At 64.0% G+C, this 227398-nt stretch carries 207 protein-coding genes, 1 other RNA gene and 1 pseudogene (2 of these 209 running past the window's edge); 131 read left to right on the top strand and 78 right to left on the bottom strand.

From position 1 onward, the window contains the following. The 11 genes from ACWGS8_RS09670 to ACWGS8_RS09620 form a co-directional block, all read left to right on the top strand. Nucleotides 1-390, top strand: partial view of an ABC transporter substrate-binding protein gene (locus ACWGS8_RS09670; RefSeq protein WP_454580703.1) — the 3' portion only. The gene continues 672 nt to the left of window position 1, outside the view; 390 of the gene's 1062 nt are visible here — the last part of the coding sequence; its start codon lies off the left edge, out of view; the stop codon is at nt 388-390. 63 nt (nt 391-453) lie between these two features. Further along, nucleotides 454-1323 carry an ABC transporter permease gene (locus ACWGS8_RS09665; RefSeq protein ID WP_454580702.1) on the top strand — a complete coding sequence of 290 codons (870 nt, stop codon included), beginning with the start codon at nt 454-456 and terminating at the stop codon, nt 1321-1323. Continuing rightward, nucleotides 1323-2111, top strand: a complete 789-nt coding sequence (locus ACWGS8_RS09660; protein WP_454581256.1) for an ABC transporter permease — start codon at nt 1323-1325, stop codon at nt 2109-2111. The genes ACWGS8_RS09665 and ACWGS8_RS09660 overlap by 1 nt, the downstream gene beginning before the upstream one ends. Next, complete coding sequence (locus ACWGS8_RS09655) at nt 2111-3175, top strand: ABC transporter ATP-binding protein (protein ID WP_454580701.1); 1065 nt, start codon at nt 2111-2113, stop codon at nt 3173-3175. Before ACWGS8_RS09660 ends, ACWGS8_RS09655 begins: the two co-directional genes overlap by 1 nt. 89 nt (nt 3176-3264) lie before the next feature. After that, complete coding sequence (locus ACWGS8_RS09650) at nt 3265-4515, top strand: aconitase X (RefSeq protein WP_454580700.1); 1251 nt, start codon at nt 3265-3267, stop codon at nt 4513-4515. Continuing rightward, nucleotides 4512-4955: an aconitase X swivel domain-containing protein gene (locus ACWGS8_RS09645; protein ID WP_454580699.1), complete on the top strand. Its 444-nt coding sequence runs from the start codon at nt 4512-4514 to the stop codon at nt 4953-4955. Before ACWGS8_RS09650 ends, ACWGS8_RS09645 begins: the two co-directional genes overlap by 4 nt. A gap of 98 nt (nt 4956-5053) precedes the next feature. Continuing rightward, nucleotides 5054-6142 (top strand): Gfo/Idh/MocA family protein, encoded by a 1089-nt coding sequence (locus ACWGS8_RS09640; protein ID WP_454580698.1) that lies wholly within the window; start codon nt 5054-5056, stop codon nt 6140-6142. Nucleotides 6143-6201: 59 nt separating this feature from the next. Then, nucleotides 6202-7116, top strand: a complete 915-nt coding sequence (locus ACWGS8_RS09635; protein ID WP_454580697.1) for a sugar phosphate isomerase/epimerase family protein — start codon at nt 6202-6204, stop codon at nt 7114-7116. Between the two features lie 82 nt (nt 7117-7198). Next, nucleotides 7199-8290, top strand: coding sequence for a fatty acid desaturase family protein (locus ACWGS8_RS09630; protein WP_454581255.1), 1092 nt, complete (start codon nt 7199-7201; stop codon nt 8288-8290). Nucleotides 8291-8317: 27 nt separating this feature from the next. Beyond that, nucleotides 8318-8629: a MocE family 2Fe-2S type ferredoxin gene (locus ACWGS8_RS09625; protein WP_454580696.1), complete on the top strand. Its 312-nt coding sequence runs from the start codon at nt 8318-8320 to the stop codon at nt 8627-8629. Nucleotides 8630-8669: 40 nt separating this feature from the next. Further along, nucleotides 8670-9473, top strand: coding sequence for a 3-methyl-2-oxobutanoate hydroxymethyltransferase (locus ACWGS8_RS09620; RefSeq protein WP_454580695.1), 804 nt, complete (start codon nt 8670-8672; stop codon nt 9471-9473). Here ACWGS8_RS09620 and ACWGS8_RS09615 read toward each other — a convergent pair whose 3' ends face one another. Both ACWGS8_RS09615 and ACWGS8_RS09610 read right to left on the bottom strand, forming a co-directional pair. Beyond that, the gene (locus tag ACWGS8_RS09615; protein WP_454580694.1) at nt 9474-10982 is read right to left on the bottom strand and encodes an HAL/PAL/TAL family ammonia-lyase; all 1509 of its coding nucleotides are present in this window, start codon (nt 10980-10982) and stop codon (nt 9474-9476) included. Beyond that, entirely contained in the window at nt 10979-11980 is a 1002-nt protein-coding gene (locus ACWGS8_RS09610) for an ornithine cyclodeaminase family protein (protein WP_454580693.1), read from the bottom strand. Before ACWGS8_RS09610 ends, ACWGS8_RS09615 begins: the two co-directional genes overlap by 4 nt. Before the next feature lie 121 nt (nt 11981-12101). On the opposite strand from ACWGS8_RS09610, the gene ACWGS8_RS09605 reads away from it, so the two are divergent. The 12 genes from ACWGS8_RS09605 (at nt 12102) to ACWGS8_RS09550 (ending at nt 26462) form a co-directional block, all read left to right on the top strand. Then, complete coding sequence (locus ACWGS8_RS09605) at nt 12102-13535, top strand: DHA2 family efflux MFS transporter permease subunit (protein ID WP_454580692.1); 1434 nt, start codon at nt 12102-12104, stop codon at nt 13533-13535. Between the two features lie 270 nt (nt 13536-13805). Next, entirely contained in the window at nt 13806-14792 is a 987-nt protein-coding gene (locus ACWGS8_RS09600; RefSeq protein ID WP_454580691.1) for an ABC transporter permease, read from the top strand. Nucleotides 14793-14877: 85 nt separating this feature from the next. Next, entirely contained in the window at nt 14878-15903 is a 1026-nt protein-coding gene (locus ACWGS8_RS09595) for a sugar ABC transporter substrate-binding protein (RefSeq protein ID WP_454580690.1), read from the top strand. A 75-nt stretch (nt 15904-15978) separates the two neighbouring features. After that, nucleotides 15979-18102 (top strand): ABC transporter permease, encoded by a 2124-nt coding sequence (locus ACWGS8_RS09590; protein WP_454580689.1) that lies wholly within the window; start codon nt 15979-15981, stop codon nt 18100-18102. After that, the gene (locus ACWGS8_RS09585) at nt 18099-19142 is read left to right on the top strand and encodes a hypothetical protein (protein WP_454580688.1); all 1044 of its coding nucleotides are present in this window, start codon (nt 18099-18101) and stop codon (nt 19140-19142) included. Before ACWGS8_RS09590 ends, ACWGS8_RS09585 begins: the two co-directional genes overlap by 4 nt. Beyond that, nucleotides 19142-20638, top strand: coding sequence for a sugar ABC transporter ATP-binding protein (locus tag ACWGS8_RS09580; RefSeq protein WP_454580687.1), 1497 nt, complete (start codon nt 19142-19144; stop codon nt 20636-20638). The genes ACWGS8_RS09585 and ACWGS8_RS09580 overlap by 1 nt, the downstream gene beginning before the upstream one ends. 151 nt (nt 20639-20789) lie before the next feature. Further along, nucleotides 20790-21197, top strand: coding sequence for a carboxymuconolactone decarboxylase family protein (locus ACWGS8_RS09575; RefSeq protein WP_454580686.1), 408 nt, complete (start codon nt 20790-20792; stop codon nt 21195-21197). Nucleotides 21198-21444: 247 nt separating this feature from the next. Continuing rightward, nucleotides 21445-22281, top strand: coding sequence for a metallophosphoesterase family protein (locus tag ACWGS8_RS09570; RefSeq protein WP_454580685.1), 837 nt, complete (start codon nt 21445-21447; stop codon nt 22279-22281). Further along, complete coding sequence (locus tag ACWGS8_RS09565) at nt 22278-23429, top strand: ABC transporter ATP-binding protein (protein ID WP_454580684.1); 1152 nt, start codon at nt 22278-22280, stop codon at nt 23427-23429. The genes ACWGS8_RS09570 and ACWGS8_RS09565 overlap by 4 nt, the downstream gene beginning before the upstream one ends. After that, nucleotides 23422-24345: a carbohydrate ABC transporter permease gene (locus tag ACWGS8_RS09560; RefSeq protein ID WP_095773840.1), complete on the top strand. Its 924-nt coding sequence runs from the start codon at nt 23422-23424 to the stop codon at nt 24343-24345. The genes ACWGS8_RS09565 and ACWGS8_RS09560 overlap by 8 nt, the downstream gene beginning before the upstream one ends. Then, on the top strand, nt 24342-25172 hold the full coding sequence (locus tag ACWGS8_RS09555; protein ID WP_454580683.1) for a carbohydrate ABC transporter permease: 831 nt from the start codon (nt 24342-24344) through the stop codon (nt 25170-25172). Before ACWGS8_RS09560 ends, ACWGS8_RS09555 begins: the two co-directional genes overlap by 4 nt. A 24-nt stretch (nt 25173-25196) precedes the next feature. After that, nucleotides 25197-26462 (top strand): ABC transporter substrate-binding protein, encoded by a 1266-nt coding sequence (locus tag ACWGS8_RS09550; protein WP_454580682.1) that lies wholly within the window; start codon nt 25197-25199, stop codon nt 26460-26462. Between the two features lie 52 nt (nt 26463-26514). Here the strand turns inward: ACWGS8_RS09550 and ACWGS8_RS09545 are convergent, their stop codons facing one another. The 11 genes from ACWGS8_RS09545 to ACWGS8_RS09495 form a co-directional block, all read right to left on the bottom strand. Beyond that, nucleotides 26515-27402 carry an amidohydrolase family protein gene (locus ACWGS8_RS09545; RefSeq protein WP_454580681.1) on the bottom strand — a complete coding sequence of 296 codons (888 nt, stop codon included), beginning with the start codon at nt 27400-27402 and terminating at the stop codon, nt 26515-26517. Further along, nucleotides 27402-28538, bottom strand: a complete 1137-nt coding sequence (locus ACWGS8_RS09540; protein ID WP_454580680.1) for a vWA domain-containing protein — start codon at nt 28536-28538, stop codon at nt 27402-27404. The genes ACWGS8_RS09545 and ACWGS8_RS09540 overlap by 1 nt, the downstream gene beginning before the upstream one ends. 50 nt (nt 28539-28588) lie before the next feature. Then, entirely contained in the window at nt 28589-29470 is an 882-nt protein-coding gene (locus ACWGS8_RS09535; protein ID WP_454580679.1) for an AAA family ATPase, read from the bottom strand. A 1-nt stretch (nt 29471) separates the two neighbouring features. Continuing rightward, on the bottom strand, nt 29472-30476 hold the full coding sequence (locus tag ACWGS8_RS09530) for a xanthine dehydrogenase family protein molybdopterin-binding subunit (RefSeq protein ID WP_454580678.1): 1005 nt from the start codon (nt 30474-30476) through the stop codon (nt 29472-29474). A 1-nt stretch (nt 30477) separates the two neighbouring features. Continuing rightward, nucleotides 30478-31845: a xanthine dehydrogenase family protein molybdopterin-binding subunit gene (locus tag ACWGS8_RS09525; protein ID WP_454580677.1), complete on the bottom strand. Its 1368-nt coding sequence runs from the start codon at nt 31843-31845 to the stop codon at nt 30478-30480. Between the two features lie 10 nt (nt 31846-31855). Then, on the bottom strand, nt 31856-32338 hold the full coding sequence (locus tag ACWGS8_RS09520) for a (2Fe-2S)-binding protein (RefSeq protein ID WP_454580676.1): 483 nt from the start codon (nt 32336-32338) through the stop codon (nt 31856-31858). Nucleotides 32339-32398: 60 nt separating this feature from the next. After that, the gene (locus tag ACWGS8_RS09515; RefSeq protein ID WP_454580675.1) at nt 32399-33193 is read right to left on the bottom strand and encodes an FAD binding domain-containing protein; all 795 of its coding nucleotides are present in this window, start codon (nt 33191-33193) and stop codon (nt 32399-32401) included. Between the two features lie 15 nt (nt 33194-33208). After that, entirely contained in the window at nt 33209-33652 is a 444-nt protein-coding gene (locus ACWGS8_RS09510; protein WP_454580674.1) for an SRPBCC family protein, read from the bottom strand. Nucleotides 33653-33772: 120 nt separating this feature from the next. Further along, a complete protein-coding gene (locus ACWGS8_RS09505) occupies nt 33773-34600 on the bottom strand; it encodes a helix-turn-helix domain-containing protein (RefSeq protein ID WP_454580673.1) in 828 nt (275 codons plus the stop codon). Between the two features lie 207 nt (nt 34601-34807). Beyond that, nucleotides 34808-35806 carry an ABC transporter permease gene (locus tag ACWGS8_RS09500; protein ID WP_032930886.1) on the bottom strand — a complete coding sequence of 333 codons (999 nt, stop codon included), beginning with the start codon at nt 35804-35806 and terminating at the stop codon, nt 34808-34810. Nucleotides 35807-35861: 55 nt separating this feature from the next. Continuing rightward, nucleotides 35862-36605, bottom strand: a complete 744-nt coding sequence (locus ACWGS8_RS09495; protein ID WP_027051001.1) for an ATP-binding cassette domain-containing protein — start codon at nt 36603-36605, stop codon at nt 35862-35864. Nucleotides 36606-37057: 452 nt separating this feature from the next. Here ACWGS8_RS09495 and ACWGS8_RS09490 point away from each other — a divergent pair, with 452 nt between their 5' ends. Together ACWGS8_RS09490 and ACWGS8_RS09485 are read left to right on the top strand one after the other, a co-directional pair. After that, nucleotides 37058-38047, top strand: a complete 990-nt coding sequence (locus ACWGS8_RS09490) for a sugar-binding protein (protein ID WP_454580672.1) — start codon at nt 37058-37060, stop codon at nt 38045-38047. A gap of 184 nt (nt 38048-38231) precedes the next feature. Beyond that, nucleotides 38232-39014, top strand: a complete 783-nt coding sequence (locus ACWGS8_RS09485) for a FadR/GntR family transcriptional regulator (protein WP_454580671.1) — start codon at nt 38232-38234, stop codon at nt 39012-39014. A gap of 19 nt (nt 39015-39033) precedes the next feature. On the opposite strand, the gene ACWGS8_RS09480 is transcribed toward ACWGS8_RS09485, so the two are convergent. Continuing rightward, a complete protein-coding gene (locus ACWGS8_RS09480) occupies nt 39034-40023 on the bottom strand; it encodes an NAD(P)-dependent oxidoreductase (protein WP_454580670.1) in 990 nt (329 codons plus the stop codon). A 68-nt stretch (nt 40024-40091) separates the two neighbouring features. Between ACWGS8_RS09480 and ACWGS8_RS09475 the strand changes: the two genes are divergently transcribed. Next, entirely contained in the window at nt 40092-40982 is an 891-nt protein-coding gene (locus ACWGS8_RS09475; RefSeq protein WP_454580669.1) for an NAD-dependent epimerase/dehydratase family protein, read from the top strand. A 107-nt stretch (nt 40983-41089) separates the two neighbouring features. Continuing rightward, on the top strand, nt 41090-41866 hold the full coding sequence (locus ACWGS8_RS09470) for a FadR/GntR family transcriptional regulator (RefSeq protein ID WP_454581254.1): 777 nt from the start codon (nt 41090-41092) through the stop codon (nt 41864-41866). A 59-nt stretch (nt 41867-41925) separates the two neighbouring features. Here the strand turns inward: ACWGS8_RS09470 and ACWGS8_RS09465 are convergent, their stop codons facing one another. Continuing rightward, the gene (locus ACWGS8_RS09465; protein ID WP_454580668.1) at nt 41926-42216 is read right to left on the bottom strand and encodes a DUF3175 domain-containing protein; all 291 of its coding nucleotides are present in this window, start codon (nt 42214-42216) and stop codon (nt 41926-41928) included. 170 nt (nt 42217-42386) lie between these two features. On the opposite strand from ACWGS8_RS09465, the gene ACWGS8_RS09460 reads away from it, so the two are divergent. The 7 genes from ACWGS8_RS09460 to ACWGS8_RS09430 all read left to right on the top strand — a co-directional run bounded on the left by ACWGS8_RS09460 (nt 42387) and on the right by ACWGS8_RS09430 (nt 50473). Beyond that, nucleotides 42387-43616: an MFS transporter gene (locus tag ACWGS8_RS09460; RefSeq protein ID WP_454580667.1), complete on the top strand. Its 1230-nt coding sequence runs from the start codon at nt 42387-42389 to the stop codon at nt 43614-43616. 140 nt (nt 43617-43756) lie between these two features. Further along, nucleotides 43757-44785: an HTH-type transcriptional regulator GntR gene (gene gntR, locus ACWGS8_RS09455; RefSeq protein WP_454580666.1), complete on the top strand. Its 1029-nt coding sequence runs from the start codon at nt 43757-43759 to the stop codon at nt 44783-44785. 306 nt (nt 44786-45091) lie between these two features. Next, nucleotides 45092-46219, top strand: a complete 1128-nt coding sequence (locus ACWGS8_RS09450; RefSeq protein ID WP_032930882.1) for a sugar ABC transporter substrate-binding protein — start codon at nt 45092-45094, stop codon at nt 46217-46219. 81 nt (nt 46220-46300) lie between these two features. Beyond that, a complete protein-coding gene (locus tag ACWGS8_RS09445; RefSeq protein ID WP_454580665.1) occupies nt 46301-47848 on the top strand; it encodes a sugar ABC transporter ATP-binding protein in 1548 nt (515 codons plus the stop codon). Next, the gene (locus ACWGS8_RS09440; protein WP_454580664.1) at nt 47845-48825 is read left to right on the top strand and encodes an ABC transporter permease; all 981 of its coding nucleotides are present in this window, start codon (nt 47845-47847) and stop codon (nt 48823-48825) included. The genes ACWGS8_RS09445 and ACWGS8_RS09440 overlap by 4 nt, the downstream gene beginning before the upstream one ends. Further along, on the top strand, nt 48822-49808 hold the full coding sequence (locus tag ACWGS8_RS09435; protein WP_454580663.1) for an ABC transporter permease: 987 nt from the start codon (nt 48822-48824) through the stop codon (nt 49806-49808). Before ACWGS8_RS09440 ends, ACWGS8_RS09435 begins: the two co-directional genes overlap by 4 nt. A gap of 116 nt (nt 49809-49924) precedes the next feature. Then, nucleotides 49925-50473 (top strand): gluconokinase, encoded by a 549-nt coding sequence (locus tag ACWGS8_RS09430; protein ID WP_454580662.1) that lies wholly within the window; start codon nt 49925-49927, stop codon nt 50471-50473. Here the strand turns inward: ACWGS8_RS09430 and ACWGS8_RS09425 are convergent. From ACWGS8_RS09425 to ACWGS8_RS09415, 3 genes are all read right to left on the bottom strand, one after another. Next, nucleotides 50468-51598: a hypothetical protein gene (locus ACWGS8_RS09425; protein ID WP_454580661.1), complete on the bottom strand. Its 1131-nt coding sequence runs from the start codon at nt 51596-51598 to the stop codon at nt 50468-50470. The two genes, ACWGS8_RS09430 and ACWGS8_RS09425, sit on opposite strands and share 6 nt — an antisense overlap. Before the next feature lie 81 nt (nt 51599-51679). Further along, the gene (locus tag ACWGS8_RS09420; protein WP_010910348.1) at nt 51680-52129 is read right to left on the bottom strand and encodes an RrF2 family transcriptional regulator; all 450 of its coding nucleotides are present in this window, start codon (nt 52127-52129) and stop codon (nt 51680-51682) included. A gap of 248 nt (nt 52130-52377) precedes the next feature. Further along, nucleotides 52378-53364, bottom strand: a complete 987-nt coding sequence (locus tag ACWGS8_RS09415; protein ID WP_454580660.1) for a sulfate ABC transporter substrate-binding protein — start codon at nt 53362-53364, stop codon at nt 52378-52380. A 221-nt stretch (nt 53365-53585) separates the two neighbouring features. Between ACWGS8_RS09415 and ACWGS8_RS09410 the strand changes: the two genes are divergently transcribed. Together ACWGS8_RS09410 and ACWGS8_RS09405 are read left to right on the top strand one after the other, a co-directional pair. After that, complete coding sequence (locus tag ACWGS8_RS09410) at nt 53586-53861, top strand: antitoxin (protein ID WP_454580659.1); 276 nt, start codon at nt 53586-53588, stop codon at nt 53859-53861. Next, nucleotides 53861-54259 (top strand): PIN domain-containing protein, encoded by a 399-nt coding sequence (locus ACWGS8_RS09405; protein ID WP_454580658.1) that lies wholly within the window; start codon nt 53861-53863, stop codon nt 54257-54259. Before ACWGS8_RS09410 ends, ACWGS8_RS09405 begins: the two co-directional genes overlap by 1 nt. A 14-nt stretch (nt 54260-54273) precedes the next feature. Here ACWGS8_RS09405 and ACWGS8_RS09400 read toward each other — a convergent pair whose 3' ends face one another. The 7 genes from ACWGS8_RS09400 to ACWGS8_RS09370 form a co-directional block, all read right to left on the bottom strand. Beyond that, complete coding sequence (locus ACWGS8_RS09400; protein WP_454580657.1) at nt 54274-55314, bottom strand: sulfate/molybdate ABC transporter ATP-binding protein; 1041 nt, start codon at nt 55312-55314, stop codon at nt 54274-54276. A 12-nt stretch (nt 55315-55326) separates the two neighbouring features. Continuing rightward, nucleotides 55327-56211, bottom strand: coding sequence for a sulfate ABC transporter permease subunit CysW (gene cysW, locus ACWGS8_RS09395; protein WP_143973624.1), 885 nt, complete (start codon nt 56209-56211; stop codon nt 55327-55329). Continuing rightward, nucleotides 56204-57055, bottom strand: coding sequence for a sulfate ABC transporter permease subunit CysT (cysT, locus tag ACWGS8_RS09390; RefSeq protein ID WP_454580656.1), 852 nt, complete (start codon nt 57053-57055; stop codon nt 56204-56206). The genes cysW and cysT overlap by 8 nt, the downstream gene beginning before the upstream one ends. An 80-nt stretch (nt 57056-57135) precedes the next feature. Next, the gene (locus tag ACWGS8_RS09385) at nt 57136-58164 is read right to left on the bottom strand and encodes a sulfate ABC transporter substrate-binding protein (protein WP_454580655.1); all 1029 of its coding nucleotides are present in this window, start codon (nt 58162-58164) and stop codon (nt 57136-57138) included. 204 nt (nt 58165-58368) lie between these two features. Continuing rightward, nucleotides 58369-59100 (bottom strand): M15 family metallopeptidase, encoded by a 732-nt coding sequence (locus tag ACWGS8_RS09380; RefSeq protein WP_454580654.1) that lies wholly within the window; start codon nt 59098-59100, stop codon nt 58369-58371. Continuing rightward, nucleotides 59093-61183 (bottom strand): penicillin-binding protein 1C, encoded by a 2091-nt coding sequence (gene pbpC / locus ACWGS8_RS09375; protein WP_454580653.1) that lies wholly within the window; start codon nt 61181-61183, stop codon nt 59093-59095. The genes ACWGS8_RS09380 and pbpC overlap by 8 nt, the downstream gene beginning before the upstream one ends. A 108-nt stretch (nt 61184-61291) precedes the next feature. After that, entirely contained in the window at nt 61292-66790 is a 5499-nt protein-coding gene (locus ACWGS8_RS09370) for an alpha-2-macroglobulin family protein (RefSeq protein ID WP_454580652.1), read from the bottom strand. Nucleotides 66791-67061: 271 nt separating this feature from the next. Between ACWGS8_RS09370 and ACWGS8_RS09365 the strand changes: the two genes are divergently transcribed. The 6 genes from ACWGS8_RS09365 (at nt 67062) to ACWGS8_RS09340 (ending at nt 81773) form a co-directional block, all read left to right on the top strand. Further along, a complete protein-coding gene (locus tag ACWGS8_RS09365) occupies nt 67062-68990 on the top strand; it encodes an autotransporter assembly complex protein TamA (protein WP_454580651.1) in 1929 nt (642 codons plus the stop codon). A 1-nt stretch (nt 68991) separates the two neighbouring features. Beyond that, nucleotides 68992-75045, top strand: a complete 6054-nt coding sequence (locus ACWGS8_RS09360; RefSeq protein WP_454580650.1) for a translocation/assembly module TamB domain-containing protein — start codon at nt 68992-68994, stop codon at nt 75043-75045. A gap of 252 nt (nt 75046-75297) precedes the next feature. Further along, nucleotides 75298-76953 (top strand): ABC transporter substrate-binding protein, encoded by a 1656-nt coding sequence (locus ACWGS8_RS09355; protein WP_454580649.1) that lies wholly within the window; start codon nt 75298-75300, stop codon nt 76951-76953. Between the two features lie 221 nt (nt 76954-77174). Continuing rightward, nucleotides 77175-78209, top strand: a complete 1035-nt coding sequence (locus ACWGS8_RS09350; RefSeq protein ID WP_454580648.1) for an ABC transporter permease — start codon at nt 77175-77177, stop codon at nt 78207-78209. 12 nt (nt 78210-78221) lie between these two features. Continuing rightward, the gene (locus ACWGS8_RS09345; protein ID WP_454580647.1) at nt 78222-79379 is read left to right on the top strand and encodes an ABC transporter permease; all 1158 of its coding nucleotides are present in this window, start codon (nt 78222-78224) and stop codon (nt 79377-79379) included. 48 nt (nt 79380-79427) lie between these two features. Further along, nucleotides 79428-81773 (top strand): dipeptide ABC transporter ATP-binding protein, encoded by a 2346-nt coding sequence (locus tag ACWGS8_RS09340; protein ID WP_454580646.1) that lies wholly within the window; start codon nt 79428-79430, stop codon nt 81771-81773. Nucleotides 81774-81786: 13 nt separating this feature from the next. On the opposite strand, the gene ACWGS8_RS09335 is transcribed toward ACWGS8_RS09340, so the two are convergent. Then, a complete protein-coding gene (locus ACWGS8_RS09335; protein ID WP_454580645.1) occupies nt 81787-82374 on the bottom strand; it encodes a transglycosylase SLT domain-containing protein in 588 nt (195 codons plus the stop codon). Between the two features lie 217 nt (nt 82375-82591). On the opposite strand from ACWGS8_RS09335, the gene ACWGS8_RS09330 reads away from it, so the two are divergent. Further along, a complete protein-coding gene (locus ACWGS8_RS09330; RefSeq protein WP_454580644.1) occupies nt 82592-84130 on the top strand; it encodes a trimethylamine methyltransferase family protein in 1539 nt (512 codons plus the stop codon). Between the two features lie 57 nt (nt 84131-84187). Further along, nucleotides 84188-86614 (top strand): GcvT family protein, encoded by a 2427-nt coding sequence (locus ACWGS8_RS09325; RefSeq protein WP_454580643.1) that lies wholly within the window; start codon nt 84188-84190, stop codon nt 86612-86614. A 21-nt stretch (nt 86615-86635) separates the two neighbouring features. On the opposite strand, the gene ACWGS8_RS09320 is transcribed toward ACWGS8_RS09325, so the two are convergent. Continuing rightward, nucleotides 86636-87028, bottom strand: coding sequence for a DoxX family protein (locus ACWGS8_RS09320; protein WP_322414985.1), 393 nt, complete (start codon nt 87026-87028; stop codon nt 86636-86638). A 188-nt stretch (nt 87029-87216) separates the two neighbouring features. Between ACWGS8_RS09320 and ACWGS8_RS09315 the strand changes: the two genes are divergently transcribed. Beyond that, complete coding sequence (locus ACWGS8_RS09315; protein WP_454580642.1) at nt 87217-87720, top strand: hypothetical protein; 504 nt, start codon at nt 87217-87219, stop codon at nt 87718-87720. 75 nt (nt 87721-87795) lie between these two features. Here ACWGS8_RS09315 and ACWGS8_RS09310 read toward each other — a convergent pair whose 3' ends face one another. After that, entirely contained in the window at nt 87796-88572 is a 777-nt protein-coding gene (locus ACWGS8_RS09310; protein WP_454580641.1) for a VOC family protein, read from the bottom strand. Nucleotides 88573-88737: 165 nt separating this feature from the next. Here ACWGS8_RS09310 and ACWGS8_RS09305 point away from each other — a divergent pair, with 165 nt between their 5' ends. The 7 genes from ACWGS8_RS09305 to ACWGS8_RS09275 all read left to right on the top strand — a co-directional run bounded on the left by ACWGS8_RS09305 (nt 88738) and on the right by ACWGS8_RS09275 (nt 94659). Continuing rightward, on the top strand, nt 88738-89463 hold the full coding sequence (locus tag ACWGS8_RS09305; RefSeq protein ID WP_454580640.1) for a gamma-glutamylcyclotransferase: 726 nt from the start codon (nt 88738-88740) through the stop codon (nt 89461-89463). Between the two features lie 121 nt (nt 89464-89584). Next, the gene (locus ACWGS8_RS09300) at nt 89585-90940 is read left to right on the top strand and encodes an NAD(P)-dependent oxidoreductase (protein WP_454580639.1); all 1356 of its coding nucleotides are present in this window, start codon (nt 89585-89587) and stop codon (nt 90938-90940) included. A 5-nt stretch (nt 90941-90945) separates the two neighbouring features. Continuing rightward, a complete protein-coding gene (locus ACWGS8_RS09295; protein WP_454580638.1) occupies nt 90946-91788 on the top strand; it encodes a class I SAM-dependent methyltransferase in 843 nt (280 codons plus the stop codon). 12 nt (nt 91789-91800) lie between these two features. Continuing rightward, nucleotides 91801-93114 (top strand): NAD-dependent dihydropyrimidine dehydrogenase subunit PreA, encoded by a 1314-nt coding sequence (gene preA / locus ACWGS8_RS09290; protein WP_454580637.1) that lies wholly within the window; start codon nt 91801-91803, stop codon nt 93112-93114. A gap of 105 nt (nt 93115-93219) precedes the next feature. Beyond that, nucleotides 93220-93744 (top strand): RrF2 family transcriptional regulator, encoded by a 525-nt coding sequence (locus ACWGS8_RS09285; protein ID WP_454581253.1) that lies wholly within the window; start codon nt 93220-93222, stop codon nt 93742-93744. Nucleotides 93745-93755: 11 nt separating this feature from the next. Then, complete coding sequence (locus ACWGS8_RS09280) at nt 93756-94214, top strand: carboxymuconolactone decarboxylase family protein (protein WP_454580636.1); 459 nt, start codon at nt 93756-93758, stop codon at nt 94212-94214. Between the two features lie 67 nt (nt 94215-94281). Beyond that, nucleotides 94282-94659, top strand: a complete 378-nt coding sequence (locus tag ACWGS8_RS09275; RefSeq protein WP_454580635.1) for a DoxX family protein — start codon at nt 94282-94284, stop codon at nt 94657-94659. A gap of 10 nt (nt 94660-94669) precedes the next feature. On the opposite strand, the gene ACWGS8_RS09270 is transcribed toward ACWGS8_RS09275, so the two are convergent. Continuing rightward, nucleotides 94670-95392, bottom strand: a complete 723-nt coding sequence (locus ACWGS8_RS09270; protein ID WP_454580634.1) for an SDR family oxidoreductase — start codon at nt 95390-95392, stop codon at nt 94670-94672. Beyond that, on the bottom strand, nt 95389-96228 hold the full coding sequence (locus ACWGS8_RS09265) for an SDR family NAD(P)-dependent oxidoreductase (protein ID WP_454580633.1): 840 nt from the start codon (nt 96226-96228) through the stop codon (nt 95389-95391). Before ACWGS8_RS09265 ends, ACWGS8_RS09270 begins: the two co-directional genes overlap by 4 nt. A gap of 104 nt (nt 96229-96332) precedes the next feature. Between ACWGS8_RS09265 and ACWGS8_RS09260 the strand changes: the two genes are divergently transcribed. Then, nucleotides 96333-97205: a helix-turn-helix transcriptional regulator gene (locus ACWGS8_RS09260; RefSeq protein ID WP_454580632.1), complete on the top strand. Its 873-nt coding sequence runs from the start codon at nt 96333-96335 to the stop codon at nt 97203-97205. Between the two features lie 14 nt (nt 97206-97219). On the opposite strand, the gene ACWGS8_RS09255 is transcribed toward ACWGS8_RS09260, so the two are convergent. After that, on the bottom strand, nt 97220-97855 hold the full coding sequence (locus tag ACWGS8_RS09255; protein ID WP_454580631.1) for a TetR family transcriptional regulator C-terminal domain-containing protein: 636 nt from the start codon (nt 97853-97855) through the stop codon (nt 97220-97222). A gap of 227 nt (nt 97856-98082) precedes the next feature. Here ACWGS8_RS09255 and ACWGS8_RS09250 point away from each other — a divergent pair, with 227 nt between their 5' ends. From ACWGS8_RS09250 to ACWGS8_RS09230, 5 genes are all read left to right on the top strand, one after another. Next, nucleotides 98083-99411 (top strand): aminotransferase class III-fold pyridoxal phosphate-dependent enzyme, encoded by a 1329-nt coding sequence (locus tag ACWGS8_RS09250; protein WP_454580630.1) that lies wholly within the window; start codon nt 98083-98085, stop codon nt 99409-99411. A gap of 66 nt (nt 99412-99477) precedes the next feature. Beyond that, the gene (locus ACWGS8_RS09245) at nt 99478-100728 is read left to right on the top strand and encodes a Zn-dependent hydrolase (RefSeq protein ID WP_454580629.1); all 1251 of its coding nucleotides are present in this window, start codon (nt 99478-99480) and stop codon (nt 100726-100728) included. Beyond that, the gene (locus tag ACWGS8_RS09240) at nt 100725-101141 is read left to right on the top strand and encodes a contact-dependent growth inhibition system immunity protein (protein WP_454580628.1); all 417 of its coding nucleotides are present in this window, start codon (nt 100725-100727) and stop codon (nt 101139-101141) included. Before ACWGS8_RS09245 ends, ACWGS8_RS09240 begins: the two co-directional genes overlap by 4 nt. A 47-nt stretch (nt 101142-101188) precedes the next feature. After that, nucleotides 101189-102640, top strand: a complete 1452-nt coding sequence (gene hydA, locus ACWGS8_RS09235; protein WP_454580627.1) for a dihydropyrimidinase — start codon at nt 101189-101191, stop codon at nt 102638-102640. Nucleotide 102641: 1 nt separating this feature from the next. Then, complete coding sequence (locus ACWGS8_RS09230; RefSeq protein WP_454580626.1) at nt 102642-103019, top strand: hypothetical protein; 378 nt, start codon at nt 102642-102644, stop codon at nt 103017-103019. Between the two features lie 23 nt (nt 103020-103042). Here ACWGS8_RS09230 and ACWGS8_RS09225 read toward each other — a convergent pair whose 3' ends face one another. After that, a complete protein-coding gene (locus ACWGS8_RS09225) occupies nt 103043-103447 on the bottom strand; it encodes a cupin domain-containing protein (protein WP_015317160.1) in 405 nt (134 codons plus the stop codon). A gap of 145 nt (nt 103448-103592) precedes the next feature. Between ACWGS8_RS09225 and ACWGS8_RS09220 the strand changes: the two genes are divergently transcribed. From ACWGS8_RS09220 to ACWGS8_RS09200, 5 genes are read left to right on the top strand one after another with little or no spacing between them, the layout of a single operon-like run. Next, nucleotides 103593-104384 carry an ABC transporter ATP-binding protein gene (locus tag ACWGS8_RS09220; RefSeq protein ID WP_454580625.1) on the top strand — a complete coding sequence of 264 codons (792 nt, stop codon included), beginning with the start codon at nt 103593-103595 and terminating at the stop codon, nt 104382-104384. Continuing rightward, nucleotides 104350-104895 (top strand): endonuclease domain-containing protein, encoded by a 546-nt coding sequence (locus ACWGS8_RS09215; RefSeq protein WP_454580624.1) that lies wholly within the window; start codon nt 104350-104352, stop codon nt 104893-104895. Before ACWGS8_RS09220 ends, ACWGS8_RS09215 begins: the two co-directional genes overlap by 35 nt. Further along, nucleotides 104888-105766 carry an ABC transporter permease gene (locus ACWGS8_RS09210; protein WP_454580623.1) on the top strand — a complete coding sequence of 293 codons (879 nt, stop codon included), beginning with the start codon at nt 104888-104890 and terminating at the stop codon, nt 105764-105766. Before ACWGS8_RS09215 ends, ACWGS8_RS09210 begins: the two co-directional genes overlap by 8 nt. Beyond that, a complete protein-coding gene (locus tag ACWGS8_RS09205) occupies nt 105763-106917 on the top strand; it encodes an ABC transporter permease (protein ID WP_454580622.1) in 1155 nt (384 codons plus the stop codon). The genes ACWGS8_RS09210 and ACWGS8_RS09205 overlap by 4 nt, the downstream gene beginning before the upstream one ends. Nucleotides 106918-106958: 41 nt before the next feature. Further along, entirely contained in the window at nt 106959-107930 is a 972-nt protein-coding gene (locus ACWGS8_RS09200; RefSeq protein WP_454580621.1) for an ABC transporter substrate-binding protein, read from the top strand. Between the two features lie 72 nt (nt 107931-108002). Here the strand turns inward: ACWGS8_RS09200 and ACWGS8_RS09195 are convergent, their stop codons facing one another. Further along, on the bottom strand, nt 108003-108461 hold the full coding sequence (locus tag ACWGS8_RS09195) for an Lrp/AsnC family transcriptional regulator (protein ID WP_056571969.1): 459 nt from the start codon (nt 108459-108461) through the stop codon (nt 108003-108005). Between the two features lie 123 nt (nt 108462-108584). Here ACWGS8_RS09195 and ACWGS8_RS09190 point away from each other — a divergent pair, with 123 nt between their 5' ends. Beyond that, nucleotides 108585-109868, top strand: coding sequence for a cystathionine gamma-synthase family protein (locus ACWGS8_RS09190; protein WP_454580620.1), 1284 nt, complete (start codon nt 108585-108587; stop codon nt 109866-109868). Nucleotides 109869-110028: 160 nt separating this feature from the next. Further along, on the top strand, nt 110029-110472 hold the full coding sequence (locus tag ACWGS8_RS09185; protein ID WP_454580619.1) for a CHRD domain-containing protein: 444 nt from the start codon (nt 110029-110031) through the stop codon (nt 110470-110472). A 49-nt stretch (nt 110473-110521) separates the two neighbouring features. Here ACWGS8_RS09185 and ACWGS8_RS09180 read toward each other — a convergent pair whose 3' ends face one another. The 3 genes from ACWGS8_RS09180 to ACWGS8_RS09170 form a co-directional block, all read right to left on the bottom strand. Further along, on the bottom strand, nt 110522-112171 hold the full coding sequence (locus ACWGS8_RS09180) for a thiamine pyrophosphate-binding protein (protein ID WP_454580618.1): 1650 nt from the start codon (nt 112169-112171) through the stop codon (nt 110522-110524). Further along, a complete protein-coding gene (locus ACWGS8_RS09175; RefSeq protein ID WP_454580617.1) occupies nt 112168-113343 on the bottom strand; it encodes a CaiB/BaiF CoA transferase family protein in 1176 nt (391 codons plus the stop codon). The genes ACWGS8_RS09180 and ACWGS8_RS09175 overlap by 4 nt, the downstream gene beginning before the upstream one ends. 100 nt (nt 113344-113443) lie before the next feature. After that, nucleotides 113444-114376 (bottom strand): alpha/beta fold hydrolase, encoded by a 933-nt coding sequence (locus ACWGS8_RS09170; RefSeq protein ID WP_454580616.1) that lies wholly within the window; start codon nt 114374-114376, stop codon nt 113444-113446. Between the two features lie 184 nt (nt 114377-114560). Here ACWGS8_RS09170 and ACWGS8_RS09165 point away from each other — a divergent pair, with 184 nt between their 5' ends. Further along, nucleotides 114561-115568, top strand: coding sequence for a ribonuclease T2 family protein (locus ACWGS8_RS09165; protein WP_454580615.1), 1008 nt, complete (start codon nt 114561-114563; stop codon nt 115566-115568). A 67-nt stretch (nt 115569-115635) separates the two neighbouring features. Continuing rightward, nucleotides 115636-116247: a hypothetical protein gene (locus ACWGS8_RS09160; RefSeq protein WP_454580614.1), complete on the top strand. Its 612-nt coding sequence runs from the start codon at nt 115636-115638 to the stop codon at nt 116245-116247. A 102-nt stretch (nt 116248-116349) separates the two neighbouring features. Here ACWGS8_RS09160 and ACWGS8_RS09155 read toward each other — a convergent pair whose 3' ends face one another. Next, entirely contained in the window at nt 116350-117636 is a 1287-nt protein-coding gene (locus ACWGS8_RS09155; protein WP_454580613.1) for a diguanylate cyclase, read from the bottom strand. A 257-nt stretch (nt 117637-117893) separates the two neighbouring features. Here ACWGS8_RS09155 and ettA point away from each other — a divergent pair, with 257 nt between their 5' ends. From ettA to ACWGS8_RS09130, 5 genes are all read left to right on the top strand, one after another. Beyond that, nucleotides 117894-119543 carry an energy-dependent translational throttle protein EttA gene (gene ettA, locus ACWGS8_RS09150; protein ID WP_019859140.1) on the top strand — a complete coding sequence of 550 codons (1650 nt, stop codon included), beginning with the start codon at nt 117894-117896 and terminating at the stop codon, nt 119541-119543. Nucleotides 119544-119589: 46 nt separating this feature from the next. Beyond that, the gene (tam, locus tag ACWGS8_RS09145) at nt 119590-120360 is read left to right on the top strand and encodes a trans-aconitate 2-methyltransferase (protein WP_454580612.1); all 771 of its coding nucleotides are present in this window, start codon (nt 119590-119592) and stop codon (nt 120358-120360) included. A gap of 281 nt (nt 120361-120641) precedes the next feature. Then, the gene (locus ACWGS8_RS09140; protein ID WP_454580611.1) at nt 120642-120977 is read left to right on the top strand and encodes a hypothetical protein; all 336 of its coding nucleotides are present in this window, start codon (nt 120642-120644) and stop codon (nt 120975-120977) included. Nucleotides 120978-121109: 132 nt separating this feature from the next. Further along, nucleotides 121110-122231 (top strand): beta-ketoacyl-ACP synthase III, encoded by a 1122-nt coding sequence (locus ACWGS8_RS09135; RefSeq protein WP_454580610.1) that lies wholly within the window; start codon nt 121110-121112, stop codon nt 122229-122231. A 166-nt stretch (nt 122232-122397) separates the two neighbouring features. Beyond that, entirely contained in the window at nt 122398-122814 is a 417-nt protein-coding gene (locus ACWGS8_RS09130) for a GFA family protein (protein ID WP_454580609.1), read from the top strand. Between the two features lie 25 nt (nt 122815-122839). Here ACWGS8_RS09130 and ACWGS8_RS09125 read toward each other — a convergent pair whose 3' ends face one another. The 3 genes from ACWGS8_RS09125 to ACWGS8_RS09115 form a co-directional block, all read right to left on the bottom strand. Continuing rightward, nucleotides 122840-123406 carry a methyltransferase family protein gene (locus tag ACWGS8_RS09125; RefSeq protein ID WP_454580608.1) on the bottom strand — a complete coding sequence of 189 codons (567 nt, stop codon included), beginning with the start codon at nt 123404-123406 and terminating at the stop codon, nt 122840-122842. Between the two features lie 98 nt (nt 123407-123504). Continuing rightward, nucleotides 123505-123903, bottom strand: a complete 399-nt coding sequence (locus ACWGS8_RS09120) for a VOC family protein (RefSeq protein ID WP_454580607.1) — start codon at nt 123901-123903, stop codon at nt 123505-123507. A 19-nt stretch (nt 123904-123922) separates the two neighbouring features. Further along, complete coding sequence (locus tag ACWGS8_RS09115; protein WP_454580606.1) at nt 123923-124345, bottom strand: hypothetical protein; 423 nt, start codon at nt 124343-124345, stop codon at nt 123923-123925. A 196-nt stretch (nt 124346-124541) separates the two neighbouring features. Between ACWGS8_RS09115 and ACWGS8_RS09110 the strand changes: the two genes are divergently transcribed. Together ACWGS8_RS09110 and ACWGS8_RS09105 are read left to right on the top strand one after the other, a co-directional pair. Beyond that, nucleotides 124542-125099, top strand: coding sequence for a TetR/AcrR family transcriptional regulator (locus tag ACWGS8_RS09110; protein WP_454580605.1), 558 nt, complete (start codon nt 124542-124544; stop codon nt 125097-125099). 17 nt (nt 125100-125116) lie between these two features. Next, on the top strand, nt 125117-125734 hold the full coding sequence (locus tag ACWGS8_RS09105) for an MOSC domain-containing protein (RefSeq protein WP_454580604.1): 618 nt from the start codon (nt 125117-125119) through the stop codon (nt 125732-125734). 63 nt (nt 125735-125797) lie between these two features. On the opposite strand, the gene ACWGS8_RS09100 is transcribed toward ACWGS8_RS09105, so the two are convergent. The 4 genes from ACWGS8_RS09100 to tsaA all read right to left on the bottom strand — a co-directional run bounded on the left by ACWGS8_RS09100 (nt 125798) and on the right by tsaA (nt 128797). Continuing rightward, the gene (locus ACWGS8_RS09100) at nt 125798-126637 is read right to left on the bottom strand and encodes an SDR family oxidoreductase (protein ID WP_454580603.1); all 840 of its coding nucleotides are present in this window, start codon (nt 126635-126637) and stop codon (nt 125798-125800) included. 132 nt (nt 126638-126769) lie between these two features. Then, on the bottom strand, nt 126770-127732 hold the full coding sequence (locus tag ACWGS8_RS09095; RefSeq protein ID WP_454580602.1) for a D-amino acid aminotransferase: 963 nt from the start codon (nt 127730-127732) through the stop codon (nt 126770-126772). A gap of 229 nt (nt 127733-127961) precedes the next feature. Next, nucleotides 127962-128276 carry a DUF2293 domain-containing protein gene (locus ACWGS8_RS09090; RefSeq protein ID WP_010910283.1) on the bottom strand — a complete coding sequence of 105 codons (315 nt, stop codon included), beginning with the start codon at nt 128274-128276 and terminating at the stop codon, nt 127962-127964. Next, on the bottom strand, nt 128273-128797 hold the full coding sequence (tsaA, locus tag ACWGS8_RS09085; RefSeq protein ID WP_454580601.1) for a tRNA (N6-threonylcarbamoyladenosine(37)-N6)-methyltransferase TrmO: 525 nt from the start codon (nt 128795-128797) through the stop codon (nt 128273-128275). Before tsaA ends, ACWGS8_RS09090 begins: the two co-directional genes overlap by 4 nt. A gap of 194 nt (nt 128798-128991) precedes the next feature. On the opposite strand from tsaA, the gene ACWGS8_RS09080 reads away from it, so the two are divergent. Next, nucleotides 128992-130014 (top strand): ArsR/SmtB family transcription factor, encoded by a 1023-nt coding sequence (locus tag ACWGS8_RS09080; protein ID WP_010910281.1) that lies wholly within the window; start codon nt 128992-128994, stop codon nt 130012-130014. Beyond that, nucleotides 130014-130931 (top strand): methylenetetrahydrofolate reductase [NAD(P)H], encoded by a 918-nt coding sequence (gene metF, locus ACWGS8_RS09075; RefSeq protein WP_454580600.1) that lies wholly within the window; start codon nt 130014-130016, stop codon nt 130929-130931. Before ACWGS8_RS09080 ends, metF begins: the two co-directional genes overlap by 1 nt. 520 nt (nt 130932-131451) lie before the next feature. On the opposite strand, the gene ACWGS8_RS09070 is transcribed toward metF, so the two are convergent. Beyond that, a complete protein-coding gene (locus ACWGS8_RS09070) occupies nt 131452-132369 on the bottom strand; it encodes a DMT family transporter (RefSeq protein WP_454580599.1) in 918 nt (305 codons plus the stop codon). Nucleotides 132370-132571: 202 nt separating this feature from the next. Here ACWGS8_RS09070 and ACWGS8_RS09065 point away from each other — a divergent pair, with 202 nt between their 5' ends. Then, on the top strand, nt 132572-133792 hold the full coding sequence (locus ACWGS8_RS09065) for an alanine racemase (protein ID WP_454580598.1): 1221 nt from the start codon (nt 132572-132574) through the stop codon (nt 133790-133792). A 102-nt stretch (nt 133793-133894) separates the two neighbouring features. On the opposite strand, the gene ACWGS8_RS09060 is transcribed toward ACWGS8_RS09065, so the two are convergent. Beyond that, nucleotides 133895-134626 carry an SDR family oxidoreductase gene (locus ACWGS8_RS09060; RefSeq protein WP_454580597.1) on the bottom strand — a complete coding sequence of 244 codons (732 nt, stop codon included), beginning with the start codon at nt 134624-134626 and terminating at the stop codon, nt 133895-133897. A 130-nt stretch (nt 134627-134756) separates the two neighbouring features. Between ACWGS8_RS09060 and ACWGS8_RS09055 the strand changes: the two genes are divergently transcribed. Next, nucleotides 134757-135665 (top strand): LysR family transcriptional regulator, encoded by a 909-nt coding sequence (locus ACWGS8_RS09055; protein WP_454580596.1) that lies wholly within the window; start codon nt 134757-134759, stop codon nt 135663-135665. 44 nt (nt 135666-135709) lie between these two features. On the opposite strand, the gene ACWGS8_RS09050 is transcribed toward ACWGS8_RS09055, so the two are convergent. Beyond that, nucleotides 135710-136888 (bottom strand): lytic murein transglycosylase, encoded by a 1179-nt coding sequence (locus ACWGS8_RS09050; RefSeq protein ID WP_454580595.1) that lies wholly within the window; start codon nt 136886-136888, stop codon nt 135710-135712. 122 nt (nt 136889-137010) lie between these two features. Next, a complete protein-coding gene (locus ACWGS8_RS09045; RefSeq protein WP_454580594.1) occupies nt 137011-137811 on the bottom strand; it encodes a glycoside hydrolase family 25 protein in 801 nt (266 codons plus the stop codon). 288 nt (nt 137812-138099) lie between these two features. Between ACWGS8_RS09045 and ACWGS8_RS09040 the strand changes: the two genes are divergently transcribed. Continuing rightward, nucleotides 138100-139479, top strand: coding sequence for a serine hydrolase domain-containing protein (locus ACWGS8_RS09040; protein WP_454580593.1), 1380 nt, complete (start codon nt 138100-138102; stop codon nt 139477-139479). 55 nt (nt 139480-139534) lie between these two features. Here ACWGS8_RS09040 and ACWGS8_RS09035 read toward each other — a convergent pair whose 3' ends face one another. From ACWGS8_RS09035 to ACWGS8_RS09025, 3 genes are read right to left on the bottom strand one after another with little or no spacing between them, the layout of a single operon-like run. Next, on the bottom strand, nt 139535-140275 hold the full coding sequence (locus ACWGS8_RS09035) for a class I SAM-dependent methyltransferase (protein ID WP_454580592.1): 741 nt from the start codon (nt 140273-140275) through the stop codon (nt 139535-139537). Beyond that, nucleotides 140272-141570, bottom strand: a complete 1299-nt coding sequence (locus tag ACWGS8_RS09030; RefSeq protein WP_454580591.1) for a DUF3419 family protein — start codon at nt 141568-141570, stop codon at nt 140272-140274. Before ACWGS8_RS09030 ends, ACWGS8_RS09035 begins: the two co-directional genes overlap by 4 nt. Before the next feature lie 32 nt (nt 141571-141602). Next, a complete protein-coding gene (locus ACWGS8_RS09025; RefSeq protein WP_454580590.1) occupies nt 141603-145235 on the bottom strand; it encodes a hydantoinase B/oxoprolinase family protein in 3633 nt (1210 codons plus the stop codon). 178 nt (nt 145236-145413) lie between these two features. On the opposite strand from ACWGS8_RS09025, the gene ACWGS8_RS09020 reads away from it, so the two are divergent. The 7 genes from ACWGS8_RS09020 (at nt 145414) to ACWGS8_RS08990 (ending at nt 149368) form a co-directional block, all read left to right on the top strand. Further along, nucleotides 145414-145626, top strand: coding sequence for a hypothetical protein (locus ACWGS8_RS09020; RefSeq protein WP_454580589.1), 213 nt, complete (start codon nt 145414-145416; stop codon nt 145624-145626). Nucleotides 145627-145760: 134 nt separating this feature from the next. Beyond that, the gene (locus tag ACWGS8_RS09015; protein WP_454580588.1) at nt 145761-146480 is read left to right on the top strand and encodes a TerB family tellurite resistance protein; all 720 of its coding nucleotides are present in this window, start codon (nt 145761-145763) and stop codon (nt 146478-146480) included. Continuing rightward, nucleotides 146477-147232, top strand: a complete 756-nt coding sequence (locus tag ACWGS8_RS09010; RefSeq protein WP_454580587.1) for a peptidoglycan recognition protein family protein — start codon at nt 146477-146479, stop codon at nt 147230-147232. Before ACWGS8_RS09015 ends, ACWGS8_RS09010 begins: the two co-directional genes overlap by 4 nt. 210 nt (nt 147233-147442) lie before the next feature. After that, entirely contained in the window at nt 147443-148150 is a 708-nt protein-coding gene (locus tag ACWGS8_RS09005; protein WP_454580586.1) for a lytic transglycosylase domain-containing protein, read from the top strand. 77 nt (nt 148151-148227) lie between these two features. After that, an RNA gene (gene rnpB / locus ACWGS8_RS09000) (RNase P RNA component class A) lies at nt 148228-148626 on the top strand. A 168-nt stretch (nt 148627-148794) separates the two neighbouring features. Further along, on the top strand, nt 148795-149070 hold the full coding sequence (locus tag ACWGS8_RS08995) for a type II toxin-antitoxin system ParD family antitoxin (RefSeq protein WP_454580585.1): 276 nt from the start codon (nt 148795-148797) through the stop codon (nt 149068-149070). After that, nucleotides 149018-149368, top strand: a complete 351-nt coding sequence (locus tag ACWGS8_RS08990) for a type II toxin-antitoxin system RelE/ParE family toxin (protein ID WP_454580584.1) — start codon at nt 149018-149020, stop codon at nt 149366-149368. Before ACWGS8_RS08995 ends, ACWGS8_RS08990 begins: the two co-directional genes overlap by 53 nt. 8 nt (nt 149369-149376) lie before the next feature. On the opposite strand, the gene ACWGS8_RS08985 is transcribed toward ACWGS8_RS08990, so the two are convergent. Then, nucleotides 149377-150492 carry a cystathionine gamma-lyase gene (locus ACWGS8_RS08985; RefSeq protein WP_454580583.1) on the bottom strand — a complete coding sequence of 372 codons (1116 nt, stop codon included), beginning with the start codon at nt 150490-150492 and terminating at the stop codon, nt 149377-149379. A gap of 408 nt (nt 150493-150900) precedes the next feature. On the opposite strand from ACWGS8_RS08985, the gene mraZ reads away from it, so the two are divergent. The 23 genes from mraZ to ACWGS8_RS08870 all read left to right on the top strand — a co-directional run bounded on the left by mraZ (nt 150901) and on the right by ACWGS8_RS08870 (nt 178266). Then, complete coding sequence (mraZ, locus tag ACWGS8_RS08980; protein WP_454580582.1) at nt 150901-151359, top strand: division/cell wall cluster transcriptional repressor MraZ; 459 nt, start codon at nt 150901-150903, stop codon at nt 151357-151359. Continuing rightward, on the top strand, nt 151356-152372 hold the full coding sequence (rsmH, locus tag ACWGS8_RS08975; protein ID WP_454580581.1) for a 16S rRNA (cytosine(1402)-N(4))-methyltransferase RsmH: 1017 nt from the start codon (nt 151356-151358) through the stop codon (nt 152370-152372). Before mraZ ends, rsmH begins: the two co-directional genes overlap by 4 nt. A gap of 4 nt (nt 152373-152376) precedes the next feature. Further along, entirely contained in the window at nt 152377-152772 is a 396-nt protein-coding gene (gene ftsL, locus ACWGS8_RS08970) for a cell division protein FtsL (protein ID WP_095787739.1), read from the top strand. After that, entirely contained in the window at nt 152769-154478 is a 1710-nt protein-coding gene (locus tag ACWGS8_RS08965; RefSeq protein ID WP_454580580.1) for a peptidoglycan D,D-transpeptidase FtsI family protein, read from the top strand. The genes ftsL and ACWGS8_RS08965 overlap by 4 nt, the downstream gene beginning before the upstream one ends. A gap of 54 nt (nt 154479-154532) precedes the next feature. After that, the gene (locus tag ACWGS8_RS08960; RefSeq protein WP_454580579.1) at nt 154533-155987 is read left to right on the top strand and encodes a UDP-N-acetylmuramoyl-L-alanyl-D-glutamate--2,6-diaminopimelate ligase; all 1455 of its coding nucleotides are present in this window, start codon (nt 154533-154535) and stop codon (nt 155985-155987) included. Further along, a complete protein-coding gene (locus ACWGS8_RS08955; protein WP_454580578.1) occupies nt 155984-157417 on the top strand; it encodes a UDP-N-acetylmuramoylalanyl-D-glutamyl-2,6-diaminopimelate--D-alanyl-D-alanine ligase in 1434 nt (477 codons plus the stop codon). The genes ACWGS8_RS08960 and ACWGS8_RS08955 overlap by 4 nt, the downstream gene beginning before the upstream one ends. Nucleotides 157418-157434: 17 nt before the next feature. Then, complete coding sequence (mraY, locus tag ACWGS8_RS08950; protein WP_454580577.1) at nt 157435-158517, top strand: phospho-N-acetylmuramoyl-pentapeptide-transferase; 1083 nt, start codon at nt 157435-157437, stop codon at nt 158515-158517. Nucleotides 158518-158528: 11 nt separating this feature from the next. Then, nucleotides 158529-159929, top strand: coding sequence for a UDP-N-acetylmuramoyl-L-alanine--D-glutamate ligase (gene murD, locus ACWGS8_RS08945; protein ID WP_454580576.1), 1401 nt, complete (start codon nt 158529-158531; stop codon nt 159927-159929). Beyond that, nucleotides 159929-161080: a putative lipid II flippase FtsW gene (gene ftsW, locus ACWGS8_RS08940; RefSeq protein ID WP_096447443.1), complete on the top strand. Its 1152-nt coding sequence runs from the start codon at nt 159929-159931 to the stop codon at nt 161078-161080. The genes murD and ftsW overlap by 1 nt, the downstream gene beginning before the upstream one ends. Nucleotide 161081: 1 nt before the next feature. Next, the gene (murG, locus tag ACWGS8_RS08935) at nt 161082-162209 is read left to right on the top strand and encodes an undecaprenyldiphospho-muramoylpentapeptide beta-N-acetylglucosaminyltransferase (RefSeq protein WP_454580575.1); all 1128 of its coding nucleotides are present in this window, start codon (nt 161082-161084) and stop codon (nt 162207-162209) included. Then, complete coding sequence (murC, locus tag ACWGS8_RS08930) at nt 162206-163606, top strand: UDP-N-acetylmuramate--L-alanine ligase (RefSeq protein ID WP_454580574.1); 1401 nt, start codon at nt 162206-162208, stop codon at nt 163604-163606. Before murG ends, murC begins: the two co-directional genes overlap by 4 nt. Beyond that, complete coding sequence (murB, locus tag ACWGS8_RS08925) at nt 163603-164568, top strand: UDP-N-acetylmuramate dehydrogenase (RefSeq protein WP_454580573.1); 966 nt, start codon at nt 163603-163605, stop codon at nt 164566-164568. The genes murC and murB overlap by 4 nt, the downstream gene beginning before the upstream one ends. 300 nt (nt 164569-164868) lie before the next feature. Beyond that, the gene (locus ACWGS8_RS08920) at nt 164869-165795 is read left to right on the top strand and encodes a D-alanine--D-alanine ligase (RefSeq protein WP_454580572.1); all 927 of its coding nucleotides are present in this window, start codon (nt 164869-164871) and stop codon (nt 165793-165795) included. After that, entirely contained in the window at nt 165783-166724 is a 942-nt protein-coding gene (locus ACWGS8_RS08915) for a cell division protein FtsQ/DivIB (RefSeq protein WP_454580571.1), read from the top strand. The genes ACWGS8_RS08920 and ACWGS8_RS08915 overlap by 13 nt, the downstream gene beginning before the upstream one ends. Next, on the top strand, nt 166721-168028 hold the full coding sequence (gene ftsA / locus ACWGS8_RS08910; RefSeq protein ID WP_454580570.1) for a cell division protein FtsA: 1308 nt from the start codon (nt 166721-166723) through the stop codon (nt 168026-168028). The genes ACWGS8_RS08915 and ftsA overlap by 4 nt, the downstream gene beginning before the upstream one ends. Before the next feature lie 66 nt (nt 168029-168094). Beyond that, entirely contained in the window at nt 168095-169774 is a 1680-nt protein-coding gene (gene ftsZ / locus ACWGS8_RS08905) for a cell division protein FtsZ (RefSeq protein ID WP_454580569.1), read from the top strand. Between the two features lie 279 nt (nt 169775-170053). After that, nucleotides 170054-171004 carry a UDP-3-O-acyl-N-acetylglucosamine deacetylase gene (gene lpxC / locus ACWGS8_RS08900; RefSeq protein ID WP_454580568.1) on the top strand — a complete coding sequence of 317 codons (951 nt, stop codon included), beginning with the start codon at nt 170054-170056 and terminating at the stop codon, nt 171002-171004. 262 nt (nt 171005-171266) lie between these two features. Continuing rightward, nucleotides 171267-172136, top strand: coding sequence for an outer membrane protein assembly factor BamD (locus ACWGS8_RS08895; RefSeq protein WP_010910246.1), 870 nt, complete (start codon nt 171267-171269; stop codon nt 172134-172136). A gap of 278 nt (nt 172137-172414) precedes the next feature. Next, nucleotides 172415-174088, top strand: coding sequence for a DNA repair protein RecN (gene recN, locus ACWGS8_RS08890; RefSeq protein ID WP_454580567.1), 1674 nt, complete (start codon nt 172415-172417; stop codon nt 174086-174088). A 151-nt stretch (nt 174089-174239) separates the two neighbouring features. Then, nucleotides 174240-176444 carry an NAD-dependent DNA ligase LigA gene (gene ligA, locus ACWGS8_RS08885; RefSeq protein WP_454580566.1) on the top strand — a complete coding sequence of 735 codons (2205 nt, stop codon included), beginning with the start codon at nt 174240-174242 and terminating at the stop codon, nt 176442-176444. After that, on the top strand, nt 176441-177130 hold the full coding sequence (locus ACWGS8_RS08880; RefSeq protein WP_454580565.1) for a DUF2461 domain-containing protein: 690 nt from the start codon (nt 176441-176443) through the stop codon (nt 177128-177130). The genes ligA and ACWGS8_RS08880 overlap by 4 nt, the downstream gene beginning before the upstream one ends. A gap of 114 nt (nt 177131-177244) precedes the next feature. Then, nucleotides 177245-177973: an AzlC family ABC transporter permease gene (locus ACWGS8_RS08875; protein ID WP_454580564.1), complete on the top strand. Its 729-nt coding sequence runs from the start codon at nt 177245-177247 to the stop codon at nt 177971-177973. After that, on the top strand, nt 177970-178266 hold the full coding sequence (locus ACWGS8_RS08870; RefSeq protein ID WP_454580563.1) for an AzlD family protein: 297 nt from the start codon (nt 177970-177972) through the stop codon (nt 178264-178266). The genes ACWGS8_RS08875 and ACWGS8_RS08870 overlap by 4 nt, the downstream gene beginning before the upstream one ends. Before the next feature lie 93 nt (nt 178267-178359). Here ACWGS8_RS08870 and ACWGS8_RS08865 read toward each other — a convergent pair whose 3' ends face one another. The 3 genes from ACWGS8_RS08865 to ACWGS8_RS08855 all read right to left on the bottom strand — a co-directional run bounded on the left by ACWGS8_RS08865 (nt 178360) and on the right by ACWGS8_RS08855 (nt 181881). Further along, complete coding sequence (locus ACWGS8_RS08865) at nt 178360-180204, bottom strand: aminopeptidase P family protein (protein WP_454580562.1); 1845 nt, start codon at nt 180202-180204, stop codon at nt 178360-178362. A gap of 214 nt (nt 180205-180418) precedes the next feature. Beyond that, complete coding sequence (locus ACWGS8_RS08860; RefSeq protein WP_454580561.1) at nt 180419-181291, bottom strand: 50S ribosomal protein L11 methyltransferase; 873 nt, start codon at nt 181289-181291, stop codon at nt 180419-180421. Nucleotides 181292-181302: 11 nt separating this feature from the next. Beyond that, the gene (locus tag ACWGS8_RS08855; RefSeq protein WP_454580560.1) at nt 181303-181881 is read right to left on the bottom strand and encodes an SCO family protein; all 579 of its coding nucleotides are present in this window, start codon (nt 181879-181881) and stop codon (nt 181303-181305) included. Nucleotides 181882-182069: 188 nt separating this feature from the next. On the opposite strand from ACWGS8_RS08855, the gene ACWGS8_RS08850 reads away from it, so the two are divergent. The 3 genes from ACWGS8_RS08850 (at nt 182070) to ACWGS8_RS08840 (ending at nt 184051) form a co-directional block, all read left to right on the top strand. Beyond that, a complete protein-coding gene (locus ACWGS8_RS08850; RefSeq protein WP_454580559.1) occupies nt 182070-182588 on the top strand; it encodes a CreA family protein in 519 nt (172 codons plus the stop codon). A gap of 83 nt (nt 182589-182671) precedes the next feature. Then, nucleotides 182672-183313, top strand: coding sequence for a transferase hexapeptide repeat family protein (locus ACWGS8_RS08845; RefSeq protein WP_454580558.1), 642 nt, complete (start codon nt 182672-182674; stop codon nt 183311-183313). A 312-nt stretch (nt 183314-183625) separates the two neighbouring features. Next, on the top strand, nt 183626-184051 hold the full coding sequence (locus tag ACWGS8_RS08840) for a low affinity iron permease family protein (RefSeq protein WP_454581252.1): 426 nt from the start codon (nt 183626-183628) through the stop codon (nt 184049-184051). A 113-nt stretch (nt 184052-184164) separates the two neighbouring features. On the opposite strand, the gene ACWGS8_RS08835 is transcribed toward ACWGS8_RS08840, so the two are convergent. Next, complete coding sequence (locus ACWGS8_RS08835; RefSeq protein WP_454580557.1) at nt 184165-185031, bottom strand: SDR family NAD(P)-dependent oxidoreductase; 867 nt, start codon at nt 185029-185031, stop codon at nt 184165-184167. Between the two features lie 135 nt (nt 185032-185166). Here ACWGS8_RS08835 and ACWGS8_RS08830 point away from each other — a divergent pair, with 135 nt between their 5' ends. Beyond that, nucleotides 185167-185448 (top strand): hypothetical protein, encoded by a 282-nt coding sequence (locus ACWGS8_RS08830; protein ID WP_023668298.1) that lies wholly within the window; start codon nt 185167-185169, stop codon nt 185446-185448. An 18-nt stretch (nt 185449-185466) separates the two neighbouring features. Here the strand turns inward: ACWGS8_RS08830 and ACWGS8_RS08825 are convergent, their stop codons facing one another. Continuing rightward, on the bottom strand, nt 185467-186042 hold the full coding sequence (locus tag ACWGS8_RS08825) for a TMEM175 family protein (protein WP_454580556.1): 576 nt from the start codon (nt 186040-186042) through the stop codon (nt 185467-185469). 210 nt (nt 186043-186252) lie between these two features. Between ACWGS8_RS08825 and ACWGS8_RS08820 the strand changes: the two genes are divergently transcribed. Continuing rightward, the gene (locus ACWGS8_RS08820; RefSeq protein WP_454580555.1) at nt 186253-187461 is read left to right on the top strand and encodes an MFS transporter; all 1209 of its coding nucleotides are present in this window, start codon (nt 186253-186255) and stop codon (nt 187459-187461) included. A 32-nt stretch (nt 187462-187493) separates the two neighbouring features. Here ACWGS8_RS08820 and ACWGS8_RS08815 read toward each other — a convergent pair whose 3' ends face one another. Beyond that, complete coding sequence (locus ACWGS8_RS08815) at nt 187494-188966, bottom strand: MATE family efflux transporter (protein WP_454580554.1); 1473 nt, start codon at nt 188964-188966, stop codon at nt 187494-187496. A 209-nt stretch (nt 188967-189175) separates the two neighbouring features. Between ACWGS8_RS08815 and ACWGS8_RS08810 the strand changes: the two genes are divergently transcribed. Further along, a complete protein-coding gene (locus tag ACWGS8_RS08810) occupies nt 189176-189967 on the top strand; it encodes a L,D-transpeptidase (protein WP_454580553.1) in 792 nt (263 codons plus the stop codon). 71 nt (nt 189968-190038) lie between these two features. Here the strand turns inward: ACWGS8_RS08810 and ACWGS8_RS08805 are convergent, their stop codons facing one another. Further along, nucleotides 190039-191502 carry an esterase-like activity of phytase family protein gene (locus ACWGS8_RS08805; protein WP_454580552.1) on the bottom strand — a complete coding sequence of 488 codons (1464 nt, stop codon included), beginning with the start codon at nt 191500-191502 and terminating at the stop codon, nt 190039-190041. A gap of 297 nt (nt 191503-191799) precedes the next feature. On the opposite strand from ACWGS8_RS08805, the gene ACWGS8_RS08800 reads away from it, so the two are divergent. From ACWGS8_RS08800 to ACWGS8_RS08790, 3 genes are all read left to right on the top strand, one after another. Then, on the top strand, nt 191800-194211 hold the full coding sequence (locus tag ACWGS8_RS08800) for a GcvT family protein (RefSeq protein ID WP_454580551.1): 2412 nt from the start codon (nt 191800-191802) through the stop codon (nt 194209-194211). A 13-nt stretch (nt 194212-194224) separates the two neighbouring features. After that, nucleotides 194225-195778 carry a trimethylamine methyltransferase family protein gene (locus ACWGS8_RS08795; RefSeq protein WP_454580550.1) on the top strand — a complete coding sequence of 518 codons (1554 nt, stop codon included), beginning with the start codon at nt 194225-194227 and terminating at the stop codon, nt 195776-195778. A 138-nt stretch (nt 195779-195916) separates the two neighbouring features. After that, a complete protein-coding gene (locus ACWGS8_RS08790; protein WP_454580549.1) occupies nt 195917-196231 on the top strand; it encodes a ferritin family protein in 315 nt (104 codons plus the stop codon). An 18-nt stretch (nt 196232-196249) separates the two neighbouring features. Here the strand turns inward: ACWGS8_RS08790 and ACWGS8_RS08785 are convergent, their stop codons facing one another. Then, entirely contained in the window at nt 196250-197275 is a 1026-nt protein-coding gene (locus ACWGS8_RS08785; RefSeq protein ID WP_454580548.1) for a LacI family DNA-binding transcriptional regulator, read from the bottom strand. Nucleotides 197276-197467: 192 nt separating this feature from the next. Here ACWGS8_RS08785 and ACWGS8_RS08780 point away from each other — a divergent pair, with 192 nt between their 5' ends. The 5 genes from ACWGS8_RS08780 (at nt 197468) to ACWGS8_RS08760 (ending at nt 202447) form a co-directional block, all read left to right on the top strand. Then, nucleotides 197468-198499 (top strand): Gfo/Idh/MocA family protein, encoded by a 1032-nt coding sequence (locus ACWGS8_RS08780; RefSeq protein WP_454580547.1) that lies wholly within the window; start codon nt 197468-197470, stop codon nt 198497-198499. Next, the gene (locus tag ACWGS8_RS08775; protein ID WP_454580546.1) at nt 198496-199404 is read left to right on the top strand and encodes a sugar phosphate isomerase/epimerase family protein; all 909 of its coding nucleotides are present in this window, start codon (nt 198496-198498) and stop codon (nt 199402-199404) included. The genes ACWGS8_RS08780 and ACWGS8_RS08775 overlap by 4 nt, the downstream gene beginning before the upstream one ends. A 109-nt stretch (nt 199405-199513) precedes the next feature. Next, nucleotides 199514-200521, top strand: coding sequence for a substrate-binding domain-containing protein (locus ACWGS8_RS08770; protein ID WP_454580545.1), 1008 nt, complete (start codon nt 199514-199516; stop codon nt 200519-200521). An 85-nt stretch (nt 200522-200606) separates the two neighbouring features. After that, nucleotides 200607-201404: an ATP-binding cassette domain-containing protein gene (locus ACWGS8_RS08765; RefSeq protein ID WP_454580544.1), complete on the top strand. Its 798-nt coding sequence runs from the start codon at nt 200607-200609 to the stop codon at nt 201402-201404. Next, nucleotides 201401-202447 carry an ABC transporter permease gene (locus tag ACWGS8_RS08760; RefSeq protein ID WP_454580543.1) on the top strand — a complete coding sequence of 349 codons (1047 nt, stop codon included), beginning with the start codon at nt 201401-201403 and terminating at the stop codon, nt 202445-202447. Before ACWGS8_RS08765 ends, ACWGS8_RS08760 begins: the two co-directional genes overlap by 4 nt. 1 nt (nt 202448) lies before the next feature. Here the strand turns inward: ACWGS8_RS08760 and ACWGS8_RS08755 are convergent, their stop codons facing one another. The 3 genes from ACWGS8_RS08755 to ACWGS8_RS08745 form a co-directional block, all read right to left on the bottom strand. Further along, complete coding sequence (locus ACWGS8_RS08755) at nt 202449-202973, bottom strand: hypothetical protein (RefSeq protein WP_454580542.1); 525 nt, start codon at nt 202971-202973, stop codon at nt 202449-202451. 27 nt (nt 202974-203000) lie between these two features. Then, complete coding sequence (locus ACWGS8_RS08750) at nt 203001-205661, bottom strand: ATP-dependent helicase (RefSeq protein WP_454580541.1); 2661 nt, start codon at nt 205659-205661, stop codon at nt 203001-203003. A gap of 85 nt (nt 205662-205746) precedes the next feature. After that, nucleotides 205747-206790 (bottom strand): DUF2059 domain-containing protein, encoded by a 1044-nt coding sequence (locus tag ACWGS8_RS08745; protein ID WP_454580540.1) that lies wholly within the window; start codon nt 206788-206790, stop codon nt 205747-205749. On the opposite strand from ACWGS8_RS08745, the gene ACWGS8_RS08740 reads away from it, so the two are divergent. After that, nucleotides 206738-209095: a glucose/quinate/shikimate family membrane-bound PQQ-dependent dehydrogenase gene (locus tag ACWGS8_RS08740; RefSeq protein WP_454580539.1), complete on the top strand. Its 2358-nt coding sequence runs from the start codon at nt 206738-206740 to the stop codon at nt 209093-209095. The genes ACWGS8_RS08745 and ACWGS8_RS08740 overlap by 53 nt on opposite strands. Nucleotides 209096-209147: 52 nt before the next feature. Here ACWGS8_RS08740 and ACWGS8_RS08735 read toward each other — a convergent pair whose 3' ends face one another. Both ACWGS8_RS08735 and ACWGS8_RS08730 read right to left on the bottom strand, forming a co-directional pair. Next, on the bottom strand, nt 209148-209585 hold the full coding sequence (locus ACWGS8_RS08735) for a hypothetical protein (RefSeq protein WP_454580538.1): 438 nt from the start codon (nt 209583-209585) through the stop codon (nt 209148-209150). A 9-nt stretch (nt 209586-209594) separates the two neighbouring features. Further along, nucleotides 209595-209750 carry a hypothetical protein gene (locus ACWGS8_RS08730; protein WP_454580537.1) on the bottom strand — a complete coding sequence of 52 codons (156 nt, stop codon included), beginning with the start codon at nt 209748-209750 and terminating at the stop codon, nt 209595-209597. A gap of 280 nt (nt 209751-210030) precedes the next feature. Here ACWGS8_RS08730 and ACWGS8_RS08725 point away from each other — a divergent pair, with 280 nt between their 5' ends. After that, nucleotides 210031-210879: a dienelactone hydrolase family protein gene (locus tag ACWGS8_RS08725; protein WP_454581251.1), complete on the top strand. Its 849-nt coding sequence runs from the start codon at nt 210031-210033 to the stop codon at nt 210877-210879. 9 nt (nt 210880-210888) lie between these two features. Here ACWGS8_RS08725 and ACWGS8_RS08720 read toward each other — a convergent pair whose 3' ends face one another. Further along, nucleotides 210889-211803 carry an EamA family transporter gene (locus ACWGS8_RS08720; protein ID WP_454580536.1) on the bottom strand — a complete coding sequence of 305 codons (915 nt, stop codon included), beginning with the start codon at nt 211801-211803 and terminating at the stop codon, nt 210889-210891. An 89-nt stretch (nt 211804-211892) separates the two neighbouring features. On the opposite strand from ACWGS8_RS08720, the gene ACWGS8_RS08715 reads away from it, so the two are divergent. Further along, nucleotides 211893-212372, top strand: coding sequence for an Lrp/AsnC family transcriptional regulator (locus ACWGS8_RS08715; protein ID WP_454580535.1), 480 nt, complete (start codon nt 211893-211895; stop codon nt 212370-212372). An 82-nt stretch (nt 212373-212454) separates the two neighbouring features. Here the strand turns inward: ACWGS8_RS08715 and ACWGS8_RS08710 are convergent, their stop codons facing one another. Both ACWGS8_RS08710 and ACWGS8_RS08705 read right to left on the bottom strand, forming a co-directional pair. Continuing rightward, nucleotides 212455-212652: a hypothetical protein gene (locus tag ACWGS8_RS08710; protein WP_013894716.1), complete on the bottom strand. Its 198-nt coding sequence runs from the start codon at nt 212650-212652 to the stop codon at nt 212455-212457. A gap of 246 nt (nt 212653-212898) precedes the next feature. After that, nucleotides 212899-213378: a thioesterase family protein gene (locus tag ACWGS8_RS08705; RefSeq protein WP_454580534.1), complete on the bottom strand. Its 480-nt coding sequence runs from the start codon at nt 213376-213378 to the stop codon at nt 212899-212901. 161 nt (nt 213379-213539) lie between these two features. Here ACWGS8_RS08705 and ACWGS8_RS08700 point away from each other — a divergent pair, with 161 nt between their 5' ends. Continuing rightward, nucleotides 213540-214970, top strand: a complete 1431-nt coding sequence (locus ACWGS8_RS08700) for an FAD-binding oxidoreductase (RefSeq protein ID WP_454580533.1) — start codon at nt 213540-213542, stop codon at nt 214968-214970. A 19-nt stretch (nt 214971-214989) separates the two neighbouring features. Here ACWGS8_RS08700 and ACWGS8_RS08695 read toward each other — a convergent pair whose 3' ends face one another. Further along, complete coding sequence (locus ACWGS8_RS08695; protein ID WP_454580532.1) at nt 214990-215487, bottom strand: Imm26 family immunity protein; 498 nt, start codon at nt 215485-215487, stop codon at nt 214990-214992. A gap of 164 nt (nt 215488-215651) precedes the next feature. Between ACWGS8_RS08695 and ACWGS8_RS08690 the strand changes: the two genes are divergently transcribed. Beyond that, nucleotides 215652-216173, top strand: coding sequence for a hypothetical protein (locus tag ACWGS8_RS08690; RefSeq protein WP_454580531.1), 522 nt, complete (start codon nt 215652-215654; stop codon nt 216171-216173). Between the two features lie 30 nt (nt 216174-216203). Here ACWGS8_RS08690 and ACWGS8_RS08685 read toward each other — a convergent pair whose 3' ends face one another. Beyond that, the gene (locus tag ACWGS8_RS08685; RefSeq protein ID WP_454580530.1) at nt 216204-217190 is read right to left on the bottom strand and encodes a Dyp-type peroxidase; all 987 of its coding nucleotides are present in this window, start codon (nt 217188-217190) and stop codon (nt 216204-216206) included. 134 nt (nt 217191-217324) lie between these two features. Here ACWGS8_RS08685 and ACWGS8_RS08680 point away from each other — a divergent pair, with 134 nt between their 5' ends. Beyond that, nucleotides 217325-221362, top strand: coding sequence for an AsmA family protein (locus ACWGS8_RS08680; protein ID WP_454580529.1), 4038 nt, complete (start codon nt 217325-217327; stop codon nt 221360-221362). Nucleotides 221363-221440: 78 nt separating this feature from the next. On the opposite strand, the gene ACWGS8_RS08675 is transcribed toward ACWGS8_RS08680, so the two are convergent. The 3 genes from ACWGS8_RS08675 to ACWGS8_RS08665 all read right to left on the bottom strand — a co-directional run bounded on the left by ACWGS8_RS08675 (nt 221441) and on the right by ACWGS8_RS08665 (nt 223235). Next, a complete protein-coding gene (locus tag ACWGS8_RS08675; RefSeq protein WP_454580528.1) occupies nt 221441-222328 on the bottom strand; it encodes a sigma-70 family RNA polymerase sigma factor in 888 nt (295 codons plus the stop codon). Between the two features lie 31 nt (nt 222329-222359). After that, nucleotides 222360-222665 carry a hypothetical protein gene (locus ACWGS8_RS08670; protein ID WP_454580527.1) on the bottom strand — a complete coding sequence of 102 codons (306 nt, stop codon included), beginning with the start codon at nt 222663-222665 and terminating at the stop codon, nt 222360-222362. A 123-nt stretch (nt 222666-222788) separates the two neighbouring features. Further along, nucleotides 222789-223235, bottom strand: a complete 447-nt coding sequence (locus ACWGS8_RS08665) for a MarR family winged helix-turn-helix transcriptional regulator (RefSeq protein ID WP_454580526.1) — start codon at nt 223233-223235, stop codon at nt 222789-222791. Nucleotides 223236-223335: 100 nt separating this feature from the next. On the opposite strand from ACWGS8_RS08665, the pseudogene ACWGS8_RS08660 reads away from it, so the two are divergent. Beyond that, nucleotides 223336-223779 (top strand): annotated as a pseudogene (locus ACWGS8_RS08660) (CBS domain-containing protein); the annotation flags it as partial. Here the strand turns inward: ACWGS8_RS08660 and ACWGS8_RS08655 are convergent. The 4 genes from ACWGS8_RS08655 to ACWGS8_RS08640 form a co-directional block, all read right to left on the bottom strand. After that, nucleotides 223776-224003 (bottom strand): ribbon-helix-helix domain-containing protein, encoded by a 228-nt coding sequence (locus ACWGS8_RS08655; protein WP_454580525.1) that lies wholly within the window; start codon nt 224001-224003, stop codon nt 223776-223778. The pseudogene ACWGS8_RS08660 and the gene ACWGS8_RS08655 sit on opposite strands and share 4 nt — an antisense overlap. Before the next feature lie 10 nt (nt 224004-224013). Beyond that, nucleotides 224014-224208, bottom strand: a complete 195-nt coding sequence (locus ACWGS8_RS08650; RefSeq protein WP_454580524.1) for a DUF4169 family protein — start codon at nt 224206-224208, stop codon at nt 224014-224016. Between the two features lie 16 nt (nt 224209-224224). Further along, complete coding sequence (locus ACWGS8_RS08645; RefSeq protein ID WP_454580523.1) at nt 224225-224761, bottom strand: SspB family protein; 537 nt, start codon at nt 224759-224761, stop codon at nt 224225-224227. A gap of 146 nt (nt 224762-224907) precedes the next feature. Beyond that, nucleotides 224908-225597 (bottom strand): TetR/AcrR family transcriptional regulator, encoded by a 690-nt coding sequence (locus ACWGS8_RS08640; protein ID WP_454580522.1) that lies wholly within the window; start codon nt 225595-225597, stop codon nt 224908-224910. Nucleotides 225598-225785: 188 nt separating this feature from the next. On the opposite strand from ACWGS8_RS08640, the gene ACWGS8_RS08635 reads away from it, so the two are divergent. Continuing rightward, the gene (locus ACWGS8_RS08635; protein ID WP_454580521.1) at nt 225786-226991 is read left to right on the top strand and encodes a multidrug effflux MFS transporter; all 1206 of its coding nucleotides are present in this window, start codon (nt 225786-225788) and stop codon (nt 226989-226991) included. A 45-nt stretch (nt 226992-227036) separates the two neighbouring features. On the opposite strand, the gene ACWGS8_RS08630 is transcribed toward ACWGS8_RS08635, so the two are convergent. Continuing rightward, nucleotides 227037-227398, bottom strand: the 3' portion of a protein-coding gene (locus tag ACWGS8_RS08630; protein WP_454580520.1) for an AAA family ATPase. Its footprint extends 190 nt past the window's final position; 362 of the gene's 552 nt are visible here — the last part of the coding sequence; its start codon lies beyond the right edge, outside the window; its stop codon occupies nt 227037-227039.

Genomic DNA, 227398 nt, shown 5'->3' with positions numbered 1-227398 from the left:
ATCGATATCGGCACCTATTGGAGCGGCTCGGCCGATCGTGCCAAGACGCATTTCAAGCTGCCGGTTTCGCTGGTCATTCCAAGGGAAGGCGCTGTAGCCTGGCTGGATGCCTTCTCCATTCCGGTCGGCTCCAAGAACGTCGAGGGTGCGCAGGCCTTCATCAACTGGATGATCGACCCGAAATTCTACGTTGAATGGGTCACCAAGGTCGGCGCGCCTGTCTCGGCCAACACCAAGGCGGTGGAGGCGCTGCCGCAGGATGCCTTCAACCGCAAGGTGATGGGCGATCCAGAGGTCGCCAAGCGCATCCAGTTCCAGGCGCCGATCACCGATGCCCAGCGCGAGGCCTATCTGGCACTCTGGCAGCAGCTCAAGGTCGACGTGAAGTAAAGTCCACGTCCGGACCAGCCGGCGGTTCGCGCCGGCTGGTTTCAATCGTGGGAGGAGGGCGGCATGGCAGCACAGGGAGCGGTCGCATCGCGCAGCGGGCTGAGATCGGCTCTGCCGTTGCTGGCGCCGGCCTATCTCTGGCTGACGGTGGCGATCTTCCTGCCGCTGTCGGCCATGGTCTTTTTCTCCTTCATGACCGACCTGCCGCTGACCGGAAAGCCATGGGCTTTCACGCTTGGCAACTACGCCACCTTTTTCTCGCAAAGCCTTTATCTCACGCTGCTGCTCGCCTCGCTGCGCCTCGGCCTCGAAGTGACGCTGTGGTGCGTCGTCATCGGCTATCCGGCAGCCTATGTGCTCGCCAAGGTGCTGAAGGGCCGCAGCCGTGAGGCCATCTTCCTGCTCGTCATCCTGCCGTTCTGGTCGAACGGGCTGGTGCGCATCTTCTCCTGGGCAATGGTTTTGCGCGAAGGCGGCATCCTCGATACGGCGCTCAATGCCGTGCTGCCGTTCAAGATCAACATCGATCTGATGTATTCCTACCCGGCCGTCATCATCGGGCTGGTGCACTCCTACGTGCCCTATATGGTGCTGACCTGTTACCTCACCTTGCAGGCGATCGACGGCTCGCTGATCGAAGCCGGGCGCTCGCTCGGCGCCTCGCGGCTGCAGGTGCTGAAGCGGGTGATCATCCCGCTGTCGATGCCGGGACTGGTGGCGGGAGCGGCGCTGATCTTCGTGCCGGTCGTCGGCTCGTTCATGGAGCCACGCATCCTTGGCGGCCGCACCGGCACCTTCTACGGCACGGTGATCGAGGACCAGTTCGTCGCCGTGTTCAACTGGCCGCTCGGGGCCGCACTGTCCTTCATCCTGCTCGCCGTCGTGCTGGTCATCCTGGCGATTGCCTCGCCGGTGCTGCGGAGGGCCGCGTGATGATGACGACCCGCATCCTCGAAGGACTTGCCCGCCTCTACATCATCCTGCTGCTCGCCTTCCTGTATCTGCCCATCATCATCATGGCGCTGATGTCGTTCAACGTCTCGCCCTTCTACCAATTGCCGTTCGAATGGACGACGGAATGGTACGCCTCGCTGTGGCAGAACGACCAGCTGATCGCGGCCACCTGGAACAGCCTCGAGATCGCTGTCATCACCACGCTGATCAGCGTGGTGCTCGGCTCGGCGGCGTCGCTGGCGCTCTACCGCTACGAATTTCGCGGCAAGAGGGTGCTGCAGGCGCTGCTCTTCCCGCCGATCGCCATTCCGTGGCTGATCACCGGCACGGCGATGCTGATCTTCTTCTTCGGCGTCGGCATCGGGCGCGGCCTGTTCGCCATCCTGCTCGGCCATGTGGCATTGGCGCTGCCCTATGTCATCGTCGTCGTCTCGGCGCGGCTGCAGACCTTCGCGCCGGAACTGGAAGAGGCGGCGCGCTCGCTCGGCGCCAACCAGTGGCAGGTGACAATGCGCGTCACGCTGCCCTGGATCACGCCGGGTGTCATCGCCGGTGGGCTGTTTGCCTTTGCCGTGTCGTTTGACCAGTTCGTCGTCTCCTACTTCCTGTCGACCCCCGGCCAGACGACGCTGCCGGTCGAGATCTACGCCGCGATCCGCAAGGGTTTCACGCCCGAGATCAATGCGGTCTCGACCATCATCATTGTCGTGTCGATGGCGCTGATGCTGCTCACGGCACGCTTCTTCAAATTCGGCGGAGAGAAATAATGGCCGGCGTGCAGGTAGCGAACGTCTCGCGCAGTTTTGGCGCGCACAAGGCGCTGGATGACGTTTCCATCGACTTCGCCGATGGCGGGTTTTACGCGCTGCTCGGTCCATCGGGCAGCGGCAAGACCACGTTGCTGCGCCAGATCGCCGGCTTCGATTTTCCAGATACCGGCCGCATTTCCATCGGCGGCGAGAGCGTCGAGCGGGTGCCGGTCGAAAAGCGGCGCATCGGCATGGTGTTCCAGAACTACGCGCTGTTTCCCAATATGAGCGTCGCCGACAATGTCGCCTTCGGCCTTTCGGTGCGCGGCGAGGCCAAGGCGGTGATCGCAGCGGAAGTGCAGCGCGCGCTCGACCTTGTGCAATTGGGCAAGCTCGGCGGTCGCCGGCCGCACCAGCTCTCCGGCGGCCAGCGCCAGCGCGTGGCGCTGGCACGTGCCATCGTCACCAAGCCGCGCGTGCTGTTGCTCGACGAACCGCTCGGCGCGCTCGACAAGGCGCTGCGCGTCGACATGCAGATCGAGTTGAAGCGCATCCAGCGCGAGATCGGCGTCACCACCATCTTCGTCACCCATGACCAGGAAGAAGCGCTGACGATGAGTGACCGCATCGGCATCCTGCGGGACGGCAGGTTGGTGCAGGAGGGGCCGCCGGAGGAAATCTATGACCGGCCGAAAAGCGAATTCGCCGCCACCTTCCTCGGCGACGCCAACATCTTTCGCGGCGATACGACCGGCAACGGCATCCGGCTGCCGGACGGCACGGCGATTGCGGCCGGGGCCGGCGACAGGCTTGCGGCAGGCGCCAAGGCGAGCTGTGCCGTGCGGCCCGAGCGCATTCGGATCGGCACCGATGCCGGGGCTCTGGATGGCGATGCGAATATGCTGAAGGGCCAGGTTTCCAAGCGCATCTTCGCCGGCAACAACAGCACCTATTTCGTCGAGCGTGCCGGACAGACGCTGAAGGTCATCGTGCAGAACACCGGCGCCGACAGGCTGGCGGAAGGGCAGGACGTGGTGCTGCGCTGGTCGCCGGAGAGCACGGTGTTGATTGCTGCGAATTAAATAGGACTGTAGGCCATAAGGACCGTTGGCGTTCCTTCACGCCCCCCTCTGTCCTGCTGTTCTTTTCGGATAGCGAGCCTGGAGTACTGATGACCCTCGAACTGAGCACACGCGACCAATCCATGCTTGACGGCGAGCAAGGCCCGTCGGCAGCCGCCGCCATGAAAATCCTGGCCGCCTTCTCCAACGCCATCGGCGCATGCGGCCTGCTCGACATCTCAGGCGCCCATATCGATGGCTGCCTCTATCACGGCAAGGCGGGGCTCGATATCGTCGAACGGCTGGTCGAGGGCGGCGGGCGCGTGCAGGTGCCGACGACGCTCAATGTCGGCTCGTTCGATCTCATCCATCCGGGCATGGTGAAGATGCCGGCGGTGGAAGAGGTGCCGGCGCGGCGGCTGATGAAGGCGCACCTGGAACTTGGCTGCCAGGCGACCTTCACCTGCGCGCCCTACCAGACACGGTTCCGGCCTGAATTCGGCCAGCAGATCGCCTGGGGCGAATCCAACGCCATCGTCTTCGCCAATTCGGTGATCGGTGCGCGCACCAACCGCTATGGCGACTTCATCGATTTGTGCTGCGCCATGACCGGGCGCGCGCCGGCCTGGGGCCTGCATCTCAGCGAAAACCGGCGCGGCCGCATCCTGTTCGAACTGGATACCGCCGAGGCCGAACCGAGCGACAGCCTGTTCGTCGGCGTCGGGCTGATCATCGGGCAAGCCAGTGGTGACCGTATTCCGGTCATATCAGGCCTGCCGCAGCCGCGCGACGAGGATCAACTGAAGGCGCTGGGCGCGGCGGCCGCGACGACCGGCGCGGTGGCGTTGTTCCATGGGCTCGACATCACGCCGGAGGCCAACACGCTCGACGAAGCGTTTCACGGCCACGCGCCGGATGAGACGATCCGCATCACCCAGGCAGACATCGATCATGCGCTGTCCAGATTGTCCGGAGTGGCCGACGGGGCGCCGGTTGCCGCCGTCTCGCTGGGCACGCCGCATTTTTCGCATGAGGAATGGACGCGCCTGTTGCCCATGCTGCGCGAGGCAGCGCCGGGCAGGGGCATCCCGATCTATGTCAACACCGGGCGCGCCACGCTGACGCGGCTGCAGGAGGAAGGGGCACTGGCCGGCATGGAGGCATTCGGCCTGATCCCGGTCGCCGACACCTGCACCTATGTCACCTCCATCCTCGAGCGCCTCGACGGCGTGGTGATGACCAATTCCGGCAAGTGGGCGCATTACGCGCCGGGCAATATCGGCGTGACGGTCGCCTTCGCCGAGATGGCGGATTGCATCCGCTCCGCCGCGGCCGGACATGTCGTGCGGGGTGCCTCGTGACGCAGCTGGTTGCAACGGACGCGGCCGATCGGCTGGGCACTTTCCAACTTGCCGGCGAGGCCGATGGCCCGGCTTTGGTGTTCTCGCAGCCGCTCAGTTTCTGGGGCGGCATCGACGCCGAGACGGGGGAAATCATCGACCATTCGCATCCCGGTCTCGGGCAGAATGTCGCCGGCAAGATCCTGGTCATGCCGAGCGGGCGAGGCTCGTCCTCCTCGTCCTCTGTCCTGGCCGAAGCGATCCGCCGGGGCACCGCGCCGGCGGCGATCCTTCTGGAGCGGCCCGACCCGATCCTGGCGGTGGGGGCCATCGTCGCCGAGTTTCTCTACGACATCCATATGCCGCTGGTGGTCTGCGACATTGCGGGAATTGCTTCCGGCGACAGGCTCGCGGTCCGTGTTGGTGAGAAGGGCGAGGCGGTCATCCATAAAGCCCAGTGACAGCCGTCCCTGATGACGGCAGTGATGGGAAATGATGGGGCCGGCCTTGGCCGACCGGCAAGCCATGGCGCTATATGCTGTCCTCCAGGGAGGAATGGATGGCAGGCGCGGATTTCGAACCGGATGTGAAGGTTCGCAGCAGGGAATACCGGATCGGTTGCGTTGGTGCGGGTATGATCATGGCCGAATGCCATCTGGCCGCCTATACGCAAGCCGGCTTCCCGGTGGTGGCGATCGCCTCGCGGACTAAGGCCAGCGCCGAGAAGGTGGCCAGGCGCTGGGATATTCCGATCGTTCACGATACGCCCGAGCAATTGATCGAGGATTCCAGGGTCGAGATCGTCGACCTTGCCTTTCCGCCCGACCAGCAGCCGGCTCTCATCCGTCACGCGCTGAGGCAGCCACACATCAAGGCGATACTGGCGCAAAAGCCGCTGGCGCTGTCGGTTGAGGAAGCCGTCAAACTGCGCGACGAGGCGGCAAGGTCCGGCAAGATCCTCTCGGTCAACCAGAACATGCGCTACGACCAGTCGATGCGCGTCCTGAAACAGATCGTCGACAGCGGTGCGCTGGGCGACATCGTCTTCGCGCAGATCGACATGCATGCGATCCCGCACTGGCAGGCTTTCCTTGCCGATTATAACAGGCTGACGCTTGCCAATATGAGCGTGCATCATCTCGACGTGCTGCGCTTCCTGTTCGGTGATCCCCAGGAGATCACGACGCTGACGCGCAAGGATCCGCGGACGGCTTTCGACCATTCCGACGGCATTACCGTGTCGACGCTGCGCTTCCCCTCCGGGGTGCTCGCCGTTTCGCTGGAAGATGTCTGGTCCGGCCCGCGCGAGCAGGGCTATCGCGACGACCAGCACATCAACTGGCGTGTCGACGGCACCAAGGGTGTCGCCAAGGGCACGATCGGCTGGCCGACGGGCGTCGCTTCGACGCTGACCTACGCCTCGACGCAGACGACGGGCGGTGAGTGGGTGACGCCCAACTGGGACACGATGTGGTTTCCGCACGCCTTCATCGGCGTGATGGAGCAGCTGCAATATGCGGTGAAGACTGGCATGCCACCGGCCCTCTCCGTTGCCGACAACGTCAAGACCATGGCGGTGGTCGAGGCCGGCTACCGCTCGATGGCGGAAGGCCGCACCGTCAGGCTTTCTGAAATCTCGACCAACTGAAGTACGCCACCGCGCAAGAAGCGTGGCGGCTGAATCGCTTACCGGGAGGAGCTCACATCATGATGCAGGCAGGGATCTTCACCGGCTACTTCCCCTACGAACTCGACGAGGCTGCCAGGCGCATCCGCGCGCTCGGCTTCAACACCGTCCAGCTCGACCTGCATTTCCGGGATATCGATCTCACCGCCGGGCAGATCACCAGGGACAAGGCAAGAACAGTGCGTGATGCGTTCCGCGATCATAATCTGCCGGTCTGCTGCATCTCCGGCTACACCAACATCATCCATCCCGACAAAGCCGAGCGCGAGAAACGCGTCGGCTATCTCAAGGAAATCATCCGCAACGCGCGCGAATTCGGTTCGCCCTACGTGATCTCGGAGACCGGAACCTACAACACCGAATCCGACTGGGTGCATCACCCAAGGAACAAGACCGAGGAAGGTTTCGAGGAGTGCCGCAAGGTGATTTCGGATCTTGCCCAGACCGCCTATGACCATGGCGCGGTCTTCCTGCTCGAAACCTATGTCAACAATGTCGTCGGCTCGGTCGAGGAGACGGTGAAGATGTTCGCGCAGGTCGACCATCCCGGCCTCGGCCTGCTGATGGACCCGACCAACTACTTCGAAGCGCACAACATCGACCGCATGGACCAGGTGCTGAACCAGGTTTTCGACACGTTGACCGACAAGATCCGCATCGCGCACGCCAAGGATGTGAAGCGCTCGGGCAGCGACAAGTCGGAAAAGCATGCCGACATCGGTGACCAGGACGCGCATGAGGGACTGACGTTCCGCGGCGTCGGCGAGATCGAGTTGCCGGCGCCTGGCCTCGGCTCGCTCAACTATGATCTTTACCTGAAGCGGCTCAGCGAAAAGCACCCGAACATCCCGGTCATCATCGAGCATCTGACCGAGGACGACGTGCCGCGCGCGAAAACCTTCCTCGACGGAAAATTCCGCGCCAACGGCATCTAAATCGAAGAGATAGAGCATGATGTCGTCCAAAAACCGCTTCACACTTTTTGGCATCATGCTCTCGGGGCCGTGGGAGGCGACGATGACGACGGCCAAGACAAAGCGCGATTACAGCCTGGTCGGCGAAAGCACGCGGGCCGCGATCGAGACCGGCCTGGCCTCGGCCGAATGGTACCACACCGACGTGCCGCGCAAGGCGATGAAGGAATTGATGCAGCGCTCGGACGGTCCGGCGATCCGCGACACAGCGATCTGGCTCGCCGTCATCGTGGTCTCGGCCGCCGGCGTCGCCTGGTTCTGGGGCTCGTGGTGGGTGGTGCCGTTCCTGTTCGTGTATGGCGTGCTCTACGGCTCGTCGAGCGACTCGCGCTGGCACGAATGCGGCCACGGCACGGCCTTCCGCACGCGCTGGATGAACGACGTCGTCTACCACATCGCCTCCTTCATGCTGATGCGCAATCCCGTGCAATGGCGCTGGAGCCATGCCCGCCATCACACCGACACCATCATCGTCGGCCGCGACGCCGAGATCTCTGTCATGCGCCCGCCGGACCTGTTGAAGGCGGCGCTCGCCTTCACCGGCATTCTCGATTTCCGCTATTCGCTGCCGACGCTGGTGCGCCAGGCCTTCGGCACGCTATCGGAGGAGGAGAAGAGCTACATCCCCGAGATGGAACAACACAAGGCTGTGGTCGCCGCCCGCTGGCACATGGCCGTGTACGTTGCGACGATCGCGCTTGCGATCGCGCTGGGATCATGGCTGCCGCTGGTGCTGGTCGGCCTGCCGCGCCTCTACGGCACCTGGCACATGGTGATGACCGGCCTGCTGCAGCATATCGGCTTGGCCGACAACGTCGTCGACCACCGGCTCAACACCCGCACCGTCTACATGAACCCGATCAGCCGGTTCATCTACTGGAACATGAACTACCATGTCGAACATCACATGTTCCCGATGGTGCCGTATCACGCGCTGCCCAGGCTGCATGAATTGATCAAGCACGACCTGCCCGAGCCGAACCCGTCGATGTGGAACGCCTATCGCGAGGTCTGGCCGGTCCTGCTCAGGCAGCTGAAATACGAAGACTATTACCTCAAGCGCGAATTGCCGCCGACGGCCAGACCCTATCGCGGCGAGTTCCACGAGATCGATATGTCGGCGGCGGCCGAATAGCGATCGCGAATTTTGCAGGAGACCGAGATGGCTGATTGGGTTGAAGCGTGCGCGGTGGATGATATCGAGGAAGAGGACGTCATCCGCTTCGACCATGGTGGCCGCAGCTTCGCGGTCTACCGGTCGCCCGATGACGAGTTCTTCGCCACCGACGGCTATTGCACGCATGAGAAGGCGCATCTGGCCGACGGGCTGGTGATGGACGACATCATCGAATGCCCCAAGCACAATGGCCGCTTCAACTACAAGACAGGTGCCGCCAAGGGCGCGCCGGTCTGCGTCAATCTCGCGACCTATCCGGTGAAGATCGAGGCCGGTAAGGTGATGATCCAGATTTGACGCGCGGCAACCAATCCAGCATCACAGAGGGGACGTTGAAATGAGCCGAAAGAGACCGACCGTCGCCGATCTGCGCGCGATGAAGGGCAAGCGCCAGCTGACCATGCTGCGCGTGCTCAACCTGGATGAGGCGGAGGCGGCCGAGCGGGCAGGGGTCGATGTCGTCTCGGTGCCGCCCGAACTGGTGCTGAACCCTGAATATCGCGATGCCGCGCCCAGCCTGTTCACCATGCCGGGCGAGAATTTCTTCGAGATCGGCACGGCGGATGATTTCGTGCGCTGGGCCTTCCGGCTCTACAAGGCAAGCGCCGACGCGGTCTATTGCAGCGCCGGCTACGCCACCATCAAGCGGATGGCTGACGATGCCATTCCCGTTGTCGGCCATGTCGGCCTCATTCCGTCGCGCGCCACCTGGACCGGCGGCTTCAAGGCGGTCGGCAAGACCGCCGACACCGCCCTCCAGGTTTTCGAGGCGGTGAAGCAGCTGGAGGCCGCCGGCGCTGTCGGCGCCGAGATCGAAGTGGTGCCGGTCGAGGTTGCCAAGGCGATTTCCGAGCGCACCTCGCTGATCATGCTGTCGATGGGGGCAGGCACCGGCTGCGACGCGCAATATCTGTTCGCCGACGACATTCTCGGCCAGAACCGGGGCCACATGCCGCGCCACTCCAAGGTCTACCGCAACTTCGCCGCCGAGTATGACCGGCTGCAAGCGGAGCGGGTGGCGGCGTTCTCCGAATATGTTGCCGACGTCACCAGCGGCGCCTATCCCGAGGACAGGCACGTCGTGCACATGGACCCGGCGGAGCTCAGCCTGTTCATGAAAAGAGTTGACGCAAAGAGCTGATTATTCGGCTTCTTTGCTGGCCGCCGCGGCGCCTTGCCACGCTCCATCGGCGAGCATCGCTTGGAGCACCTCGGCGTCGGTCCCCAGCGGCCGGTCGTCTTTCAGCATCGATACATGCGCGCGCACCGCCGCATAGATCGCGCCGGTGCGCGGCGCCAGCGTAAATCCTTCACGCAGGTCGACGGCCTGCGCGGCCGCCATCAATTCGAAGGCGATCAGCCGCCGCCATAGCGCGATCATCCCGGCGCATTTCGAAACGGCGAGGGGCGACTGGGTCGCGTGGTCCTCGACGCCTTCCGAAACGGGCAGGAAGTCGAGCATCACCGGATTGGCCTTGTGGCGGATGGCAGCCAGGATCGATGTCGCGGTCTTCTGCAGCGGCACGAAACCGGCCGAGGCGCCGCCGATGGGTGACAGATATTTGGTCAGGCCGTTGCGGCTCGAGCCGGTGAGCTGGATGAAGCGGGCGACGCTCGCGGCGGCGCATTGCGCGATGGCCAGGCCGAGCGTCTCGAAGGCAAGCGAGAGTGCGGCCGTGTGGAAATTGCCGGTCGACATCACCAGTTCGTCGTCGCCGATGACCAGCGGGTTGTCGGCGGCAGCGTTGAGTTCGATCTCGACGGCGCGTTTCGCCTGTCCGATCGCCTCGATCAGCGCGCCGTGGATCGACGGCATGCAGCGGATCGACAGGGGATCCTGAATGGTGGTGGGCGCCGGCATCTCGTCGCGGGCGAGAAGGTCGTGCAAGGCCTTCGCCGCCTCCTGCTGTCCGGCGGCCGGCCGCGCCATCTGCAGGCGCGGATCGAGGATGGTGCGGTTGGCGCCAAAACCTTCCATGGTCAGCGCCCCGGCCTGCTGCTGCTGGGCCAGCGCCGACAGCGTATCCGTCACGACCAGCGCACCGCTGCCGGCGGAGACCGCCGAGGCGTTGATCAGCGACAGCCCATCTTTCGGCGCCAGGCTGATGGGAGCGAGGCGGGCCATCATGAGCGCCTTGGCCGCCGGCATGCGGCGGCCCTGGTAGTCGGCTTCGCCTTCGCCGGTCAGCAGGCGGGCAAGAGCGGTCATCAGCACGAGGTCGCCGGCGCCGATCGAGCCGAGCGACCGCATCACCGGATGGACGCCGGCATTAAGCGCATCGACCAGAGCGACGAACACGGTGGGCGACAGGCCGGAGCCGCCGGCCGACAGCATCGAGGCGCGGGCGACCATGGTGGCTCGCACGGTCTCGATCGGGAGCGCTTCGCCGACCGCGCCGCTGCGGCCTTCCAGCAACTGGCGCTGGAAGGCGCTGGCGTCGCCGTCGACTGTTGTGCCGAGATTGGCGCCGAGCCCGGTGTTCAGGCCGTAGATCTGCTGGCCGGAAGCGGCGGCCTGGTCGAGCACTTTTCGCGCCTTGTCCAGCCTGCCGATGATTTCGGGACCGATCTCCACCTTGCGCGCCTGGCGGGCGACGGTGGCGACATCACCGACACTGACGCCGGCTCCGGTGAGGATCAGCGCGCTCATGCGAAACGCAGCCTCTGGCCGATGCCTTTTTCCCCTGCCTTGGCCAGCATCGCCTTGCCCAGCGCAATGTCGGAGAGCGACAGGCCGCGGTGCCAGAACAGGATGGTCTCGTCGTCGCTCTGCCTGCCCGGCTTGAGGCCGGCGGCGATCTGGCCGAGTTCGGCATGCAGCGTCGTCTCGCTCAACCGTCCGGTCTCGACATGGGCGCGCAGCGAGCCGAATTTGCCGCCCTTGCACTGGCCCCAGTCGTCGACGACCATCTTCTGCATGATGTCGGTCAGCGACAGCTCCACCGCGCTCATCGTGCCATAGGGCACGACCAGCGCACCGGGCTTGATCCATTCGGTCTTGAGCAGCGGCTGCGGCTCCGGCAGCCGCGAGGCCTCGACGACGATGTCGGCGCCCTCCACGCAGCTTTTCCAGTCGGCGACCGCCGTGACTGTCTTGCCGAGATCGGCGGCGAGTTTGGCGGCAAAGCCGTCGCGGCTTTCCGAGCGGCGCGAATGGACGCGGATCTCGTCGAAGTCGAAGAGATGGTCGAGCAGCCGCACATTCCAGTAGGCGGTGCCGCGCGCGCCGATATGGGCGAGCACCTTGGAATTCTTGCGCGCCAGATGTTTGGCGCCGATGGCGGTGACGGCGCCGGTGCGCATGTCGGTGATGACGGTGGCGTCGAGGATGGCGCGCGGCGTGCCGGTGCGCGGATCGAAGAGATTGAGGATGCCGAATTCGGAGGGCAAGCCGTGCAGATAATTGTCGACATAGTCACCGACGATCTTCACGCCCGCCGTGTCGAGCGGGGCGACGTAGCCGCGCAAGACATTGAAATGGCCGTGGAAGGATGGATCCGGTTCGAGATGGACGCGCGGCTCGATCACCGTCTGGCCCTTGCCCTGGGCGACGAGGCCCGCCTCGACGGCGGCGATGATTTCGCCATCGGTCATGGCAAGCGCTTCGATGTCGAGGGCATTGAGATAGTCGATATGGATCGGCTTCATTCTGCGCGCGCACTTTCCTCGGTCGCCCCGCTCTTCCCATAGCAGGCCGGGGCGCGACACGAAAGTTTGTTGCGCTGGCTATGGACGCAGTCGGCCAGATGCTGTTCAAACCCGTACCGACATGACTGCCATTCCCGAGACTGAAGCCTTACCCGAAACAGCCACCAATGCGCGGCGCGTGGCGCTGATCGTCGCCATCGCCTTCTTCATGCAACTGCTGGATTCGACGATCATCTCGACCTCGCTGCCGCAGATGGGCCAGTCCTTCGGCGTGCCGGCGGTGGCGATGAGCATCGGCATCACCGTTTACATGCTGACCATGGCGGTGTTCGTGCCGCTGTCGGGCTGGCTCGCTGACCGTTTCGGCGCGCGCAACATCTTTCTCGTGGCGATCGCGCTGTTCACGCTGGCCTCGCTTGCCTGCGGCTTCTCGGAAAATCTGACCGAATTCGTTGCCGCCCGCGCCGTGCAGGGGCTGGGCAGTGCGCTGATGACGCCGGTGGGGCGCATTCTCGTCCTGCGCAACGCGTCCAAATCCGAGCTGCTCAACGCCACCGCGCTGATCACCTGGCCGGCGCTGTTCGCGCCGGTGGTCGGTCCGGTGCTTGGCGGCTTCATCACCACCACTCTGTCCTGGCACTGGAATTTCTTCATCAATATCCCGCTTGGGCTGATCGGTCTGGCACTGGTCGCCCGCTTCATCCCGGGCGATCGCGAGGCCGATCCCAAGCCGCTCGACTGGCCCGGGTTTTTCCTGACCTCGCTTGGGCTCACCTGCCTGCTCTACGGCCTCGGGCGCATCGCGCACCCGGAAGATGGCATGCTGCCGACAGTGGCGCTGATCGCGGCGGGGATCGTCATCGGCTGGCTGGCGGTGCGGCATCTGCGGCGCGCTCCGCATCCGCTGCTCGACCTCTCCTCGTTCAAGGTGCTGACCTTCGCCATCTCGACGCTTGCCGCCGGCACCATCTTCCGGGTGGCGATCAACGCCACGCCGTTCCTGTTGCCGCTATTGTTCCAGCTTGGTTTCGGCCTGTCGCCCGTCGATGCCGGCCTGATGATCCTGGCTTATTTCCTCGGCAATCTCGGCATGAAGGCGGTGACGACTCCGACGCTGCGGCGCTTCGGTTTCCGTTCGGTGATGGTGGTCAACGGCATCATCGCCTCCGCCTCGATCATGGCTTGCGGGGCGATCTCGCCGCAGACGCCGCAGGCGCTGGTGGTGGCGTTGATGCTGATCGCCGGCCTGTCGCGCTCGATGCAGTTCACGGGGCTCAACACGCTGGCTTTCGCCGATATCGACGCCGCGCGGCGCAGCTCGGCGGCAACGCTGTCCTCGATGCTGCAGCAGGTGGCGATGCTGTTCGGCGTTGCCGTGGCCGCGGCGATCCTCAATCTGTCGCAGATCGCCAGGGCCCAGCCGGCACTCGACCTCGTCGATTTTCGAATCGCCTTTTTCGTGATCGGCGCCATCGGGCTGGTGGCAGCGTTGCGTTTTCTCGTGCTGCCGCCAACTGCGGGCGCCGAGGTTTCCGGCCACGCGCCGGGGAATTGAAAATCGGATTTTCCCGCCTGATGCGGAGATAAATTCCGCCTCATCCTTTCGCCTTGATGCCGCACTTTCGCGAATGCCTGCGATGGCGCAATCGATTGCCAAAAATGCAGGAGTTTCCGGGCATTGCGCCAGTTTTGGCAATCGATGCGTCCACTCGGCGAATATCGGCATAAGGCCCCGTTCCGAACGCGGATTCATTTGACGAACCGGCGCTGAGCCGATTAGCTCTGCCTTCGGGATGGCAGCGCTGCCATCGGGGCAAATGCAGACATGAACACGATCGGCTGGCTAAATCTCAGGCGCCTGAATCAGGAAGGCATTGTCTTTGCCATCGCGGTGGTGCTGTTCGTTGCAGCGGCCATCGGCCTGCCGGGCTTCATCGACCCCAACAACCTCGTCGCCATCGTCAGGTCCGTGTCGGTGCTGGGCATATTGGCGCTCGGCATGGCGGTCGTCATCATCGGCCGCGGCATCGACCTGTCGGCCGTGGCGATCATGGCGATGTCGGTCGCCTGGTATCTGCAACTGCTCAACACCGGAACCTCGGACGGGCTGGCTTTTGCCTATGTGCTGGCCGGTGTGCTCGCCATCGGCCTGCTCAACGGCTTTCTCGTCGCCTATGCCGACGTTCCGGCGATCTTCGTGACGCTGGCAACCGGGTCCTTCGTCTTCGGTTATGTGCGCTCGCAACTGATCACGCAGGACGCGGTACCGGTGCCGCAGGGCCATTGGGTCGAACTGCTTGGCGGCCTGCGCTTTCTCGATATCCCGATCGAGGTGTTCGTCTTCGCCGGGCTGGCTTTCCTGTTCTTCCTGTTCCTGCGCTACACCAAATGGGGCCGCTACATCTATTTCGCCGGCGACAATCCGGTCGCCGCCCGCAACATCGGCATTCCGGTGCGGCCGATGCTGGTGCTGCGCTACGTGCTCTCCGCTTTCGTGGCGCTGATCGCCGGCCTGCTGACTGCGGCCAGCCTGCATTCGATCAACACGCGCGTCGTCAATTCCACGCTGCTCTACGACATCGTGCTGGTGGCGGTGATCGGTGGTATCGGCCTGTCCGGCGGGCGAGGCGGGGTGCGCAATGTGCTGGTTGGGGCGGCGCTGATCGGCATCCTGCTCAACGCCATGACCATCATCGACATTCCGCTGCTCTACCAGAACCTGATCAAGGCGGCGATCCTGCTCGGCGCCATCATCGTCGACGGCATCATCAATCCGCGCGACGAACAGACCGCGCAACAAGGCGACATTTAGAGCAGATGGGCTAGCCCATCTGCTCGGGGTACCCGGCGCGATCGCGACGATCGGCCGGCAATGAAACCGAACCAGAGGACGTGACATGAGATTGATCAAGACACTTATGGCCGCCGCAACGGCGCTCGCCATTACCGCCTTCGCGGCGCCGACCTTCGCCGCCGACGATCCTGGCCCGGCGGCCTATGCACAGGCGCTCAAGGGCAAGCGCGTCATGCTGGTGCCGCTGGCGATGGGCTTCGACCTGGCGCAGGGCTGGGCGCACTATCTGAAGAAGGAGGTCGAGGCCTGGGGCGGCACGTTCGAAACGCGCGATCCGAACTGGGTGGTCGATGCCGGCGCGCAGGCGATTACCGACGCCATCTCGTCCGACACCAGGCCCGATGTGCTGATCATCCACGCGCCAGACCTCAACTCCTACTCCAAGCTGATGAAGAAGGCGCAGGCGGCCGGCACCTATGTTCTTCTGGTCGACAATCCCGCCAATTTCCCGGCCGATGCCTTTGTCGGTAGCGACTGGGACCGGCTGGGCCAGCTCGAGGCCGAAGCGGCAATCAAGGGCTGCGGCGAGAACTCGTCGAAGAAGATCGGCTTGGTGCAGGGCGACCAGGCGAACTCTTCCAGCCTCTACCAGTATGCCGGCATCATGAAGGTGCTGGACAAGCATCCCGACTTCAAGGTGGTGGCCAAGCCCGACTCCAACTGGGATGCGACGACCTCCCGCAATGTGACGACGACGATGCTGCAGCAGAACCCGGACATCTGCTCGATCATCGATTTCTGGGACGGTGACGCCACCGGCGCATCCGCCGCGATCCGCGACGCCAAGCTCGACGGCAAGGTGTTCCTGGTCACCACCGGCGGCGGTGAAAAAGCCGCCGATTGCGACAAGCTTCAGGACGGCACCTACGGCGCCGTGGTGATGACCGAGCTTGCCCGCCAGTCGGGCGACATGAACGCCATCATCAAGTTCCTGCTGCAGAGCGGCCAGCCGGCCGGCACCTCGCACACCTACATTTACACGCTGGAGAAGGCGACGACCAAGGCCGACCTCAAGCCCGACAGCTGCTGGGATTTGAAGGCGCTGCAGGCGGAAGCGGCGGCGAAATAAGCCGCGCGGTCGAACAGACTCCACGAGGTGGCCGGATCAGTTCGGCCACCTCCTTCTCTTGATCAACGGCAGCCAATGTCCTTTCGCGAACGCCTCCAGTCCTGGCGCTACAATCTCGTGCCCGACCATCTGGTCGGCGAGATCCTGACCAAACGCTGGACCGACAACGCCATTCCGTTCCTGGCGCTGGTGGTGACATTGGCGACTTTCGGCTCGATCATTCCCGGCTTCTTCAAGCTGAACGCGCTGCAGGAATCGACCCGCCAGCTCGGCGAATTCTCCATGGTCGTCACCGGCATGACGGTGGTGATGCTGGGCGGCGGCATCGATCTGTCGGTCGGCTCGATCTTCGCGCTGTCCTGCTTCTCCGCCGTCTATGTCTTCTTCATACTCGAACAGTCGATCTGGCTGGCGCTGGCAGCCTCGCTTGCCACGGGGCTGATCTTCGGCGCCATCAACGGCTATCTCGTCGGCTACCTCAGGCTGCGCGCCTTTCTCACCACGCTGGTCACCTTCATCTTCGGCCGGGCGCTGTTCGACATCCTGGTCACCACCTATGCCGCCGACGTGCAGCTCTCGACCGCCACATCCGACGTGCTCGACTTCATCGGCGACAGCACCTTTTGGGGGCTCTCCGTCTCTGTGTGGTTGGCCATCATCCTGGCTATCGTCACCCATATCGCGCTGACGCGCTCGCGGCCGGGATGGCATGTGCTGGCGGTCGGCGGCTCCAGGCGCTCGGCGCACAATGCCGGCATCCGCGTGCGCCGCACCGTGTTCATGACCTATGTCTTTTCCGGTTTCTGCGCCTCGATCGGCGGTTTTCTCATCGCCTGCCGGCTGAGCGGGGCCGGGCCGGGCACCGGCCTCAACCTCGAGATCATGGCGCTCACGGCGGCGGTGGTCGGCGGTGTCAGCCTGGGCGGCGGGCGCGGCTCGGTGATCAAGGGGCTGATGGGCGCCATCATCGTCTTGACCATGACCAATGGGCTGATCCGGCTGGGCTACGGCACCGGTATCAACCAGATGGTGCTCGGCATCATGCTGGCGGTGGCGGTGACCATCGACATACGCTGGCTGAAGAACCGCCATAAGGTGCTGAACGAAGTCTATGTCGCGCCGGTCTACCTCAAGATGGGCGAGACGCAATCGGCGGTGCCGGGCTCCGGCACGCCTTACGAACTCGACAACCGGCTGTCGGCAGCCGACCATATCGGGCTTGGCGAACTGGAAGGGCCGGAGGACGTCATCCTCGACCGCGACGATCATCTCTATTGCGGCACCCGCCATGGCGAGATCGTCCGCTTCTTCGCGCCGGACTATGTCAAATCGGAAGTCTTTGCCCACATTGGCGGCTTTCCGCTTGGGCTCGCCTTTGATAAGACAGGCAATCTGATCAGCTGCGTCGGCGCCATGGGGCTCTACTCGGTTTCGCCGGAGCGCGAGGTGAAGCGTCTGTCGGCCGAGACGGCGCGCTCCTGGACGTCGATCGTCGACGACGCCCGGCTGCGCGATCCCAATGACTGCGACATCGCGCCGGACGGCCGCATCTATTTCACCGACTCGACCAAGCGCTATGACGCCCACGACTGGGCGCTGGATTCGATCGAGAACCGCGCCACCGGCCGGCTGCTGGTCTATGATCCGAAGGACGGGTCGACGAAGACGCTGCTCGACGGCTACCGCTACACCAACGGCGTCTGCATGGCGCATGACGGCAAATCGCTGTTCTTCGCCGAAAGCTGGGCCTGCCGCGTGCACCGCTATTGGCTGGAAGGGCCGAAGGCCGGCACCGCCGAATGCGTCATCCGCGACATGCCGGGCTATCCCGACAACATCAACCGGGCGTCCGACGGCAATTACTGGATGGCGTGGCTCGGCATGCGCACGCCGAGCTTCGACCTGTCGCTGCGCCATCCCGCCATGCGCAAGCGCATGACGCGCCGGCTGCCGCAGGACGAGTGGCTGTTCCCCAATATCAACACCGGCGGCGTGGTGAAATTCAACGAGAAGGGCGGCATCGTCGAGGCGCTGGGCGATCTCTCCGGCGACGCGCATCCAATGGTCACCTCGATGCGCGAACACAAGGGCTATCTGTTCGTCGGCGGCATCCTCAACAACCGCATCGGCCGCTATAAAATTACAGGCGCCGACCCGAACTGGACCAGCCCCGCTTCCTATTGGGGAGCAAAGCCATGATCCTCGATCCGATCCTGGACATGTTTCGCGGCAAGGCGGTGACCATCCCGCCGCTCGACGGCGCCTTCCGGCCCAACACGCGGCTCGACGATGCGCCGGCCTTCGCCGAGCTGACCGAGCCGGACAATCTGCTGGTCTCCGGCGATCGGCTGCTCGCCTCCAGCGGCAACGCCGTCTATGCGCTTACCGCAGGAGCCGAGCCCAAGATTGCCGAGGCCTTTCCGTCGCCCATCACGGCGCTGGCGCTGTCGCCATCGGGCGAACTGACAGTGGCGTTCGAAAGCGGCAAGCTGCTGATATCAGGCAAGGAGATTCGGTTGCCGGCCGACATCCGCTGCATCACCGCGCTCGCCTACGCCGTGGACGGCACGTTGTGGCTGGCCAACGGGTCGGCCGAGCATGCGCCGTCGCAATGGGCCGCCGATCTGATGAAGAAGGGGGCGTCCGGTTCGCTTTGGAAACGCGACGCGACAGGGGGCGCGTTCCGCAAGGTCTCAGGCGATCTCGCTTTTCCCTATGGGCTCCATCCAATCGGCCGGGATGTGCTGGTCAGCGAAAGCTGGCGTCATCGGCTCATCCGCTTCGGTGGCGCCGCCGGCAGCCGCTCGACGGTGCTGACGCATCTGCCCGGCTATCCCGCGCGGCTGGCGCCGGCCGGCGATGGCGGCGCCTGGCTGGCGCTGTTTGCGCCGCGCAACCGGCTGATCGAATTCGTGCTGCAGGAAACGCACTATCGTCAGGACATGATCGACCAAGTGCCGCCGGCCTACTGGATCGCGCCGGCGCTCGCCTCCAACCGCAGTTTCCTCGAGCCGCTGCAATGCGGCGGCATCCGCACCATGGGCATCCACAAGCCGTGGTCGCCGAGCCGCTCCTACGGGCTGGTGGTCAGGCTCGACGCAAAGATGCAGCCGCAATTCAGCCTGCACAGCCGCGCCAACGGCACACGCCACGGCATCTGCAGCGTAGCGGAAAAGGACGGCCGGCTGTTCATTGCCTGCAAGGGCGGCGACTGTGTGCTCGACGCGGGAGGTTTTTGATGGAACCGATCGTCCGCCTGGAAAACGTCACGAAAAACTATCGCGGCGTGCCCGCGGTCAAGAATGTCAGCTTCGACCTGCGCAAGGGCGAAATCCACGCGCTGCTCGGCGAGAACGGCGCCGGCAAATCGACGCTGACCAAGATCATCGCCGGTGTCGTCGACGCCACCTCGGGCAAGATGTTCCACAAGGGCCGAGAGATCGCCTACGCCTCGCCGCACGCGGCTCTCGAGGCCGGCATCGCCATGGTGTTCCAGGAAACCAGCCTGGTGCCGTCGATGACGGTGGCGCAGAACCTTTATCTCGGTACCGAAAAATTCCTCAACCGGCTGCGCGGCACGTATATTTCAGCACAGCAGTTCCTGCAGTCGCTGAACTTCCCGGTCGACCCCAACGCCATGGTGGCCACGCTGGGTGCCGCCAAGCGGCAGATGGTGGAGATCGCGCGCGCTGTGCACCACAATGCCGAGATCATCATTTTCGACGAGCCGACGGCGACGCTGACGCCGGAGGAGAAACGCCACTTCTTCGCGCTGATCCGGCGGCTCAAGGCGAGCGGCGTCTCCATCGTCTTCATCAGCCATGCGCTGGAAGAGGCGCTTGCCATCGCCGATCGCATCACCATTTTGCGCGATGGCGAACTGGTCATCACCGACGACACGTCGGCCTTCGACCGCGACAAGATCGTCGCCGCAATGGTCGGGCGCACATTGTCGGGCCAAATCTACCGCCAGCGCGACGAGGCCAGGTTGCGCAAGGCCGGCAAGAAAGTGCTGTCGGTGCAGGACATTTCGATGAGCAATGTCGTGCGCAACAATTCCTTCTCGATCTTCGAGGGCCAGATCACCGGCGTATTCGGGCTGATCGGCTCGGGCCGCACCGAGACCTTCAAGATCGTCTCGGGCATCTACAAGCGCGACTTTCTGCGCGGCGGCGCGATCGAGCTCGACGACAGGCCCGTGCGCTACCTCGTGCCCAGCGAGGCGGTGGCCGACGGCATCGTCTACGTCACCGAGGACCGCAAGAGCGAAGGCATTTTCGAGACGATGGGCATCGCCGAGAACCTGTTCGGCGGGCTGCTTGCCGCGGGCCGCGAAAAGGCCTGGGTGATCAACCAGCAGGAGATGCGCGCGCTGTCGGCCGATTGGACCAAGACGCTGAACATCAAGGCGATCAACGACAATGCCCGCGTCGTCGAACTCTCCGGCGGCAATCAGCAGAAAGTGGTGATCGGCAAGGGGCTGGTGCAGCAGCCGCGCATCGTCATCTTCGACGAACCGACGCGCGGCGTCGACGTCGGCGCCATCGCCGAGATCCACCAGATCATCAACCGGCTGGCCGACGAGGGGCTCGCCGTCGTGGTCATCTCGTCCTACTTGCCGGAGATCATGAACCTGTCGGACCGGATTCTGGTGTGCCGGCAAGGGCGTATCGTCGAGGAGTTTTCGCCGGCGGAGGCCACGGAGGAGAAGATCATGTACGCGGCCGTGCATTAGGGGTGCTGGCTGGTGGGCACTTTGACAATTCGCCGAATCGTTCGTCCCTGCTTTCCAGCGCTAAAAACTGAATCGGAAGTGCCGATTAGCCACCTTTGCTCAAGACCTGATTCAACGACCTGATCCGCCGACTCAACGAGGGAAAAACGCCATGGCCTCCACAAGACTCCTCAGCGACGCCGAGGTCGAAAGGATCCCGGCGGTGAAGGCGGTGTTCGATGACATCAGGGCGACGCGCAAATCGGATTTCGTCAACAATTTCTGGCGCGGGCTGGCCAATGATCCGGTGTCGCTGAAGCGGGTGTGGGAGCAGCTCAAGGCGGTGATGGTGGCCGACAGCGCCATCGATCCGCTGACCAAGGAGATGATCTACATCGCCGTCTCGACCGCCAATGGCTGCTCCTACTGCGTCCATTCGCACACGGCGGCGGCGCGGGCCAAGGGCATGACCGATGCGCAACATGGCGAGCTGGTGTCGATCATCGGGCTGGCGGGCCAGACCAACCATCTGGTGACGGCGATGCAGATCCCGGTCGATCCGCAATTCGAGGTGAAGTGAGCATGATCTCCGGCTGCGCCGTCACAAGATTGTGAGTGCGGCCAATGTGTCGCGTAACGACGGTAAGCGGCTGAAATCTTTTCGGTTTCCGCGTTGCCGCGCGTGCCTCCAGCGGTCTTCGAGGACCGTTTCCCGCAATTGTGCGGTTTATCCCGGCCGCTGTTAAGGAAGTGACATGGAACGGCACTAAGGAAGCCCCCATGCGATGCCACTTGCCTGGGGGCGCGGCTCGCATGGTGGAGCCGGCATGAAAATCGTTCAGATCACAGACACCCATTTCAGTCCGACCAAGGCGCACTTCAACGGCAATTGGGCGCCGCTGGCCGCCTGGATCGAGCAGAGCGGCGCCGACCTTGTCATCCACACCGGCGACCTCAGCGTCGACGGTGCCGACAAGGACCAAGACATCGCCTTCTGCATGGATCTGATGCGGGAGATCTCCACGCCGATGCTGCTGGTGCCCGGCAATCACGATGTCGGCCATCTGCCGGGTTCGCCGCAGCCGGTCAATGCCGGGCGCCTCGAGCGCTGGCGTCGGCTGGTTGGGCCCGATTACTGGATGGAGGACGCCGGGAGCTGGCGCCTCATCGGGCTCGACAGCCTGCTGATGGGCTTTGACGATGCCGAGGACGAGGGGCAGTTCGACTGGCTGGGCAGCGCGCTGGAAAGCCGCGGCGGCCGGCGCGTCGCGCTGTTCGCCCACAAGCCGCTGTTCGTCGATCAGCCCGCCGAGGGCGATACCGGCTACTGGAGTGTCAGGCCGGCGCAGCGCCAGCGCCTCTACGATCTGATCGCCGCGCACGATGTCGCGCTGTTTGCAAGCGGCCACCTGCACCGGGCATGGCAAGGCCGGTATGAAAACACGTCGTTGATATGGGGTCCGTCGGCCGCCTTCGTGGTTGGCGACATGGAGCGCGAGATGCCGGGCGAGCGGCTGCTTGGCGCCGTCATCCACCAATTCAGCGATACTGTCGCCAGCGAGATCGTCGCCATCCCCGGCATGACGGCTTACGTTCTCGATGAAGTGGTGGCCGAGGTCTATCCGCACGAGGCGCACAAGGTTCGAAAGCGGGTCGCGTCATGAGCGCGCTGTCGCTTCGCGGCCTGAGGAAGTCCTTTGGCGGCAATGCCATTCTGAATGGCGTGAGCTTCGATGTCGAAGCCGGCGAATTCATTGCGCTGGTCGGCCCGTCCGGATGCGGCAAAAGCACCTTGCTGCGCATTCTGGCGGGGCTCGACCATGCCGACAGCGGCGAGATTTTCGTCGGCGGCAAGGACATGTCGCCGGTTGCCGCCGCCGACCGCAACATCGCCATGGTGTTCCAGTCCTACGCGCTCTACCCGCATCTGACGGCAGGCCAGAACATTGCCGTGCCGCTCGCCATGAAGCGGCTGAGCCGGTCGCAGCGCCTGCCGCTGGTCGGCTCGCTGCTGCCCGGCCAGAAGGAGATCCGCACCGGCATCGCGCGCGATGTCCGCGACATGGCGGGTCTGCTCAAGATCGACCATCTGCTCGACCGCAAGCCGGGCCAGATGTCGGGCGGCCAGCGGCAGCGGGTGGCGCTGGCGCGCGCCATGGTGCGCCATCCCAGCATCTTCCTGATGGACGAGCCACTCTCCAACCTCGATGCCAATCTGCGCGTGCATGCGCGCGGCGAGATCGTCGAGCTGCACCGCCGCGCCGGCGTGCCGACGCTTTATGTGACGCACGACCAGGCCGAAGCGCTTTCGATGGCCGACCGGGTGGCGGTGATGATCGGCGGCAATCTGCTGCAGCTCGCCGCGCCCGATGTGATCTACAACGATCCCGCCCATATCGAGGTCGCGCGCTTCGTCGGCCAGCCGAGGATCAACATCATCCCGGCGCAGGCCGAAAGCGGCCGTGTCGGCTTCGAAGGCATCCGGCTGGCTTTGCTGGAGAAGGTGGCGAACGGCCCGGTCAGCCTCGGCATCCGGCCGGAATTCGTCAAACTGTCTCCCAGCGGGCGGAGCGGCCTTGCCGGGCGGATCGAACGGCTCGAATTCCTCGGTTCGGAAGTCATTGCCCATTGCCGCCTCGACGCCTCCGGCGACAGCGTCGTCGCCAAGCTGGCACCGCAGGAGGCGAGGGACCTGATCGCCGGGATGAAGGTGGGTGTGCTTCTGGCCCCTGAGCAGGCGATGGTCTTCGGGCCGGAAGGAAAGCGGCTGCGCATCGCGGCGGGTGCGCGGCAGGAGCCGGCCCATGTCTAGCGTCGCGCTGGCGGGCAATGTCGCGAGCGCGGCGGCGCTGCGTGCGCGCAGCGAGGACAGGACCGCCTGGCTGCTGGCGGCGCCGGCCATCGTGCTGTTGCTGCTGTTCGTGCTGTTGCCGGTGGCTGCCGTCATCTTCCTCGGCTTCACCGATTTCGAGCTCGGCTACGGCAAGTTTCGCTTCGTCGGCTTCGAGAATTATGCGCATCTGCTGAACGACCGCACCTTTCGCCGGTCGCTGTGGAATACCTCGGTCTATACCGCGATCGTCGCGCCGGTCTCGATCGTGCTTGGCCTGGGCGTTGCCCTGCTGATCGAAGGCGAGGGACGTGCGCGCGGCTTTTTCCGCACCGTCTACTTCCTTCCGGTCGCCTCGCTGATCGTCGCCATGGCAACCGTTTGGCAATACATTTTCCACCCGACGATCGGGCCGCTCAACGCGCTGCTTTCGCTGGCCGGCATTCCGGGCCCGAACTGGCTCGGCGCGTCGAACACCGTGCTCTACAGCCTGTCGATTATCGGCATCTGGCAGTCGGTCGGCTTCAACATGGTGCTGTTCCTGGCGGGCCTGACGGCGATCCCGCGCGAGCTCTACGCCGCCGCCCATGTCGACGGCGCGAAATCGGCGCTCGACCGGTTCTTCCTCGTCACCTGGCCGATGCTCGGACCGACGACGCTGTTCGTCGTGACCATCAGCATCACCAATGCGGTGAAGGTCTTCGAGACGGTGAAGATGCTGACCGACGGCGGCCCCAACAAGGCGTCCGAAGTTCTGCTTTTCACCATCTACCAGGAGGGTTTCGTCTATCTGCGCGTCGGCTACGCCTCGGCGATGACGGTCGTCTTCCTGGCGATCCTGGTCGTGCTGATGCTTGTGCAATACCGCGTGCTCGACCGGCGGGTGCACTACACATGATCAGCATTCCGGCCGGCCGCATCATCCGCTTCGCGCTGCTTTCGCTCGGCGCGCTGATGATCCTTGCGCCCTACATCTTCATGATCTCGACGGCGGGCAAGACGCAGAGCGACATCTTCACCTCGTCGCTGTCGCTCATCCCGCAGCATTTCTACTTCGCGCAGAATTTCGCCAAGGCGTTTGCCAAGGTGCCGATGGCGACGCTGCTGTGGAACGGCGTGATCGTGTGCGGCCTGATCTTCTTCTTCCAGGTCGTGGTCGCGATCCCTTGCGCCTATGCGATGGCCAAGCTGAAGTTCCGCGCCGCGCGGCTGATGATGGTGCTGGTCATGCTCGGCCTGCTGGTGCCGATCCATGCGACGGCGCTGCCGCTCTATGTCGCCTTCGACAGGATGTCGCTGCTCAACAGCTACACCTCGCTGGTCGCGCCCTTCACCATATCGGTGTTCGCGATCTTCATGTTCCTGCAGTTCTTCCGCGCCATGCCCGACGACCTGCTGCACGCGGCGCGTCTCGACGGCATGTCCGAACTCGGCATCGTCGCGCGCGTCATCGTGCCCAATGCCTGGCCGGCGGTCACCGCCTTCGCGATCTTTTCCGTCGTTGCGCATTGGAACGATCTCTACTGGCCGCTGATCGTCGTCAGCAAGCAGGCCTACGCCACGCCGCCGCTCGGCCTGATGTATTTCCGCGCCGCCGAGGCCGGCGACGACTACGGCGCGCTGATGGCCGCCACGCTGATCATCACCCTTCCTCTCGTCGCCGCCTTCCTGCTCGCGCAGAAGCGCTTCGTCGAGGGCATCACCATGACCGGTCTCAAAGGCTGACCGGACCAACAAGGAGCACGACCAATGAAGCATTTCTCCAGGATTTTTGCCGCGGCGGCGGTGTCGCTGGCGGCGGCCCTTCCGGCCTATGCCGAGACGACGCTGACGGTTCACTACCCGATGCCCGGCTTCTTCAAGAACGTCATGGACACGATCTCGAAGAAGTTCATGGAGGAAAACCCCGACATCAAGATCCAGTTCGCCAGCCCGTCGGCGACCTATGAAGAAGGCATCCAGACCATTCTTCGCCAGGCCGGCACCGACGAGATGCCCGACATCACCTTCATCGGCCTCAACCGCCTGCGCATGCTCAACGAGCGCGACGTCGCCGTCGATCTCGGCCCGCTGGTCAAGAAGGAAGGCAACATGGCGGAGCTCGGCTTCTCCGACACGATCCTGAAGCTGGCGCAGGTCAATGGCAAGCAGGTTGGCCTCGCCTTCGCCACCTCCAATCCGATCATGTATTACAACGCCGACCTGGTGAAGGCGGCCGGCGGTGATCCGGACAGTCCGCCCAAGACCTGGGACGAGGTGATCGCGCTCGGCGGCAAGATCAAGGCGCTCGGCAACGGCGTCGACGGCATCGACTTCCGCTGGCAGGGCGACGACTGGATGTTCTCGGCGCTGCTGTTCGGCGCCGGCGGCAAGATGCTGAACGAGGACGAAAGCAAGGTCGCCTTCAACGGGCCGGAAGGCGAGAAGGCCGTGGAGATCCTGCAGCGGATGGTGAAGGAGGGCGGCATGCCGGTCTTCACCAAGCCGGCGGGCGAACAGGCTTTCGCGGCCGGCAAAGTCGGCTTCGAATTCCAGACTACGGGGGCGCTGGTCAACACGATCAAGAATGTCGGCGACAAGTTCACGCTGCGCACCGCCAAGATTCCGCTGATCGATCCAGTCAACGGCCATCTGCCGACCGGCGGCAACGCCGTGGTCATCCTGACCAAGGATACGGCCAAGCAGGAGGCGGCCTGGAAGTTCGCGAAATTCGCCGCAGGTCCCTACGGCGCCTCCGTCGTCGTGCCCGGCACGGGTTATGTCCCCAACAACGAGCTGGCGGCGAAATCATCAGACTATCTCGGCGATTTCTACAAGAAGAACCCTCTGTTCCAGGCTGGCCTCAGCCAGATGCCGCGGATGATTCCGTGGTATGCCTTCCCGGGCACCAATGGGGTCAAGGTCACGCAGACGATCGTCGACAATCTGTCGCGCATCGTCGACCAGTCGGCCTCGCCCAAGGACGCGCTCAATGACGCGGCCAGCGATGTCGAAGGCATGCTGCCGACGCAGTAAGGGCTTGTTGTGGCTTCTTCCTTCCCCCACAAGGGGGAAGGAAGAAGCTGTGCTACACCGGCCGATACACGCGCTCCGCCGTGTTCCAGAAGATATCGGCCTCTGCGGCCGCGCCGTGCCTCGCCACCGCATCGCGGTGCGCCTTGATCAGCTCGGCATGGCTGGTCCAGAGCTTCTCGATCGGAAAGTTCGAGCCGAACATCAGATGGTCCGCGCCAAGAATATCGATGGCGTTGTCGACGATGTAGCTGATGACAGCCGGGTCGTTGCGGTGCACGAAGGTGCCGAGACCGGACAGCTTGGCATAGAGATTGGGCGCGGCCGATAGCGTGCGCAGGCCAGCCTTCCAGGCCTCGGTGGTTTCCGGCTCGGTGCCGGTCAGCATACCGGCATGGGTGAGGATGAAGTTGGTCTCGGGGTTCTCGCCGACCAGCGTCAGCCCGTCCTTCATCTGGGCGGGGAAGAGCTGAAGGTCGAAGGACAGGCCGTAGTCCTTTAACCTCGCGACATTGGCCCGCACCTTGGGGTCGATGACCTGATCGGCCGAGGCGGCGAAGCGAAAGGCCGGCGTCTCGTGCCAGTGCAATTGCATGCGCACGCCGCGCAGCAAGGGGTACTTCATCAGACGGTCGATCTGGGGCCTGATATCGTCGACGGTCATGTCGGTATAGCCGACGATGGCATGCGGCCAGCCGGTCTCGCCGGCAGTCTCGTGCAGGAAAGCGACCTCCTTCTCGAATTCCTCCTTGGCCCAGTTGGTCTGGACATAGACGGCTTTCTCGACGCCGGCGCCCGCCTGGTCGGCCAAAAATTCCTCGATCGAATAGTCGCGGCGGATCGGCTCGTAGGGGCCGAAGATGCGCGGCACCATCGGCCCGACCAGCCAGGGCTGGTCCTTCTGGCGCCAGATGTGGAAATGCGCGTCGATGGCTTTCTGCATCACGATACCCTTTTCCAGATTGTCGATGCCGCGGGGGCGGGGCAGGCGAGCGACAGGATGAAATCGGTGAGGCTGGTCAGCGACGAGCCGTCGATGAGATCGTCGAGGTCAGGCAGGATGGCGCGCAGCGCTGCCGTGGCCGGGTGGAAGCGCGGGTCGCCGGCCAAAGGCGTGGCCAGCGAGAGCCGGAAGGCGCGGGCGCTCAGCCTTCGTATTGCGATCGCCAGTTCGGCATGGTCGCCGCGCTCCAGCGCGTCGGACAGGATGACCACCGCCGCACCGCGCGCGAAGGACGAAAATCGCGGCACCGAGAGGAAAGCGAGCAGCGTCGGTCCCATGCGGGTACCACCGTCCCAGTCGTCGACCTGGGCCGCCGCACGCGCCAGCGCCTGGTCGCGGTCGCGGATTCGCAGTGCGGTGGTGATGCGGGTCAGCCGCGTGCCGAAAGTGAAGATCTCGGCGCGGTCGGCGCCTTGCACGGCGGCATGCGCCAGCTTGAGATAGTCCGCCGTGTGCAGCTTCATCGAGCCGGAGACGTCGATCAGGAGCAGCAGCTTGCGCGGCACGGTCTGGCGGCGACGCAGCAACGGCGAGGGCACGTCGCCATCGGCACTGACGATTTCCTTGAGCGAGCGGCGCAGGTCGAGCTTGCCGCGTGAAGGGGTGCGCACGGTGCGGAAGGAGCGGCGGGCGGGCAATGCGGTCGAGAGCTTGCGGCGGAAGGCGGCCAGCCTGTCGTCGTCGCGACGGAAGTCGCGTGTGCTCAACTGTTCCAGAGCGGAGGACAGTTCGCCGGCTTCCCGGCTGCGCTCAGCCTCGATCCGTGAGTCGTAGGGGCCGCCATCGTCCTTGATCTGGGTTTCCTCGTCCGCTTCGCCTTCAGCCACGGCTGAAATGTTGCCGTAGAAATGGCTCTGGAAGTGGACCTCGAATTCGTCGCGGCGATCGGGTGGCGGCGCCAGCGTGGCAAGGGCGGCTTCACGGATGTCAGACATTGAGCCTGGGCCGAGCAATGTCACCGCTTGCATGAAACCGGAGATCTGCTCGGGGGCGACGGCGAAGCCGTAGCGGCGCAGCAAGCGGCCGAAGCCGAGGAATGGCGCGGCGGCGGGAGGCAAGCTTTCCCCACGCATCATTCCTTCGCGCCCCCCTCTGTCCCGCCGGCGTTGCGAAATAACCTCCCGCATCATCCCAGCGCCTCCTCGACAATCCGGCCAAGCTCGGGCGCGATATAGGACAGATCCTCCTCATCCTTGATCAGCACGCCGATGGCGCGGCGGAAGGCTTCCGGCCAGGGGCTGCCGCCTTTTTCGAGGATGGTCGCGGCATTGGCCCATTCGACGGCTTCCGCGATGCCGGGGGGTTTGGCCAGCGGGCGGGCGCGGATGGTCTGGACGGCTGATGCCACGGCGCGCGCGGTTGCCTCCGCGACATCGCCGGCGCGCAGCATGATGATGGCGGCCTCGCGCCCGGCGTCGGGATAGCCGATCCAATGGTAGACGCAGCGCCGGCGCAGCGCCTCGGCGAGCTCGCGGGTGCGGTTCGAGGTCAGGATGACGATCGGCTGGGCGGCGGCGCGGATGGTGCCGCGCTCGGGGATGCTGATCTGGAAATCGGAGAGGAATTCCAACAGCAGCGCCTCGAATTCATGGTCGGAGCGGTCGATCTCATCGACCAGCAGCACACGCTGCTCAGGCGCCTTCAGCACCTGCAGCAGCGGGCGGGCGATGAGGAAACGGTCGTCATAGATATCGATCTCATGCTCCCCGGCATGGCGGATGGCGAGCAGCTGGCGCTGGTAGTTCCATTCGTAGAGCGCGTGCGCGGCATCGATGCCCTCATAGCATTGCAGCCGCACGAGCTCGCGGCCGAGCAGCTCGGCGATCGCCTTGGCCGCTTCGGTCTTGCCGACCCCTGGCGCGCCTTCGAGCAACAGCGGTTTGCCCAGGCGTATGGCTAGGAAGATGGCGGTGGCCAGGCTGTCGTCGGCCAGATAGCGCGAATCGGCAAGTTGCTGCGCCACCGCCTCCGGCGAGGTCGCTACAGTCCCGGCGATAACCTCGGACATGTCAGTTCGCCGCTTGCGCCTTGAGCGCGCGCAGGATGCGCTCCGGCGTGATCGGCAGCGTGTCGATGCGCACCCCGACCGCGTCGAAGACGGCATTGGCGACCGCCGGGATTTGCGGGTTGGCGCACATTTCCCCCGGTCCCTTGGCGCCATAGGGGCCATCCGCCGACGGCCGCTCCAGCACGATGATCTCGGTTTGCGCGAGGTCGCCAGGCCCCGGCATCAGATATTGGTTGAAGTCGGTGCCGCCATGGTCGCGGTTGGGATAGTAGGGCTCTGTGGTTTCATAGAGCGCGTGGCTGATGCCCATCCAGGAACCGCCGACCAGCTGCTGCTCGACCATTTTCGGGTTGAGCGCGCGGCCGATCTCGAAAACGTTCTTCACTGTCAGCACGGTAATCTCGCCGGTTTCGTCGTCGACCTCCACTTCGGCCACGGTGCAGGCGTGGGCATAGCAGGTCGACGGCTTCATCGCGCCGGTCTCCATCTCGGGATAGGAGCGCGGGATCAGGAACATTCCGCGTCCCGATATGGACCGGCCGCGCTTGAAATGCGCCGACAGCGCGACATCGAAGATCGAGATCGATTTCTGCGGCGCGCCCTTGACCAGAATGTTGCCCTGGCCGTCGGTCTCGAGGTCGGCGGCGTTGACCTCCAGTTCCTCGGCCGCCACTTCCAGCATCACCTGGCGGGCTTCCCTGGCGGCCTGGATGACGGCGTTGCCGGCGCGGTGCGTGCCGCGCGAGGCGAAGGTGCCCATGCAGTGCGGGCCGGTGTCGGTGTCGGCGGTGTCGACAACGACGCGGTCGGTCGGCACACCAATCGTCTCGGCGCAGATCTGCGCCATGATCTGCTTCATGCCCTGGCCGAGATCGACCGAGGACAGCGTCACCATGAAATTGCCGGTCGGCGTCGAATGCACCAGCGCCTGGGTCGGGTCGCCGCCGAGATTCATGCCGGTGGGGTAGTTGATCGCGGCGACGCCGCGTCCGCGCCGGATCGCCATATCACGTTCCCTTCCTGTAGGAGGACATCGCCATGAATTTTTCCGCCACCGGCCAGTTGGCGGCGCGCGAGGCTTCCTGCATGCACTCAATGAGCGCTGCCCCTTCGGTCGGCTGGCGATGCGCCTTCATGTCGCCGTCGCGATAGGCGTTGATGAAGCGGAATTCGAGCGGGTCCATGCCGATCAGCCGCGCAAGCTTGTCCATCTGCACCTCCAGCGCGAAATCGCCGATGGTGACGCCGAAGCCGCGCATGGCCGAGGACGGCGTGCGGTTGGTGTAGACGCAGTAGGTGTCGATCCAGACATTGGGGATGGTGTAGGGGCCGGGATAGTGCCCGGCGCCCTTCTGCGCCCCATAGGGCGAGTGGCGCGAATAGGCGCCGGCATCGGTATAGCCGGTGACTTTTCGGGCGACGATGCGGCCGTCCTTCATCACGCCGTCCTTGATGACCACCTTTTCGGCGGCGCGAGGCGAGGAGATCTGCATCTCCTCCTCGCGGCTGTAGATAAAACAGACCGGTCGTCCTGTTAACTTGGCGCCGAGAATGGCGATGGGCTCGACGATGACGTCGACCTTGCCGCCAAAACCGCCGCCGACCGTGCCGCCGACGAAATGCAGCTTCGAGCCCGGCATCTGCAGGATGATCGAGGTGTTGTCGAGGGTGAAGAACATCGCCTGCGTGTTGGTGTAGCAGGTGAAGCGGTCATTGCCTTCGGGCACCACCACGCAGCCGGTGGTCTCGGTCGGCGCATGCTCGATCGGCGAGGATTGGTAGCTCTGCTCCAGGATGTGGTCGGCGCCGGCGAAGCCCGCCTCGACATCGCCGAAGCGCACCTTGCGGCACTCGCCGCTATCATAGAGGTAATAGTTCTGGCCGTGATACTCGTTGACCAGCGGCGCTCCGGGTTTCAGCGCCTCTTCCATGTCGAAGACGGCCGGCAGCACTTCGTAGTCGACCTTGACCTTGGCGGCGGCCTCTTGTGCGGCGCGCTCGGTCTCGGCCAGCACCGCCACCACGGCCTCGCCCTTCCAGCGCACCTTGCCGTCGGCCAGCACGGTCTCGTCCTCAGGGCCGATCTGGATCAGGATCAGGATGGTGTAGACATTGTGCGGCACGTCCCTGGCGGTCAGCACCTTGACGACACCCGGATGTTTCTCCGCCTCGGATGTGTCGATCGAGCGGATGCGGGCGTGGTGGTGCGGGCTGCGCACCATTTTCAGGTGCAGCATGCCGGGGAAGCTGCGATCGGCGAAAAAGGCGGTCTTGCCGGTGACGTGGCCGGGTGAATCCGAACGGGGCCGAGGCTGGCCGATTTCGTGCAGATCGTCCCTGCGGACATCGGCAAAGTAGTTCTTGCGCAGTTCCATTTTTGGTCCCTCAGGCCGCGTTCTGCGAATTGGCGCGGGCCGCCGTGAGCACCGCCTGGATGATCGGCTCGTAGCCCGTGCAGCGGCAGATGTTACCCGACAGCGCCTCCACCACATCGTCGCGGCTGGGGTTGGGCGTCTGGTCGAGCAGCACCTTGGCGGCCATGATCATGCCCGGCGTGCAGAAGCCGCATTGCGTGGCGAATGTGTCGAGGAAGGCGCGCTGCAGCGGGTGCAGGACGCCGCCTTCGGCGAGGCCCGATGTGGTGGTGACGGCCGCGCCATTGCAGGTTTCGGCCAACGTCAGGCAGGAGAGCCTGAGTTCTCCGTCGATGATGACCGAACAGGCGCCGCATGTGCCTTGATGGCAGCCGCCTTTCGGCGAAGTATCGCCGATCTTGTCGCGCAGGGCGTTGAGCAGCGTCGTGCCGCTGTCGATGAATTCGGCTTTCTCGGAGCCGTTGAGCGTGAATTGGACCGGGACCTTCGCCATGTTTCCTCCTTGCGCGCCTGCCCGACGGATCGGACAGACGCGCGCCCCCCGACGGTGATTTCAGGTCAGCAGCAGCCGGCCGAGATGGACCGGCAGGACTTCAGCGCGGTACCAGGCGCTGGCGATCGGGTCGGTGATCGGCGCGATGCCCTCGGTGGCGGCGGCCAGCGCTGCAGCGATGCCGTTCTGGTCGAGTTTCTTTCCCTCGAGCGCCTTTTCCGCCGCCTTGGCCCGCACCGGCCGGTCGGCCATGCAGCCAAGCGCGATCCACGCCGAGGACACGGTGCCGTCGGCAGCCTGTTCCAGAACGGCTGCGATGCTCAGCACCGAGACGCCTTTGGGCTTGACCCGCGACACTTTCAGAAACCGGAAGCCGTCGGCCTTTGGCAGTGCGAAACTGACCGACGTGACAATGGAGCGGCTGCCGTCCCGCTTGGCGAGAAAAGTCTCGATCGGCAATTCGCCATCCTCGGTGCCGACCATGGCGTCGAGCGCCAGCAAGGCCACGGCGAAATCGCCATAGGGCGCCGGCGCGAACAGATTGCCGCCAACGGTCGCCATGTTGCGGACCGCCGGACCGCCGACGGCGCGCGCGGCCTTGGCGAGCGCGCTGAGGTCGGGATGGCGGGCGATCGCCGCCAAGGTCACCGAAGCGCCGATGCGGGCCTTGCCGTCGGCGACCGCGATGGCCGATAGGACCGGATCGGTCGACCTGACAAGGCCGGAGACCGAAACATCGCCTTCGTTGGCGGCGCGGACGACCAGCGTGCCGCCGCCGAGATAGCGGCTGCCGGCCGCCTTCAGCGCTGCGTTGGCGTCCTTCACGGTCGGGAAAGTCTGGAGGGCAAGCGCCATGGAACGCTCCTGTTCTCAGTCCTGGCCGGCAAAATGGCTCTTCAGGGCGTTGAAACCGCCCAGGAAGACATTGGCGCCCATGCCGGCGGCGATCTTGTCGGCTTCTTCAGGGGCGGCGTCGAAGCTGGCGGTCCATTCGGCATAGGTGCGGTCGCCATCGGTGACGCGGCGCAATTGCAGCGTCGCCTTGTGGTTGGTCAGCGGCTGCGGCGTCTCCAGGATGGAATAGCTGACGAGGAAGTTCTCATCGGAGAAGTCGAGCAGTTTTTCGCGCAGCCGCGCGCCGGTGATCAGCTCGAAATTGCGCACGCAGCCGATCGTCGAGGCGTCCTTGCCGTCCTCGATATGGCTTTCGACCATGCGCGGATGCCAGCCCGGCAGGCCGTTGAAGTCGCGTATACGCGCCCAGACCTTTTCGACCGGCGCGTCGATGACGCTCGAGATGGTGACTTTGGCCATGGGACGTTCCCTTGCGAATGCGACAGCCGGGCAAGGGTAGGGCTGTGGCCCGAATGACGCTTATCAATGCGTCTTGTGCGCGTATCAAGCAGTCTGAAAATACAGGCCCGGCAGGGCGGCTCAGGCATTCGCCCGCGCCGCCTCGCGGTAAAGCGTCGGCGGCACGCCGACATGGTCGCGGAAGAAGCGCGAGAAATTGCCTTGCGTGGTGAAGCCGAGATTGCAGGCGACCGAGATCAGCGGTTCCTGCGACCACTGCAGCTGCCGCACCGCTTCCTCCATGCGCAGGGTGTTCCAGTAGACATTGGGCGTCAGATTGGTCTGTTCCTTGAACAGGGCGAAGAAATGCGGTCGCGACAGGCCGACGCTGCGCGCCACATCATCGAAGGAAATGCGCTCGCAGACATTGGCCCTCATCAGCTGGATGGCCTTGCGGACGCGGAAATCCTGCATGGTGTTGATACGGGTGCGCGCCTCCTGCGGCGCAGAGGCGTCGGCGGCGTCGAGCACCGAATCGATGAAGCGCTCAATCTCGTAGTTGGCGACGTCGTCGACGCTTTCATTGTCGGTCAGATGATCGAGCAGGCTGGCGGCGGCCTGGTGCAGCCAGGGCTCGAGCGTGATCGCCGCCTGGGCAAAAAGCGGCGCGCAGGAGGGCAGGTCGCGGCGGCGGCGCGCCCAGTCGGGATCGATGTAGAAGGCGAGAAACAGACCGGGCGTCCCGTTCTGCGACAGGACGTGGCTGTGCGGCTGGAAGGAATTGATGCCGGCGGCGGTGCGGGGGCCGAGCCGCACCGTCTCGCGGCCGATGGTCATCTCGCCGGCGGTGCCTTCGAGCCAGATGATGAGATGCGCCTCTACATGGGCATGGGTGACGAAGTCGCTTGCGACATTCAGGACAGAAACATGTCCGAACCGGCCCCAGTAGAGCCTGATCGCTTCCGTCATGGGTGTATCCTCCCGCAGACAACTGGCCTCCCTTCGCCTGCATCGAGGATTGTGCGGCCGGTTTCCGGTTTCCGTCAAGACATCGGCTGTTGGCCGGTACAGATGGCGGGCCGCTTCAGTCGATTTTCAGACTGAGCGATAGGAGGTGAGACGAACAATGCCTGGCACTTTCCTTCTCCCACCAGGGGAGAAGGAAAGGCGCTTGAATCAGTCGCTGCGCCGGAAATTGCGGATGCGGTCGAACAGCACCGCAAGCAGGATGGCGCCGCCGATGAAGGTGCCTTGCCAGAAGGCATTGATGCCGAGCAGGCCAAGGCTGTTGCGGATGACCTCTATGAGGGCCGCGCCGACAATGGCGCCGAAGGCGGTGCCGACGCCGCCGGCCAGGTTGGCGCCGCCGATGACGGTGGCGGCGATCACCTGCAGCTCCATGCCGGTGCCGAGATTGGTGGTGACGGCGCCGAGCCATCCGGTCTGGATGATGCCGGCAATGCCCGCCGACAGTGCCGAAATCATGTAGACGGCGACCTTGATCTGCTTCACCGGGACGCCGGTCAGTGTTGCCGCGTGCTCATTGCCGCCAATGGCGAAGATGTGCCGGCCGAACTTGGTCCAGCGCAGGATGAAGCCGGTGATCAGCGCCAAAAGGATCATGTAGAGCACCGGATTGGCGATGCCGAACACCCAGGCGCCGCCGCCGAGCGCCAGCAGCTTGTCGTGGTCGGGCCCGAACTGGAAGACGACGGTGTTGTTGGAGGCGACCATGGCCAGGCTGCGGGCAATCGACAGCATGCCGAGCGTCACCACGAAAGGTGGAAAGCCGAGATAGGCGGTCAGGATGCCGTTGAAGGCGCCGATGGCGAGCGCGGTGGCGATCGAGGCCAGGATGCCGATTTCGATCGAGTAGCCGGCATGCATGGTGACGGCCAGCACCATCGACGACAGGCACAGCACCGAGCCGACCGACAGGTCGATGCCGCCGGTGATGATGACGAAGGTCATGCCGAGCGCGACGATGGCGACAAAGGTGATGTTGCGGGTGATGTTGTAGAGATTCTTCGACGTTGCGAAGGCGTCGGTGGCGAACGACAGGAAAATGCAAGCAAGGATGACGGCGATCACCACCCAGAAGGTCTGGGTGGAGAACAGCCGCGAGAAGAAACTGTGCTGCTTCTGTGCGATCGTCTGGTCAAGGGTGACTGCCATTATCGACCTTTCCTGCCGGCTGCGAAACGCGCCAGCCTGGTGAAATTAGCCGCGCTTACGAAACCTGCTCGATGGCGCCGGTGATGAGCCCGGTGACTTCCTCGGGCGAACTCGATGCGATTGTCTTGTCGGCGACCTTGCGTCCGCGCCGCATGACGATGACGCGGTCGGCGACGTCGAACACGTCGGGCATGCGGTGGCTGATCAGCACCACCGCGATGCCCTGGTCGCGCAGATGGCGGATCAGGTTGAGCACTTCGGCGACCTGCCTGACCGAGATCGCCGCGGTCGGTTCGTCCATCAGCACGATCTTGGCCTGCGACAGCATGGTGCGGGCGATCGCCACCGCCTGGCGCTGGCCGCCCGACATCTGCTTGACGAGATCGCGCGGGCGGGTCTCTGACTTCAGCTCGGCGAAGAGTTGGCCGGCGCGCTTGTACATGGCGGCATAGTCGAGGATGCGGAACGGGCCGACGCCGCGCCGCAACTCGCGGCCGAGATAGACATTGGCTGCGGCCGTCAGATTGTTGCAGAGCGCAAGATCCTGGTGGACAATCTCGATGCCGTGCTGGCGGGCTTCCGCCGGCTTGTTCAGGATCAATTCCTTGCCGTCCATGCGCATGGTGCCATGGCTCGCGTGGAAATTGCCGGCGATCATCTTGACCAGCGTCGACTTGCCCGCGCCATTGTCGCCCATCAGGCCGACGACCTGGCCGGGTTCGATCGACAGCGACACGTCGTTGACCGCCTGGATGGCGCCGAAATGCTTCGAGATATTGGTGAGTTCGAGAACCGCCACCAGCCTATAGCCTCCCAATGCCTTGCTGCCAGCCTGTTCCAGGTCGCAGCGTTTACATCGTGCTCCCCATTCCTCCCGGAAGCAACGTTGACCGGCATTTACCCGAATGCCCGAGCAGGCGTCAATTGTCGGATCGACAAGAAACAGGTATTTGTCAGACGAATAGTGACCGGTGGTTCCGAAAAATCCGTTTTGTAGGACAAATAGCAATTGACGTTGGCGCCGCGCCGTTATTAGTTGATGGTCGGAGAAAGATTTCCGGTCCCAGGCCATTGTCGCGGCGGGATCGGTGGGAGGTTATCGGCCGTTCCGGCGCGTTGCCGGTCCGGTCGCATCTGAAAATGCTTATCGGCCTTGCCTGGCGGCACGAGGGGTTGGCTCTGCCGTCTCGCATCGAGGCTGGTTTGTGTGGCGGACACGCCGTGTCCGTTTGTTTCAAAGGGAGGACTGAAATGAGGAAAACAGTATTGCTCGCCGCCGTCGCCGCCGTGGCGCTGGGCGCCGGGCCGGCTTTGGCCAAGAAGCAGCTCGTCATCGTGGTGAAGGGTCTCGACAATCCGTTCTTCGAAGCCATCCACCAGGGCTGCGAGAAATGGAACAAGGAGAATGCCAGCTCGGAATATGAATGCTTCTACACCGGTCCGGCGTCGACTTCCGACGAAGCCGGCGAGGCGCAGATCGTCCAGGATATGCTGAGCAAGCCCGACACGGTGGCGATGGCGATTTCGCCGTCCAACGCACCGCTGATCGCGCAGACGATCAAGACCGCCAATCCGTCGATCCCGATCATGACCGTCGACGCCGACCTTGCCAAGGCGGACGCCGCGCTGCGCAAGACCTATCTCGGCACCGACAACTACCTGATGGGCAAGAAGATCGGCGAGTACATCAAGAAGGCCAAGCCGAAGGGCGGCACGATCTGCACGATCGAAGGCAATCCTGCGGCCGACAACATCCTGCGCCGCGCGCAAGGCTTGCGCGACGCTCTGACGGGCAAGGAAGGCCTCGCGACACTTGCCGGTGAAGGCGGGTGGACCGAAGTCGCCGGCTGCCCGGTGTTCACCAATGACGACGGCGCCAAGGGCGTTCAGGCGATGACCGACATTCTCGCCGCCAACCCCAAGCTCGACGCCTTCGGCATTATGGGCGGCTGGCCGCTGTTCGGCGCGCCGCAGCCTTATCGCGACCTGGTCGGACCGCTGAAGGACCGGCTGGCCAAGAACGACTTCGTCATCGGCGCCGCCGACACGATCGGCGACGAGGTGGCGATCGCCAAGGATGGCCTGGTCACCGCGCTGGTTGGCCAGCGGCCCTTTGAAATGGGCTACAAGGCGCCGTCGGTGATGATCGACCTGATCACGGGCAAGAAGGTCGACGATCCGGTCTTCACCGGCCTCGACGAGTGCACCAAGGATACGGTCGACACCTGCATCCAGAAATAGGTCTTTCGATCCGGGGCGCCCGTCTGACGGGCGCCCCGTCAATTCCCGAGCGAGACGCCATGGCAAGGGGCAACAGGCTCCGGCCTTGACGCGTCCGTGGTTTGGATTTTTCGGTGACGGGATCGGCGCGACACTGGGTTCGGAGCATCTCCGGGCGACAGGCGGCCGACCTATTGGAACGTGGATGCCCCAGGACAAGGCAAAGAAACAAGCCAGCCGGGCCAAGGCGCAAGCCAGCCGCGATCCGGCGGTCGTGCGCAGGGCGGATGCGGCGCACTTTCCCGGGTCCAGCGTTCATGCCTCGCTCGCCAGTGAGATTGGTCTGCGGATCGTGCGCGGCGACTATCCGCCCGGCAGCATCCTGCCCAACGAGGCCAAATGGGCCGAGACGTTCAATGTCAGCCGTTCGGCGGTGCGCGAGGCGACCAAGATGCTGATGGCCAAGAGCCTTTTGGCATCACGTCCCAAGATCGGCAGCTGGGTCGAACCGAAGGAGCGCTGGAACCTGCTCGACCGCGACGTGCTTGCCTGGTACGCGACCGCACCCGACCGTGAAGCCTTCCTGCGCACCGTGCAGGAGTTCCGCCACATCATCGAACCGGAGGCATCAGCCTTCGCCGCCATGCGGCGCAGCGACGAGCAGATGGCCGAGATCAGCCTGGCCTGCCGCGAGATGGGGGAGGCTGCGAACCTGCCGGAACGCATCCGTGCCGACACGCGTTTCCACCTCGCCATCCTGCGAGCCTCCGGCAACGATCTTCTGGTGCCGCTCGGCGTGCTGATCGAGTCCGCGCTCGACCACCTCTTCGTCTTCACGACACGCCAGGTCAGCGACCAGGACCGGGCGCAGAAACTGCACGAGGCGATCGAGAAGAACATCCGCCTGCAACGGCCGGCGGCGGCCCGCAACGCCGTGCACAAGCTGCTCGCCGACACCGATGAGGGGATCGGAAGCCGGCGGCGGTAGCCGTCCGGCTGCTAGAGCCTTAGATCGTCTGCTTCTTGCCATCCTTGGTCGGCATCAGGTCGACGCCGTTGACCTTGGCGATATGCGTCGCCAGCATCGGCACGAACTGCTCGGCCGGGCCGGTGGCATGGGCGCCGGCGAAGGAATTCTTGGTGGCGTTGCCGAGCGGGTTGGCGATGCCGGCGGCGCCTGCCATCGATTCCAGATAGGTCAGATCCTTGAAGGCGTTGGCGATGGTGAATTTGTGGGCGTCGCGGTCGCCCTCCAGCGTCCAGCGCATGAAGGTCTGGTAGAAGCCGCAATCCATGCGGCCGTTGCGGATGACGCTGTCGAAACGCGGCGGCGAGATGCCGACCTTCTCGGCCAGGGCCAGCGCCTCGGAATAGATGGCGGCGTAGCCCAGCGAGATGAAATTGTTGAGCAGCTTCATGCGGTGGCCATCGCCGGTGTCGCCGATATGGACGATGCGGCCGGCCCAGGTCTCGATCACCGGCTTGACCCTGGCAAAGACGGCGTCGGAGGCGCCGACCATGGCGTCGAGCGTGCCTTCCCAGGCTTCTTTCGGTGTACGGCTCAGCGGCGCGTCGACATAGTCGATGCCCAGCGCCTTGAGTTCGGCCGCGAGCGCCACGGTCGAGACCGGATCCGAGGTCGAACAATCGACGACGACCGAGCCTTTCTTCAAGCCTTCCTTGAGGCCGCCGGGGCCGCGGATGATGGCTTCCACTTCGCGCGACCCGGTGACGCAGATGAAGACGATATCGGACGTTGCCGCGACATCGCGCGAGGTGGCCGCTTCCTTGGCACCTCGGCCCAGCAAATCTTCCGCCGGCTTGCGGTTCTTGCGGCCAAGGAATGTCAGGGGATAGCCCTTGTCGACGATGTTCTTGGCGATGCCGTGTCCCATCAGGCCAAGGCCGATGAAGCCGATCTTTTCGCGCGTGGTGGTGGTGTTCATGTCGTCTGTCCTATCCCGGATTATCGATAATTGCGGCGCTGTTTTAGCCATATGCGGTTGCAGAAAGCAATATTGTCTGACAATAGACGGTAATTCCAGAGCCTGTCATGGAGACCAGAATGACGAAGCGGATCATGTTCACCGGCGGCAGCGGCAAGGCTGGGCGTCATGTCGTGCAATATCTTGTCGAACAGGGCTGCCAGGTGCTCAACATCGACACCAAGCCGCTCGACAATCCCAAGGTGCGCACGCTGATCACCGACATCACCGATAGCGGGCAGGTGTTCAACGCGCTGTCGAGCTACATGGGCCTGCACGAATTCGACCCCTCGCTGCGCCCGCAGCCGGCGGATGCGGTGGTGCATTTCGCCGCCATCCCGCGCATCATGATCACGCCGGACAATGAAGTGTTCCGCATCAATGCGCTGGGCACCTACAATGTCATCGAGGCCGCGGTGAAGCTCGGCATCCGCAAGGTGATCGTCGCCTCGTCGGAGACGACTTACGGCCTGGTGTTCGCCAACGAGCCGCGCGATCCCAAATATTTCCCGCTCGACGAGGAGTATGACGTCGACCCGATGGACAGCTATGCGCTGTCCAAGGTCGTCAACGAGAAGACGGCGCGTGCCTTCGCGCAGCGCAACGGCACCGACATCTATGCGCTTCGCATCGGCAATGTCATCGAGCCGCATGAGTATTCGCTGTTCCCGAAATGGTTCGCCGATCCCGGTTTCCGCAAGCGCATCGCCTGGAGCTATGTCGACGCGCGCGATCTCGGCCAGATCACGCTGCGCGCCATCGAAAAGGACGGGCTCGGCTACCAAGTGTTCAACGCCGCCAATGACGACACCTCGTCCGACCTGCCGACGGCTGAACTCCTGAAGCGATTCTATCCCAACGTGCCGGTCAAGGCCGAACTCGGCGAGTACGAGACGCTGCTGTCGAACCGCAAGGCGCGCGATATGCTGGGCTTCCGTCCGGAGCACAGCTGGCGCAAATACGTCAAATAGGCCGAACGGGGATAAAATCGCGGCTGGGTTGTGCATAGAAGCGGGCTTTGCGGCCCAACGCCCGCGCCGCGCTTGACAGCTTCCGCAAACCGGCCTTTCTGAAGTCCATGCGGGACGCCAAGCCGAACAAGGATAAAACGCCGAAAAAGCCGGCATCCGCCGAGCGCCCCTCCGGTGTTCGCCGGGCCGACGCGGCGCGCATTCCCGGCGCCAGTGTGCACACGTCGCTGGCCAGCGAAATTGGCCTGCGGATCGTACGCGGCGATTATCCGCCCGGCACCATCCTGCCCAATGAGGCGAAATGGTCGGAAACCTTCAGCGTCAGCCGCTCGGCGGTGCGCGAGGCGATCAAGATGCTGATGGCCAAGAGCCTCCTGGCGTCACGCCCCAAGATCGGCAGCTGGGTCGAGCCCAGGGAACGCTGGAACCTGCTCGACCGTGACGTGCTCGCCTGGTACGCGACGTCGCCCGACCGCGAGGTGTTCCTCAAGACGGTGCAGGAATTCCGCCATATCATCGAGCCGGAAGCGACCGCCTTCGCCGCGATGCGGCGGACCGACGAGCAGATGGCCGAGATCAGCCAGGCCTGCCGCGAGATGGGGGAGGCGGCCAGCCTGCAGGAGCGCACGCGCGCCGACACACGCTTCCACCTCGCCATCCTGCGGGCTTCCGGCAACGACCTTCTGGTGCCGCTCGGCGTGCTGATCGAATCCGCGTTCGACCATCTCTTCACCTTCACGACGCGGGCGGTCGACGACCTCAATCATGTGCAGAAGCTGCATGAGGCGATCGAGAAGAACATCCGCCTGCAGCGTCCGGACGCGGCGCGCGCCGCGGTTCGCAAGCTGCTCGCCAACACCGACCACGTGATCAAGTCGCGCTAGGGTGTGTTGATATTCAGGTGATGCCGGCCTGACCTGAATCTCACCATCCGAGGCCGGAGCTAATCTTCCTTCTCGCGCCCGAAGGCCACGCGCAGTTCGTCCTTGGCCTGCTCGAGCACTCGCCGACGTGCGGCGGGCAGGTTCTTGCCGGCGCGGTTGATGTAGAAATTCAGCATCGACATGGCGGATTGGAAGGGTTCGGCCTTGCGGCGATGGCTGTGTTCGGCCGACCGCTTGAGCGAGGCGGCGATCTTCCTGGCATCCTCGGCTTCGAAGATGTGATCCTCGAGATCCATGGCATTGCTATGCTCGGTCACCTCGGCCGACCATTTTTGCCTGGCAGCGGTCATGGCTGGGACTCCTTTGCGGTTTGATGATCGGAAAACTCCAGACATCGGTGTCGGTTCCCGGCTTCCTGTCCGCTCTGGAGCCACCGATTTGCCCGCCCTGGCGCTGCTGCGTCGCTCGAATGCGTCGATAGTGGCGCAACGGTTTGCGAAACCGTCGACAGGAAACGCCCTTGACCCGAACCGACTTGAACCGGCCCAGTCCCGGCATCGACAGCTCCTACGCCTGGATGCGCCTGGCCATCTCGATGGTGCTGGCGACGATCGGTGCGGTCGGCATGTGGGCGGTCGTCGTGGTGCTGCCCGCCGTGCAGGCCGAGTTCGGCGTCGATCGTGCCGCGGCATCCATGCCCTACACCGCGACCATGGTGGGCTTCGCCGCCGGCAATGTGCTGGTCGGCCGCGCCATCGATCGCATGGGTTACTGGATCCCGGCGCTGATTTCTTCCGTGGCGCTCTCGGCCGGCATGCTGCTTGCCGCACTTTCGACCTCGATCCTGCAATTCACCCTTGCGCAAGGGTTGCTGATCGGGGTCGGCACGTCGGTGATCTTCGGGCCGCTGATCGCCGACATCTCGCACTGGTTCAACCGCCGGCGCGGCGTTGCCGTCACGGCGGCGGCTGCCGGCAATTACCTCGCTGGGGCGCTCTGGCCGACCATCATGCCGACGCTGATCAAGGCGGAAGGCTGGCGCTTCACCTATGCGGCGATCGGCATCTTCTGCCTGGTCACCATGGTGCCGCTGGTGCTGACGCTGCGGCGCGGCGCTCCGGAGGCTGCGGCCGCCGGCTCGCCGGGAAGCCGGCCGGTGCAGCCGATTCCCATGTCACCGGCGGCGCTACAGGCGCTGCTGGTCGTCGCCGGCCTCGGCTGCTGCGTGGCGATGTCGATGCCGCAGGTGCACATCGTCGCCTATTGCATGGATCTCGGCTACGGCATGGCGCATGGCGCCGACATGCTGTCGATCATGATGGCGGCGGGCGTGGTCAGCCGGCTTGCGTCGGGTTTTGTCGCCGATCGCATCGGCGGCGTGAAGACGCTGCTCATCGGTTCGGTGCTGCAATGCCTGTCGCTGTTGTTCTACATCCCGTTCGACGGGCTCGCCTCGCTCTATGTCGTGTCGCTGGTGTTCGGCCTGTCACAAGGCGGCATCGTGCCGTGCTATGCGATCATCGTGCGCGAATATCTGCCGGCCAAGGAGGCCGGCCAGCGTATCGGCATCGTCATGATGGCGACGATCTTCGGCATGGCGATCGGCGGATGGATGTCGGGCTGGATCTACGACTTGACCGGCTCCTACGCCGCCGCCTTCCTCAACGGCATTGCCTGGAATTTGCTGAACATAGTGGCGATCGGGCTGTTCATGTGGAAGGCAAGGCACAGGGCCGTCATGGCAGCCTGAGGCACGCCTCGGCTTGACAATGGGCAGAGGCTGCGCGACCCCAGGGACCAAGGGTTATGGCAACAGGCCGGTGAGATGGCGACAGCCGAGATGATCGTATTGCGGGCGCGCTTCGGCGGCCAAATGCGCGGACCTTGGGCTTGATCAAGCCGCGCTCGCGCCGGGGCAGCGGCCGCCCGACCATAGCGGATGTCGCGCGCAAGGCTGGCGTCGGTGCCATCACCGTGTCGCGCGCGCTGCGCGAGCCTGAGCGTGTCAGCCAGGATTTGCGCCGCCAGATCCAGGCCGCCGTCGACGAGCTCGGCTATGTGCCGGACCCCAATGCACGGGCGCTGGCTTCGGCGCGCGCCGAGGTGTTCGGCGTGCTGGTGCCGTCGCTCACCAACAACGTCTTCGCCGAAGTGGTGCGCGGCATCTATGACAGCCTGTCGGACAGCCCGTTCCGCATCCAGCTTGGCAACACCCACTATTCCGGGCTCGAGGAGGAGCGGCTCCTGCAGTTGTTCGGCTCGCAGCGGCCGGCAGCGCTGATCGTGGCCGGCATCGACCAGACGCCAACCTCGCGAAAGCTGCTCGAAAATGCCGGCTGCCCAGTGGTGCAGGTGATGGAGACCGGGCCCGATCCCGTCGACATGATGGTCGGTTTCTCGCATTTCGACGGCGGCAGGACGGCGACCGAGCATCTGATCGAGATGGGTTACCGCCGCATCGGCTTCATCGGCGCGCGCATGGATCCGCGCTCGCAGCGGCGCCTCGCCGGCTACCGCGCCGCGATGGAGAAGGCCGGGCTGCTCGACCCTCGCCTGATCACCACCACGCCGCTGCTGTCCAGCGTGCCGCTCGGGCGAGAGCTGTTTCGCGATGCCCTGGCCAAGATGCCGACGCTCGACGGCGTGTTCTGCAACAATGACGACATCGCGCTCGGCGTGCTGTTCGAGTGCCACCGCGCGGCGATCGATGTGCCGAAGACCATCGGCATCGTCGGTTTCAACGACCTCGACATGATGCAGGTGGCATTTCCCTCGATCACCAGCATCCGCACCTACCGCTACGAAATCGGCAGGCGGGCGGTGGCCATGGCCTTGGCGGCCATCGCCGGTGACCGGCCAGAGCAGCGGGTCGTCGATCTCGGCTTCGAGCTCAAGCGCCGCGAGAGCACAGCCCGCTGAACCGCTTTTTAGAGCGCGCTCAAATGGCGCTTTACACCGCGCAATGGTAGCGCTACCATTTTTCTGAACGAGCCTCGTCTCTGAAGTGATGGGTTTGTTTATTATACATAAGCAACAGCTCAAGCTTGTTTATTATGTATAATATGATAGTTTTTCTTCGGTCGACGGGGACGGCAAAGGGAGGTGGCGCGAAGGTCGTTGGCACCTGGGCAGGCGTGACTGGGCAAGGCGGGAGGGCCTGCCGGAAACGCGGGAATTGCATGAAACTGAAGCAACAAATCAGAACTGCAATCGGGAGGATTATCGATGATCAAGTCACTCGTCGGTGGCATCGTTGCCGCCACTGCATTCGTTATGTTGAGCTCGTCGGCGATTGCCGCGGGTCCCGAAATCGTCAAAGGGCCGGCCGCCGAGCCTGACTGTTTCGCACCCTGGGCCGCTGACACGCAATTCTTCAAGTTCCCCAAGAAAGCCGGGCCATACCGCATCGCGCTCGCCAACGGCTATATCGCCAACACGTGGCGCATCCAGATGGTACAGACCGCGAAAGCCTATGCGGCGCAGAAGGATGTCGCCGCGAAGCTGAAGGAATTCAAGGTCGTCTCGACCGGCGAAGATGTGCCGGCGCAGATTTCGGCGATCAACAACTTCATCGATTCCGGTTATGACGCGATCGTCGTCAACGCGCAGAACCCGACCGCATTCGGGCCGGTGATCAAGCGCGCCAAGGAAGCCGGCGTCGTGCTGGTTGCCTTCGACAACATTCTCGACACCAAGGACGCCATCAACGTCAATGTCGACCAGAAGGGTCTTGGCGAATTGTGGGGCAAATGGCTGGTCTCGCATGTGCCTAACGGCGGCAAGGTGCTCGAGGTGCGCGGCGTTGCCGGCACGTCGGTCGACACGGACCGCCACAACGGCATCCACGAGGTTCTCGATGCCTCCGGCAAGAAATGGGCCGTCACCGAGGTCGTCGGCAAGTGGGATGATGGCGTTGCGCAAAAGGCTTCGGCCGATGCGATCGCCACCAACGGCCCCTTCGACGGCGTCACCGGGCAGGGCGGCGACACCGGCATCGTGCAGGCGATGATCGATGCCAAGCATCCCTTCGTGCCGTTCGGCGGCGAGACCGAGAACGGCTTCCGCAAATTCTGCGCGGCCCATGCGGCCGACGGGTTGAAGTGCTCGTCAGCCGGTACCGGCCCCGCACAGGTGGCGGTTGCCATCAAGACGGCGATCGCGGCGCTTGAAGGCAATGTCGTCCCGCAGTCGGTCAAGCTGCCGCTTGCCATCGTCGAGGATCCGAACTTCAAGGCAGGTCAGGATTTCTTCCCCGACCAATCCGACAATTTCTTCGTCGGCAATTCCTTCCCGACCTGCGGCATCAATTTCACCGCGCAGGAAATCATGGGCCAGACCAAGGCGGACCAGTAGGCTGCACTCCCGGCGCCGTGGGATCTCTCACGGCGCCGGTCATTTGATACGCTGGTGATCAAAGCGCCCCGGGGAGGGCCGATGGACAGTGCGGTTCCGCTCTTCCAGATGGAAGGCATATCCAAGCGCTATGGTGGCGTGCGAGCTCTGGAAAAGGCGGAGCTTGTCGTCACATCCGGCAGCATCCACGCCATCCTTGGCGAAAACGGTGCCGGCAAGTCGACGCTGATCAAGGTCATGGCCGGTGTCGTGGCGCCCGATGAGGGGCGCATGACGCTGGATGGCCGGGAGGTGACCTTCCCGTCGCCTGCCGCCGCCAACCAGGCAGGCATCGTCTGCATCTTCCAGGAGCTGTCGCTGGTTCCAGATCTCAGCGTCGCCGACAACATCGTCATTTCCGATCCGCCCAAACGCTTCGGCATGATTGACCGCAAGGCGCAACGTCGCGTCGCGGAGGAAGCGCTTGCCCGCGCGGGCGCGGCCGACATCCATCCGCTGGCGCTGGTCAAGGATCTTCCCCTTTCAAGAAGGCAGATGGTCGAGATCGCCAAGGCGCTGGCCAGAAAGCCACGCATTCTCATCCTCGACGAGGCGACCTCCGCGCTGACGGCGGCGGATGTCTCGAAGATTTTTGGTGTCCTGAAACGGCTTCGCTCGGAAGGGCTGGCGCTGCTCTACATCTCGCACCGCATGAACGAGATCGCCGAACTTGCCGACCAGTGCACGGTGTTCCGCAATGGTCGCAATGTCGCCAGCTACAAGGCCGGCTCGAAGAGCGACAATGAGGTGGTCGAATTGATGATCGGCCGCGAATACAGCCATATCTTTCCGCCCAAGCCGGCGGCAGCACCGACCACCGCCGCTCCCAGGCTCGAGGCGCGCAAGCTTTCCTGGGCCGACCGGCTGCACGACATCTCGCTGACCGTCAGGGCAGGCGAGGTGGTCGGCCTTGGCGGTCTTGACGGCCAGGGCCAGCGCGAATTGCTGCTTGCCTTCTTCGGCGTGCTGCGCGGCCTTGCCGGTGAGGTGCTGATCGACGGCAAACCGGTCGCGATCGGCAGCCCCGCCAAGGCACGGCAGGACGGCATCGGCATGGCGCTGATCCCCGAAGACCGCAAGACTGAAGGCCTGATGCTTCCGATGACGGTGCGCGAGAACCTGTCCTTCGCCGCGCTCGACCGGTTGTCCAAAGGCGGCATCATCGACCGCGCCGCCGAGCAGCGGCTGATCGACGACATGGTCGGCCTGCTGGCGATCAAGACGGCGGGTCTCGATATTCCGGTCGGTGCGCTGTCGGGCGGCAATCAGCAGAAGGTCGTCATCGCCAAATGGTTGATGCGCCAGCCGCGCATCATCCTGCTCAACGATCCGACCCGGGGCATCGATGTCGGCACCAAGCAGGAGCTCTATCAGCTGATGCGCAAGCTGGCGGACGCCGGGGCCGCGATCCTTTTCTATTCGACCGACTATGACGAGCTGATCGGCTGCTGCGACCGTGTGCTGGTGCTCTACGACGGCGCGGTCAAGCGCGAACTGGTCGGCGCCGAGATCACCGAGCGGGCGCTGATTGCAAGCGCGCTCAATATCCATGGCGAGGAGAGCCCGGTGGGCCTGGGAGCAAGTGCGTGAAAGATTGGCGCTACTGGCTGGCGGAGCAGCGCGGAACGCTCTTGGCGCTCGGCATCTTCATCGTCATGTTCATCATCTACACCTCAAACCATCCGGCCGGCTTCACCGCCAATGTGGTGCAGACGGCGGCGAACAAGGGCGTGCTGCTCGCTTTCGTCGCCATGGCGCAGACGCTGGTGGTGATCACCGCCGGCATCGACCTGTCCGTCGGTATGATTTTTCTCCTCACCAACTGCCTGGCCTCCTGGCTGGTGGTGGGCACGCCGTTGCAGACGACGCTCGGCGTCATCGTCGTGCTGGCGGTCGGTCTTCTGTGCGGCGCCATCAACGGCGCCATCGTCATCTACGGCCGGCTGCAGCCGATCGTTGCCACCATCGCCACCGGGGCCGTCTATTACGGCATCGGCCTTTTGCTGCGGCCCTTCCCGGGGGGGTCGGTCAATGAGGATCTGGCCGATGCAATGACCGGACGCGTCTTCGATGTGGTGCCCGCGAGCCTCGTCGCGCTGTTCGCCATCGTGTTGTTGATCTGGGTGCCGTTCAGCCGCTCCGTGCTTGGCCGCGCGGCCTACGCGGCGGGATCGTCGGAGACGGCGGCCTATATGTCGGGCGTGCCGATCAGGCGCGGCAAATTCGCCGCCTACACGCTGGCCGGGCTGCTGGCCGCGATCGGCGGGCTGTTCCTGACCTTCTTCACCTATACGGGCGACGCGGCCTACGCCAGCGGCAACGCCTACACGCTGTTTTCGATCGCCGCCGTGGTGCTGGGCGGCGTCTCGCTGTTCGGCGGCAAGGGCAGCGCCATCGGCGCCATCTTCGGCGCGCTGGCCTTCCGCACCATTGGCGATCTGTTGTTCGTGTTCGATTTCGATCCGCTCTGGCAGCCGCTGTTCCAGGGGGTTATCCTGCTGATCGCGGTCAGCCTCGGCGCCTTCGCCCTGTTTCGGGTCCGCAACCGGCTGGAGTGGTTCCTGTGAGCGAAACGACGTTGGGCGGCATTGCCGGCCGCATGCCGAAATTCATCCGCCGAGCCGACCCGGCGGTGCTGACCGCATTCGCCTGCATTGTGCTGCTGCTGTTCCTCGGCAGCCTCTATTCCAGAAGCTTCCTTTCGCCTGAATATCTGCTGCAGCAGTTGAAGGTGGCCTCGTTCCTCGGCGTCATCGCAACCGGCATGATGCTGGTCATCCTGCTCGGCCAGATCGACCTGTCGGTGCCATGGTCGGTGGCGGCTGGCGCGATGATGGCCTGCGCGGCGGCCGCCTACGGTCCGCTCGGCGTGGCGCTTGCCATCCCGTTCGGCATCTTTTGCGGCGTGCTGATCGGCATCGTCAACGGCATCGGCGTCGCCTATCTGCGCATCCCCTCGATGATCATCACGCTCGCCACCAACGCCGTCGCGCAAGGGCTGATGGTGGTCTACACCGGCGGCTTCTCGCCCCAGGATTCGGCCACGGGCGCGATGCGCTACCTCGCCACCGGTTTTGCCATTCCGGGCGTGCCCAACGCGGTCATCATCTGGGCGCTGATCGGGGCGGCGATGGTTTTCGTGCTGACCCGCACCGGCTTTGGCCGCACCGTCTACGGCATCGGCAACCGCGAGCGCGCCGCCTATCTCTCCGGCATCGACACAAGGCGCGTGGTAATCATCGCCTTTGCCGTCTCCGGCGGGCTCTCGGCCTTTGGCGGCGTGCTGCTGGCCGGCTATGCCTCGAAGGCGGCGCAGTCGATGGGCGATGCGTATTTGCTGCCGTCGATCGCCGCGGTGGTGCTCGGCGGCACTTCGATCCTCGGCGGGCGCGGTTCCTATCTCGGCACTGTCGCCGGCGTCATCCTGATCACGCTGCTGCAGTCCATCCTGTCGGTCATGCAGATGCCGGAGGCGGGGCGGCAGATCATCTATGGCGTCGTCATTGTCGCCATGCTGCTGCTCTACGGCCGCGCGCCGGCAAGCCGCTAGAGCCGGATGATTTCAGGTCGAATCGACCTGAAATCTGAATCCGCTTCTAAATCAAGGAGATAGAGCATGATGTCGTCCGAAAACCGCTTCACACTTTTCGGCACCATGCTCTAGCCGTGGACGAAGAAGCAGCGCAGGCGCCGACGGGCGCTCCCGGCTCGGTGCCTCCGGCGATCGTTGTGATGGGCGTCGCCGGTTGCGGCAAGTCGGCTGCCGGCATCGCCCTGGCGGCCGCGCTGGGTGCCGTCTTCATCGAAGGCGACAGGCTGCATCCGCCGGAGAATGTGGCGCGCATGGCAAGCGGCGAGCCGCTCACCGACCAGTTGCGTGAAGGCTGGCTCGACGCCATCGGCGAGCGTATCGCGGCGTCGATCGGCGAAGGGCAGGGCGTGGTCGCGGCCTGCTCGGCGCTGAAGCGCAGCTATCGCGAACGCCTGCGCGGCTTTTGCCCCGACATCGTCTTCCTCTATCTGGAGATCGACCCGGCGACGGCAAGGCAGCGGGTCGCCGGCCGCAAGGGCCATTTCATGCCGGCAAGCCTGGTCGACAGCCAGTTCGCCATTCTCGAGACGCCGGGGAGCGATGAGCGGGCGCTGACAATCGACGCGACGCGTTCCGTCGCCGATGTCGTTGCCGACGCGATGCATCTGCTGGCCAGTTCATGAGCCGGTATCGTCGCCTGTCATGGCGTGGTTCGAGGCTTCCGTGAGCCTTCGGCTGCTGGACCAGATCAGCATCTGTTCGGGAAAAAGTTTCAGCGCTTCGAGCAGCCGGTCGCGCTTGAGCAGGATATAGCGTGCCTGCAGCACCATGTCCTTGGCGCCATCCCGTCCGATCTTCGGCTCGGCCGGTAACAGTTCCGGGCTGATGACGGCCCGGTATTCGCGGAAGGGAACGGTCTCGAAGGTCGACATGGCAAACAGCGCCGCCTTGCCTCTGGCGGCGAAATTCGCTGGTGCCGAGGCAAGATGCGTCCAGCCGCTTTGGCCGATCGCGACCTCGGCGAAGGTCGAGCCCGCGTGGATGGTGTTGGTCATCAGCACCACGCCATTGCGCTTCAGGATCTTCTGGATGCGGATGGTGACCTGATAGGCATCGTCGCGCTCGAAGACGATGCGGCTTTTGAGATAGCGGTTCTCGACCTTGATCAGCGGCGGGTTCAGGAAACGCAGGCCGAACATCGATTCCGAGACACCGTGGGAATTGACACTCACCTGATGCGCCTCGATGCCTGCCTCATACAGGGCGCGCTTGCCGAGGACGGTCTGGGAGGTGAACTGGTCGCACCAGACGATGGCGCCGTGGCCGCGCAGCAGCGCTGCCCGCAGTCCTTCCTGTCCCTCCAGCCGGATAATCGGGGACCATCGGAAGCCGGCAAGGTGCGCGGCAAGCTGCAGCCGGCGGCGGTGGCGCGCCGCAAGCAGCGCCTCGAACAGCGTGCGCGCATCGATGCTGGCGCCAAGCACGGCGCGTGTCGCCGCGGCATAGGCTGGAAATTGCTTGCGCATATGGCGTTTCAGGCGGAGCCTGGACATCCGGTCGCAGATCGGCGCCCACCAGCGCAGCGGCGCCGAAGCCGCGACCGCGAGATAGAATGCGGCAAGCAGGCTTTCGCGTAGATCCTGGTTCGAGAACCGGCGCGTCCTGCCGGGGTGGACCAGTTTGCGGCTGAAAAAGCGCACATCCTCCGCCCGCTCGGGAACGCGAATGTCGGCGATGATCTCACTGCGGAAGGCGGCCGCGGATGGCGGCTTGTGGTTGCGGGATTTTGCGAACCACGACGGCCTCATCGGTCCAGCCTTTTGTCCAAGACCGCTTTACTGCGTTGGCATGGACCGTGCAACCTTGCGACGCCGGCCGCCTCGCAAGGCTCAGATTTGCGAGGAAAGCTCGACCGGGAAATCGTCGTTATCGGCATCGCGCATGGCGGCGAGGCTTCTGTTATCGAGCACCTCGGCGATCGCCTGGCGTACCTCCAGCATCATGTGCCGGACCTGGCAGGTCGCCTCGTCGCAATCCTCGCAGCGCTGGTACTGCGTGCGGCTGGCGCAGGGGATCGGCGCCAGCGGGCCGTCCAGCACGCGCACGACATGGCCGATCTTGATCTCGGAGGCAGGCCGGGCAAGCCGATAGCCGCCTTCCTTGCCCTTGCGGCTCTGGACGAAGCCGGCATTGCGCAACTCGCCCAGGATGGCGTCGAGGAATTTTTTCGGGATGTTGTTGGCGACCGCGATATCGTTGACGAAGGCCAATTGGCCAACCGGCAGGCTGGAAAGATGCACGAGGGCCTTGAGGCCGTATTTGCCTTTTTTTGTCAGCATGCCCGAGTCAACCCGTTGAAGCCCCAACCACCCCGCATCTGGCGGCTGTTTGTGTGCAAATGATGACGGTTCCGCCGCGCGATGGTATTTCGCGAAAACAAGACGCCAAATGGCACGTTAGGCACAAGCGCGTTGATTCTTTGTAACGTTTGTCGGGATGGCGCCGTATTCGTCCCGGCTGATGGCAGAAACGAAGAAAGCCGGCTCAATGCCGGCTTTCCTCATCTATTCAATTCAAGCCGCAACCGTCAGCGGCTGCCATAGGCCTGGTCGAGCAGGCCACCGGCGGCAAAGTGCTCTTTCTGGATCTTGTCCCAGCCGCCGAAGACGTCTTCTACCGTCAGCAGGCGCACTTCCGGAAAATCGGGCTTGTATTTGGCGGCGACGGCTGCGTCACGCACCCGGTTGCCGTTCTGGGCGAGGATGTCCTGGCCTTCGGGCGTGTAGAGGAAGTCGAGATAGGTCTTGGCCAGATCGCGCGTGCCGTGCTGATCGGCGACCTTGTCGACGATCGCCACCGGGAATTCGGCGAGCAGGCTGACCGAGGGGGTGACCTGCTCGAACTTGTCGTCGCCATACTCCTTGCGGATGCCGCGCGTCTCGGATTCGAAAGTGATCAGCACGTCGCCGATCTCGCGCTGCACGAAGGTGGTGGTCGCGGCACGGCCACCCGTGTCGAAGATCGGCACGTTGTTGAACAGCTTGGTGATGAACTCCTTCACCTTGGCATCGTCGCCCTTGAAGGCTTCCTTGGCGTAGGCGGTGGCCGCCAGATAGGTGTAGCGCGCATTGCCCGAGGTTTTCGGGTTGGGGAAGATCACCTGGACGTCGTCGCGCACCAGATCGTTCCAGTCCTTGATGTGCTTGGGATTGCCGGCACGGACAAGGAACGAAGGCAGCGAATAGAAGGGCGAGGCGTTGTCGGGAAAGTCCTTCTGCCAGCCGGCGGAGACGAGCCCTTTCTTGACCAGGAAATCGACATCGGTGACCTGGTTGAAGGTGACGACATCGGCACCAAGCCCCTCGGCGATGGCGCGCGCTTGCGCCGAGGTGCCTGCATGCGACTGGTCGATGGTCACGCCAGGATGCTTGGCGACGAAGGCCTTGTTGACCTGGACGAACAGTTCGCGGCCGACGTCATAGGAGGCGTTGAGCAGCTTGTCGGCAGACCAGGCTTGGGAGGATGCGAGGAACAGGCCGGCAACAGTGACGACGCCGAGAAAAAATCGCTTCATGAAAAGGCTCCGGAGGCAATGCGTTATGGCTCGACCTTAGCCGTGGCGCAGGGGGCGGGGCGAGGCATGGGTGATGGCTCCGCGACCTTGCCGCGAGAAAAGATATGGCCAACACAGCGGTTCCTTAGAATTCTGTTCCAGACTTCGGCCTGCGTTTTTCTGTTGCTTGCCTAGGGTTGCCATTTGGCATATACATACGGCATATACAAGCGGAGGCAAGCATGCCCCAGCATCGCTACACGACCACGCCGCCACCGAAGGAGGCGAAACTGTTCCGCAACAACCGCAGCCAGGCGGTGCGCATTCCTGTTGAGTTCGAGCTCCCCGGCGACAAGGTTCTGATCAGCCGCGAAGGCGACCGCCTTGTCATCGAGCCGCTCCGCAAACCCGGGCTTGCCGCGCTGCTCGCCCAATGGGCGAAAGAGGCGCCGCTAAGTCCCGAGGACGACTTTCCGGAGATCAACGATGCGCCTGTCAAAGCCGAGGACATTTTTTGATGCGGTTCATGCTGGATACCAACATCATCAGCGACATGATCCGGAACCCGGCCGGCAAGGCCGCCAATGCAATGGTGCGCGAGGGAGACGCCGCCGTGTGCACCAGCATCGTCGTTGCCTCTGAATTGCGATATGGCTGCGCCAGGAAGGGATCGACCAAGCTGCTCAAGAAGGTCGAGGACCTGCTGGCTGAGATCCCCGTGCTGCCGCTCGACGTGCCGGTGGATGTCGAGTACGGCGCACTTCGTGCCGAGCTGGAGGCTGTTGGCCAACCCATTGGACACAATGACCTTTTTATTGCTGCTCACGCCTGCGTATTGGGCACCACGCTGGTGACGGCCAACATCGGGGAGTTCACCGGGATACGGAAGCTGAAGGTCGAGAACTGGCTGGAGTAGCACCGGCCTGGAGATCAAGCCGCTGGAAACAGCTTCCAGCGCCCCGGACGGAACGCCACCCGGCTCTTCTGCGCCGCGGGATGTCCGACCGGCAGCTCGATCTCGACCCGCTGGCGCTCGCCGCCGATCTCGAGTTCGACGCGCCGTGTTCCGGCGACGCGGCGACTGGCTGCCACCGTGCCGGCGATGCAGCCGCTGCAGCCATCGAGCAGTTCGACGTCGTGCGGGCGGAAATAGAGCGTCGCCTCGCCCTCGGGCGCATGCGGCGCCGACAGCCCGATCGGGCGATCAGCAAGCCAGATCTCGCCATTCTCGACCTTGACGGGAAGCGAGCTCGATTCACCGATAAAGCCGTAGACGAAGGGCGAGTTCGGCGTGTCGTAGATATCGTCGGCGGTGCCGACCTGCTCGATGCGGCCCTGGCTCATCACCACGACGCGGTCGGCGAGCTCCAGCGCCTCCTCCTGGTCGTGGGTGACGAAAACGGTGGTGTGACCGGTGCGGTCATGGATCTCGCGCAGCCAGCGGCGCAGTTCCCGGCGCACCTGAGCGTCGAGCGCGCCGAACGGCTCGTCGAGCAGCAGCACCTTGGGTTCGATCGCCATGGCGCGCGCCAGCGCGACACGCTGGCGCTGGCCGCCGGAGAGCTGCGCCGGATAGCGCTTCTCCAGCCCCGAAAGCTGGACGAGGTCGAGGAGTTCGGAAGCGCGACGGCGGATTTCTGTTGCCGGCGGCCGCGAGGACCCGTGCCGGACTTTCAAGCCGAAGCCGATATTGTCGGCCACCGTCATGTGCCGGAACAGCGCATAGTGCTGGAAGACGAAGCCGACGTTGCGCTCCTGGATCGACTTCTGCGAAGCATCCTCGTCGCCGAAGAAGATCTTGCCGCGCGTCGGCCGTTCCAGCCCGGCGATCAGCCTGAGCAGCGTCGTCTTGCCGGAGCCTGACGGCCCCAGCAAAGCGATCAGTTCACCCGACTTGATGTCGAGCGACACGTCATGGAGCGCCGGAAACCGCTCGAACTCCTTGCGCACGTTGGCAACGCGAACTTCCATTTACAAAACCTTCTAATGCCCGCGCGTCGCGGCGAGTTCGGCGCCGTAGCGCATCTCGAGCAATGTTTTCAAGACCAGCGTGACGAGCGCCAGCCCGGCAAGCAATGAGGCGACGGCGAAAGCGCCGACGGCATTGTACTCGTTGTAGAGGATTTCGACATGCAGCGGCATGGTGTTGGTCAGGCCGCGTATGTGGCCTGAAACCACCGACACCGCGCCGAATTCGCCCATGGCGCGGGCGTTGCACAGCAACACGCCGTAGAGCAGGCCCCATTTGACGTTGGGCAGCGTCACATACCAGAAGGTCTGCCAGCCATTGGCGCCGAGCGAAAGGGCGGCCTCCTCATCGCCATTGCCCTGTTCCTGCATCAGCGGGATCAGCTCGCGGGCGACGAAGGGGAAGGTGACGAAGACGGTGGCGAGCACAATGCCGGGCACGGCGAACAGGATCTGGATGCCGTGTGCCTTCAGCCACTCGCCGAGCAGCCCTTGCGCGCCGAACAGCAGCACATAGACCAGGCCCGAGATGACCGGCGAGACCGAGAAGGGCAAGTCGATCAGCGTGGTGAGAAACGCCTTGCCCTTGAACTCGAACTTGGCAATCGCCCAGGCGGCGGAGATGCCGAAGACGACATTGAGCGGCACCGAGATCGCCGCGACAAGCAGTGTCAGGCGGATGGCCGAGCGTGCGTCCGGCTCGCCCAGTGCCTGCGTGTAGGCGCCGACGCCTTTAGCCAACGCCTCATGGAAGACGATGATCAGCGGCAAAAGCAGGAAGACGCCGAGGAAGACAAAAGCGATCGCCATCAGCACGGCCTGGGCCGGCCGGCTCTCGGTCACGGCCGCCGAACGGCTCTCATGGTAGGGTTCGTAGGATTTGATTTCGGGATCAGCCATACCGCTTGCGGCTCCATGTCTGCACGAGATTGACGACCAGAAGCATGACGAACGACAGCGCCAGCATGATCGCCGCGATCGCGGTCGCCGCCGGGTAGTTGTATTCCTCCAGCCGGATGACGATCAAAAGCGGCGCGATCTCGGATTTATAGGGCAGGTTGCCGGCGATGAAGATGACCGAGCCGTATTCGCCGACGCCGCGCGCGAAGGCCAGCGAAAAGCCGGTGATGATGGCCGGCGCCAGACCCGGAAACAGCACGCGGGTAATGATCTGGAAGCGGCTGGCGCCAAGCGTGGCGGCGGCTTCCTCCACCTCCTTGTCGATCTCCTCCATGATCGGCTGCACCGTGCGCACGACGAAAGGCAGGCCGATGAAGACCAGTGCCACGACGATGCCGAGTGGCGTGTAGGCGACCTTGATGCCGAGCGGCATCAGCAATTTGCCGATCCAGCCATTCGGCGCATAGAGCGTGGTGAGCGCGATGCCGGCGACCGCCGTCGGTAGGGCGAAGGGCAGGTCGACCATGGCGTCGACGATGCGGCGGCCGGGAAAGCGGTAGCGCACCAGCACCCAGGCGACCAGCGTGCCGAAGACGACGTTGACGGCCGCCGCGAGGAAGGCGGTGCCGAAGCTGATTTCCAGCGCATTGAGGGTGCGGCGGTCGCTGGCGATCGCCCAGAAGTCAACCCAGCCGAGCGAGGCCGAGCGCCAGATCAGCCCGGACAGCGGAATGAGGATGATGAGGGTGAGGTAGGCAAGCGAGAAGCCGAGCGTCAATCCGAAACCCGGAATGACACTCGGCTGCCTGAAACGCCACCCCGCATGCGCGGGTGCTGTGGTCATGGAGTTCTGGATCGTCCCTTCTTACTCAACCAGATTTGCCGAAGAAGCCCATTCGCGGGCTTCTTCGCAACTGCCGAACCTCACTGGGCCGGCTTGTAGATCTGGTCGAATATACCACCGTCGCCGAAATGATAAGGCTGCGCCTTCTTCCAGCCGCCGAAAAGCGGATCGTCGATGGAGATCAGCTTGATATCGGGGGTCTTGGGCAGATCGGCCGCCGCGACCAGTTCGGGCTTGGCCGGGCGATAGTGGTTCTTGGCGATGATCGTCTGGCCTTCCTTGGAATAGAGCCAGCTGAGATAGGCTTCGGCCACCTTGCGCGTGCCCTTGGCATCGACATTGGCGTCGACGACCGCCACCGGCGGCTCGGCCAGGATCGATGTCGGCGGGTAGACGATCTCGAAATTGTCGGCGCCGAATTCGTCGAGCGCCAGATAGGCGTCGTTTTCCCAGCCGATCAGCACGTCGCCGATGCCCTTTTGCGCGAAGGTGACGGTCGAGCCGCGCGCGCCGGTGTCGAGAACCGGGGCGTTGGCGTAGAGCTTGCCGACGAATTCCTTGGTCTTGGCCTCGTCGCCGCCGTCATGGGCGTTGGCGTAGGCCCAGGCGGCCAGATAGTTCCAGCGGGCGCCACCTGAAGTCTTCGGATTGGGGGTGATCACCTGGGTGCCGTCCTTGACGAGGTCGCTCCAGTCGTGGATGCCCTTGGGGTTGCCCTTGCGGACCAGGAAGATGATGGTCGAGGTATAAGGCGCTGAATTGTTTTCGAATTTCTTGCGCCAGTCGGGATTGATCTTCTTCGACTTGGAGACGATGGCGTTGATGTCGCCCTCGAGCGCCAGCGTCACCACGTCGGCGTCGAGGCCGTCGATCACGGCGCGTGCCTGGGCGCCTGAGCCGCCATGCGACTGCTGGATGGTGACCGTTTCGCCGGTCTCGGCCTTCCAGTGGGCGGCGAAGGCCTCGTCATAAGCCTTGTAGAGCTCGCGCGTCGGATCGTAGGAGACGTTGAGGATGGTGGTGTCGGCGAACGCGAAACCGAGCGTGCCGAACTGGACAGATGTGGCGACCAGTGCGCCGAGCAGTTTCCTGAAATGAGGTTTGGTCATATCTGCCTCCGTTGAACCCGCGCCAAATCTAGCGAACTGATAGAAATTAGATGCATCGAATGTTGCCTTTTTTGCCCTCCTGAAGAAAATCTTCGACGATCCTCCGGCGCAATGGGAAATATTTTCCTCGCCGGCGCTCGGCGCGGATTCGAGGTCCTATCTAGGGACGCGCGGTGCCGAGGCAAGGCCGCCTGGTCCGGCAAATCACTCGGCGCTCACCGTGAAATCGAAGCGCTCGGTGGGAAAGGGCTCATGCCCGAGCGTGAAGTGCCACCATTCGCGTGCGTAGTTCTTGAAGCCGCCGGCACGCATGACCTGGACGAGCAGCTTGCGGTTCGCCGCCGCTTCATTGCCGAGCGGGCGGTGCGCTGTCTCGCTCATCGGGTCGAAACAGTCGAAACCGGTGCCGAAGTCGAGCGTATCGGCATCGCTGGCGCCGCAGGGCGGTTTGGAGACGGAGGGACCGTCGGCGCGCGCAATCGCGACATCGACGGTCGAGCCGCGCGAATGGGTCGACAGTTCACCGACATAGCCCTTGGCGATGAGGTCGCCACGCCGGACCCTGGGATACCATTGCGGATCGGGCGGCCCGCCCTCTCGCGTCCAGTCGCCCATATCGGCGACGGCGCGGGCGGGGCGGTAGCAGTCGAAGACGACCAGCGTCAGGCCTTTCGCGGCGATGGCCTGCTGGACGCCGGCAAGGGCTTGCGCTGCCTGCAAGGTGAGAATGCAGGCCGGTGCGTCGTAGCCGTTGACCTTGCGGTGCAGGAAATTGCCTGCGCCGGCGTAGCGGATGTCCTGGCGGATCGACGGGGCGACATCGGCGAGGCGGACGAAGCCGGCGGGGAGGGGGTCGGCATGTGCCGGCAGAACGGAAGCGACAAGCGTCAGCGCGTAAAAGCCAACGCGCGGAATCGCCTGGCGCGCTCTATTCAACGAACACTTTCACGCTGGCCGCTCGCCCGGCCGCGTCGATCACGGTCAGCGTCGAATAACCGGCGCCGTCCGGTTGCCAGGTCGCGGTGCGGCGGCGGTCGATGCCAACCAGCGGTTTGCCGTTGGCAAGCCAGCGGAACGGCGCACGGCCGCCTTGCAGTTTGAGCACCAGCGGCGTGGCGTCGGCGGAATTCGTGGCGAGGTCGACGCGGGCGCCGTCCGGCGGGAAGATGATTGTCGGCGCCGGCTCGGTCGGCGTCGCCTGCACCAGGCCATCGGCGCCGGCGCCGAAGCGGGCGAGCGTCACCGGCAGGTCCTGGCGCTTGGGGGTGAAGGCGCCGGGCGGCTTGCCCGGCAGCGGCACGGTGGCAAGGCCCGAGCGGACAAAGCCCTCGAACAGGATGGGGGCGGCCGAGACATAGCCGGAAAGGCCCGGCACGGCGCTGGCATCGGGACGCCCGACCCAGACACCCAGCACGTAGCGGCCGTCGAAGCCGACCGACCAGGCGTCGCGATAGCCGTAGGAGGTACCGGTCTTGTAGGCGATGCCGCGCTGCAGGGTGCCCTCCGGCGGCTTGACCCCCGACAAGATGTCGATGATCTGCCAGTTCGCCTGGTCGTTGAGGATGGTGGCGGTGGTGCGCTCGGCATTGGGAGGCTCGGTGCCGTCATGCAGCGTGTGCGTCTTGCCGCCATTGGCGAGCCCCGTATAGAGCTGGACGAGATCGCGCAGCGTGACGCCGACACCGCCAAGGCCGATGGCCAGGCCCGGCGCTTCGTTGATCGGCAGGATCGGGTTGACGCCGGCCTGGCGGAAGCGCGCCGTCAGCCGCGCCGGGCCGACCGCGTCGAGCACGCGGATCGCCGGCACGTTGAGCGACAATTGCAGCGCCTGGCGGACGCTGACATCGCCCTGGTAGCCCATGTCGAAATTCTTGGGCCGGTAGCCGCCGAAATCGACGGGACTGTCCTCGATCAGCGTTTCCTGCGCCACCAGTCCCTGTTCGAAGGCGAGGCCATAGATGAACGGTTTCAGCGTCGAGCCAGGCGAACGCACGATCTTGGTCATGTCGATCCAGCCGGAGCGGCTGGCATCGAAGAAATTGGCCGAGCCGACTTCGCCCAAAATGTCACCGGTGCGGGAATCGGCCAGCACCATGGCGACGGAGAGGCGCGGCCCAAGCTTGGTGGCGGCATCGCGCGCCACCTGCTCCAGCCCTTCCTGGACGCTTTTTCGGATGGTCAGTTTGAGCGGCTGGCCGGGGATGGCCCTGGGCAGCATCGCATAGGCGGCGTGCGGGGCAAGCGCCGGCAAGGTGCGGCGCAGGCCCGACACATCGTCAAGGGCGGCGCGTGCGGCCTCGCGTTCGCCGATCAGGCCCGACGAGACCATGCGGGTCAGCACACGGTCACGGGCGGCGTGGGCGATTGCCAGGTTGCGGTCGGGCCGGCGCTTTTCCGGCAATTGGGGCAAGGCGACGAGCAGGGCGGCTTCCGAGACGGTGAGCCGCTTCGGCTCCTTGCCGAAATAGGCAAGCGCAGCGGCGCGCACGCCTTCGAGGTTGCCGCCATAGGGCGCCAGCGTCAGATAGCGTTCGAGGATCTCTCGCTTGGATAGCCGCCGCTCGATCTGGATGGCGCGCAGCATCTGCTTGATCTTGGAGCCGAGGCTGCGGCTTTCGCGCGGTTCGATCAGGCGGGCGAGCTGCATCGAAAGCGTCGAGCCGCCGGAGACGATGTGGCCGCTGGTGATGAGCTGGCCGGCGGCGCGGCCAAGCGCCAGCACGTCGACGCCCTGATGATCCCAGAAGCGTTTGTCCTCATAGGTGACCAGCATGTCGACGAACTGCTTGTCGACCTGGTCGAGCCGGGTTTCGAGCCGCCAGTACCCGTCCGGTGTGGCGAAGGCGCGCAACAGCTGGCCATCGCGGTCCTGGACTTCGGTCGAGACCGTGAGTTCCGCCGGCAGCGGCGGCGGGAAAGCGCGGTCGAGCTCCCAAAGGGTGGCGACGGAGACCGCGAGGGTACCTGCGCAGCAAGCTGCGGTGAAGGCGGCACGGCGAAGGAATTTTTGCGAGAGCATGGCGCTGCCCCTCATCCGCCTGCCGGCACCTTCTCCCCGCATAGTGACGGGGAGAAGGGAACTGTCGTCTGCGCCATCGCCATTTGCATGATCGTCACCAACGGCGCCTTACGGCGCCTTGATCTCCATCATGCCGGTGGCGGTGCGGGCCGAGTATTGCGGCCGGTACATGTCCTCCACCGTCGCCGCCGGATGGGCGTAGGTGCCCGGCGTCACGGCGCGCACGACATAGGCGAGCGTCAGATTGTGGTCGTGATCGCCGTCGGCCGGGTTGAACGCCGCGACGAAACGGTCGTCGCGGAATTCGAGATGAGCCGCGTCGGTCTGCGCCAGCCAGGAGAAGTTCGTCAATTGCGCGCTGGAGACCAGGCCGGGATTGTCGATCGCGAAGCCGGCCGGCAAAAGGTCGGTGACCAGCAGGCGTGAGGGCCAGCTGTTCTGTTCGGTGACCTTGAGCACGACGACATAGCGCTCGTTCTGGGTTGCCTCCGTCACATTGGCTTCGGTGCCGTCGAGCTTGTAGTAGGTACGGCTGATGGTGAAGCCGTCGCCGCCGGCCGGCAACGGCTGGATCGGCGACGCCACGGTGGTGACGACGGCCTGCAGCGGGGTCTTGCCGGTGTTGGCGATTTCGAGCGGACTGTCGAACAGTTCGGAGCCGTTGACCTGGTTGGAGTAGCCGCCCGAATGCGGCGCGCCATTGACGGAGAGCGTGATCGAGTCATTGCCCTCCTTCAGCGCGCGGGCCGCCAGCAGCATCCAGGAATCGTCCTGCGTGCTGGTCCAGCGCACTTCGGCGCGTTGCCTGGTCACCAGCTTGATCAGCTCCGGCACGACCGACGACACCGGCTTCGATTCCGCCGCCAGCGACAGCATCGCCGCGCCGTCACGCAGCGCCGAGCCGTAGTCGGAGCGGTACCAGTCGTATTCGGTGCTCGATTTGGCGAGCTCCAGCGCGGTCTTGAACGTCGCCTCCGAACGCTGGGTGTCGCCGTAGAGCGCAAGGCTTGCTGCCAGCTGGGCAACGGCCATCGGGCTCGAGAAGGCTTCGAGCTGGGTGTCAGCATAATAGCGCAGATCGCCGATCGAGGCCTTCTTGTTGCGGGCCAGGACGTAGAGGGCGTAGGCGATCTCGCTGCCGCGGTCCTGTACGCTCTGGTCGTAGCCGAGCGAGTTCTGCAGATTGCTCAGCGCCTGGTTCATGGCCTGCGCCGGCACGTCGTATTTCTGCTCGCGCGCCCTGGTCAGGAACTCGCTGACATAGGCGTCGAGCCACAGATCGCCGGAGCCTGGACCCCACAGGCCGAAGCTGCCGCTCGAGGACTGGTAGCTCAGCACCTTGTAGATGGCATCCTGGATACGGCCATGCAGGTTGGGATCGCTTTCCATGCCGATGCCGGACGCCATCTCGTTGACATAGAGAAGCGGCATGGCGCGACTGGTGGTCTGCTCGGCGCAACCATAGGGGTAGCGATCGAGCGTCATCAGGAGCGAGGGCACGTCGAAGGCAGCCGTCTGCGAAACGCCGACGCTGACGGAAGCGCCTTCGAGCAGGCTTGCCGCAAGCAGTTCCTTGTCGACGCGCAGCGCACCGCCATTGCCCTTGAGGTCGACCACAAGGCGCGTGGTGACCGGCAATTGCGCCGGGCGCACCGGCACATAGAGCGTCTGCTCGACCTTGGTGCCGTCGGCGTGCGCCAGCTTGATGGTGAGCGAGGCATTGCCCGGCGTCTTGGCGATCAGCGGCACGGTCAGCGTCTGGCGCTTGCCCTGGGCGAGCGTCAGTTTCTGGGGCAGGGGCTTTTCGCCGGTCGACAGGTCGCCCGTCGTGTCGATCGAGAAGGCATAGTCACCGGCCGGGCCGTCGGTGTCGGCCACGTCAAGCCGCATCACGGCGTTGTCGCCGGGCGCCAGGAAGCGCGGCAGGCCGGCGGTGATGACCACGGGATCGCGCACGATCACGTCCGACTGGGCATGGCCGACCGCTTCCTTGGTCCAGGCGACAGCCATGACGCGCACGGTGCCGTTGAACTGCGGGATGTCGAAGTCGATCCGAGCCTTGCCGTCGGCGTCGAGCTGGACCGGGCCGGAGAAGAAGGCGACCAGCTTTTCGGTGGGCGGGCTGCCTTGAGCCTGCATGTTGGCGCCGTCACCGCCGGTCCTGAGCTTGCCGGTGGTGCCGAGCGAGCCGTCGATCAAGCGGCCATAGATGTCGCGGATCTCCATGCCCAGCATGCGCTGGCCGAAGAACCAGTTCTCCGGGTCCGGCGCCTTGTAGTTGGTCAGGTTGAGGATGCCGACATCGACGGCGGCGACCATGACATAGGCGTTGGTGCCCGGCTGCACGCCGGCCACGGAAACCGGGATCGACAACTGCTGGCGCGGCACGGTCTTGTCCGGCGGTGTCAGCGTGACCGCGAGTTTCCTGGCGCCCGGATCGACCTTCAGCCATTTCAAGCCGATGGCGCGGGCCGGCATGCGCGTTTCCTGCGCATCGCCGGGCCGGAACAGGGTGGCCGTGACATAGGCGCCGGCGCCCCAGTCGTCACCGACCGGAATGTCCACGGTGCTGCCGCCTGCCGGCACGGCCGCCGTGATGGTCTTCAACAGCTTGTCGGAACCGATGTTGATCAGAAGTTCGCCGGCGAAATGCGGCGAGACCTTCAGCTTGGCCACTTCGCCCGCGGTATAATTGTCCTTGTCGAGGGCGATCTCCAGCCCATCGGGCGTCTCGGTGGTTGTCGAGGCGACATACCAGCCGGCGTCGAACTCATAGCTTGTGGCCGGACCCTCGGGATCGGAAGTCTCGACCTCGAGCCGGTACTGGCCCCAGTCGACTGGCACGGAGACGGTGGCGTCGCCATCGGCGCCGAGGTCGATCTGGCCATTGGCGATCGACTTGGTGAAGGTGACCGGCTCGTAGCTCCACGAATTGTTGGATCGGTACCACTGGTAATTGCGTTCGACCTTGACCAGCGTCCACTGCGCGCCTTTCAGCGCCTCGCGCTTGCCGTCGGGAGCGACCGCGATCAGGCTGAACTTGGCGGTGCCGCCCTGCGGCACCTCGTCGTCGGCGAAGTCCGGACGGATGCCGATCATATGGCCTTGCGGGCGGATGCCGATGTCGAGCGAGCGCTCGATGGCGCGGCCGCCGGTTTCGCGCATGCGCACCGTCACCTTGCCGTTGACCAGCTTGGTGGTCGAGGGCAACTGGTCGACTGTAACGGGGAAGCTCGCCTTGCCGTCATCGCCGACCACCGGCAGGTTGGTCAGCGGCGTGACGGTGGGTTCCGCCGACTGCTCGTCGGCGAGGCCGAAGGAAAAGTTGGGGAAGCGGTCCCAGTCGCGTGCCGTCGACAGCGTCAGTTCGCCTTCCAGCGCCAGACCCGCCGCCGGCGCGCCATAGAGGAAGCGGCCGTCAATGTTGATGTTGGCGGTTTCGCCGCGTTCGATTTCCTGCTTGTCGGCCTTCATGTCGAATTCGATGCGATCCGGCACGAAATCCTCGACCAGGAACATCTGTGTGGCGACCGCCGGCTGCTTCGGATCGGTGTGGATCGACACCGACCAGGTGCCGCGCATGGCGTTGGGTTCGAGCGGCAGGTCGACGGCATGGCCGCCGGCCGAAGCGCCTTCGCTGACGATGCGGCGGTCCTCGACGCCGTCGGGGCGCGAGAATATGAAGGTCAGCGGCAGGTTCTCGACCGCCTTGGCGGCGCCATCGCGGGCAAGGGCCGCGACATGGACATCCTCGCCGGCGCGGTAGATGCCGCGCTCGGTCCAGGCATAGACGTCGAGCGCGCCGGGCGCCGCGCGCCCGGTGACACCGCGGTCCGACAGGTCGAAGCCGGCCTTGGACATGTCGAGGAAGACGAAATCATTGTCGCCCTGCTTGGCCATCAGCACGGCCGGCACCATGCCGCCGTCGCCGCGCGTCAGGCCGGGATTGAAGACGGCGTGGCCGTCGGCATCCGACGTCGCGGTGCCGAGAACCTCGTTGTTCCTGGCAACCAGCGTCAGTTCGGCGCCGGCGATCGGCTTGGCCGAGCCCAGCGAACGGGCAAAGACGTTGAGCCCGTCCTGGCCGGTATAGGTCGACAGGCCGATGTCGGAGACGACGAACCACTGGGTGGCCATCGAATTGTAGTCGTCGGCCTTGCCGTCGACGGCCTGTGCGGTCAGCACATAGACGCCGGGCTTGCGCTGCGGCAGCGCTTCGTCGACCGGGAAGGAAGTGGTGACCTCCTTGTTGAGGTCGTTGACGATGTCGAGCTTGCCCTGCCAGACCGGCGCGCCCATCTGCTCGGAAATGTTGGAAATGTCATAGCCGTCGAGCTGGTGCAGGAACTGGTAGCCCGACAGGAGCTGCGCCAGCGAGCGGTCGCCGATGCGATAGAGCTTCATCTCGGCGGCGTTCATGTTGACGGTGACGACCGGAATGCCACGGCGCGCGCCGGCCGGCAGCACGAAGCTGTCGCCGGTGAAGCGGGCGGACGGGGCGCGGTCCTGTACATAGATCGACAGCACCACGGGCGCGGCGGTCACTTCGCCGATGGCCGCCGGCAGGCCGGCGCGGAAGGTGACGTCGTAGTGCTGACCGTGTTCGAGCCCTTCGACGCAGATTTGCTTGTCCTTGGCCTCAACGCCCTTCGGCGGCGCATTGTCGACGGTGACGAACTGCGCGTAGTCGACGCCGGTCTTGACCAGTTCCTCGGAGAATTGCGCGCAGATGCGGGGCGCGCTGGTGTCGGCGTCGACGCTGTGGTCGACGACTCGGAAGCCCTTGCGGGCCTTGAGATCAGCATAGTCGGCCTGGACGGCCGGCGACGTGACGAGCGCAAGGCTCGCCTCATAGGCCTGCAGGGCCGGACGGTAGAGATCGCGCTTGTCGAGGCCGGCGCCAAGCAGCGCCAGCGCGTCCGCGCGGGTCTTGGTCGTGCGCAGCAGCTTATAGGCGTTGAAGGCGGCGGAAGTGCCGTTCATCGGCAAGGTCGACGCTTCGGAGGTGTTGGTGGCGGGCTGCACGGCCAGCGTTTCACGCGCCAGATTGAGCCAGAGATGGCCATCATCGGGCATCACCGAGACCGCGGCCTCGTATTTGCGCATGGCGGAGCGATGGTCGCCGGTCAGCACGGCCTGTTCGGCCGAGTTGATCAGGGCGGCCATGCCTTCGGTCGGCTTGTCGAAGGCCGGGCCAAGCAGCCTGTTGCGGTACTGCTGAGCCTGGTCGGCCATCCAGTTGGGGAAGAAGGTCAGTTCCGGCGGCGCGCCGATATCGGGATCGCCGTCAATGTTGACGACCTTGCCGGCGACCGCGCCGTTGAACGGTTTCAGCTGGTTGTAGTCGGATTTGAGAAAGCACCATTTGGCCTTGGTGTTGTAGGTGAAGGCGCGGCAGGCCGGATCGCCCAGGCATGTCGTCTTGCACTGGTCGAGGGTGACATTCTGGTCGGATCTGAGATCAAAGCCGAAATAGTCGGAATTGTCCGTCGTTGCGATTCGCCGGGCCTCGGCCGCCTGCGCGACACCATTCCAGGCCAAGACATTGGCCCAGGCGAAGAAGAGAAGGATCAGGATCGACAGACCACGAGCCGCGCGCATTGCCATAACACCCTCCAGACAATTGCAGACGTCCAGGCATGTTCAAGCTTCAGTCAAGCTTGTCAACGCAGGACGCGGCAGGGTTCCGCCTGCCAACGGTTTCCTTTCCGGCCGATGACCGGTAGTACCTCCATAGGACAGGGGATCACGCATTCTTGCGGCGACGCAAAAGGTGTGAATTCCAAGCCCGTCCTATTTCAGACAATTGGATTGTGGCCCCTTTACGAGCGCTTCAGAACTTCATTCCAATTTTAGTTTTGTAACCTAGGTTGTCTTAATGCCGGCGCATGAAGAGCAGATGTCAGGGGGGACCGCGCCAGGGCGCGTGCTTCCGCGCGCCCTGCTTTTGGCCATGATATGCGCGACCGCGCTGGTTGCCGAATCAAGGCCTGCGGCCGCTTTCGAGCTTTTCGGTATCAAGCTGTGGGGATCGTCCAGCGACGAGGACGCCGATATCGTCGATCCGCTGCGCTATGCCGTGACCATCACCGCGCCCGATGCCGACAAGGATCTGGTCAAGAAACTCGAAAACGCCTCGGCGCTGAAGGGCGACGAGGACCGGCCGGTCTCGGGTTCGCTCGGACTGATGGCCAAGGCGCGCAGCGACCGTGAACAATTGGTCGCCGCCCTTTTTGCCGATGCCCGCTACGAGGGCGTGGTCACCATCACCATCGACGGCAAGCCGCTCGACGAACTGCCGCCAGACGCCGAATTCAAGGGTCCGCAGCCCATTCCGGTGGCGATCAATATCGCGGTCGGCCCGAAATTCACCCTCGGCACTATCAGGCTGGAAGGCGACGCGGCGGGGCTGATGAGCGCCGACTATGGCCTGATATCAGGCGGCGACGCCGGGTCGGGCGCGGTGCTCAAGGCCGAGGCGCTGATCGTGCGGACGCTGAAGGAGCAGGGCAGGCCGCTGGCTGAGGTGACCGACCGGCGGATCGTCGCCGACCACGCCACCTCGACGCTGGATGTGACGCTGACGGTCGCGGCCGGGCCGGTCGCCGGCTATGGCGCGACGACGGTGGAGGGCACCGAGAAGGTCGATCGCGACTTCACCGAATACATGACCGGGCTGAAGCGCGGCAAGCAGTATTCGCCGCAGGAGATCAGCGACGCGCGCGACCGGCTGCTGGCGCTGGAGGTCTTCAACAGCGTCACCTTCAAGGAAGCCGACAAGCTCGACGCCGACGGCAACATTCCGATCGGCGTCCAGGTCAGCGAGCGCAAGCCGCGCTATTTCGGCCTGGGCGGCACCTTCTCGAACACCGAGGGCCTCGGCCTGGAAGGCTATTGGGGACACCGCAACCTGTTTGGCCACGCCGAAAAGCTGCGCATTGATGGCGCCATCAGCGGCATCGGCAGCAACAATCTGTCCGATCTGAACTACAATGCCGGCATCATGTTCGAGAAACCCGGCGTCATCGGGCCGACGTCGAAGTTCTTTGCCAGCTTCAAGACGGTACTCGAGCATCCGGATGCGTATGACCATTTCTCGGTCAAGGGCAGCACCGGCCTGTCCTACGAACTCGACAAGAGGCAGACCGTGTCGGCGGAAGTGGCGCTCGACTATTCCAGGATCACGGATGCGTTCGGCAAACACACCTACCTGATCGCCAGTGTTCCGCTGCAATATGTCTACGACAACAGGGATAGCAGGCTGAACCCGACAGGGGGCTTCCGGGTGCTGGCCTATGCCGAGCCGAGCTACGACATATTGAGCGGGGCCGCCTTCCTCAAGCTGAAGGGCGAGGGATCGGCCTATCAGTCGCTGGATACGGCCTCGAAATTCGTGCTGGCCGAGCGTGTCGCCGTCGGATCGATCGTCGGCACCGGGCTGCAGAACGTTCCGGCCGACCGGCGTTTCTACTCCGGCGGTGGCGGTTCGGTGCGTGGTTATGCCTATCAGGGCATCGGCCCGAAAGACTTCACCGGCCAGCCGATCGGCGGCCTGTCCTTCTTCGAAACCTCGGTCGAAATGCGCATAGCCGTCACCGATACGATCGGTATCGTGCCGTTCGTCGATGCCGGCACGGTGTCGACGAAGTCGGTTCCCAACTTCTCCGACGTCAAGGTCGGCGCCGGCGTCGGCCTGCGCTACGTCACGCCGTTCGGGCCGCTGCGCATCGACGCGGCCGTGCCGCTCAACCGCGATCCCAGCGACCCGCATTTCGGCATCTATGCCGGCATCGGGCAGGCGTTCTGACATGAAGACGGTGTGGCGCATCCTTCGCATTGTCCTCTACACGCTGCTCATCGTGGTCGCGGGCGCGATTGGCGCGCTCATTGTCCTGACCAAGACCGAGCGCGGCCGCGACAATCTCGCCGGCATCATTTCGCGGCTGGCCTCCAGCGACGACCGCAAGATCACGGTCAGTGGCATTGACGGCATCTGGTCGGGCGCGCTCAGCGTCGATCATGTCGTGCTGGAAGACCGCGAGGGCGCCTGGCTGGTGGCACGCAAGGTCGCCGTCGACTGGTCGCCGTTTGCGCTTTTGTCGAAGAGCTTCAGTGCCGACCGGATCGCTGCCGAACGCATCGAACTCGCACGCCTGCCGGTGGCCGGCACGCAGCCGCCGGCGCAGGGCGGCACGGCGACGCTGCCGGTTGCCATCGACATCAGGGAGATCGACCTGCCGGAAATCGCGCTGGGCCAGCAACTGGCCGGCAGCGGCATCGCCGAACTCGCCGCCAAGGGGATGCTCAAGGCCGACGCCGCGCCGCTCGCGGTCGAGACGGTGCTCAACGTCACCCGCCATGACGGCAAGCAAGGCAAAGTCGACGCCAAGATCCACTTCGCGCCGGCCGACGACAGGCTCGACCTCGACCTCAAGGCTTCCGAGCCGGCGGGCGGCATCATCGCCAATCTGCTCAAGCTGCCCGATACGCCGCCGGTCGACATAGCGGTCTCGGGCACGGGACCGCTGGCCAACTGGAACGGCATCGCCACGTTCATGGTCGACGGCAAGATCGTCACGCAACTGACGGGCCGTCATCAACTCACCGACAAGGGCAATCATGTCGAGGCCAAGGGCGACGGCGAGTTCGCGCCATTCCTGCCGCAAAATCTGCGATCGCTGTTTGCCGGCAAGACCAGCTTCGACGTCTCTGGCGCCACGACATCGGCGGGCGGCATCAGCGTCGACCGGGCCAGCATCGAAAGCGACGCCATCCATGGCACCGCGACCGGCATCGCCGATCCGGCCGGCGCCAGCGATCTGTCGGTTGAGATTGCCGCCAAAAGCGCGCCGGTGCAGATCACAGTAGGAAGTGCGGCGCAACCAATCACCGTTGCGATCAGGAACGCCACCGCCCGCGCCTTTGGCGACGGCCGAGCGCCGATCGTCGACATCGGTGCCTCGCTGGCTTCGGTGGTGGCGGGCGGCACCCAGCTCAACGATATTTCGGCACAGATCCATTCCGACGGCTTCGACATCCAGAACCGCGCCGGGCCGGTCGCCGTCAAGCTGACGGCGGGCGGGCTGAAGACCGACGTGGCGACGCTGGCGCCGCTGGTCACCGGCAAGGTCGATGTCGACCTGGCGGGATCGCTGAGCAAGGACGCGATCGCCATCGACCAGGGCACGCTGCGCTCCGATGCGCTCAATGCCTCGCTGACCATGACGGTGGCGCTTGCGGACCTGTCGATGAAGCTGAAGATGAATGCCGATGCGGTGTCGACCGCCTTGCCGCCGCAGATCAGCTCGGTGCTCGGCGCGCGGGTGAAGTTCTCGGCCGCCGCGACGCGCGATCCGCAAGGGGCCTTTGCCGCCAATTCGATCTCGTTGACCTCCGGCACGCTCAGCGCAAGCGGCACCGCCAGCGCGCAAGGCACCGACATCCAGGCCGACATCAAGGGCACGCTGGGCGACGTTTCGGTGCTGTCGCCCATGGTCGGCGTGCCGGTCGCCGGCGGCGTCAATTTCGCCCTTTCAGCAAGCGGCGCCAGGACGGCGCCGGACTTCACCATCTCCGCCGACAGCGACAGCCTGACCGCCTCGGGCCACACGGTGAAAGCGATCAAGCTGACGGCAAGCGGCAAGGCCGACATAGCGAGCCCCTCGGCCGATGTCTCGCTTACAGGCGCGGTCAACGACCAGCCGCTCGACATCAAGGCGGCGCTGGTGACCAGCGAGGGCAAGCGCTCGATCAACGGTTTTCTGGTCTCGCTGGGCGACAACAAGGTTTCCGGCGACCTGGCGCTCGATGACAAGCTCATGCCGCTCGGCACGCTGACGCTCGCCGCACCGGCGATCGACCAGCTGGCGGCACTCGCCGGCCAGGCGGTGACTGGCGACATCAACGGCACCATCCTTTTCGCCAAGGACGGCGACGCCCCCTCTGTCACCATCGATGCGAAAAGCACGTCGGTCGCGCGTGGCGAAGTGACGGCCAAGACGATCGCCGTCAACGCACTGATTGCCAACTATCTCAGGGCGCCGGCGATCTCGGGCACCATCAAGGCGGACAGCGTCACTTCGGGCGCCACCGAAATCAGCGGCATCGGCGTCGACCTGAAGCGCGACGGCGACTGGACCAATTTCACCGGCGGCGCCACGATTGCGGGCATTCCGGCGACCGCCGCCGGCCGGGTCAAGATCGCTGAGGGCACCACCAGCGTCGAGATCGCCTCGGGCGAAGCCACGGTTCGCGGCATCAAGGCGGCAATCGCTGAAACCTCGACGCTGAGCATCGCCAATGGCACGACCAGCATCGAAAAACTGGCGCTTGATGTCGGTGGCGGTTCGGTGATGCTGTCGGGCACCGCCAGCCAGACGCTTGATCTCGCGGCACAGTTCTCCGCGCTGCCGGCGGCCCTGGCCAATGATTTTGCGCCCGGGCTCGATGCGGCGGGTACGCTCGGCGGCGCCGCGCAGGTGACCGGCTCGCCATCCGCTCCCGAAGTTCGGTTCAACGCGCAGCTTGCCGGCGTCGAAACCAGCCAGACCCGCCAGGCCGGGCTCGGGCCGCTCGCGGTCGATGCGGCCGGCGTCTATACCGTGGCCGGCGGCGTCGCCCTCGACCATGCGACGCTGTCCGGCGACAAGATTTCTGGCACCGCCGCCGGCACCATCAATCCGAACGGCGCCAGCGATTTTGCCCTCGACCTTACATCGTCGGGACCAAGCCTGCCGCTGACGGTCGGCAGCGCCGCGAGCCCCGTGATGATCGAGATCCGGTCCTTGTCGGCGAAGGTGGCGGGCGAGAGCACGCAGGCCCGCCTGGACGTCTCCGCGATCCTGCCGTCAGTCACCACCAACCCGGCGAAGGTGGACGGGCTTGTCCTGGCACTGCACTCGGATGCGTTCGATCTCAAGAACCGCGCTGGACCGGTTTCCGGCACGATGTCAGTGGACAAGGTCGGTCTTGACAATGCTGTCGTCGCGCCGCTGATCGCCGGCAAGGTGACGGCCGCGCTGAACGCCCGGCTGACGTCGGACGGCGTCGCCATCGACAGCGGCTCGCTCAAGAGCGATGCGCTGAACAGCCAGGTCGCCGGCCTGGTGTCGTTGCGCGATGGCGCCATCGACCTCAAGCTGAGTGCGGATGCCCCGTCATCGGCCTTGCCAGCGGCGGCGCGCGGCGTGCTTGGCGAACGCGCGCAGATCAGCGCCACGCTGAAGCGCGACCCCAATGGCGGCATCAATGTCGACGGGCTGAAGCTGGTCTCGGGCGGATTGACCGCGCAGGGGCAAGCGGGCCTTGCCGACAACAAGCTGGCCGCGGATATCACCGGCGCCCTTGCCGATATCTCGCCGCTGTCGAAGGACGCCAAGGGCGCCATTGCCTTTGCGCTGAACGCACAGGGACCCGCCATCGCACCCGATCTGTCGCTGACGGTCAACAGCGATCGGCTTCTGGTGGCGGAGCGCGAGATCACCGGGCTGAAGCTCACCGCCACGGGCAAGGCGGATGCCGCCAACCCGGCGGCGAACGTGCAACTGACCGGCAATGTCGCGGGACAGGCCTTGCAAGGCAGCGCGGTGCTGGCGACGGCGGACGGCAAGAGCGCCATCAACGGCCTGCTGCTGTCGCTGGGCAAGAACAAGATCTCGGGCGATCTGGCGCTTGATGAAAAATTCGTGCCTGAAGGGACGATCTCGCTCGACCTGCCCGATATCGGCCCGCTCGCCGCGCTGGCGCTGGAAAAGGCGGAGGGCGACGTGCGTGGCACGATCGCCTTCACGAAGAACGGTGCCGCACCGCAGGTCGCCATCAAGGCGGCCACCGCCTCGATCACGCGCGGCGATCTCCAGGCGAAAGCGGTTTCCATCGATGCGCTGATCGCCAATTATCTCGCCGCGCCGGTCATCTCGGGCAAGATCCGCGCCAACACCGTAACGTCGGGCGGCACCGTGATCAGCGGCATCGATGTCGATCTGAAACGTGACGGCGACTGGACCGGCTTTTCCGGTGGCGCCACGGTCAAGGGTATTCCGGCCAAGGCCGCCGGCCGCGTGAAGGTGGCCAATGGCACGACCACCATCGAACTCGCTTCCGGCCAGGCGACCGTCCAGGGCATCAAGGCGGCCATCGCCCAGGCTTCGACGATCAGTATCGCCAACGGCACGACGACGCTGGACCGGCTGGTGCTCAACCTTGGCGGAGGCACGGCGACGGTGACCGGCAAGGTCGGGCAAGCGCTCGACATCAATGCGGCGCTGGCGAAGGTGCCGATGTCGCTCGCCAACGGTTTCTCGCCGGGTCTCGATGCCGCCGGTTCGATTTCCGGCACGGTGAAGGTGACCGGTGCGCCGGCGAGCCCTTCCGTAGCCTTCAATATAGAAGCGGCCGGCGTCCAGACGTCGCAGACCCGAGGCGCCGGTGTCGGCGCGGTCGGCGTTTCCTCCTCCGGTACCTTTGCCGGCAACAAGCTGACCTTCAACGCCAATGTCAGCGATGGCGCGGGCCTCGGCCTCAAGGGCGGCGGCACGGTGACGACGGCGGGCACGCCGGCGCTGGTGCTCGACTTCAATGGCGCAGTGCCGTTCGGCATGCTCAGCCAGAAGCTTGCCGCGCAGGGCCTGGCGCTGACGGGAACGGCCAACGTCAACGTCCAGGTGCGTGGTCCGGCGACATCGCCCGTCATCGGCGGCAGCGTCAATACTTCCGGTGCACGGCTGGTCGACGCCCGCTCGGGCCTTGCCGTCAACGATCTGGCGGCCGACGTCTCGATCGGCGGCGGCGTCGCCAGGATCAACCGGCTGACCGGAACATTGTCGACGCGCGGCAGCCTGTCGGCCAACGGCACGGTCGGCATCAACCCGGCGCAAGGTTTTCCGGCCGACCTGTCGATCAAGCTCACCGACGGCCGCTATACGGACGGACGCGTGGTGACCGCCAATCTCGGCGGCGACCTGACGATCAAGGGGCCGCTGGTATCGGCACCGGCGATTTCCGGCACCGTCAATCTCGCCAAGACCGTCATCACGGTTCCCGACAAGTTGCCGGGCTCGCTCTCGGCGCTCGACGTCAAGCACAAGAACGCGCCCGCCGCCGTCAGGGCGCAGGACCAGGCGCTGCGCCCGGCCACGACGTCAGGCAAGAGCGGCGGAAGCGGGCTAGCGCTTGACGTCACCGTCAATGCGCCGAACCAGATCTTCATCCAGGGCAGGGGCGTCGATGCCGAACTGGGCGGCTCGCTCAGGCTGACCGGCCCGGCCTCGTCGCCGCAGGCGGTCGGCACCTTCACCTTGCAGCGGGGCCGGCTGTCGATCCTGGGCAAGCGGCTGACCTTCACCGAGGGCACGGTCGGTTTCTCCGGCTCGCTGGTGCCCTACCTCAACCTGACGGCGACCACGACCACGACCAGCGCCACCGTCACCATCGTGGTGTCGGGCGAGGCGACCAATCCGAAATTCACCTTCTCCTCGGTGCCGGCGCTACCGGAGGACGAGGTGCTGGCACAATTGATCTTCGGCCGGTCCATGTCGAACCTGTCGCCGCTGCAGATCGCGCAACTGGCGGAAGCGGCCGGGCAACTGGCCGGCGTCGGCGGCTCGACGTCGCTGCTGGAGAATCTGCGCAGCGCCATCGGCGTCGACGATCTCGACGTTACCACCGACGACAAGGGCGGCACGGCGGTCTCCGCCGGCAAATACCTCAACGACCGCACCTATGTGACCATCCAGAAGGGCGACAAGCCCGGTTCGGGCAAGGCGACCATCGACCTCAATGTCGGGCGTGGCGTCAAGTTGCGCGGCGAGGCGACGGACGCCGGCGAGGCCAAGGGCGGCATCTTCTACGAAAAGGAATATTGAGGCCCTGGCCCTCATCATGGCCGGGACTGGCGCTGTCGTAACCCGTGCCAATGTCTCATTTTAATCGTCCTGCGCAGATTTTGGCGGAATCTGGGCGCACTAGCAATTTTGCGTCAAGACTGTCGCTATCACGCGTACCGCTCCCTTTTCAAAGTTGCACATTCGCAGCATGTTCCCAATCCAAGCTGTCTTTGACATCATGGCCTGGATGCGGAATGTTAATCGGCGGAAAGCCAACAATGGGAGTTAGTCATGACAATCTACAAGAGTAATGGCGATCGCGTTCCGGATCACATCCTGGCCATGGCCGAAGAAGCCAAGGCAGGTAAGGTCGATCGCCGCGAATTCCTGGCGCTCGCCAGCGTCTTCGGCGCGTCGACGGCGATGGCTTATGGCCTGCTCGGCCTTGCGGCGCCGACCGAGGCAAGAGCCGAAGATGCCCCCAAGAAGGGCGGCATCCTGAAGGTCGCCCAGTGGATCAAGGATCCGAAGGATCCGCGCAAGTCCGACTGGTCGGAAATCGCCAATGCCGAGCGCCAGGCGCTTGAGCCGTTGGTCAAATACACCACTGAATACACGTTCCGCCCCTATCTGCTTGAGTCCTGGGACGTCAACGACGATGCCACCCAGTACGTGCTGCATGTGCGCAAGGGCGTGACCTGGCACAATGGCGATGCGTTCACCGCCGACGACGTGGTGCACAACTTCAACCGCTGGGGCGAGAAGGCCGCTGAAGGCAATTCCATGCCCGGCCGTCTTGGCACGCTGTTCGACGACAAGACCGGCAAGCTGCGTGAAGGCGCGGTCACCAAGGTCGACGACATGACCGTCAAGCTGTCGCTCACCAAGCCCGACATCTCGATCATTCCGGGGATTTGCGACTATGTGGCTCTCGTCGTCCACAAGTCCTTCGACGAAAAGGGCGGCGATTTCAAAGCCTGCCCGATCGGCACCGGTCCGTTCGAGCTCGTCTCCTACGATGTCGGCCAGAAAGTGGTCTACAAGCGCCGCGCCGACAACAAGTGGTGGGACGGCGACGTCTATCTCGACGGCATCGAGTTCATCGACTACGGCACCGATCCGGCCGCCATGGTCAGCGCTTTCGAGGCCGGCGAAGTGCATACCAATTTTGAAACGTCGGCCGACTATGTGTCGATCCTCGACAAGATGGACCTGGTCAAGTCCGAAGTCGTCACCGCCTCGACCATCGTCTGCCGCACCAACGTCACCCACAAGCCTTACGACAATGAGAAGGTGCGCAAGGCGCTGCAACTCGGCGTCGACAACAATGTCGTCCTCCAGCTCGGTTACGGCAATGCTGGCTCGGTCGCCGAGAACCACCATGTCTGCTCGATCCATCCGGAATATTACGAGCTGCCCAAGCTTACCCGTGATCCGGCCAAGGCGAAGGCGCTGATGGCGGAAGCCGGTCAGGCCGATTTCGAGCATGAACTGATCACCGTCGACGAGGACTGGCACAAGAACACCGGCGACGCGATCGCCGCCCAGCTGCGCGACGCCGGTATCAAGGTGAAGCGCACCGTGCTGCCGGGCTCGACGTTCTGGAACGACTGGCTGAAGTATCCGCTGTCGATGACGAACTGGAACATGCGTCCGCTCGGCGTTCAGGTTCTGGCGCTGGCCTACCGCACCGGTGAGGCCTGGAACGAGTGTGCCTGGTCCAACCCCGACTGGGATGCCAAGCTGAACGCTGCGCTTGCGGTCTCCGACGCGGCCAAGCGCAAGGACATGATGAAGGACATCGAGCAGATCCTGCAGGATTCCGGCATCATCATCCAGCCCTACTGGCGCAAGCTCTACAGCCACTCGGTCAAGGCGGTGCAAAACTACAAGATGCATCCGACATTCGAGCGCGACTACGGCAAGATCTGGCTCGACCAGGCGTGATCAGGCCAAGCGGAGGAAGGGGCGGTTCGCCCCTTCCTCCCTCTCCGCATGATTGCAAAACCAGAAGTCGGCGCAGCAAAAGTTGCGGACTCCTCTGGCAAGGTCGTGCAATAAACTGGGTTGATTGCATCCGAGGGCCTGTTTGACAGTCAGTTCCGCCGTTGCGGCTGAGGTGGCTTTTCAGCGGGCTCCAACCCCAACCAGACCGGCAGGGGGCCGCCATGCTTTCCTTCGTTATCAGGCGTCTTGGCACCATGGCATTGACGATGCTGTGCCTGACCATGATCGTCTTTTTCCTGATCAACCTTGAACCCAACCTGAAGAAGCTGGCGATCAGCCAGACTGAAATGCACACGTCGGCCGAGCAGCTCGAGAGCTGGCTGGTCAACCATGGCTACCGGCAGAACTTCTTTGTCCGCTATGGGCAGTGGCTTGGCGTCATGCCAAAGCAGCCGGTGACCGACCCGGCTACAGGCAAGCCGGCGCAGCGTTTCTCCTTCTGCAATGACCCGGTCGTACCGACCTTCGCCGGCGTCCTCCAAGGCGATTTCGGCTGCTCGACCAAGTTCAAGACAACGGTCGCCTCTAAGCTGTTCCCGGCACTTGGCGCCACCGGGATCCTGATGTTCTGTGTGTTGGCGGTGATGGTGCCGGTATCGCTCTTGATCGGCATCCTGGCCGGCATGCGCGAGGGGTCGCGAACCGACCGCGTGCTTTCGGTGGCCTCGATCGCCTCGACGGCGACGCCGGAATATGTGTCGGGCGTCATCTTCACCGTCATCTTCGCCTCATGGCTTGGCTGGTTGAACGGCTCGGCCGCGTCGGCGAGCCAAGGTATCACCTTCTACAATTTCACCTTGCCGGTCATGACGTTGGCAATCTACGGCATCGGCTACATCGCTCGCATGACCCGCGCCTCGATGGTCGAGGTGATGACGCAGCAATATATCCGCACCGCCCGGTTGAAGGGCCTCTCCTTTGGTGGCGTGGTGGTGAAGCATGCGCTGCGCAACGCGCTGATCGCACCGTTCACCGTCATCATGCTGCAATTTCCCTGGCTGCTCACCGGCGTCGTCATCGTCGAGGTGATGTTCCGCTACCAGGGCTTCGGCTACACTCTGGTCGAGGCCGCCGGCAACAACGACATCGACCTTTTGCTTGGCTGCTCGCTGGTCTCCGTGTTCATCGTCTTGATCACACAGCTCATTTCCGATGTCGGCTACGCGTTTCTCAATCCGCGTATCAGAGTTCAGTAGGGGGCGAAGCGGATGCAGGTCCAATATATCAGTGCCTTCGGTGTCATTCTCGAAGTGTTGTCGCGCTTCTGGCCGGTCTGGATCGCGCTCATCATCGTCATGGGGGCGAGCTTCGCCTACAAGAAGAAGCTGGCGCTCTACGGGCAGCTATTCGACAGCGGCGTCGGCATCGTCGGCGTCGGCATCTGCCTGTTCTGGCTGTTCACGGCGATCTTCGCATCGACCATCTCGCCCTTCGATCCGCTGGCACAAGTCCCGGTGATGAAGGACATGCTGCCCGGCGCCATCGAGCCGCAATCGGGGCTTGTCTATCTGTTCGGCGGCGACAAGCTGGCACGCGACGTGTTTTCACGCATGGTCTATGGCAGCCAGATCGTGCTGATCATCGCGCCGGCTGCCACCGGCTTCGCGCTGATGGTTGGCATCACGCTTGGCCTGCCCGCCGGGTATTACGGCGGCAAGATCGATACGGTGCTGTCGTTCCTGGCCAACCTCGTGCTGGCCTTCCCGGTGATCCTGCTGTTCTACCTCTTGGTGACGCCGGGCATCATGGACACGCCGATCCCCTATGCCATGGCCGGCGTGTTCTTCCTGTTTCCGATCATCTTCTTCAGCGTGCTCTTCTGGACGCGCTACAAGAACCGGCCTGACCGGCTGTACATCCTGCTTGGCCTGACGCTGATCATAGGCGGCTGGGTCTATCTCGGCCTTGTCTTCGACAAGGACCCGCTGCACATCGTCCACATCGATCCCAACCAGCTCAACATCTTCGTGGCGGTGGTGTTTGCTTCCAGCCCGGGCGTGTTCCGCATCGTGCGCGGCCTGGTGATGGACATCAAGACGCGCGACTATGTGGCGGCGGCGCAGACGCGCGGTGAATCGCCCTGGTACATCATGCTTTGGGAAATCCTGCCCAATGCACGCGGACCGCTGATCGTCGATGCCTGCCTGCGCATCGGCTACACCACGATCCTGCTCGGGACGCTGGGCTATTTCGGTCTCGGCCTGGCTCCGGAAAGCCCCGACTGGGGCACGGCGATCAAGGATGCCAGCAGGCTGCTGCGCTCCTTCATCCACCCGGCGCTGCCGCCGACGATCGCGCTGATGTCGTTCGTGCTGGGGCTCAACCTGTTGGCCGACTCGCTGCGTGAACAATCGATGAAAGACTGATTGACGGGCTCCGGCCCGCATCTGGTAGAATTTGGATTGGAGCGACCCATGAACGAGGCAGTTCGAAATCCCGGCAAGCCGACCCCAGGGCCGACCAATGCGCCGATCATCGAGATCGAAAACCTGTCGATCTCCTTCTTCACCCGCAAGGGTGAAATACCGGCGGTCATGGATTTTTCCTGCACGGTCATGCCCGGCGAAGCGATGGGTATCGTCGGCGAATCCGGCTGCGGCAAGTCGACCGTGTCGCTGGGCATCATGCGAGACCTCTCCAACATCGGCAAGATCGTCGGCGGCAGGATCAAGTTCCAGGGCAAGGACATGGGCGAGCTCTCCGAGGAGGAGCTGCGCGCCATCCGCGGCAACAAGATCGCGATGATCTACCAGGAGCCTATGGCCAGCCTCAATCCGGCGATGAAGGTCGGCCAGCAGTTGATGGAAGTGCCGCTGATCCACGACAAGGTGTCGAAGGAAGAGGCCTACAAGCGCTCCCTCGAAATGGTGCGCGCGGTCAAGCTGCCCGATCCCGCGCGCATGATGCGCTCCTATCCGCACCAGCTCTCCGGCGGCCAACAGCAGCGCATCGTGATTGCCATGGCGCTGCTGTCGAAGCCGGCGCTGCTTCTGCTTGACGAGCCGACGACGGCGCTCGACGTGACGGTTGAAGCCGGCATCGTCGAGCTGGTCAAGGGGCTGGGCGAGAAGTTCGGCACGTCGATGATCTTCGTGTCGCACAATCTCGGCCTTATCCTCGAAACCTGCGACCGTATCACTGTGATGTATTCGGGCGAGGCGGTGGAGACCGGCAAGATCAAGGACGTGTTCGACCGGATGCGCCACCCCTACACGCAAGGGCTGTTCCGCTCGATCCCGCTGCCGGGCGCCGACAAGAACTCGCGGCCGCTGATTGCCATTCCGGGGCAATTGCCGCTGCCGCATGAGCGGCCGAAGGGCTGCAATTTCGGCCCGCGCTGCCACCATTTCGTCGAGGGCGTCTGCAACGCCGCCGAAATCCCGATGGTCGAGGTCGCCGGCCACGAGGGCCATTTCTCGCGCTGCGTGCGCTTCAACGAGATCGACTGGGAGGCGCTGCCGCCCGGCGCCAAGAAGGTCAATGAGCGCGTCGTGCCGGGCGCGCCGGTGCTCAAGATCGAGGATTTGCGGAAATACTACAAGGTCGGCGGCAGCGAGGTGTTCGGCTCGAGCGAAGGCCGCGTCGTCAAGGCCAACGAGACGATCTCCTTCATGGCGCGCGAATCCGAGACCGTCGCCATAGTCGGCGAATCCGGCTGCGGAAAGTCGACGCTGGCCAAGGTGTTGCTCGGGCTGGAGACGGCAAGCTCCGGCAGCGTGACGCTGGGCAACAAGGAGATCCAGTCGACCGGCATCGAGAAGCGCAGCGTCGACACCGTATCGTCGATCCAGATGGTGTTCCAGAACCCGTTCGACACGCTCAACCCCAGCCATTCGGTCGGCGCGCAGATCATCCGCACGCTGGAGAAGTTCAATGTCGGCAAGACGGTCGCCGACCGGCGCAAGCGCATGCTGGAACTGCTCGACCTGGTGAAGCTGCCGCGCGCCTTCGAGACGCGCAAACCGCGTCAGCTGTCAGGTGGCCAGAAGCAGCGTATCGGCGTGGCGCGTGCCTTTGCCGGCGATGCCAAGGTGGTGGTGGCGGACGAGCCGGTCTCGGCACTCGACGTGTCGGTGCAGGCGGCGGTGACCGAACTGTTGATGGACATCCAGCGCAAGAACAAGACGACGATGCTGTTCATCAGCCACGATCTGTCGGTCGTGCGCTACATCGCCGACCGCGTCGTCGTCATGTATCTCGGCTATATCGTCGAGCAAGGCACGACCGACCAGATATTCGCGCCGCCCTATCACCCCTATACCGAGGCGCTTCTGTCGGCGATCCCGATCGCGGATACCAGCGTGGTCAAGAAGCACATCGTGCTGGAAGGCGACATTCCCTCGGCGATGAACCCGCCGTCCGGCTGCCCGTTCCAGACGCGCTGCGGCTACAAGAAGCTGGTGCCGGACAATCTGTGCGAGACCAAGGTGCCGCCGGTCAAGAACCTTGGCGACGGCCATATGAGCCTGTGCTGGCTGGCCGACGACGTGCTGGCCAAGATGGAACCGGTGATCAAGTTCGACAAGGAACATGCCGCGCATGAGGGCGTTCCGGACGATGCGCCGCATGGCGAAGGTCCAGGCTTTGTCGGTTCGCCGCCGGCGCGCCCGAGCGGCAAAAACGCCAACGCGGAAGCCGATGCGACCGGAAAGGCTGTCGAGGATGCGGACGCCGTCTTGCGAGCCCGTCGCCACGAAGTCCGCGACGAGACTTCCGAAACCGGTGTCTCAAAGCCGAAAGATACGACAAGGCGGCACTAACCAGGGCTGTGTGTCAGCTTCCGCACTGCTGCAACTGCGCTCCATAGTCCCGCGCCATCTTGTCGGTGGCCCGTGCATAGCCTTGGACGCCGGCGTCGCCGCGATTGCCGCGGCCATAGGCGGTCCAGCCGAGATAGTAGGCGAGGTAGAGATTGTAGGTGTCGTTGCGCGCGACGCCGTAGGTATCTGCCGTCTTGGAATGGTACCAGCCGACGAAATCGACGGCGTCGGCGAATTTGGTGCGCCGCGCCGCCCAGTTGCCGGTTTCGCGTTGATATTGCGACCATGTGCCGTCGAGCGCCTGCGAGAAGCCGGTGGCCGACGAGACGTGCTTCCAGGGGATGAAGCCGAACAGCTTGGTGCGCGGCGGCCGGGCATTGCTCTTGAAGCCAGATTCCTTGCGCACCGTCGCCATCAGCACGGGGACCGGCACGCCGTATCTCTGCTCCGTGCGTTCGGCCGCCGACTGCCAATTGTCGAACCAGCCATCATTCTGGTCGAAGACGGCGCAGACATTGTTGATGTGGCTGGGCGCGGTCGCGCAGGCCGAAAGTGCCAGCAACACGCCAACCGCTACAATTTTACTAAAACTCGTACGCATTGGGTGAGCAATAGGCCGAAATCATAAAGGGAATCTTGCTGCCGCCGTTAATGCATCGTCGGCACGAGCGCCCTGGAAAATGCCATAGGAGTATTCCGACGCTTACTGTCGTTTTTTATAAAAGCGTACTGCGTAAATGCCGCCTTGGCTAAAATCACGCCCGTAAACGGCGTATTTCTGACAGCTTGCCTGGTTCGCCAAGGCTTTGATGCCCGGCATGAACGAACCAAGACGCAAGCGCGGCGCCGAGCGCACCAGCAACCGGGGTCCGGCGCCCATCCAGCAACTGCCGCAAAGGCGGGTGACCAATCCCTATCCGCCCATGGCGTTGCTGTCCCCAGAGCAGATCGAGGCGATCCATCTGGCGTCCATGCATATTTTGGAGAATTTCGGCATCGAGGTGATGAGCCGGCGGGCACTGTCGCTGTTCAAGAAGGCGGGTGCCGCGGTCGATCACGCCTCGGCCAATGTCCGCATCGATCGCGGCATGGTCGACGAGGCACTGAAGACGACGCGCTCCAGCTATACGCTGACGCCGCGCAATCCGGCCAACGCCATTCATCTTGGCGGCAACACCATCAACTTCACCCTCGTTGCCGGCCCACCCAATGTGCACGACATGGAGCGTGGCCGCCGCGCCGGCAATTTGCGCGACTATGCCGACCTGACCCGGCTGGCGCAGCATTTCAACTGCGTTCATATGCTGGGCAACCAGGTCTGCGCGCCTGTCGAACTTGCAGCCAACTCGCGCCATCTCGACACCTACTTCACCAATCTGACGCTGACCGATAAGAGCTTTCATGTCTCGGCGATCGGTCGGGGCAGGGCGCTGGACGGCATCGAGATGATGGCGATCGCGCGCGGGCTGACGCTGGACCAACTGCGCGACGATCCGGGCATCGCCACCATCATCTCGGTCAACTCGCCGCGTCGCTTCGACGAGATGATGGCCGAGGGCCTGATGACCATGGCCGAGTTCGGCCAGTCGGTGGCGGTGACGCCGTTCACGTTGATGGGGGCGATGAGCCCGGTGACGCTGGCGGGTGCCTTGGCGCAGCAGAATGCCGAAGCACTGTTCGGGGTGGTGCTGACGCAACTGGTGCGGCCGGGGGCGCCTGTGATGTATGGCGCCTTCACCTCCAATGTCGACATGAAGTCCGGGGCCCCGGCCTTCGGTACGCCTGAAAATACCAAGGCCAACATTGCATCCGGGCAATTGGCGCGGCGCTATCGCCTGCCCTACCGGACGACGCCCGGCTCGGCCTCCAATGCAGCGGACGCGCAAGGCGCCTATGAGACGCTGATGGCGCTGTGGGGCGCTGTGCTCGGCCATGGCAATCTCGTCTACCACGCCGCCGGCTGGCAGGAGGGCGGTCTGACGGCGTCGTTCGAAAAATTCATCATCGATGTCGAGATGATCCAGCACATGATGGAGTTCCTGCGGCCGATCGTGGTCGACGAGGCGGAACTTGCCGTCGAGGCGCTGGGCGCGGTGCCGACCGGCGGCCATTTCTTCGGCGAGCCGCACACGCTGGAGCGCTTCGCCACCGCCTTCTACCATCCGATGCTGTCCAACTGGCAGAATTTCGAAGCCTGGCAGGAGGCCGGCAGCCTCGATGCGACAGCGCGCGCGACGCGGCTGTGGAAGAAGGCGCTGGAAGACTATGTCGAGCCGGCAATGGATGCCTGCGTGCGCGAGGCCCTTGAAGCCTATGTCGCCAGGCGCAAGGAAGCGATCGGGCAGGGCGAGCCGTGATGCCTCCCATCCTGAATCCATTCATCCATCCAATCCATTGATATCAGAGAAGAATCTATGAAGTCGCATGCAAAGGTCGTGGTCATTGGCGGCGGTGTCGTCGGGTGTTCCGTGCTGTTCCATCTCGCCCGCCATGGCTGGACCGACGTGGTGCTTCTGGAGCGTGACGAGCTGACATCCGGATCGACCTGGCACGCGGCGGGCGGCATGCACACGATCAATGGCGATCCCAACGTCGCCAAGCTGCAGAAATACACGATCAGCCTCTACAAGGAGATCGAGGAGCTCTCGGGCCAGGCGACCGGCGTGCATCTGACCGGCGGCGTGCTGCTCGCCGCCACCGAGGCGCGGCTGGACTGGTTGCGCGGTGTCGTCGCCAAGGGCCGCTATCTCGGCATCGACCTGGAAGTTATCTCGCCCAAGGAAGCTGCCGAGCTGATGCCGCTGCTCGATCCCAAAGAGTTCGTCGGCGCCGTCCGCAACAAGGAGGACGGCCATCTCGATCCCTCCGGCGTCACCCACGCCTATGCCAAGGCCGCGCGGAAGCTTGGGGCGGAAATAGAGCGCTTCACCAAGGTCGAGGACATTGTGCGGCGGCCCGACGGGCTATGGCGCGTCATCACCAACAAGGGCGAGGTGGTCGCCGAGCATGTCGTCAATGCCGGCGGCCTGTGGGCGCGCGAGGTCGGCCGCATGGTCGGGCTCGAACTGCCTGTGCTGGCCATGGAGCACATGTACCTGATCACCGAGGACATGCCGGAGGTCGCCGCCTGGAACGCCAAGACCGGCACGGAGATCATCCATGCCGTCGATTTCGACGGCGAGCTCTATCTGCGCCAGGAGCGCGGCGGCATGCTGATGGGGACTTATGAGAAGGCCAACAAGCCGTGGTCGGAATATCAGACGCCGTGGAATTTCGGCCATGAGTTGCTGGCGCCCGACATCGACCGCATCGCGCCGTCGCTGGAGGTCGGGTTTCGGCATTTCCCGGCCTTCCAGAACACCGGCATCAAGCAGATCATCAACGGGCCCTTCACCTTCGCGCCCGACGGCAACCCGCTGGTCGGGCCGGTGCGCGGCCTGCCGGGCTTCTGGGTCGCCTGCGGCGTCATGGCCGGTTTTTCACAGGGCGGCGGCGTCGGCCTGGCGCTGTCCAACTGGATGATCGAGGGCGATCCCGGCGCCGACATCTGGGCGATGGATGTGGCACGCTACGGCGACTGGGCGACAATGGCCTACACCAACGCCAAGGTGCGCGAAAACTATTCCAGGCGCTTTTCGATCCGCTTCCCCAATGAGGAACTGCCGGCCGGGCGGCCGCTGAAGACGACGCCGGTCTACGATCTGTTGTCGGCGAATGGCGCGCAGTTTGGTGTTGCCTATGGGCTGGAAGTGCCGCTCTGGTACGCGCCGGAAGGCGTCAAGGACGAGTTCTCCTGGCGGCGTTCCAGCGACTTCTCCCATGTCGCCAGGGAAGTCGCGACGGTGCGCGACGGCGTCGGCCTGGCGGAGATTTCCAGCTTCGCCAAATACAAGGTGACGGGCGAGGGGGCGGCGGCCTGGCTCGATCGCATGCTCGCCTGCAAACTGCCAAAACCCGGCCGCATGACGCTGGCGCCGATGTTGAAGGACGACGGCAGGCTGATCGGCGATTTCACGCTGGCCAATCTCGGCGCGGAGGGGTGGTTCCTCGCCGGCTCGGGCATTGCCGAGCAGTACCATATGCGCTGGTTCGAGGCGCATCTGCCCGGCGACGACTCGGTCCAGATCGAGGCGCTGGGCGCGAAACTCACCGGCCTTGCGATTGCCGGGCCGAAGGCGCGTGAAGTGCTGGCCAAGGTCAGCCGCGCCGATGTTTCCAACGCGGCGTTTCCGTTCATGGCGGCGGCGAGGATGGATATCGGCATGGCGCCGTGCCTGGTCGGCCGCGTCAGCTACACCGGCGATCTCGGCTATGAGATCTGGGTGGCGCCGGAATATCAGCGCGCGGCTTATCATGCGTTGATGGCGGCGGGCGCCGAGTTCGGCATCGGCCTGTTCGGCTCGCGCGCGCTCAATGCGCTGCGGCTCGAGAAGAACTACGGCTCATGGGGACGCGAATACCGACCGATCTACGGGCCGCTCGAAGCCGGGCTCGACCGCTTCGTCGCCTATGGCAAGGAGGCGGATTTCATCGGCAAGGCGGCAGCGCTGACCGAGCGCAAGCAAGGCGGCAAGTTGCGGCTGCGCGCCTTTATTGTCGACGCCGACGACGCCGATGTCATCGGCGACGAGCCGATCTGGTTCGGCGGCGCGGTGCGCGGCTGGGTGACGTCGGGCGGCTACGCCCATCATTCGAAAAAATCGGTCGCCGTCGGCTATGTGCCGAAGGAAATCGCCGACGAAAGCGACGGCTTCGAGATCGAGTTGCTGGGCAAGCGCCACGCGGCGCGCATACAGGCCGCGCCACTGTTCGATGCGAATTTTGAGCGGATGCGGGGGTGAGGGCTCACCCCCGCGGGGACATCAGGCCTTGCCGCGATTGTCCAGCGCAAAGGCGCCGGCGCCGGCGAAGACCAGATAGAGGAAGATGAAGCAGAAGGAGATTGCCGAATCGCCGCTGTTGTTGATGGGGAAGAAGTCGCGCGGGTAGTGCGCCATGAAATAGGCGATCGCCATTTCGCCGGCCAGCAGGAACGCGACCGGGCGGGTGAACAGGCCAAGCGCCAGCAGGATGCCGCCGGCGAATTCGAGGATCCCGGCAGCCGTCGTCAACCCGGTAAGGACGTGAGGCTCGGCGCTGGCGGGGAAGTTGAACAGTTTCTGGCTGCCATGTTCGACGAACTGCAGCGCGGTCATGATACGCAGCACGCCGAGCGCCTGCGGCTGGTATCTGGAGAGGCCTTCAAAAAGCTTCATCTAAAACTCCATTTTCACCCCTCCCTGTCCGGCCATAGATCGTTGCCCGGCGATGGACTATTCACTTCCCGTGGCGCACCATCAACAATCGGTGATTGGAAATGTTCCCCAGTTTGACCTTTGATATTGTTCTCGCCAAGGTTGCATTTATATCTCTATGGTTGTATTGAGATGGACACTCCAAACCTGTGGGTTCCCTTGCCATGAAAAAAGTCATCATCAGCCTATTCGCACTCCTTGCAGGCACCATCTTTGCCATGGCCGAGGACGCCGGTTGCGAGGCCTTCAAATGGCCTGTGACGCGGGAACAGGCGCTGTTTGCCGCGGCGCCCGCAACGCCGGCTGGAGCGGAGCTGGCGGTGGGTGCTGCCGCGGACCTGGCGTTGGTTCCGGCGGAGAAAGCCGGTTTTACGCTGCCGCCCGAGCGCGCGCCGGCGGAGGGCACGTTCGGTGCCGTCGCCAGCGTGGACGTGCCGGCCGGAGGAGCCATTCAGATCAGCCTGTCGGGCGAAGCCTGGATCGATGTCATCCAGGATGGCAAGGCCATCAAGTCGGCGGGCTATAGCGGTGTGAAAACCTGCCCCGGCATCCGCAAGAGCGTACGCTTCAAGCTCGCGGCCGGACCGGCCATCGTCCAGTTCAGCGGCGCGAAGAAGGCTGAACTGAAGGTCGCGGTGCTGACGCCGGAATAGCGGCAAGTAGAGTAATGCGGCCTTTCGTCGAGGGTGCGATGAAAGGCCGTTGCTTCGTGCCGGCGGTGTCGCCGTCTATCGCACCGGCGCCATCAGCGCGAAATGCGCGCCTTGCGGGTCCTGGCACTGCACGGTCCAGCTGCCGCCGGGCACCTCCATCGGTCCCATCAGGATCTTGCCGCCATTGTCGGTGACGCGTTTTGCGGCCGCGTCGATGCCGGTGACGTTGAAATAGAACTGCCAGACCGGGACGGGGATTTGCGCGGGCTTGTTCATGATGCCGCCACCGGATTCGGGGCCAGCCTTGAAGGTCTGGTAGATGCCCATCGGGCCCATGTCGAAATCGCCGGCATTGGTCCAGCCGAACTGGCCGGAATAGAAATCGAACGCGGCCTTCCAGTCGCTGGTGTAGAGCTCGTGCCAGCCGACATGGCCATGCGTTCTGGCCGGCACGACGGGCTGGTCGGGGCCATTGGGTTGCAGGAACATGAAGGTCGCGCCTTGCGGGTCGGCGACGACGGCAAAGCGGCCGACGCCCGGAATGTCGTCGGGCTCGCGGTGGACGCTTCCGCCGGCCGCCTTCAAGGCTTCGGTCGAGGCGTCGGCGTCCTTGGTGTGAATATAGCCGAGCCACGCGGGCGGTGCGCCCATCTTCTTGACATCCTCGGGCATCGTCATCAGCCCGCCAACGCCACGCTCGCCGACATTCACGACGATGTAGCGCGGCATGCCGGGCGCCTTGTCGAAGGGCTGCGCCGTCCAGCCGACAACCTTGGTGTAGAAGGCCTCGGCGGCGTCGAGGTCTGATGTCATCAGCTCGTACCAGAAGAAGGGCATCGGGGATTTCGGCATGGTCGGTCTCCTCACCGTTCAGCATCGATCGTTGTCCGATCCACCTCAGGACGATCCTGGCTACGGACATCCGACAACCGCCCGGACAATAATGCCTGCCCATGACATGCGTTCCCGGTTGCGCGCCCCGAGGTTTTCGATTTCTGTACGGCAAGGGGGTTGTTCATGCGCCAGATGTCGCTCACGCCTGAGCTTGTCGCACTGTGCCACAGGGAAGAGGCAGATCCAGGCCCGGACCCGAGCTGGACGGAGCTGAACGATGAGGATTTCAGCGCGCTGGCCATGCGGCTTGCCGCTGAAGCGGATGAGGGGCCTTTGTGGGTGTTCGCCTACGGCTCGCTGATCTGGAAGCCGGAGTTCGAATCGGTCGAGCAACGGCTCGCCACGGCCTTCGGCTGGCACCGCTCTTTTTGCCTCGACATGGTGCGCTGGCGCGGCAGCGCCGCGCAGCCGGGGCTGATGATGGCGCTCGAACGCGGCGGACGCTGCAACGGGGTGATCTACCGCTTGCCGGAGGGCGAAAAGCCGGCGCAGATCGAAAGGCTGCTGCGCCGCGAAATCAGCGACCATGAGAGCGTCAGTTCGGTCCGGTGGCTGCCGGTGCATACGGCGCAAGGCGCGCTGCGGGCGCTCGGTTTCTGGGTTGGCGTGAAGGGCAGGGGAACGTCGCTGGGTCAGCCGCTGGACAGAGTGGCGAGCATATTGGCGAGGGCCTGCGGCCATATCGGCTCCGGCGCCGAATATCTCTACAACACGGTCAGCCACCTCGAAGCGTTCGGCATCCATGACCGCAATCTGTGGCGGCTGCAGGAACTGGTGGCGAACGAGGTCCGGGCGCTCCATGGCCGGCCGGCCGACGAGGGTAATCCCGGCAAGAGCAGCCATCCATAACATGAGTGAAAAAATCATGTTATTATTAAGCCTTTTCAGCCGCTTGCGGCGAAAATTGACCAATTGATAAAAAAATAAAACGTGCTAGCCTTCCCCAAAACGAAAACATGGGGAACTGACAATGCCAGAAGGCCAGTTCAAGGAAGGTATCGTCGGCGGCCGGCTTGCAGCCGAGCAATACGCGGACAATTTTTCAGACCTGCATCCGCCGCTCGATCACCATGAGGCGCTGGTCGAATCCGACCGCTGCTATTTCTGCTATGACGCGCCATGCATGAACGCGTGCCCGACCTCGATCGACATTCCGCTGTTCATCCGCCAGATCTCGACCGGCAACCCGATCGGCTCGGCCAAGACCATCTTCGACCAGAACATCCTTGGCGGCATGTGCGCCCGCGTCTGCCCGACCGAGACGCTGTGCGAAGAGGTCTGCGTGCGCGAGGTGGCGGAAGGCAAGCCGGTGCAGATCGGCCGCCTGCAACGCTACGCGACCGATGTCGCCATGGCCGAGAACAAGCAGTTCTATCCGCGCGCGGAGCCGACCGGTAAAACGGTTGCCGTGGTCGGCGCCGGCCCGGCCGGCCTTGCCGCCGCGCACCGGCTCGCCCGCCATGGCCATGACGTTACCATATTGGAGGCGCGGCCGAAGGCCGGCGGCCTCAACGAATACGGCATCGCCGCCTATAAGAGCGTCGACAATTTCGCCCAGGCCGAGGTCGACTATGTCACCGCGATCGGCGGCATCGACATCCAGAACGGCAAGGCGCTCGGCCGCGACTACCAGCTCTCCGACCTGATCCGCAATTACGACGCGGTGTTCCTCGGCATGGGGCTCGGCGGCGTCAATGCGCTGCGTGCCGATGGCGAGGATGCCGCCGGCGTCACCAATGCGGTGGAGTTCATCGCCGAACTGCGCCAGGCCAGCGATCTCGCCGGCCTGCCGGTCGGACGCCGTGTCGTCGTCATCGGCGGCGGCATGACGGCGATCGATGCCGCCGTGCAGTCGAAGTTGCTCGGCGCCGAGGAGGTGACGATCTGCTACCGGCGTGGCCAGGAGCACATGAACGCCTCGGGGTTCGAGCAGGATCTGGCCGCCGCCAACGGCGTCATCATCCGCCACTGGCTGCAGCCGAGGCGCGTCATCGCAGACGGCGGCAAGGTATCGGGTATCGAACTCGAATACACGGCATTGAAGGGCGACAAGCTTGCCGGCACCGGCGAGACGCTGACGCTGGTCGCCGACCAGGTATTCGCTGCGATCGGCCAGAGTTTTGTCCCGGCCGCGCTCAACGGCAGCGGGGCCTCGATTGAGCTCGAAGCCGGCCGTATAAAGGTCGATGGGGAAGGGCGCACCTCGCTGGCGAAAGTCTGGGCCGGCGGCGACTGCATCCTTGGCGGTGACGACCTGACCGTCTCGGCCGTGGCGCAGGGTCGTGATGCGGCTGAGAGCATACACAGGAGTCTGACGCAGGGATAAGGATCATGGCCACGGTGGAACCGGGCATCGCCCGTCACTATGACATATCGGGTCTCGAGCAGCGCATCCTTGCCGCGCTCGCCGATACGGGCATGGACGTTGCCCGTCTGCGTGCCGGCGATCTCGAAGCGGTCGACGAATTCCACATTGGCGGCATCGCCGCCACAAGGGAACTCATCGGGCAGATGGGGTTGAAGCCGGGAGCCAGGCTGCTCGATATCGGATCGGGGGTGGGTGGTCCGGCCCGCTTTGCCGCCAACGAAGCCGGCGCCGATGTCACCGGCATCGATCTCACGCAAAGCTATGTCGACATCGCGACCAGCCTGTCGAAGCGCACGGGAATGGCCGACAGGACGCGCTTCGTGCAAGGCAGCGCGCTGGACATGCCATTCGCCGGTGCCAGCTTCGACGCCGCCATGATCCTGCATGTCGGCATGAACCTTCCCGACAAGAAAAAGCTGATGGGCGAGGCCGCGCGCGTGCTCCGGCCGGGCGGCGTCTTTGCCGTCTATGACGTGATGCGGCTCAAGGTCGGCGCGCTGACCTACCCGCTGCCATGGGCATCGGATGAGAGCATGTCCTTCGTTGCCATGCCGGAGGACTATCGCTCGGCAGCGACGGCTTCCGGCTTCTCCGTCGTCGCCGAGCGGCGGCGCGGTGCTTTCGCCGTCGAATTCTTCGCCGCGATGCGTGCCCGGATGGCCGCCGCGCAGGCCGAGGGCAAGAAGCCGCCGCCGGGCGTCGGCCTCGTCATGGGCGAAGACGCCCGCGCCAAGATCGCCAATATCACCGCCGCGCTTGAAGGCGGCATTCTCGCACCCGTCGAACTGCTTCTTCGTCTCGGCTGAAAGGGACCTGTCATGGCAGATATCAGCAACAATTTCGTAGGCATCAAATCGCCAAATCCGTTCTGGCTGGCCTCGGCGCCGCCGACCGACAAGGCCTACAATGTCATCCGCGCCTTCAAGGCAGGCTGGGGCGGCGTGGTGTGGAAGACGCTGGGCGAGGAAGGCCCGCCGGTCGTCAACGTCAACGGCCCGCGCTATGGCGCGATCTGGGGCGCCGACCGGCGCCTGCTCGGTCTCAACAATATCGAGCTGATCACCGACCGCGACCTGCAGACCAATCTGCGCGAGATGAAGCAGGTCAAGATGGACTGGCCCGACCGGGCGCTCATCGCATCGATCATGGTGCCTTGCGAAGAGGCAAGCTGGAAAGCCATCCTGCCGCTGGTCGAGGAGACCGGTGCCGACGGCATCGAGCTCAATTTCGGCTGCCCGCATGGCATGTCGGAGCGCGGCATGGGTGCGGCCGTCGGCCAGGTGCCGGAATATATCGAAATGGTGGTACGCTGGTGCAAGCAGTATACCCGCATGCCGGTCATCACCAAGTTGACGCCCAACATTACCGATATCCGCAAGCCCGCGCGGGCTGCACATGCCGGCGGCACCGACGCGGTGTCGCTGATCAACACCATCAATTCGATCACCGGTGTGGACCTCGACAGTTTCGCGCCGATGCCGACCATTGACGGCAAGGGCTCGCATGGCGGCTATTGCGGCCCGGCGGTGAAGCCGATCGCCATGAACATGGTGGCCGAAATCGCGCGCGATCCGGAGACACAAGGCCTGCCGATCTCCGGCATTGGCGGCATCACCACCTGGCGCGACGCCGCCGAATTCCTGGCGCTCGGCGCCGGCAATGTGCAGGTCTGCACGGCGGCGATGACCTACGGCTTCAAGATCGTGCAGGAGATGATCGCCGGTCTCGAAAACTGGATGGACGAGAAGGGCCACCGCTCGCTCGACGACATTATCGGTCGCGCCACGCCCAACGTCACCGACTGGCAGTATCTCAACCTCAACTATGTCGCCAAGGCGCATATCGACCAGGACGCCTGCATCAAATGCGGCCGCTGCCACATCGCCTGCGAGGACACCTCGCACCAGGCGATCACCAGCATGGTCAATGGCGTGAGACACTTCGAGGTGATCGAGGCCGAGTGCGTCGGCTGTAACCTCTGCGTCAATGTCTGCCCGGTCGACAATTGCATCACCATGGAGCCGCTGGCCGCCGGCGTCATCGACAAGCGCACCGGCAAGCCGGTGTCGCCGATCTACGCCAACTGGACGACGCACCCGAACAACCCGATGGCCAAGGTGGCGGCGGAATAGCCACAGACACTCAAAAACGGCGCCTTCGGTCGCCGTTTTTCTTTTTCCTATTGTGGATAAAAACTATCCATGATAAGAAATATCCATGAATGGGAGATCGGCATCATGAAGCTGGGCGAGGGCGTTGAGGCGGCCATCCATTGCGCGGCCACGCTGGCGAGCGTGGAGGGCAACAGCACCATGCCGGGCGCTGCTCTCGCCGAGTGTTTCGGGCTGTCGCCGAGCTATCTGCTGAAGCATCTCAACATGCTGACCGCCGAGCGTATCCTGGAATCGGTGCCGGGGCCGGCGGGCGGCTACCGGCTGGCGCGGCCGGCGGAGCGCATCACCCTGCTCGACATCGTGCTGGCGGTCGAAGGGCGCGAGCCGGCGTTTCGCTGCGGCGAAATCCGCCGCAACGGTCCGGTCAAGATCGATGCCTCGGCCTATGTCAAACCCTGCGGCATCAATGCCGCGATGCTCAAGGCCGAGCGTGCCTATCGGGCAGCGCTCGCCGAAGTGAAGCTGTCCGACGTCGTAGCGGACTACGCGGCCGAGGGCGATCCGAGATCCTTTGCCGCGAGCTGCGCCTTCGTCGCGCGCCACCAGCGGCCCCAGAAATCCAGTTCAACCCCGCCAAAGCAGATGTGAAAGGACAGAGTATGAAACAGAGGATGCAATTCTTCGCCAAGGCGCCGGAGATCATGAAGGCAGTGTCGGCCCTCAACAAGGCGGTCGACGAATGCGGGCTGGAGGTCGGCCTGCTGCACCTGATCAAGCTCAGGGCCTCGCAGATCAATGGCTGTTCCTTCTGCGTCGAGATGCACAGCCGCGAGGCGCGGCGCGACGGCGAGACCGAGCAACGGCTCTACCTCGTCGCGGCCTGGAAGGAATCGCCGCTGTTTTCCGAACGCGAGCGCGCCGCCTTCGCCTGGACCGAAGCGGTGACCCTGATCGCCAACAATGGCGTGTCGGACGAGCTCTATGCCCGCACGCTCGAGCATTTCTCCGAGGAAGAACTGGTCAAGCTGTCGGTGGCGATCGGCATGATCAACACCTGGAACCGGCTGTGCATCCCGTTCCAGGCCATTCATCCGATGCCGGCCGCCAAGGCGGCCTGATTTTTCTACTGCCAAAGGAGCGCTGTCGGAGAGGCGGCGCTCCCATTGTTTTCAAAGGGAGTGTTTTATGCCTGCCGATTTGCCTGCGACCTTGTTGTTTCTCGGACGCCTGCTGCTTGGCGGCGCCTTCGTCTTCGCCGGCCTTCGCAACATCCAGAACGCGGCTTTCCTCACCGGGCTGATAGCCGCGCGCGGCGTGCCGCAGGCGCGGCTGGCGCTGTGGGCCGGCATCGTGCTGCAGATCATCGCCGGTGTCCTGGTGATGGCCGGCCTGTGGACGGCACTCGCCAGCGCGGTGCTGGTGCTGTTCCTGATCGTCGCCACGCCGATGTTCCACAATTTCTGGGATCATCAGGGCCCGGACCGCGCGGCGCGCATCAACGGCTTTGTCGGCAATGTCGCGCTGAGCGGCGGCTTCCTGACGTTGATCGCGCAGTCGTTCTGACAAGTCGACGTCACGCCGCGAACCGCAGGCCGCCGTCGCAGGTAAGGACCTGGCCGGTCATGAAGCCGTTGGAGACGAGGAAGGCTATCGCCGAGGCGACATCCTCGGCGCGGCCGATGCGGCCGACCGGCGTCTTGCCGGCATATTCGGCAAAGACCGCCTGCCGCTGCTCGACGGGCAAAAAGTCCCACCACGGCGTGTCGATGACACCAGGTGCCACGACGTTGACGCGCAGCGGCTTCAGTTCGACCGCCAGGATCGGCGCCACGGTCAAGAGCATGCCGTTGATGGCGCCGATGCCGGCGATGCCAGGCATTGTGGCCTGAGCCGACACCGCCGATATGAAGGTCACCGATCCGGATCTGTTGAGCGTCGGCAATGCCGCCTGCAGGCAGGATAGTTGCGGCCGCACCTTCTCTTCGACGCCGCTGCCGATATCGGCAAGGTCAAGCGTCTCGAACGGACCGAGGCCCTTGCCGCCGCTGGCCGCCAACACGAGATGATCGAACGGGCCGAGACGCTCGAAGAATTGGCGGACCTCATCCGGCTTCGAGGCATCGAAGGCCGCCTTGTCGGCGGCGCCGCCGAGGCCCTTCCAGGCGCTGATGAGCTTGTCCTGGTTGCGCCCGGTGATCGTCACCTTCATGCCCGGGCCGAGCAGTTTATGTGCGGTTGCCAGGCCGATGCCGGACGAGCCGCCGATGATGACTGTGTGTTCTGTTCTGTTGGTCATGAGTGCTGTTCCCTGGATTTTGAGGAGGCCGGGCCGACAAGGTCGAGGCTCAGCTTTCGCAATTGCTGCCGTGCCGTGGCGTCGTAGGCCTGGGCATCGGCGCGGGCTTCGCGCAGTCCGTCGAAATAGAGACCGCTGCGGCCTTCGAGCGCGGGTGAGGCGGCAAGATTGACGATGGCGTCGGCGCCGGTCTCGACCGAACTCCATGGCGTCACGCCGGCTTGGCGGACCATTGTGGTGTTCATGTAGCTTGCCGGGTGCAGTGCGTTGATGGTGATGCCTGTGCCTTCCAACTGTTCGGCCAGATCGACGGTGAACAGGATTTGCGCCAGCTTGCTCTGGCAATAGGCGCGCACGCCGCTGTAGCCTTGGGTCAGCATCACATCGCCGAAGTCGATTGCCTGCTGGCCGGCCGAGGCGACATTGACGATGCGCGCCGGGGCGCTGGCCTTCAGCAGCGGCAGAAGCTCCGAGGTCAGCAGGAAGCCGGCGAGATAATTGACCGCGAAACGCAGTTCGTAGCCATCGGCACTGACCTGCCGTTTGGCCCCTGCCGTCCCGATGCCGGCATTGTTGATGAGGATATCGAGCCGGTCCGTTTGGGCACGTACGACCTCGGCGAGGCGGCGAATTTCGGCCAACGAGGCGAGGTCGGCGGCGAGGAATTCGGCCTTGCCGCCGGACGCTTCGATCCCGGCAACCGCTGCCTTGCCGCGCGCCGCATCGCGGCCATGCACCAGCACCTGGGCGCCGGCGGCACCCAGCCGTTGCGCCACGACGCGGCCGACACCGTCGGTCGAGCCGGTGATGAGGATTGTCTTGTCTTTCAGGTCCATGTCCAGAGCCTCCTGTCTGTTGCTCTGAACGCAAGATGGGATATCAGGCCGATCTCAAACAGTTCAAACTTTATCCTGGTATCAATACTGCTATAATAGGCGTCATGGATGCGCCCTCTCGTTCCGCTGAAGACAGCCGCCGGCGCGGGCTCGGGGCTTTCCTGCGCTCGCGCCGCGAAAGGCTGACACCCTCGGCGACCGGCATTTCGACTGGTCTCAGGCGCCGCACGCCGGGCCTGCGTCGCGAAGAGGTGGCGATGATCGCTGGCGTCGGCACCACCTGGTACACCTGGCTGGAACAGGGCAGGGACGTGCGGCCTTCCGTTGAGGTGCTGACGGCGCTCAGCGGCGCGTTGCGTCTCGACGCCGTCGAGAAGCGACACCTGTTCATCCTTGCCGGGCGTCATCAGCCGGAGCGCCGCGTCGCCGCGCCGGAAAAGGCCGATGGTCCCTTGCTGCACATGTTGCAAAGCCTCGTCCTGCAACCCGCCTATGTCGTTGGCCGGCGCTGGGACGTACTGGCCTGGAATGACGCGGCCGTCGCGGTGTTCGGCGACTATGGCCTGCTCGAGGGTGACGCCCGCAACATCGTCCACATGGTGTTCACCAGCCCGCACCACCGCCGTTTGCTGGTCGACTGGGAAGAACTCGCCCGCGTGGTGCTCGCGTCGTTTCGCGCGGAGAGCGCCAAATATGTCGGTGATCCCGATTTCGACCGCTTGATCGCGCTAATGATGCGCTCAAGCCCCGAGTTCCGTGACTGGTGGCCTCTAAGGGACGTGGCGCGGAGACTGACGGGTGTGAAGCATGTCCGCCATCCCACTGCCGGCGCAATGGCCTTCGAGCATATGAGCCTGTCGATCGACGATGGTTCAGACATGAGGCTGGTTGTCTACACGCCGCTGGCCGAGCAGAACTCGATCGCCAAGCTGCAGTCCCTGCTGGACGCGCTGCCGGCCGAACGGCGCAGTGCCTAAGCCGTCGCGGCAGGTCAGCCCTTCGGCTTCAGCCCATCGAGAAACAACTGCTCCAGGAACCGCGCTGCGTCCTCGAAGCGGCCGTCGCCGCCGCGGTTCGGCCCGAGTACGGCGCGAACCTGGACGTCGAAATCGGCATAATGCTGCGTCGTTGCCCAGATCGAGAAGATCAGGTGCCAGGGGTCGGTCCTGGCGATCTTGCCGGCGCGCATCCAGCCCTTGATGACGGCGGCCTTCTCGTCGACCAGCGTCTTCAGCTCGCCGGCCAGAAGCGGCATGATGCGCGGCGCGCCCTGCAGGATTTCATTGGCGAACAGCCGGCTTTCGCGTGGAAAATCGCGCGCCATTTCGAGCTTGCGCCTGATGTAGCTCCTGAGTTCGGTCATCGGATCGCCGATGTCGTCGAGCTCGCGCAGCGGCGCCAGCCAGGTGTCGAGCAGGCGCTGCATCAACGTCTCGTGAATGTCCTCCTTGCGGCGGAAGTAATAGAGCAGGTTCGGCTTCGACATGCCGGCCGCTTCGGCGATCTGGTCGATGGTCGAGCCGCGGAAGCCATGGGTGGAGAACACCTCTAACGCTGCCTCCAGGATGAGTTCGCGCTTTTCCTGCTGGATGCGCGTGCGGCGAGGGGCTTCCGTGCCGGTGTTCACCGTTGCGAACCCTCATGTTGGCGGTCATCTGGACCAATTCTCTGGACCAGTTTTTCCCTAGGCTGTGGAACGCACTTCAGAAGCCGCATTTCCGCTAGTAATCCCTTGACCGCCGACAGGGCGGTGCTAACGTTTGTCCAATCGGTCAAAAATTTGCGTAGCATGAAAACAGCGCAAAGACCAAGCGTTGGACGCACCGAAACAGGTTACAAGGGGAAGTCTTGGTCATGTCCAACCGGCTGAAAGTCACGCCGAACGATCTCAGCGCATTCTGGATGCCGTTCACGGCAAACCGGCAGTTCAAGCAGGCGCCACGCATGTTCGTGTCCGCCAAGGACATGCATTACACCACCAGCGATGGCCGCAAGGTGCTCGACGGCACCGCAGGTCTGTGGTGCGTCAATGCCGGCCACTGCCGGCCGAAGATCACCGAGGCGATCCAGCATCAGGCCGCCGAACTCGACTACGCGCCGGCCTTCCAGATGGGCCATCCGATCGTGTTCGAGCTGGCCAACCGCCTGGTCGACATCGCGCCCAAGGGCATGGACCATGTGTTCTTCACCAATTCCGGTTCGGAATCGGTCGAGACCGCGCTGAAGATGGCGATTGCCTATCACAGGGTGAAGGGCGAGGGCTCGCGCACCCGTCTCATCGGCCGCGAGCGCGGCTATCACGGCGTCAATTTCGGCGGCATCTCGGTCGGCGGCATCGTCACCAACCGCAAGATGTTCGGCACGCTGCTCGGCGGCGTCGACCACATGCCGCACACGCATCTGCCGGAAAAGAACGCTTTCTCCAAAGGCGTGCCGGAATATGGCGCGGAGCTCGCCAACGAGCTGGAGCGCATCGTTGCCCTGCATGACGCCTCGACCATCGCAGCGGTCATCGTCGAGCCTGTCGCCGGCTCCACCGGCGTCATCCTGCCGCCCAAGGGCTATCTCGAGAGACTGCGCGAAATCTGCACCAAGCACGGCATCCTTTTGATCTTCGACGAGGTCATCACCGGCTTCGGCCGTCTCGGCGCGCCGTTCGCGGCCGACTATTTCGGCGTCACGCCCGATATCATGACCACCGCCAAGGGCGTCTCCAACGGCGTCATCCCCATGGGCGCGGTGTTCGTGAAGAAGGAAATCCACGACGCCTTCATGACCGGCCCCGAGCACATGATCGAGTTCTTCCACGGCTACACCTATTCGGGCAATCCGATCGCCTGCGCGGCGGCCCTGGGCACGCTCGACACCTACAAGGAAGAAGGCCTGCTCACCCGTGGCGAGGAACTGGCGCCCTATTGGGAGGACGCGCTGCATTCGCTGAAGGGCGAGCCGCATGTCATCGACATCAGGAATATCGGCCTGATCGGCGCGATCGAACTGGCGCCGATCGCCGGCAGCCCGACCAAGCGTGCCTTCTCGGCCTTCGTCAAGGCGTTCGAGCGCGGCGCTCTGATCCGCACCACCGGCGACATCATCGCGCTGTCGCCGCCGCTGATCATCACCAAGGGCCAGATCAACGAACTGATCGACCATGTGCGTGAAGTGCTGCGGTCGATCGACTAGCCTAGTCTATAATCGGACGGCGTTGGGAACCGCCGTCCGGTTTTGAATGAAATGGAAGGACCTTGAATGGCCGCACCCGGCGAGAATCTGCGAATCAATTCAGACCGTTTGTGGGATTCACTGATGGAGATGGCGAAGATCGGCCCCGGCATTGCCGGCGGCAATAACCGCCAGACAGTGACCGACGAGGACGGCGAGGGCCGGCATCTGTTCAAGCGCTGGTGCGATGCCGCCGGGCTCGAAATGGGCGTCGACGAGATGGGCACGATGTTTGCCCGCCGCGAAGGCACCGATCCCAGCCTGCCGCCGGTCTATGTCGGCAGCCATCTCGACACCCAGCCGACCGGCGGCAAATATGATGGCGTGCTTGGCGTCCTAGGCGGCCTGGAGATCGTGCGCTCGCTCAACGATCTCGGCATCAAGACGAAACATCCGATCGTCGTCACCAACTGGACCAACGAGGAAGGCGCGCGCTTTGCCCCGGCGATGATGGCGTCGGGCGTGTTCGCCGGCGTGCTCGAGCAGGCCGACGTCTACGAGCACACAGACAAGAACGGCAAGAAATTCGGCGAGGAGCTGGAGCGCATCGGCTGGAAGGGCACCGAGAAGGTCGGCGATCGCAAGATCCACGCCTTTTTCGAACTGCATATCGAGCAGGGCCCGATCCTCGAGGACGAGGACATCGACATCGGCGTCGTCACCCATGGCCAGGGCCTGAAATGGCTGCAGGTGACGCTGACCGGCAAGGAAGCCCATACCGGCTCGACGCCGATGCCCAAGCGCCGCAATGCCGGTCTCGGCATGGCCCGGGTAATCGAACTGGTGCATGAGATCGCCATGGATTACCAGCCGGACGCGGTTGGCGCTGTAGGCCATATGGAAGCCTATCCCAACTCGCGCAACATCATCGCCGGCCGCACCGTCTTCACTATCGACATCCGCTCGCCCGAGAAGGAAGTGCTGGATGCGATGGACGGCCGCATCCGCGAAGGCATCGACACGATCTGCGATGCGCTCGACATCCAGTACAAGGTCGAGCAGGTCGGCCATTTCGATCCCGTCACCTTTGATGCGGGTTGCGTCAAGGCCATCCGCGATGCCGCCGATCGCCTTGGCTATACGCACCGCAACATCGTCTCGGGTGCCGGCCACGACGCCTGCTGGATCAACCGCGTCGCGCCGACCGCCATGGTGATGTGCCCCTGCGTCGACGGGTTGTCACACAACGAGGCCGAGGAAATCACCAAGGAATGGGCTTCGGCCGGCGCCGACGTCCTGTTCCACGCGGTTGTTGAGACGGCAGGAATCGTGGCGTGAAGCCGAGAGGCAACCTTGACGAGGATCGAAAGCTAAGGGTCCTGATCGGTTGGTCCCAAACAAAATCGTCTTATCCTTCGTTGCTGGTAGAAAGATGCGAGGCCGCGCTCGACACACCCTTGGGGCAACTTTCGACTGAGCAGTTGCGGCTCCTTATCGGTCAAAAGATCGGACTGGAATTTCTCGTCGAGAAGGCAATTGACCTGATTGAAATGGATCCGTTGGTGCATGGTGATTTCTATGACGGGGATTTGATTTCGATGTGTCTAAAAATTCCCGCCGCGTTCTGGGCGACGCATCCCGATCTTTGGTTTCGCTTGAACGAGGTTTTGGAAGGTTTCGATCGGAAGGTCGAGGCGGTAAATGAACATAGAGCCCAGTTCATGGCCGCAAATCCTTATGGAGCCAGATGACGCTGCAAAAGCCTGGCTACAAGGTGTAAGAATAGGGGAACAAGACAATGACCAAAGTCATCAAGAACGGCACCGTCGTCACCGCCGACCGCAGCTGGAAGGCCGACGTGCTGTTCAGCCACGGCAAGATCGTCGCCATCGGCTCGGACCTGCATGGCGACCACGAGTACGACGCCACCGGCTGCTATGTCATGCCGGGCGGCATCGACCCGCACACCCATCTCGAAATGCCGTTCATGGGCACCTATTCGGCCGACGATTTCGAATCCGGCACGCGAGCGGCCCTTGCCGGCGGCACGACGATGGTGGTTGATTTCTGCCTGCCGGCACCGCAGCAATCGCTGTTGGAGGCCCTGCAGATGTGGGACAACAAGACGTCCAAGGCTGCCTGCGACTATTCCTTCCATATGGCCGTCACCTGGTGGGGCAAGCAGGTGTTCGACGAGATGGCCACCGTCGTCGACAAGGGCATCACCTCGTTCAAGCACTTCATGGCCTACAAGGGCGCGCTGATGGTGGATGACGACGAGATGTATGCGTCGTTCCAGCGCTGCGCCGATCTTGGCGCGCTGCCACTGGTGCATGCCGAGAATGGCGACGTGGTCGCGGCCTTGTCGCAGAAACTGCTCGCCGCCGGCAACAACGGTCCGGAAGGCCATGCCTATTCGCGCCCGCCGGAAGTGGAAGGCGAGGCGACCAATCGCGCCATCATGATCGCCGACATGGCCGGCGTGCCGCTCTATGTCGTGCATGTCTCCTGCGAGCAGAGCCACGAGGCGATCCGCCGGGCGCGGCAGAAGGGCATGCGGGTGTTCGGCGAGCCGCTGATCCAGCACCTGACGCTGGACGAGAGCGAGTATTTCGACAAGGACTGGGACCATGCGGCGCGCCGGGTAATGAGCCCGCCTTTCCGCAACAAATTGCACCAGGATTCGCTGTGGGCCGGGCTGCAGGCCGGGTCGCTGCAAGTGGTGGCGACCGACCATTGTGCCTTCACCACCAAGCAGAAGCGCTTCGGCGTTGGCGATTTCACCAAGATCCCCAACGGCACCGGCGGCCTCGAAGACCGTTTGCCGGTGCTGTGGACCAAGGGCGTCAACACCGGGCGGCTGACGATGAACGAGTTCGTCGCGGTGACCTCGACCAACATCGCAAAAATCCTCAACATGTATCCGAAGAAAGGCGCCATCGTCGAAGGCGCCGACGCCGACATCATCGTCTGGGATCCGAAGCGCAAGAAAACCATCACCTCGAAGAAGCAGCAGTCGGTGATCGACTACAACGTCTTCGAAGGCGTCGAGGTGACCGGCCTGCCACGCTTCGTCTTTTCGCGCGGCGAGCTTTCGATCGAGGAATCTGAAGTGAAGGCCAAGCCCGGCCACGGACAGTTCGTTGGCCGTGAGCCGAACGCGGCGGTCAACCGGGCGCTGTCGACGTGGAAAGAGATCACCGCGCCGCGCAAGGTGGAGCGCACTGGCATTCCGGCGACGGGTGTCTGATATGCGGCGCGGGGGACTTCTTTTCGCGGCTGTTCTGGTTCTGGCCGCCAGCCAGGCGTCGGCGGCCGGCATCGACCTCAGCAAGCCCTACGGCAACAAATCCGGCTGCATCAACAAGAACGGCCAGCAAGTCTATGCCGAGGACATGCTGCTTCTGACCAGCGAAGCATTCGTCACCGTGGCGAGCGCCTGCACTTTCACCGACAAGAAGGTCCAGGCCGACGGCTCGCTGGTGGCGAAGGCCAGCTGCCAGGCGGAAGGCGAGGAGGGTGAGACGCCCGGCCAGTTCACCATCAAGAAGAGCCCGAAGAACGCCAAGAAACTGGTGATCGCCGACGAGGACGGCACCGTCATGGGCGAAGTCTCTCGGTGCAAATGACGGCAGGAGTCTTCGCGTCGACCTCAGGCGACCAGCGCATCCAGTTCCGGCAGCAGGACGACGCTTTCCTGTTCGTTGGGATCGGTGCGCGCGATGACGGCCGAGGACGGGGCGTTGCTCAGATTGGCCGGCAGATGCGGCACGCCGGCCGGGATGTAGAAGAGGTCGCCGGCCTTGACGACGATGTGGTGCTCGAGCCGGTCGCCATACCAGGTATGGACTTCGCCGGAGAGCACATAGATCGCCGTTTCATGGTTCTCGTGCAGATGCGCCTTGGCGCGCGCGCCGGGCGGCATGGTGAGCACGTGCATGCAGATGCCGGAGGAGCCGACCGACTCCGTGGCGATGCCGGCGAAATAGGTCAACCCCTGCTTGCCTTCATAAGTGCTTTCAGGGCGGATAAGATGACAAGTGGGTTTGGGCGACATCGGGGAACTCCGGGCGTCGATTTGAGTGGGACAGGCTCAGTGGGACAGGGCCAAATGGGACAGGGTAAGTGGAAAACAACATCGCGATAAAAGCAATCGGATTCCGGCCGGCGCCCCTTTGGCGGGAACAGGCAGGCAGCGGCCGATGACAGGGATTTCGCCAGCCGTCGTCGCGGCAAGCAAACTTGGCCTCACCTTCCAGACCAATGACGGCCCCGTCCAGGCGCTGTCCAATGTCGACCTGACCATCGGCAAGGGGGAGTTCGTCTCCTTCATCGGGCCGTCGGGCTGCGGCAAGACCACGCTGCTGCGCGTCATCGCCGATCTGGAGAAACCGACATCGGGCACGATCTCGGTCAACGGCATGACCGCGGAGCAGGCACGCGAGAAACGCGCCTATGGCTATGTCTTCCAGGCCGCCGCTTTGTTTCCGTGGCGCACCATCGAACGCAATGTCGCGCTGCCGCTGGAAATCATGGGACTGTCGAAGGCCGAGCAGGCGGAGCGCATCAAGCGCACGCTCGATCTCGTCAACCTGTCGGGCTTCGAGAAGAAATACCCCTGGCAATTGTCCGGCGGCATGCAGCAGCGCGCCTCGATCGCGCGTGCACTGGCCTTCGACGCCGATCTGCTGCTGATGGACGAACCGTTCGGCGCGCTAGACGAGATCGTTCGCGACCACCTCAACGAGCAATTGCTGCAGCTATGGGCGCGCACCAACAAGACCATCTGCTTCGTCACCCACTCCATTCCGGAAGCCGTGTATCTGTCGACGCGCATCGTCGTCATGTCGCCGCGCCCGGGCCGGGTCAGCGACATCATCGAATCGACGCTGCCGAAGGAGCGGCCGCTCGATATCCGCGAGACGCCGGAGTTCCTGGCGATCGCCGCGCGCGTGCGTGATGGGTTGCGGGCAGGGCACAGCTATGATGATTGAGCGGGGGCAGGACGAGAATCTCCCCACCGGGGAGAGGGTGGCCGGAGCGAAGCGGAGGTCGGGTGAGGGGGCGGCACCGACGCATCCAACCAAGAGGAAGGCCGGGGCAACCGCTCGTGCCCGAGAGCTGGGCTTCGACGAAACAAAGGCCGAATATCGGCTTTGGGGTGAGTTAAGGGGCCGTCACCTCAACGGCTACAAGTTTGTCAGGCAAGTGCCACTCGGGCCGTTCTTCGCCGACTTTCTCTGCCGCGAGAAGAGCTTGATCGTTGAAATTGATGGCAGCCAACATGCCGAGTCCCCGACTGATGAAAGTAGAACAACTTGGCTGAATAGCCATGGTTATTCTGTTCTTCGCTTCTGGAATCACGAGGTTCTGGCGGAACGGCGGGCGGTTCTGGATACAATATTAGCGGTGCTTGAGGGGCAGATAGACTCCCCCTCACCCGGCCTTCGCTTCGCCCACCCTCTCCCCGGCGGGGAGAGGAGAAGGGCAGCGCTAGATGGATAGCTTCCGCTCCAAACTCGTCCCCGTAACCTCCATCCTCGCCGGCGTCGTCGTGCTCTGGTACGTCTTCGCCGTCATCCTCAACGCGCCGTTCCAGCGCGATCTCGACAGCCGGGCCAACGAAACCCCCGGCGCCGTCGAGTTCATCGGCAAGACGCTGGCGCAGCCGAAGCCGACGCTGCCGGCGCCGCACCAGGTGGCGGTGAATTTCTTCGAAAACACTTTCCTGCGGCCCATCACCTCGAGCCGCAGCCTCGTCTACAATGCCTGGGTGACCCTGTCGTCGACGCTGCTCGGCTTTGCCTTCGGCACCGCGCTCGGCATCATTATCGCCGTCGGTATCGTGCATGTGGCGACGCTCGACCGCAGCCTGATGCCGTGGATCATCGCCTCGCAGACCATTCCGATCCTGGCGGTGGCGCCGATGATCATCGTGGTGCTGGCGGCGATCGGCATCACCGGGCTGATCCCGAAGGCGATGATCTCGACCTATCTGTCGTTCTTCCCGGTGACGGTGGGCATGGTGAAGGGGCTGCGCTCGCCCGAAATCATGCATCTCGACCTGATGCACACCTACAATGCCAGCCCCTCGCAGACCTTCTGGAAATTGCGCGTGCCGGCCTCGGTGCCGTTCCTGTTCACCTCCATGAAGGTGGCGGTGGCGGCAAGCCTGGTCGGCGCCATCGTCGGCGAATTGCCGACAGGTGCTGTCGCCGGCATCGGCGCCAAGCTGCTCGCCGGCGCCTATTACAGCCAGTCCATCGACATCTGGTCGGCGCTGGTCGCGGGTTCCATCGTGGCGGCACTCTTGGTCATGGTCGTCGGCATAGCCGGGCAAATCGTCGACCGCGCCATGGGCGGGAGGCCAGCATGAACTGGCTGAAACCCTCCTGGCAAGCCGTGCTGGCGATCGTGTTGTGCGTGATCGCAATCGCGCTCGGCGCGGTGTCTAGGCCGGAAGCGGCAGCGCTCGCGGACCCGACCGCCAGCATCAACTATCCCTACCTCGGAACCAAGGGCTTGATGTTCGGCCTGGCGATCGTGGCGGCGCTGGTCTCGATGATCAGAATCCCGTCGCTTGCGGAGGCCGGCGTGCTGTTCGTCGGCGCCCATCTCGTTGCCTGGCTGCTGATCTCGGGCATTGCGGGGTTCGAGGGCACGGCATTGGCACCGTACTTCCTGCTGCTCACGGCTGCATGGCTGCTTGGCTGGCGCTGCGTGGCGGTGCTGTCGGGGCTTCGACCGATGGCGAGTTCGGCTAGGAACGCGCTACGCCTGATCATCCCGGCCATTTTCGGCGCCTGGATCCTGATCCTCTGGGAAGCGGTGACGCGCGGCGCCGGCATCCCCTTCATCCTGTTGCCGCCGCCAAGTGCCATCGGCGCGCGCATCGCCGGTTCGTTGCCGGTGCTCGGCGCCGATGTCCGGCAGACCATCTTCAAGGCGGTGCTCTTCGGCTATGTCGTGGGCAGCGGCGCCGGCTTCATCACCGCGATCCTCGCCGACCGCGTGCCGTTCCTGCGGCGCGGGCTCCTGCCGATCGGCAACATGGTTTCGGCGCTCCCGATCATCGGCGTGGCGCCGATCATGGTCATGTGGTTCGGCTTCGACTGGCAGTCCAAGGCGGCGGTCGTCATCATCATGACGTTCTTCCCGATGCTGGTGAACACCGTCGCCGGGCTCGCCGCATCAGGCCATATGGAGCGCGACCTGATGCGCACTTATGCGTCGGGGTACTGGGCGACGCTGATCAAGCTCAGGTTGCCGGCAGCGGCTCCCTTCATCTTCAACGCGCTGAAGATCAACTCGACGCTGGCGCTGATCGGCGCCATCGTCGCCGAGTTCTTCGGCACGCCCGTCGTCGGCATGGGCTTCCGCATCTCGACCGAGGTCGGGCGGATGAACATCGACATGGTCTGGGCCGAAATCGCAGTTGCAGCACTTGCGGGTTCGGTCTTTTATGGCGTGGTCGCTCTTGTCGAAAGAGCCGTCACGTTTTGGCATCCCTCTGTCCGTGGTGGATAGGGGCGGTGGGTTTAAGGGTGCTAACTTCAGAGGGTAAAAGAATGAAAAAACTGATTATTCCCGTTCTGGCCGGCGCGATGTCGCTGGCCGCTTTCCAGGCAATGGCCGCCGACAAGGTGACGTTGCAGCTGAAATGGGTCACGCAGGCCCAGTTTGCCGGCTACTATGTCGCCAAGGCCAAGGGTTTCTATGAAGCAGAAGGCCTCGACGTCGATATCAAGCCCGGCGGTCCCGACATCGCCCCCGAGCAGGTGATCGCCGGTGGCGGCGCCGACGTCATCGTCGACTGGATGGGCGGCGCGCTCGCCGCGCGCGAAAAGGGTGTGCCGCTGGTCAACATCGCCCAGCCGTTCAAGAAGGCCGGCATGGAACTGGTCTGCCCGAAGGACGGGCCGATCAAGACCGAAGCCGACTTCAAGGGTCATACGCTGGGCGTCTGGTTCTTCGGCAATGAATATCCGTTCTATGCCTGGATGAACAAGCTCGGCCTCAAGACCGATGGCGGCAAGGACGGTGTCACCGTGCTCAAGCAGAGCTTTGACGTGCAGCCGCTGATCCAGAAGCAAGCGGACTGTATCTCGGTCATGACCTACAACGAGTACTGGCAACTGATCGACGCCGGCTACAAGCCGGAACAGCTGACCGTGTTCAACTACTCGGCGATGGGCAACGACCTGCTCGAGGACGGGCTCTATGCCTCGGAAGACAAGCTCAAGGATCCGGCCTTCGCCGACAAGATGGTGCGTTTCGTGCGCGCTTCGATGAAGGGCTGGAAATACGCCGTCGAGAACAATGACGAAGCGGCAGGCATCGTCATGGATGGCGGCGGCCAGGACGAGAACCACCAGAAGCGGATGATGAGCGAGGTCGCCAAGCTGATCGACAATGCCGACGGCAAGCTCGATCCGGCGACCTATGAGCGCACCGCCAAGGCGCTGCTCGACCAGAAGATCATCACCAAGGAGCCGAAAGGCGCCTACACGACCGCGATCACCGACAAGGCGATCAAGTAGGCCTTAAGCCTGGGCTATGAAGTAAGCCCAGTCAGCGATCAACGTCTCGAAAACGGCGCCCCTGGCCAGAAGTCAGAGGCGCCGTTCCTTTATGGTGTTCATGACGAAGCTGGTCTCGATCGAGGCGACGCATTTCAGCCGCGCGATCTTTTCCTTGATGAAGCGCTCGTATTGTTCGAGGCTGCCGGTCACCACCTTCAGCACATAGTCGCGTGAACCGGTGACGAGGTGGCATTCCAGCACCTCTTCCCAGCCGCGGATCGCCTCTTCGAACATGACGATCTCATCCTCGTTCTGCCGGCTGAGCCGGATGGTGGCGATGGCGACCATGCTCCAGCCGAAGGCGGCGGGATCGACAAGCGTCGTGTAACCCCTGATGACGCCTGTCTCCTCCAACCGCCGCACCCGCCTCAGGCATGGCGACGGCGACAGGCCGATGCGCTCGGCGAGCTCGTTGTTGGTGATGCGGGCGTCGGCTCGCAATTCGCGCAGAATCCGTAGGTCGAAATCGTCGGCTATCTTCTGCTGCATTTTTTCTCTCTTGAGGCAATTCCTTGCCGGCAAGCAGACATGCACGGCCGAAAATAGCAAGGACTGGCCAATCTAGATCGCATAAATTGCGGCGGGATATCTCTCGAAAAAGCAGGAAAAGCCATGACCGCGCCACGCCCGTCGAAAACCCATATCGGCAACCACAAGCTCCATCCGGAGACGCTGATGCTGAGCTATGGTTTCGATCCGCAGCTTTCGGAAGGCGCGGTCAAGCCGCCGGTGTTCCTGACCTCGACCTTCGTGTTCAAATCGGCGGAAGAGGGGCGCGACTTCTTCGACTACACGTCCGGCCGCAAGGAGCCGCCGAGCGGCACGGCATCGGGTCTCGTCTATTCGCGGTTCAACCATCCCAACAGCGAGATCGTCGAGGACCGGCTGGCGATCTATGAGGGCACGGATGCCTGCATCCTGTTTTCATCAGGCATGTCGGCGATCGCGACAACACTGCTCGCCTGTGCCCGTCCGGGCGACGTCATCCTGCATTCGCAGCCGCTCTATGGCGGCACCGAGACGCTGTTGACGCGCACGCTGTCCGGCTTCGGTATCGGTGCCGTCGGCTTCGCCGATGGCGTCGACGAGAAGGCGGTTCGGGCAGCCGCCGGTGCCGCAGCGGCGAAGGGCCGAGTCTCGGTCATCCTGATCGAGACGCCGTCCAATCCGACCAACAGCCTGGTCGATATCGCGCTGATGCGGACGATCGCCGACGAGATTGGCGCGAGCCAAGGGTCGACGCCGATCATCGTCTGTGACAACACGCTGCTCGGTCCGGTGTTCCAGCGGCCGATCGAACATGGCGCCGATGTCTCCGTCTACTCGCTGACCAAATATGTCGGCGGCCATTCCGACCTGATCGCGGGCGCTGCCATGGGCAGCAAGGCCGTCACCAAGCCGATCAAGGCGCTGCGCGGCGCGATCGGCACGCAGCTCGACCCGCATTCCTGCTGGATGCTCGGCCGTTCGCTGGAGACGCTGTCGATCCGCATGGAGCGGGCCAACGACAATGCGCGCCTTGTCGCCGAATTCCTGCGCGATCATGCCAAGGTCGAGAAGGTGCATTACCTGCCGTTCCTCGGGCAGGACACGCCGGCGGGGCGCGCCTATGTGAGGCAATGCAGCGGTGCCGGCTCGACCTTCTCCTTCGACATCAAGGGCGGAGAGAAGGCGGCATTCGCGTTTCTTAACGCCCTGCAGATCTTTAAGCTGGCGGTAAGCCTCGGCGGTACGGAATCGCTCGCCAGCCATCCGGCGGCCATGACCCATTCCGGCATTCCCTTCGACGTGCGCCAACGCATCGGTGTGCTGGAGACCACGGTCAGGCTGTCGATCGGCGTCGAGCATCCGGACGATCTGATCGCCGACCTGACGCAGGCGCTGGCGTCGGCCTGACGGCCCTCTGGGGACGCCGAAAGGGGCGAGCGATCGCCCTTTTTTGCTTCCGATCACAAAACCGTGTTCAGGGAAACATTGCGAGGCCCGGCCGTTGCAGTTGAGGTATGCGCGCGCCGGGGGAGCAGCGATGCATGCGACAGCCAATCGGAGGTTCTTCATGCGCACATATTCTTTCCTGCCGGTGCTTTCGGCCCTGGCCGTTTCGACCGCCTTTCTGCTCGCTTCGCCAGCAATGGCCGAGGTGGTGAAGTACAAGGCGACGCTCGATGGCGGCCAGCAAAACCCGCCCGTCACCACCAAGGGCAAAGGCACCGCCACGCTCACCTTCGACACCACCAAGAAGAAGCTCAGCTGGGACGTCAAATATTCCGGCCTCAGCGGACCGGCCACGGCAGCGCATATTCACGGCCCAGCGGCGATGGGTGCGAACGCCGCTCCCGTCATCCCGTTCAAAGGCAAGCTCAAGAGTCCGATCAAGGGGTCGGCAACGCTGACGGATGCGCAGGCCGCCGACCTGGCCGCCGGCAATTATTATGTCAATGTTCACACCGCCGCCAACAAGGATGGCGAGATCCGCGGCCAGATCGAGCCGGCGAAATAGCGCAACCGCTAGGACAAAGGGGCGGCGCGACCGCCCCTTTTTGTTTGTATCACGCCTTGTCGCGGATCTGCGTCATCGTGCGGGTCGGCGTGATCGCTTCGGGATCGAGCCTGATTTCGACGATGGCCGGCTTGCCGCTGGCCCGTGCTCGCTCGAAGGCCGGCGCGAAGTCGGCCGTCTTCTCGACCGTCTCGCCATGGCCGCCATAGGCGCGTGCCAGCGACGCGAAATCGGGATTCCTGAGATCGGTGGCGACGACGCGGCCGGGATATTCGCGTTCCTGGTGCATGCGGATGGTGCCGTAAATGCCGTTGTTGACGACGATCACGATGATCGGCAGGTCATATTGCACGGCGGTGGCGAACTCCTGGCCATTCATCAGGAAGCAGCCGTCGCCGGCAAAGGCGATCACGGTGCGATCCGGATGAAGCGCCTTGGCGGCGACCGCCGCCGGGGTGCCGTAGCCCATCGAGCCGGAGGTCGGCGCCGCCTGCGTGCCGAAGCGGCGGAAGCGGTGGAAACGATGCACCCAGGTGGCGTAATTGCCGGCGCCGTTGGCGAAGATGGCGTCGTCGGGCAGCTCCTGTTCCAGATATGTCATGATCGGGCCCATCTGCACGTCGCCCGGACCCGTCCGCGGCGGCGTCGACCATTCGAGATAGGCGCTATGCGCTTTCGCCGTCTCTGCTGCCCAGGATGGCGTTCCGGCCGGCTTGCGCCTGGCAAAGGCCTCGACGAAGGCGGCGGGCGAGGCGTTGATCGCCAGCGTCGGCCGGTAGACGCGGCCGAGTTCGCCGGCGTCGGCGTGGACATGCACCAGCGCCTGGTCGGGGTAGGGGCTTTTCAGCAGCGTGTAGTCGGAAGAGGGCATCTCGCCCATGCGCCCGCCGATCAACAGCACGACGTCGGCCGCCTTGACCTGCGCCGCCAGCTTGGGGTTGATGCCGATGCCGACGTCGCCGGCGTAGTTCGCGTGAAGATGGTCGAACAGCATCTGGCGGCGGAAAGAGCAGCCGACGGGAAGCGACCATGTCTCCGATATGGCGCGCATGCGCGCCACGGCTTCCTCATTCCAGCGTGTGCCGCCGAGGATGACGAATGGTCGCTTGGCGCCGTTGAGCAGCATTTCCAGCGCATCGAGTTCGGTCCCGCCGGGATAGGTCTCGACCGGCGTGTGGGGAAGTGCTTCCGGCGCCTCGACCTCGCTGGTCAGCATGTCCTCCGGCAGCGAGATGACGACCGGGCCAGGCCGGCCCGATGTTGCGACCGCGAAGGCGCGGGTGACGAATTCGGGGATGCGCGAGGCGTCGTCGATCTCGACCACCCATTTGGCGATGTCGCCGAAGAACCTCTTATAATCCACCTCCTGGAACGCCTCGCGTTCCTTGGCGTGGCTGGCGACCTGGCCGATGAACAGGATGAGCGGCACCGAATCCTGCATGGCGATGTGGATGCCGGCGGATGCGTTGGTGGCGCCGGGCCCGCGGGTGACGAAGCAGATGCCGGGCCTGCCGGTCAGCCGGCCCTGGCAGTCGGCCATCATGGCAGCACCGCCTTCCTGGCGGCAGACGATGGTGCGGATCGATGAATCGTGCAGCGCGTCGAGCACCGCCAGATAGGATTCGCCGGGCACGCAGAAGATGCGGTCGGTGCCGTTCGCCTCCAGCGCCTCGACGATCAGTTGTCCACCGGTCTTCATTTCACTGATCTCTCCAGTTCGGCAAGGATTTCGTCGGTGTGTTCGCCCAGGCGCGGCGAGGGGCGCTCATAGACCAGCGGCGTGCCCGACATCACCATCGGCGCGCGCACCGAAGGCAGAAGATTGCCATGGCCGTCGTCGAGGTCGAGCCGCATGCCGCGCGCGATCGTCTGCGGATCGGCGAACATCTGGCCGATCGTGTTGATCGGGCTCGCCGGCACGCTTGCCGCTTCGAGCCTTGCCAGCAGCGGGTCGCGATCGAGCGCGCTCAGCGCCTCGACGATGCGTTCGCGCAGCTTCACCCGGTTGGCGACCCGGGCCGGATTGGTGGCAAAGTCGGGATTGGTCGACAGTTCATCCAGCCCGACGGCGGCGCAGAATTTGGCGAACTGGCCGTCATTGCCGACCGCCAGGATGATGTGGCCGTCGCGGACCGGCACCACCTCGTAAGGCGCGATGTTCATATGCGCATTGCCCATCTGCACCGGCGACTTGCCGGAGACGAGATAGTTGAGGTTCTGGTTGCCGAGTGCCGAGATCTGCGTGTCGAACAGCGCCATGTCGATATGCTGGCCTTCGCCGGTCCGGTCCGCATGGCGTAGCGCGGCCTGGATGGCGATGACGGAATAGAGCCCGGTGAAGATGTCCGAGATGGCGACGCCGGCCTTTTGCGGCTCGCGCCCGACCTCGCCGGTGATCGACATCATGCCGGCCATGGCCTGGATAATGAAGTCGTAGCCGGCGCGCGGCGCATACGGCCCGTCCTGGCCGAAGCCGGTGATCGAGCAATAGACGAGGCGCGGGTTGATCTTGCGCAGGCTGTCATAGTCGAGGCCGTATTTCTTCAGGCCGCCGAGCTTGAAGTTCTCGATCAGCACGTCCGACGTGGCTACCAGCCGGCGGATGGTTTCGGCACCCTCCGGCGTCGAGAAGTCGATGGCGATGGAGCGCTTGCCGCGATTGCAGGAATGATAGTAGGCAGCCGACAGGTTTTCGCCGTCATGGCTCATGACGAAGGGCGGACCCCATTTGCGGGTGTCGTCGCCGCCCTCGGGACTTTCGACCTTGATGACGTCGGCGCCGAGATCGGCAAGCAATTGCCCGGCCCAGGGCCCGGCAAGGATGCGGGCGAGTTCGATGACGCGGACGCCTTTCAGGGGTGGTTCGGCCATAAATCACCGTGGTTGCCGCAATCACCGTGATTGCCTCGAAAGCAGAGCCTCTATCAAGCCGGGCTGCGGCTGTCACGGCCCTTGCAATGGTCCAATCCCCTCACGCCTTGAGGACACCGTCGGCCCAGGCGGCGAAATCATCCATGATCGCGTCGCGGTTCACCTCGTTCAGGCTTTCGTGGCGGGTGTCGGCGTAAACCTTTGAAACGAGATTCGAAAACCCCATCCTGCGCATGCGATTGGCAAGGTGGGTGATGCCCTTGCCATAGGCTGAGGCGGGATCTTTCTCGCCGCCGATGATGGCGACGGGAAGGTCGCGCCGAACGCCGGCAAAGCTGGCATCCTTGCCGCCGTTGAGCGCCATCGAGACCACGTCGCGCCACATCGACACAGTGGCATCCCAGCCGCACAGCGGATCGGCGATGTATTTCGCCACCTCCACCTCGTCGCGCGCAAGCCAGTCGAACAGCGTGCGGTGATTGGGCACCGCCTTGCCCCACGCCTGGAAGGTGAGTTTCGGCAGCAGGCGGGACGGAACGTCGGAGCCCAGCCGCATCCGCTCCCAGGCGAGGATGCTGAGTGCCACCTGGCCAAGCAGCCCCTGCGAAAAATCGCAGTTCCAGATCGCGGCGGCATGAACGCGCGGCGAGTGACCCAAAAGGTAGTTCAGCGCCACCGACGCGCCCATGGAGTGACCGAAGACGATGACCGGCAGACCCGGGCATTCGCTGGCGATGAGATCATGGATGGCGTCGACATCGGCGATCACCTTGGCCGGGCCATCCCTGTCGGCGAATTTGCCGAGCGGCGCGTCAGGCGCCTTGGTCGCGCCGTGACCGCGATGGTCGTGGACATAGACGTGGAAGCCGCGCGCGGAGAGGAAATCGGCAAAGCGGGCATAGCGCGCGGCGTGCTCGGCCAGGCCGTGGTTGATCTGGACGACCGCGCGCGGTTTGCCTTCAGCGCGGCTGACGAGGAGATTGAGATCGGAGCCGGTCGGTGAGCGGACCATGCGTTGCTGATTGAAAGGCATGGGTCGTCCGCTCTCCCCCTCATTTTATCGTTGTTGGCTTTGTTTGCGCCGGCGCCGGTTATGCGTCAATCCACAGCAACTGCTTTTGCGCGACGATCTTTCTTGCCACGGGCTAGCAAAATATCGCAATTCTGACATGGAGACAGCTTCAGTCTGTCGCCCACTTCTCAGCCGGGGATTTCTCATGCGCATTGGTGTCGTTTTCGGATTGGCTATGCTGGCGGTGTCGCTGGCCACTGCTGCGCATGCCGAAGTCAAGATGAGCGGCACCTTCGTGGCCGACGCTGCCTGTCCGGCGACGCAGGCCATCAAGAATGGCAAGAACCCCGGCAATGTCTCGACCGATGCTGGACAGAGCTACCAGCTGTTGGCCGGCAACAAGGACGCGCCGACGCATTACCTGATCCTGGTGCCCGGCGCCGATCCGGAGCGCCGCTGGGTGAAGGTCACTTGCGGCCACCTGTCGGGCAGCAGTGCCGCGACGGTGCCAGCGGCACCCAGCGGACAAGGCAAGCCTGCCGCCTCGGGAAAACCCGAATATGTCTTCGCGCTGAGCTGGCAGCCGGCGTTTTGCGAGACCAAGTCGAGCAAGCCCGAATGCAGGGCGCAGAACCCGAACGAGTTCGATGCCACCAACTTCACCTTGCATGGCCTGTGGCCGCAGCCGAACGGCAATTTCTATTGCCAGGTGGCGGCAAGCGACAAGGCCAACGACAATCCGGCTCACTGGAAGGATCTGCCGCCGGTCAATCTGGACGCCGGCACCCGCAAGGAGCTCGATCAGGTGATGCCGGGCACGGCCTCCCAGCTGGAACGGCATGAATGGATCAAGCACGGCACCTGCTACGGCAAGAACCAGCAGGAGTATTTCTCCGACGCGCTCGGCCTGATGCGGCAGGTCAACGCCTCGCCGGTGCGCGAGCTCTTCGCCAAGACTGTTGGCGGCAAGCTGACGGCGGACCAGATCCGCGGCGCCTTCGACACCGCCTTCGGCGCCGGGGCAGGGGATCGCGTGCGGGTGTCCTGCGTCATCGATCCGTCGAACGGCCGGCGGCTGATCGGCGAATTGACGCTCGGCCTTGCCGGCCCGATCGGCCCGAACGCTTCGCTCAAGGACCTGTTGCTGGCCTCGGTGCCGACCAACAAGGCCGGTTGCCCGATAGGCACCGTCGACGCGATCGGGTTCCAGTAAGGACGCGCCCTAACGGCTGTCCCAAGCCCGTGCTATGCTGTCCCGCATCATTGAAACGGGGGCGGCAATGAGTGGCATGACAAGCAGTGCGCTGGCGCGGCTGGCGTTCTGGGCCAAGGGCATGGTGTCGATCAACGATGCCAGGATGGGGTGGCCGGGCTTTTCCTATAGCGATGCCGAGTGGGCGCGCATGCGCACTCTGTCCGAGCCGGTCGGCGCCGGTACCTATCGGCTGTTCACGATCGTCAATGCGGTGATCTTCATCGCCGTCGCGGCTCTCGGCATGTTCGGTGTCTTCCTGCCGCTGGCGACGCTGCTGTTTCCGATACCGGCGCAAACCAGCGCACTGAAGTTCTCGCTGCTGCTCGCCGCCTGCGCCTTCCTCATCATCGGGCTCGGCCTGCCCATTTCGATGCGCCTCTCGGCCATGCTGGTGGGCGGCAAGACGGTGCGCGCGGCGCTGGTCCCCGCAGCGGGCGATGAGGCGCTGGCCGCGAAAGTGTCCTGGCAGATCAACCGCATCATGCTGATTATGTGCGGTCTCCTGGTGCCGGGCATTCTTTTGTTCATCGCCTTTGACATCCAGGCCGGGCCGATCATCACGACGCTGAAATGGCTGGCGATCGCGCTGATGGCGGCCTCGACGCTGACCGGCATTGCGCGACAGAGAAAATCGTAGAGCGTTTCACCGTTTCATGGAAACGGTGACGCGCTCTAACCCTTTGTTTGGACGCAATTCCGGACGGAAAACCGTTCACACTTTTCCTGGAATTGCTCCAGATCAGAACTGCGCCGATTTCGTCCAGGCGATGGCGGCGTCCGGTTCGTGGCCGGCTGGCTCTCCAACGATGCGGTCGCGCCCGGTCGACTTCGCCTTGTAGAGGCGCTGATCGGCTAGGGCGAACAGATCGGCAAGGCAGCGCGTCGTTTCGCCGACGGTTGAGACGCCGGCGCTGACGGTCAGCTCGAAACGGCTGGCGACGGCCGATGCCTTGACGGCGTGGCGGATCCTTTCGCCAAACAGCCTGGCGACCGGATGCGGGCGCGAACTGAGGATGGCGAATTCCTCGCCGCCGATCCGGAACACCTGGTCCTCGGCGCTCGCCACTTCGCGAAGCAGGCTTGCTACCGCTTTCAGCACCTTGTCGCCTTCGGCATGGCCGAAACGGTCGTTGATCGACTTGAAATGGTCGACATCGATGATCAACAGGCTGAGGGGCCTCGCCGTGCGCAGGCTGACCTCGACGGCGGCTTCACCGTCGGCGTCGAAGCGGCCGCGATGCAGCAGGCCGGTCAGGCCGTCGCGGCCGACATGCTCGACCAGCGCTTCATAGCGCTCGCGATAGGTCAGCGTTTCGAAAATGTCGGTCAGCCCGCGCGGTACCGCGATGTCGCGGGGCTCGATCCATCTGAGGTAGGCCACGAGCATGCCGCTGAAGGCCAGCGCCGCTGCCATCTTGGCGAACCAGCCGCCGAAGAAGACGGCGATCGGCGCGCCGGCGACGAAATGCAGTGCGGTGAAAAAGCCCGCCTGGTCGAAGGTCAGCACGCAGGCGACGCAGATCAGGATGCGCGCGAACTGCGCCTTGCGCAGGGTGCGCCCAAGTCTTTCATAGAGCAGGATGATCAGGATGGCGTCGATGAACAGAAGTGTCGTACCCCACACCATCAGCCAGCCCATCTCGTCGATGAAGCCGATGTCAGGCAGCTTGCCGTCGGGGAGCGGCGCGATGGCGTGCAGGCGCAGGAGCAGCACCAGCCCGATCATCAGCGCATTGCCGAGCAACAGGCCGTAGATGGGCTGACGCACGGTGGCGGCGTCCTCCTTGATATAGAGCAGGAGCAGCATCACCAGCTTGCCCGAAAACAGCACCGCCGAGCCCGGCGAGACCAGGCCGAACGGCAGCGCGACATAAAAGACGCTGGCGAGATAGGTCTCCAGGAAATGCATGACGCCGAGCGCGCAGACGAAGACGCCGAGACCAATGCGCTTGCGGAAGCGGAACAGCGTCACCATGGCGCTGAAGTAGACGACCGATTCGGCAAGGAGCAGGAAACTGTTCAGCACTGCCGTCGATCCGCTTTCTCTACCGGAATCGCGGTTAGCCTGCGATTCCACCCCGATCCTGTTTTGACGCGGAAGGGTTAACCGGAGATTTCAACGCGCCTCGCGACCGGCGGAAAACTTCGGCAGTCAGCGCACACTTGTCCGTGTGTTCGGCTTGATCCGGCAAAAGCGATTGCCGTTCGCCGCCGCATCGCCTACATAGCGGCCAATCTCCATTCAAATCGGCAAATCCAGTCAGTTTTTCAGGGAAAGCGCGCGTGGCACGCCAGTTCATCTATCACATGTCCGGCCTGTCGAAGGCCTACGGCACCAAGAAGGTGCTCGATAATGTTCATCTGTCCTTCTATCCGGACGCCAAGATCGGCATTCTCGGACCCAACGGCTCGGGTAAGTCCACCATCCTGCGCATCATGGCCGGGCTCGACAAGGAGTTTCAGGGCGAGGCATGGCTGGCCGAGGGTGCCACCGTCGGCTACCTGGCGCAGGAGCCGCATCTCGACAACTCCAAGACCGTGCGTGAAAACGTCATGGACGGCGTCGGCAGGAAGACCGCCATCATCGAGCGCTACAACGAACTGATGATGAACTATTCCGACGAGACAGCCGACGAGTCCGCCAAGCTGCAGGACGAGATGGACCGGCTCAACCTGTGGGATCTCGACCAGCAGGTCGAGATGGCGATGGACGCGCTGCAGTGTCCGCCGGCCGATTCCGAAGTGACCAACCTGTCGGGCGGCGAGCGTCGCCGCGTGGCGCTCTGCCGGCTGCTTCTGGAACAGCCCGACCTGTTGCTGCTCGACGAACCGACCAACCATCTCGACGCCGAGACCACGGCGTGGCTGGAGAAGCACCTGCGCGACTATCCGGGCTCGGTGCTGATCATCACCCACGACCGCTACTTCCTCGACAATGTCACTGGCTGGATCCTCGAGCTCGACCGTGGCCGCGGCATTCCCTATGAGGGCAACTACACCAGATATCTCGATGCCAAGGCCAAGCGCCTGATCCAGGAAGGCCGCGAGGACGACGCTCGTCAGAAGTCGATCTGGCGCGAGCGCGAATGGATCCAGTCCTCGCCGAAGGCGCGCCAGACCAAGTCGAAAGCGCGTATCAAGGCCTATGAGGAACTTGTCGAGCAGTCGCAGAACCGCAAGCCGACCGACACGCAGATCGTTATTCCCTCAAGCGAGCGTCTCGGCAATGTGGTCATCGAAGTCGAAGGCCTCAACAAGGGTTTTGGCGACGAGCTTCTGATCGAGAACCTGTCGTTCCGGCTGCCGCCGGGCGGCATCGTCGGCGTGATCGGCCCGAACGGCGCCGGCAAGACGACGCTGTTCAAGACCTTCACCGGCCAGGAAAAGCCGGATGCGGGCACCGTGCGCATCGGCGAGACGGTCAAGCTCGGCTATGTCGACCAGAGCCGCGACGCACTGGATGGGAACAAGACCGTGTGGGAAGAAATCTCCGGCGGCGCCGAAATCATCAAGCTCGGCAAGCACGAGATCAACAGCCGCGCCTATTGCTCGTCCTTCAACTTCCGCGGCGGCGACCAGCAGCAGAAAGTCGGCAACCTCTCCGGCGGCCAGCGCAACCGCGTGCATCTGGCCAAGATGCTGAAGAACGGCGGCAACGTGCTGCTGCTCGACGAACCGACCAACGACCTTGACACCGAAACGCTGGGAGCGCTGGAAGACGCGCTCGAAGCCTATGCCGGCTGCGCCGTCATCATCAGCCACGATCGCATGTTCCTCGACCGCATGGCGACCCACATGCTGGCCTTCGAAGGCGACGCGCATGTCGAGTGGTTCGAAGGCAATTTCGAGGAATATGAGAAGGACAAGCTGCGGCGCCTGGGCGCCGAGGCGGCCGCCCCGCACCGCATGACGCACAAGCGGCTGACGCGGTAGGGGATCGTTGGGGCGGTGAATTCTCAAAGCCACGTGAGGAGTTCAAATGGCTGACTGGTCCGCCGCCCAATATCTGAAATTCGAGGATGAGCGCACGCGGCCGGCGCGTGATCTCGCAGCGCAAGTGCCGGTCGACTTCCCGCGCCGGGTCGTCGACATAGGCTGCGGGCCTGGCAATTCGACCGAGCTTCTGGTCGAGCGCTGGCCGGATGCGCAGGTGATGGGCTTCGACACCTCGCCCGACATGATCGAGAAGGCGAGGGCGCGCCTGCCCAATGTCAGCTTCGACCTGGCGGACGCGTCGACATGGCAGCCGGCCGAACCGGTCAATGTTATCTTCGCCAACGCGGTGTTTCAGTGGCTGCCCACGCATCCGGCGGTGTTGCAGCGGCTGATGGGCTTTCTGGCGCCCGGTGGCGCGCTGGCCGTCCAGATGCCCGACAATCTGCTTGAGCCCTCGCATCAGATGATGCGGGAAACCGCCGCCGAAATGCCGTTCGCCGAGAAGCTCGAGGGCGCGGCGCGCGGGCCGTTGCCGCCGGTGTCGTTCTATTATGACCTGTTGTCTCCGCTCTCCGACCGGCTGGATATCTGGCATACGGCCTACAACCATCCCCTTGCCGACGCAGAGGCGATCGTCGAATGGGTGAAGTCCACCGGGCTGAAGCCGTTCCTCGATCCGCTGGACGCCGACGAGCGCAAGATGTTCCTGGATAACTACACGGCCAAAGTCAAACAGGCCTATCCCAGAATGGCGAACGGCAAGGTTCTGCTGCGCTTTCCGCGTATCTTCATTGTCGCCAAGAGGGCCGGCTAGGATATGTTGATATTCAGGTGATGCCGGGCTGCAAACGGCTGATACCTGCGCTTCCCCGTTCTACTGCATCGCAGTAGAACTGTACTCACGTACGAAAAGTCCGCTCCGCTCCGGTTCTCGGAAGCCACCGCTTTCGACTCGGCCTGACCTGAATCTCAACACATCCCATGAAAGAACTATCCACTTCGCCTGCAGCCCGTTGCGGCCGCTTGACCCTGTTTCGCCGTCATGCCCAATTCATCGCGTGGGGCCATGATGGCCAGCGTGGCTAGGGGGAAATGATGAGTTTGAAAAGGTTGCTCTATGGGGGCTGCGTGTGCGCCGCGGCACTTCTGGCGTTCTCGGTTTCGGCGCAAGCCAAGCGGGCCCGCTGCTTCACCACGGATGATGGGTATTTCTCGTGCAGCTACCGCGCGATCGATGATGCCGGCAGCTTCCGCATCTCGGCGCCGGGTTACCCGACCTATGTGCTGGAGATCGACGGGCCGGGCTTTGCCTATGGCTATGTCAATCTCGGTCGCCGCAATGTGCCGCTGCCGGGGCAGTTCGTGCGCAGCCGCGACGACGGCGCCTGCTGGAACAACCCGCAGACCAACACTAAGCTGTGCGCCTGGTGAAATCCTGGCTTAAGCCCGCCTGAATCCTTTGGTTTAAGCTGGCGTAAACCCGCCGGATGAGAAAAGTGTTGCGCCGAAGCGTTTCGGCGCCCACATGAAGCCGCAACGCCTGCGGATGGGACGGACTGAAACATGCATCGCGTCATCATCAGCGGCATCGGCGCTGAAATTCCTGAAGCTGTCATCACGAATGAAGAACTGGTCGAGAGCTTCAACAGCTGGGTCGACACGGAGAATGCGCGCCGCCAGGGTACCGGCGAGGCGCTGCTGCAGAAATCCGACGCCGACTTCATCGTCCATGCCTCGGGTGTAAAATCCCGTCATGTCATCGAACGCGAAGGCATTCTCGATCCGACCCGCATGACGCCGCGCATTCCGGCGCGGCCCGACGACGCGCTGTCACTGGAGGCCGAGTTCGGCATTGCTTCGGCCAGGAAAGCGCTCGACCATGCCGGGCTTGAACCGTCCCAGATCGATCTGATCATCTGCTCGGCCTCGCACCACCAGCGGCCCTATCCGGCGATCGCCATCGAAATGCAGGAGGCGCTCGGCACCACCGGCGCCGGCTTCGACATGGGGCTCGGCTGTTCGTCAGCGGCGGCTGCGCTGCACATGGCGGTCAATCTTGTGCGCTCGGGCGCGCACAAGCGCATCCTGGTGACCACCCCGGAAATCATCACCGGCCATCTCAATTTCCGCGACCGGCAGACGCATTTCATCTTCGGCGACGCCTCGGTGTCGATGGTGGTGGAGGGGCTCGCCCAGGGCGACAAACGGCCGGGGCGTTTCGAGGTTCTGGACACGCGGCTGTGGACGCAGATGTCGAACAACATCCGCACCAATCTGGGCTACCACACCCGCACCGCCCAGGATGATCCCTACATGATCAACCTGGAAGGCAATCTGATCAAACAGGTCGGCAACAAGGTGTTCAAGGAAGTCACCGTCGCTGGCCAGAAATTCATCGTCGAGTTCCTGGCCGAGCACGGGCTGACGCCGCAGGCGATCCGGCGCTTCTGGCTGCATCAGGCCAATGCGCGCATGAATGCGATGATCCTGAAACTGTCGTTCGGCCACGATGTCGACCACGATCGCGCGCCGATGGTGCTCGAGCGGCTGGGCAATACGGCGGGCGCCGGCGCCATCGTCGCGCTGTCGGAGAACCATGCCGACATGAAGCCCGGCGATTTCGGCTTGATCTGCGCCTTTGGTGCGGGGTATTCGATTGGCGGCGCGCTTATCCGGATGCTTTAGGCATGTCGCGGTGATACTGGCCTGAAAGGCCATACGGACCTTCGTCCTTCAGCCGGGCCGCTTCGCGCCGTTTTCCACTCCCGTTCAACCTGACCTGACTCTCGCACAGCCTGTGTCGGGGTCGGCTTGAATCAACGCGATCCCCTTTCAGAAAAGGAGAGTTCCAATGATCGATGCCCGATGCAGCTGCGGTGCCCTCAGGCTGACGCTGACAGGACCATCAAGACTGGTTGTCGCCTGCCACTGTCTCGATTGCCAGCGCCGAACCGGCGCGCCCTTCGGCGTCGGCGCCTTTTATCCGGCTGACGCTGTCGCCATCTCTGGAACCGCGAAAGAATTCACCCGCGATGCGGCAAGCGGCGGCAAGGTGCACAATTACTTCTGTCCCGCCTGCGGCTCGACGGTCTTTTGGAAAGCCGACAGGCTGCCGTCGATGCTCGGTGTCGCGGTGGGTGCGTTGGCCAACCCGAACTATCCGCCTCCCGTCCGGTCGATCTTCGAACAGCAGAAACATGATTGGGTTCAAATCGACGGTGCGGTCGAGCATTTTCGGCAAGGCAGCACGGCGGGGAAATCGAACTGAGCTGGCGTTCGCCGACCTTGGCGCGTCAGGCCGGCGTAAACGGAACCAGCATCGGCACCCGCCGCGCGTAGTCGTCATAGGCGGGGCCAAGTTCGCCGCGCAAGAAGCGCTCCTCGAGTTTTGCCTTGATGACGATGCCCATGGTGAGCAGTGCGACACCTGCAATGCCCCAGACAGTGCCTTTCGCCGCCATGGTGGCGAGGAGCGCCAGCAGCAATCCTGTGTAGATCGGATGCCGGACCAATCCATAAGGGCCTGTGTCGACCACGCGGTGGTCTGCCTTGGCGGTCACCGAGGCCGACCACAGCCTGCCCAAATGAATACGCGCCCACCACGAGAAGATGAGGCCGATGGCGATCAGAGCAATGCAGGCCCAGGCCTCGGCCAGTGTCGGCGTCCACAATCTCAACCTGCCCTCGTAGCCGTGCGCCGGGACGAACAACAGAACGGTGCCTGCCAGCCAGAACACACGATAACGGACCTCCGCGCCGATGGTGGCGCGTTTTTGAGCCGGATCAGCCCATACGGCGGCCGCAATCCAGGTGACCACCCAGACGAGCCAAAGCAGCGCGATTGCCGTCGCCGGTCGCATGAGAACCTCCGCAGTGTCTCGCCACAATGAAAGCGATCCGGCGCGGCGGCAATGCGGCACCAATTCCATTTCCGGTAAGAAGATCGTGATCCTCGCCTTCATTCACCCGAGCAGTTGAACATCCACTGCACGCCATAGGCGTCGACCAGCATGCCGAAGCTGGTTCCCCAATATTGCCGCGACAGGGGCACGGTGATGCGGCCGCCGGCGGCCATGTGGGCAAAAAGCGCACGCATGGCCACCAACTCGTCGAATTCCAGCATCATGGCGGAGCCTTTCATCGGCTCGGCATCGTCATTGTCGGAGGCATGGAACAGCACGCCTGGACCTTCGAAGCGCGCATGCAGGATTTTTCCGCGCATGGTTTCGGTTCGCACCGGCATGCCGTTGTCGCCCCAGCGCAGCAGGATGGTTCCGCGGCCGAGGCCGCACTGCTCATAGAAGGCCAGCGCCGGCTCGCAGTTGGTGGTGAAGAACAGCGAAGGGGAGAGCCGCATCCTGTCTTTCCCTGTCAGATCAGTGCGCGGCGGCGGTGGCGGCGGCAATGAGAGCGTCGCCGGTATATTGCCTGTCGCCGATGCCCCAGCCGCCATCGGGTGCGTTGACGATGTTGATCCAGGTGTTTTCGGGCTTGTGCCCGGGCACGCAGAGTTCGGCGACGATGCCTGCGGCCGTGGTGATGAAGGCCCGGCGGGCCTCGATCGAGCCAAGGCCGATATTGGGCAATTTCAGCTCCACCATCACGACAGGCCTGTTGGCGCCGCCGGCATAGATGTGGCGGGACGGCAGGACGTGGACCGTGCCGCCGACGATGGCGCTGAAGAAGGAATTGCCGGTCGCGCCGGAAGCTTCGATGAGGGCGGCGCTGAGGCGCGGCAGCATCTCGCGTTCTCCGGCCTCTGTCAGGACACCTTCCGGCGCGGTCACGGTGATGGGCATTTGGTCTCTCCTCGTCCTCGGGCTGCACGGCCTTGCAGGAAGATCATCTTCCGGCTTGCCATGTTTCGTATCAATTGTTACGTTATGTGCGGCGAGCAAGTCAACAGGTTTCGTATCGATCACTATGGATAATTTGGAAAAGGCCAGGGGTGGTCGTCCTCGCGCGTTCGACCCCGACCGGGCGCTGGATGCGGCGATGCATCTGTTCTGGGAGCACGGCTATGAGGCGACGTCGCTGGCCATGCTGCGCGAGGCGATGGGGCTGACGCCGCCGCAGATCTACAACGCCTTCACCGACAAGGAGACTTTGTTCCGCAAGGCGCTGACGCGCTACCACGAGACGGAGATCGGCTTTGCGCTGGACGCGCTGAGCGCGCCGGTGCCGACGCGCGAGGCGATCCGGCGGTTGCTGCTCGGCGCGGCCGAGGCCTATTGCAGGCCCGGCAAGCCGGGCGGATGCCTTTTCGTCAGCGGTGCGCTGGCAGCCTCGCCGCAGGCGCAAGCCATCGCGAATGAACTCCAGGCCTATCGCAAGGCGAGCGAGGCGGCGATCGCGGAGCGTCTGGCCAGGGGCCAGGTGGCGGGCGATCTGCCGCAAGGCTTCTCCGTCGAGAGCTTCGCCAAATATATCGCCGGCGTCATGAACGGCATGTCGATCCAGGCTCGCGACGGCGCATCGGCCGATGAGTTGCGCATTATGGCCCAAACCGCTCTTGCGGCCTTGCCGCCCGAAGGGCAAGAACGGGGAGCGTGATTCAAGGACGGAACGCCATGCTGGATCTCTTCCCCGAAGCCGAGAAGCCGGTCGAAATCATCCCGGCAAAGAAGCTTTCCGCCCGTGCGGCAGCGCTCTATGTCGCGCCGGCGGAGCATTTCCAGACAAGATCGGTGGAGGAATTGCGGCTTGGCTTCGACGGCATTTTGGGCGATTTCCACGCCGGATCGACGCGGCGCTCGGGCGGGCGCGAGCCCTGGTATCCGCGCGGCACCGAAATGCGCAACGAGCGGCAACTGTCGATCGTGGCTGCGGACGAACTGGCCATCGTCGCCGGGCGGATGGGCCTTCCCGAAATCAAGCCGGAATGGATCGGCGCCAATCTGGTGATCGAGGGCGTGCCGCATCTGTCGATGCTCCCGGCCGGCACGCTGCTGTTCTTCAAGGACGGCGTCACCCTCAAAGTCGACGGCCAGAACGGACCATGTCGCATCGCCGGGCGATCGATCGCCGAAAATGCCGAAATGGCCGACATCGAAGCCGGCGCGCTGCTCTTTCCCAAAATGGCCAAACGGCTGCGTGGCGTGGTCGCCTGGGTCGAGAAGCCCGGAACGATCAGGGCCGGCGAAGAGATTTCGGCGCGGGTGCCGGAGCAGTGGATTTATCAGGCATAGCCGCGCGTTCTCATCGTGGCCGAAGGGCTACGCCGCCGATGAGCGGCGTAGCAAGTGCCAGCCTCAGCCCTTGCGGTTCTTGTTGGCGCCTTGCGCCATGACGGACACGTGGTCCCACTTGTCCCAGGTGGCGAGGCGGTTGGCGTATTCCTGGCGGATCATCGGCAGGCCGCCGTCACCGAAGAACACGCGCAGCGGCGGCTCGGCGGCGTCGACAATGGCCAGCATCGCCGGGCCGGTCGCCTCGGGATCGCCGGCGACCGAGTTGGCGCGGCGCTCGGCCATCTTGGCGCGGGCAGGTGCGTAGGCCTCGATCGGCTTGGAGACCTTGGCCGAGGCGCCGGACCAGTCGGTGGAGAAGCCGCCCGGCTCGACCAGCGTGACATGGATACCGAATTCCCCAACCTCGATGCTGAGCGACTGGCTGAAGGCTTCCAGCGCCCATTTCGAGGCGTGGTAGAGGCCGAGCGAGGCAAAGGCGTTGACGCCGCCGATCGACGAGATCTGGATGATGTGGCCAGACCGCTGCGCCCGCATGATCGGCAGTACCGCCTGCGTGACCCATAGAGCGCCGAACACATTGGTTTCGATCTGGTCGCGGGCTTCCTGCTCGCTGACCTCCTCGATGGCGCCGAAATGGCCGTAGCCGGCATTGTTGATGACGATGTCGAGCCGGCCGAAACGCTTGTGCGCCTCGGCGACAGCGGCATCGACGGCTTTCTTGTCGGTGACGTCGAGCTTTATCGCGGCGATGTTGTCGCCATATTTTTCGACCAGATCGGCGAGCGTGCCGGCGTCACGGGCGGTCGCGGCAACGCGGTCGCCGCGCGCCAGTGCGGCCTCGGCCCAGACGCGGCCAAAACCCTTCGACGATCCGGTGATGAACCAAACCTTGTTTGTCATGATGTGGAATCCTTGCCCCTGCGGGCGCAATTTTGGATGAAAGCGGAGGCTTCTCCGCTTTCGGGCATATACGGTCTATGCCGTGATTTTCCAGAGGCGAGGGGGGAATCTTTTTCACCGGACGCCCTTTGATCAGGAATACCTCACCTGAGACGACCAGGCCGGTTCGTCGTGCTTTTGCCAATAGAGTGTCATCAGCCTGGTGGTAACCGGCCCGACCTTGCCGGTGGCGACCGCCGCGCCATCGATCTCAGTCACTGGCATGATGCCGCCCGCGGTCGAGGTGATGAAGACCTCGTCGGCCGCCTTGAGCGCCGCGACGCTCACATCCGCGGCGGTGGCGACAAGACTTTCTTCGGCGCAGAGATCGAAGACGGTGCGGCGGGTGATACCGGGCAGCACGCCGATGGCCGGCGTGGACAGTCTGCCATCCTTGACGCAGAAGACGTTGAAGCCAGGACCCTCGGCGACATTGCCGTTGAAGTCGAGGATGAGCGCGGTCTCCGCGCCTCGGTCATAGGCGTCGTAGAGGCCGCGCACCAGATCGAGCCAATGGTAGTTCTTGATCGACGGATCGACCGAGGCCGGCGGGATGCGTACCTTGTCGCTGATGGCGACGCGCAGGCCGCGCTGCAACTGCTCGGCACTGGCGACCGAGCCGAAGGGCACGGCGAAGGCCATGAAGCGGTTGATCGCCTGGCGGGGATCGCGGCTGAAGGTCGGCGAGGCGCCGCGCGTGCACAGCATTTCGACATAGGCGGCGCGATGGCCCGAAAGGGCGACGCAATTGTGCACGATCTCGGCCACGCCATCCCTGTCGAAGGGGATGGCCATGCGCAGCTTTTCGAGCCCACCGAAGAAGCGGTCGAGATGCTGATCGAGGCGGAAGAAGCGGCCGTTCCAGACATGCACGGTGTCATAGGTGGCGTCGGAATGCAGGAAGCCCCAGTCCAGCACCGACACCTTGGCCTGCGACATCGGCAGATACTGGCCGTCGAGGAAGGCGATTCCGTCGGGATAGGCATGCGGGTCGACATGGCGGTCGCCGACTGTGGGCCGCGGCTTTGAAGCCTGTGTTGCTGTCGTCTGGGCCATCGGGGCCTCCTCGCGCGCAGGGCGGGTCATCAGCCTACCGGCCCGGGACAGGAGGCATAGAGCCAACTGCCCGGCACCGTTCGTCCTCCACGATCCGGTCGATACACCGGATTGGAACTGCCTTATGATCGGATGGCTCGGAGCGGGAGGGGATATGACCAGGCTTGGGTGGCCAGGCCGACGGCCAGCCCTACAATGCGATCGCCGTGCTGACCAAGCAATAGCGGCCTCATTCCTCTTCGTCATCGGCGTCGAGCAGGCGTGTCGCGCGCCAGCGGGTGAGCATGATGTTGGTCTGCTCGATGACGAAGAAGCGGGCGGAGTCGCGGTCGTAGCCCTCGGCCAGCAGCTTTTCGTAGTCGGTATGCATGTGGCGGATGTGGGCAATGGTTGCCAGCCACACGGCAATGCCCGGCGGCAAGGTCTTCATATGCACCGCGCCGGCATCCGCACGGATCTTTTCCATGTCGGCATAGGGCGCCAGCGGCAGAAGGGCGGTCAGCGCCTTGGCGATGGCGCGGCGGCGGCCGGTCGGTGCTGTCATCGTTCATCGCGTCCTTCGAGGATCGCCTCTGGCATGGCGTCGGTCGAGGCGAAATAGGGCTTGACGTCGATGACCGGCGTGCCGTCGAGCACGTCGATGGCGTCGAGATCGATGCGCCCAGTGGCGATGTCCAGTCCGATGAGCCTTGCCACATGCAGGCCGACCGGGTTCGGCCGGGCAGGGGAGCGCAGGCCGAATACGCCTTTCGCTTCAGCCGCATGGCGAGGTTTTTGCACAATCAGATTCCGCGGCGCGTAATGCAGCCAGGACAGGACGATGACATGGCTGGCGCGCTCCAGGCCCTGCAAGCCGCGGCGATAGGGCGCGTCGATGGTCAGCACCGCCGGCTGCCCGGTCTCGCGCGCCGTGCGCATGTTTTTCGGGCAGCTCTCCCTTGTCGTCCAGCGCGAGGCGATGCGGCCGATGAAGACGATTCCGGCATCCGCCGGCATCGTTGCCGGATCCTGTTCCAGCCTCTGCTCGCCTTCGCGTGGCTCGAACATTTCGCGCGACCCGGTCATTCTGCCCATCTCTGTGCTGGTGGCTGTCATTGTCAGAAGACCGCTACACTTTTTTGGGCGGCGCGCACTGGAAAATCACGCATGCGGCATTTTCTTGTCCGGAAGCGACATAGCGCTTGCAAGGTTTTGAAAATCGACATAAACATATGTTTATATCTTTTTCAAAGTGAATGCGCTGAAAAGAGAATACGCTGATGCATGTTTCGCTCGACACGATGGTGGATACGCTGAAGGCGGCGGCCGAATCCAGCCGCCTGCGCATATTGGCACTGTTGTCGCGTGGCGACCTCACCGTTTCCGATCTTACCGAAATTCTCGGCCAGTCGCAGCCGCGCGTTTCGCGGCATTTGAAGCTGCTTCTCGAGGCTGGGCTGATCGACCGCTACCAGGAAGGGTCATGGGCGTTCTTCCGCTTGTCGGATGCCGATTCCGCGCGTGACTTCGTCATGGGGCTGGTTTCCAGCATTCGCGGCGCCGATCCGCAGGTCGAGCGCGACCTCGAGCGGCTGGCCTCGGTCAAGCGCAAGCGGCAGGACCGGGCGGCGGAGTATTTCTCCGTGAACGCCGCAAGCTGGGACCATATCCGCTCGCTGCATGTGCCGGACCGCGCGGTCGAGGCGGCGATGCTGAAGCTGGTCGGCAAGCGGCCGTTCCAGTCGATGCTGGATCTCGGCACCGGCACCGGCCGGCTGCTCGAAATCTTCTCGCCGCTCTACCGGCGCGGCGTCGGCATCGACATGTCGCGCGAGATGCTGACCGTGGCGCGCGCCAATCTCGACAAGGCCGGCGTTTCCAACGCGCAGGTGCGGCAGGGCGACATCTTCTCGCCGCCGGTCGAGCGCGATGCCTTTGATCTCGTCACCATCCACCAGGTGTTGCACTATCTCGATGATCCGGCCCGCGCCATCCACGAGGCGGCGCGGCTTTTGCGGCCGTCGGGCCGGCTGGTCATCGTCGATTTCGCGCCGCACACGCTGGAATTCCTGCGCGAAGAGCACGCACATATGCGGCTCGGCTTCTCCGACCGGCAGATCGGCGAGTGGTTTGCCGAGGCCGGGCTCGATCTCGAGGATGCCCAGGAATTCGAGCCGCGCGGCGGCAGCGAGCCCAGGCTCACCGTCAAACTCTGGCTTGGCCGCGACCGCCGCCTGCTGATCGCCGACCCTGCCAATGACAGCCAGCAGACCAAAGTGAATTCGATAGGGGAAATCGCCTGATGAACCAGTTCCGCTTTTCCCGCCGCCCCGACATTGGCGACAAGGTCAAGGTTTCCTTCGAATTCTTCCCGCCCAAGAATGACGAGATGGAGGCGCGGCTGTGGGACACGGTCACACGGCTGGAGCCACTGAAGCCGAAATTCGTCTCGGTGACCTATGGCGCCGGCGGCTCGACGCGTGAGCGCACGGCGCGCACCGTCGGCCGTATCCTGAACGAGACCAGCCTGACGCCGGCCGCGCACATGACCTGCGTCGATGCCGCCCGCCATCAGGTCGACGCGGTGATCCAGGAATTCGCTGATATGGGCGTCAAGCGCTTCGTCGCCCTGCGCGGCGATCCGGCCGAGGGCGTGGGAACCGCCTATCGCCCGCATCCGGACGGCTACGCCAACGGTGCCGAGCTGGTCGGCGCGATGAGGGACGCGGGCGATTTCGACATTTCGGTTTCGGCCTATCCGGAAAAGCATCCGGAAAGCCCCGACTTCGCCACCGATATCGACATGCTGAAGCGCAAGGTCGACAATGGCGCGACGCGGGCGATCACCCAGTTCTTCTTCGACAATGATCTCTACGAGCGCTATGTCGAGCGCGCGCGCCGGGCCGGCATCTACATCCCGATCGTTCCCGGCATCCTGCCGGTGCATAATTTCACCCAGGTCGCCAATTTCTCGGCACGCTGCGGTGCGCTGGTGCCGGCATGGCTGGCCGAGCGCTTCGACGGCCTGCAGAACGATCCGCAGACCCATGCGCTGGTGGCGTCCGCCGTCGCCGCCGAACAGGTTCTCGACCTTGTCGAGCGCGGGGTTGGCGACTTCCACTTCTACACGATGAACCGCGCCGACCTCGTCTTTGCCATCTGCCATATGATCGGCATCCGCTCGCACGAGGCGGAGGCGGCAGGTTCGGCTGCGGCGTGAGGTTTAATGCATGTCGCCCAAAAGTGGCCCCGGTTTGGGAGAGCGGCATGCATAGAAACAAAGACCTAGAGCGCGTCGCATGAATCCGTTCAAACGCGACCCGCTTTGGCCTGAACAGCGAAAGGCCGGGTAAAAACCCGGCCTTTCGAATTGCTTAGACTATCTGGTGCTGGTCTTCCCCGTCTTGGCGGGTTCAGGGAAGGACGCCCATAATGAGGGCGCCGATGAAAGCAAACGCAGCACAAATCATCAATGCGTTGATTGGCCTCGTCAGTCCCATGTCATAGCCTCCTCTTAAAGAGCTATGGCTACGAGTCTAGGTTCATTTGTGCCACAGGCAAGCAGAAAATGTGCTGCATTGCGACGTGATTGTGAAATTTGCGACCCTGGTTTTGCCGTTAGCCGTTGAAACTTCTCGGCAAAAACCCGCTTTCGACCTGTGAATAAATTGTGGCGGGGACGTGTCGATGCTGTGTCATGGCAGCGCTACCGCGGCGAAAATCGACTTCGACTTTCGTGCCTAACGTCTTCCAAGGACACGTCCATCGATTGTGAGAAGACCAAGACCGATCAGCACCACGCCGCCGATCTCGAACAGTTCCAGCCGCTCGCCCAGGAAAAGAAAACCGAGCAGCATGGCGCTGGCCGGCACGATGAGCGTGACCAGCGAGGCGTTGGTGGCGCCGGCCGAGGCGACGAGGTTGAAATAGAGGATGTAGGCGAAGGCGGTGGACAAAAGCGCCAGCGCCAGCACCGCCGCCCAGACTGGCGGCGAGGCCGAGAACAGGCCGGCGGGCCCGTGCGTGAGCAGCACGACCGGTATCATGATGATGGTCGAGGCGGTCAGTTGCCCAGTGGCGATGACCGGCGAGGGTACGCCCTTGAAGCGGCGGGCGACCATCAGCGCGACGCCATAGGACAAAGACGCGCCGATCAGCGCGAATTTCGCCCAGACCGGGCCGCCAAGCCCGGCGAACAGGCCGGGACCGATCATGACGGCGGTGCCGGCGACGCCGAGCGCGATGCCGGCGAGCTTGTTCCAGGAGAGCTTTTCGTCCGATGTCAGCGCGTTGGCAAGGATCAGCGTCCAGAATGGCGTCGTCGCGTTGAGCACCGAGGCGACACCGGCGCCAAGCTCGGTCTGGCCGGCGAAGATCAGCGAGAAGGGGACGACATTGTTGGTGAAGGCCAGCAGGAAGAACAGGCCGGCATGGGGAAAGGCAAGGCGGAAGGACGGACCACGCAGGCCGAGATAAATCTGCAGCGCGATCGCCGCGATGGCGACGCGAAACAGCACCAGCACCAGCGGGTGAAGCTCCGCCACCGCGATGCGGGCGAAGAAGAACGAACCGCCCCAGATGGCGCCAAGCAGCAGCAACTGCCCCCAGTCGGTGAGTGTCATCGGTCCGCGCGGCGCTGATGTGGCGGCAATTGCCATGTGGATCGTCCTCCCCCGACATGCCGGCTCGAATGTCACCCGGCCAGGCACAGGCTATCGGGTGCGGCGACAAACGCCACCCGAAAGCTGATCGCTGGCAAACGATGCTGCCACCGCAGCGTCAAACGTACGAGACACAGAATTGTTTTCATTGGCCGCTAGCTTGGATTAATTGTGCGCAGCCGAGATCGAGGATTCGTCAATGCAGCGATTCGAAAATGCCCGCGAAGCGGCACTGGCGCTTCGTCCTGACGATCCGGTCTATTGCTTCCGCCCGCAGGTGCTGGAGGCCGATGCCAGGCAGTTCATGGGCATGTTCCCCGGCAAGACCGCCTATGCGGTCAAGACCAATGGCGAGCAGATCGTGCTGAAGACCTTGGTCGAGGCCGGCGTCGCCGCCTTTGACGTCGCTTCGCCCGGCGAATTCGCTGCCGTGCGCGCGGTCTCCCCCGATGCCGAGATGCTCTACATGCACCCGGTCAAGGCACAGTCGGATATCAAGCTGGCGCTGGAGAAATACGGCATCCGCGTCATTTCGCTCGACCATGAGGACGAAATCACCAAGCTGACGCGGGTGGTGCGGGCACTCGACATCGACCCCGGCTCGATCAGCGTGTTCGTGCGCATCCAGACGAAAGGGTCGGCGGCTTACGAACTGTCGAAGAAGTTCGGCGCCGGGCCGGCCTATGCGGTAGAGCTCGCCGAGCGGCTGAACCGCACCGGCTACAAGGTCGGCCTGTGTTTTCACGTCGGCAGCCAGATCGAGGATCCCGACACCTATGAGCGGGCGCTCGCCTCGGCCGACTGGGTGCGCAACCGGCTGACCTTCGACATCGCCGGGCTCGATGTCGGCGGCGGCTTTCCGGCCGAATACGGCCATGATCCCAACCGCAAGCAGATCGAGATGCCGTCGCTCGGCCAGATCATGTCCCGGCTTTCCGGGGACCTGAAGGAGTACCAGTTCGACCAGGTGCCGCTGGTGGCCGAGCCGGGCAGGGTGATCGTGGCGCGCTGTCTGTCGCTGATCGTGCGCGTGCTGTTGCGCAAGGGCAAGCGGCTCTACATCAATGACGGCATCTGGGCGTCGCTATCGGATTCATGGACCGGCAAGATCACGCTGCCGGCGCGCTTCATTCCCGATCCGGCGATCAGGACCCGCAATGGCGCTGAAAAGAACATTGTGCCGTTCAAGGTCTGCGGCGCGACCTGCGATTCCGTCGACATCCTGTCCAGGCCGTTCTGGCTGCCGGAAACCGTCGACACCGGCGACTGGATCGAAATCGGCCATATCGGCGCCTATTCGCTGTCGCTGCGCACACGCTTCAACGGCTTCTATCCAGACACATTCGTCGAGGTGACGACGCCTTTCGACGAGGGTGACGCGCCGCAAGGCTTTGCAAGTTTGGAGACGATGGCGGATTAGGCAGTAGGCAGTAGGCAGTAGGGATCGTTGATTATTCCGTCGCTTTGAATATCACCTTTGGCATTTGCCTAATCCCTACTGCCTACTGCCTAATTCCTACCCTTACGCCACTCCGCCCCCCGCCTGAATGTTCTCGCCGGTCAGCCAGCGGGCCTCGTCACTGGCCAGGAAGACCGCGACGTCGGCGACATCGTGCGGCGCGCCGATCCTGCCGAAGGGCGACATGCCGGCCGCTACGGCGCGGTCACGCTCGGGCAGCAGATCCGTGTCGGTGAAGCCCGGCGACAGCGCATTGACGGTGATGCCGCGCGATCCGAGTTCACGCGAGAGTACGCGGATGAACTGTTCGACGGCGCCCTTGCTGCCGAGGTAGAGCGCCGTCTGCGTGAAGAACATCTTCGTGCCGCCGGTGGAGACGGCGATGATGCGGCCACCGTCGCGCACCCGGCGCGCTGCTTCCTGCAGCGTGAAGAAGGTGCCCTTGGCATTGGTGCCGAAGACCTGGTCGAAATCGGCTTCGGTTGCTTCGGTCAGCGGTTTGATGACGGCGACGCCGACATTGGCGACGACGATGTCGATTGCGCCGAGCGTAGTCTCGGTCTCGTCAAACAGGCGGCGGACATCCGAAACGCTTGATATGTCGGCCTGGATGGCGATTGCCTTTCCTCCCTTGCCGGTGATGCCGGCGACGACCTCATCAGCGGCTTTCTGGTTGCCGACATAGTTGATGACGACTGCAGCGCCCTGGGCGGCGAGCCCTTCGGCGATGGCCCGGCCGATGCCGCGCGAACTGCCGGTGACGATTGCGGTTTTGCCGTGCAGAGACTGGGACATGACCAATTTCCTTCAACCATTCTGGCCCGCGGTTTTGCCCGCGATGTGGCCGATGGCTGAGAAATAGCGGCATGCAATTGATCGGATAATGACCTATTATCTGATTGGCTTGTTAATCCATGGATACATAATGCGCGGATCCGAATTCACTGAGCTCAAGGCATTTTCCGCCATTGTCGAAGAAGGCAGTTTCGTTCGTGCCGCAGCCAGGCTGCGTATATCGCCGCCGGCGCTCAGCCAGTCTATCCGGCAGTTGGAGGCGCGCGTCGGCGTCAGGCTCCTCAACCGCACGACGCGCAGTGTCTCCGCGACCGCGGCTGGTGATGCGCTTTTTTCGCGCCTTGCCGTCGCCTTTGGTGAACTGGAAAGCGCCATTGCCGATGTTCATGCGGCGCGCGACCGGCCGGCGGGTTCGCTACGCATCAATGTGCCGCGTGTCGCCGCCATGCGGTTCATCGCGCCGATCCTTGGGGACTTTCAGCGCAGCTATCCCGATATAACGCTGACCGTTATCGTCGATGACACGCTGGCCAACATCGTCGAAGGCCGGTTCGATGCAGGAATCCGGCTCGGCGAGCGGCTGGAGAAGGACATGGTGGCGGTGAAACTGAGCGAGGATTTGCAGATGGCCGCGGTGGCCGCTCCTGCCTACCTCGAGAACCGGGCCTTACCTCGTCATCCGCAGGAACTGCACCAGCACCAATGCATCAAATTCGAGTGGCCGGGCGGCGGCAACCTCTATCGATGGGAGTTCGCGCGCGGCAAACGAGCCCTCGAAATCGCCATCGAAGGCAGCCTGACCGTCAACGATACCGAACTGATGCTCAATGCCGTGCTGGATGGCGCGGGCATTGCGTACATGTTGGAATACCAGGTCCGGCCCTGGATCGAGCAGGGCAGGCTGGTCCGTTTTCTGGAAGGCTGGTCGCCCAGCTTTCCCGGCTTCTATCTATACCACCCAAGTTCGCGGCACGTGCCGCCGGCCCTGCGGGCATTCATCGATTTCGTGCGGGCGAGGAGAGTAGTGAGTAGTGAGTAGTGAAAAATTCCCTGCTGACTATTCCCTACTGACTACTCACCCCTTCACAGCTTCGCCAAAAGCTCCGGTGTCGGCCAGCCATCCACCGGCAGGCCAAGCCGCATCTGTTCCTTGCGGATCGCTTCGCGGGTGTTGGTGCCCAGAATGCCGTCGACCGTGCCGACGTCGTAGCCTCGGGCCTCGAGCTTGGTCTGCAGCGCCTTCATCTGCTCGTTGTTGAGGCCTTGGTCCGGGTTGCGCGGATCAAGCGGCGACGCGCCGGCGAGCCGCGCGGCGAGGTTGGCCGCGGTCAGCGCGTAGGTGAAGGACTGGTTCCATTCGAGATAGACGTCGAAATTGTCATAGGTGAGGAACGCCGGGCCCTTGCGGCCCATGGGCAGCGCCAGGCCGGCCTTGAGGCCCTTGTCGACAAGCGGCGAGCCGTCGGGATTGGTGACGCCCCACTGCGCCCATTGTGTCAGCGGCAATTTGTTGGTGCGCCCGGTCTGGTCCCAGGGCATCTCGTCGGGCACATGCACTTCCTGGATCCAGGGTTCGTCGCGCTTCCAGCCGCGCGACAGCACCTTGTTGGCGGTGGTCATGATGACGTCGGGCACGCTGTTGCGCAGATCGATCTTGCCGTCGCCGTCGCCGTCGACGCCCCTGGCCAGATAGTCCGAAGGCAGGATCTGCGTCTGTCCGATCTCGCCGGCCCAGGCACCCTTGACGTCGGCCGGCAGCACGCCGCGATCAATCAGCTCCAGAAGCGGCACCAACTGCTGGCGGAAAAGCTGGGGGCGCCGGCAATCATGCGAAAGCGTCACCAGCGCGCTCAGCGTGTGGAAATCGCCCTGCACGGCGCCGAAATCCGTCTCCAGCGCCCAGAAGGCGGTGATGACCGGCGCCTGCACGCCGAACTGCCGGTCTGCGCGGGCGAAGACGTCGGCGTATTTCTTCATGTTCGCCGCGCCTTGCTTCAGCCGGTAAGCCGAAATCATGCGGTTTGAGAATTCGATGAAGGTCTGGGTGAAGACGCCCTGGGCGCGGTCGCGCGCCAGCGCACGCTCGTCAAAGGTGGCGTCTTCCAGCGCGTCGAGACCGACAGCGCCGACACCGGCCGCCTTGGCTTCCGCCGCCACGCCCTGTTTCCAGGTTTCGAAGTCGCCGCCGCATTCCTGCGCCATCGCCGGCAAGGCCGTGGCGCACAGGAATAGCGCCGCGAGGGCTTGGGAACGCAGTCGCATCAGCTTCCTTTCGAAACGAAGAGGGTATTGTCGTGCCTGGCTGGAAACCCAATGCCCCTGGATTACCGGCGGTTGCACTCTTTACCACTGGCTGTGTCGAAAAGCAGGCGGCAGGCCCGGTGTCAACGGGTGTTCTGCCGCAGCCACTTATTCCATGCGGCTTCGCTGCCATTGAAGACGTTGATGTCCGATTTGCCGGTCATGCCGGGGACGATGCCGGTTCCGGTGTATTGCCAGAAGGTGAAGGGGTGGCTGCCGTATTTTTCGCGCGGGTGCCCGGCGACCGAGCGCAACCAGTAGGGATAGCCGCGGAAAGTCGACAGTTCGTTGTCGTCGAAGAAGTCGACCGAGGTGTAGATGATCGGCTTCTTGCCGTAATGCCGCTCGACGATCTGGAGGAAGGTGGTCATCTCCGCCCGCACCGTGGCGGCGTCGGGACGCAGCCTGCAGGTAGGTGATTTCGGGTTCCATTCCATGTCGAGCACCGGCGGCATGGCGGAGCGGTCGACAGGAACGTTCTGGATGAACCAGCGTGCCTGCTGGGCGGCCGGGGTGCAGAAATAGAAGAAATGATAGGCCGCGCGCGGAACGCCGGCGGCTTTCGTGCGCGCCCAATGCTCGTTGAAATACTCGTCGAAGCGGTCGCCGCCTTCGGTCGCCTTGACGAAGGCGAAGGAAATGCCGCTCGCCTTGGCCGTCGGCCAGTCGACCGAGGTCTGGTACTTGGAGACGTCGGTGCCGTGAACGGCATAGTTCCACGGCGCGCCGCTGTCCCATTCATGCGGCTTGGAATCCTCGAAGCGCGGCGCGCGCACGGCGACCGTCGGGCTGCTGGAAGCGGATGGCGACAGCGGCGACAGATCGTCCACGGTCGAGCAGGCGCCAAGCAGCGTCAGCATGAAAAGGGCCGCAAGACGGCGCATCACAACTTCCAAGCCGGAATCAGCCGGTCGCTGATGGGTCTGTGAACCGATGGCCGACGATTGGTCGAGCCCCCTCCAGGCGATCGCCCCACAGCATCGCCCAGCATATCCCTTTTCGTGCATGTCGTTGTCCCAAAACCGCTGCGCGGTTTGGGCGACATGCATCCATGTGATCGCCGATCATGGTTGATAATCCGTTGACGGCGCTCGACAAGAGCCCTGATTTTGCGGAAGCAATGGCGGCAATTCGATGACATAAGGGGCGGGCGAAGGCCCGGGAGGCAACAGATGCGGATTGTCGTCAAAATCGTCAAATGGCTGCTTGGCCTGATCGTGCTGGCGGTCGCCGCGCTGTTTGTCTGGCTCTACATCGCGCCGCCCGAACTGATCCGCGTCGGTTCCGGCTATTCGGCCAAGATCGTCTGCTCCAACGTCTTCATCGCCGGGCGCGACGCCAATGAGGTGCTTGCCGTCGATGTGCAGGCGCCAGGCCACCCGCTGCTGCGGCTGATGCGGGTCTCGGTCGACAAGAACCGGGGAACGGTTTCGGCGGGCCTGCTGGGCTTCCTCGGCAAGAGCGAGGCGGTTTCCCGCGATGGGCTGGGCTGCGCCTCGATTCCCGACGGCGATGTCGGCAAGGCACGGCGCACAGCCGTCCATGTCGAGCCTTCGGCAACCAGCCAGAATACGCTGTGGCCCGAGGGCGAGCGGGTCGAGGCATCGCAGGATCCGGTGATTGCCAAGCTGCTCGACGACGCGGCGCTGACCGGCACAGGCATGCGCGCGGTGGTCGTGGTCAAGAACGGCCGCGTCATTGCCGAACGCTATGGCGACGGCTTTTCCGCCAAGACGCCGCTGCTCGGCTGGTCGATGACCAAGACGGTGAACGCCGCCATCGTCGGCACGCTGGTCAAGGACGGCAAGATGGCCATCGACAACAAGGGCCTGTTCGCGCCGTGGAAGGCCGACGGCCGCGCCGCCATCAGCCTTGCCGACATGATGGCGATGTCGAGCGGGCTGGAGTTCAACGAGGATTATGGCGACGTCGCCGATGTCACGCGCATGCTCTATCTCGAACCCGACATGGCGGGCTTTGCCGAATCAAAGCCGCTGGCGGGCGAGGTCGGCAAGGTGTTCTCCTATTCGAGCGGCACGGCGGTGATGCTGTCGCGGCTCTGGCAGGACGCGATCGGCGACAAGGCCAAGGCGCTGACATGGCCGCGCACGGCTCTGTTCGAGCCGCTCGGCATGCACAGCGCGGTGCTCGAAACCGACGAGCAGGGCACCTTCGTCGGCTCGTCCTATCTCTATGCCACGGCGCATGACTGGGCTCGCTTCGGCCAGTTCCTGCTGCAAGGCGGGGTGTGGAACGGCAACCAGGTGCTGCCGGCCGGCTTCGTAGATTGGATGCGCGAACCGGCGCCCGCCTCGAAAGTCTACGGCAAGGGCCAGCTGTGGATCGAGGCGCCGGGTGATGAGGAGAACCCTGGTGCCGGCGTCGCGGCCGGCCTGCCCAAGGACACCTACTGGATGGAGGGGCATGACGGACAGACGGTCGCCATCATTCCCTCGGAGCAACTGGTGATCGTGCGGCTGGGGCTGACGCCAGCCAAAGTCGGCTATCGCCCGCAGACGATGGTAGGTGCGCTGGTGAAGGCGCTGCACTAGCTCCCTTTACCTCCCCTTGATGGGAAGGGTCGGCGCGCAGCGCCGGGGTGGGTGCCTAGCGCGTCACTCCCACCCGCGCCTTCGGCGCGACCTCCCCAATCGAGGGGGAGGTGAGCTTGCGCGGCCCAATCACGCAAAGCCACGCATAGCCGCGATAAAGCGTTCTGAATCGGAACGTTGCGCCGGTTCGCCGAGATTCCGATTCCAGAACTTCGCGCAGCGATTCACGCGGCGTGACGTGGAATTTCTTGAGCCAGCCGCGCAGCAAAGTACGGAACCAGCCCGGCAGGCCTTCCTGCTGGCCGAAATCGACGATGTGCAGCGAGCCGTTGGGGGATAGTGCGGCGAGTGCCGCCGACACCGTCTTTTCCCAGCCTGGGATCATCGACAGCGAATAGGAGACGAAGACGCGGTCGAAGTGCTTGATACCGTAAAGTGCCGCGGGGTCGAAATCGGTGGCGTCGCCTCGTGCCAGCGTGACGCGGCTGGACAGGCCTTCGCGGTCGATCGCCTTGCCGGCCGTCTCCAGCATCTCGGCCGAGATGTCGAGGCCGAAGAAGCGGGCATCGGGATGGCGGCGCGCTGCCAGGATGATGTTGCGGCCGGTGCCGCAGCCGAGTTCCAGCACGGTGCCGCCTTGCGGCACCTCAAGCCCATCGATCAGCCGGTCGCGGCCGAGCAGATAGTATTTGCGGGTCAGGTCGTAGATGTGGCGCTGCCAGCGGTAGACGCCGTCCATCAGTTCGGCATGGTTGGCCTTGAATTCGGGGTTGGCCGGCAGCTCGGTCGTGCTCATGCGGCGCGCTTCACATAGAGGTGGAAGCCGCCATAGATGGCCGAGCGGTCGCGGGCCGAGAATTCGCGCGAGGCCTCGTCCTGATAGTCCCACTGGTCGAGCAGCGAGGTCGACACGCGGCCCGGCAGCAGGCTGGGCTCGGCGGCGGTGCGGAAAATGACGCGGGCGCCAGCCGACGCGGTGCGGCTGATTTCCGACCACAGCGCGTTGAGCTGGTCATCGGTCATCCAGTCCTGCGCGTCGAGCAGGATGAAGCGGTCGACGGTGCCCGCATCCTTGCCGGCGAGGAACTCGATGAGATTGGCATGGTGGATGGCGACGCGGTCGACATTGCCGCGGATGGTTTCGTAGTTCTGCTTTTCCAGATAGGCGGGCAGGGCGGCCTCACCTGGATTTGGATAGCGGCGGGCAAAGGCCTGCCAAGCGAAATAATTGTTTTCCAGGGGAAAATCGCAGGCGAGCTTTTCCAACCGGGCCTTCAGAACGCTGGCCATTGTGCCGTCGCCTGATGTGATCAGGGAATCGTACTGCGCCGGCGGAATACCGAGGCCGAACAGCGAAGCTTTGCGCGAGGTCGCCCATTTCAAGAGCTTCCTGTCGAAGACCGGCGCCAGTTCCTCGTTGAAGAAGCGGCGCTGCTCGCCGATGTTCCTGGCTTCCATCATGCGGGCCGGATTGACCCCGAAGAATTTCGCCGTGCGATGGCCCATGGCGATGAACAGGCCGAGCAGGCCGGTCTGGTAGAAATTGCGGTCGAAAACACCGATGCGACGGCGACCACGCCAGTTGCGGCGTTCCCAATAGTGGCGGCTGACCGGATCGAGATGCGGCGCGATGAAACGGTCGTAGGCTTGCGAATTGTGGCTGGTGTCGGCGGCGCCGAAGAAGCGGAAGAGGTCGCCCTGCGAGGGCAGGTGGCGCACCGCCTCCAGCTTCATGCGGTTCAACGCGATGTGGGCGGCGTTGAGGTCGACGGCGTCGATCCGTGCCGGCGATCGGGTCAGATAGGCCAGGATGTTGCAGCCGCCGGAAGCAATTGTGACGATGCGATGGCCCTGACCAAGCTGCATGGCCTCCATGTCGACATCGGGGTCTTCCCAGATCTGCGGATAGACGAGGCCGGAAAACAGGAAGGCGAACAGCCGCTCGGAGATGCCGGCTTTGGAAAGGGCGCGGTTCTGGTAGACGGCCTTTCCAACTTCCTTGCCGCGGCGAAAAACCAGATCCGAGGAGACGTCCGTCATGGCAAAGTGATTCCCCATTTGCTTTGGCGCAAGCGGGTAGCGCAGCGTCATGACAGGCCGGTGACAGCCTGTTGACGTGTTCTTTACAGCTTGCCAAACCCGCCCGGCGTCGGCGTCGTTAGGATCACCGCATCACCGGCGTCGAGTACGGTCTGGTCGCAGGCCTTCAGCATCTCGATCACGCCATCCTTGCGGCGGATCTTGGTCGAGCCGACCTTGCCGTCGCCGCCACCGTCCAGCCCCTGCGGCGGGCGGTCGCGGTGCGAGGACAGGATCGCGCATTCCATCTTCTCGAGGAAGCGGATGCTGCGTTTGGTGCCGTCGCCGGCGCTCCATTTGCCCTTGCCGCCGGATCCCTGGCGGATGTGGAAATCCTCCAGCACCACGGGAAAGCGCAGTTCCAGCACTTCGGGATCGGTGAGGCGCGAATTGGTCATGTGGGTGTGCACGCCCGAGGTGCCGGCAAAGCCGCGGCCGGAGTTCATGTGGCCGGCCGGCGAGCCGGAGCAGATCGTTTCGTAATACTGGTACTTCTTGTTGCCGAAGGTCAGGTTGTTCATCGTGCCCTGCGCATTGGCCATGGCGCCCATGGCGCCGAACAGCGCGTTGGTGACATGCTGCGAAGTCTCGACATTGCCGGCGACCACGGCGGCGGGGTAGGCGGGCTTCAGCATGCAGCCGTCGGGAATGACGATGTTGATGGGCCTGAGGCACCCGGCATTCATCGGGATCATGTCCTCGACCATGACGCGGAAGGCGTACAGCACCGCGGCGCGGGCCACCGGCTCCGGCGCGTTGAAATTGTTCTTCATGACTGGCGACGTGCCGGTGAAGTCGACCGTCGCCTCGCGCTTTTGCCGGTCGACCGATATCTTCACCTTGATCACCTGGCCGGTATCGGTGGGATATTCATAGGCCGATGTGTCGGGCAACCGCTCGATCACCCGCCGCACGCTCTCGGCCGCATTGTCCTGGACATGGCCCATATAGGCCTCGACGACATCGAGGCCGAAATGCGCGACCATCTTGCGCAGTTCGGCGACGCCTTTCTCATTGGCGGCGATCTGCGCCTTGAGGTCGGCAATGTTCTGGTGCGGGTTGCGGGCCGGGTAACGGTGGTCGGTGAGCAGCGAATGCAGCTCCTTTTCGCGGAATCTTCCGCGGTCGACGATGCGTAAATTATCGAACAGCACGCCTTCCTCGTCGACCGTGGTGGCGAGCGGCGTCATCGAGCCGGGGGCGGTGCCGCCTATATCGGCGTGGTGGCCGCGCGAGGCGACGTAGAACAGGATCTCTTTCTGGGTGTCGTCGAAGACCGGCGTCACCACGGTGATATCAGGCAGATGCGTGCCGCCATTGTAGGGGGCGTTCAAGGCAAAGACGTCGCCTGGGTGGATGTCGCCGGAGTTCAGCCGGATGATGGTTTCGACGGAGCGGTCCATGGAGCCGAGGTGCACCGGCATGTGCGGCGCGTTGGCGACCAGCGCCCCGGTGTGGTCGAAGACGGCGCAGGAAAAATCCAGTCTTTCCTTGATGTTGACGGAATAGGCGGTGTTCTGCAGCGTGACACCCATCTGCTCGGCGATCGACATGAACAGGTTGTTGAAGACTTCGAGCATCACCGGATCGGCGTCGGTGCCGAGGGCGGCGGCGCGGGCTTTCCTTGCCGTGCGGCGGATCACGACATGGTTGAGGTTGGTGATTTCGGCCTGCCAGCCTGGCTCGACGACAATGGTCTGGTTCGGTTCGATGATGAGTGCGGGGCCTGTGACCAGATTGGATGGGCGCAGGTTCTCGCGACGATGGATCCCGGCTTCATGCCACCGGCCTTCGGTGTAGATGCGCCGCGTTCCGGAAGCGCCGGCTTCAACCCGTGCGGGTCCTGCGGGCGCATAGGCTTCGGCGCTGCTCTCGCCGATTTCGCTGCCCTCGACGCCGACCGTCTCGACGATCATCGGCTTGTCGTCATAGACGAAGCCGAATTGCGCCTTGTGGGCGATTTCGAAGTCGCGCTTTGCCTGGAAAATCGAGTCGCTTTCGAAATTCACCGGCAGCGTCGTGTCTGTGCCGTCATAGCGGATGTGCAGCACGGGCTTGGCGGCCACCGCGTCCTCGGCGATGCCTTGCACCGCCAATTCGGCGATCACGGCCTTTTTCAAGGTAGCGATGAGGGCGGCGATCTCGGTTCGGGACTCCTCGGCAAGCGGCTTGAGCAATGCCTGCTGGCGCGAGGCAAAGACCGACGCCAGGCCGATGCCATAGGCCGAAAGCAGGCCGGAAAAGGGGTGGATCAGCACCGCTTCCATGCCGAGCGCATCGGCGACCAGGCATGCGTGCTGGCCGCCGGCGCCGCCGAAGCAGTTGAGCAGATATTCGGTGACATCGTAGCCGCGCTGCACGGAAATCTTTTTGATGGCGTTGGCCATGTTCTCGACGGCGATGGTGACGAAGCCCTCGGCAACCGCTTCCGGCGAGCGGCCGTCACCGATCTGGTCGGCCAGTGACGTGAATCTTGCCCGCACGGTCTCGACGTCGAGCGGCTGGTCCTGGCCGGGGCCGAAGATCGCCGGGAAGAAATCGGGCTGCAATTTGCCGAGCATCACATTGGCGTCGGTGACGGCCAGCGGGCCGCCGCGCCGGTAGGCGGCGGGGCCGGGATTGGCGCCCGCTGAGTCCGGTCCGGCGCGAAAACGGCCGGCCTCGTAATGCAGGACCGAACCGCCGCCGGCGGCGACGGTGTGGATGCGCATCATCGGCGCGCGCACGCGCACGCCGGCGACTTCGGTGTCGAAGGCGCGCTCGTACTCGCCATCGTAATGGGCAACGTCGGTGGAGGTGCCGCCCATGTCGAAGCCGATGACCTTATCGAAGCCGGCTAGTTTGGCCGTCTCGACCATGCCGACGACGCCGCCGGCGGGACCCGACAACAGCGCGTCCTTGCCCTGGAACATGTCGGCGGCGGTGAGGCCGCCCGACGACATCATGAACATCAGGCGAGGGGACTGGTCGCTCTCTCCCGCCGCGCCCAGCTCTCCCGCCACCCTTTGCACATAGCGCGACAGGATGGGCGACAGATAAGCGTCGACCACGGCGGTGTCGCCGCGGCCGACCAGCTTGATCAGCGGCGAGACCTCATGGCTGACCGAGATTTGGGCGAAACCGATTCTGCGGCAGACCTTCGCTACCGCCTTCTCGTGATCCGGGTATTTCCAGGCATGCATGAAGACGATTGCGACAGCGTCGATGCCGTCTGCCTTGGCCTGCTCGATCGCCGCCCGGCAAGCCGCGATGTCGAGCAGCCGTTCGACGCTGCCATCGGCGAGCACGCGCTCGTCGATCTCGATGACGCGCTCATAGAGCTGCTCGGGAAGGATGATCTCCTTGGCGAAGATGTCGGGCCGCGCCTGGTAGGCGATTCTCAGCGCATCGCGAAACCCCTTTGTGATGAGCAGGAGCACGCGGTCGCCCTTGCGCTCCAGAAGCGCGTTGGTGGCGACCGTGGTCCCCATCTTGATATCGCCAATCACACCGGACGGGACCGCTGCGCCGGGTTCCAGGCCGAGCAGGTCGCGGATGCCCTGGATGGCGGCATCGGCATAGGCTTCGGGGTTCTCCGAAAGCAGCTTGCGCGGATGCAGCCCCCCTTTCGGGTCACGGCCGATGACATCGGTGAAGGTGCCGCCGCGATCGATCCAGAAATCCCACTTCGCGGCCATGGCTGTCTCCGATATTTTTCGTTTTCAGCCTTCGTTGTTAATGCGCCAAGGCGCCGGCAGCAACGCATCCCGTTGATGTTACACGCGGAAACGCAACGTTACGAAACTCATGGCTGCGTCGCGCATTTCCTCTTCGACCGTTCACCGCAACGTGAGCGTGTGTCGAAGGAGAGATGTTATGAAAAAGCTTATTCTGGCTTCCGTGTCCGCCTTGGTCCTGCTGGGCGTCGCGGCCTGCAGCGACAGCGGCAAGGGCACTGACAACACCACCACGCAGAGCACCAATCCGCCGGCCGCGGAGCAGCCGATGAAGCCTGCGGCTCCGGCCGATAAGTCGACCAAGCCTGCCGAGCCGGCTCCGGCAACGCCTGCTCCTGCGCCCGCGCAGTAGTTTGTAAGCTGTAAAGCGTGTCTTGGGAGGAAGGCCGGCTTCATGCCGGCCTTTTCTCGCCTGTCGGGGTGGCTGTCGTTCACAAGCCCGTTATTGGCTTGATAGCATGGACCGGTTCGCTCTAAGAAGCGGCCATGTCGATTTGGGACCGCCTCGGCGACTTCATCACACGGGTATCGTCTTCAGCCTCGTCGGGCGTTGCCGATGTCGTGGAGGCCGTGCGCACGGTTTTTTCCGGCGATGCGGACCTGCGCCGCCGTGTCGCCTTCTCGGTGGCCATGATCGCGCTCTCGGCCAAGATGGCCAAGGCCGACGGCATTGTCACCCAGGATGAGGTGCGTGCCTTCCAGGAAATATTCGAAGTGCCGCCGAAGGAGACGCGCAACGTCGCGCGACTGTTCGATCTCGCCCAGCGCGACGTGGCTGGTTTCGAAACCTATGCCGAGCGCATGGCACAATTGTGCGGTTCCGGGCATTCCAATTGCGTGATGCTGGAAGACATACTCGATGGCCTGTTCCACATCGCCAAGGCCGATGGGCTGGTGCATGAACGCGAGGGCATCTTCCTGCACCGTATCGCCGAGATCTTCCGCATCGACGAGGCGCATTACGAGTCGATCCTGGCCCGGCACGTCAATCTTGGCGCCGGCGACCCCTATCTCGTGCTCGGCATCGAGCGCGGCAAGCCGTTCGAGGAGGTCAGGAAGCGGTACCGCAAGCTGGTCTCCGACAACCATCCCGACCGGCTGATCGCGCGCGGCCTGCCGCAGGAATTCATCAAGATCGCCACGACCAGGGTCGCGGCGATCAATGCCGCCTATGAGATGATCGAGCGGGGCCTGCGGCACGTATGAGCGGCTTCCTGCCCGACGAGCCGAGCGCCGAGGTCAGGGTGTCGCCGAATTTCGGCCCAAGGCGCGATGCGCTGAAACCCGACATGATCGTGCTGCACTATACCGGCATGGCGACCGGGGCCGGAGCGGAAGCGTGGCTGTGCGATCCGGAGAGCGAGGTTTCATCGCACTATCTCGTCCATGAGAATGGCCACATCGTGCAGATGGTCCGCGAAAGCGACCGCGCCTGGCACGCCGGCAAGAGCTCCTGGTTCGGACGCACCGATATCAATTCCTGCTCGGTGGGCATCGAGATCGTCAATCCTGGCCATTCGCTGGGCTATCCCGGGTTTCCCCGGCGCCAGATCGAGGCGGTGATCGGCCTGTGCAAGGGAATTGCCGCGCGGCATGCGGTCCCCGCCATGCGGGTGCTGGCGCATTCCGACGTGGCGCCGGGCCGCAAGATCGATCCGGGCGAGAAGTTCCCGTGGGCCGCCCTGTTCACGGCCGGCGTCGGCCATCTGGTGCCGGCCGCACCCATCAGGCGCGGAGCCGTATTGATGCCCGGCGACCACGGTGCCGATGTCGAGGCGCTGCAGTCTATGCTGGCGCTCTATGGCTATGGCGTTGAGATATCAGGCATTTTCGACCATCAGACCCAAATTGTCGTCGAGGCCTTCCAACGGCATTTCCGGCCGCGTCTGGTCGACGGGCTGGCCGATGGCTCGACCATGCGCACGCTACAGAAGTTGCTTGCCTCCGTGAGAGGCTAACGCGAGGGCAAGGCGTTGCCCAAGTAATCTTTTCGCCTGTCAGGTTACAAACTGTCACTCAAAGTGACTTGCCCCGCCTTCATTGACGCCAATTCGGGCCTCAAAGGGCAATTCGTACAGTTTGTCGGACCTCTAGCCCCCGGATGTTCCGATATTATTCAAGCCACGCCGCGCGAAAATCTTCGCGTGGTCCAGACAGAATAGGATCACATGCAGAAATTGACCGTTGTAACGGCAGCTCTTGCTGCCGGCGTAATGACTTTTGCCTTTAGCGCGGCTGACGCCGCGCCGGTAAGCCCACGGGCCGATCAGGGGCTCGTCGCGGTGACCGCCAAGGGCAAGGCCATTTCAGCCAAAAGCAGCAGGACCCTGAAGGCAACGGCGAAGCGCGCTTCCGCCAAGGTGGAAAAAGCCAGCTGGACCAAGGCGAAGAAATCCTCCGCCAAAAGGCAGACGAAGCGTGGCCGCAAGACCGTCGACATGACAACAACGGCATCGATCGGTCTCAGGAACGTCGCAGCGTCGACGGCGGCCGTGGCCAGCAGCGGCCAGTACTCGGCGATCGTCGCCCGCTATGCTGCAAGCTACGGCGTTCCGGTGTCGCTGGCCAACGCCGTCATCACGATCGAGAGCAACTATCGGCCGAACATGGTCGGCAGCGCCGGCGAGATCGGCCTGATGCAGATCAAGCCGGCGACGGCGCGGATGATGGGCTACAACGGTTCGGCCAAGGGGCTGTTCGATCCCGACACCAACATCAAATACGGCATGAAGTATCTCGCCTTGGCGCAGAACCTTGGCGGTGGCACGACCTGTGGCACGATCCTGAAATACAATGCCGGCCATGCCGCGACGCGGATGAACCCGATCTCGGCCGCCTATTGCAGCAAGGTCAAGGTTCAGATGGCCGCCCTTTGATTGCAAGTTGCGAGAGCCGGCGGACAAGCCGGCTTTTTCATTTGCGTTTTCCCGGCTGAACCCCTTTATACGCCTTGCCAGCTGGCTGGGCGGCCGCACTCGCAAACGCCGAAAGGCCGCGAGTGAGGAAAGTCCGGGCTCCATGGAGACACGGTGCCGGTTAATGGCCGGCGGGGGCGACCCCAGGGAAAGTGCCACAGAAAGCAAACCGCCACGACTTTGTCGGGGTAAGGGTGAAAGGGTGGGGTAAGAGCCCACCGCGCGACTGGCAACAGGAGCGGCACGGTAAACCCCACCGGGAGCAAAACCGAATAGGGGCGGTGCGAGGGGAAACCCTCGAGGGCTGTTTCCGGCTCACCGTCCGGGTAGGTTGCGTGAGGCGCATGGCAACATGCGCCCAAGATGAATGGCCGCCACGTTCTCGTCCCGCAAGGGCGAGGGCCATACAGAACCCGGCTTACAGGCCAGCTGGCAGTTTTCGCCCTCGAAGAGAAATCCTTTGAGATCAGCAGGTTGCGCCCTCGGGCGCGCCTGTCGATTCTAGTCTTTTCACCTGTTCGCCTGCAAGAACCAGGCTCGACCGTCACTTGAAGCTGGTGCGATTAAATCGTACCATAATCCGAGAACGGCACCAGGAGCCTATCATGGGACAGGTCGACAAGCGCAGCATCACGCTGTCGCCGGAACTGGCGCAAGCGGTGGACGACGTGGTCGCCGCCGGCGAATATGCCTCGGCGAGCGAGGTCATCCGCGATGCGCTGCGGCAATGGAAGGACCGTCGCGATCTCTTCGGCTATACGATCGAGGAGTTGCGTAGGCTGGTGCAGGAGGGGATCGACAGCGGCCCGGGACGATTTGCATCGATGAATGAAATCAACGCCGAGGCACGGAGACGCTTGCGATCTGACGACGCGGCATGAATTCCTGCCCATCGTCCGGAACGCACGCGCGGAAGATGGTCTGATCTCGATCTGCCTTCATATTGCGCGCGACAACGAGGCCGCAGCCGATCGGCTGCCCGACCGCTTCGAGGCGCGGTGGCAGCAACTGGCTTCCTTTCCCTCCTCAGGCGCGCCACGTGACGACATCGCGCCCGGCATCTGTCATCTGGTCGTCGGCGAGTATCTCACTCTGTATCGCCTCACTGACGACGCGATCGAAATTCTTCGCGTGCTGCACGGCCATCGCGACATCGAGGCCGAAGACCTCGGTTCGTGACCAGTCCGTCAGCCGCTGATCCTGTCCAGCGACATCTCGATCGCCTTCCAGAGTTCTTCCACCGGTTCGCAGCCGACCGACAGGCGTATAAAACCTGGCGGCACCGCATCGCCTCGCTTCGAGCGTCGTTCGGCCGAGGTGTGGACGCCGCCGAACGAGGTCGCGGCCTCTATCAATGGGCAATTGTCGATGAAATCCTCGGCCTTGTCCTCCGAGGCGAGTTCGAACGAGATGAGGAAGCCGAAGCGCTCCATCTGGGCGCGGGCAAGGTTGTGCGACGGGTCGCCATTGAGGCCGGGAAAACGCAGGCCACGCACCGCGCGATGCCCCTTCAGCCGTTGCGCGATCGTTTCGGCCGACGAGCACATGCGGTCGAAGCGCACCTCCAGTGTTTCGAGGCCGCGATGCACCAACCAGGCCTCGAACGGTCCCGGAATGCCGCCGGCCATTGCGCGCCAGTCCGTCACCTTGGTGACGATGTCGGCGTCGCGGCTGGCGACATGGCCGAACAGCACGTCGGAGTGGCCGTTGACCGCCTTGGTGTCGGCGGAGACGACGATGTCAGCACCGAAGTCGAGCGGGCGCTGGCCGAATGGCGTCATCGTCGTGTTGTCGACGACAAGGACCCCGCCTTGTTCGTGGGCAGCCTTGGCGATCGCCGAGATGTCGCAGATGTCCAGCCGCGGGTTGGACGGGGTTTCCACGAAGACCAGCGAATAGCCTTTGAGACCGCCGTCAAGGAAGGTCGGCGTCGGCCTTGTGTCGCAAACTATGCCGAGCGGCTTCAGGAAGCGTTCGGCCATCGCGCGCGTGGCATGGTAACCGTCCGCCGGCAGGAGCACGCGATCGCCGGATTTGAGGAGCGCGAAAAACACGGCCGAAATCGCGCCCATTCCGGAGGGAAAACTCACGCATTGGGCGTCTTCCAGATGGCCGAGCACATGTTCCACGGCGCGCCAGGTCGGGTTGTCGTAGCGGCCATATTGATCGACCCCGGTCTCGACGCCCGGTGTGTGGAAGATCGAAGCCATGGTCAACGGCAAGGGGATCGGGTCGCCGCTGGCGAAGTCGCGGCTGCGCAAATGGGAAAGTTCGGCGGCGCGTGACTTTGCCGTCTCGGACATGAGCTCGATCCTTGTTTTTTGGGCGGAAGACGTCGCTCGACGCTATGCGGGCGGGTGATCGGCGGCAAGCCACCTCTTTTTGGGCCAGAGGGCTCTAAACCCTTCGTTAGGCTTAATGATCCATAAAGGCGAGACGTGCCGTAACGGCTGCTCGGATTGGTCGCGATGCGCGTGTTTGTGAAGCCTATTCCCGTTGACGCCCATAGTGCCCCATGATATCCCATCGAGACATCAAAGCCTTCGTTCCGTGTCAAGGTAAAGCGTACGCCAATCGGGCAGCCGCGGCGGCTGCGCGTTTGCCGGTTTTTGCCCGTGCGAGCGAGGCTGATACGGGGCAGGGAACGCGCAGCGGCGGCGCGGACGAGACGATGAAGAGGGGTGCGGCGGCGCAAGCGGCTGTAACGTTTAATGGACCGGTTTCTGTCGAACACGGTGAGCAGGATCGATGCGAAGGGGCGGGTGTCCGTCCCGGCGCATTTCCGCGCCGTCGTGCAGAAGCGCGGCTATTCGGAACTCTACGCACTGCGCTGCCTGGACCTGCCGGCGATGGATGTTGGCGGGCTCGACCTGCTCGATCGTTACGAGCAGCGCATCGCCAAGGAAGATCCCTTCCTGCAGACGGCGGACGACATGTCGTTCTTCTGCCATGGCGATGGAGCGTTCTTGAAACTCGACCAGGACGGCCGCATCACGATGAGCGATTTCATTCGCGAGCATACCGGCATCTCGGCGGAGGTGGCCTTTGTCGGGCGCGGCAATTTCTTTCAGATCTGGGAGCCGGGACGGCTTGCTGCCTATGGGGCGCAGGCGCGGGCCAGGCTTTTGCAGCTTCGGCAGGGGACGAAGCCTGGGGAGCGACCGGAATGACGGTGGGCCACGGCGATGACGTCCACGCCGTTGGCGGATCGGTCCGCCACATTCCGGTCCTCCTTGGCGAAGTGCTCGAGGCACTGGCGCCGGCGGAGCGCGGCATCATCATCGACGGCACGTTCGGCGCCGGCGGCTACACCAGGGCCATTCTGGCGACCGGCGCCTCCGTCGTGGCGATCGACCGCGATCCCGACGCCATCGCCGCCGGGCGCGATCTCGAGGCGCAGTCGGGCGGCAGGCTGAGGCTGGTGCAGGCGCCGTTCTCGACGCTGGACGAGCATGTCGAAAGCGCCGACGGCGTCGTGCTCGACATTGGCGTGTCCTCCATGCAGCTCGACCAGGCCGAACGCGGCTTTTCCTTCCGTTTCGACGGGCCGCTCGACATGCGCATGGCGCAGGCGGGGCTGAGCGCCGCCGATGTCGTCAACAGTTTCAAGCCGGGCGACCTTGCCCGCATCTTCGGCTTCCTCGGCGAGGAGCGCCATGCCGGCCGCATCGCCCGCATGATCGAGGCGCGCCGCGAAAAGAAGCCATTCGAGCGCACGCTGGAACTGGCCGACGCCATCGAGACGCATATCGGCCGCGCGCCCAAGGACAAGATCCATCCGGCGACCCGCGTCTTCCAGGCGCTGCGCATCTTCGTCAACGATGAACTCGGCGAACTGGCCAAGGCGCTGTTCGCGGCAGAACGCGCATTGAAGCCCGGCGGGCGGCTCGTCGTGGTGACGTTCCATTCGCTGGAAGACCGCATCGTCAAGCGCTTCATCGCCGACCGCGCCGACGTCGCCACCGGCTCACGTCATCTGCCCGAGGCGCATGCGCGCACCGCGACCTTCCGCAAGGCCGGCGGCGGCGTGACGGCGGGCGATGCCGAGGTCGCTGCCAATCCGCGCGCCCGCTCGGCCAGGTTGCGCGCGGCGACCCGCACCGAGGCGCCGGCGCGCGCCGGCGATTTTTCGATTTTCGGCCTTCCAAAGCTTCCCGGCATCGATCGGCCGGGGGAGAGGTAAGCACGTGTTCCGTACCAGCGACATTGTCCTGATCGCCGTCATGGTTTCGGCGGCGGCCCTGACCTACAAGACCAAGCGCGAGGCCGAGGACCAGTTGGCGGCGGTGCAGAAGATCCATAACCAGATACGCTATGAGGAGGAGACGATCGACCTGCTCAAGGCGGACTGGAGCCTGCTCACCCAGCCGTCGCGGCTGCAGAAGCTCGCAGAACTCTACAAGTCGCAGCTCGCACTCGAGCCGGTCAGCGCCCGCCAGATCGTCGGCCTGGGCGACCTGCCGGCCAAGGCCCTGGACATCCAGGACATTCTGAACGGACGCCAGGGCGGCATGGCCGACAATTCCGACAAGGCGCCCGCGGACGGCAAGGATCCCGTCGTGACCGGAGGCATCGCCCAATGATCGGCAAACTGCTGAAGCGTCGCGCCAGGACGGGTGAAGACAGATCGATCGTCGTCGAGGGTGCCCGCAAGGCGACCGGCGGCAAGGGCAAAGCGCGCATCGTGATGACGATGGCGGTGTTCTTCGGCATCTTCTCGATCATTTCAGGGCGGCTGGTCTATCTCGGTTTCCAGACGCCAGACCTGTCGGGCGGTCCGCAGAGCCGGGTGACGGCATCGCGGCCCGATATTGTCGACCGCAATGGCGAAGTGCTGGCGACCGACATCAAGACGGCGTCGCTGTTCGCCGAACCGCGCCGCATCGTCGATGCCGACGAGGCGATCGAGAAGCTGTCGACCGTGCTGCCGGAGATCGATTACGAGCAAACCTACCACAAGCTCAAGAGCGGCGCCGGCTTCGTCTGGCTGCAGAGGCAGCTGACGCCCAAGCAGCAGTCCGACATCATGCAACTCGGCATTCCCGGTTTCGGCTTCCGCACGGAGAAGCGCCGTTTCTATCCGAGCGGCGAAACCTCGTCCTACATTGTCGGCCTGACCAACATCGACAATCAGGGCATCTCCGGCATGGAGAAATATATCGACGAGCAGGGCCTGAGCGACCTGCAGGCGTCGGGCCTGGCGGTGGCCAAGGACCTGCAGCCGGTCAAACTTTCGATCGACCTGCGCGTCCAGCATGTGGTGCGCGACGAGATCGCCGCCGGCCTGGAGCGCTATCGTGCCATCGGTGCCGGCGCCGTCGTGCTCAACGTCAAGACCGGCGAAGTCATCGCCATGGCCTCGGTGCCGGATTTCGATCCGAACAATCCTTACAATGCACAGGAAAAGGACCGGCTGAACCGGATGTCGGCGGGCCTCTATGAGATGGGCTCGACCTTCAAGAGCTTCACCTCGGCCATGGCGCTCGATTCCGGCAAGGCGACGATGAACAGTCGTTTCGACGCTTCGCATCCGATCCGGGTCGGCCATCAGGCCATCCACGATTTCCACGGCAAGAACCGTGTGCTGTCGTTGCCGGAGGTGTTCCTCTATTCGTCCAACATCGGTTCGGCCAGGGAGGCCGAGCTGGTCGGCATCGAGGGGCACCGGGAATTCCTGCATCGCCTTGGCATCCTGGAAAGGATGCAGACCGAACTGCCGGAAGTCGCCCGCCCGACGGAACCAAAGGTCTGGAAACAGGTCAATTCGTTCACCATCGCCTTCGGCCATGGCGTGTCGACGACGCCGCTCCAGGCGGCTGTCGGCTGCGCGGCGCTGATGAATGGCGGCTATCTGATGAATCCGACCTTCCTGGTACGCACGCAGCAGGAGGCGATGGCGATTGCCAAGAAAGTCGTCAACGAAAAGACGGTCGAGGGCATGCGCTACCTCTATTCGCTCAATGCCGAGAAGGGCTCGGCCAGAAATGCCAGAGTCCCCGGCTACCGCGTTGGCGGCAAGACCGGAACGGCTGAGAAGGTCATCAACGGCCGCTACTCCAAAGACTTGAATTTCAATACCTTTGTCGCCGCCTTCCCGATAGATGATCCGCAATATCTGGTGTTCACGATCGCCGATGCGCCGCACCCGGAAAAGCCCGGGATGACCGACGTCGCGGCCGCGAATGCGGGGGTCATGGCGGGTAATATCATCAGGCGGTCGGCAGCCATGCTTGGCGTGAAACCAGATTTCAGCCATGAAAATGGTGCAACGTTGGTTTCCTATGAGTGATTCTTAGGGCGCGCCGGCGACTGCGCGCTATTTTATTGCGGTGAACGGAACTCGATGAAGCTCAGAGATCTAGCCGGTGTCCTGCCAGTCGAAGGAACAGCTTCCGCCGATCTGGAGGTTACCGGGATTTCGTCCGATTCCCGCCAGGTAAAACCGGGCGTCGTCTTTTTTGCGCTCGCCGGCACCAAGGCGGACGGTGCGGCCTACGCTGCCGACGCGGCCAGGCGCGGCGCGCTGGCAATTGTGGCAGGCAAGGGCAGTTCCATCGCCGGACTGCCGGTTCCGGTGCTGGCGGTCGATGATCCGCGCCTGGCGTTGGCACTGAGTGCTGCCCGCTATTTCAGCAAGCAGCCGCGGACCATGGTCGCGGTAACCGGCACCAGCGGCAAGACCTCGGTCGCCGCCTTCACGAGGCAAATCTGGGAGCAGGCGGGCTATGCCGCGGCTTCGATCGGCACCACCGGCGTGGTGGCGCCAGGCCGCAACGAGTATGGCTCGCTGACCACGCCTGATCCGGTGGCGCTGCACCAATTGCTGCGGGAATTGGCCGATGCCGGCGTCACCCACGCTTCGATGGAAGCCTCCAGCCATGGGCTCGACCAGCGCCGTCTCGACGGCGTGAAGCTCGCCGCCGGCGGCTTCACCAATCTTGGCCGCGACCACATGGATTACCATCCGACGGTCGAGGATTATCATCGCGCCAAACTGCGCCTGTTCGATACGCTGCTGCCGAAAGGCGCGCCGGCGGTCATTTTCGCTGACGATCCGTGGTCGGCGCCGACCATCCAGGCGGCACAGGCTGCCGGGCTCAATGTGCTGATGGTTGGCCGCCATGGCGATTTCCTCACGCTGAAGCGGGTCGAGCACGAACGCCATCGCCAACGCGCCGAGGTCGAGGCCGAGGGCGTGCTTTACGAAATCGACCTGCCGCTGGCCGGCGATTTCCAGATATCGAACGCGCTGGTCTCGGCGGGACTTGCCATTTCCACAGGAACACCTATCGCCAAGGCGTTGGCCGCATTGGGAAAATTGAAGGGCGCGCCGGGCCGGCTCGACCTCGTCGGCACGACCGCCAGCGGCGCGCCGGTCTATGTCGACTATGCCCACAAGCCGGATGCGCTGGAAAATGTGCTGGCTTCGGTGCGCCCGTTCACCACCGGTCGCGTGATGGTCGTGTTCGGCTGCGGCGGCGACCGCGACCGGGGCAAAAGGCCGATCATGGGCGAGATCGCGACCCGGCTTGCCGATGTCGTCATCGTCACCGACGACAATCCGCGCTCCGAAGTGCCCGAGACGATCCGCGCTGCCATTCTGGCCGCTGCCCCGGGCGCCATCGAGATCGGCGACCGGCGCAAGGCGATCCACGAGGCTGTCGGCATGCTTCATGCCGGCGACACGCTGATCGTCGCCGGCAAGGGGCACGAGGAAGGCCAGACGATCGGCTCCGAGACCCTGCATTTCTCCGACCACGAGGAAGTCCGCGCGGCGCTGCGGGAGCGTGCGGCATGAGCCTCCTGTGGACCTCGGAGGCGCTGGTTGCCGCCATGGACGGGCGGCCACTGGGTCCTATGCCCGAAGGCTTATCGGGCATTTCGATCGACAGCCGCAGCCTGCAGCCTGGTGATGCCTTCTTCGCTATCAAGGGCGAGACGATGGACGGCCACGACTTCGCCACCGCGGCCATCAAGGCCGGCGCGGGCGTGCTGGTGGTGGCGGAAGGCAAGCTGCCGTCGCTCGGCCGGCTGACGGCGCCGATCATCGTCGTCGAGGATGTGCTGGTCGCATTGGAAAAGCTCGGTGTCGCGGCGCGCGCCCGCTCCCAGGCCAAGATCATCGCCGTGACCGGTTCAGCCGGCAAGACCACGACCAAGGAAGCGCTACGCCATGGGCTGTCGGCGGTCGGCAAGGTGCATGCCTCGGCGCAGTCCTTCAACAACCATTGGGGTGTGCCGCTGACGCTGGCGCGCATGCCCGTCGATTGCGACTATGCCGTGTTCGAGATCGGCATGAACCATCCCGATGAGATCCGGCCTCTGGTGAAGATGGTGCGGCCGCATGTCGCCATCGTCACCATCATCGCGGCGGCGCATCTCGGCTTCTTTCGCAATCTCGACGAGATCGCCAAGGCCAAGGCCGAGATTTTCGAAGGGCTGGAGCCAAAAGGCGCGGCCGTCCTCAACCGCGACGACGCGCGCTATAAGCTGCTCGACAGGATGGCGCATGCCGCCGGCGTCGAGCATGTCTACGGCTTTGGCGAGAATGCGCGCTCGACCTTCAAGCTCACCAGATGCGAATTGCATGCCGACCATTCCGACATCGCCGCCCGGATCGGCGGCCGTGACATGATCGCCCGTATCGGCGCGCCCGGCCGCCACATGGTGCAGAACGTGCTGGCGGTGCTGGGCGCGGCGCAACTGGTCGGCGCCGATCTCGACAAAGTGGCACTGGCACTGGCCGATCTCTCCGCCGAGCGCGGCCGCGGCAAACGTCATGTACTGCGGCATCCACAAGGGTCGATCACGCTGATCGACGAGAGCTACAACGCCAATCCGGCCTCGATGGCGGCGGCGATGGCGCTGCTCAACGCGACGCCGGTGACGGGTGAGGGGCGCCGCATCGCAGTGCTCGGCGACATGCTGGAACTCGGCGACTATTCGGCCAAGCTGCATGCCGCCCTTGCCGATCTCATCGTCGGCACCGGCACGCAGACCGTGTTTCTCGGCGGCTCCGAAATGCGGGCCCTGGCGGAAGCGCTGCCGGGCGACATCAAGATGGAATATCGCGCCGGCGTCGAGGAATTGAAGCCGGTGCTGCTTGCCGCGCTGAAGCCGGGCGACGTGGTGATGATCAAATCGTCGAAGGGCATCGGTTTTGCAAAACTGGTCGATGCGCTGCTGGGCAAATACCCGGCTGAAACGACAACCAGCAAACTGACCTAGTCGGGGGACGAAAGCGCATGTTTACACTGCTGGTCGATTTCGCGGACAAGATCTCGGTCTTCAATGTCTTCCGCTACATCACGTTCCGCACCGGCGGGGCGCTGATCACTTCGGCGCTGATCGTCTTCATCTTCGGGCCGACCATCATCAATTCGCTGCGGCTACGCCAAGGCAAGGGCCAGCCGATCCGCGCCGACGGGCCGCAGACGCATTTCAAGAAGGCCGGCACGCCGACCATGGGCGGGCTGATGATCCTGTCCGGCATCATCGGCTCGTCGCTCCTATGGGCGAACCTGTCGAGCATCTATGTCTGGGTGGTGTTGCTGGTGACGCTGGGCTTCGGCTCGATCGGCTTCTATGACGACTATCTGAAGGTGACCAAGCAGTCGCATCTCGGCTTCTCCGGCAAGGCGCGGCTGGGGCTCGAATTCATCATCGCCGGCATCGCCGCCTGGGTGATCATGCGTAACGGCCAGGCGCCGTTCTCGTCGTCGCTGACATTTCCCTTCGCCAAGGAATTCATCATCAACCTCGGCTGGTTCTTCATCCCGTTCTCCTGCTTCGTCATTGTCGGCGCCGGCAATGCGGTGAACCTGACCGATGGTCTCGACGGTCTGGCGATCGTGCCGATCATGATCGCGGCGGCGTCCTTCGGCGTCATCGCATATCTCTCGGGCAATGCGGTGTTCGCCGAATATCTGCAGATCCATTTCGTTCCCGGCACCGGTGAACTGGCGGTCGTGCTCGGCGCCGTCATCGGCGCCGGCCTCGGCTTCCTCTGGTTCAACGCGCCGCCGGCGGCGATCTTCATGGGCGACACCGGTTCGCTGGCCATGGGCGGCCTGATCGGCACGGTCGCCGTCGCCACCAAGCACGAGATCGTGCTGGTCATTGTCGGCGGATTGTTTGTCGTGGAAATCCTGTCGGTCATCATCCAGGTCGGCTACTTCAAGATGACCGGCAAGCGCGTGTTCCTGATGGCGCCGATCCACCATCATTTCGAAAAGCTCGGCTGGACGGAAAGCCAGGTGGTGATCCGCTTCTGGATCATCGCCGTGATCCTGGCGCTGGTCGGCCTCTCCACCCTGAAGCTGAGATAGGAAGCCCTCCTTTGATCCCCGCCGCATCTTTCGCAGGCAAACACGTTTCGCTCTTCGGCCTAGGTGGCTCGGGGATCGCGACCGCGCGGGCATTGATCGAGGGTGGGGCGCAGGTACTTGCCTGGGACGACAATCCCGACAGCGTCGCCAAGGCAGCCGCCACCGGCATCGCAACCGCCGATCTGCGCGGCGCCGACTGGGCGAAATTCTCGGCCTTCGTGCTGTCGCCGGGCGTGCCGCTGACGCATCCTAAGCCGCATTGGACGGTTGAACTGGCGAAGGGCGCCGGTGTCGAGATCATCGGCGACATCGAGCTTTTCTGCCGTGAGCGGATTTTGCAGGCGCCGGCGGCGCCGTTCATCGCCATCACCGGCACCAACGGCAAGTCGACGACGACGGCGCTGACAGCGCATATCCTCAAATCGGCAGGCCGCGACACCCAGATGGGCGGCAATATAGGCCGCGCGGTGATGACGCTCGATCCGCCGAAGCCCGACCGCCACTACGTCGTTGAGTGTTCGTCCTACCAGATCGACCTCGCGCCCTCGATCAACCCGACGGCCGGCATCCTGCTCAACCTGACGCCGGACCATCTCGACCGCCACGGCACCATGCAACACTACGCCTCGATCAAGGAGCGGCTGGTGGCGGGCAGCGAGACGGCGATCATCGGCATCGACGATTCGTGGTGCGCGCAGATCGCCGAGCGGCTGGAGCGGGCCGGGCGGCAGGTCATTCGTATTTCCAAGCGGCTGCCGCTGACCGACGGCTATTTCGCCGACGGCACCAATCTGATGGAAGCCGTGCACGGCCGCTATAGCAAGGTCGCCTTCCTCGAAGGCATCGGTTCGCTGCGTGGCCAGCACAATGCGCAGAACGCGCTTGCCGCGGTCGCCGCTTGCCTGAAGGTCGGGCTCGACCTCGGCGAAATCCAGTCGGGGCTCGAAAGTTTTCCGGGCCTCGCGCACCGCATGGAGCAGGTCGGCCGCAAGGACCATGTCCTGTTCGTCAACGATTCCAAGGCGACCAATGCCGACGCGGCGGCGCCGGCGCTGTCGAGCTTTCCGCGCATCTACTGGATCGCCGGCGGCCTGCCCAAGGAAGGCGGCATCGAGCCGCTGCGCGGCTTCTTCCCGCGCATCGCCAAGGCCTATCTGATCGGCGAGGCCGCGCCCGCCTTTTCGGCGACGCTGGGCGAGGCGGTGCCTTACGAGATCTCGGGCACACTGGCCGCAGCGGTCGCGCACGCCGCGCATGATGCGGCCAGGGACCACAGCGGCGAGGTGGTGGTGCTGTTGTCGCCGGCCTGCGCCAGTTTCGACCAGTTCAAGAATTTCGAAGTTCGCGGCGAAGCCTTCAGGCAAGCTGCGAGCGCTATAGATGGTGTCAAACCCATCGGAGGGGCACGATAATGCAGAGCCGTCTCGATAAAAGTCCTGTCGCAACCTGGTGGTGGACGATCGATCGCTGGTTCCTGGCGGCGTTCCTGTCGCTGATGGGGCTCGGTATCGTCCTGTCCTTCGCCGCCAGTCCCGCGGTGGCCGAGCGCATCGGCCTCGACAGTTTCCACTTCGCCACCAGGCAGATCATCTTCACCGTGCCGGCACTCGGCGTGATGCTGGCCGTCTCCTTCCTCGATTCCCGGGAGATCCGGCGCATGTCGCTGATCATGCTGTGCCTGATGCTGGTGCTGATGGTGGCGGTGCTCTATGTCGGCGTCGAGGTGAAGGGCGCTCGGCGCTGGGTCTCGCTCGCCGGCCTGTCGATCCAGCCGTCGGAATTCCTGAAGCCGGCCTTTGTCATCATGTGCGCTTGGCTGTTCGCCGAGCACAAGCGCCAGCCCGACATTCCGGGCAATTTGTTCGCCATGCTGCTCCTGGTGCTGGTCGTGTCGCTGCTGGTGGCGCAGCCGGACCTCGGCCAAACCATGCTGACGACCGGCACTTGGGGCATCATGTTCTTCATGGCGGGACTGCCCTGGCTGTGGATCATCGTGCTGGGCGCTGCCGGCGTCGGCGGCGTCTTCGCTGCCTATACGGTGTTTCCGCACGTTGCCTTGCGCATCGACAAGTTCCTCACCGGTGAGGGCGATACGTTCCAGGTCGACATGGGACGCGATGCGCTGATCAATGGCGGCTGGTTCGGCGTCGGGCCGGGCGAGGGCACGGTCAAGCGGGTCATCCCCGACAGCCACGCCGACTTCGTCTTCTCGGTCGCTGGCGAGGAATTCGGGTTGATCATGTGTTTCTTCATCATGTCGATCTTCGCCTTCATCGTGCTGCGCGGCCTCAACACGGCGCTCAAGGAACATGACGACTTCACCCGCTATGCGGTCGGTGGCCTGGTCACCGTGTTCGGCCTGCAGGCCGTGATCAACATGTGCGTCAACCTGCAGCTGGTGCCAGCCAAGGGCATGACGCTGCCCTTCATCTCCTATGGCGGCTCCTCGCAGATCGCCATCGCCATTTCGATGGGCATGGTGCTGGCGCTGACCCGAAAGCGGCCGGAGAAGCGCAAGCAGATGGGTTTTGCGCTGCCGCAGCGCGCCTTGCCGGCGGAGTGACATGGCGAGGGGCGTCATCCTTCTCGCGGCGGGCGGAACCGGCGGACATCTGTTTCCGGCCGAGGCGCTGGCGCATGAGCTGAACGGCCGCGGCTGGACGGTGCATCTGGCGACCGACGACCGCGCCGAGCGTTTTGCCGGCCATTTCCCGGCTGTCGCCGTCCATCCCATCCAGTCGGCGACGATGGGTTCGAAGAATCCGATTGCCGTGCTTGGCGCCTTCTGGAAAATCTGGCGCGGCGTGCGCCAGGCCTCCGCCATTATCGGCAGGATCAAGCCGGACGCGGTGGTCGGCTTCGGCGGCTATCCGACCCTGCCGCCGCTCTACGCGGCGACGCGGCGCAAGGTGCCGACGCTGATCCATGAGCAGAACGCGGTGATGGGGCGCGCCAACCGGGCGCTGGCCGGCCGTGTCGATGCCATCGCCGGCGGCTTCCTGCCGCAGGATACGAGCGCCACCGGCGAAAAGACGGTGACGACAGGCAATCCGGTCCGGCCGGCGGTGCTGGAAGCGGCCAGGACGCCTTATGTGGCATCGACGGGGGAAGAGCCGTTCCGCCTGCTGGTGTTCGGCGGCAGCCAGGGCGCCCAATTCTTTTCCGATGCCATGCCGGGAGCCATCGCGCTGCTTTCCGATGCACAGCGCAAACGGCTGGTGATCACTCAGCAGGCGCGCGCGGATGACGTGGCGCGGGTGAAGACGGCCTATGCCGCGCTTGGCGTCGCCGTCGAGGTCTCGCCCTTCTTCACCGACATGGCGGCGCGCATGGCGGCGGCGCATCTGGTGATCTCGCGCTCCGGCGCCTCCACCGTCTCGGAGATCGCCGTCATCGGCCGGCCGGCGCTGCTGGTGCCCTATCCCTTTGCGCTCGACCACGACCAGGCGGCGAACGCGGCGGCCCTTGCCGCCGCAGGCGGCGGCGAGGTGCACCCGCAATCGACGCTGTCGCCGGAGCGCATCGCGGCCCTCATTGGCGGGCTGATGGACAATCCCGAGCGGCTGTCGGCCATGGCCGCGGGCGCGAAATCGGCCGGCAGGCCGGACGCGGCACGGTTGCTCGCCGATCTCACAGAGGCTATTGCGTCCCAAAAAACCGTTTCGGATTTCAGGAAGGGGACGCACCCATGAAGATGCCGCAGACCATCGGCCTTGTGCATTTCATCGGCATTGGCGGCATCGGCATGAGCGGCATCGCCGAGGTGCTGCACAATCTCGGCTACAAGGTGCAAGGGTCCGACCAAGCCGACAGCGCCAATGTGCAGCGGCTGCGCGACAAGGGCATCGAATGCTTCGTCGGCCACAAGGCCGAGAATCTCGGCGATGCCGAGGTGGTGGTCGTCTCGACGGCGATCAAGAAGACCAATCCGGAGCTGAGGGCCGCGCGTGAGAAGCTGCTGCCGATCGTGCGCCGCGCCGAAATGCTGGCCGAGCTGATGCGCTTCCGCCAGGCGGTGGCGATCGGCGGCACGCATGGCAAGACAACGACGACCTCGATGGTCGCGACCTTGCTGGAAGCCGGCGGTCTCGATCCGACCGTCATCAATGGCGGCATCATCAATGCCTATGGCACCAATGCCCGCATGGGCGACGGCGAGTGGATGGTGGTCGAGGCCGACGAGAGCGACGGCACCTTCCTCAAATTGCCGGCCGACATCGCCGTCGTCACCAACATCGATCCCGAGCATCTCGACCACTATGGCAGCTTCGACAAGGTGCGCGAGGCGTTCCGGCAATTCGTCGAGAACGTGCCGTTCTACGGCTTTGGCGTGATGTGCACCGACCATCCGGAAGTGCAGGCGCTGGTCGGCCGCATCGAGGACCGTCGCGTCATCACCTATGGCGAGAACGCGCAGGCCGATGTGCGCTTCACCAACCACCGCATGGCGGGCGCCACCTCCGAATTCGACGTGGTGATCCGCGACCGCAAGACCGGCAGCCAGGACACGATTTCAGGCCTGCGCCTGCCGATGCCCGGCCGCCACAACGTCTCCAACGCCACCGCCGCGATCGCCGTCGCGCATGAGCTCGGCCTGTCCGGCGAGGCGATCAAGAAGGGCCTGTCGTCCTTCGCCGGCGTCAAACGCCGCTTCACCCATACCGGGTCCTGGAACGGCGTCGATGTGTTCGACGATTACGGTCACCATCCGGTCGAAATCTCGGCGGTGCTGAAGGCGGCGCGCAGCGCCACCAAGGGCCGCGTGATCGCCATTGCCCAGCCGCACCGCTTCACCCGGCTGCACGATCTGTTCAACGAGTTCTCCGGCTGCTTCAACGACGCCGACACGGTGATGGTGGCGCCGGTCTATGCTGCCGGCGAAGACCCGATCGACGGCGTCAGCTCAGACGAACTGGTGTCGCGCATCCGCGCCGGCGGTCATCGCGACGCGCGCTATATAGAGGGGCCGACAGCGATCGCGCCGATCATTCGCGATCTGGCCAAGCCAGGCGACTTCGTCGTCTTCCTCGGCGCCGGCAACATCACTCAATGGGCCTATGCTCTGCCAAGGGAGCTCGCCGCCTCATGATGCACGGCCAGGCCCTGATCGACAGACTCGGCGACCGGCTTGCCGGCCTGCGCGGCCGTCTCACGCCGAATGCCGAGATGGACAAGATCACCTGGTTCCGCGCCGGCGGCCTGGCCGAGGTGCTGTTCCAGCCGGCCGACGAAGAAGACCTTGCCGCGTTTCTGCGCGCGGTTCCCGAAGAAATCCCCCTGACGATTGTCGGCGTCGGCTCGAACCTTTTGGTCAGGGACGGCGGCATTCCAGGTTTCGTCATCCGGCTTTCGGCCAAGGGCTTTGGCGAGGCCGAGATCGTTTCGCCGATCAGGATCAAGGCGGGCGCCGCCACGCCCGACAAGCGTGTCGCGGCCCTGGCGCTGGAAGCCGGCATTGGCGGCTTCCATTTCTATCACGGCATTCCGGGCGCCGTCGGCGGGGCGCTGAGGATGAATGCCGGCGCCAACGGCGTCGAGACACGCGAGCGCGTCGTCGAGGTGCGCGCGGTCGACCGCAAGGGCAATGTCCAGACGCTGAGCAATGCCGAGATGGGCTATGCCTATCGCCATTCGGCGGCCCCTGCCGGACTGATCTTCACCTCGGCCGTGTTCGAAGGCTTTGCCGAGGACAAGGCCACGATCAAGGCGGCGATGGACGCGGTGCAGAACCACCGCGAGACCGTGCAGCCGATCCGCGAGAAGACCGGTGGCTCGACCTTCAAGAATCCCGAAGGCACGTCGGCCTGGAAGGAGATCGACAAGGCGGGCTGCCGTGGCCTGATGATCGGCGGCGCGCAGATGTCGCCCATGCACTGCAATTTCATGATCAACACTGGAACCGCGACCGGCTACGACCTCGAATATCTCGGCGAGACGGTGCGCGCGCGGGTGCTCGAGCACTCAGGCATCCGGCTGCACTGGGAGATCAAGCGTATCGGCAATTTCCGGCCCGGACATGCCGTGCAGGAGTTTCTGGGTCAGCTTCTCTGACCCGCGATGAAGTTCATGTGATGCATGAACTTCATTGCGCTCGCAAAGCGCGTGAAACCGTTGCTGTAATGACTCAGCGACACGGTTTTCGTGGCCATTTTCTCAGAAAGTGAATCTCTCGGAATCATAAGCACTTGCCAGTGAATCAACTCTCTGATTCTCTGCTGGAAAGCGTTTCCTGATTTGAGTCGTTCGACGCGTTACCGCGTTTTCCGTCTGGGGGGCAACCTGCCGGGAGACTCGGACTCAATGTTGCGGAAATCTTGGTTTTTGGTCCGCCGTGAGAGGGGATGACGGGGAATGAAAAGCAAGCATGTGGCCGTCCTGCTGGGAGGTTTTTCGTCCGAGCGGCCCGTGTCCCTGTCCTCCGGAAAGGCTTGTGCCGATGCGCTGGAGAATGAGGGTTATCAGGTCACCCGCGTCGATGTCGGGCGCGATGTCGGCTCGGTGCTTGCCGAGCTCAAGCCTGACGTCGCCTTCAATGCGCTGCACGGCCCGTTCGGCGAGGACGGCACCATTCAGGGTATCCTCGAATATCTCGGCATTCCCTACACCCATTCCGGCGTGCTCGCCTCGGCGCTCGCCATGAACAAGGAGCAGGCGAAGAAGATCGTCAAATCGGTCGGCGTTCCCGTCGCCGAATCGAAGGTCGCCAATCGCTTCGCCATCCAGAACAAGCATCCGATGAAGCCGCCCTATGTGATCAAGCCGGTCAATGAAGGATCGAGCTTTGGCGTCGTCATCGTGTCGGAGGGGCAGTCGCATCCGCCGCAGGTCGTCGGCTCTTCCGAGTGGAAATATGGCGATACCGTCATGGTCGAGCGCTACATCCATGGGCGCGAGCTGACCTGCGCCGTCATGGGCGATGTGGCGCTCGGAGTTTGCGAGATCATCCCGACCGGCCATTCCTTCTACGATTACGATTCAAAATATGTCGCGGGCGGATCAAAACACGAATGCCCCGCAAAAGTTTCACCGAATATTTACCAAAAAATACAGACACTGGCGCTCAAGGCTCACCAAGCTGTCGGCTGTCGGGGCGTTTCCCGGTCGGACTTCCGTTATGACGATCGTCACTCCGAAAATGGCGAAGTTGTATGGCTCGAGGTCAACACTCAGCCGGGCATGACGCCGACGTCTCTGGTGCCAGAAATCGCGGCCCATGCCGGGCATTCGTTTGGTGAGTTGTTGAGTTGGATGGTGGAGGACGCTTCGTGTCTGCGTTGAAATGGGGACAAGGCAAGGGGAAGGGCGCGGCCGGGCCGTCGCTGTTCGGCTTGTCGTTGTCATCGGGCCATTTCGTGCTGCCGCGCATGCTTCGCCGCCCGGTGCGCATCCTGGCGCGCCTGTGCGATGGTGAATTCGAGGCGCCGCGCTTCTCCGCAGCGATGATGTCGGCGGTGCTGCTGGCTTCGAGCGGCGCCTATGGTTCCTATCTCGGTGGCCATGCCGACGGCATCATTCAGAGCATCACCGCCCGCACCGGCTTCGCCGTCGACCAAGTCAAGGTGGTCGGCAACCGCCAGACCTCCGAGATCGACATTCTCGACAGGCTCGAGCTCGATGGCTGGACCTCGCTGATCGGCTTCGACGCCGAGGCCGCGCGCGAGCGCATCTCCGGTCTGCCATGGATTGAGGTGGCGGCGGTGCGCAAGGTCTATCCGCATACGCTGGAAGTGCGCGTCGAGGAGCGTGAGGCTTTCGCGCTCTGGCAGCAGGGCAATGATCTCTCGGTCATCGAGAAGGATGGCGCGGTCATCGCGCCGTTCTCTGGCGGCAAGCAGGTGCTGCTGCCGCTGCTGATCGGCGAGGGTGCGCCGGCCCGGGCCCCCGACTTCCTGGCCAAGGTCGAAAAATACCCCGATCTTGCGACCCGCGTAAAAGGCTATATCCGCGTTGGCGATCGCCGCTGGGACCTGAAGCTCGACAACGGCATCACCGTCAAGCTGCCCGAGGACGAGGAAGACCAGGCACTCGCCCAACTGGTCAAGATGGATAAGGACAAGGGGTTGTTGTCGCGCGATATCGCTGCTGTCGACATGCGCCTGACAGACCGGTTGGTCGTGGAGCTGACGCCCGAAGCGGCGACGCAGCGCGAGGCCGCGCTCAACGAGAAGCCGAAGACCCTCAAGCGCAAGTCGGAGACGAAGATATGAGCTGGCTTGGCGGTTCAGGCGATGCCTCGTCGCGCCGGTCCGGCACTCTGACAGTGCTGGATGTCGGCTCGAACAAGGTCTGCTGCATGGTGGCCAAGCTCAAGCCGAACGATGACGGCAAGCTGTTGCGCGGCCGCTCGCATCGGATCCAGGTGATCGGCATCGGCCATCAGAAGTCGCAAGGCGTGAAGTCGGGCGTGGTCGTCGATCTCGACCGGGCCGAGCATGCCATCCGCCTGTCCGTCGACGCCGCCGAGCGTATGGCGGGGCTGACGGTCGATTCGCTTATCGTCAACATGACCGCCGGCCGGCTGAAGAGCGAAGCCTTCTCGGCGACCATCAATCTTGGCGGCCACGAGGCCGATGAGGCCGACATCAAGCGCGTGCTCGGCGCCGGCGCCAAGCAGGCGCTCAAGGCCGAGCGCGAGGTGATCCATTCGCTGCCCGTTGGCTTCTCGCTCGATGCCGAGCGCGGCGTGCGCGATCCGCGCGGCATGGTCGGCGACGCGCTTGGCGTCGACATGCACGTGCTGACGGGTGACGCAGCACCCATGCGCAACCTCGAACTTTCCATCAACCGCTCGCATCTGTCGGTCGAGCGCATGGTGGCGACGCCCTATGCCAGCGGGCTGGCGGCTCTCGTCGACGACGAGCTGGAACTGGGTGCCGCCTGCATCGACATGGGCGGCGGCACGACGACGATCTCGGTGTTTTCGGAAGGCAAGTTCGTTCATGGCGACGCCATCGCCATAGGCGGCAATCACGTCACGCTCGACATGGCCAAGGGGCTCTCGACCTCGCTCGACGCCGCCGAGCGCCTGAAGGTGATGCATGGTTCAGCGCTGCCGGGCAGTGCCGATGACCGCGACCTGATCTCGATCCAGCCGATCGGCGACGATGGCGACGTGCCGCTGCAGATCCCGCGTTCGGTGATGACGCGCATCGTGCGCGCCCGCATCGACGAAACGCTCGAATTGTTGCGCGACCGGCTGAACAAGTCGGGCTACGGCAATGCGGTCGGCAAGCGCGTCGTGCTCACCGGCGGCGCCAGCCAGCTGGCCGGTCTGCCGGAAGCGGCGCGCCGCATCCTGGGGCGCAATGTGCGCATCGGCCGCCCGCTCGGCGTGGCGGGCCTGCCGGAAGCGGCGAAGGGACCGGCCTTCTCGGCCGCCGTCGGGCTTCTGATCTATCCGCAGATGGCGAGTTTCGAGAGCCATCCTGCAAAGGGCATTTCCGGTCTCAGGATGACTGGAACGGGTGGAAAACTGCATCGCATGAGTCAGTGGTTGAGAGACAGTTTCTAATTGACGGGGACAGCCCCATAGGCGGCCGCGGCGGCGAAGCGGCGTGAAAGGCAAAGGACGGAGACAATGACCATCAATCTGCAGAAGCCGGATATCACCGAGCTTAAGCCGCGCATCACCGTGTTCGGTGTCGGCGGCGGCGGCGGCAATGCCGTGAACAACATGATCACCGCGGGCTTGCGCGGTGTCGAGTTCGTCGTGGCCAACACCGACGCGCAGGCGCTGACCATGTCGAAGGCCGACCGGCTGATCCAGCTCGGCGCGCATGTCACCGAAGGCCTCGGCGCCGGCTCGCAGCCGGAAGTCGGCCGCGCGGCGGCGGAGGAGTGCATCGACGAGATCATCGATCACCTGTCCAACACCCATATGTGCTTCGTCACCGCCGGCATGGGCGGCGGCACCGGCACCGGCGCTGCTCCGGTCGTCGCCCGCGCCGCGCGCGAAAAGGGCATCCTCACCGTCGGCGTCGTCACCAAGCCGTTCCATTTCGAAGGCGCGCGGCGCATGAAGACGGCGGACCTCGGAATCGAGGAACTGCAGAAATGCGTCGACACCCTGATCGTCATCCCCAACCAGAACCTGTTCCGGCTGGCCAATGACAAGACCACCTTCGCCGATGCCTTCGCCATGGCCGACCAGGTGCTCTATTCCGGTGTCGCCTGCATCACCGACCTGATGGTCAAGGAAGGCCTGATCAACCTCGACTTCGCCGACGTGCGTTCGGTGATGCGCGAGATGGGCAAGGCGATGATGGGCACCGGCGAGGCTTCGGGCGAGGGCCGCGCGATGGCCGCCGCCGAGGCCGCCATCGCCAACCCGCTGCTCGACGAGACCTCGATGAAGGGTGCCAAGGGCCTGCTGATCTCGATCACCGGCGGCCGCGACCTGACCCTGTTCGAGGTCGACGAAGCGGCGACCCGTATCCGCGAGGAAGTCGACCAGGACGCCAACATCATCCTGGGCGCCACCTTCGACGAGGAACTCGAAGGCGTCATCCGCGTCTCGGTGGTCGCCACCGGCATCGACAAGTCGGCGGCTGAAATCGCCGCGGCGCCGATCTCGATCCGTACGGCTCCGCAGAAGCCGGCCGCCCGTCCGGCGGTGGCCGCCGTGGAGAGCCGCCCGGCACCGGTCCAGCAGCCCGTCTACGAACCGCGCGCCGCGGACCCGGTCGCCGAGGCCATCCAGCTCGCCGAGGCAAACGCCGCCGCCATGGCGCAGGCCCGTCCGGCTCCTGTCGCCCATGCGGACGATTTCCGCCCGCAGAGCAAGATCTTCCAGGCGCCGCCGCAGCAGCCAATGCCGCAGCCGGTCGTCCAGCAGATGCAGCCGGCCCCGCAGCCGCGTGAAATGCTGCGCGAGGTCCAGCAGCCGGTGGCGATGGCACCGCAGCGCATGCCGCGCGTCGAGGACTTTCCGCCGGTGGTGAAGGCCGAGGTCGACGCCAAGAGCCGCCCGGTGGATCACGAGAACAACAGCGGCCCGATGGGCCTGTTGAAGCGCCTGACCAACGGCCTGACCCGCCGCGAGGAGGAGCCTGCAAGGCTGCAGCCGGCACAACCGCGCGAGCCCAAGCTGCGCCAGGCCGCTCCCGAAGTGCGCCGTCTCGCCAGCCAGGACGCCCAGCTCTACGCGCCGCGCCGCGGCCAACTGGACGACCAGGGCCGCCTGACGCCGCAGACCAGGGCGACTCAGGACGACGACCAGCTGGAGATTCCGGCGTTCCTGCGCCGCCAGGCCAACTGAGCGGTTAACGGACTGTAACATTTGTTAACAGGCAGGCAAGGAATTGCTTGCCTGTTAACGTTTTAAGTTCTGTAGAATCAAATAGTTACGATATGGAGCTCGCTCCGGTCCGCGGTTACAAAGGGTAAGAAACCGTGATTTGGAGTCTCCCAGGCGGGACATTATCTTCGCTGCCTACCATAGTCGGTCTGCCGGGATTTCGGGGAAGTGGCCCTGCCTGCCGATTTAACAAGAGCCGCGCCCTCGGGCTGGAGAAGCGGACCTAGGCATATCGGGCTTATGGGGATTGTCTTGCACGACTATCAGACGACAGTGAAGACGCGCGCGTCGCTTACGGGCACCGGCGTTCACAGCGGCAAAGAAGTTTCCATCAGTTTCCTGCCCGCGGATGCCGACACCGGCATCGTGTTCCAGCTGGTCAGCGCCGAAGGGCAGGGCCGCGAGTTCCGCGCGTTGTTTTCCGAGATCGGCGCCACTGATCTGTGCACCATGCTTGGCGATCCCTCGGGCGAGCATATCGCCACGGTCGAACACATCATGGCCGCGCTGTTCGGGCTCGGCATCGACAATGTTCTCATCGAGATCGACGGCCACGAGGTTCCCATCCTCGACGGCAGCGCCATGGCCTTCGTGGAGGCCATCGACCAGGCGGGCATCGAGACGCTGCCGGTCAAGCGGCGCTATATCAGGGTCGTGAAGCCGGTTCGCATCGAGAACGGTGCTTCCTGGGCGGAGTTCAGGCCCTATGACGGCACCCGCTTCGAGGTCGAGATCGATTTCGAAAGCCCGGCCATCGGCCGTCAGCTCTTTGCGTCGGACCTCAATGCCGACATTTTCCGCCGCGATATCGCGCGCGCCCGCACCTTCGGCTTCATGAAGGATGTCGAGCGGCTGTGGGCGGCCGGCTATGCGCTTGGCTCCTCGCTTGAGAACTCGCTGGTGATCGGTGACGACCACCGCGTCATCAATATGGGCGGCCTGCGTTATCCCAACGAATTCGTGCGCCACAAGACGCTTGACGCCATGGGCGACCTGGCTCTCGCCGGAGCCCGCTTTATCGGCTGTTTCCGCTCCTATCGCGGCGGCCACAGGCTGAACGCAGCGGCGCTGCGCCGCCTGCTGTCGGACCGCACGGCCTTCGAGATCGTCGAGACGACACGCCGCGAGCGTGGCCGCGCGGCGGAGATGAGCGCCGTCAATGCGCCGCTCTACGCGCCCTGGATGATCTGAACGCCGCACCGCTTCGCTCCCTGTGGCGGGATGCCAACTGTTGCAGGAATGCACCATCGGTCGGCGAAATTACAGGGATGCGCCGGCGTCGCCGCGCCGCCACAAAAATGCGCGATTGCCCGGAGATAGCGTTGCCGGGCAAGGCGGTTATGGTTTATGGCTGCGCCGTCGATTAGTGCATGTCGCTCAAAAGTGGGGACCAGTTTTGGGACAACAGCATGCAAGAGGCACTAAAATAACGCCGAAAGGGCGCAATCCAATCATGTTCTTCAAGCGAGTCGGTCAATCGAAAGCGCCCCAGCGGTCTGTTCTCCTGGCGCTTTCGCTGGTTGTTCCATCGCTCTTTCTGTCGGCCTGCATGTCGTCGGAGAAAGACATCGACCTGTCGAAATATGTCGACCAGACCGAGCCGGCCGACGTTCTCTACAACCAGGGTCTCGCCAATTTGAATGCCGGGCGCCTGGACGAGGCGAGCAAGAAGTTCGACGCCGTCGACCGCCAGCATCCCTATTCGGAATGGGCCCGCAAATCGATGGTGATGGGCGCTTTCGCCGACTATCGAAAGGGCAGCTACGACGAGGCGATCTCGTCGGCCAAGCGCTATCTGGCGCTTTATCCGTCCACCGATGACGCGCCCTATGCACAGTACATTATCGGCCTGAGCTACTATCGCCAGATCAAGGACGTGACGCAGGATCAGAAGGAAGCGCGCCAGACGCTGCAGACGATGCAGGATCTGGTCACGCGCTGGCCGACGTCGGAATATGTCGACGACGCCAAGGAGAAGATCCGCTTCGCCAACGACCAACTCGCCGGCAAGGAAATGCAGATCGGCCGCTACTATCTTGAGCGCCGCGAATACATCGCCGCCGTCAAGCGCTTTCGCACCGTGGTGGAAAACTATTCCAACACGCGTCACGTCGAGGAAGCGTTGGCCCGCCTCACCGAAAGCTATTACGCGATGGGCCTGACCTCGGAGGCTCAGACGGCAGCCGCAGTGCTCGGCACCAACTATCCCGACAGCCCATGGTACAAGGATTCCTACAAGCTCCTGCAGAGCAACGGGCTTTCGCCGCGCGAGAATGCCGGATCGTGGATTTCCAAGGCCGGCAAGCTGATCACCGGCGCCTGATCGGTCAGGCGCAAGCGTGCGTGGCGCGCTTTTCGGATTGATCCGATGCTCAAACAAAAAGATAGTGCGGCGCTGCGACTCCAATCGGTCGCGTGCCGCTCCACGGCGGTTCAGCGGTTTGATTGAAGCTCTGAGCCGTCCTATCTCGTTGTTGACGCAATTCCTGTGGGAAAGCCGTTCACACTTTTCCTGGAATTGCTCTAGCTTTTTGTTCTACGCAATTCCGATGGGAAAAACGCTCCTCACTTTTCCTGGAATTGCCTGAGGTCCGGGTTCTGATGCTTTCCAGACTGTCGATCCGCGATATCGTCCTGATCGAGAAGCTGGATATCGACTTCCAGCCGGGCCTTTCCGTGCTGACGGGCGAAACCGGCGCCGGCAAATCCATCCTGCTCGATGCCCTGTCGCTGGCGCTCGGTGCGCGCGGCGACGCCTCGCTGGTGCGCCATGGCGCGGCACAGGGCCAGGTCATTGCCGTGTTCGATGTGCCGCGCAACCATCCGGTGCGCGCGCTGCTTGTCGAAAACGCCATCGAGGATGATGGCGACATCATCCTGCGCCGCGTGCAGACGGCGGACGGCCGCACCCGCGTGTTCGTCAACGACCAGCCATCCAGCGTGACCCTGATGCGCGATGTCGGGCGCGCTCTGGTCGAGATCCACGGCCAGCATGACGAGCGCGCCTTGGTCGACCCAGGCGCCCACCGCGACGTGCTCGACGCTTTCGGCGGCCATCTCGGCGCGGTTCGCTCGACCGGCGAGGCCTGGCGCCACTGGCGCGCCGGCGAGCAGGAGCTAACACGCCACCGCGCCAAGGTTGCGGCTGCGGCGCGCGAGGCCGACTATCTGCGCGCCGCGGTGGCGGAGCTGACCAAGCTCGATCCTCAGCCCGGCGAGGAAACGGAACTTGCCGAATTGCGCGCTCATATGATGCGCGCCGAAAAGATCGCTTCCGAAATCCATGATGCGCAAGATGTGCTGTCCGGCCCGTCCTCGCCCTTGCCGCAGCTCGCCAGTTTGCTGAGACGGCTGCAGCGCAAGGTGACGGAGGCCCCCGGCCTGCTCGAGGATGTGGTAAAGTCGCTGGACGAAGCCATGCTGTCGCTCGACGCGGCGCAATCCGGCGTCGAGGCGGCCCTTCGCGCCACAGAGTATGACCCGCAGCGGTTGGAGAAGGCGGAGGAACGGCTGTTTTCGCTGCGCGCGGCTTCTCGCAAGCACAGTGTGGCCGTCGACGATCTGGCGCAACTGCGCGACACGATGGTTGCCGATCTCGCGGACCTCGACGCCGGCGAGGAACGCCTGCATGGGCTGGAAAAGCAGGCCACCGCGGCGCGTGAGGCTTATGACATCGCCGCCGCACAGCTTTCCTCGCTTCGCCACGCGGCGGCCGTCGGCCTGACCAAGGCTGTGATGGCCGAATTGCCGGCGCTGAAACTCGAACGCGCCGCCTTCATCGTCGAGATGAAGAGTGAGGCCGAGACCCGCATGGAAGAGGGCATCGACCAGATCGAGTTCTGGGTGCGCACCAATCCCGGCACGCGGCCAGGGCCGATGATGAAGGTGGCGTCCGGCGGCGAGCTGTCGCGCTTCCTTTTGGCGCTGAAAGTGGCACTGGCCGACCGTGGTTCGGCGCCGACGCTGGTTTTCGACGAAATCGACACCGGCGTGGGCGGCGCAGTGGCGGACGCCATCGGGCAAAGGCTGGCGCGGCTGTCGAAGCGCGTGCAGGTGCTGTCGGTCACCCATGCGCCGCAGGTCGCGGCGCGCGCGGCAACGCATTTCCTGATCTCAAAATCGGGCAGCACCGACCGCGTGGCGACCGGCATTGCCGAGATGGACAGGACCGCGCGGCAGGAAGAGATCGCCCGCATGCTGGCTGGCGCGACCATCACCGACGAAGCGCGCGCCGCCGCCGAACGGCTGCTGCGCGAGAATACAAACGCCGCATAAGACCATCCGGTGTCATTGATCGGGCAGCATATGGCAGCGAGTCAGGATATGGCTCCATCCTGCTGTTCAGGAATGATCTTTTCCGAAAACCGGTTCCCACTTTTCGCGATCATGCTCTATGGTGACGCGCCACCGTTCGGGGGAGAAAAGCATGGGCGAGAAACCTGTCGATTCGCTCAGCGAAAGCGAGGCTGAAGCCGAACTCCAGCGGCTGGCCGAGGAGATCGCCGGGCACGACCGGCGCTACCATGCCGAGGACGCGCCCACGATCACGGACGCCGAATATGATGCGTTGCGGCGGCGCAACCTTGCCATTGAGGAGCGTTTTCCCGGACTGGTGCGCGAGGATTCGCCCTCGCTCAGGGTGGGTGCCGCACCGGCGGAGGGCTTCACCAAGGTGCGCCATGCCGTGCCGATGCTCAGCCTCGCCAAGGCCTATACCGACGAGGATGTCACCGATTTCATCGAGCGCGGCCGGCGCTTCTTCGACCGCGACAAGGACCTCGATATTGCTTTCACCGCCGAGCCGAAGATCGACGGGCTGTCGGCGTCGCTGCGCTACGAGAACGGCGTGTTCATGCAGGGCGCGACGCGCGGCGATGGTGCGGTGGGCGAGGACATCACCGCCAATCTCAGGACCATCGCCGATATTCCCGCCAGGCTGAAAGGCTCGGGCTGGCCTGATGTCATCGAGATACGCGGCGAGGTCTACATGACCTATGCCGAATTCGAGGCGCTGAAGGCGCGCTCGGCGGCGGCCGGCGGCCAGGATTACGTCAATCCGCGCAACACGGCCGCCGGCTCGCTGCGCCAGAAGGATGCCTCCGTCACCGCCAGCCGCAATCTCAAATTCTTCGCCTATGCCTGGGGCTTCACGACCGCGGATCCAGCGCCGACCCAGTACGAATCAGTGCAAAAATTCGCCGATTGGGGGTTCAGGATCAGCCCTTTGATGGTGCGGGCCAAGTCGGTCGAGGAACTGGTCGCGCATTACCATCTGATCGAGGAGCAGCGCTCCTCGCTCGGCTATGACATTGACGGGGTCGTCTACAAGGTCGACCAGTTGGAACTGCAGCGCCGCTGGGGGTTCGTCACCGGTGAGCCGCGCTGGGCGGTTGCCCACAAATTCCCGGCCGAACAGGCAATGACGACCGTGCAGAAGATCGACATCCAGGTCGGCCGCACCGGCACGCTGGCGCCGGTCGCAAGGCTTGCGCCCGTCACCGTCGGCGGCGTCGTGGTCGAGAACGTCACGCTGCACAATGAGGACTACATCAAGGGTTTCGACAGCAACGGCCTGCCGATCCGCGACGGCATCGACGTGCGTATCGGCGACACGGTGGTGATCCAGCGGGCGGGCGACGTCATTCCGCAGATCGTCAGCGTCGTCATTGACAAGCGTCCGACCGGTGCCGTGCCTTATGAATTCCCGCATACCTGTCCGGTTTGCGGCTCGCCGGCGACGCGCGAGATCAACGAGAAGACCGGCAAGGAGGACTCCCGCCGGCGCTGCACCGGCGAGCTGATCTGCGCCGCGCAAGCCGTGGAAAGATTGCGCCATTTCGTCTCGCGCGGGGCGCTCGACATAGAGGGCCTGGGTGCCGAAAACATCGACACCTTCTTCAATGCCGGGCTGATCAAGACGGCCGCCGATATTTTTACGCTCAGGGACCGCCGCCCCGCCGTCACCAAGGCGCTGGCCGAGCGGCGCGAGGAGCAGGCCAGGCAGCGCGAGGCGGCATCCGGCAAGACGCGCAAGAATGTGCGCAGTGTCGAGGACCGCAATTATGAAGGCCTCGACAAGCTGTTCGCGGCGATCGATTCGCGCCGCGAACCGGAACTCGACCGCTTCATCTTCGCGCTTGGCATCCGCCATATCGGCGAGACGACGGCGGCCGTGCTCGCCAAGACCTTTTCCACCATCGAGGAACTGATCCGCGTCGGCAAGGAAACGGCGGCGGCGGAGGATCCGCACACCGTCTTCCCGTCGGTCAACGGCATTGGCGACACGGTGATCGATGCGCTGCGCGATTTCTTCGGCAATGAGCGCAATGACGACGTGCTCGACAAGCTGCTCGAACAGGTCAAGCCCAAGCCCTATATCGTCACTGTCTCGGCCGACAGCGAGGTCGCCGGCAAGACCATCGTCTTCACCGGCACGCTGGAGAAGATGACACGCTCGGAAGCCAAGGCGATGGCCGAGCGTCTCGGCGCCAAGGTTGCGGGCTCGGTTTCGGCCAAGACCGACCTTTTGGTCGCCGGACCTGGCGCCGGCTCCAAGCTCAAGCTTGCCAGTGAACTCGGCGTCGAAGTCATCGACGAGGACACCTGGCTGCAGCGGGTCGGCAAGGCGTGACGGCGTTCGAAGGCTTCGGCCCAAAGGCCATTCCGTTCCTGAAGGCGCTGGATTTCCACCAGAGCCGGGAGTGGTTTTTGGAGAACCGCGACCTGTTCGAACAGGAACTGCGCGATCCCCTTGGTGATCTCGTCGACACGCTGACACAGCGTTTTGCAGAAGCGGGGCTCGGTTTGCGCGGTGACCGCAAGAAGTCGCTGTTCCGCATCAATCGTGACGTGCGCTTCGCCAAGGACAAACGGCCGTACAACCGGCATGTCTCGGCGATCCTGTCTCCCGACGGCAGCAAGGCCGTGCAGGGCGTGTTCTACATCCATATCGGGCTTGAGGGCTGCTTTGCCGGTATCGCCTGGTGGCAGCCGGAGGCGGCGCTGCTGCTGGCGATGCGGCGCGCCATCGAGACGTGGCCGGACAGGTTTCGCGCCATGGTGAAGGCGTTGGAGAAGAACGGCCTCGAGCTTAGCGCCGAAGACGCCATGAAACGCACGCCTCGCGGATTCGAACATGTCACGGACAAGGATCTCGAGGCCGCCATCCGCAACCGGCATTTTGCTGTCCGCCACGTCATCGATCCGGCCGGCATCCATGGGCCGGAACTGGTCGAGGAACTCGTCGATTTCACCTTGCGCGCCAAGCCGCTGCTCGACTGGGGCAGGGCGATCGAGGGCAGAATCGCGAAGGGCTAAGTTCCAGATAGAGCGCGGCGATGATCATTTCCGCTGATCGTTTGGCTCAAGCGAATTCGTGTGACAAGGCGGGTTGCACTACCTACATCGACGGTTTCGACCCTGGAGCGATCGATGGCGACGGACGTGATTTCCGAGAGCGGCGGTAGAAGCGACTTCTGGCAAGGCGTGCGGCTCTCGATGCCTGTCGTGGTGGCGTCGGCGCCGTTCGCGGTGCTGTTCGGAGCGCTTGCCGTCGACAATGGCTTCTCGGTCCTCGAAGCCTTTCTGATGAGCGCGCTGGTCTATGGCGGCGCCAGCCAGATGGTCGGCATCCAGCTGTTCGGCCAGCATGTCGCGCCGTGGCTGATCGTGCTGTCGATCTTCGCCGTCAACTTCCGCCATGTGCTCTATTCCGCCGGCATCGGCCGGCGCATCGCGCACTGGCCTGTCATTCAGCAGGCGCTCGGCTATTTCATCCTCACCGATCCGCAGTTCGCCGTGGCCGAGGCGCGGGCGGCGTCCGGCCAGACGGTCGGCTTCGCCTGGTATCTGGGGCTTGGCCTGCCGGTCTATGTGTTCTGGGTGATCGAAAGCGGGCTCGGCGCGGTGTTCGGCAAGCTGATCCCCGACACACATGCGCTGGGCATCGATTTCCTGTTGCCGATCTACTTCCTCGGCCTGGTGATGGGCTTCCGCAAGCGGCCGTTATGGCTGCCGGTGGTTATCGCCAGTGCGTGCGCCGCGATCATCGCCTACAAGACGGTCGGCTCGCCCTGGCATGTCTCGATCGGCGCCATAGCCGGCGTGCTGCTTGCCGTCATCCTGCCACCGCACCATAGCGGCGTGGAGACAAGGCCATGAGCACGACGTTCTGGATCATCATCGCCGGCGCGGTCGCCACCTATCTGACGCGCGTCGGCGGGCATCTGGTCATCTCCCGCTTCGAGAACATCCATCCGCGCGTCGAGGCCGGCCTCAACGCCGTGCCGGCGGCGGTGCTGACGACGCTGGTGGCGCCGGAACTTTTGAATGCGGGGCCAGCGGAATGGGCTGCGCTGGTCGTCACATCAGTGGTTTCACTGCGCGGCGGGCTGATGCCGATGTTTTTGGCAGGGGCGGCGGTGTTGATAGTTGCGAGGCAATTTGTGGGGTAGGTTTGCCGGCGCGATCGTTTCGGAGCGTTGGCGCCCGCCCCTCATTGCCCTGCCGGGCATTTCTCCCCGTAAACGGGGAGAAAGAAGCTAATCTCAAATCTTGGCGTCGTGCGGCAGCGGCGCTGTTGCTTTTTCCAGCCAGGTCAGGGTTTCGCCGTCGAGCATCGGTCCGATCTCGGCCAGAACGCGGGCGTGATAGGTGTCGAGCCAATGCAGCTCCTCGCGTGTCAAAAGGTCTGATCGCACCAGCCTGATGTCGATCGGCGCCAGCGTCAGCGTCTCGAAGCCATGCATGGCGATGTCGCCGCCTTCGGTCTGTTCGGCCGGCGTCACCAGGATGAGGTTCTCGATGCGGATGCCGTAGGCGCCTTCCTTGTAATAGCCGGGTTCGTTGGACAGCATCATGCCTTCGAGCAGCTTTTCGGTGCCGGTGCGGGCAATGCGCTGCGGACCTTCATGCACGGCGAGGTATGAGCCGACGCCATGGCCGGTGCCGTGGGCGAAATCGCAACCATGCTTCCACAGCGCCATGCGAGCGATGGCGTCGATCTCCGAGCCGCGCGTGCCGGCGGGGAAGCGTAGCGTGGAAATGCCGATCATGCCTTTCAGCACCAGCGTGAAGCGTTCGCGCATTTCCTCGGTCGGCTGGCCGATCGGTACGGTGCGGGTGATGTCGGTGGTGCCGTCCTGATACTGCGCGCCGGAATCGAGCAGGAACAACTCGCCCGCGTGCAGCTTGCGGCTGGTGGCGCGCGACACGCGGTAGTGCATGATGGCGCCGTTTGGGCCGGCGCCGGAAATGGTGTCGAAGGACACGTCGCGCAGCGGCATTTGCGTTTCCTCGCCGGTCTGCCGGCGGCTCTCCTCCAGCCTGGTGACGACCGCGATCTCATCGAGCGAGCCGGGTTTTTGCCGCTCCAGCCAGCACAGAAGCTTGGCCACCGCCGCACCGTCACGACGGTGCGCGGCGCGCGAGCCGTTGATCTCGGCCTGGTTCTTGGTGGCGCGCGGGATGCGGGCAGGATCGGGCGCGGCAACCACCGTGCCACCATTGTCCTCGACCAGCATGCGCAGCCGGTCGGCCGCCAGCACCGGGTCGAGCGCGATTTTCGCGCCGCCCTTGGCAAGCGCTGCGATCGCCGCTTCGAATTCGCCGGGCTCGTGCGGATCGGCGAGCTGGGTGAGATAGGCCGCGACCTGGCGCGAGAATTTGCGGCTGTCCATGAACAGCTGGTGCGACCCATCCGCTGCGAGGATGGCAAAGCCGAGCGCCAGCGGCGTATGCGGCACGTCGCCGCCTCGGATGTTGAAGGTCCAGGCGATGGAGGACGGGTCGGTCAGCACCGCATGGGTGGCGCCGTCCTTGCCGATCGCCGTCGCCAGCCGCGCCAGCTTGTCCTTGGCGAGTTCGCCGGCAAAGCCGATCGGGTGCAGCTCGACCGGGGTCACCGGTGCGGCGGGCTGGTCCTTCCAAATGATGTCGATCGGGTTTTTGTCGAGTGGCACCAGCACGGCGCCGGTCTTGTCGGCCGAGGCCTGCAGCGCCTTGACCTCGCTGATCGTGTGCAGCCATGGATCGAAGCCCAGCCGCGCGCCCTTGCCGATATTGTCTTTGAGCCAGACGGCGGGCGGGTTGTCGACCAGGCTTTCTACCGAAAAAATGTCGAGATCGACCTCGCTGCGCACCTGCAGCGTGTAGCGCCCGTCGACGAAGATGAACGCGCGGTCGCGCAGCACGATGGCGACACCGGCCGAGCCGCTGAAGCCGGTCAGCCATTTCAGCCGCGCCGAACGATCGGCGACATATTCGCCCTGATGTTCGTCGGCGCGCGGGACGATAAAACCGTCGATGCCATTGGCCGCCAGCCATTGGCGCAGCAGCGCCACGCGCGGCTTGCCGACCGAAGGGTCGCCGGCGGAATCGAAGGTCTGGAACATGATGGGCCTCCTGATGTCGGCGTGACCGTAGCCTATGGGTCCGGAGATCGGAATCGATTTCCGGCTGGCGCAACCTGCTACAGCGCTGGCTGGCTGACAACCAAATGGGACTGGTCCAGTCGCGGCACGATCAGCTTTCCGGCGAAATCCATGCCACGGCGCATCAAGTTCTAGGTGCTGGCACCGTCGAGGATCGGCAATTGCCTTGCGGGTCTCAGTGCTTGAGGTGGATCGTCACCCAGCCTTCGCGGTGCAGCGTTCGCACGTGGCGAAAATTCTGGCCGACATAAGCCGAGATCACAGCGTCGCGCTGGCGCTCAAGAATGCCTGACAGCACGATCGAGCCGCCAAGCGCGACGTGCCCGGCCATTTGCGGCGCCAGCCGCATCAGCGGCCGTGCCAATATGTTGGCGACGATCAGATCGAAAGGGGCGCGTCTGCCGAAGATCGGATGGTGGAAGCCCGCTGCGGTGACCGTCTCGACGAGCGCCTTGACGTGATTGAGCCGCGCATTGGCGGCGGCGACCTTCACCGCCACCGGGTCGATGTCGGTGGCGAGAACCGGAATATGCGCCAGCTTGGCGACGGCGATGGCCAGCACGGCACTGCCGGTGCCGAGGTCAAGCGCATTGCGCGGATGCTCGCGCCGCACCACTTTCTCCAGCATTTCCAGGCAGCCTGACGTGGTGCCGTGATGGCCGGTGCCGAACGCAAGGCCGGCCTCGATCTCGATGGCGAGTTCGCCGCTGTGGCGCTTTCTGCGGTCATGCGCGCCGTGAACGAAGAAACGGCCGGCGCGCACTGGCTTCAGGCCCTCCAGCGAACGCGCCACCCAGTCGATGTCGGGCAGCACTTCGCGCTCGACCGGCTTTGACAAAGCAAGGCCGGCGAGGATGTCCTTGACCCGCGCCTCGACCGCATCGACATCGCCATCGGCGTAGAGCGAGACCTCGTGGATGTCCTGGTCCTCGTCGACCTCGAGCACGGCGATCGGAAGGCCTTCATCCTCGAAGGCCAGCTCAAGCGCCGCGAAGATACGCTCAGCCTCGATCTTGCCGGTGGTGAAATGCAGCCGCGTCTGGGTCATATGGATTCTTGTCAACCCTTGGCCGCGAGGCGCTTCAGCTTCTCCACGGCGGCGCTGGCGCTTTCGCCATAGGCGATCGTGCCGGCAAAGTCGCCCTTGGAGTTGAGCAGCAGCACCGAGGCGGTGTGGTCCATCGTGTAGTCGCCGTCGCCGGTGTCGACCTTCTTCCAATAGATGCCGAACGACTTGGCCATGGCGTGCACCTTGTCCGGGTCGCCGGTGATACCGGTGATACGATCGGAGAAATTGCTGACATAGGCGTTCATCACCGCCGGCGTGTCACGCTCCGGGTCGACCGAGACGAAATAGGCATGCAAGGTCTTGCCGTCATCGCCGAGCGTCTTCAGCCAGCCGGAGAGTTCGAACAGGGTGGTCGGGCAAACTTCGGGGCAGTGGGTGAAGCCGAAGAAGACGACGCTGGGCTGCCCCCGGAAGGCGGCTTCGGTGATCGCCGCGCCTTTCTGGTCGACGAGGGTGAAGGGCGCGCCGAACGGTTCGCCGCCATAATGGCCGCGATACCAGTCGAAGGTCAGCCAGCCGATGCCGGCCGCCATCAGGACGAGAATGCCGACCAGGATAGAACGCATCATCACAAAAGTCCGTGTGCAGAAATCATCGCGCCGGCTCAATGCCGCGCCGGTGCGACAGTCTTAGCGGTTTGGCCTTGCGCAGGCAAAGTGCCGCGATGCCGCAACCGCGGTGGCGTTGACGCATCCGCTTGCAAAGCCGCACGACGCGTCCCACCTGATACCGGCAACTCGAACCGCAGGAGGCTCCTTTGCTCGAACTGGTTGGACGCGAACGGATTGGGCGAAAACTGATCGGCGGCGCCTTGGCCGCGTGCGTCGTGCTTGGCGCCGGCAGCGCCGTCGCCGAGGAAGTCGGCAAGGTCGGCGTCGACTGGGTCGGCAATGACATCATCGTCGAAGCAATCAAGGACCCGAAAGTGGATGGCGTGACCTGCCATGTCTCCTATTTCGACCGCAGCATCATCGACCGCCTGCACAAGGGCAACTGGTTCGAGGATCCCTCCGATTCGTCGATCTCCTGCCGCCAGACCGGCCCGATCACCATCGGCGACATCGACACGAGCGAGGGCGGCGAGGAGGTGTTCAAGCAAGGCCTCAGCCTGATCTGGAAGAAGCAGGTGGTGAACCGCATCTATGACAAGACCAACGAGACGCTGATCTATCTCTCGCATTCGCGCCAGGTGCAGAACGGCTCGGCCAAGATGTCGGTCACCACTGTGCCGCTCTATGGCCAGAACGTGGTGTGGAGCAAGGGCAAGCCGAAATAGGTGGGTCGCCTCTTTCCCGGAACTGAGCTGACGGACGATTGGTCCCGCTTGCGGGACCAATCGCTCGGAGGTAAAGCCGCCGCATGGACCGCACCGAAAACCTCGTCCTGAAAGATCCCGAGCCGCGCATCCATCCGACCGCGGAGCTGAAGGCGTGCAAGCTCGGCCGCTACGCCTCGATCGGCGAGCGCGTGGTGCTGCGCGAGGTGAGCGTCGGCGACTTCTCCTATTTCGAGCGCCATTCGGAAGCCATCTACACAACCATCGGCAAATTCTGCTCGATCGCCGCCAACAGCCGCATCAACGCATTGGAACATCCGATCGAGCGGCTGACCCAGCACAAGGTCAGCTATCGGCCGAACGAGTATTTCCGCTGGCTGGGCGTCGATGCCGAATTCCGCGAGCGACGGCAGGCGAAGGCCGTGACCATCGGCCATGACGTCTGGGTTGGCCACGGCGCGGTGATCATGCCCGGCATCGCGATCGGCAATGGCGCGGTCATCGGCGCCAATGCGGTGGTGACGCAGGACGTGCCGCCCTACACGATCGTCGCCGGCGTGCCGGCAAAGCCGCTCCGGCCGCGCTTTGCTCCCGACACAGCGGCGCGGATCGAAGCGCTCGCCTGGTGGGACTGGCCGGTCGAGAAACTCGCCAGGGCGGTTCCCGACATCCAGTCCATGCCGATCGAGACCTTCCTTGATCGTTGGGAAAACGACGCCGTCTAGGCCTCCGCTGGCAACGGTTTGGCCCTGGCCGTCACCGCCGCGCAGGCCATCATCCGCGCTCTCCGGACTGAAACCCCTTCCGCCATGCGGGGGTGGCGCAGCGGAAGGGGCTGGAGTTAAACCGCTGTGAAGCGGAAGGAGCAGACACTTTTGCCTGCACGGTTACCATGAAACTAAACCGATAAGGTGTGTTTTTCGTTGCATGCGCGCTTTGCGTGTACCCAATTGCACCTGACGTATTTGCTGCCGGCGGGAACCCCAGACGGTCGCCGGTTGTTTCTTATCGCGGCGTTTATTGAGGGTTCTCGAAAGATGGAAAAGCTCTTCACCAGGATCGCCAACTGGGTAGCCCACATGACGGGTCTGCCGCTGACCTTTGCCGGCTGCTGTGTGATTGTCGTCGTTTGGGCGATGAGCGGGCCGTTTTTCGGCTTCTCGGACACCTGGCAACTGGTGATCAACACCGGCACGACCATCATCACCTTCCTGATGGTGTTCCTGATCCAGAACACCCAGAACCGCGATAGTGCCGCGATCCAGGCCAAGCTCGATGAACTGATCCGGGTCGGCAAGGGCCATAACCATTTCATCGGCATCGAGCACCTGACGGAATCCGAGGTCGAGGAAATCCGTGACAAGTGCGAGCGGGCGGCTCTACGGCATGACGAAAAGATCGCCGCCATGGCCGCAAAGAAGGCCGTGGCGCAAAAGCGAGCTCCGAAAAAGCACGCGGCTTGAGGGCGGCCGATCAATGCATGTCGCCCAAAAGTGACCCGGTTTTGGGGTGAACGACATGCATAAAAAGAACCAGCTAAAGCGCGTCGCGCGATCTGTTTTCCGCACGACGCGCTTTAGCTTTTGATGAAGGCCGCGAACGCATCCTTGTGATCGGGGTGCCAGCGCGACAGGGCCGGACGGTTTTCGATGATGTCGCCGATCGCCCAGGCCATGCGCTTCTCGTCCAGCGGCCGCGCCACGTCATTGTCCGGGCACAGGATGTAGAAGTCGCCCCTGGCCAGGGATTCCAGCATGAAATCAATGACCTGTTCGCCGGTCCAGGCGCCGGCCGGCTTTTCCGTCGCCCCTTCGGTGAGGCCGGTATAAGTGAAGCCGGGAATGAGCAGATGCGCCGACATTCGATTGCCCGGTTCGTTGCGCAGCGCATGCGCCAGGCCTTCGGTGAATGCCTTCACGCCGGCCTTGGAGACATTGTAGGCGAGGTTGCCGGGCGGCGTGGTGATGCCTTGCTTGGAACCGGTGTTGATGATCAGGCCCGGCTTGGCCGACGCCAGCATGCGTGGCGCGAAGGCTTCGACGCCATGGACGACACCCCAGAAATTAATGTCGAGCAGCCGTTTCCAGCCATCGCGGTTTTCCCAGGGTTTTCCCGGATTGTCGCCGACGCCGGCATTGTTCATCAGCAGTGAGACTTCGCCGAAGGCGCCAAATGCGCGGTCGGCGAGACGATCGACCTCATCGGCCTTCGAAACATCAGCGGCGACGGCAAGCACGGCATCGTTGCCGGCAATGGCCGAGACCGCGCGGGAGGCATCGTCCAGGCGCGCGCCGCCAATATCGGCGAGCACGATCTTCATGCCCATCAGCGCAAGCCGCCTGGCGGCCGCCAGACCGATGCCGCTGGCGGCGCCGGTGATGACGGCGGTGTTGCCCGGGCCAAGCGCGGGCAGGGCGGTCTGGATTTCGGCGTCGGTGATCATGAGCAACAGCGTCCTTTTCTCGATGGCGCCGAACTTAGCGCCGGAACGGGCTTGCGCAAGCCTTCGTCAGTGTCACTTCGGGTTGACCAGTCGGGCTGCAACTGCGCATGCTGCCCCACAAATGGAGATTTTCGATTGACGGACTGGGTTGCGATTTTGAAGGAGCAGACCGCCACCGGCGACCAGATGGGGCGCGAGGTGCCGCAGATGCTGGCCAACCCCGACATCAGCGAAGCGCAGGTGAAGACACTGTTTTCCGCGCTGGAAAAACAGGCCGAGTTCGTCGAGAAGCTGCGCATGGCGCTGGAGAAATTCGGCCATGATTTCTCGATCATCAAGGCAGCCGAAAGGCTGGAGGAGCGCTATGCCGATCTTGCGGCGTCGGTCGCTGAAAAGCTGAAAGCGATGCGCAAGTAGAGCGCCAGACAAAAAGCGCTACTTTTCGATCACCCGCGCGAAGCGCGTATCCGGCACGAGCCAGATCATCGCGACCAGCACATAAAGCGCGACGCCGATCCACTGATTGACGAAGGTCAGCACGACAGCTGCGATGTAGACAGCCAGCGAGAGCTTGCCCTTGCGGTCGTTGCCCAGTGCCTTGGCAAAAGCGGTGTCATTGCCGTGCAGGCGATGCAGCGCGGCGGCCAGAATATTATAGGCGATCGCGCATAGAGCGAGATCGGCGCCATAGACGGCGACCGGCACCGGCGCGAAATGGTTCTCGCCCATGAAGGCTGTCGTCACCGGCATAAGTGACAGCCAGAACAGCAGATTGAGGTTCGCCCACAGCACGCGGCCGTCGACGCGCTGCACGGTGTGAAACATGTTGTGCAGATTGTTCCAGTAGATGCCGACATTGATGAAGGACAGCACGTAGCTGAAGAAGACCGGCCACAACGGCAACAGGGCGGAAACATCCTCGCCATGCGGCACTTTCAGCTCAAGCACCATGATGGTGATGATGATGGCAACCACACCGTCGGTGAATGCCTCGACCCTGCCCTTGCCCATGGAGCCTCCTTGATGGTGGCTCAGACTAGGGAACTAAATGTCCGGAGGCTACGGCTCATGCCCGTGCTGTCCACAAGCTCCGAAGCGAGCGAACTGCAATCCGGGTTTGGACAATGCCCACAATGTCAGGAGCCTGCCCGCCGGCCGGAACGTCGGAGATGAAAGCGCGTTGACAAGGCGATCCCCCGAAACTGGTGACGAGATTTGGCCATGGCCTTGCGCGATTTTGCACATTCACAAGGAGACGCTCGCAGCGACCACCTTGCAATCCCGACTGTCGCCGCCATGATCGCCGTGCTGTTTGCCGGCAGCACGGCGCTGACGCCGCTTTATATCGTCTACAAGCAGCAATTCGGCTTTTCGCAGATCACGCTGACGCTGATCTATGCGGTCTATGTCGTGGGCAATCTTGGCGCCTTGCTGGTGTTCGGCGGGATGTCGGATGTTATCGGGCGCAGGCCCGCGGCGCTGGCGGCGATGGTTGTCGCCATCGTCAGCGCGATTGTTTTCCTGTTCGCCGAAAACGTCCTCGCGCTCGACATAGCGCGCATCCTGAGCGGGCTTGGCATAGGCATCGGCGCTGGGACCGGAACCGCGTGGATTGCCGAGCTCTTGCCCGCTGCCAACAAGTCGCGTGCCAGCGTCATCGCCACCAGCACCAATTTCCTCGGCCTCGGATTTGGCGCGCTTGTCTCGGGACTGTTGGCGCAATATGAGCCGTGGCCGTTGCGCCTGGTCTTCATCGTCTACCTGGCCGCCCTTGCGGTGGTGACGTTCCTGGTCTGGCGCACCCGCGAAACGGTGGCCAAGCCAGGCAGTCTCAGGCGCGTTTCCATGCGGCCGCGGCTTTCCGTACCAGCGGAAATTCGCGCGCGCTTCGTCGCGCCGGCGGTGACCGGCTTTGGCGCCATGGCGTTGGTCGGCTTCTATGCGGCATTGGCGCCAAGCATCCTGGCGCAGCAACTCCACGAGGCCAACCACGCTGTTGCCGGCGGGCTATTCTTCGAACTAGCCATCGTCGCGGCGATAAGCATCCTGGTGCTGATGCGCGTGCAGAGCAGCAGGGCGATGGTGGCCGCGCTCGTCTTGATGGTCCCAACCGTCCTGCTGATGGTGGCGGCGCAGATGCTGGCCTCGATGGCGCTGATGATCATGGCCACCGCCTGCTGCGGCGTGGCGGGCGCGCTTGGCTATCGCGGTGGCCTGCAGGTGGTGAACGAGATCGCGCCTGAGGATCGGCGCGCGGAAGTGGTGTCCAGCTTCTTCATCTGTTGCTTTGTCGGCAATGCCTTGCCCGTCATCGGCATCGGCGTCGTCTCGACCTACGCCAATCCCATCGCCGCGAGTGTCGCATTCGCTGGAATGATCATAGCGTTTGCGCTTGTGGCGCTGGCCTTTGGCCTGCAAAGCAGGCGCTGAGCCAAGGGCCGGCGAGCCGGCCGGTTGGACCTTCAGCCGTTCGGTGTCTCGGGCGCCATGTTGGCGCGACCGCGTGGCACGCCAAGCCCGGTGTCCGGCGGCTCACCGGCGGCCGGCCTGTTTTCGATCATGTGCAGTGTGCGCCAGCCGCCGAAACGGTAATAGGCCGCGGCCAGCACAAGCGAGGTGATCGAGCCGGCCGGGAAACTCCACCACAACGCTTCCTCGCCGATCACGCCGCGCATGAAATAGGCAAAGCCGGTGCGCACGATGAGCACCGAAATCACCAGGATGATCAGCGGTGGCATCACCGCGCCAGTGGCGCGCACGGTGGCGAACAGCACGATGGTGATGCCGAACAGGATGAACGACCAGGACGCGGCCGTGTTGATGTGGGCGGCGATCTCGATCGCCGCGCTGTCGCTGCTCAGGAACAGGCCGAGGATCGGGCGGTCGAAGAGCCACAGCAGCGCGACCAGGGCGCCGGTCAGGACGAGGTTGAAGCCGACGCCGGAGGCGGCGACGCGGCCGATCCGGTCCCAGCGGCCAGCCCCGACATTCTGCGCCGCCATCGAGGAGACCGCGGCACCGATGGCCAGCGCCGGCATCTGGATGTAGGTCCAAAGCTGCGCGGCGATGCCGTAGGCGGCGGCGACCTGCGAGCCGTAGGAATTGACGATGCCCATCACCGTCAGGGCCGCCGCGGAAATGACAATCATCTGCAGGCCCATCGGCACGCCCTTGAAGACGACGATGCGCAGCAAGGCAGGGTCGGGCCGCAGCAGAGCCAGATTGGCGCCGGCCAGCCGCAGCGGGTGCTTGCGCGCGTAGAGCATCACAAGGATGGCGATGACGCTCACCGTCTGGCCGATCAGCGTCGCGGTGGCGGAACCGGCGATGCCAAGTTCGGGGAAGGGGCCGATGCCGCGGATCAGCAGCGGGTTGAGCACGATGTCGAGGACGACCGCCAGCGCCATGAAGATGAAGGGCGTGCGTGAATCGCCCGCACCGCGCAGCACGGTCATGACGAAGGACAGAAGGTTCATCATCGGCACGGCGACGAAGATGATGCGCAGATAGGAACGCGCCAGCGGCAAGGCGTCCGCCGGTGTGCCAAGCGTGTTGAGGATGGCATCGACCCAGATCCAGCCGCAGACGGCGAAAACCACCGAAACCAGGAAGAAGAAGGTGGCGCTGGTGCCGACGATGCGGCGCGCCTCGGGCAGGTCCCGGGCGCCGACCGACTGCGCCACCAGGATGGTCGCCGCCATGCCGATGCCGAACACGGTGCCCAGGATCAGGAACAGGACGAGGTTGGCGTTGGAGGTGGCGGTCAGCGCCGATTCACCGAGAAAGCGGCCGACCCAGACGGCATTGATCGACCCGTTGAGCGACTGCAGCACGTTGGAACCCAGTACCGGCAAGGCAAACAGCAGCAGCGTGCGCGGGATCGGGCCGCTGGTCAGGTCGCCGGTGCGCCGGCGCGCGGGCATTTTTTCGTCCATGGCTGGCAACTCGGCAAAGTGATCTGGATCCGTTCCACCATCATTGCCGATTCAACGAGGCAGGTCGATGCGGAGTGGCAAAAGCTTGGCCGGAGGTCTCATGGCGCACCTTGATCTAACCATGTTCTCAAAGCTCCCGGAATGGGCTATTGATCCCTGGGGCGTGGGGCCCGCATTCCTATCAGATCTTGCGAATAGCCGGGGGGTTCATGTCCGATAGTCCGCTGTTTTCCGAGCGCCTGAGCCGGCGCGCGCTTCTCGGTGCGTCCGCGTTGGGCGCGGCCTCGATGGCTCTTACGGCGTGTAAAACGGCGGAGGTGGTGACGCCGCCGCCGGTGGCCGCGGCGCCACCCGACACGGCGTTCGGCGATACCGTGACCATGTACGCGGCGCGCACCGACGAGGGCTATCAATTGCCGGCGATCCCGGTGGCCAAGCTCGATCCGAAGTTCGTGCGCCAGATCGTGGCCGACCCGACGGGAGAAAAACCCGGCACCATCGTCGTCGATGTCTCCGAGCACTTCCTCTATCTGGTGCGCGACGGCGGCAAAGCCATCCGCTACGGCGTCAGCCTCGGCAAGGCCGGTTTCGGCTGGACCGGCAGCGCCGTGGTTCAGGCGCGGAAGAAGTGGCCGGTGTGGACGCCGCCGCCTGAAATGATCCAGCGCCGGCCGGAACTGGCGAAATTCAAGGACGGCATGCCGCCCGGCCCGCAGAGCCCGCTCGGCGCTCGCGCGCTCTATCTGTTCCGCGACGGCAAGGACACAATGTACCGGCTGCACGGCACGCCGGAGTGGGATTCCATCGGCAAGAACGCCTCGTCGGGCTGTGTACGCTTCATGAACCAGGACATCATCGACCTCTACAGCCGCGTCAACGGTCCCGCGCAGGTCTTCGTGCGGCCGAACCTGTCGGCCGCCGGCAAGATCATGGCCGTGTCGAGCAGGACAGCCGAGCCGATCGATGCCGGCGTCCCGAAGGACGCGGAGTTCTTGAAGTAGCCTTCACGATCTGCCTGCGTAAAACGGGAGATAGGCGGACGCGCCAAGCGCGCCCGCCTGGATGACGGTCGTTACTTCTTGGCGAGGCCGGGCAGCGTGACCTGATAGACCAGGAACATGGTGTCGACATTGGCACCGTCGTCGGCCTTGTAGGGCGCGCCGACCTGGAAACCGTCCTGGGCAAGGAAGTCGTTGTCATTGGCGACGAACAGGAAGTAGTCGTCGGGCAGCTTCGGATCGAGCACGCTGGCCAGCGACATCGCTTCCCACTTCTCCGAGAGGTTGTTGTGGTCGTTCGGCGCGCCATTGTGCAGGCCGAAGCGATTGAGCTCAGCATTGTCGTTGATGTCGATGAAAGGCGTCAGCTTGGCCGGCGTCACCGACGGATCGAGCACGCCCTTGGGCGCGACTGGCTTGTCGGCGGCGTCGAAAGGGCCGCCTGCGATGTCGGTCGCGGCCGAAACGTCGACGACGAAGATCTGGCGCAGAAGCGAGGTGTCGCCCTTGACGCCCTGGCCGTTGCCGCTGTCGCGCGCCAGCATCAGGAAGGACGTGTCCGACAGCGCCACGATCTCGCTTTGCGCGGCGACCTTGGTCTTGCCCTTGGCGTCCTTGAACACCGGCAGCGGCACGACATATTCATGCGCCAGCTTGAGATGGGCCAGGTCTGAGGCGTCATAGACCAGCGCCCTAGTGTTTTGCCGGGTCGAACCCGAATCGCCGCCATCCTGCCTCGTCGCCGACTGCAGCACGGCGATCAGGAACTTGCCGTCCGGCGTCATCGCCATGCCTTCCAGGCCCTGGTTGTTCTGGCGGCCGGTCTCGGGATCCTTCGGGTCGGGCTCGGCGGCACCTGGGCCGGGATTGTCAGAGGAGAAGTTCGGCGCGCCCTTGCGCATCGGCACCAGGGCCGCCGGCGGCTGGGTCGCCGACAACAGGCGGCCTTGCGCCGAGAAGTGGTAGATGTTGGGGCCATATTCGTCGGAGATGAACATCGAGCCGTCGGATAGCCGCACGACCGCCTCGTTGTCGAGGGCGAGCTTGCCATTGGTGGCGGCCGGCAGCATCGGCATGTCGCCGGCGGCGGCGCGCACATCCGACAGCGGATCGAGGCCGGTGGCGTCGGCGCCCTTGTCATCGGTCAGAAGCATGGTGTCGGCAAGCGTCGCCTTGACTTCGGTCTGTTCCTGGCCAGCGGCGCCTGGTGCTGCCGGCGTGAACTCGATGCCGATCGTGTTGAGGCGCGGCCGGTAGTCGGTGGTGCCGGCGACATTATAGCCGCGATCCGGCAGCAGCCAGAGCGAACCCTTGTAGGTGCCCGCATCATGCGTCCAGCTCGATGTGTCGATCGCCATGCCGGAACCCGAGCCGAACGTCTCGCCGAATTTGTCGCGCTGAGCGGCCGGGATGCGGCCTACGCCGACCAGGCCCTTGTTGACGAGGCCGATCGCAGTGCTGTCGGCGAGCGCTGGCGACAAGGCGGTGAACAAGGCCAGCGCGACGCCGAGCGAGGCGGTTCGGTGCAGGTGTTTCATGGATGATCCTCTTTGTGACAGATGTGCCGGAGCGGCCGAAGAGCAAAAAAGCTGAAAGAGGCGGTACATCGATGATGCCGCGCGCCGCCCCCCTAAAGCGGTCTACGGCGCGAACATGATGCTTGCGTGACATTGCGGCATGCCCGCCGGCCAGCGCGTTCACAGGTCGGGAAAAACACGCGGTGGGGCGGAAGAATGGATCATCCCCACGCGTCCGCCCGAGCGTGCAAGCGCGGTACTGGACACATATGTCTAGCGTATGTATGGTGCTGTCTCTGACGCATTGGGAGGGAAGCCTTGAAGTCGCACTACCGTGCAGTCGTCATCGGGGGCGGGGTGGTCGGCGCCTCGGTGCTTTACCATCTGACGCGGTTCGGCTGGTCTGACGTGGCGCTGATCGAGCGCGCGGAACTGACGGCCGGCTCGACCTGGCATGCGGCAGCCGGGTTTCATGCGCTCAACGCCGATCCCAACGTCGCGGCGCTGCAGGACTACACTATCAAGCTCTACCGCGAGATCGAGGCCGAATCCGGCCGGAATATCGGCCTGCACATGACAGGCGGCGTGAACATGGCCAGCGATCCGCAGCGCTGGGAATGGCTGAAATCGGCCTGGGCGGTGTTCCAGTCGGTCGGCATCGAAACCGCCCGGCTGGTGACGCCCGACGAGATCAAGGAAATCTGTCCGATCGTCGACGTCACCGGTGTGCTCGGTGGTCTTTACGATGCCAATGAGGGTCATCTCGACCCCTATGGCACGACGCACGCCTATGCCGGCGCCGCGAAAAAGCGTGGCGCCGACATCATCCTGCGCAACCGCGTGATCGAGCTGAAAGCGCGCGCGGACGGCCATTGGGATGTCATCACCGAGCAGGGCACCATCATTGCCGAGCATGTCGTCAACGCCGGCGGATTGTGGGCAAAGCAGCTCGGCCACATGGCAGGCGTCAACCTGCCGGTGACGCCGATGGAACATCACTACTTCATCACCGAAGACATTCCGGAAGTTGCCGCTCTCGACCGGGAACTCGGGCTAGCGGTCGATCTCGACGGCTTTTCCTACCTGCGCCAGGAGCGCAAGGGCGTGCTGCTCGGCGTCTACGAGCAGAACCCGAAGCACTGGAACATGGACGGCGCGCCATGGGACTACGGCATCGAGTTGATCCCGGAGGACATCGACCGCATCAGCCCGGAACTCGCCAAGGCGCATGAGCGCTTCCCTTGCCTGGCGACAGCAGGTATCCGCAAATGGGTCAACGGCGCATTCACCTTTACTCCCGACGGCAATCCGATCGTCGGACCGGTGCGCGGCCTGAAAAACTACTGGGTCGCCTGCGGCGTCATGGCCGGTTTCAGCCAGGGCGGTGGCGTCGGCAAATCGCTGGCCGAGTGGATGATCCATGGCGAGCCGCAGGCCGACATTTTCGGCATGGACATTGCCCGCTACGGCGCCTTTGCCGCCAACCGTGAATATCTCAGACAAACGACGCGGCAATTCTATGCCCGCCGTTTCGTCATGACCTTTCCCAATGAGCGGCTGCCGGCGGGCCGGCCCTTGAAACGCCCTGGCGCCTATGACGGCATGAGTGCCGCGGGCTGCGAATGGACGGCGTCGTGGGGGCTGGAAATCCCGGCCTATTTCGCGCCGATGGGGTTTGCCGAGAACACCACGCTCAAGCGCTCCAACGCTTTCGGCATCGTCGGTGACGAGGTGCTGCAGGTCCGGCGGGCCGCCGGTCTCGTCGATATCTCGGCCTATGCGCGCTACGCGCTGACGGGACCAAACGCCAGGGCATGGCTCGACCGGCTGCTTGCCTGCAAGCTGCCGAAAGCCGGACAGGCGCGGCTGGCGCCAATGCTCGGGCCGGACGGGCGGCTGAAGGGCGACCTCACCGTGATCAACTGGGGCGGCGGCGACTATTGGCTGATGGGCTCCTACTATCTCAGGGAATTCCACATGCGCTGGTTCGAGAGCCAGGCAGGAGAGGGCGTCACGGTCACCGACATCTCCGACGCGACAAGCGGCTTCCTGCTGACCGGGCCGAATGCGCGCAAAATCCTGGAATGCACCACGCATCAGGATGTCTCCAGCGCGGCACTGCCGTTCATGGCCTGCGCCGCATTCGACATCGGGATGGTGCAGGCACAGGTTGCCCGCCTCTCTATCGCCGGCGAGCTCGGCTTCGAGATCAACTGCCCCGTGAGCATGCATGCCAAGCTGCGTGAGATACTGCTTGCCGCCGGCGAGGATCTCGGCCTGGCCGAGATCGGCTACTACGCGCTCAATGCGCTGCGACTGGAGAAAAGCTTCGGCATCTGGTCGCGCGAATTCACGCAAGGCTACACGCCAGGCCAGACCGGCCTCGACCGGTTCATCGCCTTCGACAAGGGCGATTTCATCGGCCGCGAAGCGGCGCTGAGGGAACGCCAGACACGCGCCTCGCAACGGATCGTGACGCTGGAGGTCGATGCGGCCGATGCCGATGCCAGCGGCTTCGAGCCGGTGTGGCGCGGCGGCCGGCGTGTCGGCTTCGTCACTTCGGGCGGCTTTGGCTACACGATCGGCAAGAGCGTCGCGCTGGCGTTGGTCGACGGCGATTTTGCCGAGGAGGGTACGGCGCTTTCGGTGCACATTGTCGGCGTCGAACGGCCGGCTCGCGTCATCGTGGCGTCGCCCTACGATCCCGCAGGCAGGGCGATGCGGCAATGAGGAGGATTTTTCGATGATCGATGACGCGGCACGGGACAGCAGGCGCGAGCGCCGGCGTGGACGCACGGGCGAAGCCGGCAGCGAAAGCAGCCGCCGGCCCAACTACCGGTCTCTGAAGAATCCGTTCCTGCCGCAGCCGATCTTTTCGGATGACCAGGTGGCTTCCATCCACGACACGGCGCTGCGCGTTCTGGAGGAGCTCGGCATCAAGGTGCTCTTGCCACAGGCGCGGGAGATTTTCGCCCGTGCCGGTGCGCTTGTGGACCCGGACACCGACATGGTGCGCATCGGCCGCGACATCGTGGCCGCGGCACTGGCCTCGGCGCCAAAATCAATTCCAGCGCTGGCGGGCGACCGCAACCGCGATCTTTTGCTCGAACTCGGTTCGATGACGTTCCTCGCCGGAGCTGGCGCGCCCAACGTCACCGATCTCGAACGCGGCCGCCGACCGGGAACGCTCGGCGCCTTCGAGGAATTGACCAAGCTCATCCAGCATTTCGACGTACTGCACATGCTTTGCCCCTGCATCGAGCCGCAGGATGTCGACAATCACTTACGCCACTATGCCGTCAACCGCGCGCAGCTGACGCTGTCCGACAAGTTCCCCTTCATCTTCGCGCGCGGCACGCCGCAGGTCGAGGATGGGTTTGAGATGATCCGGCTGGCGCGCGGGCTGTCGGAGGATGAATTCCGTGCTGGCGCCCATTGCTACACCATCATCAACACCAATTCACCGCGCCAGCTCGACATTCCGATGGCGCAAGGCATCATCGACTTCGCCGACGCCGGGCAGGTCCTGGTCATCACGCCGTTCTGCCTGGCAGGCGCGATGGCGCCGATCACGGTCGCCGGCGCGCTGACGCTGCAGCATGCCGAGGCGCTGGCCGGTCTGGCGCTGGCGCAGATCGTGCGTCCGGGCGCACCCGTGCTTTACGGTTCCTTCTCCTCCAATGTCGACATGAAGTCGGGCGCTCCGGCGTTCGGCACACCCGAGCACGTCAAGGCGACACTGGGGGCCGGCCAATTGGCGCGCTTCATCGGCCTCCCCTGGCGTTCGGGCGCCGGCAGTGCCGCCAACATTTCCGATGCGCAGGCAGCCCATGAGTCGCAGTTCGCCCTTTGGGGCTCGGTGCTTGCCGGCGCCACCGTCTGCATCCACGCCGCGGGCTGGCTGGAGGGTGGCCTGAGTGTCTCCTTCGAGAAGCTGATCACCGACATCGAGGCGGTGCAGTCGATTGCCGAGCTTTGCGCGGCAACTCCTGGCGACGACGATGCGATCGGTTTCGAGGCCATCGCCGAAGTGCAGCCTGGCGGGCATTTCTTCTCGGCCGGCCACACGATGGCGCGCTACCGCACCGCATTCTATGAGCCACTGGTGGCCGACTGGTCGAATTTCGGTAACTGGACGCAAAGCGGATCAAAGACCGCCAGCGAGCGCGCCACCGGTATCTGGAAACGCATCCTCGCCGATTTCGAGCCGCCCGCTTCGGCTGCCGCCACCGCGGGAGTGCTCGACGAATTTATCGCGCGGCGCATCGAAGAGGGCGGCGCGGCGCCGGTTTCATGAGCGGCGAGCTTTCGTGCGAGACACCTGGCGCTTGCCGCGGTGCGCCGGCCGCTGGAGCGGGCATTGGCGGAATTGCAGCGATGATGCGGAACCGGTGGCATTCCCGGGCATTCATGGGCATGAACCACGGAGGACGCCATGGGTTTCGACCAGTATCACGAACCGCCTGAAGACCTGTCGCAGAAGGTGCGGACCTTTGCCCGCATGATCACCTCGCTGATCGAGGAGGCGGAAGCGATCGGCTGGTACGAGCAGCGCATCTCGGTGGAGAAGGATCCGCAGGCGCGGGCAATCATGCAGAACGCGCAAAGCGAGGAGTTCAAGCATTTCGGCATGGACCTGGAATTCCTGCTGCGCCAGAAGAAGGACTGGCGCGCGGAATTGAAGGAAATCCTGTTCACGTCAGGCGACATCGTCAAGGCCGGCGAGCGGGGCGAGAAGAAGGTGGATTGACACCCTTCACGGGCGCCATCAATCGCTGTCGCGCGCGATCAGTTCCAGCGGCCAGACTTCGCGGGTGATGCGCGGGCCTTCCGGGCCGGCGAAGGCGGGAAGCGAGGCCAGCAGCATTTCGGCCAGCCGCCTTCCCATCGGCTCCAATGGCGGGCGGAAGGCGGTCAGCGCCGGCGAGAAATAGCGGCAGAGCGGCGTGTCGACGATGACGCACACGGCGATGTCGTGGCCGGGGCGGATGCCCATCTCGGCCAGCGCCTTGCAGCCGCCGAGCGCCATGGCGTCGTTGTTGAAGATGATGGCCGTGGGGCGGTCCTTTGCCAGCATCACGCGGGGCGTCACCTGGTAGCCGCCGGCCTCATTGATGAAGCCATCGGCGATCAGCGCGGGATCGACCTCCATGCCATGCCGCTTCAGGGCTTCGCGGTAGCCGTCGAGGAACAGATAGCCGAAGTTGAGATCGAGGGAAGGGCGGATGGCGGCGATGCGGCGGTGGCCGCGTGCCACCAGCCGGTCGACGGCATCGCTGCCGGCCTTCTTGAAATCGAGGTCGAGCGAGGGGTAGGCCTTGCCGCCGCTGCGGCTGCGGCCGAGCGTGGCGAAGGGGAAGCCGACCTGTGTGAGATAATCGATGCGCTCGTCCTCGCGCCGGGTCCAGGCCAACACGACAGCGTCGGCCCGGCGAGTCTCGACGACGCGGCGCAGGCGCTCCTGCTGATAGTCGCCCGGCGCGCCCATCACCACGGTCAGGTCGAGCCCGTTTTCGGCCAGGCGGGCCTGCAGCCCGATCAGGAAGGGAATGAAGAACGGTTCCCCATATTGCTGGTCGCCAGGATGCGGCTGCAGCATGAAGGCGATCGAATGGGTCGCGCCTTGCCTGAGACTGCGGCCGGACTGGTTGGGTGAATAGTTCAGCTTCTTGGCGGCGTCGAGCACGCGCTGGCGCGTGTCGGCATTGACGTCGGCGCGGCCGTTCAGCGCCCGCGACACGGTGCCGATCGAAATGTTCAGGTGACGCGCTAGGTCGTGGATGCTGGACGCCAAGGACAGTTCTCCCCCGTCTTGGCTATCATTGGCTGCCGCTCAGGCCAAGGCTTCGGGACGATTTTCGCTGGCAGCCGATTGACATTCTACGCTAACGGGTGTGTTCTCGTAAACGTTTACGGAAAACGTTTACGGCGATGCCGTGGATGCCGTGACATTCGGTCTGGGGGGACCGAACGGGAGGAGTGCCGGATGATGAATGTCGTCCTCGTCGGCTGCGGCGCGATGAGCAGGCAATGGCTCGATGCCGCGAGGCAGATCGACGGGCTGGCCATTGTTGGCCTTGTCGACCTCGACGCCGAGCGGGCGAAGGCGAGGGCGCTCGAATACGACCTCACCGGCGCCATCATCGGCACCAGCCTCGACGCGGTGCTCGACCAGACCAGGCCCGACGCGGTGTTCGATGTCGTGGTACCCGCGGCCCGGCGTGAGGTCGCGCTTTCGGCCTTTGCGCACAATTGCCATCTCCTGACCGAAAAGCCGCTGGCCGACAGTCCGGAAAACGCGCGCGCCATTGTCGAGGCGGCCCGCCAGGCCGGGCGCATCCATGCCGTCGTGCAGAACCGTCGCTACGTCGCCAATGTCAGGCGTATCCGCCGCTTTCTCGACTCCGGCGCCATCGGCAGTCCGACCAGCATCCATGCCGATTTCTTCGTCGCGCCGCATTTCGGCGGCTTTCGCGAGGAGATGGCGCATGTGCTCCTGCTCGACATGGCCATCCACACTTTCGATGCCGCCCGCTATATGGCCGGCGGCGAGCCGGCCGGCGTCTACTGCCAGGAATGGGAGCCGGCCAATTCCTGGTACCGGCAGGGATCGTCGGCAAGCGCGGTCTTCGATCTTGGTGGCGGCAAGGTCTTCACCTATGCCGGCTCCTGGTGCGCCGACGGTTTCCGCACCAGCTGGGAAGGCAGCTGGCGGATCGTCGCCGAGCGCGGCAGCCTCATCTGGGACGGCCACGACCTTTTGACGGCGGAGGTGGCGGCGACGGAGCGCGATGGGCTGTTCGCCAAGACCCAGCCGATCGAGGTGCCGCCGCTCGATTCGGCCGACCGCGTCGGCGGCCATCTCGGCATCATCAGGGATTTCATGCATGCCATAGAGACCGGCACCGAGCCGGAGACGCGCGGCGCCGACAACATCAAAAGCCTGGCCATGGTTTTCGGCGCCATCGAAAGCGCCGAGACCGGCCGGCGCGTGGCGATTACACAGGAAACACTATGATGCCAAACCCGCTTCTCGACATCCGGATCGGCACCATGGTGCGGGCCAACCTCGACGACCCGGCGGCGTACATCAAGCAGATCCTGCAGCTCGGGTTCGAAAGCATCCAGCCCTTCTTCTGGCAGACGCTGGGCGGCAAGGACCTGCCACGCCTTGCCGGCGAGATCCGATCGGCGATCGGCGATGCCGATGTCGTCGTGTCTTCGCTCGGCGTGTTCGGCAATCCGCTGGAGAGCGGCGAGGTCGATCGCGGCGTGCTCGCGGCCTGGGAAACGGTCATCGACAATGCGCATCTGTTCGGCACCTCGATGGTCAGTGGCTTCACCGGGCGGTTGCGCGGCAAGAAGCTGACCGACAGCCTGCCGCGCTTTCGCGAGGTGTGGGGACCGCTGGCCAGGCGCGCCGCCGACAAGGGCGTGCGCATCGCCTTCGAGAATTGCGCCATGGACGGCAATTGGGCGGCTGGCGACTGGAACATCGCCCACAATCCGGACGCCTGGGAGCTGATGTTCAACGAATTGCCGGACGAAAATCTGGGTCTGGAATGGGAGCCCTGCCATCAGCTCGTCTATCTGATCGATCCGATCCCGCAGATCCGCAAATGGGCGCCGCGCATCTTCCATGTCCATGGCAAGGACGCCACCGTGCGCTGGGACGTCATCCGCGAGCACGGCGTGTTCGGCCGGCTGCCCTTCGTGCAGATGCGCACGCCCGGCTTCGGCGACAGCGACTGGACGCGGGTGATCAGCGAATTGCGGCTGGCTGGCTACAAGGGCGCCATCGACATAGAGGGCTGGCACGACCCGGTCTATCGCGACGATCTCGAAATCACGGGGCAGGTCCGGGCGCTGGAATATCTCAAGCAATGCCGGGGAGGCGCCAGCTACCTGCAGAATCCGAAATGAGGACAAATTTGATGAGAGAATTGGCCGGCGGAGGAGCCGGTTCGTAAGTGGCGAAGCAATCGTCAACAGCCCCCTCGGCTGACGAGGGAAACAATGGGAGGACAAGTGCATGAGCATCGCGATCAGAACGACACTTCTGCGCACGACCGTCGTGGCCGCTGCCACGGCGCTTTGCGCCGCCATCTCGACCTTGCCGGCATGGGCGCTCGACGGCCAGTGGTGCAAGGATGTCCATATCCGCTTCTTCGTCGGCGGCGCCGAGGGTGACGCTTTCGGCACCATCGTCTATAATGGCGCCAAGCAGGCGGCAGCCGATCTCGGCCCCAAGGTCGACTACATCTTCTCGGGCTGGGACGTCGAAAAGATGGTGCAGCAATTGCGCGAGGCGGTTGCGGTCAAGCCCAACGGCATCGCCATGATGGGCCACCCAGGCGAAGACGCGATCATGCCGCTGGCCGAGCAGGCGCACAAGGACGGCATCAAGATGATGTACCAGAACGTGCCGGTGCCGAAGGTAACGGCGGCGTTCGGCGGCGGCTATGTCGGCGCGCAGCAGGAACAGCAGGGCCGCGCGCTCGGCGCCGAGGCGTTCAAGCTGGCAGGGCTGAAATCCGGCGACAAGGCGATCATGATCGGCCCCTTCGACAATGAGAGCCGGGGCGCGCGCGAGCGCGGGACGGTCGCCGCGCTGAAAGAGGCCGGCGTCGACGTCGTTCAGATCAATTCCGCAACCGAGTGGGCCGCCGATCCGAACCTCGCCATCCCGGTGATCACCGCGGCGTTGCTCAACAATCCCGGTGTCAAGGCGGTCGGCTATCCCGGCGGCCAGATGCTCGGCAATGTCCCGACCTACATGCAGGCCGCGGGCAGGAAGCCCGGCGACATCTTCAATTTCGGCTTCGACACCAGCCCGCAGATCGTCGAGGGCTTCAAGGGAGGCTGGGTGCAACTGACGGCCGACCAGCAGCCATTCATGCAGGGCTATCTGCCGATCCTCAGCCTCTGCCAGCAAGTGGTACTGGGGTTGGCGCCGATGAATGTCGACACCGGTGCCGGCTTCGTCACTCCGCAGAATTATGAGATCGTCTCAGAGCTCGCCAAGCAGGCGCTGCGCTGACCTCCCAAGGCTGCCGGCCGGGCCTAACCCGGCCGGCAGGACCGCCGGCAATGGGCCGGCATGTGACAATGAAAGCGAGGATCCGATGGCCGAACGCATCATCGAACTGCGCGATATCAAGAAGTCCTATGGTCAGGTCTATGCTCTGGGCGGCGTCAATCTCAGCGTCGACCGCGGCGAGGTGGTCGGCCTGCTTGGCGACAATGGCGCCGGCAAGTCGACGCTGATCAAGATCCTGTCCGGCGTGGTCAGGCCGACCAGCGGCGACATCCTCGTGCGCGACAGACCGGTGACCGGCTGGAGTGCCGCGCGCTCGCGTGACGCCGGCATCGAGACGGTGTTCCAGGACCGGGCGCTGGCCGTGCAGCAGACCATCGTACGCAACATCTTCATGGGCCGCGAATTGACCAGCTTCATGGGCTGGCTGAAGGTCAACAAGGAGATCGAAGAGGCGAGCCGGCTGATGCGCGAGATCGGCTTCACCTCGAAAGTGTTCACGCCGCACTCGATCGTCGGCCAGCTGTCGGGCGGCGAACGCCAGGGCGTGGCGATCGCCCGCGCCATCTACAAGCAGGCGGAACTGATCATCCTCGACGAGCCGACGACGGCGCTGTCGCTGACCGAGACCGCCAAGGTGTTCCATTTCGTGCGCCAGGTGCGGGCGAGCGGCCGCTCGATCCTGTTCATCGGCCACAACATCCACCACGTCTTCGACATTGCCGACCGCTTCGTGGTGCTCGATCGCGGCAAGGTGGCGCTGACCGCCGACCGCAGCGCGGTCAAGTCGGCGGAAGATTTGATCAATTTCATGGAGGACGTCGCGCATCCCGGCGGATTGCCCGGACTGCGCGAGGCCGGCGAAGCGGAGCAGCAAGCACGATGAGCAAGACCATGGAACCCGATCTCGAAAGCCATCTGCGCGCTCATGCCGGGTCCGCCCGCCAGGAGTGGAAACATCCATCCGATCACTGGCTGCGCGGCTTCGTCCTCGACAACCGTGCCTCGCTCGGCACGCTCGCCGTGTTCATCGTCATGATGGCGGTGTTCATGGTCGCCAACCCGACCGTGTTCACCACCTGGTATCTCTACAGTTCGGTGCTGACGACGCTGCCCGTGGCGCTGTTCGTGGTCGTGCCGCTGGTCTTCGTCGTCACCTGCGGCGAGATCGACTTGTCGTTTCCGGCGACGATGGGGTTTGCCTCCTGGGTCTTCGCCCTGGTGGTGCAGGCCGGCTACGATCCGTTCATCGGCATTGCCGCGGCACTCGTCACCGGCATGCTGCTCGGCTTCCTGGTCGGGTCGCTGGTCGTCTATGGCGGGCTGTCGTCGCTGATCGCCACGCTCGGCATGAATTTCCTGCTGCGCGGCCTGATCCAGATCATCAACGAAGGCAAGTCGATGGCGCTGACCAGCCTCAGCAACAGCTGGGCCTACAAGATCTTCTCCAGCCAGATCTACGGCATTCCGGTGCAGATCTTCTGGGCCATCGCCTTCGTCGTGCTGTCGGCGATGCTCTACAACAGGCATCGTTTCGGTGCGCAGGTGAGGGTGGTCGGCGACAATCCCGACAGCGCCCAGCAGATGGGCATCGACGTCAAGCGCGTGCGGGTGAAAGTGTTCGTCTTCGTCGGCATCGGCGCGGCGATCGCCGGCACGTTCTCGGTGATGATCAACTTCACCTGGTGGCCGACAGCCGGTGACGGCTATCTCCTGCCGGTGCTGGCCTCGGTGTTCGTCGGCGGCACCCCGACCTGGGGCGGCATTGGCACGGTCGCCGGTGGCGCGATCGGCGCGGTGACCGTGTCGTTCATCCAGACCGGCGTCGTGGCGGCGGGATTGAGCGGCTTCTACGTGCAGTTCTTCAACGGCCTGATCATCATCCTGTCGCTGCTCGGCCATAAGTGGAACCAGGCAAGGTATAGGTGAGTCAGGACCATATGGCTTCATCGAAGAGTCGCTTGCGCTCATCTTCATCGAACAGGGCGGCGAATCGGCCAAGATTGAACTGCCTTTTGCCCATCGCGATCACCGCGATGATGCATGAGACAAGCAATGACTCTTCGGCTGCATCGAGTTCCCTGAGACCGATCTGAACGAGGCGGCGCCATGCCTGCTCGTAGGGTTCTCGGAGATCGGTCGTGGGGACTGGGTTTTTCCCAATCTGCCGCGCCTCCTCGATCATCGCGACTAGCGCATATGTGTTCCAGTCAGAAACGCCTCGCTGCTCATGGATCCGGACCAAATGGGGGACGGCGGCGTAGGATGCCTGTCCGACGTCCCCTTGGTGATAGAGTTCTGTAGCCAACTCTTGCCACGCGGCCTCAACGTCCTCACCCAGTTCGAGAGAGCGAAGCGCCTTTCGCGGATCATAGGGAACGCGATACCCGCCCGAGAAGAGCGTCCACCGTTCGTCATCAAGGTCTATGCCGGCGAAGCTGATAGGGTTAGTCATCGAGTGCCTTGATCAGGGCTGGACTACTCACACCGCCGCGACAAACCCGTCCAACACGCGTTTCTGGCCGGCCTTGTCGAAGTCGATGGTCAGCTTGTTGCCTTCGATGGCCGAGATGTTGCCGTTGCCGAATTTCTGGTGGAAGACGCGGTCGCCGACGCTGAAGGGCGACGGCTTGTCGGCGACGGATTTGGCGACCAGTTCGCCGTCGATGGTGCGGCCCTTCACGCTCGTGCGGCCGGCGCCGTAGCCGGAATCAGTCTCGCCATAGCCGATGCGCTCGACCTGGTGGCCTGAGCGGGTGCCCCAGTTGCGGTCGGTCGCTTCGGTGCGGTTGGCCTGCGCGCGCTGCCAGCCGGGCGTCGAATAGGTGTTGGAGAACGCGCCGGATTTTTCCGCGTTGGCGCCGACATTGTCGAAGCGCGAGGCGCCGTAGGGGTTTTGTCGCCCACCACCACGGCCGGAAGCGAAGGAGCCGCCGCCATAGGGGTTGCCGTAGCCGCCATAGGAATTGCCGCTTTCGGCGATCTCGACATGCGATTCCGGCAGCTCCTCGAGGAAGCGCGACGGGATGGTCGATTGCCACAGCCCATGGATCAGGCGGTTGGAGACGAACCAGATATGCAGGTTCTTCTTGGCTCTCGTCAGGCCGACATAGGCCAGCCGGCGCTCTTCCTCCAGCCCGGAACGGCCGCCTTCATCGAGCGCGCGCTGGTGGGGGAACAGGCCTTCCTCCCAGCCGGGGAGAAAAACCGTTTCGAATTCGAGGCCCTTGGCCGAATGCAGCGTCATGATCGAGACGGCGTCCTGCCCGGCATTCTGCTCGGCATCCATGACCAGCGCCACATGTTCGAGGAACGAGCGCAGCGATTCGTACTCCTCCATCGAGCGGATCAGTTCCTTGAGGTTCTCCAGCCGGCCCGGCGCTTCGGCCGAGCGGTCGTTCTTCCACATGTCGGTGTAGCCGCTCTCCTCGAGAATGGTCTCGGCGAGTTCGGTGTGCGGCTTGGTTTCCAGCGCCTTCTGCCAGCGCTCGAAATTGGCGGCCACTTCGCGCAACGCGGCGCGCGGTTTCGGCTTCAATTCGTCGCTCTCGGCGAGATTGCCGGCGGCCTCCAGCATCGGGATGCGCAGCGCGCGCGCCGTGTCGTGGATCTGGCGGATGGTGGCTTCGCCAAGCCCGCGCTTGGGCACATTGACGATGCGCTCGAAGGCGAGGTCGTCGCCGCTGTTGGCAACGACGCGGAAGAAGGCCAGCGCGTCGCGAATTTCCATGCGCTCGTAGAAGCGCGGGCCGCCGATGACGCGGTAGTTGAGGCCGAGCGTGATGAAGCGGTCCTCGAAGGCGCGCATCTGGAAGGAGGCGCGCACCAGGATCGCCATGTCGTTGAGATTATGCTTCTGGCGCTGATAGGCCTCGATGGTCTCGCCGATGGCGCGGGCTTCCTCCTCGGAATCCCAGGCGGCGTGGACATTGACCTTGCCATCCTCGGGATCGTTGCGATCGGTGAACAGCGTCTTGCCGAAGCGGCCCTCATTGTGGGCGATGAGGTGGGAGGCAGCACCCAGGATGTGCGCGGTCGAGCGGTAGTTGCGCTCCAGCCTTATGATGGTTGCGCCCGGGAAATCCTTGTCGAAGCGCAGGATGTTGTCGACCTCGGCGCCGCGCCAGCCATAGATGGACTGGTCGTCGTCGCCGACGCAGCAGATGTTTACTTTGTTTTCGCCCACGGCCGCACGCGAGCTTTGCTCGCTGGCCTCCGCGGGGACGGCCTGGCCGGCCGACGCCCGGTCGGGCTTGCGGCCTTCGGCCGATCGCAGATCCGTCGAAGTTGCCCCACGCCCGGCGTCCGGCCGCTGTGCCAGCAGGCGCAGCCACATGTATTGGGCGGTGTTGGTGTCCTGGTATTCGTCGACGAGGATGTATTTGAAGCGCCGGTGATAGTCCTTCAGCACGTCCGGATTGGCGCGGAAGATGCGGATGGGGTGGCAGAGCAGGTCGCCGAAGTCGCAGGCGTTCAGCGTCTGCAGCCGCTCCTGATAGGCCTTGTAGAGCTCGCGGCCCTTGCCGTTGGCAAAGCTGCGCGCGTCGCCCTCGGCGATGTCTGACGGACCTTGCCCCTTGTTCTTCCAGCCGTCGATCATCTGCGCGAACTGCTTGGCCGGCCAGCGCTTGTCGTCGAGGCCCTCGGCCTGGATCAGCTGCTTGATCAGCCGCACGACGTCGTCGGTGTCGAGGATGGTGAAATCGGAACGCAAGCCCGCAAGCTCGGCATGACGGCGCAACAGCTTCACGCCGATCGAATGGAAGGTGCCGAGCCAAGGCATGCCTTCGACATTGCCTTCGCCGATCAGGATGCCGATGCGCTGCTTCATCTCGCGCGCGGCCTTGTTGGTGAAGGTGACGGCGAGGATCTGCGAGGGGAAGGCCTTGCCGGTGGCAAGGATGTGGGCGATGCGGGTGGTGAGCACCCGGGTCTTGCCGGTGCCGGCGCCCGCCAGCACCAGAACCGGGCCTTCGGTGGTCTCCACAGCCAGCCTTTGTTCCGGATTCAGCCCCTTCAGATAATCAGGCGCACTGTTCTGGCCGCTGCGCGCAGCCATGGCGCGCGCGGCAATGCCCGACGGGGCCGTCGGCCGCGCATTGGGTTCATCGAAAAAGGGCATGTCTTCGGAAAAGCCGGACATCTTCCCCCCGAATGTAGTGATTCGGCAGGGAAAGACCAGAACTGTCTACGTTTTGTTCTGGGTAAAAGTACCTGATATCGAGGGTTCACGCCTTGCGGTAGCCGAGGGCGACGAAAAATCGATGGCCGAACGAGCGCGCCTCGTCCGTCATCACCGCGCCCAGGGCGACCTGCATCTGGTCGTAATAGCGGCTGCCGGCGGGTGAGGCCAGGAAGGCCTCATAAAGCTTCAGGTCGGTCATGGACATATCCCGGTAGATATAGGCTGCAGATTCCATGGCATCGTTGTCGATGTCACGGCGAAGCCCTTCGGTTTGCTTGCGCAGCAGGGCCATTACCTGGTCGTCGGGCAGGGGCTTTCCGGCCGCGCCCAGCATTTCGGAAAGCATTGCATAGCCCATGTTCAAGCCGACGGCTTCTCCGGTGTCGACGGCGCTGATATCGTCCATCATCTTCCTGTACAGAGCGAGCCTGGCCTGGTCCTTGGATGGAAGCTCGCCGAGGATTTTGGCGCCCTCGATCTTCTTGGCCTCCCTTGTTTGCGGCGACGAAGCCTGGATCTCCAGCGCGGTGATCTGTTTGCCCAAGGGTGAAGCATAAAACGAGGCCAGGTCGGACAGGTCCCTGGCGCTGAGCTTGTCCGCCATCCTGGCTTCGATGGCTGCCTCCATCTTCTCCGGATCAAAGGCACCTTCCATAGCCGCGGCAAGCGCGTCCAGGACCTTTTGGGGCGGCGTTCCCGGTGCCGATTTCACGGCTGCAGTGAAACCCGGGCCAATGCCCATCAGCATCTCGTGAAAGCCGTTCGCCTTGTTGATCTCCCTGATTGTCTGCGCCGGCGCGGCGGCCGTGCCGGCAATGAGCGGGACGAGGCAGTAGAGCACAAACGCCATGCGCGTCAGTGGCGGAACGAGTGACGGCATGTTGCTTGCTCCACGGGAAAGATGATCCATGGAGACTGCTGGAAAACCGCGACGCAGGCAAGATGGATTGCCACCTTGGCGTGTGGGCAGCTTGACAGGCAGGGCAGGCGGGAGAAAGCTGTACACGGGCAGGAGCGATGCGCGGGGTTTGCCCATGGCCGCGCGAGCGCGCAACAGTCGAAGGAGTATCATCTTGGCTGTCACCATCACCTCCCTCGTTCTCTTTCTCCTCGGTCTGGCGCTTGGTGGCGGTGGCATCCGGTTGGCTTCGCTGGGGGGCAGTTGGTACTACGTCGTCGTCGGCCTCGCCTTCCTGATCGCTGCCTGGCTGCTCTACAGGCGCAGGTCGACTGCTTTGTGGCTCTACGCGGCGATCGTGCTCGGCACGCTGGCCTGGGCGGTCTGGGAAATCGGCTTCGACTGGTGGGAGCTCGGCCCGCGCGGCGGCATCATCGTGCTGGTGGCGCTGTGGCTGCTGACGCCGTGGGCGAGGAGAGGCGTAACCGGCCCTGACGCGCGCGCGCCGCTCATCCTTGCCGTGCTGGCATCGCTGGCGGTCGCCGGCTATTCGATGACCGCTGACCCGAAAGGCATTGATGGCGCGCTCGACACCGACAAGGTGATTCCCAACGCCAATCTGGGCAATGATGTGCCGGCTGGCGAGTGGCACTATTACGGACGCACGCAGTTTGGCCAGCGCTATTCGCCGCTCGACCAGATCACGCCCGACAATGTCGCCAGGCTGCAGCCGGCATGGACCTACCGCACCGGCGATGTGAAGGGGCCGGATGACATCGGCGAGACCACCTATCAGGTGACGCCGCTGAAGATCGGCGACACGCTCTACATCTGCACGCCGCATAATTTCGCCATCGCGGTCGATGCCGCCACCGGCACGGAAAAATGGCGCTATGATCCCAAGATCAAGCTCGACAAGGATCGCCAGCACCAGACCTGCCGCGGCGTGTCGTACTATGCCGATGCCGCCATCGCTGCCGGCCAGCCTTGTGCTGCCCGCATCTACCTGCCGACCTCGGATGCGCGGCTGATCGCGCTCGACGCCGCCAACGGGCAGGTCTGTGCTGCCTTTGCCGAGGGCGGCACGCTGAATCTTCTGACCAACATGCCCTATCCGAAATCGGGCTACTACTATTCGACCTCGGCGCCGCTGATATCAGGCAGCAAGATCATCGTCGGCGGCGCGGTCAACGACAATTATTCGACGCAGGAGCCGTCGGGGGTCATCCGCGCCTATGATGTCGGCACCGGCGCCCTGGTGTGGAAGTGGGATTCCGGCAACCCGGACCAGACGACGCCGTTGGCGCCGGGCCAGACCTATACCGCCAACTCGCCCAACATGTGGTCGACGCCAAGCGCCGACGAGAAGCTTGGGCTGCTCTATGTGCCACTCGGCAACCAGACGCCGGACCAGCTCGGCGCCGGGCGCAGCGCCAATGTCGAGAAATTCTCCTCCTCGATCGCCGCGCTCGACCTTAACACCGGGCAGTTGCGCTGGGTGCGGCAGACCGTGCACCACGACCTCTGGGACATGGATGTGCCGGCGCAGCCGAGCCTGATCGACATCACCAAGGCCGACGGCACAGTGGTGCCAGCGCTGGTCGGGCCGACCAAGCAGGGCGATCTCTATGTCCTTGACCGTCGCACCGGCGAGCCGATCGTTGCGGTCAAGGAAGTGCCGGCGCCCGGCGGCGCCGTCGAGGGCGATCACACGTCGCCGACGCAGCCGATGTCGGCTCTCTCCTTCAGCCCGAAGCCGCTGACCGATGCCGACATGTGGGGCATCACCATGTTCGACCAGCTGGCCTGCCGGATCGCCTTCCACAAGCTGCGCTACGAAGGCCGTTACACGCCGCCGTCGGTGCAGGGGTCGCTGATCTACCCCGGCAATTTCGGCACCTTCAACTGGGGCGGGGTGGCGGTCGATCCGGTGCGCCAGGTGATGTTTGGCATGCCGACCTATCTGGCGTTTACGTCGAGACTCGTGCCCCGCGCGGACGTGCCGCCGCCGGGCGACAACACCAAGGGCAGCGAGCAGGGGCTGAACCGCAACGAGGGCGCGCCCTATGCGGTGGTGATGGGGCCGTTCCTGTCGCCGCTGGGCATTCCCTGCCAGGCGCCGCCCTGGGGCTATGTCGCGGGCGCGGACCTGCGGACCGGCACCATCGCCTACAAGCATCGCAACGGCACCGTCTACGATATGACGCCGCTGCCGCTGCCGCTGAAGGTCGGTGTGCCAGGCATTGGCGGGCCGATCATCACCGCCGGCGGCGTCGCCTTCCTGGGTGCCGCGGTCGACAATTATCTGCGCGCCTATGACCTGACCTCGGGCAGGCAGCTCTGGCAGGCCAGGCTGCCAGCCGGCGGCCAGTCGACGCCGATGACCTACACGGTCGCCGACGGACGCCAGTTCGTGGTCATCGTCGCCGGCGGCCACGGCTCGGTCGGCACCAAGCCAGGCGATTATGTGATGGCTTACGCGTTGCCGAAATAGCTGGCGCGCTGCCGAAATAGCTGTGTCGCACCAACGAAAAGCGGTCTCGGCGCTAGCCGAGGCCGAGATGGCTCTTCAGGCTGGGCACCGAGCCCAGCACCTGGTTGGTCAAATCGGGGCCGGCGGCGGCTTCGGCCTGCTGGACCAACGTCTCGCCGGCTTTCTGGATTTGCGCCATGTCGAGGCCGGATGCCTTGAGGGCGGCAAGGCCGTTGACCAGCGCGCCGGCCTTTTCGCCGAGAACGCCGCCAAGCGCGCCTTGCAGCGAGGACAGGAAGCCACCGCCACCGCCGGCAGGAGCGGCGACCATGACGTCATATTTCTGCGCCAGCGCGTCGGCGCCGGGAATTTTGGCGAAGAAGGATGAGGCGCTGGTGCCTTCAGCCTCGTGCTCGAGCACCGAGAAAATGGTGCCGACGACTTTTTCGGTCGTTGCCTCGTCGAGGCCGGCCTTCTGCGAGACGGTGTTGACGATATCCTGTACGTCCATGACTTCACCTCAACCCTGGGTTTTCGTGTTTGCCGGATGGCGCTGGCGGCTGCGGACCTTGACCATGGACTTTCGGCTTGCCGCCACGACGGTTGCGCGCATCGCCAGAATGGCGGCTGCGGCAAGCATGAAGGCGGTTGCCAGGATCGGCGAGGTCATGGTCATCAGTTTTCCTTTCACGTCAGGCCCTTCAGGACCGTGGCCGCGCCATGGGGCGGCCGGATAGTCAGTCTCCGCTACTATTGTGGCAGCGCCATCAAGAATTGTCGCCGATGACAAGAATGTGATGATGGTTGCCGCCGCTTGTCAGGGAACGGGAGCGTGACCGAGCCGTGACTGGACGATGCGGGCCTCGCCCCTATCTTGCGAGCGCAAGGACACCAAAGTCGAGGAGCGCCCCGTGACCAGATCCACCATCGCTGACAAACCTGTCATCACCCAGGCGATGATCGACGCCTATGACGAGTACACGCATCTGACGCTCGACCGCCGGCGCTTCATGGAGCAATTGACCAGGCTCGCCGGATCGGGTGCCGCGGCGGCCGCGATCGCGCCAATGCTGGCGGCGAATCCCGCCCAGGCGGCGATCGTCGCCGAAAACGATGCCCGCGTGAAAGGCGAGGACATCAGCTATCCCGGGAGCGGCGGCGAGATGAAGGGCTATCTGGTCAAGCCGGTGAACCAGACAGGTAAGCTCGGCACCGTCATCGTCATCCATGAAAACCGGGGGCTCAACCCGCATATACGCGACGTTGCCCGGCGCGTGGCGCTGGAAGGGTTCGTGGCGCTTGCACCGGATTTCCTGTCGCCGCTCGGCGGCACGCCTGATGACGAGGACAAGGCGCGCGACATGTTCGCCAAGCTCGACCCGGCGCAGACCGTCGCCAACGCCGTGGCGACCGTCGCTTTCCTGAAAGGTGACAAGGACGGCAACGGCAAGGTCGGCGCCATCGGCTTCTGCTGGGGCGGCGGCACGGCCAACATGCTGGCCGTCAATGCGCCCGATCTCGCCGCCAGCGTCGCCTATTACGGCATGCAGCCGAATGCCGCCGACGCGTCGAAGATCAAGGCCGCGCTGCTGCTGCATTATGCCGGCCTCGACGATCGCACCAATGCCGGCATCGACGGCTTCAAGAAGGCGCTCGATGCCGCGCATGTCGAATACACGGTCTATGTCTATGAAGGCGCCAACCATGCCTTCAACAATGATACGTCGGCGGCGCGCTACGACAAGAAGGCGGCCGATCTCGCCTGGGGCAGGACGATCGCTTTCCTGAAGCAGAAACTGGCGTAGGCGGCTTGCCTAACCGGTGCTCGCCGGCCTGTGGAAGGCGACGCCGCCGACCACCAGCGCGATCCCCAGGCAATCACTCAGGCTTGGAATCTGGCGCAGTACGATGATGCCGATCAGCGTCGCCGTGACCGGCAGCAGCGATAGCATCAGCGCGAAACTCGAGCGCGGCAATCGCGACATGGCAAGCTGGTCGCAGATGTAGGGAATGACCGAGGAGCAGATGCCGACGCCGATGGCGGCAATGAGCAGCGGCGGCGAGAAAAAGGCTGGCAGCGCGTCGGTGAAGCCGATCGGCAGCACGACGATGAAGGCGACCGCCATGGCGGCGCCGAGGCCCGCAATGCCGTCGCTGGCGCTCGAACGGGCGACGCGGTGGCCGAGCACGATGTAGCCGACGAACAGTGCGCCGTTGAGGAAGGCCCAGAACAGGCCGACTGGATCGCTGGACCATTTGACGTCGATCAACAACAAGGTGCCGGTGACGGCCACGGCAAGGGCAACCAGGTTGCGGGCGCTCCTGAGGCCGATCAGCGCGACGCCGATGGTGCCGACGAATTCGATCGCCGCAACCAGCGAGATCGGCAACCGGTCGAGGGCCAGGTAGAAGGAACAGTTCATCACCGCGAGGCAAGCGCCGAAGGCCAGCAACAGAAGCCGCGTCCTGGGATTGGCGCGGGCGAAGCTTCGCCAGGGGCGCGTCAGCGGGGCGAAGACCAGTGCCGCAGTGGCGATGCGCAGCCACGCCATGCCGAGCACGCCGACATGCGGGAAAAGCAGCACGGCGAAGGCCGGACCGAGATAATGGAAGATAGCGCTGACGCCGAACCAGACATGCGGCGGCAGCCTTGTTGCCAGGCCGCCAAGGCCAGAGCCGGTGCGGGCAAGCATAGGGCCTGCCGTGGGAGCTTGCGCTTGATCATCCATCGGATCAGTATCGCAGGCATTTTTCGCAGCCTATATGGATGATGATCGATCAGCCTGACCATAATTCTATCGAAAGCAAGGGCATACTTGTGAAACGCCTTCGAACTGAAAATATTGATCTCGACGCCGCCGACATGAAGATCCTGCGTCTGTTGGAGAAGGATGCGCGCGCCAGCACGGCGGAGCTGGCGCGTTCGGTCGGCCTGTCGGCGCCGAGCGTTGCCGAGCGCATCAAGCGGTTGCAGGAAAACGGCGTGATCGAAGCCTATAGCGTCAGGATCAACCCCGCCGCGCTGGGCCTGAAGCTGTCGGCATGGCTGCGCATCCGGCCGGTGCCGGGGCAATTGTCCGTGGTAGCCGAGATCATCCGCGAGTTGCCGGAGATCGCGCAATGCGACCGCGTGACCGGCGAGGATTGCTTCATCGCGCTCGCGCATGTCGGCTCGATGACCGAACTCGAACGGGTGATCGACCGCATCATCCCCTATGCGATGACCAATACCGCCATCATCCAGTCCTCACCGGTGGTGGCGCGCTCGCCGCTGGCAGCGGTGAAAGGCCAAGCGTGAGCCCACCGGGGGCAGTCCTCCACCTGATAGGTCGGGCGCGGGCTTGCAGAAGTAATGGCACCTACCGCCGGCAGGGTCGGCGTCAGGCGTGGCCGCGCTTCAGGCGGGCGCGCTTCAAAATGCTGCGCCAGCGGATCATGTCGAACGGGATCGGCTCGTTGTTGTTGGCGATGTGGAAGATCTCGTTGTCGACGTTCTTTAGTGAACGCCAGAAATCATAGTCAGTGATGCGCGGATCAGCGGCCAGCCTGTCCACCTCGACCTTGATGTCGGTTTTCATGCACGTCCCTCGAACCGGCTTCGCCCCGCCGTCCGTAAAACAACCCAGTGCGGACGTTTTCGACCGCTCTGCTGAGTCGTTCAACGGCTCAATTGGCTTGTTCCCGTTAAAACCTCGGTAAGGTTAATGCGGGTGCCGGGCGGCTTCAAGCACGGGGTGCCGGCCGATTTGAGGGTTCGCCGATTTTGCCTCGCCGGTGTGGCTTTGAGGTCCCGTCACTCTGTTCGGAGCGGTGTCGGCCTCGCGCTATTTGCGTTTGATGCCGATCGAGCGGCCGGCACGCTCCGGCATCGGCAGCATCGAATGGGCGGCGCGCATGGCTTCGACCTTGGCCATCACATCGGCGGGGAAGGGCGCGACCTTCGGCCCCGACATGTCGACATGCAGCGACAGCGTCTCGGAGGTAGCAGCGAGCCAGCCGTCGACATGGCGGATTTCCTGGTAGGCCCTGAGCCGCTTCTCGTCATGGTCGATGAGTTGGAAGGATACCTGGACCTTGTGGTCCAGATGCAGTTCCTGGACGTAGCAGACATGGACTTCGGCGGTGTAGATGGTGAGGCGGCGCCCCTTTACATAGTCCAGCCCCATGCCCATCGCCTCGAAGGCCGCGTCCGAGCAGCGGTCGAAAAGCACGTTGTAATAGGCCATGTTGAGATGGCCGTTGTAGTCGATCCAGTCCTTCTCGATGTCCATGGGCTTGGAGACGAAGGGGGCGGGGATGGACATCGAGACTTCCTTGTTCTGGCGCTGGACAAATTGAGGCTGCGGAGAGTTTTTGTTCCGACGCATTTCCTGTGGGAAAACCGCTTCACACTTTCCCCGGAAATGCTTTAGGCATCCATAGCTGCATTACAAGCGTGGACGCTGGTCCATTCGCGGAGGAATTCATGGCTCTGAGCGACCTCAATCCGGTCGAACGCAACGAGGAAGGCATCGCGGCGGTGCTCGGCATCCTCAAGCAACAGCTCGGCGAGCGCTTCCAGACCGGCCAGGCGATCCGCTCGCAGCATGCGCACACCACCACCTATATCCCGACCCAGGCGCCCGATGGTGTCGCTTTCCCCGAGACTGCCGCCGAGGTGCAGGAGATCGTGCGCGCCTGCGCCGCGCATCGCGTGCCGGTCATCGCCTTTGGCGTCGGCTCCTCGCTGGAAGGCCACACCAACGCACCGGGCGGCGGCATCTCGGTCGATACCTCGCGCATGAACCGCATCCTGGCGGTCAATCCGCAGGATCTCGACTGCACGGTCGAACCCGGCGTGACGCGCGAGGATTTGAACCGGCATCTGCGCGACACCGGCCTGTTCTTCCCGATCGATCCCGGCGCCAATGCCTCGCTCGGCGGCATGGCGGCGACGCGGGCGTCCGGCACCAATGCCGTGCGCTACGGCACGATGCGCGAGAACGTGCTGTCGCTCACCGCCGTCATGGCCGATGGCGAGACGGTGACGACCGGCAAGCGGGCGAAAAAGAGCTCGGCCGGCTACGATCTGACGCGGCTGCTGGTCGGCTCGGAAGGCACGCTCGGCATCATCACCTCACTGACGCTGAAGCTGCAAGGCATTCCGCAGGCGATCTCCGGCGGCGTCTGTCCGTTTCCGAGCGTCGAGGCTGCCTGCAACGCCGTCATCGCCACGATCCAGATGGGCATTCCGGTGGCACGCATCGAACTGGTCAATGCGCTGCAGATGAGGGCGATGAAGAATTATTCCAAGCTCGATTATCCCGAGAGCCCGTGCCTGTTCGTCGAGTTCCACGGCAGCGATGCCGGCGTGGCCGAGCAGGCCGAGACCTTTGGCATGATTGCCGAGGAGAATGGCGGCGGGCCGTTCCTGTGGACCAGCGTCGCCGAGGAACGCAGCAAACTGTGGAAGGCCAGGCACGATGCCTACTGGGCCTCGCTGACGCTGCGGCCAGGCGCCAAGGGCCTGTCGACCGATGTCTGCGTGCCGATCTCGCGCTTTGCCGAATGCGTCACCGAAACCGAGGCCGACATCGCCGAAATGGGCCTGATCGCGCCGATCGTCGGCCATGCCGGCGACGGCAATTTCCACGTGCTGGTGCTGATGGATGTGAACGATCCCAAGGAGATCGCGCTATCGGAAAAATTCGTAGCGCGGCTCAACCTGCGGGCGATCGCCATGGACGGCACCTGCACCGGCGAGCACGGCATCGGCCAGGGCAAGATCGGTTTCCTGCGCCCCGAGCTTGGCCGCGGCGTCGACATCATGCGCGCCATCAAGCAGGCGCTGGACCCGCAAAACATCATGAATCCTGGCAAGATATTGCCGGCGGCGGGTAGATCGGTCGAGGCTTGAAAGCTGGTGGGTGTGCAACCTAACCACCCGCATCACGTTTTTCGGCCAGTAGCCCGCTCAGTCTGATTTCGACAAACTCCGCACCCATCAGTCCATCTTCCGCAAGGCCCGCTGGAAGCACGGATCTGCGTTCCCTGGTTCCTCGGACGATATCGTCGTCTGAATATCGGACGATCATGTCTGGCATGATGCGCAGCAAGTCGTGATGGATGAATTCTGGGATAGGCCAATAGGTCCGGTTCCAGCCTCCAATCTCTCCGAAGACCTCCCATTTGCCGTCTATGAGATGCAGATCGCCAAACCGCCCGACGACAACAGCTTCAGTTGGCAGAAGATCACTCGCATTGGTATCCGCTGAAAACATTCTCGGTCCGAAAAAATAGCCCAGAAGTATCCGTCCTCGCGGAGCCATTCTCGCCACCACTCCCCTCGCAAAGCCTCCATCAGGCAGGGGAATCCGAAAGACCGAGCCTTCGCGATATGGCAACCGTTTCGCCAACTTCGATCCCCCGATCATTTATCGCTGCCAAGCGAGTCCACTGTCGCCTAGGATTGCCAGCAGACCATTTTCTGACTGAGACCGCAACGGAATAGCTCGTCTTGACCGCGCGACCATTCGGGTCGAGGCTCCTTGCGCGGCAAGTCTGACAAGACAGGCGTTGCCAGCGAAGGAGAACTGTCATGGCCATTTCACGCAAGGAAGAAGCGCGCGCGCTGAGTGCCGACGAGAAGGAACTGGTGGAGAAATCGCACCATCCGGTGGTGCAGGAGCTTTCCGACGCCGACCTTTCCGGCCTGGTCAAGCTGCTGCGCGAGCGGCGCGACAAGGCGCAGACCGAAGCGCACCGCCGCCGCCGTGAAATACGCGGAAAGGGGGCGCCCAAGGGGGCTGCGCCGTCAAAGGCCGATGGCGGCTCGCAGGTCAAGCTGGCGGTGCTGGCGATGGCGATGCGGCGGCTGAATGGCGAGGCCGAACGGCGGCGCCAACTGGCGGCTCGCGTTTCACTCGTCGGGAATGCGCGCAAGGCGCTGGCGATGAAGCAAAATGCGCCGGCCGATGGCCCCGCGCACAATTCGCGGACAGCTCACAAGGGCATGCGGGCCGTCGCCAACGAGCGGGCGCCGAAGCTGGTCCGGCCGGCGGAACTCGGCCGGCAGCGCAAGGCGGGCAAGGTGGCGCAAGCCAAGCGCGACGCACGCTGATCCCGGCGACAAGGGCTGCCGGCAGCCGTTTTACCGTGCTGCGGGAAGCTGCTGCTGTGCGCCCTCGACAAGGGCCTGCAGCAAGGGCCGTGTCGGCGCGAAGAATGTCGTGCCGGTCTGCGGTGTCGAGACGTCGAGCAGGCGGTCGTAGGCGCCCGGCGGATCACCGACATACATGCGCTGCAGCATCTTTTCGGTGACCCACAGATACCTGGAATAGCCGATGAAGTAGGTGCCGAACTCGTTCTGCCCGGGCCTGCCGAACGGCATGTTGTCGCGCAATATGTCGTATTCGTTGCCGTCGGCATCCTCGATGGTGGCCAACGACTTGTGCGATTTGCGCGGCGCGTCGTCATCGTCGATCTCGATATTGTCGATCTTGGTGCGGCCGATGATCGCCTCCTGCTCGGGCGTCGGAATGCGCGCCCAGGCCTGCATGTCGTGCAGATATTTCTGGACGACGACATAGGAGCCGCCGGCAAAGTCGGCATCTTCCTCGCCGACCAGCGCCGAAGCCGGCAGGTCGAGGCCGGTCGGGTTGGCGGTACCGTCGATGAAGCCGAGCAGGTCGCGGGCGTCGAAATAGCGAAAGCCCGTCACTTCGTCGACGACGGTCACATCAGAACCAAGCCGGTCGAGCAGGATACGCTCGAACTCGAAGCACATGTCGGGCCGTTCGGCCCGGATGTGGAAGAGGAGGTCGCCGGCTGTCGATGGCGCCGAATGGACCGCGCCCTTGATCGCCGCGAACGGTTTCAATTCCTGCGGCCGCCGGCCGGGGCTGAGACGGTCCCAGAGATCGCTGCCGATGCCGGCAATGCACGACAGGCGGCCGCCGAGGTCGCGGAAGCCGACGGTCTTGACCAGATCGTCAAGCTCGCCCAGCACCGAACAAACCTTGGCAAGGGCCGGATGTTCGCCGGCGACGGTGACGACAAGGAAAATCGCCGATTGCGAAAGCGGCGCATCGACGCTCTGCGCGTCGATCGGCACGCGGTCCCAGTTCTTGCCTGACATCTGAAAAGTCTCCGCTTTTGCCGGATTTGTTTCAGATCGCCCGGGATGACGCAATACTGGATGAATTGCCTCTTTATCGACACGCGGATGCGGGTAGAGTGCGGCAGAATTTCAATCAACCTGTTCGGGAGCTGATGCTCGCACGCCTGTTCGTGATCTTCGGTGGTCTGTTCGTGCTGGTGCTGTGCGCGGCGCTGGTGGTCCCGTACTTTGTCGACTGGACCGGCTACCGCGCTGAGTTCGAGCGTGAGGCAAGTGCCATCCTTGGCCGCAAGGTGACCGTGCAGGGTGACGCCACGGCGAGGCTGCTGCCATTTCCCTCGGTGACCTTCTCCAACGTTGCCGTCGCCGGTGGCCCCAATGGCCAGCCGGCGATGACCGTCGAGACGTTTTCGATGGATGCGGAACTGGCGCCCTTCCTGCGCGGCGAGGTGCTGATCTTCGACATGCGGCTGGTGCATCCGAAGGCGACCATCGACATTGCCAATGATGGCACCGTCGACTGGGCGATGCGGCCATCCTCGCCCTTCGACCTCAACCAGATCTCTATCGAGAAGCTGACGGTGACGGAAGGGCAGATCGAACTGCGCCATGCCGCCGGTGGACGCAGCCATATCTTTTCCGAGATCAACTCGACCATTTCGGCCAAGTCGCTGGCCGGCCCGTGGCGCATGGACGGCACGTTGCGGCTCGACGGATTGCGCACCACGATCGCGGCATCGACCGGCAAGGCCGAAGGCAACGGCCAGATGCGACTGCGGCTGAAGGCCGATCCCGACGCCTATCCGCTCGTCATCGAAACCGACGGCAATGCCGGCATCGTCAAAGGTGCCGCCGTCTATTCCGGCCAGTTCAAGATTTCCGGCGCCGATAAGAATTCCGCTCAATTGCGCGGCACCGATGGCGAGACGGTGAAGGTCAGTGCCGGCAAGCCTGATCCCGGCTTTCGCCTGAACGGCAAGTTCTCGCTCGACCACCAGAAGCTTGGCGTCGACGAATTCCGTTTCGAGACCGGGCCGCTGGACAATCCCTATACCGCCGATGGCAAGGCTTCTGTCGATCTCGGCCAGAAGCCGAACTTCGCCATCGAGGCCAATGGCGCGCAGGTGCAGTTCGACGAGGCCGTGGGCGCAGAGGCCGGTGCCGGCCTGACACTCGACCAGCGCATTGCCGGGCTAGAGCAGGCGCTGCTCGCATTGCCGAAGCCGACCATACCAGGCACCGTCGAGGTCAAGCTGCCGGCGGTGGTGGCCGGCGACACCACGGTGCGCGACGTGCATCTGTCCGCCGAGCCGGCCGAGGGCGGCTGGTCGGTGAAATCGCTGGCCGCAACCTTGCCTGGCCGCACCACGCTGGAAGCCGATGGCATGCTCAGCGTCGAGGGCCAATTCGGCTTCACCGGCTCGCTGCTGCTGGCCGTGGCGCAGCCGTCCGGTTTTGCCGCCTGGCTGTCGAAAGATGTCGACGAGGCGATCCGCCGTCTGCCCGCCGCCGGCTTCAAGGCCAAGGTCGATCTGACGGAAAAGCGCCAGGCCTTCAGCGATCTCGAGCTGATCCTGGGCAAGGCGAAATTCTCCGGCCGCATCGATTCCAGCCAGCCTGACGAAGCCAGGCCATCGGTGCTGATGCGGCTCGAAGGCGGTGAACTCGACGTCGACGGGTTGGCGGCCTTCGCCTCGATCTTCGTCAGCGACAAGGGTGCCAACCGCTTTGCCGACCGCGATCTCGATTTCCAGATCAAGGCCGGGCCGGTCAGCGCCGGCGGGTTGACCGCCGACACGGTCGACACCGCGCTCAGGCTGCGCGACGGCTTGCTTGAAGTCGACCGGCTGTCGGTCGGCGGATTGGCCGGCGCCTCGATCAGCGCCACGGGCCGGATCAAGGATTTCCCCGCGAGCCCGACCGGCAAGCTCGACGCATCGGTTGTCGCTGTAGACCTCAAGCCGCTGATCGACGTCGCCGCGCAGCATTATCCCGACAATGCGGTGCTGAAGGGGCTGGCGAGCCGCGCTGCCGCCTATCCCGATCTGTTCCAGGATGCACGCGTCGACCTCGTGGCAAGTGCCGCCGACAATGGCGATGGCACAACGGGCCTGGCGGTGAGCGGGCAAGGCAAGGCCGGCGGCTCGGCCTTTTCCGCCTCGCTGTCGGGCAAGGGCGCGCCAGACAAGCTTCTCGAGGCGCCGGTGACACTGACATTCAACGCCAAAAACCCCGACGCCACCGCGCTGCTGGCGCTTTACGGCCTGCCGGCGCTGCCGCTCGGCATGCTGGGTGAGGCAACCACAGACATCCAGGCCAAAGGCACGCTGAGCGGCGGACTGGCGACGACTTTCAGCCTTGCCGGCAATGACTTCAAGGCCAGCTTCGAGGGAACCGTCGCCGACACGCCGCAAGGGCCCGTCGCCAAAGGCAAGATCAATCTCGATGCGGTCGACATCGAACCGTGGCTGATGACATCGGGCATCGGCCTGCCGGGCATGGGGGCTGGCATGTCGACGTCGCTGTCCGCGCAGGGCGACTACGGCAACGGACTTCTGGTGCTGGACAATGTCAGCGGCGCGATCAACGAGGCCGCGGTGTCCGGCGACGTCAACATCGACGCCAAGGACGGCGTGCCGCATCTGGCCGGCGCACTGGCACTCGACGAGCTCGATCTCGATCCAATGGCCGTGGCGCTGTTCGGCGATTCCGCGTTCCTCGCCGACAAGAATGGGGCCGACAAGAGTGGGGTCGACAAGAGTAGGGTCGACAAGAGCGCGAGCGACAAGGGCGGCGCCTGGCCGGCAGCACCCTTCAGCCAGAAGTCCAGCCTGCCGTTCACCGCCGATCTCGACCTGACCACGGCAGCCCTTGCCGCCGGACCGCTTGCCACTGCCTATGGCGCCGCCTTTTCGCTGAAGCTCGACCAGGAAGGCATCCGCGTTTCGGACCTGAAGGCGAAACTTCTCGGCGGGGCGCTGACCGGCCTGTTCGAGTTGAAGAACAATGGGGGCACCGGGCTTTTCACCGGCCAGATGAAGCTGGCGGGCGCCGATCTGGCGAACGTGCTGCCGGATGCAGGCATTGGCGGCGTCGCCGATTTCTCGACGACGCTGTCGACCAGCGGCAAGTCGGTCGATGCGATGATCGCCGCTTTGTCGGGTTCCGGCACGGCGACGCTCAGGGGTTTGCAGGTCGCCGGTGTCAATCCCGACGCGTTCAGCGCATTGCTGGCCAAAGCGGACGCGATCGGACGCGACATCGACGCGGCCAAGACCGCTGGCTTCGCGCCCGCGATCGCCGCCGATGGCAATTTCCCCGCCGGGAATGCCGACATCGCCTTCACGATCGCCGGCGGCACGCTGAGGGCGCCGCCGATCAGTCTCGAAAACCCGGCGGCGACCTTGTCCGCCGATATTACGGCCGATCTCAACACCAGCACGGTTTCCGCCAAGGGCACCATCACCTACCGGCCTGGCGACGAGGCGCTGGTCGGCTCCGAGCCGGCCGTCAATTTCATCGCCGAGGGCCCGTTCGGGGCCGTCAAGCGGCAGTTCGACAGCGAGCCTTTGGCGCAATTCCTGACCCAGCGCGCGCTGGAGAGGGAGCAGCAGCGCGTCGAGGCGATGCAAGCGGCGTTGCTGGAGAAGCAGCGGCTGCGGCGAGAAGTGCGCTATTACGCGGCACTGCAGGACACCCGCGACAAGGCCGCCGAGGAACTGCGCCAGCAGGAAGAGGCGGCGCGGCTGAAAGCCGAGGCCGATGCAAAGGCGAAAGCGGAGGCCGAGGCCCAGGCGCAGGCCGAAGCGGAGGCCAAGGCCCAGGCTGAGGCAGAAGCAAAGGCCAAAGCCGATGCAGAGGCGAAGGCCCAAGCGGACGCTGATGCCAAGGCCAAGGCCGAAGCGGATGCAAAGGCAAAGGCCGATGCCGAGGCGAAGGCCGCGGCCGAGCAGCAGGCCGCCGACGAAGCGGCCAAGGCGCAGGCGGAGCAGGAGAGGCAGAAGGCCGAAGAGGCGATGCGCATCGCCACGCAGGAAAAGGCCAGGCTGGAAGCCGAACGCAAGGCCGCGGAACAGGCGCCCAAGGTCGAGCCTGCGCCATTGCCGGAGGCCAACGGCAACCCGCCGCCGCCAGCCAAGCCGAAGTCCAATCCTTTCACGATCGATAATTTGTTGAGGTCGTTGCAGTAGGGCAGTAGGGCAGTAGGGCAGTAGGGCAGTAGGGCAGTAGGGCAGTAGGGCAGTAGGGCTTCCCCTCCCGAAATCGTTTCAAAGAACGAGCAGTTCGGCGCTTTCGGCGGCGTAGCGGGCGTGGCGGAAATCGCGGATGGCTGTAAGCCTGCCGCCCTGCCAGGCCAGCAGGATGAAATAGGCGGGTCGGGCCGTCGGGTCGTTGGGGTCGCGGACGAGGATTGCCGGCCTGTTTTCAACGAAGCCGGGCACGAGATGCCAATCCTGCACCCGGGAATAGTTGCCGAAATAGGTGCCGACTTCCTTGCGGCCGTTGAGCCGTGTCTTGGCGACCAGTTCCAGCCGCACCTCTTCAGCCAGCATGTCGCGCACGGCGTCGAAATCACGGGCATTGAAGCGATCTATGTAGGCATTGAGCAACTGACGTTCAGCGGCGCCCAGTCTCGGGAGAGGGCGGTCGTCTGGCTCGTGCGCAATCTGGCGCAGCCGGTCGCGGCCGCGATGCAGCGCCGCCTTGACCGCGGGGATGCTGGCATCGAGCGTGGCGCTGATCTCTTGCAGGGAGTAGCCCAGAACGTCCATCATGATGACGCTGCTTCGCTGGGCGACGGGAAGGCGCATGAAGGTGTGCAGCCCCGCCGAAGCGGCCTGGCGATCGATGGTGGGATTCGCCGGGTCGACGATCATCTCCAAATCCTCGTCGGAAGAGGCCTGTTCGCGGGCGCGGCGGCGCAGAAAATCGAGCGCCGCATTGTGGGCGATGCGAAACAGCCAGCCTTCCGGGTTGGCGATCGGGCCGGCACCGGGCAAGGCCTCGATCGCCTTGGCCAGCGCCTCCTGCAACACATCCTCGCCATCGAAGACCGAGCCGGTCATGCGGGCGCAGTAGCGGTGCAGCTTGGGGCGCAATTCCCCAAACAGGCGCTCGAAGTGCCCATGCTGGCCGCCAGGTATAGGAATGTTCATGAGCTCCGTTCTGCGACCTCGTCTGCCTCGATCACGCATCCAGCATCCGATAGCTGCCTATCACGGCCATCTCGTCGCGTTGCGGAGGTTCGCTGCAGCGATCCCCGAAGCCGCTTTGAAAAGCCTTGAATGCGGCCAGGCCAGTGATGCTGTCAGAATGCGCATCGGTCTGCGTTTCGACCAGGTGGATGAATGTCCCGTCGCCGGACCGCAACGTCATGTAGCGGACGCCGTCCGGCGATTTGTCATGCAATTCCTGGAAAACGGCCTGGATCAGCCGCTCGTTCTCATCGGCTCGTTCGGGCTTCATCTTGTAGCGTATCAGATGGCGTTTCATCGCTGGTCTTCCTCTCGATTGCCTTGCGCCTTTTGAGCCTCTCATCGCCAAGACGATGCCGGGAAGCCAAAAGATGCGGGCGTCCGAAAATAAAGGTGCCGTCCAGCGCAGGATGCCGAGGCGTCACCCGCGGCCCTGATCGAGCAAGCGCCTCAGCATGGGTTCGATGCGCGAAAGCTCGTCGAGATGCGCCGCCGACAGCTCGGCAAGGCAGTCATCGGCGCGCTCGGTCAGCCGCAGCAGCACGCGGCGGTGGTCGTCCTTGTCCTGGTCCCGCGTGACCAGTCCCGCCTCGCTCAGGCGGTTGACCAGCTCGACGGCGCTGTGATGGCGGATGCGCAGGCGCTCCGCCAGATCGCCGACCGTCACCGGTCCACCGCCCGGGTAGCCCTTGATCGCCAGCAAGGCCTGGTGCTGGCGCGGCGTCAGGCCGGCGTCTTCGGCCTGCAGCTGACTGAATTCGAGGAAGCGCCTGATCAGATAGCGGAACTCGGACAGCCGCTGATAGTCGGCCAGTTCGATGGTGGGGCGAGATTTCTTGGGCTGCGTCATTCCAGACATTTGTTCCATTCCGGCCAAAGGCTCAAACGGTTTTGCTGCAAAACCAGCTTGAATTTATATCGTGTTACGATACATAGCGAGCCGACAAGCCGGCCGGCATCTCTGCCGTACCGCGGTCGAGAGCGTCCCGGCGACGATGACGCTGCATGGCGCCGCCGCCTTCCTGACCGCGCCCGAAACGCGGCATCCGAGCTTCCCCGTCGTCGACGAGAACAGGCGGGTGCTCGGCCTCATCGATCCGCCGGCGATCCTGCGCTGGCGCCGTGCCGGCAAGCACAGGACGACGACGCTCAGTGACCTGCTTGCCGGAAGCAAGGTAACGCTGGCCTATCCCGACGAATATCTCGAAGGCCTCTCAGACAAGCTGTTGATGGCCAATGTCTCGCATCTGCCGGTCGTGACCCGCGAAAGCCTGCAACTGGTCGGCTATGTCGGCTGGAAGGACCTGATGCGCGTGCGGTCGAGGAGACGGGCCGAGGAGCGCGACCGCTCGACCTTGCTTGGTTTCGGCACCAGGCGCGGGAAAAAGGCGGACGTTGTCGAGGGCGTCTAGTCCAAGCTGGCCGCGCGCTTCGCCCAGTCCAGGACATACAGCCGCAGCGCCGAGGACAGGTTGGTGTCGCGGGGCCGCGTCTCATCGACTTCAGCGACAAGTGCTGCGAGCGTCAGCTTTCTCGCCGCCGCGATGGCGACGAGATCGTCATAGAAGGGTTTTTCGAGGGAATAGCTGGTGCGATGGCCGCGAATGGTCACCGAGCGCTTTTCGACGACGCTCACGGCCGAACGCTCACTGCTCGTCCTTGACGGACGGATCGAGGCGATGGCCCGCGACAAATCTCTCGGCCTTGTCGGCGTTCAGCCGGTCGCGTTGCTTCTCCGCCTTGGAACGGCCATGCAGGGCCCGGTTCTGCTCGGCGACGCGCGTCTTTTCGTCCCGCGCCTTCTGCTTGCGAGCCTGGCGGAGATTGACGATGTCGGCCATGGCGCGGACCGCGAACCTATTTCTTGCGGAAGGCGTCGAGCGAAACCACCTCGGCGCCCTTGGCGCCGGCCTCGGTCGCGGCGGGCTTCTTCTCCGCCTCTGCGGCAGCCTTCTTCTCGGCCTTCGGCTTCTTCTCGGAAACGACGGTCAGTGGCTCGGGCGCCGGCTGGGCCGGTTCCTCTTCGGGCTGCGCATCGGTCTTGACGTCGAACTCGAGCTCGAAATTGACCGACGGATCATAGAAGCCACGTACGGCCGAGAACGGGATTTCAAGTTTCTCCGGCACGTCGGAGAAGGACAGGCCAACCTCGAAGCCGGTGTCGGTCACCTTCAGGTCCCAGTACTGGAACTGGATGACGATGGTCATCTGCTCGGGATAGCGCTCGCGCAGACGTGACGACACGCGCACGCCGGGCGCGCCGGTCAGGAAGGTGATGAAGAAATGATGGTTGCCGGGGAGGCCGGTGCGTGCGACCTCGGCCAGGACCTTGCGCATGACGCCGCGCAACGCCTCCTGGGCCAGAATGTCGTAGCGGATGTGGTCGTCGGCCATGTGGTGGTCGGGTTCCGTTGAATCGTCCGCATAGCTGTAATCAAGCTTGAGCGCGGCGTAAACCTGATATAGCCCACCGTCGCGTCGAAGCGAGGACTATTGCCGACGATTTGATCGGCAAGGCGGCTCGCCGGCAACCGCAAATGTCATGCGTTAGCCAGCGCAATGTGCTTTTTGACGCTGCCCGGGGCGGGGCGCTTGCCGAAAGCGCGCAGGAAGGTGCGCACGCCATTCGTCGCCGATTGCACCACCTCGTCCTCGCGCGGCGTGCCGCCGAGCATGAAAGTGGTCTGCAGTTCGGCGTTGACCAGGCCGAAGAACTGGCGCGCCGCGACGTCGGGGTCGTCGATGGTGAGGTAACCGCCATAGGCGAGGCGGGCGAAGCGGGCGGCGATTGCCGGCAACGTCGTGCCCGGACCCTGTTCACGCCATTCGGCAAACAGTTCGGGATAGCGTTCACCTTCGGTCTGGATCAGCTTGCGCAGGAATTTTCCGTCGCGGTTGCAGATGCAGTTCCGGTTCAGGCGCACGGCAAAGCCGATCAGATCGGCTTCGAGATCGCCGGGCTGGTCAGGGAAGGTAGCTATGGTGGCGAAGATGCCGACATTGCAGCGATCGGTGAGGTCGCGCACCACGGCCATGAAGAGCTTTTCCTTGTCGCCATGGTGGTTGTAGACGGTCTGGCGCGAGACGCCGGCCTCGGCGGCGATCAGGTCGATATTGGCGCCGGCAAAACCTTCGCGGCAGAACACGCCTGCGGCGGCGTCGACGATTGACAGGCGCTTGGCCTCATGGCCGCGTGGCGGGAAGGTGTCAGGAGAAACGCTTGCTCTCATGAAAATCTATATAGAGGTGATTGACGATTTAGACAAGACTGTCTAAATTTGTGGACATGCGATTAGGAGATTTCGCGCCGGGGACGACCAGAATTCGCTCCTGGAGTGTCGGAACCTCACGGGATGGAACGTCCTAGGGTTAGACGCCGCCTGGCGGCGGCAACCAGATTTCGAAAGAAGCCAATATCATGAGTCCCAAATTCCTCCGCATCGCGGTCGTGCTCGGCCTGTTGTCCGCCATCGGCCCTTTCGCAATCGACATGTATCTTCCCGCTTTGCCGTCGATCGGCGCTGATCTGCACGCCGGCACCGCCGCCGTGCAGATGAGCCTGCTGATCTTCTTCCTGTCCATGGGTTTCGGCCAGATCGTCGTCGGGCCGATCTCCGACATGGTCGGCCGCAAGCTGCCGCTCTATGGCGGTCTTGCACTGTTCATGGTCGGCGGCATCGGTTCGGCCATGGCGCCGACCATCGAGTGGCTGATCGCATTCCGCTTCCTGCAGGGGCTTGGCGCCAGCGCCGGCATGGCGGTGCCGCGCGCCATCGTGCGCGACCTGCACACCGGCAATGAAGCCGCCAAGCTGATGTCCTTGCTGATGCTGGTTTTTTCGGTGTCGCCGATCCTGGCGCCGCTGACCGGCAGCCAGATCATCGAGAATTTCGGCTGGCGCGCCGTGTTCTGGACGGTGACCGGTGCCGCAGCCCTTGCCACCATCCTGCTCGCCACCTCGCTCAGGGAGACGCGACCGGCGGAAGAACGCGTCGGTTCCTCTTTCGGCACCGCACTTGCCGGCTATCGCTTCCTGATGGGCGACCGCAATTTCCTCGGCCTGGTGGCGATCGCCGGCTTCGGCATTGCGAGCTTCTTCGTCTATCTGTCGAGCTCGTCCTTCATCCTGATCGGCCACTATGGGCTGTCGCCGTCGGTCTACAGCGTGTTCTTCTCGACCAACGCGGTGGCCTTCATCGGCATGTCGCAGCTGACGGGACTGCTGGCCGAGCGTTTTGGGCTGCGGCGCGTGGTGCGCGTCGCGGTGACCGGCTATGCCTCGACGATGGTGGTGCTGCTCGCGATCATGGCGACGGGCGTCGACCGGCTCGACGTGATGGCAGCCCTGCTGTTCGTCGGCTACGGTTTCCTCGGCCTGGTCATTCCGACCACCTCGGTGCTGGCCATGGAAGAGCATGGCGAGATCGCCGGCACGGCCTCGGCGCTGATGGGCACGCTGCACTTCGCCATCGGTGCGCTCGCCATGGGCGTCGCCGGCGTGTTCTTCGACGGCACGCCACTGCCGATGGTCGCGGGCATCACGCTCTGCGCGGTAATTTCCTTCACGCTGGCCAAGGTCACGCTCGGCCGTTCGCGCGAAGCGGTCGAAGCGCCGGCGGAGTAGGCACTGCTCGCAAGTATATGAAAAGGCCGGGTTTTCCCGGCCTTTTTAGTTCAGCCCTGCCTCGGCCAATACGAAATCCAGCCGTGTCTCGACCGGCGCGAGGGGCAGCGGAACCAGCTCGTAACCCAGCTCCGTATAGACGCCGGCCAGCACATGGTAAGTGCGCTCGGCCTCATCTGGTGTCTGCTTGCGCTCTTCATCCTGCGCGAAAATGTCAGGCCAGGGCGGAGCGATGAACACGCGCGGATTGTAGCGGAAGCGTTTGGCGGCGGTACTGATGTGGTCTGCCACCGGCAGGCCGCTCAATTTGAGATAGCCGAGCGTGTCCGGCACGCCGCGATCGAAGAAGACCGGTCCCTTCTGTTCGAGCGCGTTCCGATATGAGCGCATCTCCCAGGACAGCATGA

It is taken from the genome of Mesorhizobium sp. 43Arga (assembly GCF_053714255.1).
Note: the sequence above shows the minus strand (reverse complement) of the source record. Positions and strands in the feature narration are given on the sequence as shown.

Bases quoted from the DNA above. Each gene is read 5' to 3' on its own strand.
- ACWGS8_RS09115 (WP_454580606.1), bottom strand. From the start codon at position 124,345: ATGCCCATCACCGTGACCGCGCCGGAAGGTGTCCTGACAGAGGCCGGA.
- ACWGS8_RS09535 (WP_454580679.1), bottom strand. From the start codon at position 29,470: ATGTCCGAGGTTATCGCCGGGACTGTAGCGACCTCGCCGGAGGCGGTG.
- ACWGS8_RS09510 (WP_454580674.1), bottom strand. From the start codon at position 33,652: ATGGCCAAAGTCACCATCTCGAGCGTCATCGACGCGCCGGTCGAAAAG.
- ACWGS8_RS09120 (WP_454580607.1), bottom strand. From the start codon at position 123,903: ATGCGGCTCTCCCCTTCGCTGTTCTTCACCACCAACTGCGAGCCGGCG.
- ACWGS8_RS09125 (WP_454580608.1), bottom strand. From the start codon at position 123,406: ATGCGACCGGCGACGGCAATCGCGCTGCTTTGGCTCGTCTGGGTGGTC.
- ACWGS8_RS08700 (WP_454580533.1), top strand. From the start codon at position 213,540: ATGGCTCTGAGCGACCTCAATCCGGTCGAACGCAACGAGGAAGGCATC.
- ACWGS8_RS09210 (WP_454580623.1), top strand. From the start codon at position 104,888: ATGGATAGCTTCCGCTCCAAACTCGTCCCCGTAACCTCCATCCTCGCC.
- ACWGS8_RS08835 (WP_454580557.1), bottom strand. From the start codon at position 185,031: ATGATCACCGACGCCGAAATCCAGACCGCCCTGCCCGCGCTTGGCCCG.
- ftsZ (WP_454580569.1), top strand. From the start codon at position 168,095: ATGACCATCAATCTGCAGAAGCCGGATATCACCGAGCTTAAGCCGCGC.
- ACWGS8_RS08795 (WP_454580550.1), top strand. From the start codon at position 194,225: ATGATCGATGACGCGGCACGGGACAGCAGGCGCGAGCGCCGGCGTGGA.
- ACWGS8_RS09365 (WP_454580651.1), top strand. From the start codon at position 67,062: ATGCCGGCGCATGAAGAGCAGATGTCAGGGGGGACCGCGCCAGGGCGC.
- ACWGS8_RS08920 (WP_454580572.1), top strand. From the start codon at position 164,869: ATGAAAAGCAAGCATGTGGCCGTCCTGCTGGGAGGTTTTTCGTCCGAG.
- ACWGS8_RS09020 (WP_454580589.1), top strand. From the start codon at position 145,414: ATGAAAAAGCTTATTCTGGCTTCCGTGTCCGCCTTGGTCCTGCTGGGC.
- ACWGS8_RS08745 (WP_454580540.1), bottom strand. From the start codon at position 206,790: ATGGTGACAGCCAAGATGATACTCCTTCGACTGTTGCGCGCTCGCGCG.
- cysT (WP_454580656.1), bottom strand. From the start codon at position 57,055: ATGACCACAGCACCCGCGCATGCGGGGTGGCGTTTCAGGCAGCCGAGT.
- ftsW (WP_096447443.1), top strand. From the start codon at position 159,929: ATGCAGAGCCGTCTCGATAAAAGTCCTGTCGCAACCTGGTGGTGGACG.
- ACWGS8_RS08730 (WP_454580537.1), bottom strand. From the start codon at position 209,750: ATGACCATGACCTCGCCGATCCTGGCAACCGCCTTCATGCTTGCCGCA.
- ACWGS8_RS09105 (WP_454580604.1), top strand. From the start codon at position 125,117: ATGCTGGATCTCTTCCCCGAAGCCGAGAAGCCGGTCGAAATCATCCCG.
- ACWGS8_RS09270 (WP_454580634.1), bottom strand. From the start codon at position 95,392: ATGACCAACAGAACAGAACACACAGTCATCATCGGCGGCTCGTCCGGC.
- ACWGS8_RS09265 (WP_454580633.1), bottom strand. From the start codon at position 96,228: ATGGACCTGAAAGACAAGACAATCCTCATCACCGGCTCGACCGACGGT.
- ACWGS8_RS08645 (WP_454580523.1), bottom strand. From the start codon at position 224,761: ATGGCCGACGACCACATCCGCTACGACATTCTGGCCCAGGAGGCGTTG.
- ACWGS8_RS09650 (WP_454580700.1), top strand. From the start codon at position 3,265: ATGACCCTCGAACTGAGCACACGCGACCAATCCATGCTTGACGGCGAG.
- ACWGS8_RS09665 (WP_454580702.1), top strand. From the start codon at position 454: ATGGCAGCACAGGGAGCGGTCGCATCGCGCAGCGGGCTGAGATCGGCT.
- ACWGS8_RS09280 (WP_454580636.1), top strand. From the start codon at position 93,756: ATGAAACAGAGGATGCAATTCTTCGCCAAGGCGCCGGAGATCATGAAG.
- ACWGS8_RS09565 (WP_454580684.1), top strand. From the start codon at position 22,278: ATGAGCGCGCTGTCGCTTCGCGGCCTGAGGAAGTCCTTTGGCGGCAAT.
- tsaA (WP_454580601.1), bottom strand. From the start codon at position 128,797: ATGACCGGGTCGCGCGAAATGTTCGAGCCACGCGAAGGCGAGCAGAGG.
- ACWGS8_RS09245 (WP_454580629.1), top strand. From the start codon at position 99,478: ATGGCCGCACCCGGCGAGAATCTGCGAATCAATTCAGACCGTTTGTGG.
- ACWGS8_RS09055 (WP_454580596.1), top strand. From the start codon at position 134,757: ATGCGCGGATCCGAATTCACTGAGCTCAAGGCATTTTCCGCCATTGTC.
- ACWGS8_RS09520 (WP_454580676.1), bottom strand. From the start codon at position 32,338: ATGGCGAAGGTCCCGGTCCAATTCACGCTCAACGGCTCCGAGAAAGCC.
- pbpC (WP_454580653.1), bottom strand. From the start codon at position 61,183: ATGCTCTCGCAAAAATTCCTTCGCCGTGCCGCCTTCACCGCAGCTTGC.
- ACWGS8_RS09025 (WP_454580590.1), bottom strand. From the start codon at position 145,235: ATGGCCGCGAAGTGGGATTTCTGGATCGATCGCGGCGGCACCTTCACC.
- hydA (WP_454580627.1), top strand. From the start codon at position 101,189: ATGACCAAAGTCATCAAGAACGGCACCGTCGTCACCGCCGACCGCAGC.
- ACWGS8_RS08860 (WP_454580561.1), bottom strand. From the start codon at position 181,291: ATGACCCAGACGCGGCTGCATTTCACCACCGGCAAGATCGAGGCTGAG.
- ACWGS8_RS09445 (WP_454580665.1), top strand. From the start codon at position 46,301: ATGGACAGTGCGGTTCCGCTCTTCCAGATGGAAGGCATATCCAAGCGC.
- ACWGS8_RS09060 (WP_454580597.1), bottom strand. From the start codon at position 134,626: ATGTCCCAGTCTCTGCACGGCAAAACCGCAATCGTCACCGGCAGTTCG.
- ACWGS8_RS09180 (WP_454580618.1), bottom strand. From the start codon at position 112,171: ATGAAGACCGGTGGACAACTGATCGTCGAGGCGCTGGAGGCGAACGGC.
- ACWGS8_RS09480 (WP_454580670.1), bottom strand. From the start codon at position 40,023: ATGGCTAAAACAGCGCCGCAATTATCGATAATCCGGGATAGGACAGAC.
- ACWGS8_RS09005 (WP_454580586.1), top strand. From the start codon at position 147,443: ATGCAGAAATTGACCGTTGTAACGGCAGCTCTTGCTGCCGGCGTAATG.
- ACWGS8_RS08755 (WP_454580542.1), bottom strand. From the start codon at position 202,973: ATGACTAACCCTATCAGCTTCGCCGGCATAGACCTTGATGACGAACGG.
- ACWGS8_RS09130 (WP_454580609.1), top strand. From the start codon at position 122,398: ATGATCGATGCCCGATGCAGCTGCGGTGCCCTCAGGCTGACGCTGACA.
- ACWGS8_RS09415 (WP_454580660.1), bottom strand. From the start codon at position 53,364: ATGAAGCGATTTTTTCTCGGCGTCGTCACTGTTGCCGGCCTGTTCCTC.
- ACWGS8_RS09030 (WP_454580591.1), bottom strand. From the start codon at position 141,570: ATGACGCTGCGCTACCCGCTTGCGCCAAAGCAAATGGGGAATCACTTT.
- ACWGS8_RS09450 (WP_032930882.1), top strand. From the start codon at position 45,092: ATGATCAAGTCACTCGTCGGTGGCATCGTTGCCGCCACTGCATTCGTT.
- ACWGS8_RS09140 (WP_454580611.1), top strand. From the start codon at position 120,642: ATGAGTTTGAAAAGGTTGCTCTATGGGGGCTGCGTGTGCGCCGCGGCA.
- ACWGS8_RS09545 (WP_454580681.1), bottom strand. From the start codon at position 27,402: ATGCAGAAAGCCATCGACGCGCATTTCCACATCTGGCGCCAGAAGGAC.
- ACWGS8_RS08875 (WP_454580564.1), top strand. From the start codon at position 177,245: ATGGCGACGGACGTGATTTCCGAGAGCGGCGGTAGAAGCGACTTCTGG.
- ACWGS8_RS09585 (WP_454580688.1), top strand. From the start codon at position 18,099: ATGATCCTCGATCCGATCCTGGACATGTTTCGCGGCAAGGCGGTGACC.
- ACWGS8_RS09015 (WP_454580588.1), top strand. From the start codon at position 145,761: ATGTCGATTTGGGACCGCCTCGGCGACTTCATCACACGGGTATCGTCT.
- preA (WP_454580637.1), top strand. From the start codon at position 91,801: ATGGCAGATATCAGCAACAATTTCGTAGGCATCAAATCGCCAAATCCG.
- ACWGS8_RS09465 (WP_454580668.1), bottom strand. From the start codon at position 42,216: ATGACCGCTGCCAGGCAAAAATGGTCGGCCGAGGTGACCGAGCATAGC.
- ACWGS8_RS09095 (WP_454580602.1), bottom strand. From the start codon at position 127,732: ATGGCCCAGACGACAGCAACACAGGCTTCAAAGCCGCGGCCCACAGTC.
- ACWGS8_RS09405 (WP_454580658.1), top strand. From the start codon at position 53,861: ATGCGGTTCATGCTGGATACCAACATCATCAGCGACATGATCCGGAAC.
- ACWGS8_RS08955 (WP_454580578.1), top strand. From the start codon at position 155,984: ATGAGCCTCCTGTGGACCTCGGAGGCGCTGGTTGCCGCCATGGACGGG.
- ACWGS8_RS09370 (WP_454580652.1), bottom strand. From the start codon at position 66,790: ATGGCAATGCGCGCGGCTCGTGGTCTGTCGATCCTGATCCTTCTCTTC.
- ACWGS8_RS08740 (WP_454580539.1), top strand. From the start codon at position 206,738: ATGGCCGCGCGAGCGCGCAACAGTCGAAGGAGTATCATCTTGGCTGTC.
- ACWGS8_RS09305 (WP_454580640.1), top strand. From the start codon at position 88,738: ATGCGCCAGATGTCGCTCACGCCTGAGCTTGTCGCACTGTGCCACAGG.
- ACWGS8_RS08670 (WP_454580527.1), bottom strand. From the start codon at position 222,665: ATGAAACGCCATCTGATACGCTACAAGATGAAGCCCGAACGAGCCGAT.
- ACWGS8_RS08685 (WP_454580530.1), bottom strand. From the start codon at position 217,190: ATGTCAGGCAAGAACTGGGACCGCGTGCCGATCGACGCGCAGAGCGTC.
- ACWGS8_RS09040 (WP_454580593.1), top strand. From the start codon at position 138,100: ATGCGGATTGTCGTCAAAATCGTCAAATGGCTGCTTGGCCTGATCGTG.
- ACWGS8_RS09050 (WP_454580595.1), bottom strand. From the start codon at position 136,888: ATGCGACTGCGTTCCCAAGCCCTCGCGGCGCTATTCCTGTGCGCCACG.
- ACWGS8_RS09285 (WP_454581253.1), top strand. From the start codon at position 93,220: ATGAAGCTGGGCGAGGGCGTTGAGGCGGCCATCCATTGCGCGGCCACG.
- murG (WP_454580575.1), top strand. From the start codon at position 161,082: ATGGCGAGGGGCGTCATCCTTCTCGCGGCGGGCGGAACCGGCGGACAT.
- ACWGS8_RS09600 (WP_454580691.1), top strand. From the start codon at position 13,806: ATGAACACGATCGGCTGGCTAAATCTCAGGCGCCTGAATCAGGAAGGC.
- ACWGS8_RS08775 (WP_454580546.1), top strand. From the start codon at position 198,496: ATGATGCCAAACCCGCTTCTCGACATCCGGATCGGCACCATGGTGCGG.
- ACWGS8_RS08815 (WP_454580554.1), bottom strand. From the start codon at position 188,966: ATGGACGAAAAAATGCCCGCGCGCCGGCGCACCGGCGACCTGACCAGC.
- ACWGS8_RS09215 (WP_454580624.1), top strand. From the start codon at position 104,350: ATGGGTTGCGGGCAGGGCACAGCTATGATGATTGAGCGGGGGCAGGAC.
- metF (WP_454580600.1), top strand. From the start codon at position 130,014: ATGAACCAGTTCCGCTTTTCCCGCCGCCCCGACATTGGCGACAAGGTC.
- ACWGS8_RS09100 (WP_454580603.1), bottom strand. From the start codon at position 126,637: ATGACAAACAAGGTTTGGTTCATCACCGGATCGTCGAAGGGTTTTGGC.
- ACWGS8_RS09080 (WP_010910281.1), top strand. From the start codon at position 128,992: ATGCATGTTTCGCTCGACACGATGGTGGATACGCTGAAGGCGGCGGCC.
- ACWGS8_RS09630 (WP_454581255.1), top strand. From the start codon at position 7,199: ATGACGACGGCCAAGACAAAGCGCGATTACAGCCTGGTCGGCGAAAGC.
- ACWGS8_RS08805 (WP_454580552.1), bottom strand. From the start codon at position 191,502: ATGAAACACCTGCACCGAACCGCCTCGCTCGGCGTCGCGCTGGCCTTG.
- murB (WP_454580573.1), top strand. From the start codon at position 163,603: ATGATGCACGGCCAGGCCCTGATCGACAGACTCGGCGACCGGCTTGCC.
- recN (WP_454580567.1), top strand. From the start codon at position 172,415: ATGCTTTCCAGACTGTCGATCCGCGATATCGTCCTGATCGAGAAGCTG.
- ACWGS8_RS08855 (WP_454580560.1), bottom strand. From the start codon at position 181,881: ATGATGCGTTCTATCCTGGTCGGCATTCTCGTCCTGATGGCGGCCGGC.
- ACWGS8_RS09580 (WP_454580687.1), top strand. From the start codon at position 19,142: ATGGAACCGATCGTCCGCCTGGAAAACGTCACGAAAAACTATCGCGGC.
- ACWGS8_RS08720 (WP_454580536.1), bottom strand. From the start codon at position 211,803: ATGGATGATCAAGCGCAAGCTCCCACGGCAGGCCCTATGCTTGCCCGC.
- tam (WP_454580612.1), top strand. From the start codon at position 119,590: ATGGCTGACTGGTCCGCCGCCCAATATCTGAAATTCGAGGATGAGCGC.
- ACWGS8_RS09170 (WP_454580616.1), bottom strand. From the start codon at position 114,376: ATGCCTTTCAATCAGCAACGCATGGTCCGCTCACCGACCGGCTCCGAT.
- ACWGS8_RS08635 (WP_454580521.1), top strand. From the start codon at position 225,786: ATGAGTCCCAAATTCCTCCGCATCGCGGTCGTGCTCGGCCTGTTGTCC.
- ACWGS8_RS08780 (WP_454580547.1), top strand. From the start codon at position 197,468: ATGATGAATGTCGTCCTCGTCGGCTGCGGCGCGATGAGCAGGCAATGG.
- ACWGS8_RS08705 (WP_454580534.1), bottom strand. From the start codon at position 213,378: ATGTCCATCCCCGCCCCCTTCGTCTCCAAGCCCATGGACATCGAGAAG.
- ACWGS8_RS09300 (WP_454580639.1), top strand. From the start codon at position 89,585: ATGCCAGAAGGCCAGTTCAAGGAAGGTATCGTCGGCGGCCGGCTTGCA.
- ACWGS8_RS08865 (WP_454580562.1), bottom strand. From the start codon at position 180,204: ATGTTCCAGACCTTCGATTCCGCCGGCGACCCTTCGGTCGGCAAGCCG.
- ACWGS8_RS09205 (WP_454580622.1), top strand. From the start codon at position 105,763: ATGAACTGGCTGAAACCCTCCTGGCAAGCCGTGCTGGCGATCGTGTTG.
- cysW (WP_143973624.1), bottom strand. From the start codon at position 56,211: ATGGCTGATCCCGAAATCAAATCCTACGAACCCTACCATGAGAGCCGT.
- ACWGS8_RS09335 (WP_454580645.1), bottom strand. From the start codon at position 82,374: ATGCGTACGAGTTTTAGTAAAATTGTAGCGGTTGGCGTGTTGCTGGCA.
- ACWGS8_RS09310 (WP_454580641.1), bottom strand. From the start codon at position 88,572: ATGCCGAAATCCCCGATGCCCTTCTTCTGGTACGAGCTGATGACATCA.
- ACWGS8_RS09515 (WP_454580675.1), bottom strand. From the start codon at position 33,193: ATGGCGCTTGCCCTCCAGACTTTCCCGACCGTGAAGGACGCCAACGCA.
- ACWGS8_RS08665 (WP_454580526.1), bottom strand. From the start codon at position 223,235: ATGGAACAAATGTCTGGAATGACGCAGCCCAAGAAATCTCGCCCCACC.
- lpxC (WP_454580568.1), top strand. From the start codon at position 170,054: ATGGGGATTGTCTTGCACGACTATCAGACGACAGTGAAGACGCGCGCG.
- ACWGS8_RS09225 (WP_015317160.1), bottom strand. From the start codon at position 103,447: ATGTCGCCCAAACCCACTTGTCATCTTATCCGCCCTGAAAGCACTTAT.
- ACWGS8_RS09295 (WP_454580638.1), top strand. From the start codon at position 90,946: ATGGCCACGGTGGAACCGGGCATCGCCCGTCACTATGACATATCGGGT.
- ACWGS8_RS09605 (WP_454580692.1), top strand. From the start codon at position 12,102: ATGACTGCCATTCCCGAGACTGAAGCCTTACCCGAAACAGCCACCAAT.
- ACWGS8_RS09475 (WP_454580669.1), top strand. From the start codon at position 40,092: ATGACGAAGCGGATCATGTTCACCGGCGGCAGCGGCAAGGCTGGGCGT.
- ACWGS8_RS09320 (WP_322414985.1), bottom strand. From the start codon at position 87,028: ATGAAGCTTTTTGAAGGCCTCTCCAGATACCAGCCGCAGGCGCTCGGC.
- ACWGS8_RS09045 (WP_454580594.1), bottom strand. From the start codon at position 137,811: ATGCGCCGTCTTGCGGCCCTTTTCATGCTGACGCTGCTTGGCGCCTGC.
- ACWGS8_RS09345 (WP_454580647.1), top strand. From the start codon at position 78,222: ATGCAGGTCCAATATATCAGTGCCTTCGGTGTCATTCTCGAAGTGTTG.
- ACWGS8_RS09070 (WP_454580599.1), bottom strand. From the start codon at position 132,369: ATGGCAATTGCCGCCACATCAGCGCCGCGCGGACCGATGACACTCACC.
- ACWGS8_RS09610 (WP_454580693.1), bottom strand. From the start codon at position 11,980: ATGAAGCCGATCCATATCGACTATCTCAATGCCCTCGACATCGAAGCG.
- ACWGS8_RS09660 (WP_454581256.1), top strand. From the start codon at position 1,323: ATGATGACGACCCGCATCCTCGAAGGACTTGCCCGCCTCTACATCATC.
- ACWGS8_RS09110 (WP_454580605.1), top strand. From the start codon at position 124,542: ATGCATCTGTTCTGGGAGCACGGCTATGAGGCGACGTCGCTGGCCATG.
- ACWGS8_RS09570 (WP_454580685.1), top strand. From the start codon at position 21,445: ATGAAAATCGTTCAGATCACAGACACCCATTTCAGTCCGACCAAGGCG.
- ACWGS8_RS09220 (WP_454580625.1), top strand. From the start codon at position 103,593: ATGACAGGGATTTCGCCAGCCGTCGTCGCGGCAAGCAAACTTGGCCTC.
- ACWGS8_RS09540 (WP_454580680.1), bottom strand. From the start codon at position 28,538: ATGATGCGTGGGGAAAGCTTGCCTCCCGCCGCCGCGCCATTCCTCGGC.
- ACWGS8_RS09090 (WP_010910283.1), bottom strand. From the start codon at position 128,276: ATGACAGCACCGACCGGCCGCCGCCGCGCCATCGCCAAGGCGCTGACC.
- ACWGS8_RS09195 (WP_056571969.1), bottom strand. From the start codon at position 108,461: ATGCAGCAGAAGATAGCCGACGATTTCGACCTACGGATTCTGCGCGAA.
- ACWGS8_RS09500 (WP_032930886.1), bottom strand. From the start codon at position 35,806: ATGGCAGTCACCCTTGACCAGACGATCGCACAGAAGCAGCACAGTTTC.
- ACWGS8_RS09135 (WP_454580610.1), top strand. From the start codon at position 121,110: ATGCATCGCGTCATCATCAGCGGCATCGGCGCTGAAATTCCTGAAGCT.
- ACWGS8_RS09505 (WP_454580673.1), bottom strand. From the start codon at position 34,600: ATGACGGAAGCGATCAGGCTCTACTGGGGCCGGTTCGGACATGTTTCT.
- ACWGS8_RS08845 (WP_454580558.1), top strand. From the start codon at position 182,672: ATGGACCGCACCGAAAACCTCGTCCTGAAAGATCCCGAGCCGCGCATC.
- ACWGS8_RS09655 (WP_454580701.1), top strand. From the start codon at position 2,111: ATGGCCGGCGTGCAGGTAGCGAACGTCTCGCGCAGTTTTGGCGCGCAC.
- ACWGS8_RS09160 (WP_454580614.1), top strand. From the start codon at position 115,636: ATGAGTGGCATGACAAGCAGTGCGCTGGCGCGGCTGGCGTTCTGGGCC.
- ACWGS8_RS09525 (WP_454580677.1), bottom strand. From the start codon at position 31,845: ATGGAACTGCGCAAGAACTACTTTGCCGATGTCCGCAGGGACGATCTG.
- ACWGS8_RS08680 (WP_454580529.1), top strand. From the start codon at position 217,325: ATGCTCGCACGCCTGTTCGTGATCTTCGGTGGTCTGTTCGTGCTGGTG.
- ftsA (WP_454580570.1), top strand. From the start codon at position 166,721: ATGAGCTGGCTTGGCGGTTCAGGCGATGCCTCGTCGCGCCGGTCCGGC.
- mraY (WP_454580577.1), top strand. From the start codon at position 157,435: ATGTTTACACTGCTGGTCGATTTCGCGGACAAGATCTCGGTCTTCAAT.
- ACWGS8_RS09420 (WP_010910348.1), bottom strand. From the start codon at position 52,129: ATGCTGACAAAAAAAGGCAAATACGGCCTCAAGGCCCTCGTGCATCTT.
- ACWGS8_RS08675 (WP_454580528.1), bottom strand. From the start codon at position 222,328: ATGAACATTCCTATACCTGGCGGCCAGCATGGGCACTTCGAGCGCCTG.
- ACWGS8_RS09165 (WP_454580615.1), top strand. From the start codon at position 114,561: ATGCGCATTGGTGTCGTTTTCGGATTGGCTATGCTGGCGGTGTCGCTG.
- ACWGS8_RS08690 (WP_454580531.1), top strand. From the start codon at position 215,652: ATGGCCATTTCACGCAAGGAAGAAGCGCGCGCGCTGAGTGCCGACGAG.
- ACWGS8_RS09065 (WP_454580598.1), top strand. From the start codon at position 132,572: ATGCAGCGATTCGAAAATGCCCGCGAAGCGGCACTGGCGCTTCGTCCT.
- ACWGS8_RS09185 (WP_454580619.1), top strand. From the start codon at position 110,029: ATGCGCACATATTCTTTCCTGCCGGTGCTTTCGGCCCTGGCCGTTTCG.
- ACWGS8_RS08695 (WP_454580532.1), bottom strand. From the start codon at position 215,487: ATGATCGGGGGATCGAAGTTGGCGAAACGGTTGCCATATCGCGAAGGC.
- ACWGS8_RS08990 (WP_454580584.1), top strand. From the start codon at position 149,018: ATGAAATCAACGCCGAGGCACGGAGACGCTTGCGATCTGACGACGCGG.
- ACWGS8_RS09490 (WP_454580672.1), top strand. From the start codon at position 37,058: ATGAGGAAAACAGTATTGCTCGCCGCCGTCGCCGCCGTGGCGCTGGGC.
- ACWGS8_RS09175 (WP_454580617.1), bottom strand. From the start codon at position 113,343: ATGGCCGAACCACCCCTGAAAGGCGTCCGCGTCATCGAACTCGCCCGC.
- ACWGS8_RS09640 (WP_454580698.1), top strand. From the start codon at position 5,054: ATGGCAGGCGCGGATTTCGAACCGGATGTGAAGGTTCGCAGCAGGGAA.
- ACWGS8_RS09575 (WP_454580686.1), top strand. From the start codon at position 20,790: ATGGCCTCCACAAGACTCCTCAGCGACGCCGAGGTCGAAAGGATCCCG.
- ACWGS8_RS09325 (WP_454580643.1), top strand. From the start codon at position 84,188: ATGAAGTCGCATGCAAAGGTCGTGGTCATTGGCGGCGGTGTCGTCGGG.
- ACWGS8_RS09620 (WP_454580695.1), top strand. From the start codon at position 8,670: ATGAGCCGAAAGAGACCGACCGTCGCCGATCTGCGCGCGATGAAGGGC.
- ACWGS8_RS09470 (WP_454581254.1), top strand. From the start codon at position 41,090: ATGCGGGACGCCAAGCCGAACAAGGATAAAACGCCGAAAAAGCCGGCA.
- ACWGS8_RS08870 (WP_454580563.1), top strand. From the start codon at position 177,970: ATGAGCACGACGTTCTGGATCATCATCGCCGGCGCGGTCGCCACCTAT.
- ACWGS8_RS08640 (WP_454580522.1), bottom strand. From the start codon at position 225,597: ATGAGAGCAAGCGTTTCTCCTGACACCTTCCCGCCACGCGGCCATGAG.
- ACWGS8_RS09035 (WP_454580592.1), bottom strand. From the start codon at position 140,275: ATGAGCACGACCGAGCTGCCGGCCAACCCCGAATTCAAGGCCAACCAT.
- murC (WP_454580574.1), top strand. From the start codon at position 162,206: ATGAAGATGCCGCAGACCATCGGCCTTGTGCATTTCATCGGCATTGGC.
- ACWGS8_RS08840 (WP_454581252.1), top strand. From the start codon at position 183,626: ATGGAAAAGCTCTTCACCAGGATCGCCAACTGGGTAGCCCACATGACG.
- ACWGS8_RS08710 (WP_013894716.1), bottom strand. From the start codon at position 212,652: ATGAAAACCGACATCAAGGTCGAGGTGGACAGGCTGGCCGCTGATCCG.
- ACWGS8_RS09230 (WP_454580626.1), top strand. From the start codon at position 102,642: ATGCGGCGCGGGGGACTTCTTTTCGCGGCTGTTCTGGTTCTGGCCGCC.
- ACWGS8_RS09360 (WP_454580650.1), top strand. From the start codon at position 68,992: ATGAAGACGGTGTGGCGCATCCTTCGCATTGTCCTCTACACGCTGCTC.
- ACWGS8_RS09355 (WP_454580649.1), top strand. From the start codon at position 75,298: ATGACAATCTACAAGAGTAATGGCGATCGCGTTCCGGATCACATCCTG.
- ACWGS8_RS09595 (WP_454580690.1), top strand. From the start codon at position 14,878: ATGAGATTGATCAAGACACTTATGGCCGCCGCAACGGCGCTCGCCATT.
- ACWGS8_RS09275 (WP_454580635.1), top strand. From the start codon at position 94,282: ATGCCTGCCGATTTGCCTGCGACCTTGTTGTTTCTCGGACGCCTGCTG.
- ACWGS8_RS09590 (WP_454580689.1), top strand. From the start codon at position 15,979: ATGTCCTTTCGCGAACGCCTCCAGTCCTGGCGCTACAATCTCGTGCCC.
- rsmH (WP_454580581.1), top strand. From the start codon at position 151,356: ATGACGGTGGGCCACGGCGATGACGTCCACGCCGTTGGCGGATCGGTC.
- ACWGS8_RS08985 (WP_454580583.1), bottom strand. From the start codon at position 150,492: ATGTCCGAGACGGCAAAGTCACGCGCCGCCGAACTTTCCCATTTGCGC.
- ACWGS8_RS09385 (WP_454580655.1), bottom strand. From the start codon at position 58,164: ATGACCAAACCTCATTTCAGGAAACTGCTCGGCGCACTGGTCGCCACA.
- ACWGS8_RS08760 (WP_454580543.1), top strand. From the start codon at position 201,401: ATGAGCAAGACCATGGAACCCGATCTCGAAAGCCATCTGCGCGCTCAT.
- ligA (WP_454580566.1), top strand. From the start codon at position 174,240: ATGGGCGAGAAACCTGTCGATTCGCTCAGCGAAAGCGAGGCTGAAGCC.
- ACWGS8_RS08725 (WP_454581251.1), top strand. From the start codon at position 210,031: ATGATCGACGCCTATGACGAGTACACGCATCTGACGCTCGACCGCCGG.
- ACWGS8_RS09200 (WP_454580621.1), top strand. From the start codon at position 106,959: ATGAAAAAACTGATTATTCCCGTTCTGGCCGGCGCGATGTCGCTGGCC.
- ACWGS8_RS09560 (WP_095773840.1), top strand. From the start codon at position 23,422: ATGTCTAGCGTCGCGCTGGCGGGCAATGTCGCGAGCGCGGCGGCGCTG.
- ACWGS8_RS08750 (WP_454580541.1), bottom strand. From the start codon at position 205,661: ATGTCCGGCTTTTCCGAAGACATGCCCTTTTTCGATGAACCCAATGCG.
- ACWGS8_RS09400 (WP_454580657.1), bottom strand. From the start codon at position 55,314: ATGGAAGTTCGCGTTGCCAACGTGCGCAAGGAGTTCGAGCGGTTTCCG.
- ACWGS8_RS09555 (WP_454580683.1), top strand. From the start codon at position 24,342: ATGATCAGCATTCCGGCCGGCCGCATCATCCGCTTCGCGCTGCTTTCG.
- ACWGS8_RS09260 (WP_454580632.1), top strand. From the start codon at position 96,333: ATGGATGCGCCCTCTCGTTCCGCTGAAGACAGCCGCCGGCGCGGGCTC.
- mraZ (WP_454580582.1), top strand. From the start codon at position 150,901: ATGGACCGGTTTCTGTCGAACACGGTGAGCAGGATCGATGCGAAGGGG.
- ACWGS8_RS09410 (WP_454580659.1), top strand. From the start codon at position 53,586: ATGCCCCAGCATCGCTACACGACCACGCCGCCACCGAAGGAGGCGAAA.
- ACWGS8_RS09485 (WP_454580671.1), top strand. From the start codon at position 38,232: ATGCCCCAGGACAAGGCAAAGAAACAAGCCAGCCGGGCCAAGGCGCAA.
- ACWGS8_RS08650 (WP_454580524.1), bottom strand. From the start codon at position 224,208: ATGGCCGACATCGTCAATCTCCGCCAGGCTCGCAAGCAGAAGGCGCGG.
- ACWGS8_RS09190 (WP_454580620.1), top strand. From the start codon at position 108,585: ATGACCGCGCCACGCCCGTCGAAAACCCATATCGGCAACCACAAGCTC.
- ACWGS8_RS09350 (WP_454580648.1), top strand. From the start codon at position 77,175: ATGCTTTCCTTCGTTATCAGGCGTCTTGGCACCATGGCATTGACGATG.
- ACWGS8_RS08960 (WP_454580579.1), top strand. From the start codon at position 154,533: ATGAAGCTCAGAGATCTAGCCGGTGTCCTGCCAGTCGAAGGAACAGCT.
- ACWGS8_RS09530 (WP_454580678.1), bottom strand. From the start codon at position 30,476: ATGGCGATCCGGCGCGGACGCGGCGTCGCCGCGATCAACTACCCCACC.
- ACWGS8_RS08810 (WP_454580553.1), top strand. From the start codon at position 189,176: ATGTCCGATAGTCCGCTGTTTTCCGAGCGCCTGAGCCGGCGCGCGCTT.
- ACWGS8_RS08765 (WP_454580544.1), top strand. From the start codon at position 200,607: ATGGCCGAACGCATCATCGAACTGCGCGATATCAAGAAGTCCTATGGT.
- ACWGS8_RS08790 (WP_454580549.1), top strand. From the start codon at position 195,917: ATGGGTTTCGACCAGTATCACGAACCGCCTGAAGACCTGTCGCAGAAG.
- ACWGS8_RS09550 (WP_454580682.1), top strand. From the start codon at position 25,197: ATGAAGCATTTCTCCAGGATTTTTGCCGCGGCGGCGGTGTCGCTGGCG.
- ACWGS8_RS08965 (WP_454580580.1), top strand. From the start codon at position 152,769: ATGATCGGCAAACTGCTGAAGCGTCGCGCCAGGACGGGTGAAGACAGA.
- ACWGS8_RS09625 (WP_454580696.1), top strand. From the start codon at position 8,318: ATGGCTGATTGGGTTGAAGCGTGCGCGGTGGATGATATCGAGGAAGAG.
- ACWGS8_RS09010 (WP_454580587.1), top strand. From the start codon at position 146,477: ATGAGCGGCTTCCTGCCCGACGAGCCGAGCGCCGAGGTCAGGGTGTCG.
- ACWGS8_RS08895 (WP_010910246.1), top strand. From the start codon at position 171,267: ATGTTCTTCAAGCGAGTCGGTCAATCGAAAGCGCCCCAGCGGTCTGTT.
- ACWGS8_RS09615 (WP_454580694.1), bottom strand. From the start codon at position 10,982: ATGAGCGCGCTGATCCTCACCGGAGCCGGCGTCAGTGTCGGTGATGTC.
- ACWGS8_RS08770 (WP_454580545.1), top strand. From the start codon at position 199,514: ATGAGCATCGCGATCAGAACGACACTTCTGCGCACGACCGTCGTGGCC.
- ACWGS8_RS08825 (WP_454580556.1), bottom strand. From the start codon at position 186,042: ATGGGCAAGGGCAGGGTCGAGGCATTCACCGACGGTGTGGTTGCCATC.
- ACWGS8_RS08735 (WP_454580538.1), bottom strand. From the start codon at position 209,585: ATGGACGTACAGGATATCGTCAACACCGTCTCGCAGAAGGCCGGCCTC.
- ACWGS8_RS08820 (WP_454580555.1), top strand. From the start codon at position 186,253: ATGGCCTTGCGCGATTTTGCACATTCACAAGGAGACGCTCGCAGCGAC.
- ACWGS8_RS09330 (WP_454580644.1), top strand. From the start codon at position 82,592: ATGAACGAACCAAGACGCAAGCGCGGCGCCGAGCGCACCAGCAACCGG.
- ACWGS8_RS09425 (WP_454580661.1), bottom strand. From the start codon at position 51,598: ATGAGGCCGTCGTGGTTCGCAAAATCCCGCAACCACAAGCCGCCATCC.
- ACWGS8_RS09340 (WP_454580646.1), top strand. From the start codon at position 79,428: ATGAACGAGGCAGTTCGAAATCCCGGCAAGCCGACCCCAGGGCCGACC.
- ACWGS8_RS09635 (WP_454580697.1), top strand. From the start codon at position 6,202: ATGATGCAGGCAGGGATCTTCACCGGCTACTTCCCCTACGAACTCGAC.
- ACWGS8_RS08995 (WP_454580585.1), top strand. From the start codon at position 148,795: ATGGGACAGGTCGACAAGCGCAGCATCACGCTGTCGCCGGAACTGGCG.
- ACWGS8_RS09250 (WP_454580630.1), top strand. From the start codon at position 98,083: ATGTCCAACCGGCTGAAAGTCACGCCGAACGATCTCAGCGCATTCTGG.